Annotated in this window: 205 protein-coding genes, 1 tRNA gene, 1 pseudogene and 2 riboswitches (1 of these 209 cut by a window edge); of the genes and pseudogenes, 129 read left to right on the top strand and 78 right to left on the bottom strand. The window is 72.6% G+C overall.

Annotation, left to right across the window (positions count from 1 at the left end; all coding sequences use genetic code 11):
* Together ABZ898_RS10255 and ABZ898_RS10250 are read left to right on the top strand one after the other, a co-directional pair.
* A protein-coding gene (locus ABZ898_RS10255; protein ID WP_361655240.1) for a PspA/IM30 family protein crosses the window boundary here: on the top strand, positions 1-303 show its final stretch. 495 nt of this gene lie to the left of the window's left edge; only the last 303 of its 798 coding nucleotides appear in the window; the start codon falls outside the window, past its left edge; it ends in the stop codon at positions 301-303.
* 33 nt (positions 304-336) lie between these two features.
* Entirely contained in the window at positions 337-615 is a 279-nt protein-coding gene (locus ABZ898_RS10250; RefSeq protein ID WP_361655238.1) for a hypothetical protein, read from the top strand.
* On the opposite strand, the gene ABZ898_RS10245 is transcribed toward ABZ898_RS10250, so the two are convergent.
* Positions 616-1944: a DUF3616 domain-containing protein gene (locus ABZ898_RS10245; RefSeq protein ID WP_361655549.1), complete on the bottom strand. Its 1329-nt coding sequence runs from the start codon at positions 1942-1944 to the stop codon at positions 616-618.
* Between the two features lie 208 nt (positions 1945-2152).
* Between ABZ898_RS10245 and ABZ898_RS10240 the strand changes: the two genes are divergently transcribed.
* From ABZ898_RS10240 to ABZ898_RS10225, 4 genes are all read left to right on the top strand, one after another.
* Positions 2153-3373 (top strand): histidine kinase, encoded by a 1221-nt coding sequence (locus ABZ898_RS10240; RefSeq protein ID WP_361655235.1) that lies wholly within the window; start codon positions 2153-2155, stop codon positions 3371-3373.
* Positions 3370-4047: a response regulator transcription factor gene (locus ABZ898_RS10235; protein WP_361655232.1), complete on the top strand. Its 678-nt coding sequence runs from the start codon at positions 3370-3372 to the stop codon at positions 4045-4047. The genes ABZ898_RS10240 and ABZ898_RS10235 overlap by 4 nt, the downstream gene beginning before the upstream one ends.
* A gap of 156 nt (positions 4048-4203) precedes the next feature.
* Entirely contained in the window at positions 4204-7317 is a 3114-nt protein-coding gene (locus tag ABZ898_RS10230) for an efflux RND transporter permease subunit (protein ID WP_361655229.1), read from the top strand.
* Positions 7318-7441: 124 nt separating this feature from the next.
* Positions 7442-7804: a hypothetical protein gene (locus tag ABZ898_RS10225; protein WP_361655226.1), complete on the top strand. Its 363-nt coding sequence runs from the start codon at positions 7442-7444 to the stop codon at positions 7802-7804.
* 75 nt (positions 7805-7879) lie between these two features.
* Here ABZ898_RS10225 and nadA read toward each other — a convergent pair whose 3' ends face one another.
* On the bottom strand, positions 7880-9064 hold the full coding sequence (gene nadA / locus ABZ898_RS10220) for a quinolinate synthase NadA (RefSeq protein WP_361655223.1): 1185 nt from the start codon (positions 9062-9064) through the stop codon (positions 7880-7882).
* Positions 9065-9328: 264 nt separating this feature from the next.
* On the opposite strand from nadA, the gene ABZ898_RS10215 reads away from it, so the two are divergent.
* Complete coding sequence (locus ABZ898_RS10215) at positions 9329-9685, top strand: iron-sulfur cluster assembly accessory protein (protein ID WP_161147168.1); 357 nt, start codon at positions 9329-9331, stop codon at positions 9683-9685.
* 76 nt (positions 9686-9761) lie between these two features.
* Here ABZ898_RS10215 and ABZ898_RS10210 read toward each other — a convergent pair whose 3' ends face one another.
* Together ABZ898_RS10210 and ABZ898_RS10205 are read right to left on the bottom strand one after the other, a co-directional pair.
* The gene (locus ABZ898_RS10210; protein ID WP_361655220.1) at positions 9762-11405 is read right to left on the bottom strand and encodes a hypothetical protein; all 1644 of its coding nucleotides are present in this window, start codon (positions 11403-11405) and stop codon (positions 9762-9764) included.
* A gap of 125 nt (positions 11406-11530) precedes the next feature.
* Positions 11531-11725, bottom strand: coding sequence for a hypothetical protein (locus tag ABZ898_RS10205; RefSeq protein ID WP_361655217.1), 195 nt, complete (start codon positions 11723-11725; stop codon positions 11531-11533).
* A 131-nt stretch (positions 11726-11856) separates the two neighbouring features.
* On the opposite strand from ABZ898_RS10205, the gene ABZ898_RS10200 reads away from it, so the two are divergent.
* Positions 11857-12831, top strand: a complete 975-nt coding sequence (locus ABZ898_RS10200; protein ID WP_361655214.1) for a carbohydrate kinase family protein — start codon at positions 11857-11859, stop codon at positions 12829-12831.
* 96 nt (positions 12832-12927) lie between these two features.
* Here ABZ898_RS10200 and ABZ898_RS10195 read toward each other — a convergent pair whose 3' ends face one another.
* Positions 12928-14304: an aminotransferase class V-fold PLP-dependent enzyme gene (locus tag ABZ898_RS10195; RefSeq protein WP_361655212.1), complete on the bottom strand. Its 1377-nt coding sequence runs from the start codon at positions 14302-14304 to the stop codon at positions 12928-12930.
* 370 nt (positions 14305-14674) lie between these two features.
* On the opposite strand from ABZ898_RS10195, the gene coxB reads away from it, so the two are divergent.
* The 4 genes from coxB to ABZ898_RS10175 all read left to right on the top strand — a co-directional run bounded on the left by coxB (position 14675) and on the right by ABZ898_RS10175 (position 19115).
* Positions 14675-15595 (top strand): cytochrome c oxidase subunit II, encoded by a 921-nt coding sequence (gene coxB / locus ABZ898_RS10190; protein WP_361655209.1) that lies wholly within the window; start codon positions 14675-14677, stop codon positions 15593-15595.
* Entirely contained in the window at positions 15592-17325 is a 1734-nt protein-coding gene (gene ctaD, locus ABZ898_RS10185) for a cytochrome c oxidase subunit I (RefSeq protein WP_361655206.1), read from the top strand. Before coxB ends, ctaD begins: the two co-directional genes overlap by 4 nt.
* Positions 17322-17720, top strand: a complete 399-nt coding sequence (locus tag ABZ898_RS10180) for a cytochrome c oxidase subunit 4 (RefSeq protein WP_361655203.1) — start codon at positions 17322-17324, stop codon at positions 17718-17720. The genes ctaD and ABZ898_RS10180 overlap by 4 nt, the downstream gene beginning before the upstream one ends.
* 132 nt (positions 17721-17852) lie before the next feature.
* Positions 17853-19115 (top strand): Ig-like domain-containing protein, encoded by a 1263-nt coding sequence (locus tag ABZ898_RS10175; RefSeq protein WP_361655200.1) that lies wholly within the window; start codon positions 17853-17855, stop codon positions 19113-19115.
* A 71-nt stretch (positions 19116-19186) separates the two neighbouring features.
* Here ABZ898_RS10175 and ABZ898_RS10170 read toward each other — a convergent pair whose 3' ends face one another.
* On the bottom strand, positions 19187-19588 hold the full coding sequence (locus tag ABZ898_RS10170; RefSeq protein WP_361655197.1) for a hypothetical protein: 402 nt from the start codon (positions 19586-19588) through the stop codon (positions 19187-19189).
* Between the two features lie 145 nt (positions 19589-19733).
* On the opposite strand from ABZ898_RS10170, the gene ABZ898_RS10165 reads away from it, so the two are divergent.
* The 6 genes from ABZ898_RS10165 to ABZ898_RS10140 all read left to right on the top strand — a co-directional run bounded on the left by ABZ898_RS10165 (position 19734) and on the right by ABZ898_RS10140 (position 26904).
* Positions 19734-20354, top strand: coding sequence for a heme-copper oxidase subunit III (locus ABZ898_RS10165; protein WP_161147036.1), 621 nt, complete (start codon positions 19734-19736; stop codon positions 20352-20354).
* Between the two features lie 62 nt (positions 20355-20416).
* Complete coding sequence (locus tag ABZ898_RS10160; RefSeq protein WP_361655194.1) at positions 20417-21229, top strand: c-type cytochrome; 813 nt, start codon at positions 20417-20419, stop codon at positions 21227-21229.
* On the top strand, positions 21226-22284 hold the full coding sequence (locus ABZ898_RS10155; protein WP_361655191.1) for a Rieske 2Fe-2S domain-containing protein: 1059 nt from the start codon (positions 21226-21228) through the stop codon (positions 22282-22284). Before ABZ898_RS10160 ends, ABZ898_RS10155 begins: the two co-directional genes overlap by 4 nt.
* Positions 22281-23918, top strand: coding sequence for a cytochrome bc complex cytochrome b subunit (locus ABZ898_RS10150; protein ID WP_361655188.1), 1638 nt, complete (start codon positions 22281-22283; stop codon positions 23916-23918). Before ABZ898_RS10155 ends, ABZ898_RS10150 begins: the two co-directional genes overlap by 4 nt.
* A 151-nt stretch (positions 23919-24069) precedes the next feature.
* Positions 24070-25134 (top strand): anthranilate phosphoribosyltransferase, encoded by a 1065-nt coding sequence (gene trpD, locus ABZ898_RS10145; protein WP_361655185.1) that lies wholly within the window; start codon positions 24070-24072, stop codon positions 25132-25134.
* A 109-nt stretch (positions 25135-25243) separates the two neighbouring features.
* Positions 25244-25360, top strand: a riboswitch (SAM riboswitch).
* Between the two features lie 179 nt (positions 25361-25539).
* Positions 25540-26904 (top strand): aminotransferase class V-fold PLP-dependent enzyme, encoded by a 1365-nt coding sequence (locus ABZ898_RS10140; protein WP_361655182.1) that lies wholly within the window; start codon positions 25540-25542, stop codon positions 26902-26904.
* A gap of 7 nt (positions 26905-26911) precedes the next feature.
* On the opposite strand, the gene ABZ898_RS10135 is transcribed toward ABZ898_RS10140, so the two are convergent.
* Positions 26912-27193 (bottom strand): Lrp/AsnC ligand binding domain-containing protein, encoded by a 282-nt coding sequence (locus ABZ898_RS10135; RefSeq protein WP_031179902.1) that lies wholly within the window; start codon positions 27191-27193, stop codon positions 26912-26914.
* Positions 27190-27960 (bottom strand): rhomboid family intramembrane serine protease, encoded by a 771-nt coding sequence (locus ABZ898_RS10130; RefSeq protein ID WP_361655179.1) that lies wholly within the window; start codon positions 27958-27960, stop codon positions 27190-27192. The genes ABZ898_RS10135 and ABZ898_RS10130 overlap by 4 nt, the downstream gene beginning before the upstream one ends.
* Positions 27961-28157: 197 nt before the next feature.
* Here ABZ898_RS10130 and ABZ898_RS10125 point away from each other — a divergent pair, with 197 nt between their 5' ends.
* The 5 genes from ABZ898_RS10125 to ABZ898_RS10105 all read left to right on the top strand — a co-directional run bounded on the left by ABZ898_RS10125 (position 28158) and on the right by ABZ898_RS10105 (position 33516).
* Positions 28158-28397, top strand: a complete 240-nt coding sequence (locus ABZ898_RS10125; protein WP_361655176.1) for a hypothetical protein — start codon at positions 28158-28160, stop codon at positions 28395-28397.
* Between the two features lie 65 nt (positions 28398-28462).
* Positions 28463-29806 (top strand): NYN domain-containing protein, encoded by a 1344-nt coding sequence (locus tag ABZ898_RS10120; protein WP_361655173.1) that lies wholly within the window; start codon positions 28463-28465, stop codon positions 29804-29806.
* A gap of 210 nt (positions 29807-30016) precedes the next feature.
* The gene (locus tag ABZ898_RS10115) at positions 30017-31057 is read left to right on the top strand and encodes an NlpC/P60 family protein (RefSeq protein ID WP_361655170.1); all 1041 of its coding nucleotides are present in this window, start codon (positions 30017-30019) and stop codon (positions 31055-31057) included.
* 237 nt (positions 31058-31294) lie between these two features.
* Complete coding sequence (locus tag ABZ898_RS10110) at positions 31295-32299, top strand: NlpC/P60 family protein (RefSeq protein WP_361655167.1); 1005 nt, start codon at positions 31295-31297, stop codon at positions 32297-32299.
* Positions 32300-32328: 29 nt separating this feature from the next.
* Complete coding sequence (locus ABZ898_RS10105) at positions 32329-33516, top strand: hypothetical protein (protein WP_361655164.1); 1188 nt, start codon at positions 32329-32331, stop codon at positions 33514-33516.
* Positions 33517-33523: 7 nt separating this feature from the next.
* Here ABZ898_RS10105 and ABZ898_RS10100 read toward each other — a convergent pair whose 3' ends face one another.
* Positions 33524-34759, bottom strand: coding sequence for a glycosyltransferase family 87 protein (locus ABZ898_RS10100; RefSeq protein WP_361655161.1), 1236 nt, complete (start codon positions 34757-34759; stop codon positions 33524-33526).
* 128 nt (positions 34760-34887) lie between these two features.
* On the opposite strand from ABZ898_RS10100, the gene ABZ898_RS10095 reads away from it, so the two are divergent.
* Positions 34888-36030: a glycosyltransferase family 4 protein gene (locus ABZ898_RS10095; protein WP_361655159.1), complete on the top strand. Its 1143-nt coding sequence runs from the start codon at positions 34888-34890 to the stop codon at positions 36028-36030.
* 47 nt (positions 36031-36077) lie between these two features.
* On the opposite strand, the gene ABZ898_RS10090 is transcribed toward ABZ898_RS10095, so the two are convergent.
* A complete protein-coding gene (locus ABZ898_RS10090) occupies positions 36078-37886 on the bottom strand; it encodes an AMP-dependent synthetase/ligase (protein WP_361655156.1) in 1809 nt (602 codons plus the stop codon).
* A gap of 252 nt (positions 37887-38138) precedes the next feature.
* On the opposite strand from ABZ898_RS10090, the gene ABZ898_RS10085 reads away from it, so the two are divergent.
* From ABZ898_RS10085 to ABZ898_RS10060, 6 genes are all read left to right on the top strand, one after another.
* Positions 38139-39002, top strand: coding sequence for a metallophosphoesterase (locus ABZ898_RS10085; RefSeq protein WP_361655153.1), 864 nt, complete (start codon positions 38139-38141; stop codon positions 39000-39002).
* A gap of 127 nt (positions 39003-39129) precedes the next feature.
* Complete coding sequence (locus ABZ898_RS10080; protein WP_361655150.1) at positions 39130-39570, top strand: SRPBCC family protein; 441 nt, start codon at positions 39130-39132, stop codon at positions 39568-39570.
* Positions 39571-39653: 83 nt separating this feature from the next.
* Positions 39654-40826, top strand: coding sequence for an ArsA-related P-loop ATPase (locus ABZ898_RS10075; RefSeq protein ID WP_361655147.1), 1173 nt, complete (start codon positions 39654-39656; stop codon positions 40824-40826).
* 56 nt (positions 40827-40882) lie between these two features.
* On the top strand, positions 40883-41398 hold the full coding sequence (locus ABZ898_RS10070; protein WP_361655144.1) for a DUF5304 domain-containing protein: 516 nt from the start codon (positions 40883-40885) through the stop codon (positions 41396-41398).
* Positions 41399-41465: 67 nt separating this feature from the next.
* The gene (locus ABZ898_RS10065) at positions 41466-42419 is read left to right on the top strand and encodes an ROK family glucokinase (protein ID WP_030810283.1); all 954 of its coding nucleotides are present in this window, start codon (positions 41466-41468) and stop codon (positions 42417-42419) included.
* A gap of 65 nt (positions 42420-42484) precedes the next feature.
* Positions 42485-43237 carry an endonuclease/exonuclease/phosphatase family protein gene (locus ABZ898_RS10060; protein WP_361655141.1) on the top strand — a complete coding sequence of 251 codons (753 nt, stop codon included), beginning with the start codon at positions 42485-42487 and terminating at the stop codon, positions 43235-43237.
* 6 nt (positions 43238-43243) lie between these two features.
* On the opposite strand, the gene ABZ898_RS10055 is transcribed toward ABZ898_RS10060, so the two are convergent.
* Both ABZ898_RS10055 and ABZ898_RS10050 read right to left on the bottom strand, forming a co-directional pair.
* Positions 43244-43876: a hypothetical protein gene (locus tag ABZ898_RS10055; protein ID WP_361655139.1), complete on the bottom strand. Its 633-nt coding sequence runs from the start codon at positions 43874-43876 to the stop codon at positions 43244-43246.
* Entirely contained in the window at positions 43869-44648 is a 780-nt protein-coding gene (locus ABZ898_RS10050; protein WP_361655136.1) for an alpha/beta fold hydrolase, read from the bottom strand. Before ABZ898_RS10050 ends, ABZ898_RS10055 begins: the two co-directional genes overlap by 8 nt.
* A gap of 160 nt (positions 44649-44808) precedes the next feature.
* Between ABZ898_RS10050 and ABZ898_RS10045 the strand changes: the two genes are divergently transcribed.
* From ABZ898_RS10045 to ABZ898_RS10030, 4 genes are all read left to right on the top strand, one after another.
* Positions 44809-45546 carry a lysophospholipid acyltransferase family protein gene (locus ABZ898_RS10045; protein ID WP_361655546.1) on the top strand — a complete coding sequence of 246 codons (738 nt, stop codon included), beginning with the start codon at positions 44809-44811 and terminating at the stop codon, positions 45544-45546.
* Positions 45547-45604: 58 nt separating this feature from the next.
* A complete protein-coding gene (locus ABZ898_RS10040; protein WP_361655133.1) occupies positions 45605-46768 on the top strand; it encodes a DUF5931 domain-containing protein in 1164 nt (387 codons plus the stop codon).
* Positions 46768-47442, top strand: coding sequence for a response regulator transcription factor (locus ABZ898_RS10035; protein WP_361655131.1), 675 nt, complete (start codon positions 46768-46770; stop codon positions 47440-47442). Before ABZ898_RS10040 ends, ABZ898_RS10035 begins: the two co-directional genes overlap by 1 nt.
* Positions 47443-47530: 88 nt before the next feature.
* Complete coding sequence (locus ABZ898_RS10030) at positions 47531-48559, top strand: 6-phosphofructokinase (RefSeq protein ID WP_361655128.1); 1029 nt, start codon at positions 47531-47533, stop codon at positions 48557-48559.
* Positions 48560-48570: 11 nt separating this feature from the next.
* On the opposite strand, the gene ABZ898_RS10025 is transcribed toward ABZ898_RS10030, so the two are convergent.
* Positions 48571-50469 carry an anthranilate synthase family protein gene (locus tag ABZ898_RS10025; RefSeq protein WP_361655125.1) on the bottom strand — a complete coding sequence of 633 codons (1899 nt, stop codon included), beginning with the start codon at positions 50467-50469 and terminating at the stop codon, positions 48571-48573.
* 123 nt (positions 50470-50592) lie between these two features.
* Positions 50593-50649, bottom strand: a complete 57-nt coding sequence (locus ABZ898_RS10020; RefSeq protein ID WP_361655543.1) for a trp operon leader peptide — start codon at positions 50647-50649, stop codon at positions 50593-50595.
* Positions 50650-50770: 121 nt separating this feature from the next.
* Here ABZ898_RS10020 and ABZ898_RS10015 point away from each other — a divergent pair, with 121 nt between their 5' ends.
* Positions 50771-52126: a class II 3-deoxy-7-phosphoheptulonate synthase gene (locus tag ABZ898_RS10015; protein ID WP_361655122.1), complete on the top strand. Its 1356-nt coding sequence runs from the start codon at positions 50771-50773 to the stop codon at positions 52124-52126.
* A 155-nt stretch (positions 52127-52281) separates the two neighbouring features.
* Entirely contained in the window at positions 52282-52542 is a 261-nt protein-coding gene (locus tag ABZ898_RS10010; RefSeq protein ID WP_361655119.1) for a (2Fe-2S)-binding protein, read from the top strand.
* A 9-nt stretch (positions 52543-52551) separates the two neighbouring features.
* On the opposite strand, the gene bfr is transcribed toward ABZ898_RS10010, so the two are convergent.
* Entirely contained in the window at positions 52552-53043 is a 492-nt protein-coding gene (gene bfr, locus ABZ898_RS10005; RefSeq protein WP_361655116.1) for a bacterioferritin, read from the bottom strand.
* A gap of 152 nt (positions 53044-53195) precedes the next feature.
* On the opposite strand from bfr, the gene ABZ898_RS10000 reads away from it, so the two are divergent.
* Positions 53196-53828: a sulfite oxidase-like oxidoreductase gene (locus tag ABZ898_RS10000; RefSeq protein ID WP_361655113.1), complete on the top strand. Its 633-nt coding sequence runs from the start codon at positions 53196-53198 to the stop codon at positions 53826-53828.
* A 1-nt stretch (position 53829) separates the two neighbouring features.
* Here ABZ898_RS10000 and ABZ898_RS09995 read toward each other — a convergent pair whose 3' ends face one another.
* The 5 genes and pseudogenes from ABZ898_RS09995 to thiO form a co-directional block, all read right to left on the bottom strand.
* A complete protein-coding gene (locus tag ABZ898_RS09995; RefSeq protein ID WP_361655111.1) occupies positions 53830-54732 on the bottom strand; it encodes a deoxyribonuclease IV in 903 nt (300 codons plus the stop codon).
* 76 nt (positions 54733-54808) lie between these two features.
* Positions 54809-56740 carry a Stk1 family PASTA domain-containing Ser/Thr kinase gene (gene pknB / locus ABZ898_RS09990; protein ID WP_361655108.1) on the bottom strand — a complete coding sequence of 644 codons (1932 nt, stop codon included), beginning with the start codon at positions 56738-56740 and terminating at the stop codon, positions 54809-54811.
* A gap of 91 nt (positions 56741-56831) precedes the next feature.
* Positions 56832-57623 (bottom strand): annotated as a pseudogene (locus ABZ898_RS09985) (thiazole synthase); the annotation flags it as partial.
* Positions 57624-57625: 2 nt separating this feature from the next.
* Positions 57626-57826 carry a sulfur carrier protein ThiS gene (gene thiS / locus ABZ898_RS09980; protein ID WP_030810212.1) on the bottom strand — a complete coding sequence of 67 codons (201 nt, stop codon included), beginning with the start codon at positions 57824-57826 and terminating at the stop codon, positions 57626-57628.
* A complete protein-coding gene (gene thiO, locus ABZ898_RS09975; RefSeq protein WP_361655105.1) occupies positions 57823-59007 on the bottom strand; it encodes a glycine oxidase ThiO in 1185 nt (394 codons plus the stop codon). Before thiO ends, thiS begins: the two co-directional genes overlap by 4 nt.
* A riboswitch (TPP riboswitch) is annotated at positions 59004-59116 on the bottom strand. (Overlaps the previous gene by 4 nt.)
* A gap of 51 nt (positions 59117-59167) precedes the next feature.
* Here thiO and ABZ898_RS09970 point away from each other — a divergent pair.
* From ABZ898_RS09970 to ABZ898_RS09945, 6 genes are all read left to right on the top strand, one after another.
* Positions 59168-59521, top strand: coding sequence for a hypothetical protein (locus tag ABZ898_RS09970; protein ID WP_361655102.1), 354 nt, complete (start codon positions 59168-59170; stop codon positions 59519-59521).
* 29 nt (positions 59522-59550) lie between these two features.
* On the top strand, positions 59551-60783 hold the full coding sequence (locus ABZ898_RS09965) for an FAD-dependent oxidoreductase (protein WP_361655100.1): 1233 nt from the start codon (positions 59551-59553) through the stop codon (positions 60781-60783).
* A 56-nt stretch (positions 60784-60839) separates the two neighbouring features.
* Complete coding sequence (locus ABZ898_RS09960) at positions 60840-61205, top strand: Rv2175c family DNA-binding protein (protein ID WP_361655097.1); 366 nt, start codon at positions 60840-60842, stop codon at positions 61203-61205.
* A gap of 90 nt (positions 61206-61295) precedes the next feature.
* A complete protein-coding gene (gene thiE / locus ABZ898_RS09955) occupies positions 61296-61937 on the top strand; it encodes a thiamine phosphate synthase (protein ID WP_361655095.1) in 642 nt (213 codons plus the stop codon).
* A 110-nt stretch (positions 61938-62047) separates the two neighbouring features.
* Complete coding sequence (gene metF / locus ABZ898_RS09950; protein WP_361655092.1) at positions 62048-62971, top strand: methylenetetrahydrofolate reductase [NAD(P)H]; 924 nt, start codon at positions 62048-62050, stop codon at positions 62969-62971.
* Positions 62972-63027: 56 nt separating this feature from the next.
* Entirely contained in the window at positions 63028-63954 is a 927-nt protein-coding gene (locus ABZ898_RS09945; RefSeq protein WP_361655089.1) for a hypothetical protein, read from the top strand.
* A gap of 13 nt (positions 63955-63967) precedes the next feature.
* Here ABZ898_RS09945 and ABZ898_RS09940 read toward each other — a convergent pair whose 3' ends face one another.
* The 4 genes from ABZ898_RS09940 to ABZ898_RS09925 form a co-directional block, all read right to left on the bottom strand.
* On the bottom strand, positions 63968-65464 hold the full coding sequence (locus tag ABZ898_RS09940) for an NAD(P)/FAD-dependent oxidoreductase (RefSeq protein WP_361655087.1): 1497 nt from the start codon (positions 65462-65464) through the stop codon (positions 63968-63970).
* Between the two features lie 366 nt (positions 65465-65830).
* The gene (locus ABZ898_RS09935; RefSeq protein ID WP_361655084.1) at positions 65831-66457 is read right to left on the bottom strand and encodes a TetR/AcrR family transcriptional regulator; all 627 of its coding nucleotides are present in this window, start codon (positions 66455-66457) and stop codon (positions 65831-65833) included.
* A 56-nt stretch (positions 66458-66513) separates the two neighbouring features.
* The gene (locus tag ABZ898_RS09930) at positions 66514-68598 is read right to left on the bottom strand and encodes a YhgE/Pip domain-containing protein (RefSeq protein ID WP_361655082.1); all 2085 of its coding nucleotides are present in this window, start codon (positions 68596-68598) and stop codon (positions 66514-66516) included.
* The gene (locus ABZ898_RS09925; protein ID WP_361655079.1) at positions 68570-69355 is read right to left on the bottom strand and encodes an ATP-binding cassette domain-containing protein; all 786 of its coding nucleotides are present in this window, start codon (positions 69353-69355) and stop codon (positions 68570-68572) included. Before ABZ898_RS09925 ends, ABZ898_RS09930 begins: the two co-directional genes overlap by 29 nt.
* Positions 69356-69584: 229 nt before the next feature.
* On the opposite strand from ABZ898_RS09925, the gene ABZ898_RS09920 reads away from it, so the two are divergent.
* From ABZ898_RS09920 to ABZ898_RS09910, 3 genes are all read left to right on the top strand, one after another.
* Positions 69585-70058, top strand: a complete 474-nt coding sequence (locus ABZ898_RS09920) for an SAV_6107 family HEPN domain-containing protein (RefSeq protein WP_361655076.1) — start codon at positions 69585-69587, stop codon at positions 70056-70058.
* Between the two features lie 188 nt (positions 70059-70246).
* A complete protein-coding gene (locus tag ABZ898_RS09915) occupies positions 70247-71035 on the top strand; it encodes a methyltransferase (protein ID WP_361655073.1) in 789 nt (262 codons plus the stop codon).
* Between the two features lie 276 nt (positions 71036-71311).
* Entirely contained in the window at positions 71312-71698 is a 387-nt protein-coding gene (locus tag ABZ898_RS09910) for a DUF3040 domain-containing protein (protein WP_361655070.1), read from the top strand.
* Between the two features lie 126 nt (positions 71699-71824).
* Here ABZ898_RS09910 and ABZ898_RS09905 read toward each other — a convergent pair whose 3' ends face one another.
* From ABZ898_RS09905 to ABZ898_RS09890, 4 genes are all read right to left on the bottom strand, one after another.
* Complete coding sequence (locus ABZ898_RS09905; RefSeq protein ID WP_361655067.1) at positions 71825-74179, bottom strand: DUF3488 and transglutaminase-like domain-containing protein; 2355 nt, start codon at positions 74177-74179, stop codon at positions 71825-71827.
* Positions 74176-75492 (bottom strand): DUF58 domain-containing protein, encoded by a 1317-nt coding sequence (locus ABZ898_RS09900; protein ID WP_361655064.1) that lies wholly within the window; start codon positions 75490-75492, stop codon positions 74176-74178. Before ABZ898_RS09900 ends, ABZ898_RS09905 begins: the two co-directional genes overlap by 4 nt.
* Positions 75492-76565: a MoxR family ATPase gene (locus tag ABZ898_RS09895; protein ID WP_361655057.1), complete on the bottom strand. Its 1074-nt coding sequence runs from the start codon at positions 76563-76565 to the stop codon at positions 75492-75494. Before ABZ898_RS09895 ends, ABZ898_RS09900 begins: the two co-directional genes overlap by 1 nt.
* Positions 76566-76749: 184 nt before the next feature.
* Positions 76750-77322 (bottom strand): carbonic anhydrase, encoded by a 573-nt coding sequence (locus tag ABZ898_RS09890; protein ID WP_361655054.1) that lies wholly within the window; start codon positions 77320-77322, stop codon positions 76750-76752.
* Positions 77323-77739: 417 nt separating this feature from the next.
* On the opposite strand from ABZ898_RS09890, the gene rsmH reads away from it, so the two are divergent.
* The 16 genes from rsmH (at position 77740) to ABZ898_RS09810 (ending at position 95572) form a co-directional block, all read left to right on the top strand.
* A complete protein-coding gene (gene rsmH / locus ABZ898_RS09885) occupies positions 77740-78696 on the top strand; it encodes a 16S rRNA (cytosine(1402)-N(4))-methyltransferase RsmH (RefSeq protein ID WP_361655052.1) in 957 nt (318 codons plus the stop codon).
* Positions 78697-78739: 43 nt separating this feature from the next.
* Entirely contained in the window at positions 78740-79276 is a 537-nt protein-coding gene (locus ABZ898_RS09880; protein ID WP_361655049.1) for a septum formation initiator family protein, read from the top strand.
* 5 nt (positions 79277-79281) lie between these two features.
* Positions 79282-81258: a penicillin-binding protein 2 gene (locus tag ABZ898_RS09875; protein ID WP_361655046.1), complete on the top strand. Its 1977-nt coding sequence runs from the start codon at positions 79282-79284 to the stop codon at positions 81256-81258.
* Between the two features lie 147 nt (positions 81259-81405).
* The gene (locus ABZ898_RS09870) at positions 81406-82974 is read left to right on the top strand and encodes a UDP-N-acetylmuramoyl-L-alanyl-D-glutamate--2,6-diaminopimelate ligase (protein ID WP_361655043.1); all 1569 of its coding nucleotides are present in this window, start codon (positions 81406-81408) and stop codon (positions 82972-82974) included.
* A 4-nt stretch (positions 82975-82978) separates the two neighbouring features.
* Positions 82979-84394: a UDP-N-acetylmuramoyl-tripeptide--D-alanyl-D-alanine ligase gene (gene murF, locus ABZ898_RS09865; protein WP_361655040.1), complete on the top strand. Its 1416-nt coding sequence runs from the start codon at positions 82979-82981 to the stop codon at positions 84392-84394.
* Entirely contained in the window at positions 84391-85464 is a 1074-nt protein-coding gene (mraY, locus tag ABZ898_RS09860; RefSeq protein WP_361655037.1) for a phospho-N-acetylmuramoyl-pentapeptide-transferase, read from the top strand. The genes murF and mraY overlap by 4 nt, the downstream gene beginning before the upstream one ends.
* Positions 85446-86888: a UDP-N-acetylmuramoyl-L-alanine--D-glutamate ligase gene (murD, locus tag ABZ898_RS09855; protein ID WP_361655034.1), complete on the top strand. Its 1443-nt coding sequence runs from the start codon at positions 85446-85448 to the stop codon at positions 86886-86888. Before mraY ends, murD begins: the two co-directional genes overlap by 19 nt.
* 70 nt (positions 86889-86958) lie before the next feature.
* Entirely contained in the window at positions 86959-88314 is a 1356-nt protein-coding gene (gene ftsW, locus ABZ898_RS09850; RefSeq protein WP_361655031.1) for a putative lipid II flippase FtsW, read from the top strand.
* Between the two features lie 6 nt (positions 88315-88320).
* The gene (gene murG / locus ABZ898_RS09845) at positions 88321-89409 is read left to right on the top strand and encodes an undecaprenyldiphospho-muramoylpentapeptide beta-N-acetylglucosaminyltransferase (RefSeq protein WP_361655028.1); all 1089 of its coding nucleotides are present in this window, start codon (positions 88321-88323) and stop codon (positions 89407-89409) included.
* Positions 89410-89435: 26 nt separating this feature from the next.
* Positions 89436-90230 (top strand): FtsQ-type POTRA domain-containing protein, encoded by a 795-nt coding sequence (locus tag ABZ898_RS09840; protein WP_361655026.1) that lies wholly within the window; start codon positions 89436-89438, stop codon positions 90228-90230.
* A gap of 277 nt (positions 90231-90507) precedes the next feature.
* Positions 90508-91734 carry a cell division protein FtsZ gene (ftsZ, locus tag ABZ898_RS09835; RefSeq protein ID WP_361655024.1) on the top strand — a complete coding sequence of 409 codons (1227 nt, stop codon included), beginning with the start codon at positions 90508-90510 and terminating at the stop codon, positions 91732-91734.
* Positions 91731-92459 (top strand): peptidoglycan editing factor PgeF, encoded by a 729-nt coding sequence (gene pgeF / locus ABZ898_RS09830; protein ID WP_361655022.1) that lies wholly within the window; start codon positions 91731-91733, stop codon positions 92457-92459. The genes ftsZ and pgeF overlap by 4 nt, the downstream gene beginning before the upstream one ends.
* Positions 92460-92465: 6 nt before the next feature.
* Positions 92466-93185: a YggS family pyridoxal phosphate-dependent enzyme gene (locus tag ABZ898_RS09825; protein ID WP_361655019.1), complete on the top strand. Its 720-nt coding sequence runs from the start codon at positions 92466-92468 to the stop codon at positions 93183-93185.
* A 129-nt stretch (positions 93186-93314) separates the two neighbouring features.
* Complete coding sequence (gene sepF / locus ABZ898_RS09820) at positions 93315-93956, top strand: cell division protein SepF (RefSeq protein WP_361655016.1); 642 nt, start codon at positions 93315-93317, stop codon at positions 93954-93956.
* Between the two features lie 49 nt (positions 93957-94005).
* On the top strand, positions 94006-94296 hold the full coding sequence (locus ABZ898_RS09815) for a YggT family protein (RefSeq protein ID WP_361655014.1): 291 nt from the start codon (positions 94006-94008) through the stop codon (positions 94294-94296).
* 52 nt (positions 94297-94348) lie between these two features.
* Complete coding sequence (locus ABZ898_RS09810; RefSeq protein WP_361655011.1) at positions 94349-95572, top strand: DivIVA domain-containing protein; 1224 nt, start codon at positions 94349-94351, stop codon at positions 95570-95572.
* A 181-nt stretch (positions 95573-95753) separates the two neighbouring features.
* Here ABZ898_RS09810 and ileS read toward each other — a convergent pair whose 3' ends face one another.
* Positions 95754-98891: an isoleucine--tRNA ligase gene (gene ileS / locus ABZ898_RS09805; RefSeq protein ID WP_361655008.1), complete on the bottom strand. Its 3138-nt coding sequence runs from the start codon at positions 98889-98891 to the stop codon at positions 95754-95756.
* A gap of 549 nt (positions 98892-99440) precedes the next feature.
* Here ileS and ABZ898_RS09800 point away from each other — a divergent pair.
* The 5 genes from ABZ898_RS09800 (at position 99441) to ABZ898_RS09780 (ending at position 104194) form a co-directional block, all read left to right on the top strand.
* Positions 99441-100376 carry a TraR/DksA family transcriptional regulator gene (locus tag ABZ898_RS09800; RefSeq protein ID WP_361655005.1) on the top strand — a complete coding sequence of 312 codons (936 nt, stop codon included), beginning with the start codon at positions 99441-99443 and terminating at the stop codon, positions 100374-100376.
* Between the two features lie 79 nt (positions 100377-100455).
* A complete protein-coding gene (gene lspA, locus ABZ898_RS09795; RefSeq protein WP_361655003.1) occupies positions 100456-101028 on the top strand; it encodes a signal peptidase II in 573 nt (190 codons plus the stop codon).
* Between the two features lie 67 nt (positions 101029-101095).
* A complete protein-coding gene (locus ABZ898_RS09790; RefSeq protein ID WP_361655000.1) occupies positions 101096-102040 on the top strand; it encodes an RluA family pseudouridine synthase in 945 nt (314 codons plus the stop codon).
* The gene (locus ABZ898_RS09785; protein ID WP_361654997.1) at positions 102037-102513 is read left to right on the top strand and encodes a GNAT family N-acetyltransferase; all 477 of its coding nucleotides are present in this window, start codon (positions 102037-102039) and stop codon (positions 102511-102513) included. The genes ABZ898_RS09790 and ABZ898_RS09785 overlap by 4 nt, the downstream gene beginning before the upstream one ends.
* Positions 102514-102607: 94 nt before the next feature.
* The gene (locus ABZ898_RS09780; RefSeq protein ID WP_361654994.1) at positions 102608-104194 is read left to right on the top strand and encodes a Na+/H+ antiporter; all 1587 of its coding nucleotides are present in this window, start codon (positions 102608-102610) and stop codon (positions 104192-104194) included.
* 28 nt (positions 104195-104222) lie between these two features.
* Here ABZ898_RS09780 and ABZ898_RS09775 read toward each other — a convergent pair whose 3' ends face one another.
* Positions 104223-105329: a mechanosensitive ion channel domain-containing protein gene (locus ABZ898_RS09775; protein WP_361654991.1), complete on the bottom strand. Its 1107-nt coding sequence runs from the start codon at positions 105327-105329 to the stop codon at positions 104223-104225.
* A gap of 114 nt (positions 105330-105443) precedes the next feature.
* On the opposite strand from ABZ898_RS09775, the gene ABZ898_RS09770 reads away from it, so the two are divergent.
* Positions 105444-106013 carry a dienelactone hydrolase family protein gene (locus ABZ898_RS09770; RefSeq protein WP_361654988.1) on the top strand — a complete coding sequence of 190 codons (570 nt, stop codon included), beginning with the start codon at positions 105444-105446 and terminating at the stop codon, positions 106011-106013.
* A 2-nt stretch (positions 106014-106015) separates the two neighbouring features.
* On the opposite strand, the gene ABZ898_RS09765 is transcribed toward ABZ898_RS09770, so the two are convergent.
* The 4 genes from ABZ898_RS09765 to ABZ898_RS09750 form a co-directional block, all read right to left on the bottom strand.
* Positions 106016-107686, bottom strand: a complete 1671-nt coding sequence (locus ABZ898_RS09765; RefSeq protein WP_361654985.1) for an alkaline phosphatase D family protein — start codon at positions 107684-107686, stop codon at positions 106016-106018.
* 93 nt (positions 107687-107779) lie between these two features.
* Positions 107780-108604, bottom strand: coding sequence for a thioredoxin domain-containing protein (locus ABZ898_RS09760; protein WP_361654982.1), 825 nt, complete (start codon positions 108602-108604; stop codon positions 107780-107782).
* 104 nt (positions 108605-108708) lie between these two features.
* Positions 108709-109398: a hypothetical protein gene (locus ABZ898_RS09755; protein ID WP_361654980.1), complete on the bottom strand. Its 690-nt coding sequence runs from the start codon at positions 109396-109398 to the stop codon at positions 108709-108711.
* 333 nt (positions 109399-109731) lie between these two features.
* On the bottom strand, positions 109732-111057 hold the full coding sequence (locus ABZ898_RS09750; RefSeq protein WP_361654977.1) for a DUF2252 domain-containing protein: 1326 nt from the start codon (positions 111055-111057) through the stop codon (positions 109732-109734).
* A 213-nt stretch (positions 111058-111270) separates the two neighbouring features.
* Between ABZ898_RS09750 and dnaE the strand changes: the two genes are divergently transcribed.
* Complete coding sequence (gene dnaE / locus ABZ898_RS09745) at positions 111271-114810, top strand: DNA polymerase III subunit alpha (RefSeq protein WP_361654974.1); 3540 nt, start codon at positions 111271-111273, stop codon at positions 114808-114810.
* A gap of 122 nt (positions 114811-114932) precedes the next feature.
* On the opposite strand, the gene ABZ898_RS09740 is transcribed toward dnaE, so the two are convergent.
* Positions 114933-115103 (bottom strand): hypothetical protein, encoded by a 171-nt coding sequence (locus ABZ898_RS09740; RefSeq protein ID WP_361654972.1) that lies wholly within the window; start codon positions 115101-115103, stop codon positions 114933-114935.
* A gap of 225 nt (positions 115104-115328) precedes the next feature.
* Here ABZ898_RS09740 and ABZ898_RS09735 point away from each other — a divergent pair, with 225 nt between their 5' ends.
* From ABZ898_RS09735 to ABZ898_RS09720, 4 genes are all read left to right on the top strand, one after another.
* Positions 115329-116546, top strand: a complete 1218-nt coding sequence (locus ABZ898_RS09735) for an NYN domain-containing protein (RefSeq protein ID WP_361654969.1) — start codon at positions 115329-115331, stop codon at positions 116544-116546.
* Between the two features lie 127 nt (positions 116547-116673).
* Positions 116674-117639, top strand: coding sequence for an ABC transporter ATP-binding protein (locus tag ABZ898_RS09730; protein ID WP_361655540.1), 966 nt, complete (start codon positions 116674-116676; stop codon positions 117637-117639).
* A gap of 76 nt (positions 117640-117715) precedes the next feature.
* A complete protein-coding gene (locus tag ABZ898_RS09725) occupies positions 117716-118537 on the top strand; it encodes an ABC transporter permease (protein ID WP_361654966.1) in 822 nt (273 codons plus the stop codon).
* A 34-nt stretch (positions 118538-118571) separates the two neighbouring features.
* Complete coding sequence (locus ABZ898_RS09720) at positions 118572-119249, top strand: AAA family ATPase (RefSeq protein WP_361654964.1); 678 nt, start codon at positions 118572-118574, stop codon at positions 119247-119249.
* 4 nt (positions 119250-119253) lie between these two features.
* Here the strand turns inward: ABZ898_RS09720 and ybaK are convergent, their stop codons facing one another.
* The 4 genes from ybaK to ABZ898_RS09700 form a co-directional block, all read right to left on the bottom strand.
* A complete protein-coding gene (gene ybaK, locus ABZ898_RS09715; protein WP_361654961.1) occupies positions 119254-119763 on the bottom strand; it encodes a Cys-tRNA(Pro) deacylase in 510 nt (169 codons plus the stop codon).
* Positions 119764-119786: 23 nt separating this feature from the next.
* Positions 119787-120524, bottom strand: coding sequence for an LON peptidase substrate-binding domain-containing protein (locus tag ABZ898_RS09710; protein WP_361654959.1), 738 nt, complete (start codon positions 120522-120524; stop codon positions 119787-119789).
* A gap of 308 nt (positions 120525-120832) precedes the next feature.
* Positions 120833-121849, bottom strand: a complete 1017-nt coding sequence (locus ABZ898_RS09705; protein ID WP_361654956.1) for a hypothetical protein — start codon at positions 121847-121849, stop codon at positions 120833-120835.
* Between the two features lie 171 nt (positions 121850-122020).
* Positions 122021-123604, bottom strand: coding sequence for an oxidoreductase (locus ABZ898_RS09700; RefSeq protein ID WP_361654953.1), 1584 nt, complete (start codon positions 123602-123604; stop codon positions 122021-122023).
* A gap of 233 nt (positions 123605-123837) precedes the next feature.
* Between ABZ898_RS09700 and hisD the strand changes: the two genes are divergently transcribed.
* Genes hisD through ABZ898_RS09655 form a run of 9 tightly spaced genes read left to right on the top strand, consistent with a single transcriptional unit; the run spans position 123838 to position 130802 of the window.
* Positions 123838-125163, top strand: coding sequence for a histidinol dehydrogenase (gene hisD / locus ABZ898_RS09695; RefSeq protein ID WP_361654950.1), 1326 nt, complete (start codon positions 123838-123840; stop codon positions 125161-125163).
* Positions 125160-126266, top strand: a complete 1107-nt coding sequence (locus ABZ898_RS09690) for a histidinol-phosphate transaminase (protein ID WP_361654947.1) — start codon at positions 125160-125162, stop codon at positions 126264-126266. Before hisD ends, ABZ898_RS09690 begins: the two co-directional genes overlap by 4 nt.
* Positions 126263-126856, top strand: coding sequence for an imidazoleglycerol-phosphate dehydratase HisB (hisB, locus tag ABZ898_RS09685; RefSeq protein ID WP_361654944.1), 594 nt, complete (start codon positions 126263-126265; stop codon positions 126854-126856). Before ABZ898_RS09690 ends, hisB begins: the two co-directional genes overlap by 4 nt.
* 5 nt (positions 126857-126861) lie before the next feature.
* A complete protein-coding gene (locus tag ABZ898_RS09680) occupies positions 126862-127026 on the top strand; it encodes a hypothetical protein (RefSeq protein WP_030810044.1) in 165 nt (54 codons plus the stop codon).
* Entirely contained in the window at positions 127017-127664 is a 648-nt protein-coding gene (gene hisH / locus ABZ898_RS09675; protein WP_361654941.1) for an imidazole glycerol phosphate synthase subunit HisH, read from the top strand. The genes ABZ898_RS09680 and hisH overlap by 10 nt, the downstream gene beginning before the upstream one ends.
* Positions 127665-127668: 4 nt before the next feature.
* Entirely contained in the window at positions 127669-128394 is a 726-nt protein-coding gene (gene priA / locus ABZ898_RS09670) for a bifunctional 1-(5-phosphoribosyl)-5-((5-phosphoribosylamino)methylideneamino)imidazole-4-carboxamide isomerase/phosphoribosylanthranilate isomerase PriA (protein WP_361654938.1), read from the top strand.
* Positions 128391-128786, top strand: coding sequence for a RidA family protein (locus tag ABZ898_RS09665; protein WP_361654935.1), 396 nt, complete (start codon positions 128391-128393; stop codon positions 128784-128786). Before priA ends, ABZ898_RS09665 begins: the two co-directional genes overlap by 4 nt.
* The gene (hisF, locus tag ABZ898_RS09660) at positions 128783-129541 is read left to right on the top strand and encodes an imidazole glycerol phosphate synthase subunit HisF (protein WP_361654932.1); all 759 of its coding nucleotides are present in this window, start codon (positions 128783-128785) and stop codon (positions 129539-129541) included. The genes ABZ898_RS09665 and hisF overlap by 4 nt, the downstream gene beginning before the upstream one ends.
* 25 nt (positions 129542-129566) lie before the next feature.
* Positions 129567-130802 (top strand): MFS transporter, encoded by a 1236-nt coding sequence (locus ABZ898_RS09655; RefSeq protein ID WP_361655537.1) that lies wholly within the window; start codon positions 129567-129569, stop codon positions 130800-130802.
* Positions 130803-130806: 4 nt separating this feature from the next.
* Here the strand turns inward: ABZ898_RS09655 and ABZ898_RS09650 are convergent, their stop codons facing one another.
* Together ABZ898_RS09650 and ABZ898_RS09645 are read right to left on the bottom strand one after the other, a co-directional pair.
* Positions 130807-131205: a VOC family protein gene (locus tag ABZ898_RS09650; RefSeq protein WP_361654930.1), complete on the bottom strand. Its 399-nt coding sequence runs from the start codon at positions 131203-131205 to the stop codon at positions 130807-130809.
* A 56-nt stretch (positions 131206-131261) separates the two neighbouring features.
* The gene (locus tag ABZ898_RS09645; protein WP_361654927.1) at positions 131262-131897 is read right to left on the bottom strand and encodes a TIGR03085 family metal-binding protein; all 636 of its coding nucleotides are present in this window, start codon (positions 131895-131897) and stop codon (positions 131262-131264) included.
* 82 nt (positions 131898-131979) lie between these two features.
* Here ABZ898_RS09645 and hisI point away from each other — a divergent pair, with 82 nt between their 5' ends.
* The 10 genes from hisI to lgt all read left to right on the top strand — a co-directional run bounded on the left by hisI (position 131980) and on the right by lgt (position 140886).
* Positions 131980-132360 carry a phosphoribosyl-AMP cyclohydrolase gene (hisI, locus tag ABZ898_RS09640; RefSeq protein WP_361654924.1) on the top strand — a complete coding sequence of 127 codons (381 nt, stop codon included), beginning with the start codon at positions 131980-131982 and terminating at the stop codon, positions 132358-132360.
* Between the two features lie 5 nt (positions 132361-132365).
* Complete coding sequence (locus ABZ898_RS09635) at positions 132366-133847, top strand: anthranilate synthase component I (RefSeq protein WP_361655534.1); 1482 nt, start codon at positions 132366-132368, stop codon at positions 133845-133847.
* A gap of 49 nt (positions 133848-133896) precedes the next feature.
* Complete coding sequence (locus ABZ898_RS09630) at positions 133897-134535, top strand: TIGR02234 family membrane protein (RefSeq protein ID WP_361654922.1); 639 nt, start codon at positions 133897-133899, stop codon at positions 134533-134535.
* A gap of 169 nt (positions 134536-134704) precedes the next feature.
* Entirely contained in the window at positions 134705-134962 is a 258-nt protein-coding gene (locus ABZ898_RS09625) for an HGxxPAAW family protein (protein WP_361654919.1), read from the top strand.
* A gap of 154 nt (positions 134963-135116) precedes the next feature.
* Positions 135117-135509 (top strand): DUF2752 domain-containing protein, encoded by a 393-nt coding sequence (locus ABZ898_RS09620; RefSeq protein WP_361655531.1) that lies wholly within the window; start codon positions 135117-135119, stop codon positions 135507-135509.
* A 133-nt stretch (positions 135510-135642) separates the two neighbouring features.
* A complete protein-coding gene (gene trpC, locus ABZ898_RS09615; protein WP_361654916.1) occupies positions 135643-136452 on the top strand; it encodes an indole-3-glycerol phosphate synthase TrpC in 810 nt (269 codons plus the stop codon).
* A 303-nt stretch (positions 136453-136755) separates the two neighbouring features.
* Positions 136756-138042 (top strand): tryptophan synthase subunit beta, encoded by a 1287-nt coding sequence (gene trpB, locus ABZ898_RS09610; protein WP_361654913.1) that lies wholly within the window; start codon positions 136756-136758, stop codon positions 138040-138042.
* The gene (gene trpA / locus ABZ898_RS09605; RefSeq protein WP_361654910.1) at positions 138039-138857 is read left to right on the top strand and encodes a tryptophan synthase subunit alpha; all 819 of its coding nucleotides are present in this window, start codon (positions 138039-138041) and stop codon (positions 138855-138857) included. The genes trpB and trpA overlap by 4 nt, the downstream gene beginning before the upstream one ends.
* An 81-nt stretch (positions 138858-138938) precedes the next feature.
* Positions 138939-139715 carry a thioredoxin domain-containing protein gene (locus ABZ898_RS09600; RefSeq protein WP_361654908.1) on the top strand — a complete coding sequence of 259 codons (777 nt, stop codon included), beginning with the start codon at positions 138939-138941 and terminating at the stop codon, positions 139713-139715.
* Between the two features lie 85 nt (positions 139716-139800).
* On the top strand, positions 139801-140886 hold the full coding sequence (gene lgt / locus ABZ898_RS09595) for a prolipoprotein diacylglyceryl transferase (protein ID WP_361654905.1): 1086 nt from the start codon (positions 139801-139803) through the stop codon (positions 140884-140886).
* Between the two features lie 63 nt (positions 140887-140949).
* Here lgt and ABZ898_RS09590 read toward each other — a convergent pair whose 3' ends face one another.
* From ABZ898_RS09590 to ABZ898_RS09560, 7 genes are read right to left on the bottom strand one after another with little or no spacing between them, the layout of a single operon-like run.
* Positions 140950-141756 (bottom strand): CoA ester lyase, encoded by an 807-nt coding sequence (locus ABZ898_RS09590; protein ID WP_361654903.1) that lies wholly within the window; start codon positions 141754-141756, stop codon positions 140950-140952.
* Complete coding sequence (locus tag ABZ898_RS09585) at positions 141753-142967, bottom strand: CoA transferase (protein ID WP_361654900.1); 1215 nt, start codon at positions 142965-142967, stop codon at positions 141753-141755. Before ABZ898_RS09585 ends, ABZ898_RS09590 begins: the two co-directional genes overlap by 4 nt.
* Complete coding sequence (gene rbsK / locus ABZ898_RS09580; protein WP_361654897.1) at positions 142964-143857, bottom strand: ribokinase; 894 nt, start codon at positions 143855-143857, stop codon at positions 142964-142966. Before rbsK ends, ABZ898_RS09585 begins: the two co-directional genes overlap by 4 nt.
* Positions 143854-145218 (bottom strand): ADP-ribosylglycohydrolase family protein, encoded by a 1365-nt coding sequence (locus ABZ898_RS09575; RefSeq protein WP_361654894.1) that lies wholly within the window; start codon positions 145216-145218, stop codon positions 143854-143856. The genes rbsK and ABZ898_RS09575 overlap by 4 nt, the downstream gene beginning before the upstream one ends.
* Positions 145206-146390 (bottom strand): ADP-ribosylglycohydrolase family protein, encoded by a 1185-nt coding sequence (locus ABZ898_RS09570; RefSeq protein ID WP_361654891.1) that lies wholly within the window; start codon positions 146388-146390, stop codon positions 145206-145208. The genes ABZ898_RS09575 and ABZ898_RS09570 overlap by 13 nt, the downstream gene beginning before the upstream one ends.
* A 7-nt stretch (positions 146391-146397) precedes the next feature.
* Positions 146398-147510: an ADP-ribosylglycohydrolase family protein gene (locus tag ABZ898_RS09565; RefSeq protein ID WP_361654888.1), complete on the bottom strand. Its 1113-nt coding sequence runs from the start codon at positions 147508-147510 to the stop codon at positions 146398-146400.
* A complete protein-coding gene (locus tag ABZ898_RS09560) occupies positions 147507-148775 on the bottom strand; it encodes an ADP-ribosylglycohydrolase family protein (RefSeq protein WP_361654885.1) in 1269 nt (422 codons plus the stop codon). The genes ABZ898_RS09565 and ABZ898_RS09560 overlap by 4 nt, the downstream gene beginning before the upstream one ends.
* Positions 148776-149037: 262 nt before the next feature.
* Here ABZ898_RS09560 and ABZ898_RS09555 point away from each other — a divergent pair, with 262 nt between their 5' ends.
* The 4 genes from ABZ898_RS09555 to ABZ898_RS09540 all read left to right on the top strand — a co-directional run bounded on the left by ABZ898_RS09555 (position 149038) and on the right by ABZ898_RS09540 (position 157829).
* Positions 149038-149769, top strand: a complete 732-nt coding sequence (locus ABZ898_RS09555; protein ID WP_361654882.1) for a VIT1/CCC1 transporter family protein — start codon at positions 149038-149040, stop codon at positions 149767-149769.
* Between the two features lie 431 nt (positions 149770-150200).
* Positions 150201-154796: a glutamate synthase large subunit gene (gene gltB, locus ABZ898_RS09550; protein ID WP_361654879.1), complete on the top strand. Its 4596-nt coding sequence runs from the start codon at positions 150201-150203 to the stop codon at positions 154794-154796.
* Positions 154789-156252, top strand: a complete 1464-nt coding sequence (locus ABZ898_RS09545) for a glutamate synthase subunit beta (protein WP_361654876.1) — start codon at positions 154789-154791, stop codon at positions 156250-156252. The genes gltB and ABZ898_RS09545 overlap by 8 nt, the downstream gene beginning before the upstream one ends.
* 365 nt (positions 156253-156617) lie before the next feature.
* Positions 156618-157829, top strand: a complete 1212-nt coding sequence (locus ABZ898_RS09540) for a hypothetical protein (protein ID WP_361654874.1) — start codon at positions 156618-156620, stop codon at positions 157827-157829.
* A 26-nt stretch (positions 157830-157855) separates the two neighbouring features.
* Here ABZ898_RS09540 and ABZ898_RS09535 read toward each other — a convergent pair whose 3' ends face one another.
* A complete protein-coding gene (locus ABZ898_RS09535; RefSeq protein WP_361654871.1) occupies positions 157856-158749 on the bottom strand; it encodes a hypothetical protein in 894 nt (297 codons plus the stop codon).
* 96 nt (positions 158750-158845) lie between these two features.
* Between ABZ898_RS09535 and ABZ898_RS09530 the strand changes: the two genes are divergently transcribed.
* From ABZ898_RS09530 to ABZ898_RS09515, 4 genes are all read left to right on the top strand, one after another.
* The gene (locus ABZ898_RS09530) at positions 158846-159193 is read left to right on the top strand and encodes a chorismate mutase (RefSeq protein ID WP_361654869.1); all 348 of its coding nucleotides are present in this window, start codon (positions 158846-158848) and stop codon (positions 159191-159193) included.
* A gap of 79 nt (positions 159194-159272) precedes the next feature.
* Positions 159273-161753: an aminopeptidase N gene (gene pepN / locus ABZ898_RS09525; RefSeq protein ID WP_361654866.1), complete on the top strand. Its 2481-nt coding sequence runs from the start codon at positions 159273-159275 to the stop codon at positions 161751-161753.
* A gap of 201 nt (positions 161754-161954) precedes the next feature.
* A complete protein-coding gene (locus tag ABZ898_RS09520) occupies positions 161955-163313 on the top strand; it encodes an aminotransferase class V-fold PLP-dependent enzyme (protein WP_361654864.1) in 1359 nt (452 codons plus the stop codon).
* Positions 163310-164743 carry a SidA/IucD/PvdA family monooxygenase gene (locus ABZ898_RS09515; protein WP_361654861.1) on the top strand — a complete coding sequence of 478 codons (1434 nt, stop codon included), beginning with the start codon at positions 163310-163312 and terminating at the stop codon, positions 164741-164743. The genes ABZ898_RS09520 and ABZ898_RS09515 overlap by 4 nt, the downstream gene beginning before the upstream one ends.
* Here ABZ898_RS09515 and ABZ898_RS09510 read toward each other — a convergent pair.
* Complete coding sequence (locus ABZ898_RS09510) at positions 164740-166542, bottom strand: 5'-nucleotidase C-terminal domain-containing protein (RefSeq protein ID WP_361654859.1); 1803 nt, start codon at positions 166540-166542, stop codon at positions 164740-164742. The genes ABZ898_RS09515 and ABZ898_RS09510 overlap by 4 nt on opposite strands.
* 150 nt (positions 166543-166692) lie before the next feature.
* Between ABZ898_RS09510 and ABZ898_RS09505 the strand changes: the two genes are divergently transcribed.
* Both ABZ898_RS09505 and pyk read left to right on the top strand, forming a co-directional pair.
* Complete coding sequence (locus tag ABZ898_RS09505; protein ID WP_361654857.1) at positions 166693-167376, top strand: SIMPL domain-containing protein; 684 nt, start codon at positions 166693-166695, stop codon at positions 167374-167376.
* 158 nt (positions 167377-167534) lie between these two features.
* Positions 167535-168959, top strand: a complete 1425-nt coding sequence (gene pyk / locus ABZ898_RS09500; RefSeq protein ID WP_361654854.1) for a pyruvate kinase — start codon at positions 167535-167537, stop codon at positions 168957-168959.
* Positions 168960-168962: 3 nt separating this feature from the next.
* Here pyk and ABZ898_RS09495 read toward each other — a convergent pair whose 3' ends face one another.
* Together ABZ898_RS09495 and ABZ898_RS09490 are read right to left on the bottom strand one after the other, a co-directional pair.
* On the bottom strand, positions 168963-169742 hold the full coding sequence (locus ABZ898_RS09495) for a helix-turn-helix domain-containing protein (protein ID WP_361654851.1): 780 nt from the start codon (positions 169740-169742) through the stop codon (positions 168963-168965).
* Positions 169743-169842: 100 nt separating this feature from the next.
* A tRNA-Leu gene (locus ABZ898_RS09490) sits at positions 169843-169915 on the bottom strand.
* A 101-nt stretch (positions 169916-170016) separates the two neighbouring features.
* Here ABZ898_RS09490 and ABZ898_RS09485 point away from each other — a divergent pair.
* Complete coding sequence (locus tag ABZ898_RS09485) at positions 170017-170676, top strand: response regulator (RefSeq protein WP_361654848.1); 660 nt, start codon at positions 170017-170019, stop codon at positions 170674-170676.
* Between the two features lie 68 nt (positions 170677-170744).
* Here ABZ898_RS09485 and ABZ898_RS09480 read toward each other — a convergent pair whose 3' ends face one another.
* The 8 genes from ABZ898_RS09480 to ABZ898_RS09445 all read right to left on the bottom strand — a co-directional run bounded on the left by ABZ898_RS09480 (position 170745) and on the right by ABZ898_RS09445 (position 180278).
* Positions 170745-171461 (bottom strand): ABC transporter ATP-binding protein, encoded by a 717-nt coding sequence (locus tag ABZ898_RS09480; RefSeq protein ID WP_361654846.1) that lies wholly within the window; start codon positions 171459-171461, stop codon positions 170745-170747.
* Entirely contained in the window at positions 171458-172348 is an 891-nt protein-coding gene (locus tag ABZ898_RS09475; RefSeq protein WP_361654843.1) for an ABC transporter ATP-binding protein, read from the bottom strand. The genes ABZ898_RS09480 and ABZ898_RS09475 overlap by 4 nt, the downstream gene beginning before the upstream one ends.
* Before the next feature lie 5 nt (positions 172349-172353).
* Positions 172354-174195: a branched-chain amino acid ABC transporter permease gene (locus tag ABZ898_RS09470; protein ID WP_361654841.1), complete on the bottom strand. Its 1842-nt coding sequence runs from the start codon at positions 174193-174195 to the stop codon at positions 172354-172356.
* Between the two features lie 5 nt (positions 174196-174200).
* The gene (locus ABZ898_RS09465) at positions 174201-175133 is read right to left on the bottom strand and encodes a branched-chain amino acid ABC transporter permease (protein WP_161147932.1); all 933 of its coding nucleotides are present in this window, start codon (positions 175131-175133) and stop codon (positions 174201-174203) included.
* Between the two features lie 115 nt (positions 175134-175248).
* Positions 175249-176484 carry a branched-chain amino acid ABC transporter substrate-binding protein gene (locus ABZ898_RS09460; RefSeq protein ID WP_361654839.1) on the bottom strand — a complete coding sequence of 412 codons (1236 nt, stop codon included), beginning with the start codon at positions 176482-176484 and terminating at the stop codon, positions 175249-175251.
* Positions 176485-176738: 254 nt separating this feature from the next.
* Entirely contained in the window at positions 176739-177347 is a 609-nt protein-coding gene (locus ABZ898_RS09455; protein ID WP_361654836.1) for a Tat pathway signal sequence domain protein, read from the bottom strand.
* Between the two features lie 94 nt (positions 177348-177441).
* Positions 177442-177921 carry a hotdog fold thioesterase gene (locus tag ABZ898_RS09450; protein ID WP_361654833.1) on the bottom strand — a complete coding sequence of 160 codons (480 nt, stop codon included), beginning with the start codon at positions 177919-177921 and terminating at the stop codon, positions 177442-177444.
* Between the two features lie 56 nt (positions 177922-177977).
* Positions 177978-180278, bottom strand: coding sequence for an FdhF/YdeP family oxidoreductase (locus tag ABZ898_RS09445; protein WP_361654830.1), 2301 nt, complete (start codon positions 180276-180278; stop codon positions 177978-177980).
* 165 nt (positions 180279-180443) lie between these two features.
* Here ABZ898_RS09445 and polA point away from each other — a divergent pair, with 165 nt between their 5' ends.
* Entirely contained in the window at positions 180444-183167 is a 2724-nt protein-coding gene (polA, locus tag ABZ898_RS09440; RefSeq protein WP_361654827.1) for a DNA polymerase I, read from the top strand.
* A 102-nt stretch (positions 183168-183269) separates the two neighbouring features.
* Complete coding sequence (locus ABZ898_RS09435) at positions 183270-183674, top strand: hypothetical protein (RefSeq protein WP_361654824.1); 405 nt, start codon at positions 183270-183272, stop codon at positions 183672-183674.
* On the opposite strand, the gene ABZ898_RS09430 is transcribed toward ABZ898_RS09435, so the two are convergent.
* Complete coding sequence (locus tag ABZ898_RS09430; RefSeq protein ID WP_361654822.1) at positions 183586-184482, bottom strand: DUF4184 family protein; 897 nt, start codon at positions 184480-184482, stop codon at positions 183586-183588. The two genes, ABZ898_RS09435 and ABZ898_RS09430, sit on opposite strands and share 89 nt — an antisense overlap.
* A 310-nt stretch (positions 184483-184792) precedes the next feature.
* Here ABZ898_RS09430 and ABZ898_RS09425 point away from each other — a divergent pair, with 310 nt between their 5' ends.
* Positions 184793-186550 carry a lytic murein transglycosylase gene (locus ABZ898_RS09425; RefSeq protein WP_361654819.1) on the top strand — a complete coding sequence of 586 codons (1758 nt, stop codon included), beginning with the start codon at positions 184793-184795 and terminating at the stop codon, positions 186548-186550.
* A 7-nt stretch (positions 186551-186557) separates the two neighbouring features.
* Here the strand turns inward: ABZ898_RS09425 and hrpB are convergent, their stop codons facing one another.
* Complete coding sequence (hrpB, locus tag ABZ898_RS09420; protein ID WP_361654817.1) at positions 186558-189065, bottom strand: ATP-dependent helicase HrpB; 2508 nt, start codon at positions 189063-189065, stop codon at positions 186558-186560.
* 35 nt (positions 189066-189100) lie between these two features.
* Positions 189101-189928: a class I SAM-dependent methyltransferase gene (locus ABZ898_RS09415; protein WP_361655528.1), complete on the bottom strand. Its 828-nt coding sequence runs from the start codon at positions 189926-189928 to the stop codon at positions 189101-189103.
* Positions 189929-190300: 372 nt separating this feature from the next.
* On the opposite strand from ABZ898_RS09415, the gene rpsA reads away from it, so the two are divergent.
* The 4 genes from rpsA to ABZ898_RS09395 all read left to right on the top strand — a co-directional run bounded on the left by rpsA (position 190301) and on the right by ABZ898_RS09395 (position 194177).
* Positions 190301-191800 (top strand): 30S ribosomal protein S1, encoded by a 1500-nt coding sequence (rpsA, locus tag ABZ898_RS09410; protein WP_361654814.1) that lies wholly within the window; start codon positions 190301-190303, stop codon positions 191798-191800.
* Between the two features lie 247 nt (positions 191801-192047).
* Positions 192048-192986, top strand: coding sequence for a PAC2 family protein (locus ABZ898_RS09405; protein WP_361654811.1), 939 nt, complete (start codon positions 192048-192050; stop codon positions 192984-192986).
* A gap of 112 nt (positions 192987-193098) precedes the next feature.
* A complete protein-coding gene (gene coaE / locus ABZ898_RS09400) occupies positions 193099-193746 on the top strand; it encodes a dephospho-CoA kinase (RefSeq protein ID WP_361654808.1) in 648 nt (215 codons plus the stop codon).
* A 50-nt stretch (positions 193747-193796) separates the two neighbouring features.
* Positions 193797-194177, top strand: a complete 381-nt coding sequence (locus ABZ898_RS09395) for a tetratricopeptide repeat protein (RefSeq protein WP_135785462.1) — start codon at positions 193797-193799, stop codon at positions 194175-194177.
* Between the two features lie 17 nt (positions 194178-194194).
* Here ABZ898_RS09395 and ABZ898_RS09390 read toward each other — a convergent pair whose 3' ends face one another.
* Positions 194195-194518: a DUF6343 family protein gene (locus ABZ898_RS09390; RefSeq protein ID WP_361654805.1), complete on the bottom strand. Its 324-nt coding sequence runs from the start codon at positions 194516-194518 to the stop codon at positions 194195-194197.
* A gap of 129 nt (positions 194519-194647) precedes the next feature.
* Here ABZ898_RS09390 and ABZ898_RS09385 point away from each other — a divergent pair, with 129 nt between their 5' ends.
* The gene (locus ABZ898_RS09385; protein ID WP_361655525.1) at positions 194648-195331 is read left to right on the top strand and encodes a methyltransferase domain-containing protein; all 684 of its coding nucleotides are present in this window, start codon (positions 194648-194650) and stop codon (positions 195329-195331) included.
* Between the two features lie 82 nt (positions 195332-195413).
* Here the strand turns inward: ABZ898_RS09385 and ABZ898_RS09380 are convergent, their stop codons facing one another.
* A complete protein-coding gene (locus ABZ898_RS09380; protein WP_361654802.1) occupies positions 195414-195995 on the bottom strand; it encodes an RNA-binding S4 domain-containing protein in 582 nt (193 codons plus the stop codon).
* A gap of 133 nt (positions 195996-196128) precedes the next feature.
* On the opposite strand from ABZ898_RS09380, the gene ABZ898_RS09375 reads away from it, so the two are divergent.
* Positions 196129-197649 carry a YfcC family protein gene (locus ABZ898_RS09375; RefSeq protein ID WP_361654800.1) on the top strand — a complete coding sequence of 507 codons (1521 nt, stop codon included), beginning with the start codon at positions 196129-196131 and terminating at the stop codon, positions 197647-197649.
* Between the two features lie 34 nt (positions 197650-197683).
* A complete protein-coding gene (locus tag ABZ898_RS09370; protein ID WP_361654799.1) occupies positions 197684-198382 on the top strand; it encodes a uracil-DNA glycosylase in 699 nt (232 codons plus the stop codon).
* A 4-nt stretch (positions 198383-198386) separates the two neighbouring features.
* Here ABZ898_RS09370 and ABZ898_RS09365 read toward each other — a convergent pair whose 3' ends face one another.
* Entirely contained in the window at positions 198387-198836 is a 450-nt protein-coding gene (locus tag ABZ898_RS09365) for a GNAT family N-acetyltransferase (protein ID WP_361654797.1), read from the bottom strand.
* The gene (locus ABZ898_RS09360; RefSeq protein WP_361654796.1) at positions 198833-199243 is read right to left on the bottom strand and encodes a RidA family protein; all 411 of its coding nucleotides are present in this window, start codon (positions 199241-199243) and stop codon (positions 198833-198835) included. Before ABZ898_RS09360 ends, ABZ898_RS09365 begins: the two co-directional genes overlap by 4 nt.
* A 138-nt stretch (positions 199244-199381) precedes the next feature.
* Between ABZ898_RS09360 and ABZ898_RS09355 the strand changes: the two genes are divergently transcribed.
* The 4 genes from ABZ898_RS09355 to ABZ898_RS09340 all read left to right on the top strand — a co-directional run bounded on the left by ABZ898_RS09355 (position 199382) and on the right by ABZ898_RS09340 (position 203207).
* A complete protein-coding gene (locus ABZ898_RS09355; RefSeq protein WP_361654793.1) occupies positions 199382-200143 on the top strand; it encodes a nucleotidyltransferase domain-containing protein in 762 nt (253 codons plus the stop codon).
* A 131-nt stretch (positions 200144-200274) separates the two neighbouring features.
* Positions 200275-202125 carry an FUSC family protein gene (locus ABZ898_RS09350; protein WP_361654790.1) on the top strand — a complete coding sequence of 617 codons (1851 nt, stop codon included), beginning with the start codon at positions 200275-200277 and terminating at the stop codon, positions 202123-202125.
* A 91-nt stretch (positions 202126-202216) separates the two neighbouring features.
* Entirely contained in the window at positions 202217-202861 is a 645-nt protein-coding gene (locus ABZ898_RS09345) for a DUF899 domain-containing protein (protein WP_361654787.1), read from the top strand.
* A 175-nt stretch (positions 202862-203036) separates the two neighbouring features.
* Positions 203037-203207, top strand: a complete 171-nt coding sequence (locus ABZ898_RS09340) for a hypothetical protein (RefSeq protein ID WP_361655560.1) — start codon at positions 203037-203039, stop codon at positions 203205-203207.
* 78 nt (positions 203208-203285) lie between these two features.
* Here the strand turns inward: ABZ898_RS09340 and ABZ898_RS09335 are convergent, their stop codons facing one another.
* The gene (locus ABZ898_RS09335; RefSeq protein ID WP_361654785.1) at positions 203286-203708 is read right to left on the bottom strand and encodes a hypothetical protein; all 423 of its coding nucleotides are present in this window, start codon (positions 203706-203708) and stop codon (positions 203286-203288) included.
* The gene (locus ABZ898_RS09330) at positions 203705-204379 is read right to left on the bottom strand and encodes an ATP-binding protein (RefSeq protein WP_361654782.1); all 675 of its coding nucleotides are present in this window, start codon (positions 204377-204379) and stop codon (positions 203705-203707) included. Before ABZ898_RS09330 ends, ABZ898_RS09335 begins: the two co-directional genes overlap by 4 nt.
* A 285-nt stretch (positions 204380-204664) precedes the next feature.
* Between ABZ898_RS09330 and ABZ898_RS09325 the strand changes: the two genes are divergently transcribed.
* Both ABZ898_RS09325 and ABZ898_RS09320 read left to right on the top strand, forming a co-directional pair.
* Positions 204665-205525 carry a helix-turn-helix transcriptional regulator gene (locus ABZ898_RS09325; RefSeq protein WP_361654779.1) on the top strand — a complete coding sequence of 287 codons (861 nt, stop codon included), beginning with the start codon at positions 204665-204667 and terminating at the stop codon, positions 205523-205525.
* Positions 205526-205780: a DUF397 domain-containing protein gene (locus ABZ898_RS09320; protein ID WP_217463782.1), complete on the top strand. Its 255-nt coding sequence runs from the start codon at positions 205526-205528 to the stop codon at positions 205778-205780.
* A 161-nt stretch (positions 205781-205941) separates the two neighbouring features.
* Here the strand turns inward: ABZ898_RS09320 and ABZ898_RS09315 are convergent, their stop codons facing one another.
* Both ABZ898_RS09315 and ABZ898_RS09310 read right to left on the bottom strand, forming a co-directional pair.
* Positions 205942-207429 carry a glutamate synthase subunit beta gene (locus ABZ898_RS09315; protein ID WP_361654777.1) on the bottom strand — a complete coding sequence of 496 codons (1488 nt, stop codon included), beginning with the start codon at positions 207427-207429 and terminating at the stop codon, positions 205942-205944.
* A gap of 254 nt (positions 207430-207683) precedes the next feature.
* A complete protein-coding gene (locus ABZ898_RS09310; RefSeq protein ID WP_361654774.1) occupies positions 207684-208496 on the bottom strand; it encodes a DUF2293 domain-containing protein in 813 nt (270 codons plus the stop codon).
* 154 nt (positions 208497-208650) lie between these two features.
* Here ABZ898_RS09310 and ABZ898_RS09305 point away from each other — a divergent pair, with 154 nt between their 5' ends.
* The gene (locus tag ABZ898_RS09305; protein WP_361654771.1) at positions 208651-209283 is read left to right on the top strand and encodes a uridine kinase; all 633 of its coding nucleotides are present in this window, start codon (positions 208651-208653) and stop codon (positions 209281-209283) included.
* A 58-nt stretch (positions 209284-209341) separates the two neighbouring features.
* Here ABZ898_RS09305 and ABZ898_RS09300 read toward each other — a convergent pair whose 3' ends face one another.
* On the bottom strand, positions 209342-210469 hold the full coding sequence (locus ABZ898_RS09300; protein ID WP_361654768.1) for a magnesium and cobalt transport protein CorA: 1128 nt from the start codon (positions 210467-210469) through the stop codon (positions 209342-209344).
* A gap of 178 nt (positions 210470-210647) precedes the next feature.
* Here ABZ898_RS09300 and ABZ898_RS09295 point away from each other — a divergent pair, with 178 nt between their 5' ends.
* Positions 210648-211442, top strand: a complete 795-nt coding sequence (locus ABZ898_RS09295; RefSeq protein ID WP_361654765.1) for a methyltransferase domain-containing protein — start codon at positions 210648-210650, stop codon at positions 211440-211442.
* Positions 211443-211454: 12 nt separating this feature from the next.
* Here the strand turns inward: ABZ898_RS09295 and ABZ898_RS09290 are convergent, their stop codons facing one another.
* The 4 genes from ABZ898_RS09290 to ABZ898_RS09275 all read right to left on the bottom strand — a co-directional run bounded on the left by ABZ898_RS09290 (position 211455) and on the right by ABZ898_RS09275 (position 214885).
* On the bottom strand, positions 211455-212408 hold the full coding sequence (locus tag ABZ898_RS09290; RefSeq protein WP_361654762.1) for a PfkB family carbohydrate kinase: 954 nt from the start codon (positions 212406-212408) through the stop codon (positions 211455-211457).
* Complete coding sequence (locus ABZ898_RS09285) at positions 212393-213301, bottom strand: pseudouridine-5'-phosphate glycosidase (protein ID WP_361654759.1); 909 nt, start codon at positions 213299-213301, stop codon at positions 212393-212395. The genes ABZ898_RS09290 and ABZ898_RS09285 overlap by 16 nt, the downstream gene beginning before the upstream one ends.
* A gap of 102 nt (positions 213302-213403) precedes the next feature.
* Positions 213404-213958, bottom strand: a complete 555-nt coding sequence (locus ABZ898_RS09280) for a methylated-DNA--[protein]-cysteine S-methyltransferase (protein ID WP_361654756.1) — start codon at positions 213956-213958, stop codon at positions 213404-213406.
* Positions 213959-214012: 54 nt separating this feature from the next.
* Positions 214013-214885 (bottom strand): glycerophosphodiester phosphodiesterase family protein, encoded by an 873-nt coding sequence (locus ABZ898_RS09275; RefSeq protein WP_361654753.1) that lies wholly within the window; start codon positions 214883-214885, stop codon positions 214013-214015.
* Between the two features lie 280 nt (positions 214886-215165).
* On the opposite strand from ABZ898_RS09275, the gene ABZ898_RS09270 reads away from it, so the two are divergent.
* The 7 genes from ABZ898_RS09270 (at position 215166) to aroQ (ending at position 223834) form a co-directional block, all read left to right on the top strand.
* Entirely contained in the window at positions 215166-216041 is an 876-nt protein-coding gene (locus ABZ898_RS09270) for an MHYT domain-containing protein (protein WP_361654750.1), read from the top strand.
* Positions 216042-216082: 41 nt separating this feature from the next.
* The gene (uvrB, locus tag ABZ898_RS09265) at positions 216083-218218 is read left to right on the top strand and encodes an excinuclease ABC subunit UvrB (protein ID WP_361654747.1); all 2136 of its coding nucleotides are present in this window, start codon (positions 216083-216085) and stop codon (positions 218216-218218) included.
* Positions 218219-218374: 156 nt separating this feature from the next.
* Positions 218375-218953: a TerD family protein gene (locus ABZ898_RS09260; protein WP_361654744.1), complete on the top strand. Its 579-nt coding sequence runs from the start codon at positions 218375-218377 to the stop codon at positions 218951-218953.
* Positions 218954-219003: 50 nt separating this feature from the next.
* Complete coding sequence (locus ABZ898_RS09255) at positions 219004-220776, top strand: TerD family protein (protein WP_361654741.1); 1773 nt, start codon at positions 219004-219006, stop codon at positions 220774-220776.
* A 221-nt stretch (positions 220777-220997) separates the two neighbouring features.
* Positions 220998-221993: a TerC family protein gene (locus tag ABZ898_RS09250; RefSeq protein ID WP_361654738.1), complete on the top strand. Its 996-nt coding sequence runs from the start codon at positions 220998-221000 to the stop codon at positions 221991-221993.
* A gap of 167 nt (positions 221994-222160) precedes the next feature.
* Positions 222161-223261: an ionic transporter y4hA gene (locus ABZ898_RS09245; protein WP_361654735.1), complete on the top strand. Its 1101-nt coding sequence runs from the start codon at positions 222161-222163 to the stop codon at positions 223259-223261.
* Positions 223262-223360: 99 nt separating this feature from the next.
* Positions 223361-223834, top strand: a complete 474-nt coding sequence (gene aroQ, locus ABZ898_RS09240; RefSeq protein ID WP_361654733.1) for a type II 3-dehydroquinate dehydratase — start codon at positions 223361-223363, stop codon at positions 223832-223834.
* 25 nt (positions 223835-223859) lie between these two features.
* On the opposite strand, the gene ABZ898_RS09235 is transcribed toward aroQ, so the two are convergent.
* Both ABZ898_RS09235 and ABZ898_RS09230 read right to left on the bottom strand, forming a co-directional pair.
* Positions 223860-224516 carry an MBL fold metallo-hydrolase gene (locus ABZ898_RS09235; RefSeq protein ID WP_361654730.1) on the bottom strand — a complete coding sequence of 219 codons (657 nt, stop codon included), beginning with the start codon at positions 224514-224516 and terminating at the stop codon, positions 223860-223862.
* Positions 224517-224562: 46 nt separating this feature from the next.
* Entirely contained in the window at positions 224563-225249 is a 687-nt protein-coding gene (locus ABZ898_RS09230; protein ID WP_361654727.1) for a maleylpyruvate isomerase family mycothiol-dependent enzyme, read from the bottom strand.
* 225 nt (positions 225250-225474) lie between these two features.
* Between ABZ898_RS09230 and uvrA the strand changes: the two genes are divergently transcribed.
* Complete coding sequence (gene uvrA / locus ABZ898_RS09225; RefSeq protein ID WP_361654725.1) at positions 225475-228492, top strand: excinuclease ABC subunit UvrA; 3018 nt, start codon at positions 225475-225477, stop codon at positions 228490-228492.
* The last annotated feature ends 151 nt before the right edge of the window (positions 228493-228643 follow it).

Below are 228643 nucleotides of genomic sequence, written 5' to 3'. Positions count from 1 at the left end.
GACGTGGGCATGGCCATCCAGCGGGCCGAGGACAAGACGGCCCAGCTCCAGGCCCGGGCCGGCGCGATCGACGAGCTGCTCGCCTCCGGCGCGCTGGACGACCAGTCCGGCATGGCCAAGGACGACATCCAGGCGGAGCTGGACCGGCTCTCCGGCGGCTCGGACGTCGAGCTGGAACTCCAGCGGATGAAGGCCGAGCTGGCCGGGGGCTCCTCGGCGCAGCAGCAGGCCATCGAGGGCGGCACGGGCGGTCAGCAGGCGCAGCAGCAGCCCCAGGACACCCCCCGCTTCGACAAGCAGTAGTCCGCCGCCGGGACCCGAGCCGAGGAGGCCGACGTGATCGTACGGATCATGGGTGAGGGCCAGGTGAGCGTGGACGACTCCCACCTCGCCCAGCTCAACAAGCTCGACGACGAACTGCTCGCCGAGACGGAGAGCGGTGACGAGGCGGGCTTCCGCCGCACCCTCACCGCCCTCCTCGACGCCGTGCGCGGGCTCGGCACGCCGCTCCCGGACGACTCCCTGGAGCCCTCCGAGCTGATCCTGCCCGCCCCGGACGCCACCCTGGAGGAGGTCCGGGAGATGCTGGACGACGACGGGCTGATCCCCGGCTGATCAGCCCAGGGTGAAGACGGTCGAGCGGGACTTCTGCCACTCCGGGTGGGAGAGGTCCTTGGCCTCGGTGCCGTCGCCGTAGAGGTCGGCGCTGCCGTCGTCGGTGATCAGCTGGACCCGGGCGCCGGAGGCGTCCAGGTCGGGCACCGACACCACGGACTCCCAGCCGCCCGCGTCCGCCGTGGGCAGGTCCAGCGCCTTCACCGGCTGGTGCCCGGCCACCCCGTCCCAGCGGTACAGCGCGTAGGGCGCGCTGTTGTCCTCGGCCGCCCAGGACCCGGCCAGGATCAGGTACTGCCCCTTGTCGTTGCGGCGCAGGTCGCGCACCGACAGCCCGCCGAGGTCCAGCTCGACCGGGGTACCGAAGGCCGCCTTCGTGCCGCGCGCCACCTGGTCGAAGTTGGTCACCGGCACGATCAGCGCCTTCCCGCCGCCGGCCGGCGCGACCAGCGGGGCGCGGAAGCCGACGTAGGCGGTGGTCGTGGAGCCCGGCGCGAACTCCAGGCCCTCCACGTTGAAGCCGTCCGCCTGCTTGGGGGTCTGGCCGTCGGCGGTCGCCGCCGCGAAGCCGTACCGGTCGCCGTTCGCCCTGTCCCAGGCCACCAGGTCGTCCCGCAGCCGGTGCCCGGCGCCGCCGAAGGCCACCGAGGTCGCGGCGCCCGAGCCGGAGAGCGTGGTGGTGAAGACGGTGTTCCGGTCCGCCTTGTACGCGCCGTCCTTGTTGTTGCCGAGCGAGCCGGTCCAGTACACGGTGTTCCCGACGCGGGCCGCGCCCTCGATGTCGGCCTCCTTGGAGGCGCCCAGCGCCGAGGACAGGTCCCAGCTCCTGACCGGAGCGCCCGAGGCCGAGCCGTCGTACAGGCGCAGCGTGTTGTCCTCGTCGTTGGCCACCAGGACATACCCGCCCCCGGCGTCCACGGCGGCGGAGGCGTCCGAGGCGCCGGTCAGGTAGCGCGCGTCGGACGGGCGCTGGACGGCGGGGGAGGCCGCGTAGTGCAGGGTCGTGGTGGCCGACTTCCCGTCGGCGCCGGTCACCTTCAGGGTGAGGTCGGTGTAGCCCCGCGCGCGGGCGGTCACCGCGACGGTACGGGTGCCGCCGCTGCCGGTGACCCGGACGTCCCCGGTCCCCGCCACCGTGCTCCGGCTGCTCCCGGACGCCGTCACCGTCAGCGCCGAGGTGTCGGCGCCGCTCTGCGCGACGGTCACGGTTACCACGGGATCGCCCGTCGCGCCGACCGCGCCCGAGAGATAGGCGGCCGACAGCTTGACCGTCGGTGTCCCGGTGGACGCGGCGTGCACCGTGGCGGCCGGGCCGAGCACCGCCAGCAGGGCGACGGCGGTGGCGGGAGGGAGCAGACGGGAAGGGAGAGGGCGCACGGTCACTGCCTTTCGAAGACGGACACATCCGGCGAGCAGCAGGCTCGGCCGGTCCGGCCAACGGCGGGCGTCCACCACCGGTATCCCCGGCGAACACCACCCGACACCTGGCGTCCCACCGCGTACCCGGACGCCCGCGGCGCCCCGTACTGTTCACGGGGTGAGCACTCTCCGACGCGCCCGGCACGGATTGACGGCGCACCCCCTCACACTGGACGCGGTCCTCGCCGCCGTGGTGCTGCTGTGCATGATCGCCGGTTCCTTCGCCGCACCCGACGGCGACCACGGGGTCACCTGGGGCGGACGCAGCCCCGACCCGCTGAGCCTCGTCCTGATGGTCCTGGCCGCCGCCGCCCTCGTCCTGCGCCGCCGCTCGGCCCTCGCCGTCCTGGCCGCCACCGGCACGCTCGCCCTCGTCGAGTGCGTCACCGGTGACCCGCGCGCCCCCGTGGCGATGGCCGCCGTCATCGCCCTGTACACGGTCGCCTCCACCACCGACCGCGCCACCACCTGGCGGGTCGGGCTGCTCACCATGACCGTGCTGACCGCCGCCGCCATGCTCGCCGGGCCGCTGCCCTGGTACGCGCAGGAGAACCTGGCGCTCGTCGCCTGGACCGGCATCGGCGCCACCGCGGGCGACGCGGTCCGCAGCCACCGGGCGTTCGTGCAGGCCATCCGGGAGCGCGCCGAACGCGCCGAGCGCACCCGCGAGGAGGAGGCCCGCCGCCGGGTCGCCGAGGAACGGCTGCGCATCGCCCGCGAGCTGCACGACGTGGTCGCCCACCACATCGCCCTCGTCAACGTGCAGGCCGGAGTCGTCGCCCACGTCATGGACCGGCGCCCCGACCAGGCCAAGGAGGCCCTCGCCCACGTCCGCGAGGCCAGCCGCTCCGCGCTGGACGAACTGCGCGCCACCGTCGGTCTGCTCCGCCAGTCCGACGACCCCGCCGCCCCCACCGAACCCGCCTCCGGCCTCGGCCGCCTCGACGAACTCGCCGGGACCTTCCGCAACGCCGGACTCCCGGTCCAGGTCGCCCGCGCCGACCAGGAAACCGAACTCCCGGCCGCCGTCGACCTGGCCGCCTACCGGATCGTGCAGGAAGCCCTCACCAACGCCCAGAAACACGCCGGTACGGGGGCGAAGGCCGAGGTCAGCGTCGTGCGGGTCGGCCCGAACATCGAGGTCAGCGTGCTGGACGACGGTGCGGGCGCCACCGGTGCGCCCAGCGGGGGCGGCGGGCACGGGCTGCTCGGCATGCGCGAGCGGGTCACCGCGCTCGGCGGCACCCTCACCACCGGCCCCCGGTACGGCGGCGGCTTCCGGGTCCATGCCATCCTGCCCGTCCAGACCCTGGCCGGGGCCGAGAGGAAGCCCGTATGACCATCCGCGTCCTGCTCGCCGACGACCAGGCGCTGCTGCGCAGCGCGTTCCGGGTGCTGGTCGAGTCCGAGCCCGGCATGACCGTGGTGGGCGAGGCGTCCGACGGCGCCGAGGCGGTCCGGCTGGCCAAGGAGTGCGGCGCCGACGTCGTGCTCATGGACATCCGGATGCCCGGCACCGACGGGCTGGCCGCCACCCGCATGATCGGCGCCGACCCGGAGCTGGCCCACGTCCGGGTGGTCATCCTGACCACGTTCGAGGTCGACGACTACGTGGTGCGGGCGCTGCGCGCGGGCGCCTCCGGATTCCTCGGCAAGGGCAGCGAGCCCGACGAACTGCTCACCGCCATCCGGCTGGCCGCGAGCGGCGAGGCGCTGCTGTCCCCGGCCGCCACCAAGGGCCTGATCGGCCGGTTCCTCGCCCAGTCCGACGCCCCCGCCCCGGACCCGGCCCGCCTCGCCCGGCTCGACGCGCTCACCGGACGGGAGAGGGAGGTGCTGGTGCTGGTGGCCGGCGGCCACTCCAACGACGAGATCGCCGAGCGTCTGGAGGTCAGCCCGCTCACCGTCAAGACGCACGTCAACCGGGCCATGGCCAAGCTGGGCGCCCGCGACCGCGCCCAGCTCGTCGTCATCGCCTACGAGTCCGGGCTGGTCCGCCCGAGGTCGGACTGACCTCCGGCCGCTCTACTGCGCGGGGAGTACCGCCCGGCGCCGGAAATGGACCTGGGGCCTACGGGTCGGGCCCCGATGATGGACCAGGGTGTGGGGTGGGCGCGCACATGCGTCCCGCCGCAGCTTCTGCCGCTCACAGAAGAGAGACCCTGTCCCATGTCCTGGCTGTCCCGATTCAGCCTCGCGCAACGGGCCCTGATAGGCCTGATGTCGCTCATCGCGCTGGTCTTCGGACTCATCGCGATACCCCAGATCAAGCAGCAACTGCTGCCCACCATCGACCTGCCCATGGTCTCGGTGATCACTCCCTACCAGGGCGCCTCGCCCGACGTGGTGGAGAAGCAGGTCGTCGAGCCCATCGAGGACAGCCTCCAGGGCGTCGACGGCATCACCTCGGTCACCTCCACCGCCAGCGAGGGCAACGCCGTGATCATGGCGTCCTTCGACTACGGCAACGACACCAAGCGGCTCGTCACCGACGTCCAGCAGGCCGTCAACCGGGCCCGCGCCCAGCTTCCGGACACCGTCGACCCGCAGGTCGTATCCGGCTCCACCGACGACATGCCCACCGTCGTCCTCGCCGCGTCCTCCGGCACCGACCAGCAGGCGCTGGCCGACAGGCTGGACCGTACGGTCGTCCCGGCGCTCAAGGACATCGACGGCGTCGGCCGGGTCCAGGTCATGGGCGTGCGCGACCTCCAGGTCGCCGTCACCCCCGACGACGCCAAGCTCGCCAAGGCGGGGATCGGCCCGGCCGCGCTCATCCCGGCGCTGCAGGCGGGCGGCGCGTCCGTCCCGGCGGGCTCCTTCGACGAGAACGGCGCCAACCGCACCGTGCAGGTCGGCGGCGGCTTCACCTCGCTGGACCAGATCAAGGACCTGCGCGTGGCGGGCCGGGGCGGCAAGGCCGTGCGCCTGGCCGACGTCGCCACCGTCGCCGAGCGGCCGGCCCCGGCCGACTCGCTGACCCGCACCGACGGCAAGCCCAGCCTCGCCGTCAACGTCACCATGGACCACGACGGCAGCGCCGTCGCCATCTCCGACGCGGTCCAGGACCAGCTCTCCGAGCTCCGGGCCGACCTCGGCAAGGACGCGAAGCTCACGGTCGTCAGCGACCAGGGCCCCGAGGTGTCCAAGGCCATCGACGGCCTGACCACCGAGGGTGCGCTCGGCCTGCTCTTCGCCGTGCTGATCATCCTGGTCTTCCTGGCCTCGATCCGCTCCACGCTGGTCACCGCGGTGTCCATCCCGCTCTCCGTCGTGCTGGCGCTGCTGGTGCTGTGGACGCGCGGTCTCTCGCTGAACATGCTCACGCTGGGCGCGCTGACCATCGCCATCGGCCGGGTCGTGGACGACTCGATCGTGGTGCTGGAGAACATCAAGCGGCACCTCGGCTACGGCGAGGAGCGCAAGGAGGCCATCCTCGGCGCCGTCCGCGAGGTCGCCGGCGCGGTCACCTCCTCCACCCTCACCACGGTCGCCGTCTTCCTGCCGATCGGCCTGGTCGGCGGCATGGTGGGCGCCCTGTTCGGCTCCTTCAGCATCACCGTGACGGCCGCCCTGCTGGCCTCGCTGCTGGTCTCGCTGACCGTGGTGCCGGTGCTGTCGTTCTGGTTCCTGCGCGCCCCCAAGGGCACCCCGGAGGACGCCGAGGAGGCGCGCCGCCGGGCCGAGGAGAAGGAGGCGAACAGCCGCCTCCAGCGCGCCTACGTCCCCGTGCTGCGGTTCGCCACCCGGCGCCGGCTGGTCAGCCTGCTGATCGCGGTCGTCGTGCTCTTCGGCACCTTCGGCATGGCCGGTCTGCTGAAGACCAACTTCTTCGACCAGGGCGAGCAGCAGGTCCTCACCGTCAAGCAGAAGCTGAAGCCCGGCACCAGCCTCGCCGCGACCGACGCGCAGGCCAGGCGGGTGGAGAAGCTGCTCGGCGGGATCGACGGCGTCAAGGACTACCAGGTCACCGTCGGCTCCTCCGGCTTCATGGCCGCCTTCGGCGGCGGCACCGACACCAACCAGGCGTCGTACCAGGTCATGCTGGAGGACTCCGGCTCCGCCGCCGACGTGCAGCGCGAGCTGGAGGACGGGCTGAAGAAGCTCGACGGCGCGGGCACGGTCACCGTCTCGGCGGGCGCGGCCTTCGGCAACCAGGACCTCAGCGTCGTGGTCAAGGCGGCCGACCCCGCCACGCTGCGTACGGCGGCCGGGAAGGTGCGCTCCGCCGTGGCCGGCCTGGACGACGTCACCGACGTCACCAGCGACCTCGCACAGAGCGTGCCGCGCATCTCGGTGCGGGCGAACGCCAAGGCGGCCGCGGCCGGGTTCGACGAGCAGAAGCTCGGCGCGGCGGTGGCGCAGTCCGTGCGCGGCGTCCCCGCGGGCAAGGCCGTCCTCGACGACACCGAGCGCGACGTCGTCGTACGGTCCGCCCAGCCGGCCGCCACGCTGGCCCAGCTCAAGAGCCTGCGGCTCGGCGCGGTGAAGCTCGGCGACATCGCCACCGTGAAGCTGGTGGACGGCCCGGTGTCGATGACCCGGATCGACGGTCAGCGCGCGGCCACCGTCACGGCCAAGCCGACCGGTGACAACACCGGCGCGGTCAGCGCCCAGCTCCAGACGAAGATCAAGGCCCTGAAGCTCCCCGCGGGCGCCACGGCCGAGATCGGCGGTGTCTCCTCCGACCAGGACGACGCCTTCAAGAACCTGGGCCTGGCCATGCTGGCGGCCATCGCCATCGTGTTCATGCTGCTGGTGGCGACCTTCCGCTCGCTGGTCCAGCCGCTGATCCTGCTGGTCTCGATCCCGTTCGCGGCGACCGGCGCGATCGGCCTGCTCATCCTCACCGGCACCCCGATGGGCGTTCCGGCGATGATCGGCATGCTGATGCTGATCGGCATCGTGGTGACCAACGCGATCGTGCTGATCGACCTGGTCAACCAGTACCGGTCCCAGGGGTACGGGGTCGTCGAGGCCGTGGTGGAAGGCGGCCGGCACCGGCTCCGCCCGATCCTGATGACGGCCCTGGCGACGATCTTCGCCCTGCTCCCGATGGCGCTCGGCGTCACCGGCGAGGGCGGCTTCATCGCCCAGCCCCTCGCGGTCGTGGTGATCGGCGGCCTGATCACCTCCACCCTGCTCACCCTTCTCCTCGTCCCGACCCTCTACGCGATGGTCGAGCTCCGCAAGGAGCGCCGGGCGGCGAAGAAGGCGGCGAAGCGGGCGGGCCCGGCGGAGCCGGAGACTTCGGCGGACGAAGCGGAGCCGGTGAAGGTGTAACCGGCCGGTCCTTGGCGGCCAGGGGCCCGGAGCGCACACCCGCGCACTCCGGGCCCCTGGCCTTTTCCAGGACAATGGTGCGGCGGACCCCGGGAGGGGATCATGAGCCGAGGGGGGAGCCCACATGGGAGTGCGCGACTGGCGGCGGCGACGCCGGGCGAAGTCGGCGATCGACCGGATCACCGACGCGGTCGGCGCGGGGCACACACTGCTGGCGGACGCGGTCGCCTACGGCAGGGACGGGGAGCCCGCCGCGATCCCGGGCGTCGCGGAGTGCTGCGATGAGCACTTCCACTTCAGGGCGGACACGGAACCGGCGTTCGGGCCCGGAGGCTGGTCCGTGCCGAGGGCACGGATCGGGTGTGTGCAGGAGGGCGCGGCGCCGGGGGAACTGGTGGTGACCTTCGATCCGCCGGCCCGCTTCCGGGCCGTGGTGGTCACACCCGTGCTGCATCTGGACACGTGGCGGGCGCTGGACCCTGCTTGAGCCGCGCGAGGGCGCGGAAGGGCCCGGAGGACACGGGATGTGTCCTCCGGGCCCTCGGCCGTCGAGAGCTGCGGGTTACGGCAGCGCCAGCATCCGCTCCAGCGCCAGCTTGGCGAACGCCTCCGTCTCCTTGTCCACCTCGATGCGGTTGACCAGGGTGCCCTCGGCCAGGGACTCCAGGGTCCAGACCAGGTGGGGGAGGTCGATGCGGTTCATGGTGGAGCAGAAGCAGACCGTCTTGTCGAGGAAGACGATCTCCTTGCCCTCGGGCGCGAACCGGTTCGCCAGCCGCCGCACGAGGTTCAGCTCGGTGCCGATGGCCCACTTGGAGCCGGCCGGGGCCGCCTCCAGCGCCTTGATGATGTACTCCGTCGAGCCGACGTAGTCGGCGGCGGCGACGACCTCGTGGCGGCACTCGGGGTGCACCAGCACGTTCACGCCGGGCACCCGCTCGCGCACGTCCTCGACCGACTCCAGGCTGAAGCGGCCGTGCACCGAGCAGTGGCCGCGCCACAGGATCATCTTCGCGTCCCGCAGCTGCTCGGCGGTCAGTCCGCCGTTCGGCTTGTGCGGGTTGTACAGGACGCAGTCCTCCAGGGACATGCCCATGTCGCGGACGGCGGTGTTGCGGCCCAGGTGCTGGTCGGGCAGGAACAGCACCTTCTCGCCCTGCGCGAAGGCCCACTCCAGGGCCCGCTCGGCGTTGGAGGAGGTGCAGATGGTGCCGCCGTGCTTGCCGGTGAACGCCTTGATGTCGGCGGAGGAGTTCATGTACGACACCGGGACGACCTGCTCGGCGACGCCCGCCTCGGTCAGGACGTCCCAGCACTCGGCGACCTGCTCGGCCGTGGCCATGTCGGCCATCGAGCAGCCGGCCGCGAGGTCCGGCAGGACGACCTTCTGGTCGTCGGAGGTGAGGATGTCGGCCGACTCGGCCATGAAGTGCACACCGCAGAACACGATGTACTCGGCCTCCGGGCGCGCGGCGGCGTCACGGGCCAGCTTGAAGGAGTCACCGGTGACGTCGGCGAACTGGATGACCTCGTCGCGCTGGTAGTGGTGGCCGAGGACGAAGACCTTGTCCCCGAGCTTCTCCTTGGCGGCGCGGGCGCGCTCGACGAGGTCGGGGTCCGAGGGAGCGGGCAGATCGCCGGGGCATTCGACGCCCCGCTCACTCCTCGGGTCGGCCCCGCGGCCGAGCAGCAGCAGGGCGAGCGGAGACGGCTGTACGTCGAGCTGCGGGGGCTGGGCGGTGGTCACGGCACCTACCCTTTCTACTTTTCGTCTAACTGACGCTATCTATCATATCCGCTTCACGTCACTTTGACGATGGCCATAAGGTCCATGTGACGTGAATCCCGGCCTCTCGCCTCCCGGCCCGCTGCCCGCAGGAGCGCCCGTGTGCGAGCATGAGAGAGAAGCGAGAACGCGGCCACACCGGTCCGCCCGGCCCGGAATGAATTCACCGGCGCGCCGGTTGCACTGGTCGGAAAGCAGTCTCCGTACAACTTGGGAGAGATGTAGATGTCCGTATCGGACGAGACCACCACCGTCACCGACGGCATCATCCTGACCGACGCCGCCGCGTCCAAGGTCAAGGCGCTGCTCGACCAGGAAGGCCGGGACGACCTGGCCCTGCGCGTCGCCGTCCAGCCCGGCGGCTGCTCCGGTCTGCGCTACCAGCTCTTCTTCGACGAGCGTTCGCTCGACGGCGACGTCGTGAAGGACTTCGACGGCGTCAAGGTCACCACCGACCGCATGAGCGCCCCCTACCTGGGCGGCGCCACGATCGACTTCGTGGACACGATCGAGAAGCAGGGCTTCACGATCGACAACCCGAACGCGACCGGCTCCTGCGCCTGCGGCGACTCCTTCAGCTGAGCGCACCCCAGCAGTCGTACGACGGCGGCGGCCCCTCCTGGTGAGGGGCCGCCGCCGTTCGCCGTACGAGGGGGTGTCAGTGGCTCAGCAGGCTGTGCTCCGCCTCCGGCACCCGGCCGCCGCCGGCGTCGACCACCTCGCGGTCCGCGAGCGGGGCGTCCAGCGACACGGTCCGGGCGTACTCCTTGCCCAGGGCGATGCAGTTGCCCGGCCTGGACTTCTTCGTGACCGTGACCGTCACCCGGTCCCCGCTCTCCCGCGCCGACGCGCGGTACTCGGCGCACACCCCGCCGACGAAGCGCACGGTCAGCTTCCGGCCCTCGGCGCGGTAGCCCTCGACCCTCACCCCGCCCTTCTCGGGCGCCTTGTCCCCGGGGGAGGCGAGGTACTTCGGGTCGACCGCCGGATGCGCCACCGTGAAGGCGCCGCGCGCCGTGGAGCCGCGCATCTCGAACAGCCAGGACGGCACCAGCGCCGGCCGCCCGTCCACCGAGTGCGCGGCCAGACCGAACACCGCCTTCTCGACCGTCACCGAGCCGCCCTCCGGCGCGGCGGGGGAACCGGTGGACGCCCCGCACGGCTGCTCCAGACGGTCCTTCAGCGGCACCGGGCTCGCACACCCGCCGATGCCCTTACGGCCGCCGGAAGCGGGCTCCCCGTTCATCAGCCGCACCGTGCCGGCCGCGCTCAGCACGGGGTAGGTGTCGCCCTCCGTGAACCGCGCCAGCATCCCGTGGCCGCCGACGAGGTCGCCCTTCTCGTCCACCGTCAGGCCGGTCGTCCAGCCGTAGGTGGGCAGACCGGCCACCTCCGGGTCGGCGTTCACCACCCGGCGGCCGCCCATCACCTGGCTCGCGTCGATCTTCGCCTCGTCCTGGCCGAGCGCCTTCAGCACCGGCCGCGCCACCCGCTCCGCCTCCGCCGCGCCCACCGGATCGTGCGCCGGAGCGACCGGGTCCTGCGAACAGACGGTCACCTTGCGGCAGTTGTCGGTCCCGGCCGCGTACCGGCTGTACGACCAGCCGATCCCGTTCACCCGGAGCACCGGGCCGCCCTCCCGCTCCCCGGCCCGCCATCCGTCGCCGTCGGCCACGGGCGCGCCCTCGATCCCCAGTGCCTCGGCCAGCCGGGCGACGGCGTCCTCGCCCGCCTTGCCCTCGGCGAGCCGGACGGGCGCCGAGCGCGGTCCCCGCGGCAGATCACCCTTGACGACGTAACGGACGCCGCCGTTCGGATCGGGCTCACCGACCGCGATCCCGGCCGGCCCGCTGCCCGGCCCGCCGTCCAGGGCGAGCGGCGGGGGAGCGCCCTCACCGCCGGCCGGCCTGTCCCCGGCCCCCGTCCCGGAGGCCAGCCAGGCGCCCCCACCCCCGACCAGCAGTACGGCGGCGGCGACGGAGGCGACGATCGCGGCGGTACGGGGACGCCGCCCGCCGGGGGTCTCCTGGGCGGCGGCATCGCCCTCGTCGCCCGGGGCGGAGGCGAGGGGGGCGCCGGTGTCCGCGGGGCCGGCCTCCTCGCCCGCGCCGTCGGTCTCCGCGGCGGGGCGGGCGTCGCCGTCCGTGCCGCCGCCGGCGTCCTCGCGCACCTCACCGGCCGGTGTCCCCGCGGCGTCCGACGGCTCCGCCGCCGGGGAGTCCGCAGCCTTCGAGGTCGCGGCGGGCCCCTCCTCCGGCTCCGACTCAGACGGGTCCGGGTTTCCGGGTCGCTCCTTGGTCACCGCATCGCTCCTCGCTGCTCGTGCCCCGCGTCTCCCGCGCGGGGGACGGCGATGGGACGCGCGAGGGGAGCGCACGGTTCCCGCCCGTGCGCCCCGGCGAGGGGGCCCGGAGAACCGCCGGAGGCTCAGTCGCCGTAGTCCGACATCGCGTCCAGCAGCCGTGCCGAGCGGGCCGGGACGCGCACGCCGTGGATCTGGGAGGGCGGCACCGGCCGGGCGGCCGGGTGCTCGGGCCGGGTCCAGTGCGGGGCCATGCGGGCGCAGTCGCCGCGCAGCGAGGTGAGATCTTCGTCGAGGTCGTCCGCTCTGAAGTTCGTCATGAGCGCACCGTAGGCACGGCGGGGCCGGTGAAGAAAGATCTACTATCGGGTAGTTTTCCCTGCTTCAGCGGTTGCCCGATTCCGGGTAGCGTGAACTGTCAGCTCCCCCTCCATCCAGGAGAACGCCTGCCGTGCGCATCGCAGTCACCGGCTCCATCGCCACCGACCACCTCATGACCTTCCCCGGCCGCTTCGCCGACCAGTTCGTCGCGGACCAGCTGCACACGGTCTCGCTGTCCTTCCTGGTCGACAATCTCGACGTGCGCCGGGGCGGCGTGGGCGCCAACATCGCCTTCGGCATGGGCCAGCTCGGCACCGCGCCGGTCCTCGTCGGCGCCGCGGGCTTCGACTTCGACGAGTACCGCGCCTGGCTGGAGCGCCACGGTGTGGACACCGAGTCGGTCCGGATCTCCGAGACCCTGCACACCGCCCGCTTCGTGTGCACCACCGACGCCGACCACAACCAGATCGGCTCCTTCTACACCGGCGCCATGAGCGAGGCCCGGCTCATCGAGCTGAAGACCGTCGCGGACCGCGTCGGCGGCCTGGACCTCGTCCTGATCGGCGCCGACGACCCGGAGGGCATGCTCCGGCACACCGAGGAGTGCCGCTCCCGCGAGATCCCCTTCGCCGCCGACTTCTCCCAGCAGATCGCCCGCATGGAGGGCGAGGAGATCCGGATACTGCTGGACGGCGCCACGTACCTGTTCTCCAACGAGTACGAGAAGGGCCTCATCGAGACCAAGACCGGCTGGAGCGACGAGCAGATCCTCGCCAAGGTCGGCCACCGCGTGACCACCCTCGGCTCGCGCGGCGTCCGTATCGAGCGGGTCGGCGAGGACCCGATCGAGGTCGGCGTCCCGGACGAGGAGCGCAAGGCCGACCCCACGGGTGTCGGCGACGCCTTCCGCGCCGGCTTCCTCTCCGGTCTCGCCTGGGGCGTCTCCCTGGAGCGCGCGGCGCAGGTCGGCTGCATGCTGGCGACCCTGGTCATCGAGACGGTCGGCACGCAGGAGTACCAGCTCCGCCGGGCCCACTTCATGGACCGTTTCACCAAGGCGTACGGCGACGAGGCCGCCGCCGAGGTCCGCGAGCACCTGAAGTGACGCCGTGCCCCGGCGGGTCCGCGATTCACCGCGGACCCGCCGGGGCCGGTCGCGCGGTTCCCCGCGCCCCCGGGTCCGCGGTTCCCGGGTTTCCGGTCAGCTCACCCGGCGTACGAGGTACGCCGCTCCCCGCTCCGCGGCCTCCTCGCCCAGGTACTCCTGGCCCCGCATCTCGCACCACGCCGGGATGTCCAGCCGGGCCGCCTCGTCGTCGGAGAGCACCCGCACCGTGCCGCCCACCGGCACCCGGCCGATGACCTTGGCCAGCTCGATGACCGGGATCGGGCACCGCTTGCCCAGCGAGTCCACCACCCACTCGGCCTCCCGCGTCTCGACCTCCGGCGCCGGGACCCCGAGCTGTGCCCGCACCCCCGCCACCGCGCCGGGCAGCACGTCGAGGAAGCGCTCGACCTCCTCGGCCGCCACGCCTGACGGCAGCGACACACGGACGTTGCCCTCGCTCAGCACGCCCATCGCCTTCAGCACATGGCTCGGCGTCAGGGTGTCGCTCGTGCAGGAGGAACCGGAGGACACGGAGAAGCCGGCCCGGTCCAGCTCGTGCAGCAGCACCTCGCCGTCGACGTAGAGACAGGAGAAGGTGACGATCCCCGGCAGCCGCCGCGCCGGATCGCCCACCACCTCCACGTCCGGCACCGACCGCGGCACCTCCGCCCTGATCCGCTCCGTCAGCGTGCGCAGCCGTACCGCCTCCGCGTCCGCCTCGGCCCGTACCGCGCGCAGTGCCGCCACCGATGCCACGATCGCCGGGATGTTCCCGAACTCGGCGGGGCGGCCCGGCCGGCCCTCCTGGCGCGGCCCCCGTGCCGCGAACCGGACCCCTTTGCGCACCACCAGCAGGCCCACGCCCGCCGGGCCGCCCCATTTGCGGGCGCTCGCCGTCAGCAGCGACCAGCCCTCAGGCACCGGGCCCCAGCCCAGGGACTGGGCCGCGTCCACCAGCAGCGGCACCCCCGCCGCCCGGCACGCCTCGGCCACCTCGGCCACCGGCTGCACGGTGCCCACCTCGTGGTTGGCCGACTGGAGACACGCCAGCGCGGTGTCCGTCCGCAGCGCGGCCGCGTACTCCGAGGCGTCCACCGCCCCGGCGCGGCTGACGCCCACTCGGGTGACGGAACCGCCCTCGTCCTCGAACGCCTCCGCCGAACGGAGGACCGAGGAATGTTCGACCGCTGACACGATCAGGTGACGTCCCACGCGCCGCCGCCCGGCCGTCGCGCCCGCGATCCCGTCGTGGACGGCCCGCGTGCCGGAGGAGGTGAACACCAGCTCGTCGGCCCGGCATCCCGCCATCTCGGCCGCGGCCTCCCGGGCCGCGTCCAGCAGCACCCGGGCCCGCCGCCCCTGACGGTGCAGGCGCCCGGGATCGGCCCACCCCTCGTCCAAAGCCGCCAACAGGGCCTGCCGGGCGACAGGATGAAGCGGAGCACCGGAAGCAACGTCGAAGTAGGCCACAGGTCAACGTTAGATCGCCGCCTCATGTGTCCCGCCCTGGGGCGCGGGGAACCGCGCGCTCAGCCCGTACGGACCCGCACCCACCCCAAACCGTCCCAACAACGGCGATTGGTTCCCCGGTAGCACCCCTCAGAACGACCCGACGACGCGTATGCCCCCCTCCCCGCGAACCGTCAGAGACCGTCGGCTAGGGTTTGGTCCGCATAAACATCCAAACCCCTGCCCGACGCAGGGCGGCGACCGACCAGCGAGAAGGCCGCAGCCGACCGCGCGGGCGAGACTCTCGGGAAGGCGCTACGTGAGTCCCAACGGCTCCGACCTCCCCCTTCGCCCGAAAGGCGTGGGCGGTACCCCCAAGCCGCGGCGCCCGATGCGGCGGAAGCTGCTGCAGGCACTGACCGCGGGCCTGGTCCTCGCGACCGCAACCGGTTGCACATACAAGGACTTCCCCCGCCTTGGCATGCCCACCCCGACCACGGAAGAGGCTCCCCGCATCCTCTCCCTGTGGCAGGGATCGTGGGCCGCCGCGCTCGCTACCGGCGTGCTGGTGTGGGGCCTGATCCTGTGGAGCGCCATGTTCCACCGGCGCAGCCGCACCAAGGTCGAGGTTCCGCCGCAGACGCGGTACAACATGCCCATCGAGGCGCTGTACACGGTGGTTCCGATCATCATCGTCTCGGTGCTCTTCTACTTCACCGCGCGGGACGAGTCGAAGCTCCTCAGCCTGGAGAAGAAGCCGGACGTCACGGTCAACGTGGTCGGCTTCCAGTGGAGCTGGGGCTTCAACTACATCGAGAGCGTGCCGGGTTCCCCCGGTGACGCCAAGACCGATCCGAACCTGGCCTCCATTCCGGACCGGTTCATCAAGGAGTTCCCGGCCAAGGCCGGCGGCGTCTACGACGTCGGCACGCCTGGCACGCGGAACCCGCAGACCGGCAACCCCGGCCCGACGCTGTGGCTGCCCAAGGGCAAGACGGTCCGCTTCGTGCTGACCTCGCGCGACGTCATCCACGACTTCTGGGTCGTGCCCTTCCTGATGAAGCAGGACGTCGTCCCCGGCCACACCAACGCCTTCCAGGTGACTCCCAACCAGGAGGGCACCTTCAAGGGCAAGTGCGCCGAGCTCTGCGGTGTCGACCACTCCCGGATGCTGTTCAACGTGAAGGTCGTCTCCCCCGAGCGTTACGAGCAGCACCTCAAGGACCTCGCCAAGAAGGGGCAGACCGGTTACATTCCCGCCGGCATCGCGCAGACGAGCCACGAGAAGAACCGGGAGACGAACAACCTGTGAGCATCCTCAATGAACCCCAGGGTGCCGGCGCGACCGAGGACTCGACCGGCAGCGAGACGCTGATCAGGCGCAAGCAGCCCGGCAACGTCGTGGTGAAGTGGCTGACGACCACCGACCACAAGACGATCGGCACGCTCTACCTGGTCACGTCGTTCGCGTTCTTCCTCATCGGTGGCGTGATGGCGCTGCTCATGCGTGCCGAGCTGGCGCGCCCGGGCATGCAGATCATCTCCAACGAGCAGTTCAACCAGGCGTTCACGATGCACGGCACCGTGATGCTGCTGATGTTCGCCACCCCGCTGTTCGCGGGCTTCGCCAACTGGATCATGCCGCTCCAGATCGGCGCGCCCGACGTGGCGTTCCCCCGGCTGAACATGTTCGCCTACTGGCTCTACCTGTTCGGCTCGACCATCGCCGTGGGTGGCTTCCTCACCCCGCAGGGCGCTGCCGACTTCGGCTGGTTCGCCTACTCCCCGCTGTCGGACGCGGTCCGCTCGCCGGGTCTCGGCGCCGACATGTGGATCATGGGTCTGGCCTTCTCCGGATTCGGCACGATCCTCGGCTCGGTCAACTTCATCACCACGATCATCTGCATGCGGGCCCCCGGCATGACGATGTTCCGCATGCCGATCTTCGTGTGGAACGTGCTGCTGACCGGTGTCCTCGTCCTGCTGGCCTTCCCGGTGCTGGCCGCCGCGCTGTTCGCCCTGGAGGCGGACCGCAAGTTCGGTGCCCATATCTTCGACGCCGCCAATGGCGGGGCGTTGCTGTGGCAACACCTCTTCTGGTTCTTCGGCCATCCAGAGGTGTACATCATCGCGCTGCCGTTCTTCGGCATCATCTCCGAGATCATCCCGGTGTTCTCGCGCAAGCCGATGTTCGGCTACATGGGTCTGATCGCGGCCACGATCGGCATCGCCGGTCTGTCCGTGACCGTGTGGGCGCACCACATGTACGTCACCGGCGGTGTGCTGCTGCCGTTCTTCTCGTTCATGACGTTCCTCATCGCGGTCCCGACCGGTGTGAAGTTCTTCAACTGGATCGGCACGATGTGGAAGGGCTCGCTGTCCTTCGAGACACCGATGCTCTGGACCACCGGCTTCCTGATCACCTTCGTCTTCGGTGGTCTGACCGGTGTCATCCTGGCCTCGCCGCCGATGGACTTCCACGTGTCCGACTCGTACTTCGTGGTGGCGCACTTCCACTACGTGGTGTTCGGCACGGTCGTCTTCGCGATGTTCGCAGGCTTCCACTTCTGGTGGCCGAAGTTCACCGGCAAGATGCTGGACGAGCGCCTGGGCAAGATCACCTTCTGGACGCTGTTCATCGGCTTCCACGGCACGTTCCTGGTCCAGCACTGGCTGGGCGCCGAGGGCATGCCGCGCCGGTACGCCGACTACCTGGCGGCCGACGGCTTCACCGCTCTGAACACCGTCTCGACGATCGCCTCGTTCCTGCTCGGCCTGTCGATCCTGCCGTTCCTCTACAACGTCTGGAAGACGGCGAAGTACGGCAAGCCCGTCGAGGTCGACGACCCGTGGGGCTACGGCCGCTCGCTGGAGTGGGCGACCTCCTGCCCGCCGCCGCGGCACAACTTCCTCACCCTGCCGCGCATCCGCAGCGAATCGCCGGCGTTCGACCTGCACCACCCCGAGATCGCCGCGCTGGAGCAGCTTGAGCACGCCGGTCACGGCGCCGCCATCGCGGGCAGCAAGGAGGCCGGCAAGTGAAGATCCAGGGTCGGATGTTCTTCTGGCTGAGCGTCTTCGTCCTGATCATGGCCGTCGTGTACGGCGTGTGGTCGAAGGAGCCGGCCGGCACCACGGCGCTCTTCCTGGCCTTCGGCCTGTGCATCATGATCGGCTTCTACCTGGGCTTCACCGCCCGGCGGGTCGACGCGGGTGCGCAGGACGACAAGGAGGCCGACGTCGCGGACGGCGCGGGCGAGCTGGGCTTCTTCAGCCCGCACAGCTGGCAGCCGCTGTCCCTGGCGGTCGGCGGCGCGCTGGCCTTCCTCGGCATCGCGGTCGGCTGGTGGCTGCTGTACTTCTCGGCGCCCCTCATCATGGTCGGCCTGTTCGGCTGGGTGTTCGAGTACTACCGCGGTGAGAACCGCACGCAGTAACACAGCGCACGAGACGGCGGGAGCCCGGACACTCCATCAGGAGGGTCCGGGCTCCTCTGTTTGCCGCAGTGTCCGTCCCTCATACGGATTACGCGCCGTGCCAGTGATCTCTTCGTCTCATAGCGTGATCATATGAACCACACTGCGCGGACCCGCACCGTCGTCTGCTGCGCCTTGCTGGTGGCCGCCCTCGGCGCGGGCGTCACCGGCTGCGGCTCGGACGGCGACGCCCTGTCGGCCGACCCGTACGACGCGGCCGGCCAGATCGTCTTCAACGCGCCCACCGACAAGGCGAAGCGGACGGACCCGAACAAGCCCCTGGAAGTCACTCTCAAGAGCGGCGAGGGCCGGATCACCGACGTCACCGCCATGGACTCCACAGGGCGCTATGTCGCGGGCGAACTCGCCGCCGACGGAGGACGGTGGCACAGCACCTCTCCGCTGGCCGCCGACGCCCATTACACGGTCCGCGTGAGCACCGAGGACGACGACGGCGCCCCCGGGCGCAAGGTCCTCACCTTCGACACCACCAAACCGGCCAGCAGGAAGAGCCTCGGCGTCACCTTCGGACCCGAGGCGGGGGAGTACGGGGTCGGACAGCCCGTCACCGCCACCCTCGACCAGCCGGTCAAGGACAAGGCCCAGCGCGCCCTGGTGGAGAGCGGCCTGCGCGTCGACTCCGTCCCGGCCGCGCAGGGCGCCTGGTACTGGGTCAGCGACAAGGAACTCCACTACCGCCCCAGGGAGTACTGGCCCGCCCACGCCACCCTCAGGGTGCACAGCAACCTGGACGGCATCAAGCTCAGCGACCGCCTCTGGGGCGGCAAGAGCAAGGACCTGAAGATCACCATCGGCGACCGTGTGGAGGCCATCACGGACGCCGCCACGCACCAGCTCACCTTCTACAAGAACGGTGAGGTGATCAACACCATCCCGGTCACCACCGGAAAGCCCGGCTTCGAGACCCGCAACGGCGTCAAGGTGGTCCTGGAGAAGCAGTACTTCGTACGGATGCGCGGTACCACCGTCGGCATCGCCGAGGGCAGCGCGGACTCGTACGACCTGCCGGTCTACTACGCGACCAGAGTCACCTGGTCGGGTGAGTACGTGCACGCCGCGCCCTGGTCGGTCGGCTCCCAGGGCTACGCCAACGTCAGCCACGGCTGCACCGGCATGAGCACCGCCAACGCGGAGTGGTTCTACGACCACGTCCGCCCCGGCGACGTCGTCAAGGTGGTGAACTCGGGCGGCAACTCGATGGAGTCGTTCGGCAACGGCTTCGGCGACTGGAACCTGGACTGGGCGAAGTGGAACACCGGGAGCGCCCTGACGGGCACGGCCCGCGACGGTTCGGCGCCCGGCGACTCCGTACGCCTGCGGCCCGCCGCCGCGTGACCGGCCGGGGTGCGGGAGGCCCGTACGGGTCACCGCACCCCTCGTGGCCGCTCTCGCGGGCCGGGGCCGCCCTAGGCGCTCTGGAGGCGCTTGCGGCGCAGCAGCGAGGCCAGGGCCTCGGCGAACTCCATCGGGTCGACCGGCAGCGTCACCGCCGCGTCGGCCCGGCTCCAGGTCGCCAGCCACGCGTCCTGGGGGCGGCCCATCAGCAGCAGCACCGGCGGGCAGTCGAAGACCTCGTCCTTGATCTGCCGGCACACCCCCATGCCGCCCATGGGCACCGCCTCGCCGTCCAGCACGCAGACGTCGATCCCGCCGCGGTCCACCTCGCGCACCACGGCCTCCGGCGTGGCGCACTCCACGAACTCCACCTGGGGCACGTCCGGAGCGGGCCGTCGGCCGGTGGCGAGCCGTACCTGTTCGCGTGTGTTGGAGTCGTCGCTGTACACCAGCACGGTGGCGGTCGGCTGCATGCTTCCTCCGAGACGTCGACGTCGTACGGACGGGCTTTTCCGGGGCGGATGTTACTCCCCCCGACAGCACGTCAACACCGGTATGACGGGCCGGGACACTCCGAACGGCACCCCCGGAGTGAGGGCGAGATAAGCGACCGACATAATGTCGGTCGTGGCGACAGCAACGACAGTAGATACCGGGCACGCGCACCCCTCGGTCAACCGGCCGAACCTCACCAGCGTCGGAACCATCATTTGGCTGAGTTCCGAGCTGATGTTCTTCGCGGCCCTCTTCGCGATGTACTTCACCGCTCGATCGGTGACCGGACTGGATCACTGGAAGGAGATGGCGCACGCCCTGAACGTGCCCTTCTCCGCGACGAACACCACGATCCTGGTGCTCTCCTCCCTGACCTGCCAGCTCGGCGTTTTCGCCGCCGAGCGCGGGGACGTGAAGAAGCTCCGCGGATGGTTCATCGTCACCTTCATCATGGGTGCGATCTTCATCGGCGGACAGATCTTCGAGTACACGGAACTGGTGAAGAAGGACGGCATCTCGCTGTCCTCCGACGTCTACGGTTCCGTGTTCTACCTGACCACCGGCTTCCACGGCCTGCACGTGACGGGCGGACTCATCGCCTTCCTGCTGGTCCTCGGCCGCACCTACGCGGCGAAGAGGTTCACTCACGAGCAGGCGACCGCCGCCATCGTCGTGTCCTACTACTGGCACTTCGTCGATGTGGTCTGGATCGGCCTCTTCGCCACGATCTACCTGATCAAGTAGCGGGGATTCGTCCCGCACATCCAGCAGCACCGACGCAGAAGATCCTGACACCGGGGTAATCCGTGAAAAAGCTCTCCGCACGACGACGCCATCCGCTGGCGGCGGTCGTCGTCCTACTCCTCGCGCTGGCGGCCACTGGGGGGCTCTACGCCGCGTTCGCGCCCGCGGACAAGGCGCAGGCCGATGAAACCTCCCAGTCCCTGACCATCAAGGAGGGCCAGAAGCTCTACGAGGTCGGCTGCGCAAGCTGCCACGGCACCGGTGGCCAGGGCACGTCCGACGGCCCGAGCCTGGTGGGCGTGGGCGCCGCCGCGGTCGACTTCCAGGTCGGCACCGGCCGGATGCCCGCCTCCAGCTCGCAGATGGCGCAGATCCCGAGCAAGAAGACCATCTACACCCAGGCCCAGATCGACCAGCTCGCCGCGTACGTCGCGTCGCTGGGCGCCGGCCCGAGCGTGCCGACGAAGGAGCAGTACTCCAAGGACGGCGCGGACATCGCCGAGGGCGGCGAGCTGTTCCGCACCAACTGCGCGCAGTGCCACAACTTCACCGGCAAGGGTGGTGCCCTGACCAAGGGCAAGTACGCCCCGAGCCTCGAGGGCGTCGACCCCAAGCACATCTACGAGGCCATGCAGACCGGCCCGCAGAACATGCCGTCCTTCCCCGACACCACCATGACGGAGAAGAACAAGAAGGACATCATCGCGTACCTGAACGCGGTCAACAGCAGCGAGACCGAGAACCCCGGCGGCCTTGAGCTGGGCGGACTCGGCCCGGTCAGCGAGGGTCTGTTCGCCTGGATCTTCGGCCTGGGCGCGCTGATCGCGGTCGCCATCTGGGTCGCCGCTCGGACCGCAAAGGCCAAGAAGTCATGAGTAGCCAAGACATTCCAGAAGAGAACCTGCCCGCCGCGCAGGACCACCCGCACGGCTCGGTGAGCGTCGCGGACGAGGAGACCCCCTTCGCCGATCCGGGTCTGCCGCCGCACGAGCACCGCGCCCAGGACATCGACGAGCGGGCCGCCAAGCGGTCCGAGCGGGCGGTCGCCCTGCTGTTCACGATCTCGATGCTGGCCACCCTCGGCTTCATCGCGTCGTACGTGACCATCCCGCACGACAAGTCGATCTTCGTCTTCCCGATCGGGCACCTCAGCGCGCTGAACTTCGCGCTCGGCCTGACCCTCGGTACGGCGCTGTTCTGCATCGGCGCGGGCGCCGTCCACTGGGCGCGCACCCTGATGTCCGACGTGGAGATGGTGGCCGAGCGCCACCCGATCGCGGCGGAGCCCACCGTCCGTGCCCAGGTCTTCGACGACTTCCGCCAGGGAGCCGCCGAGTCCGGCATCGGCCGGCGCAAGCTGATCCGCAACACCATGTTCGGCGCGCTCGCCCTGGTGCCGCTCTCCGGCGTCATGCTGCTGCGCGACCTCGGTCCGCTGCCGGGCACCTCGCTGCGCCACACGCTGTGGGCCAAGGGCAAGCTCCTCGTCAACGTCAACACCAACGAGCCGCTGCGTCCCGAGGACGTGGCCGTCGGCTCGCTGACCTTCGCCAAGCCCGAGGGCCTGGAGGAGGAGGACGAGGACTTCCAGGACCAGATCGCCAAGGCGGCCCTGATGATCGTCCGGCTGCAGCCGAACGACATCAAGGACAAGCAGGAACTGGCCTGGTCCCACGAGGGCATCGTCGCGTTCTCGAAGATCTGCACCCACGTGGGCTGCCCGATCTCCCTGTACGAGCAGCAGACGCACCACGTCCTGTGCCCGTGCCACCAGTCCACCTTCGACCTCTCCGACGGTGCCCGAGTGATCTTCGGCCCCGCCGGTCACGCCCTGCCGCAGCTCCGCATCGGTGTGAACGACGAGGGCTACCTCGAGGCGCTCGGCGACTTCGCGGAGCCCGTCGGTCCTGCATTCTGGGAGCGCGGATGAGTACTGCAGCGAACGAACCGTCCCGCTCCCGCGGGAAGGCCCCGGCCGGCGAGCGCGTCGCCGACTGGGCGGACGGCCGGCTGGGGATCTACTCCCTGGCCAAGGCCAACATGCGCAAGATCTTCCCCGACCACTGGTCGTTCATGCTGGGCGAAGTCTGCATGTACAGCTTCCTCATCATCATCCTGACCGGTGTGTACCTGACGCTGTTCTTCCACCCGTCGATGAACGAGGTGGAGTACCACGGCAGCTACGTCCCGCTGCAGGGACAGCTGATGTCGGAGGCGTTCAACTCGACCCTGCACATCTCCTTCGATGTGCGCGGTGGTCTGCTCATCCGGCAGATCCACCACTGGGCCGCGCTGATCTTCCTCGCGGGCATGTTCGTGCACATGATGCGCGTGTTCTTCACCGGCGCGTTCCGCAAGCCGCGTGAGGTCAACTGGCTGTTCGGCTTCCTGCTGTTCGTCCTCGGCATGTTCACCGGTTTCACCGGTTACTCGCTCCCGGACGACCTGCTCTCCGGCACCGGTGTGCGCTTCACCGAGGGCGCGATCCTGTCCATGCCGATCGTCGGCACGTACATCTCGTTCTTCCTCTTCGGCGGCGAGTTCCCCGGCCACGACTTCGTGGCCCGGTTCTACTCGATCCACATCCTGCTGCTGCCGGGCATCATGCTCGGCCTGATGGTGGCGCACCTGATCCTGGTCTTCTACCACAAGCACACGCAGTTCGCGGGTCCGGGTAAGAAGGAGACCAACGTCGTCGGCATGCCGCTGCTGCCGGTGTACATGGCCAAGGCCGGAGGCTTCTTCTTCCTGGTCTTCGGTGTGATCGCGGCCATCGCCGCGGTCGCGCAGATCAACCCGATCTGGGCGATGGGCCCCTACCGGCCCGACCAGGTCTCCACCGGCGCCCAGCCCGACTGGTACATGGGCTTCGCCGAGGGTCTGGTCCGCTACATGCCAGGCTGGGAGATCAACTTCTGGGGCCACACGCTGGTCCTGGGCGTGTTCATCCCGCTGGTCCTGTTCGGCGTGGTGCTGATGGCCATCGCGGTCTACCCGTTCATCGAGTCCTGGGTCACCGGCGACAAGAGCGAGCACCACATCCTGGACCGCCCGCGCAACGCCCCGACGCGTACCGCGTTCGGCGTCGCCTGGATCACGGTGTACATGATCGGTCTGGTCGGCGGTGGCAACGACCTGTGGGCCACCCACTTCCACCTGTCGATCAACCAGGTCACCTGGTTCGTCCGGATCTTCTTCTTCGCCGGACCGGTGATCGCGTTCATCGTCACCAAGCGGATCTGCCTCGGCCTCCAGCGCCGGGACAGGGACAAGGTGCTGCACGGCCGCGAGACCGGCATCATCAAGCGCCTGCCGCACGGTGAGTTCATCGAGGTGCACGAGCCGCTCAGCCAGGAGCAGCTCCACACCCTGACGGCGCACCACCAGTACGAGCCCGCCGAGATCGGCCCCACGGTCGACGAGAACGGGGTCGAGCGCAAGGTGAAGCCCGCGGAGCGGCTCCGGGTCAAGCTGTCCAACGCCTACTACGGCGAGGACAACCAGATCCCGAAGGCGACCGTCGACGAGTACAAGGAGATCACCAGCGGCCACGGCCACCACTGATCCCCGTATCGCCACGCCACGGCCGAAGGGCCCCGTCCGGAACACCGGCGGGGCCCTTCGCCCTGTTCAGGCTGGATAAGGTGGGACCGGGCACCCCGGGTGCCCCTGACACCTGAGACACCTGTCTTCCTCACTCACCCAGGAGCGGCTGATGAGCGCTGTGACCCCCGCTGGAGGCGACACCGCGGCGGGCCGTTCCTGGCCCGAGGTACTGAACGCCCTGCTGGAGGGCCGCGACCAGAGCGCCGACGCCACCGCGTGGGCGATGGACCGGATCATGCGCGGTGAGGCGACCGACGCCCAGATCGCGGGCTTCCTGGTGGCACTGCGGGCCAAGGGCGAGACGGTCGAGGAGATCACCGGGATCGTCCGCGCCATGTACGAGCACGCCAACGTGATCGAGGTGCCCGGCCGGACCGTGGACATCGTCGGCACCGGCGGTGACGGCGCGAAGACGGTGAACATCTCCACGATGTCCTCCATCGTGGTCGCCGGCACCGGGGCGAAGGTCATCAAGCACGGCAACCGCGCCGCGTCCTCCGCCTCCGGGTCCTCGGACGTGCTGGAGCGGCTCGGCGTCAATCTGGAGCTGACCCCGAAGCGGGTGGCCGAGGTCGCGGAGGAGGCGGGGATCACCTTCTGCTTCGCGGTGAAGTTCCACCCGGCCCTGCGTCATGTCGGCGCCGCCCGCGGCCAGTTGGGTATCCGTACGGTCTTCAACGTCATCGGTCCGCTGACCAATCCGGCGCGGGTGCGGTCGCAGGCGGTGGGCGTGGCGAACCTCGCCATGGCGCCCATCGTGGCGGGCGTCTTCGCCGAGCGCGGCAACTCCTCGCTGGTCTTCCGCGGCGAGGACGGTCTGGACGAGCTGACCACGACGTCGCCCTCGCGGGTGTGGATCGTGCGCGACGGCAAGGTCACCGAGGAGGTCTTCGACCCGCGTGACGTCGGCATCGAGCTGGTGCCGGTGGAGGCGCTGCGCGGGGGAGACCCGGCGTACAACGCGATGGTGGCCCGGCGGGTGCTGGAGGGGGAGACGGGAGCGGTACGGGACGCGGTGCTGCTGAACTCTGCGGCCGCGCTGGTGGCGCTGGACCCGACCGGGGAACCCCTGGCCGACCAGCTCAGGGCGGGCATGGCGCGCGCCGCGGAGTCCATCGACTCCGGGGCCGCCGCGGGCACGCTGGAGCGCTGGGTGGCCGCCAGCAACCGGTAGCGGTGCGGCGGTCCGGCGCGGCGGGGAGCGGTCGCTCCCCGCCGCGCCGTCGTTCCGGCATCCGGACGCCGGTTGCGCCCGGCGATCAGCCCGGCTAGCTTCCCTTTCAGGTCATGAGCGACAGCCATGCGGCCCCGGCCGGCTGTCCGGCAACCCTCCGTCCGTGGCGGGGTGCTCCGGGTGAGGACCAGGCCGCAGCCCACAAGGTCTGCGGCAAGCGCGGACCCCTCGAGAACCAGGGGTCCTGGTCGTACGAGGGAGCCTTTCTCCGTGAGCAAGCGAATGCGATAGGGCCGCCGAGCCCCGCCTCCGCACACCCTTCTCTCTTCTCCACGCCTTCCGGAGCCGTGTCGCCGCATGCCCTGCGCGCCCGGTCTCTCCGGCCTGCCTCACGGGAGTCCAGCCATGTCCGTCTCCACCGCTTTCGCCCCCGCCCCCGCCCCGGCCGCCGCCACCGGGGCCGTGCCCGCCCCGCTGCCCGTGCTCGGCCGGGACGTCACCGTGCCGCTCGTCACCGGGGGCGAGGTGGGCTACGCCGCGCTCGACTACGCCGCCAGCGCCCCCGCCCTCCAGCGGGTCTGGGACGACATCGCCGCCTACGCCCCGTACTACGGCAGCGTGCACCGGGGCGCCGGGCACCTCTCGCAGCTCTCCACCGAGCTGTTCGAGAACGCCCGCCGCACGGTCGCCGACTTCCTCGACTGCCGGGACGACGACCAGGTGATCTTCACCCGGTCCACCACGGACTCGCTGAACCTGCTGGCCCGCGCGCTGCCCGCCGGGTGCGAGGTGTTCGTCTTCGAGACCGAGCACCACGCCGCGCTGCTGCCCTGGCGCGCGGCCGACGTGACCTTCCTGGACGCCCCCAGGTCTCCCGCCGCCGCCGTGCGCACGCTTCAGCGGGCCCTCGCCGCCCGCGACACCGCCCGCCCCGCGCTGGTCTGCGTCACCGGCGCCTCCAACGTCACCGGTGAGCTGTGGCCGGTGCGCGAGCTGGCGGCGGCCGCACGCGCGTCCGGCGCGCGGACCGTCCTGGACGCCGCCCAGCTGGTGCCGCACCAGGCGGTGAGCGTGCGCGAGCTGGACGTCGACTGGGTCGCGTTCTCCGGGCACAAGCTGTACGCGCCCTTCGGCTCCGGCGTGCTGGCCGGGCGGGCCGACTGGCTGGGCGCGGCCGAGCCGTACCTCGCGGGCGGCGGCGCGAGCCGCACGGTGGCCCGGGGAGCCGACGGCGGGGTGGAGGTGGAGTGGCAGGACGGGGCCGCCCGGCACGAGGCCGGGTCACCCAACGTCATCGGCGCCCACGCGCTGGCCTCCGCCTGCCGGGCGCTCACCGAGGCCGGCCCCGAGGCCCTCGCCGTCCGCGAACGGCACCTGCTCGGGCTGCTGCGCGCGGGCCTGGCCGAGGTGCCCGAGGTGCGGGTCCTGACCCTGTTCGGCGAGGACGCCCCGCGGGTCGGCGTCCTCTCCTTCGTCGTGGACGGCTGGAACAGCTCCCACCTCGCCGCCGCCCTGTCCGCCGAGTACGGCATCGGCGTGCGCGACGGCCTCTTCTGCGCCCACCCCCTCGTCCACGCCCTCCTGGGCACGGACCCCGCCGGGCGGGCCGGCTGCGGCACCGGGAGTCTGAACGCCGTCCGGGTCAGCTTCGGCGCGGGCACCCCGGACGAGGACGTGCTCCGGTTCGTGACGGCGGTGCGCGAGCTGGTCACCCGGGGCGCGAAGTGGACCTACCGCACGGAGAACGGCCGCTGCGTCCCCGAGAGCTGAGGGACCTTCAGGAGTCCAGGCCGATGGCGAAGGCCGCTTCCAGGTCGTGCTGGGAGTAGGTGCGGAAGGCGACGTGGGTGTCGGTGCCCTCCACGCCCTGGATCTTGCTGATGCGGCCGGGGATGACCTCGGCGAGGTCCTCGTGGCGGGCCACGCGGACCATGGCGATCAGGTCGTAGGTGCCGGTGACGGAGAAGACCTCGCTGACGCTCTCCAGCGCCGCGATCTGCTCGGCGATCTCCGGAATCCGGTCGACGCTGGTCTTGATCAGGACGATCGCGGTGATCACGGCTGGTTCTCTCCCTTGGACGCCGTAGCCGGGGCGGGCCCAACTCTAGCCTCGCCCGGCCCGTCCTTCGCGCGCTGCTTCCTCCCGTAGCGCAGCCAGGCGTAGCCGAAGCCCAGGAAGAAGCCGATCACATGGGCGAGGTAGGCGACACCGGGGCCCTCGGGCGCCCGGCCCGCCGCGTACCACTGGAGCCCGGCCCAGAAGGGCAGCACCACCCAGGCCGGGAAGCGCAACGGGAGGAAGAAGAGGAAAGGGAGGAGACTGGTGACACGGGCCCGCGGGAAGAGGTGGAGGAACGCGCCGAGCACCGCCGAGATGGCTCCCGAGGCACCGACGAGGGACTGTTCGGAGTCCGCGTTGGCCAGCGCGTACCCGAGCAGGGCGAGGTAGCCGCAGCCGACGTAGAACAGGGTGAACTCGACGCGGCCCATCCGTTCCTCGGTGAGCACGCCGAAGACGAAGAGGAAGAGCATGTTGCCGAGCAGATGCACCCAACTGCCGTGCACGAAGAGCGCGGTCAACGGGGTGAGCGACTCGCGCACCGGCTCCGCGAAGAGCCCGGCCGGGATCACCCCCCAGTGCCGGAAGTACGCCCGCTGCGCCGCGAGCAGCGCCTCCCCCGTGCCGTACGCGCGGGTGAACCCGGAGGCCGGGCCCAGCAGGAAGATCAGGCAGCACAGGGCGATGAGGCCGTACGTCAGCGGCGCCGGGGTGCCCCGGACCGCCCTGACGGTCCGGGCGGCGGTCGTGCTCCACTCTCTGATCATGAATACAGAGCATGACGTAACCGGACGCACTGGTACAGACCGCCTCGCCGCTTCGGACGGGCGGGCGGTGAACACCCGGCAGGCCGTAGGGTTACGGCCACACGCGCCGGGACCCGGCGCGCGACCACCGGGGACGGCCTCCGCGGCAGGTCCCCGGTGACGACCCGAGAAGCGACGAGAAGGAAGCGAGCTGCGCGATGACGGTTCCTCCGCCGACCGCGACGACACGCTGGCGCTGCACCCTCTGCGGCAACCTGACCCGGTTCGACGTGACCCGTTCCTCCAAGGCCGTCGAGTACGTCCACCTCGACCTGGCCGGGGAGCCGACCGTCGAGGAGCGCGAGGTGGTCAGTGAGACCATCGAGTCGGTCCGCTGCCGCTGGTGCAACGCGGTGGACCAGGTGGAACTCGTGGACAGGCCCGGCACCGCCTCCTGAGGCGGTGCGGTCCGCGCGGGACGGAACAGTCGGGTTGAGGCATGTCAGGCATTGGGGTGTGACGGATGGTGGAGACCGCGGGCGGGGGGCCGGAGGACGGCACCGCCGAGGTGCTTGACCGTCCGCTGCCCGACGGCGTGCGCCGCCGGGTCGTGGGAATCGTCTCGGACGCCTTCGGGGCCCTGACCATGGCCGAACTCCCCGCGCAGCTCAGGCAGTACGCCCGGTTCACCCCCAACCGGCGCGCCAAGTTCGCCGGGAACGCGATGGCGGCCGCGCTGGAGACGGAACGACTCTTCCGGCAGCGGATCGGCGAGCGCTACAAGGAGAGCCAGCCGGAGCTGTGCGGCGCGCTGGAGGCCGGCTCCCCGCCCCCGGCCGCCGACCCCCTGGACGTGGCGGCCGCCGCCTACGTGCTGCGCCCGCCCGGCTGGGCCAAGCTGGTCGCCGCGGCCGGCGAGGAGGCCCAGCGCGCGGACGCCGAGCGCGCGGACGAGGAGAGCCGGGCCGAACTGGAGCGGCTGCGCGAGGCGCTGGCCGAGGCCCGCGAGCACACCCGCGAGGAGACCTCCCGGCTGCGCGCCGAGCTGGACGCGGCCAAGAAGGAGAACGACGGGCTGCACCGCAAGCTCCGCTCGGCCCTGAGCGACGTCAAGCGCGGCGAGGCCGCGGTGCGCAAGGAGCGCGCCGAGACCGAGTCCGTGCGGGCCGAGGGGCAGGCGGCCGTCTCGGCCGCCGAGAGCGAGTCCCGGCGGCTCAAGGCGCGCCTCGGGGAGTCGGAGGCCGCGCTGGAGGCCGCCCGCCGCGCGGTCCGCGAGGGCCGCAGTGTGGAGGACATGCGGGCACGACTGCTGCTGGACACCGTGCTGGAGGCGGCCCAGGGGCTGCGCCGGGAGCTGGCGCTGCCGCCGGTGTCGGTGCGGCCGGCCGAGACCGTGGACGCGGTCGAGCCGGGACGGATGAGCCCCAAGGACATCGCCGCCCGCGCCCTGTCCGAGCACGACCCGGCGATCCTGGACCAGTTGCTGGCACTGCCGCAGGCGCACCTGGTGGTCGACGGCTACAACGTCACCAAGACCGGCTATCCGCAGATGCCGCTGGAGAAGCAGCGGCTCAGACTCCTCGGCCAGCTCTCCGCGCTCGCGGCGCAGACCGGTGCCGAGGTCACCTGCGTCTTCGACGGCGCCGAGCTGGCCGCACCGGTGCTGCTCGCGCCGCCGCGCGGGGTGCGGGTGCTGTTCTCCAAGCCGGGGGTGACCGCCGACGAGCTGATCCGTCAGCTCGTGCGCGCCGAACCGTCCGGCCGTCCGGTCGTCGTGGCCTCCACCGACCGCGAGGTCGCGGACGGCGTCGCGCGCGCCGGTGCCCGACCGGTGGCCTCTGCGGTACTTCTGAAGCGGCTGTCCTGAACGCCCAACGGAATTGCCGGATGCCCGGATTGAGGGCGTCTGTGGACGACGTACGGTCAATCGGGCGTCACGTGATGTGAGTTGAGTGCAAAGAATGCAGCGGGAGACTGGATTTTTTGCTGTGAGGATTTGAACTGATCACAACTGGGTCACTAGGGTCGGTTCGAACCTCCGAGCGGGTGATCACTCGAAAGAAGGAGTTCGTCCTCCGTGGCGTCCCATCGTCGACCCAAGCAGCCGAGCCGCACGCGTGTCACCGTGCTGACCACCGCGGCCGCCGCCGCCGTCGCGCTCAGCGCGAACGCGGCCAACGCAGCCCCGAGCGAGAAGCCGGGCAAGACCGAGGTCAAGGCGCAGGTCGACAAGCTCTACGAGCAGGCCGAGCAGGCCACCGAGAAGTACAACGGCGCCAAGGAGAAGCAGGAGAAGCTCCAGAAGGAGATCTCCACGATCCAGGACAACGTCGCCCGCGGCCAGCAGGACCTCAACAAGCTGCGCGACGGCCTCGGTTCGCTCGCCACCGCGCAGTACCGCAGCGGCGGCATCGACCCCTCGGTGCAGCTCTTCCTCTCCGCCGACCCGGACGACTACCTCGACAAGGCGTCCACGCTCGACCAGTTGAGCGGCCAGCAGGTCGAGGCGCTGAAGAAGATCCAGGACAAGCAGCGCGAACTCGCCCAGGACCGGGCCGAGGCCACCGAGAAGCTCAAGGACCTCGCCTCCACCCGCACCGAGCTGGGCAAGAAGAAGAAGGAGGTCCAGGGCAAGCTGGGCGAGGCGCAGCGCCTGCTCAACACCCTGACCGCCAAGGAGAAGCAGGCCCTGGCCGCCGAGCAGCAGCGCGCCGACCGCTCCTCCAGCGAGCGCGTCCAGCTCGGCAACGCCGTCCCCGCCTCGGGCCGCGCCGGAGCCGCGTTCTCCGCCGCCCAGAGCAAGATCGGCACCCCGTACGTCTACGGCGCCACCGGCCCGTCCTCGTACGACTGCTCGGGCCTGACCTCCTGGGCCTACGCCCAGGCCGGCGTCTCCATCCCGCGCACCTCCGAGTCGCAGGCCAACATCGGCACGCGGATCTACTCGCAGAGCGACCTCCAGGTCGGCGACCTCGTCTTCTTCTTCAACGACATCCACCACGTCGGTCTCTACGCGGGCAACGGCCAGGTGCTGCACGCCCCGCGCACCGGCACGGTCGTCCGCTACGAGTCCATGAGCACCATCGGCGGCCCGTTCATGTTCGGCGTCCGCGTCTGACACCGGCTCCGGCCCTCTCGCCACACCCGCCCGAACGGGCGAATCACGGCACCGCGCGACCCCTGGCGCCCCGCCGCTGACCTGCGTCGGCGCCGGGGCGTCACCGTGTGTGCCCACGGCGGTCGTTGGCCGGCGGGTGTCCGTGCGGCTACTGTCTGGCGCGTTTCCCCGGCACCGAGGGCCCCGGCCCGGCCGCGCGCCGGGGGACGGTTCCCGTCGTCCAGGGGAAGGACCGCCGTGGCGTTGCATCGCCGTCCCGCAGCAACCGGATGCGACCGGGGAGCCGCCGCCCTGTGCGTGCTGTCGGCCGCGGCCGCCGCCCTCGGCGCCGTGCCCGCCGCCCACGCGGCGCCCCGCGACGGCGCCCGCGCCGAACTGGACCGGCTCTACGCGGCCGCCGAGCGCGCCACCGAGGACTACGACCGGGCCGGCGAGCGCACGGGCGAGCTGCGCCGCGAGGTCCGCGACGCCCAGGACCACATCGCCCGCACCCAGCAGCGGGTCAACTCCCTCAGGGACACGCTCGCCTCGCTCGCCGGCGCCGAGTACCGCTCCGGCGGCCTCGATCCGGCCGTCGCCCTGCTCTTCTCCGCCGACCCCGACGACTACCTCGACAAGGCGTCCGTCGTCGACCGGATCGACGCCCGGCGGGCCGGGCAGCTGCGCGAGCTGAAGGGCGCGCTGCGCGACCTCGCGCAGGAACGCGCCGAGGCGGTCGCCAAGCTGGACGAACTGGAGCGCGGACGCGCGGCCGTCGCCGCCCACAAGCGGAGCGTGCGGGAGAAACTCGCCCGCGCCCGGCGGGCCTTCGACGCGCTGTCCGGCGCCGACCGGGCCGAGTACACCCGCGGCTCCCGCTCCGGCCGCCCCGACCTCACCGCCCCGGGCACGCTCGCCCCCCGCGCCGCCGCCGCGCTCGCCGCCGCCCGCTCCGCGCTCGGCAGACCCTACGTGTGGGGCGCCAACGGGCCCTCCGGCTTCGACTGTTCGGGCCTGATGCAGTGGTCGTACGCCAGGGCGGGCATCCAGCTGCCGCGCACCTCGCAGGCCCAGCGCGACGCCGGACACCGCGTGCCGCTCTCCCAGGCCCGCCCCGGCGACCTCGTGATCTACCGCTCGGACGCCAGCCACGTGGCCATGTACGCCGGTAACGGCCAGGTCATCCACGCGCCCCACCCCGGCGCACCGGTGCGCTACGACCCGGTCGGCATGCTCCCGGTCTCCGCGGTGACCCGTCCCTGAGCCCTTGCCGCACCCCGTACGATCGGAGCGTGGCCGGCCGGGACAGCGCGTGGCGGAGAGCGGCGGCGGGACTGTGCCTGCTGCTCCTGCCGGTGTTCGCCGGCTGCGGCCACCCGCCCCCGGACACGGCCGCGCGGGCCGACGTGCAGCGTCTCCTCGACCGGCGCGCGGACGCCCTGCTCGGCCACGACGAGGCCGCGTTCGGCGCCACCGGCACCCGCACGCCCTACACCCGCCTCCGCGGCCTCCCGCTGGCCTCCTGGACCTACCGGCTCACCGCCCTGCGCCGGGACGGCACCGCCGCCGACGCCGAACTGCGCTACCGGGTCGCCGGGCAGGACACCGCCCCGGTCACCGCCCGCCGCACCCTCACCCTGAGCCGCACCGACGGCGGCGGCTGGTACGTCACCGCCGAAGCGGCCGCGCGCGGCGCCGGGCAGCAGCTCTGGGACCAGGGCCCGGTCACCGCCGTCACCGGCGCCCACAGCCTGGTGCTGGGCACCGGGCAGAGCGCCGCCGGGCTGCGCGGCTACGCCCGGCTCGCCGACCGCGCCGTACCGGCCGTCTCCCGCGCCTGGGGCGCGCGCTGGGCGCGGCGGGTCGTCGTCCTCGTGCCCCGCTCGCTGGACGGCATGGCCGCCCTGCTCGGCTCGCCCGCCGCCCAGTACCGGGGCATCGCCGCCGTCACCACCGCCGAGACACCGGGTGCCGGGCGGGCCCCGGCGGACCGGGTGGTGGTCAACCCCGAGGCGTACGCCGTCCTCGGCGACCTGGGCAAGCAGGTCGTGCTCACCCACGAGACCGCCCACGTCGCCACCCGCTCGGCGACCACCGCCGCCACCCCGCTGTGGCTGTCCGAGGGGTACGCCGACTGGACCGGCTACCTCGGCACCGGGCGCACCCCCGCCGAGGTCGCCCCCGAACTCACCCGCGCCGTCGCGGAGGGGCACGTCCCGGCCGCGCTCCCCGCCGACAAGGACTTCGGCTTCGCCGGCGACCCGGCAGGGCTGGCCCGGTCCTACGAGTCCGGCTGGCTGGCCTGCCGGATGATCGCCGAGCGCTGGGGCGAGGACCGGCTGCGCGCCTTCTACCGTGCCGTGGGCGCCCACGGCACACGGGCGGGCGCGGTCGAGAACGCGCTGGCGAAGGTGCTGGACACCACGCCCGGGGAGTTCACCGCCCGGTGGCGCGCCTACACGCGCGACCGGCTGGCCTGAGCCGCCCTCAGGGCGCGACGGCCGTCCCGTCCGCCCGGTCGGCCGCGGCCTGTGCGGGCGCGGCGGGTTCCGGGGACACCGTGGAATGCCACAGGCGGCGGGCCGCCGAGAGGGAGGCGGCGACCAGCAGGCCGTTGCGCACGAACATCAGCGTCACGCCGTACCAGTCGCTCGTCACCACATGGATGAAGCCGAGCGGGAACTCCAGCAGCGTCACCAGGGACGCGGCCGTCACCATCAGCGCGGGCGCCGTCATCCGGGTCGCCCGGTAGGTCAGGCACACCGCGGCCAGCCCGGTCAGCCACACCAGGTACTGCGGGCTGATCACCCGGCTGGTGACCGTGAACAGCAGGACCGCCGTGAGCGCCGCCTCCGCGAGCGTCACCGGCCCGGTGCGCACCACCCGCAGCCGCCACACCACCAGCCAGCCGAACGCGACGCCGGTCAGCGCCAGCGCGGCCGTGCTCACCACCCCGACCCAGGGGCCGAGGAATTCGATCGAGCCGTAGTTCAGCAGCACCTGGCCCTCCCAGCCGAAGTGCCGGGCCACGTGGAAGACCAGCGCGCCCAGCGACTCCACCTCGGTGCCCCGGTCCCGCTGGAAGGTCAGGAAGGCGAAGGCTCCCGGCATCGACACCGCGAAGACCGCCGCGAGAGCGGCGGCGGTGACCGCCGCCGCCGCCCACGGACGGCGCCGCAGCGACCCCGCCAGCAGCAGCGCGGGCCACACCTTCACCATCGCCCCGAGCGCGGTCAGCACCCCGAACGCGCGCGGATGCCGGGCGGCCACCAGCAGCGCGGCCACCGCCACGGCGGTCACCATCACGTCGTAGCGCGCGTACACCGTGGGCCCGAGCAGCGGCACGGCCGCCGTCCACAGCCAGGCTCCGCGCGGCGAGCGCTCCGGCTCCCGGCCGTAGCGCACCAGCAGGCAGAGCACCGCGAGGTCGGTGACGCAGGCCAGGACGAAGAAGGCGTGGGTGTAGTCCAGGAACGGCAGCAGGCCGGGGGAGAGGACCGCCAGCGCCGCCGCGGGCGGGTACTGCCAGGTCACGTCGTCCAGCGGAAACGTTCCTTGACGCAGGACCTCGTACCAGCCGCGGTAGATCACCGAGACGTCGGAGGTGACGTCCGGGCCCGCGACGGTGAACACCTTGAACACGGACAGCAGCAGGGCCAAGCGGGTCGCCGCCCACACCGCCGCGAGCCACGCCGGGAAGCGCCCGGCGCCCTTCGTGTCCACGTGATCCCCTGCCGTTCGTTCGTGCGCCGTGCGTGTCGGAAGACTCATGATGTCCTTTACGGCCGTGCCCCTGCCACAGACTCCGCCGGACCGGGACCCCCGCGGGCCACCCGGTAGGGTCGGCGGCGATGCACAAGACCCTGATCGTGACCAACGACTTTCCGCCCCGGCCCGGCGGCATCCAGGCGTTCCTGCACAACATGGCGCTGCGCCTGGACCCGGACCGGCTCGTCGTCTACGCCTCCACCTGGAAGCGCGGCCGCGAGGGCGCCGAGGCGACCGCCGCCTTCGACGCGGAGCAGCCCTTCACCGTCGTGCGCGACCGGACGACCATGCTGCTGCCCACCCCGGCGGCGACCCGGCGGGCGGTGGGGCTGCTGCGCGAGCACGGCTGCACCTCGGTGTGGTTCGGGGCGGCCGCGCCGCTCGGGCTGATGGCACCCGCGCTGCGCCAGGCCGGCGCCGAGCGGCTGGTGGCCACCACCCACGGTCACGAGGCGGGCTGGGCCCAGCTCCCCGGTGCCCGCGGGCTGCTGCGCCGGATCGGCGAGTCCACGGACACCCTCACCTACCTCGGCGAGTACACCCGGTCCCGGATCGCCGCCGCGCTCACCCCGGAGGCGGCCGGACGCATGGTCCAGCTGCCGCCCGGTGTCGACGAGAAGACCTTCCACCCCGGCTCCGGCGGGGACGAGGTCCGCGCCCGGCTCGGGCTCACCGAGCGGCCGGTCGTGGTGTGCGTCTCCCGGCTGGTGCCGAGGAAGGGCCAGGACACCCTGATCCGCGCCATGCCGTACATCCTGGCCGCCGAGCCGGACGCCGTGCTGCTCATCGTGGGCGGCGGCCCCTACGAGGCGGATCTGCGCCGCCTGGCCGCCGAGAGCGGGGTCGCGGACTCCGTGCGCTTCACCGGCGCCGTGCCCTGGGCCGAGCTGCCCGCGCACTACGGCGCCGGGGACGTGTTCGCCATGCCGTGCCGCACCCGGCGCGGCGGGCTGGACGTGGAGGGGCTCGGCATCGTCTACCTGGAGGCGTCCGCGACCGGGCTGCCCGTCGTCGCCGGTGACTCCGGCGGTGCCCCCGACGCCGTCCTCGACGGCGAGACCGGCTGGGTGGTCCGGGGCGGGGAGCCGGCGGAGGCCGCCGAGCGGATCACCGCCCTGCTCGCCGACGAGGGACTGCGCCGCCGGATGGGCGAGCGCGGCAGGCAGTGGGTCGAGGAGAAGTGGCGCTGGGACCTGCTGGCCGAACGGCTGAAGGTGCTGCTCTGACGGAACGGCGCCGGAGAGTCTCCGGCGCCGTCCTCTCCGACTGTGGGTCAGGAGGCCGTCTGCTTCGCGTAGATGGCCTCGATCTCGTCGGCGAAGTCCTTGGCGACCACGTTCCGCTTCAGCTTCAGCGACGGCGTCAGGTGGCCCGACTCCTCGCTGAACTGCAGGGGCAGGATGCGGAACTTGCGCACCGACTCCGCCTTCGACACGGCCGCGTTGCCGTCGTCCACCGCCGCCTGGACCGCCGCGTTGAGGTCGGGGTCCGAGATCAGCGAGGCCGCCGTGGAGTCCGCGGGCTTGCCGTGCTCGGCGGCCCAGCGGCCCAGGAACTCCTCGTCGATGGTGACCAGCGCGCCCACGAACGGCCGCCCGTCGCCCACCACCATGCACTCCGCGACCAGCGCGTGCGCCCGGATACGGTCCTCGATCACGGCCGGGGCGACGTTCTTGCCGCCCGCCGTGACGATGATCTCCTTCTTGCGGCCGGTGATCCGGAGGTAGCCGTCCTCGTCCAGGGTGCCGATGTCCCCGGTGTGGAACCAGCCGTCGGCCAGCGCCTCGGCGGTCGCGTCCGGGTTGTTCCAGTACTCCTTGAACAGGTGCTCGCCGTGCAGCAGCACCTCGCCGTCGTCCGCTATCCGCACGACCGAGCCGGGCAGCGGCTGGCCGACCGTGCCGATCTTCTGCCGGTCCCACGGGTTGAACGCCGTGGCCGCGCAGGACTCGGTCAGGCCGTAGCCCTCCAGCACCGTGAAGCCGATGCCGCGGAAGAAGTGGCCGAGCCGCTCGCCCAGCGGGGCGCCGCCCGAGATCGCGAACTCGCCCCGGCCGCCGAGCACCGCGCGCAGCTTGCCGTAGACCAGCTTGTCGAAGACCTTGTGCTTGAGCCGCAGTTTCAGCGACGGGCCCGCCGGGGTGTCCAGCGCCTTGCTGTAGGCGATGGCGACGTCGGTGGCCTTGTCGAAGATCGCGCCCTTGCCGTCGGCCTGCGCCTTGGCGCGCGCGGTGTTGTAGACCTTCTCGAAGACGCGCGGGACGCCCAGGATCAGCGTCGGCCGGAACGCGGACAGCTCGTCGGTGAGGTTCTTGATGTCCGGGACGCAGCCCAGCTTGATCGGCGCCATCATCGGCGCGACCTGCACCAGGCGTCCGAAGACGTGCGCCAGCGGCAGGAACAGCAGCACCGAGCACTCGCCGGTGCGGAACAGCGGGCGCAGCCGCTCGACGATGTTGCCGCACTCCGCGAAGAAGCTGCGGTGGGTGAGCACACAGCCCTTGGGGCGGCCGGTGGTGCCGCTGGTGTAGACGATGGTCGCCGGGTCGTCCGCCTTGGCGAGGGAGCCGCGCTCCGCCACGGTCGCGTCCGACACGTCCTGCCCGAGCCGCGTCAGCTCCTCCAGGCCGCCGGCCTCGATCTGCCAGACGTGCTTGAGGGCGGGCAGCGACTCGCGCACCGAGTCCACGGCGGCCGCGTGGCCGTCCAGCTCGACGAAGGCGGCGGTCGCGCCCGAGTCGGAGAGGATCCAGCGCACCTGCTCCGGCGAACTGGTCTCGTAGACCGGCACGGTGACCGCGCCCGCGCTCCAGATGGCGAAGTCCAGCAGCGTCCACTCGTAGCGGGTGCGGGACATCAGGCCGACCCGGTCACCGGGCTGCACGCCGGCGGCGATGAGGCCCTTAGCGGCGGTGAGGACCTCGGCGAGGAACTGCTTGGCCGTCACGTCCTGCCAGGCGCCGCCCACCTTGCGTGCGATGACGGCGACGTCCGGGTGCTGAGCGGCGTTTCTGCGGACGATGTCCGTCAGGTTGCCGTCGGCGGGGACCTCGTACAAAGCCGGAAGGCTGAACTCGCGCAAAACTGCTGCTCCTCGGGGCGGGTGCTCGGGGGGTCCCACCTGCCGGGGTGTTCTCCGGAGCACGACCGGACTGCCCGGACGTTACCCGCCGGTATGACCTCTGGGACAGGGGGTCCGTGCCAGATGTTCGCTGCGTCACACGGGATAACCTGCTTTGGCGCACAGTAGTCCACCTCTTGACCAACGGGCGAGTAACCGCAGGCCAGAAGGGCCATTGTTCACGTACACCGCACACCTCTACCCTTGATCGCCATGGCTTCCACACCCGCCCGGGGCCCCCGGACCGACGGCACCGCGGGCGCCCGCGGCACCCGCGTTCATGTGATCAGCGACGTGCACGGCAACGCCCGTGACCTCGCACGGGCCGGGGAGGGCGCCGACGCGCTGATCTGCCTCGGCGACCTCGTGCTCTTCCTCGACTACGCCGACCACTCGCGCGGGATCTTCCCCGACCTGTTCGGCGCCGAGAACGCCGACCGGATCGTCGAGCTGCGCACCGCCCGCCGCTTCGAGGAGGCCCGCGCCTTCGGACGGAAGCTGTGGGCCGGGATCGGCGCCGACCGGGACGCCGCCATCGAGCAGGCGGTGCGCCGCCAGTACGCCGAGATGTTCGCCGCGTTCCCCACCCCGACCTACGCCACCTACGGCAACGTCGACATGCCCCCGCTGTGGCGCGAGTTCGCCGGGCCCGGCACCACCGTGCTGGACGGCGAGCGGGTGGAGATCGGCGGCCGCGTCTTCGGCTTCGTCGGCGGCGGCCTGCGCACCCCGATGCTCCCCCAAGCTCTCAGCTCCGTTCGAGCAGGGGGGACCCCCATCCCGTACGAGATCGACGACGAGGAGTACGCGGCGAAGATCGAGGCCGTCGGCGAGGTGGACGTGCTGTGCACCCACATCCCGCCGGAGGTGCCCGAACTGCTGTACGACACCGTCGCCCGGCGCTTCGAGCGCGGCAGCCGCGCCCTGCTGGACGCCATCCGGCGCACCCGGCCCCGCTACTCCCTCTTCGGCCACGTCCACCAGCCGCTCGCCCGCCGGATGCGCGTCGGCGCGACCGAGTGCGTGAACGTGGGGCACTTCGCCGGGACGGGCCGGCCGTGGGTGCTCGAGTGGTGAAGCGGCCGGGACGCCGCACCGGGGTGACGGCGCGGCCAGGGCGGCGCGGTAGCCTTCACGCTGCACACACGTGCGCACCCCGCGCGTGAGAGAACGTTCTTCGGCCGCATCTGGAGGAGCCACGGCGATGGCGGAACACACCAGTTCGAGCATCACGATCGAGGCGGCCGCGGCCGATGTCATGGCGGTGATCGCCGACTTCTCCCGCTACCCGGACTGGACCGGCGAGGTGAAGGAGGCCGAGGTCCTGGAGACCGACGGCCGGGGCCGCGCCGAGGAGGTCCGCCTCGTCATGGACGCGGGCGCCATCAAGGACGACCAGACCCTCGCCTACACCTGGACCGGCGAGCACGAGGTCTCCTGGACCCTGGTGAAGTCCCAGATGCTCCGCTCCCTGGACGGCAGCTACCTGCTCAAGCCCGCGGGAGCCAAGGCCACCGAGGTCACCTACCGCCTCACGGTCGACGTCAAGATCCCCATGCTCGGCATGATCAAGCGCAAGGCTGAGAAGGTCATCATCGACCGCGCGCTGGCGGGTCTGAAGAAGCGCGTCGAGACGGGTTCCTGACACCCGCCCGCCGTCCCGGGCCGGCGCCGGCCGCCCCGGCGCGCGGCACGGGAGGCGTCCGGGCTCCGTTACCGTTCAGCCTCATGCGTACCCTCCTGATCACCGGGCCGGGCGGCAGTGGCCGCACCAGCGTCGCCGCCGCCACCGGGCTGGCCGCCGCCCGCACGGGCGCCCGGGTGCTCGTGCTCGGCGCCGACCGGGCCGACACGCTCGGCGCGGCCCTCGGCACGGTGACGGGACCCGCGCCCACCGAGGCCGCCGAGAACCTCACCGTCTGGCGCCCCGACGCGGGCGCACGCTTCCGCGAGGACCTCACCGCCTTTCAGGACCGCGCCGCCACCGTGCTCGACCTGCTCGGCGCCTCCCGGCTGGAGGCCGAGGAGGTCACCCCGCTGCCCGGCGCCGAGGAGCTGTCCCTCCTGCGCGCCCTGCGCGACGCCGCCCTCTCCGAGCGCTACGACCTGCTCGTCGTGGACCTCCCCCCGCTGCCGCAGGCCCTCGGCCTGCTCGCCCTGCCCGAGGAGCTCCGCCGCTACCTGCGCCGCCTCCTGCCGCCCGAGCGCCAGGCGGCCCGCGCCCTGCGCCCCGTCCTCGGCCGCCTCGCCGGGGTCCCCATGCCCGCCGACTGGCTGTACGAGACGGCCGCCCGCTGGGACCTCGAACTCGCCGCCGTCGAGGCCGTCGTCGCCGACCGGAACACCACCGTGCGCCTGGTCGCCGAACCCGGCCCGGCCGGGGACGACGCCGTACGCGCCGCCACGCTCGGCCTCGCCCTGCGCGGGCTGCGCACCGAGACCGTGATCGCCAACCGCGTCCTGCCCGAGTCCGCCGACGGCACCTGGCTCGCGGACCTGGCGGCCCAGCAGCGCAAGGCCGTCGCCGACTGGTCCGGGACGTACGACGTGCACACCGTCCCCCACCTCGGCCACGACCCGCGCGGCACCGACGACCTCACCGCGCTCGCCCCGCCCGGCGCCGGCCCCGCGCCCGACCCCGTCCAATGGCCCGTCACCGACCGGCTCGCCGAGGACGGCACCCTGGTCTGGCGCCTCCCGCTGCCCGGCGCCGCGCGGGACGACCTCGACCTGATCCGGCGCGGCGACGAACTCGTCGTCACCGCCGGACCCTTCCACCGGATCGTCCCCCTGCCCTCCGCGCTGCGCCGCTGCACCGTCGCCGGAGCCGCGCTCGCCGACGGCGAGCTGAGCGTCCGGTTCGCACCCGATCCCGCCCTGTGGCCCGCCGCGGGACGGTGAACGGACACCCCCGTTCGGGTAACGTCGAAGACGCGAACCGTAGTCAGGAGCCCGCCATGAGCGAAGAGCGCCCCGCACCCGAATCCGGGACCCCCGAGGAGCCGCTGGACCCGCGGCAGTCGCACGGCTTCGACGCCGACGCCTGGGCCACCGCGACCGCCGAGGACCTCGCCGCCGAGAAGGAGCGCCGCCGGGGCACCGGCACCCCGCCCCCCGGCACCGCCGCCGAGGAGCTGCGCCGGCTCATGGACACCGTGGCCGACAAGCTCTCCGGCCTGCAGTCCCCGCTGCTCGGCGCCGTCGCCGGACCCGCCGCCCAGCAGGCGGTGCGCCAGATGGTCCAGCAGGCCAAGGCCGCCGTCGAGCCGGTCGTCGAACGCAACCCCCAGGTCTTCGACCACCTCGCCGCCGCGGGCAGCGAGCTGCTCGCCGCGTACCGCTCCGCCGTCCAGGCCCAGGAGCAGCGCTGGACCGCCGGCGGCCCCACCCCGCCCCCGGCCGACCCCCCGTCCACCGGCCGCCGCGACCCCGGCGAGGGCACCGGGCCGGGAGAGCGCATCGACCTGGACTGACGGTCTGTCCCGGTGGGGCCTCGGGTACCGTTGGGCCTAGCGGGGCTCGACCGGAACTGAGGGATTCATGGGACTCACCATCGGCGTCGACATCGGCGGCACCAAGATCGCGGCCGGCGTGGTCGACGAGGAAGGCAACATCCTCTCGACCTTCAAGGTGCCGACCCCCAGCACGCCCGAGGCCATCGTGGACGCCATCGCCTCGGCCGTGGAGGGCGCGCGTGCCGGACACGACATCGTCGGCGTGGGCATCGGTGCGGCCGGCTACGTGAACCGGCAGCGCTCGACCGTGTACTTCGCGCCCAACATCGACTGGCGCCAGGAGCCGCTCAAGGAGAAGGTCGAGGCCCGCGTGGGTCTCCCGGTGGTCGTGGAGAACGACGCCAACGCGGCCGCCTGGGGCGAGTACAAGTTCGGCGCGGGCAAGGGCCACCGCAACGTCATCTGCATCACCCTCGGCACCGGCCTGGGCGGCGGCATCATCATCGGCAACAAGCTGCGCCGCGGTCACTTCGGCGTGGCCGCCGAGTTCGGCCACATCCGGATGGTCCCGGACGGCCTGCTGTGCGGCTGCGGCTCGCAGGGCTGCTGGGAGCAGTACGCCTCCGGCCGCGCCCTGGTCCGCTACGCCAAGCAGCGCGCCAACGCCACCCCGGAGAACGCCGAGATCCTGCTCGGCCTCGGCGACGGCACCCCCGACGGTATCGAGGGCAAGCACATCTCGGTGGCCGCCCGCCAGGGCGACCCGGTGGCCGTGGACTCCTACCGCGAGCTGGCCCGCTGGGCGGGCGCCGGCCTCGCGGACCTGGCCTCGCTGTTCGACCCCTCCGCGTTCATCGTGGGCGGCGGCCTCTCGGACGAGGGCGAACTGGTCCTCGACCCGATCCGCAAGTCCTACAAGCGCTGGCTGGTCGGCGGCAACTGGCGCCCGGTGGCCGACGTCATCGCGGCCCAGCTCGGCAACAAGGCCGGACTGGTCGGCGCGGCGGACCTGGCCCGGGAGCCCGACCCGGTCATGTAGACCGGGAGAGTGCACCGACTCAGGGGCGCGGGGAACGGTCCCCGCGCCCCGAGTAGGTTGATCACATGCCAACCCCGTTCCCCAACTCCCTTACGGAGTCAGACGGTTCCGCGGTCATCAGGGTCCTGAGCTACAACGTCCGCTCACTGAGGGACGACACCGACGCCCTGGCGCGAGTGATCGACGCCTGCGCCCCGGACGTACTCCTCCTCCAGGAAGCCCCCCGCTTCTTCCGCTGGCGCAAGAAACTGGCCCGCCTGGCCAGGGCCACCGGCCTCGTCCACCTGACCGGCGGAGCCACGGCGGCGGGCCCCGCCATCCTCTGCTCCCTGCGGGCCACGGCCGAGCACACCGAGGACGTCCTGCTGCCCCTCACCCCCGGCCAGCACCGAAGGGGCCTGGCCACCGCGGTCGTCCGCTTCGGCGGGGCCCGGCTGGGACTGGTGAGCTGTCATCTGGGCCTTCAGAAGGCCGAACGCCAGGCGCACGCCGCCCTGCTCCTCGAACGGCTGCGCGCACTGGGCGTGGACCACGCGGTGATCGGCGGCGACCTCAACGAGGGCCCGGCGGGCCCCGCCTTCGCCCTGCTCGCCGAGGCCCTCCAGGACGGCGCGGCCGTAACCCCCTGCGGCGGTACGGACACCTTCCCGGCCACGGCCCCCGCCCGCCGTATAGACGCCGTGCTCGCCACCGGGGGCGTCGAGGTGCTCGCCTGCGGGGTGCCCGCCGAACTGCCCGGCGTCACCGGGAACGACCTGAGGGCGGCCACGGACCACCTTCCGGTCCTGGCCGCCCTCAGAATCCCGGCGGGGGCGTAGTACCGCTCAGACGACGGCCCCCCGGCCGGGGCCGTCGTCGCCGTCGTCCTCGTCCGTGCGCATCCGCGCCACCAGGGTGACGAAGCCGCCCAGGAAGCCGCCGATGGAGAGCGTCGTCAGCCACCAGGTCATCTCCCAGCCCAGCAGCACGGCGAGCAGCAGCAGGACGGGCCCGCCGACCACCCCGAGCCAGGCGAACTTGGCGGTGGTGTCGGCGACGGGCAGCGGCGGCGGCTCGGGGGGTACGAAGTGGCCCTCGTCGTCCTCGCCGTCGTCCCCGTCGGCCCCGGCGTCCTTGCCCTCGGGCTCCGCGGGCGAATGGTCGCGCGGGCCGACCCCGGGCGCGAAGGTGACCGAGCTGCCCAGCGGCCCCGCGGGCGCGGCCTTCTCCGGGCCGGTCCCGGCCTTCTCGCTCTCGTCCTCTTCCTCGCCCTCGTCCCCGGCCCCGTTCCCGTCCGGCTCGGGGTACTTCTCCAGCAGGGCGAGGTCCTCGATGGCGCGGAAGGGCCGGGAGCCGGGCGGGTCCGGCGGCTCGTCGCCGTACCCCGCGACGATGGCCCGCCAGGCGGCGTCCTCGTCGAAGGGCGTGCCCGGCTCGTCCGGGTCGCGGCCCTCGCGGCCGGAGTCGTGCTCAGCCAACGGGGGCCGTCCCTTCCTCGCCGACACGGGGCGCGAGCCGGTCGACGAAGGCGAGGCTCTCCTCGACGATCCGGTCCGCGTCATGGTCCAACGTCGCTACGTGGTAACTCTGTTCCAGCACGCTCTCGGTTACGTCCGTGGAGGACACCCGGCTCAGCACGCGCGCCGAATCGGCCGGCGGGACCACATGGTCCACGGCACTGCGCAGCAGCAGCAACGGCTGCGTGACCTGCGGCAGCTCACCGTCCACCAGGCGCAGGAACCGGCGCAGGGAGTGCGCGGCGTGCAGCGGGACCCGGTCGTAGCCCAGCTCCGTCGTGGCGTCCTTGGCGATGTCGCTGGCGATGCCCTTCGTGGAGGGCACCAGGTGCCGCACCACCGGCAGGGCGTGTGCGGCGAGGCCGTGCACCCGGTTGGCCGGGTTGACGACGATCACCCCGGCGACCCGCTCGCCGTGCCGGGCGGCCAGCCGCAGCGCCAGCGCGCCGCCCATCGACAGTCCCGCGACGAACACCTGCCCGCAGCGCTCGGAGAGCTGCCACAGCTCGCGGTCGACCTGGGCGTACCAGTCCTCCCAGCCGGTGGCCCGCAGGTCCTCCCAGCGGGTGCCGTGACCGGGCAGGAGGGGCAGCGAGACCGACAGGCCGTGCGCGGCGAGGCGCTGTGCCCACGGGCGCAGCGACTGGGGCGAGCCGGTGAAGCCGTGGCAGAGGAGGACCCCCACCTCCCCGCCGTCGTGGCGGTACGGCTCGGCTCCGGGAAGGACCGGCACCTTTGGTGCTCCTGTTCCGGTATGGGGACGTATGAGGAGTGCGGCAATGGCGGATCTGCTTCACCGTACGCGACCGCACCGCCACCGACCAGGGTCGTCGGAGCCTTTGGCGGCGGTCCGGGTTAAGGTCTGTTCGACGGAAACGGGAGGCACGCGGGTGTTGTACGGCACGATGAAGGTTGCCATCGGGGGGCCGCTGAAGGTCGCCTTCAGACCCTGGGTCGAGGGGCTGGAGAACATCCCGGCCGAGGGGCCCGCCATCCTGGCGAGCAATCACCTGTCCTTCTCGGACTCGTTCTTCCTGCCCACGATGCTGGACCGCAAGGTCACGTTCATCGCCAAGGCGGAGTACTTCACCACCCCCGGGGTCAAGGGACGGCTGACGGCCGCCTTCTTCAAGGGCGTCGGGCAGCTCCCCGTCGACCGCTCCGGCGCGCGCGGTGCGGGAGAGGCCGCGATCAAGAGCGGGATAGAGGTGCTGCAGCGCGGTGAGCTGTTCGGCATCTACCCCGAGGGCACCCGCTCGCCCGACGGCCGCCTCTACCGGGGCAAGCCCGGCGGTCTGGCCCGCGTGGCGCTGGCCACCGGCGCGCCGGTCATCCCGGTGGCGATGATCGACACCGAGAAGATCCAGCCGCCCGGCAAGGTGATGCCGAAGCTGATGCGGCCGGGTATCCGGATCGGCAAGCCGCTGGACTTCAGCCGCTACCACGGCATGGACCACGACCGGTTCGTGCTGCGGGCCGTGACCGACGAGGTCATGTACGAGATCATGAAGCTCTCGGGCCAGGAGTACGTGGACATCTACGCGACCGCCGCCAAGCGGCAGATCGCGGAGGCGGCCAAGGCGGCGAAGGAAGCCGGCAAGGCCGAGAAGGCGGAGAAGGCCGGGGCGTAGCGCGCCCGGCTCGGGGGAGGCGGGGGCGGGCGTGGCCAAGGGCGGGAAAGTCCTGCGGATGTCGGTCGAGCTGCCGCTGTGGCGCGCGCTCACCGGCTACCGCGTCCTGACGATGCTGTACGCGATCGGCCTGGGCGCCACCGCCTACGGCCACTTCGTCCGCCCCTGGCTCGCCCTCGCCTACTACGCCCTGCTGGTCCTCTGGACGCTCGCCACCGTGACCCGGGTGACCAGCGCGGCCCGCTGCACCCGGCGCTTCCTGGCGGCCGACCTGACGGTGGCCGTCCTCGGCATCCTGCTCACCCCGTTCGCCGACGACCCGCACCGGATCGCCGGCGGCGGTCCCACCCTGCCGTCGATCTGGACGGCGGGCGCGGTCCTGGCCTTCGCCCTGAAGGGAGGCTGGCGCTGGGCGGCCGCCGCCTCCACGGCGGTCGCCGCGGCCAACCTGGTCGAACGGGGCGCCCCGGCGCGCGACACCGTGCACAACGTGATCCTGGTCTGGGTCGCCGCCATCGCCATCGGCTACGTCGTCGAGGTGGCCCGCGCTTCCGAGCGCACCCTCGCCCGCGCCCTGGAGATCGAGGCCGCCACCCGCGAACGCGAGCGCCTCGCCCGGGACATCCACGACGGCGTGCTCCAGGTGCTGGCCATGGTGCAGCGGCGCGGCGCGGTCATCGGCGGCGAGGCGGCCGAGCTGGGACGGCTCGCCGGGGAACAGGAGGTCGCCCTGCGCACCCTGGTCTCCGGCGGCATGGTCCCCGCCCGCCGCATCCCGGACGACGGGACCCCCGCCGACACCGGCCCGCTCGACCTGCGCTCCCTGCTCGCCCCGTACGCCGGGTCGAGGGTGAGCCTGGCCGAGCCCGGAGCGCCGGTCACGCTGGAGGCGACGGCGGCGCGGGAGCTGGCGGCCGCCGTCGGGGCGGCGCTGGACAACGTGCGCCGGCACGCGGGCGAGGAGGCCCGCGCCTGGATTCTGGTCGAGGACGAGCCCGACACGATCATCGTCACCGTCCGCGACGACGGCCCCGGCATCCCCGAGGGCCGGCTCGCGCGCGCCGAGGGCGAGGGCCGGCTCGGGGTGGCCCAGTCGATCCGGGGACGCCTGCGCGACCTCGGCGGCGGCGCGGAGGTGATCTCCGTGCCCGGACAGGGCACCGAGGTCGAGCTGACGGTACCGAAGAGCGCCCGGAAGGCGCGGGGGAAGGCGGAACGGTGATGACCGAGCAGGACCCGATCAAGGTGATGGTGGTCGACGACCACCCCATGTGGCGCGACGCGGTCGCCCGCGACCTGGCCGAGTCCGGGCTGCGGGTCGTCGCCACCGCGGGCGACGGCGAGCAGGCGGTGCGCCGCGCCAAGGCCGCCGCCCCCGACGTGCTGGTGCTCGACCTCAACCTGCCCGCCAAGCCCGGTGTGCAGGTCTGCAAGGAGCTCATCGCCCACGACCCGTCCCTGCGCGTCCTGGTGCTCTCCGCCAGCGGCGAGCACGCCGACGTGCTGGAGGCCGTGAAGTCGGGCGCCACCGGCTATCTGCTGAAGTCGGCGTCCACCGGTGAGCTGCTGGACGCGGTGCGCCGTACCGCCGCCGGCGACCCCGTGTTCACCCCGGGCCTGGCCGGACTGGTCCTCGGCGAGTACCGGCGGCTGGCCGCCGAGCCCGCCCCCGCGCCCGATGCGGGCGCCCCGGGCGCGCCCCGGCTCACCGACCGGGAGACCGAGGTGCTGCGCCTGGTCGCCAAGGGCCTGAGCTACAAGCAGATCGCGGAACGCCTGGTCATCTCGCACCGCACGGTCCAGAACCACGTCCAGAACACCCTGGGAAAGCTCCAGCTCCACAACCGGGTGGAACTGGTGCGGTACGCCATCGAGCGGGGCCTGGACGACGACTGATTCACCGGATTCGCCCTCCCCACCTCGTTCTGTGACCTGTATCACCCTTACGGTGGCTGGGTCGGGAACCGCGGCGAAGGGACGGACCATGCGCGTGGGAGTACTGACCGGGGGCGGCGACTGTCCGGGCCTCAACGCCGTCATCCGGGCCGTCGTCCGCAAGGGCGTGCAGGAGTACGGCTACGACTTCACCGGCTTCCGGGACGGCTGGCGCGGTCCGCTGGAGGGCCGGACCGTCCCGCTGGACATCCCCGCCGTGCGCGGCATCCTCCCGCGCGGCGGCACCATCCTCGGCTCCTCGCGCACCAACCCCCTCAATGCGGAGGACGGGGTGCGCCGGGTCCGGGAGAACCTCGCCGAACAGGGCATCGACGCGCTGATCGCCATCGGCGGCGAGGACACCCTCGGCGTAGCCGCCACGCTCTACGAGGAGCACGGCGTGCCCTGCGTGGGCGTGCCCAAGACCATCGACAACGACCTGTCCGGCACCGACTACACCTTCGGCTTCGACACCGCCGTCAACATCGCCACCGAGGCCATCGACCGGCTGCACACCACCGCCGAGTCCCACATGCGGGTGCTGGTCTGCGAGGTGATGGGCCGGCACGCGGGCTGGATCGCGCTGCACTCCGGGCTCGCCGGCGGCGCCAACGTCATCCTCATCCCCGAGCACCGCTTCGACCTGGACGAGGTGTGCGGCTGGATCACCTCCCGCTTCGAGGCGGCGTACGCCCCGATCGTCGTCGTCGCCGAGGGGGCGATGCCGAGGGAGGGCGAGATGGTGCTCAAGGACGAGTCGCACGACTCCTTCGGGCACGTGAGGCTGTCGGGGGTGGGGGAGTGGCTGGCCAAGCAGATCGAGAAGCGCACGGGCAAGGAGGCCCGCACCACCGTGCTCGGGCACGTCCAGCGCGGCGGCACCCCGAGCGCCTTCGACCGCTGGCTCGCCACCCGTTTCGGGCTGCACGCCATCGACTGCGTCCATGACGGCGACTTCGGCAAGATGGTCGCCCTCCAGGGCACCCGCATCGAGCGCATCCCGATCTCCGAGGCGACCGCCGAGCTGAAGACGGTCGACCCGGAGCTGTACGCGGAGGCCGGGGTGTTCTTCGGCTGACCGCCGTCCGGCTACGAGCCGGTGCGCGCCGCCAGCAGACCCGAGACCAGCTCCCGCACCAGAGTGGCCCCGTCGACGGTGAGCACCGACTCCGGGTGGAACTGCACCGAGGCGAACCGTCCGGACCGCAGCGCGTGCACCTCGCCGTCCCCGCCGCGGCTCACCTCGACCCCGTGCGCGGCCAGCTCGCGCGCCGCGTCGTCGTCGCAGCGGGCCACGAAGCTGTTGTAGAAGCCGACCGTCTCCGCCCGCCCGAACAGGTCGATCACGGTCTGCGCCCCCTGGTACGGCACCCGCTTGCGGACGATGTCCAGCCCCAGCTCCGCCGCGATCAGCTCGTGGCCGAGGCACACCCCGAGCACCCCGTGCCGGTGCTCGCGCAGCACGGTCGCCGTCAGCTCCCGCAGAATCCGCATCTTCGGATCGGCCGCGTCCGAGGGGTCACCGGGGCCGGGGCCCAGCACCACCGGGCCCTCGTGCGCCCGCACCGCCTCCGCGAGGTCCGGCTCGTCGAAGCGCCGTACGGTCACCTCCAGGCCGCCCGAGCGCAGCACGTGCGCCAGCATCGCGGTGAAGGTGTCCTCGCCGTCGACGACCAGCGCGTGCGCGCCCAGCGGGGCGGCCGGCTCCCGCATCCGCAGCCAGAACGGCGCCAGCGCCGACCGGCGCCCGTCCAGCGCGGCCCGCACCCTCGGGTCGTCCGCCAGCCGGGGCCGCTCCCGCTCCTCGCGCGGCCGGGCCGGGCGCACCCCGAGCGCGGCCAGCACGCCCGCCGCCTTCGCGTGGGTCTCCGCCACCTCGCCGGCCGGGTCCGAGCCGCGCACCAGCGTCGCGCCCACCGGCACCCTCAGCCGGCCGTCGGCGGTGATGTCCGCGGTGCGGATCAGGATGGGGGAGTCCAGGGTCCGGGCGCCCCCGGCGTCCCGGCCGAGCAGGGCGAGCGCGCCCGCGTAGTAGCCGCGCCCGGTGGGCTCGTACCGCTCGATCACCCGGCAGGCGTTCTGCACCGGGGAGCCGGTGACGGTCGCGGCGAACATGGTCTCGCGCAGCACGTCCCGCACGTCCAGCGAGGTCTTCCCGCGCAGCTCGTACTCGGTGTGCGCGAGGTGGGCCATCTCCTTCAGCCGGGGGCCGATCACGACTCCGCCCCGGTCGCCGACGGTGCACATCATCTTCAGTTCCTCGTCGACGACCATGGACAGCTCCTCGGTCTCCTTGGCGTCGGCGAGGAAGTCCAGCAGGTGCTCCGGGGTGGGCCCCCCGTCGGGATAGCGGTACGTCCCGCTGATCGGGTTCATCACCACCGTGCCGCCGGACATCCGCACATGGACCTCGGGACTCGCCCCGACCAGCGTCCGGTCCCCGGTGTGCACCACGAACGTCCAGTACGCGCCCCGCTCGCCCGCCAGCAGCCGCCGGAACAGCGCGAGCGCGTCGGCGCGGGAGAAGCCCGGGATCTCGCCCTGGTAGGTGCGCCGGATCACGAAGTTGGCGCCCTCGCCCCGCCCGATCTCCTCGCGCAGCACCCGCCCGACGATCTCCCCGTACTCCTCGTCGGGCAGGTCGAAGCCGCCGTCCTCGACCCGTACGGCGTGCGCGGGCAGGGTCTGAAGCGCCCGCGCGAGCGGGACCTCGCGGGTCTCCTCGGGGTGCAGCACCAGCAGCGGGGTGCCGTCGTCGCGGACGTCGAAGCCGCGCTCGCGGATCTGCCGGAACGGGATCAGCGCCAGCCCCTCGTCGGGCAGCCCGGCCAGCTCCTCGTGGGTGGTGACCGGGCCGAGCAGCACCTCCACCGTGGAGGCGTCCCGGCCGGGGGTGCGGCGGTGCAGCAGGGCGAAGGGGCGGTCGCCGTCGGCGAGACGGGCCAGGTCGGTGGGGTCGATGGCGCCGGTGGGGCCGGTGGGGTTCATGTGCGTCCTCTTGCGTCGGTCCAGGAAACGGGACGGCGGACGCCGGTCGAGGAAACGACCCCGGAAAACACCGAAGGCCGCCCTCGGGCGGCCTTCGCGCGGAAAATCTTGGGATGTGCGCAGTCAGCGGGCCGCCGGAGGAGCGGTCCACCACCAGTTCTGGGTCGTCTGCGCGAACATGCCACGACTGTAACCCATCGGCCGGTCCCGGCGCGGCGCGATGCGTCCACATGGCAGTCACGCCGTCTCATCCTTCGAGCCGGATCGGGAGCACCCTCCGCGACCCCGTAATGTTGGGAGCGTGACCGTGAACGCTGATTCCCGAGCCGTGGCCGCCGAGGCGACCTGGCGAGACCTGCCCGCGGCGCAGCAGCCCGAATACCCGGATACCGAGGCTCTGCGCGAAGTGATCGCGGAGCTTTCGACCTATCCGCCGCTCGTCTTCGCGGGCGAGTGCGACCAGCTGCGCGCCCGTCTGGCGGCCGTCGCCAAGGGGGAGGCGTTCCTGCTCCAGGGTGGCGACTGCGCCGAGTCCTTCGACGGCGTGGGCGCCGAGCACATCCGGGCCAAGGTCAAGACGATCCTGCAGATGGGCGCCGTGCTGACGTACGCCGCGTCCGTGCCGGTGGTCAAGGTCGGCCGGATCGCGGGCCAGTACTCCAAGCCGCGCTCCAAGCCCACCGAGACCCGCGACGGCGTGACCCTGCCGGTGTACCGGGGCGACTCCGTCAACGGCTTCGACTTCACCGAGAAGAGCCGCCTGCCCGACCCCGAGCGGCTGAAGCGGATGTACCACGCCTCCGCCTCCACGCTGAACCTGGTGCGCGCCTTCACCACCGGCGGCTACGCCGACCTGCGCCAGGTGCACGCCTGGAACCAGGACTTCGTGAAGTCCTCGCCCTCCGGCCAGCGCTACGAGCAGCTCGCCCGCGAGATCGACAACGCGCTGAACTTCATGCGGGCCTGCGGCGCGGAGCCGGAGGAGTTCAAGACCGTCGAGTTCTTCTCCTCGCACGAGGCGCTGCTGCTGGACTACGAGACGGCCCTGACCCGGGTCGACTCCCGCACCGGCCACCTCTACGACGTCTCCGGCCACATGGTGTGGATCGGCGAGCGGACCCGGCAGATGGACGGCGCGCACATCGAGTTCGCGTCCAAGATCCGCAACCCGATCGGCATCAAGCTCGGCCCGACCACCACGGCCGAGGACGCGCTGCGCTACATCGACCGTCTCGACCCCGACCGGGAGCCGGGCCGGCTGACCTTCATCGTCCGCATGGGCGCCGACAAGATCCGGGACAAGCTCCCCGAGCTGGTCGAGAAGGTCACGGCGTCCGGCGCGACGGTGGCCTGGGTGACCGACCCGATGCACGGCAACACCTTCGAGGCGGCCTCGGGCCACAAGACCCGCCGCTTCGACGACGTGCTCGACGAGGTCAAGGGCTTCTTCGAGGTCCACAAGGGCCTGGGCACCCACCCGGGCGGCATCCACGTGGAGCTGACCGGCGACGACGTCACCGAGTGCGTGGGCGGCGGCGACGAGATCTTCGTCGACGACCTGCACCAGCGCTACGAGACGGCCTGCGACCCGCGGCTGAACCGCAGCCAGTCGCTGGACCTGGCGTTCCTCGTGGCGGAGATGTACCGGGACCAGTGAGGTCCGGGCCGCCCGTGCGGCTGTCCCGAGCGTGAAGTAGGGCGCGGATCACATGCGATCCGCGCCCTTCCGCTTCCCCGCCCCCCGACCCTTGGGTTAGGTTAGGTTTGCCTCACCGAAATCCGGTGACGGCGACACGGCGATCTCGTCGGGAGGTGGACCGGGTGTTCGTCTGCAGTTGCTTCGGAGTCACCGAGCAGCAGGTCAAGCAGCACGCCCAGGACGGCGCCTGCACCCCGCGCCAGATCGCCTCCGCCTGCAAGGCCGGCACCGACTGCGGCGGCTGTGTCCGCCGCATCCAGGCCCTGCTGGGCCGCGGCGCCTGCCCGCGCCGTGAGCAGGTCGCGCAGCGGCCGCCGGTGCTCCTCGCCTCCGCCGTGGAAGCGCCCGTACGGCGCCTCGGCGACGCGGCCTGACCGCTCGCCTCAGCCCGCGACGTCGGGCTGGACCTGCTCGATCACCGTCGAGAGGTAGAGCGCCTCGCCCAGCTTCTCGATCAGGTCGAGCTGGGTCTCCAGGTAGTCGATGTGGTGCTCCTCGTCGGCGAGGATCGCCTCGAAGACGTTCGCCGAGGTGATGTCCCCCTTGGCGCGCATGATCTCCACGCCCCGGCGCAGCCGGTCGATGGCCTCCACCTCGATCTGCCGGTCCGCCCGGAACATCTCCGTCACCGTCTGGCCGACCGAGACGTGGAAGAGCCGCTGGTAGTTGGGGAGTCCGTCCAGCATCAGGATGCGGTCGGTCAGGGCCTCCGCGTGCCGCATCTCGTCGAAGGACTCGGCCCTCGTGTACTTGGCGAGCTTCGTCCACCCCTTGTGGTCCTGGAGCTTGGCGTGCAGGAAGTACTGGTTGATCGCGGTGAGCTCGGCGGTGAGCTGTTCGTTGAGCAGCTCGATGACCTCGGGGTCGCCTGACATCGGGTTGGACTCCTTCCGGGCATTCCTGGCTGATGCTGCCGCATGATTCCACCGGCACCCCTGGCCGTCCAGTAAGTACATGCTTAGTAGTCAATGCCGGAATTGTCGCGTGCTGGTCGGATGCACCCCGCCGGGTCTGTCAGGATGGAGGCATGGGTCATCCGGTGGAACGCGCGTCTGGGACGGGGGCAGGAGCGGATCTACCGCCGGGGCAGCGGCTCCAGCGCGGCTGGCCGGTCACGCACTACGGGCCCGTCCCCAAGTTCCGCCCCGAGCGCTGGGACTTCCGGGTCTTCGGCGCCACCGCCGACGGCGACAAGCGGTCCTGGACCCACGAGGAGTTCACCGCGCTGCCGTACGCCACCGTCGTGGCCGACCTGCACTGCGTGACGAAGTTCAGCATGCTCGGCGCGGAATGGGGCGGCGTGCCCGCCCGCGCCATCCTCGACCTGGCGCCGCCCGCGCCCGGGGTCACGCATGTGATGGTGTGGGCCGAGTACGGCTTCAGCGCCAACCTCCGGCTGTCCGACTTCGAAGGCGACGGCACGATCTTCGCCATCCACAAGGACGGCGAACTCCTCACCGCCGAACACGGCTTCCCGGCCCGCCTGATCGTGCCCCACCTGTACGCCTGGAAGGGGCCCAAGTGGGTCCGGGGCGTGGAGTACATGACCGCCGACCGCAGGGGCTTCTGGGAGCAGCGCGGCTACCACAACGTCGGCGACCCCTGGAAGGAACAGCGCTACTCCTACCAGGAGGAGCCGGGGGACGGCCCCGAGCTGTAGCTCAGCCGTCCCGGAGCCGCTTGAGCCGGGCCACGTCCGCCGCGTGCCCCTCCTTGCCGCCGGGGGTCTCGATGACCAGCGGGACGCCCGCCGTGGCCGGATGGGCCATCAGGGCGCGGAACGGCTCCTCGCCGATGTGGCCGGAGCCGATGTTCTCGTGGCGGTCCTTGTGCGCGCCCGCCACGTCCTTGGAGTCGTTGGCGTGGATCAGCTTCAGCCGTCCCTCGCCCACCGTCCCCACCAGCAGATCGAGGGTCTGCCGCATGCCGTCCGGGCCGGTCAGGTCGTGCCCGGCCGCGTAGATGTGGCAGGTGTCCAGGCAGACGCCGAGCTTCGGATGGGCGTCCAGCGCCTCGAAGTACGGGCCGAAGTCCCAGGTCCGCGAGCACAGCGAGAAGCCCTGTCCGGCCGTCGACTCCAGCAGCAGGAACGGGTCGTCGTCGTGGGTCAGCTCCTCCAGCAGCGGCAGCATGTGCTCGCGCACCTGCTTCAGCGCCGCCTCGCGCGGGCGCCCGCCCGTCGCGCTGCCGGTGTGCACCACCACCCCGAGCGCGCCGATCTCCCGCCCGCGCCGCAGGGAGTGCCGCAGCGACTGAACCGACTTCTCCACCGTCGCCTCGGTGTGCGAGCCGAAGTTGATCAGGTACGGGGCGTGCACGTAGGCCGGGACGGACTCCTCGGCGCAGGCCGCCCGGAACGCCTCGTCCTGGGCCGGGTTCCCGGCCGGCGTGGCCCAGCCGCGCGGGTTGGCCACGAAGACCTGCACGGTCTCCGCCTTCAGGTCACGGGCGTACGGCAGTCCCGTCGTGTGCAGCCCGCCGGCCACCGGCACATGCGCGCCGACGGGGTTGCGGAGGGTACCGGGGACGGTGGCGGGAGCGGCGGGGGACGGCTGGAGAGTCACCCGTTCAGGGTGTCACGCCGCCCCGCGCCCCCGGACCGGCGGCCGCGGTGAGACCGGTCACCGGACGGCGATCCGGTCACCGGATGGTGATCGTGACCTCCGAGCCCTTGGGCGCCTCGTCGCCGCCCGCCACCGACTGCTTCTTCACCTTGTCGCCGAACAGCCCCAGCAGCCCCCGGTCCTCGTGGACCTGGAAACCGGCCGCCTCCAGCTTCTGGTGCGCCTCGTCCACGCTCGACCCGACCACGTCCGGGACCTTCACCATCTCCGGGCCCTTGGACAGCGTCAGCGTCACCGTGTCGCCCTCGGCGCCCTGGCCGCCCGCTTCCGGCGACTGGAAGGCGACCTGGCCCTTGTCGTAGTCGGAGTTCACGCGCTCGGCCGCGATCCTGACCTTCAGACCGGCCTCGGTCAGGTCCTGGCGCGCGGTCTCGGCGTCCTCGCCGCTGACGTCCGGGATGTCGACGGGGGCGCCCTTGCTGACGACCAGGGCGATCGCCGAACCGGCGCGCCGCTCGGTGCCCGCCTCCGGTGTCGTACCGATCACCGAGCCCCGGGCGACCTCGTCGCTGAACTCGCGCGTGACCATCCCCGGCTCCAGGCCGGCCGTCTTCAGTCGCGCCCGCGCCCGCTCCAGCGGCTCGCCCGCGACCCTGGGCACCGAGACCGAGCGCGGGCCCAGCGAGACGGTCAGCCCCACCGAGGCGTTGCCCCGGACGCGGGAGCCCGCCGACGGGTCGGAGCTGATGACCGTGCCCCGGTCCACGGTGTCGCTGTAGGCGCGCTCGATCCTGCCCACGTCCAGCCCCGCCGACCTCAGCCGCTGTTCCGCCTGGTCCTGGGTCCGCGTCATCACCGGCGGCACCTTGGTGAACTGGCCCGAGTTGATGTACCAGACCCCGCCGCCCACGCCGAGGAACACCAGCACCGCGGCCACGAGCGTCAGCAGCCCGCGGCGGGGCCGCGACCGCGACCCGGCGCGCCGGGACGGCGGCGCCTCCACGTCGGTCGTGTGCAGCACGCTCGTGACGTCCCGGCCGTCGTCGCCGTCGACCGGCAGCGGCCGGACAAACGTCAGCGAGCGCGGGATCACGCTCGTACGGTCGTCGCCGTTGTCGTGGGCGGTGGACAGCGCCTGCGGCGGCAGCGCGTCGAGCTGCTCCCCGGTCAGCGAGCCCCGGACCCGCAGCACCTCGCCGAGCAGCGCGGCCGCGTCCGCGGGCCGCACCTGCGGGGTGCGGGCGGTCGCGGCGGCCACCAGCTCGTCCAGCTCGTACGCCAGCCCCGGCACCAGCGCCGAGGGCGGGGGCACGTCGTCGTGCAGGTGCTTGTAGAGGATCTGGGCGGGGGAGTCCCCGGAGTGCGGCTTGGCGCCGGTCAGCATCTCGTGGAGGACGACACCGCAGGCGTACACGTCCACGCGCGGGTCGGCGGTGCCCTGCTCGATCTGCTCCGGGGCCAGGTAGGACACCGTGCCGAGGACCGAGCCCGTGGTGCTGGTGACCGTGTCCACCGAGCGCACCAGACCGAAGTCGGCGACCTTCACCCGGCCGTCGTCCCCTATCAGCACGTTCTCCGGCTTCATGTCCCGGTGCACGAACCCCGCCCGGTGGGCCGCGCCCAGCGCGGCCAGCACCGGCTCCAGGATGTCCAGGGCGGCCCTGGGCATCAGCGCGCCCCGCTCGCGCAGCACGTCGCGCAGGGTGCACCCGGCGACGTACTCCATCGCCAGATAGACGTACCCGCCGTCGGTGCCCTGGTCGAAGACCTGCACCACATTGGGGTGGGAGAGCCGGGCGACCGACTTGGCCTCGCGGATGAAGCGGTCGACGAAGCCGCCGTCGGCGGCCAGCGCCGGATGCATCACCTTGAGCGCCAGGACCCGGTCGAGCCGGATGTCCAGGGCCCGGTAGACGGTCGCCATGCCGCCGACGGCGATCCGCGCCTCGACGCGATAGCGGCCGTCGAGCACCTGGCCGAGGAGAGGGTCCGAGAGGGTCATATCCACGCGGGCGAGTCTACGAGGGGTGCGCGGCGGCGGCGCCCGCTGCGCCGTCCGGGTGAGCGACCGCAGCAGAGCTGTGACCGTCCCGCGAGGTGAACGCCGGCCGCTCGGGATCGAGGTCCGCGCGCCCCTCGGCGGGCGACGACGCCCGCGCGAAATGGCGGCGCGGGATGCGTCCGGCCAGGCGTGCCAGGTGTCCCGCGCGCACCGCGTGCCGCATCGCCGTCGCCATCGTCTCGGGGTCCTGCGCCCGGGTGACGGCCGAGGCGAGCATCACACCCGCGCACCCCAGTTCCATCGCCAGCGCCACGTCGGACGCCGTGCCCGCCCCGGCGTCCAGGATCACCGGCACGTGGGACTGCTCCACGATCAGCTCGAAGTTGTGCGGGTTGCGGATGCCGAGCCCGGAGCCGATCGGGGAGCCCAGCGGCATCACGGCCGCGCAGCCCACGTCCTGGAGCCTCCTGGCCAGCACCGGGTCGTCGTTGGTGTACGGCAGCACGGTGAAGCCGTCGTCGACCAGTGTCTCGGCCGCGTCCAGCGTCTCCACCGGGTCCGGCAGCAGCGTCCGCTCGTCGGCCACCACCTCCAGCTTCACCAGAGGGGTCCCGAGCGCCTCGCGGGCCAGCCGGGCGGTCAGCACCGCCTCACCGGCGGTGAAGCAGCCCGCGGTGTTGGGCAGCACACGGATGCCGAGCCTCTCCAGCACCGACAGCACCGAGCCGTGCGCGCCGGGGTCGACCCGGCGCATCGCCACCGTGGTCAGTCCGGTCCCGGACGCGATCAGCGAGCGCTCCAGCACGGCCAGGCTGGGCGCCCCGCCGGTGCCCATGATCAGCCGGGAGTCCAGGGTCAGGTCGCCGAGGACCAGGGGTTCGCCGGTCATCGTCAGCCTCCCTGCACGGCGGTGAGGACCTCGACCCGGTCGCCCTCGGCGAGGCCGGTCTCGGCCCACCGGGTGCGCGGGACGACGGTCTCGTTGACGGCGGCGGCCACCCCGGAGGGCGCGGGGGTCAGGACGCGTACGACGGCGTCCAGGGCGGTGCCGGGCGCCACCTCGCGGCGCTCGCCGTTGACGGAGATGTTCATGCGGAGTGCTCCAGGTTCGGGGAGGGGGCGGCGAAACGGCGCGGCGAGAACGGGCGGGCCACCTCGGGCACCCCCGCGCCGCACAGGACGTCCGCCATGACGTCCCCGGTGACGGGCGTGAGCAGCACGCCGTTGCGGTGGTGCCCGGTGGCCAGCAGCAGGCCGTCGAGGCCCGTGGGGCCGAGCATCGGGGCGTTGTCGGGGGAGCCGGGGCGCAGTCCGGCCAGGGTCTCGGTGAGCGGCAGCTCGGTGATGCCGGGCACCAGCTCATGGGCGTCGCGCAGCAGCTCGTACACCCCGCCCGCCGTCACCGTGGTGTCGAAGCCCTGCTCCTCGCTGGTCGCGCCGACCACCAGCTCGCCGTTCTCGCGCGGCACCAGGTACACCGGCCCGCCGCGCACCACGGCCCGCACGGTGCGGCTCAGGAACGGCCGGTACCGGGGCGGCACGGTGAGCCGCAGCACCTGCCCCTTCACCGGGCGCACCGGAGGCACGAACGCCTCGGGCACCCCCTCCAGCCGGCCGCTCAGGCAGCCGCCCGCCAGCACCACCTGCCCGGCGCCCAGCGAGGTGCCGTCCGCCGTGGTGACCCCGGTGGCCCGGTCGCCGGACACGTCCAGCCGGGCGGCCCGGGTGCGGTGGAAGGCCACCCCGGCCCGCTCGCAGGCGGCGAGCAGCGCGGCCGCCAGCCGCCGGGGGTCGATCTGGTGGTCCCCGTCGGCCCGCAGCCCACCGCGCACACCGGGCGCCAGCATCGGCTCCAGGCGCCGGCACTCCCGCCCGGACAGCCACTCGGAGTCCAGCCCGCAGCGGAGCTGGAGTTCGTGCACCTCACGGAGCTGGGCGCGGTCGTCGGTGTCGAAGGCGACCGCGAGGGTGCCCGAGCGGCGGTGGCCCAGGTCGTGGCCGGTGGCCTCGGCCAGCTCGGCGGCGAAGCCGGGATAGCGGCGGGCGGAGGCCAGGTTCAGCGCGAGCAGCCCCTCCTCGCCGTGGTGCAGCTCGGTGACGGCGGCCAGCATCCCGGCCGCGACCAGCGCGGCCCCGCCGCCGGGCTCGGGGTCCACGACGGCGACGGCCAGCCCCCGCCCGGCCGCGCGCCAGGCGGTGACCAGGCCGATGATCCCGCCCCCGATGACCAGGACGTCCGGCGCACCGGACGGTTCGGACGTACGTGACGGCATGGGCGTCTCGCCCCTCCCTTCGCCGGCATGACCCGGATCAGGTTCGTACGGTCGGAGGCCGCCAGCCTCCCTCTCAGCCCGGTGCGTCCAGGCTCCCGCGAGTGCAGTTACGGTGGCCAGCCTAGCCGCCCGCCCAGCTCAGCCATAAGGGAGCCGACCCATGCCCCGCTCGCTCGACGGACTCACCCTCGCCCCCGTGGCGGACCAGGCGCCCGGCCAGGTGGGCACCGGCACCCGGTTCGACTACCACGAGCGGGACGGGCGGATCTGGGCCGAGTACGCGGGCGGTGACATCGCGCGCGGCCACCTCGTCGGCACCCGCGCCGGGGACCGGCTGGACTTCCGGTACGTGCAGCTGGGGCACGACGGCACCACAGCCTCCGGGCACTGCCTCTCCACGGTGGTGGCACTGCCCGACGGGCGGCTGCGGCTGGAGGAGGCGTGGGAGTGGGAGTCCGGCCCCGGCGCCGGGACCAGCGTGGTCGAGGAGATCGCGGGCACCCGCACTGCCTGACGGGCCGTCACGGACTTAAGGTGACTCGAGTGAGCGAGCAGACGCCCCAGGAGGGCACGGCACGGGAACGGCGCGTGGTCGTCGTCGGCGCGGGCATGGCCGGGGTGCAGACCGCGGTCGCCCTGCGCGAACAGGGCTTCACCGGGCCCGTCACGCTGATCGGCGCCGAGCCGCACCAGCCCTACGACCGGCCCCCGCTGTCCAAGGCGATCCTCCTCGGCGCCGCCGAGGGCTCCGCCTTCGACGTGGACTTCGCCTCGCTCGACATCGACCTCCGGCTCGGCTGCGAGGCGCTCGGCGTGCGCCCCGCCGACCACGAACTGGACACCGCCGCGGGCCCCGTCCCGTACGACGTGCTGGTGCTGGCCACCGGCGCCGAACCGATGCGGCTGCCCGGCACCGACGAGACACCCGGTGTGCACCTGCTGCGCACCCTGGACGACGCCGAACGGCTGCGCCCGGTGCTCGCCCGGCAGCACGACGTGGTGGTCGTCGGCGCGGGCTGGATCGGCGCCGAGTTCGCCACCGCCGCGCGCGAGGCGGGCTGCGCGGTGACCGTCGTCGAGGCCGCCGGCCGCCCGCTGGCCGGCGCCCTGCCCGCCGAGGTCGCCGCCCCGATGGCCGCCTGGTACGCCGACGCCGGCGTCACCCTGCGCACCGGCGTGCGGGTGGCGGCCGTCGAGCCCGGCGCGGTGGTGCTGGACGACGGCACGCGGCTGCCGTCGGGCGCCGTCGTCGTCGGCATCGGCGCCCGCCCCGCCACCGGCTGGCTGGCCGGTTCCGGCATCGCCCTCGGCGACCTGGGCGAGGTCCTGGCCGACGACCGGCTGCACACCTCCGCGAAGGACGTGTACGCGGTCGGGGACTGCGCCTCCTTCCCCTCCGCCCGCTACGCCGAGCGGCTGCTCGTCCACCACTGGGACAACGCCCTGCAGGGCCCCCGCACGGTCGCCGCGGACATCCTGGGCGCGGAGGCGGCCCCCTACGACCCGGTGCCGTACTTCTGGTCCGAGCAGTTCGGGCGGTTCGTCCAGTACGTGGGTCACCACGCGGCGGCCGACCGCACGGTGTGGCGCGGCGACCCGGCCGACCCCGCCTGGACCGTGTGCTGGCTGCGCGAGGACCGCCTGGTCGCCCTCCTCGCGGTGGGCCGCCCGCGCGACCTCGCCCAGGGCAGACGGCTCATCGAGGGGGGCCGCCGGATGGACGCCGAGGCCCTGACCGACCCCGCGCTGCCGCTGAAGCAGGCTGTCATCGACTAGCCGCCGCGGAGCGGCCCGACTACCGGCTGTCGGTGGGGGATGGCAGGCTAGGACTCGTGACCGAGATTGACACCAAGATCGACGCTCTTGTCCCCGCCTGGCTCACCCTGCCCGACATCGCCGAAATGCTCGACGTCGAGGTGACGCGTGTACGGCAGCTGGTCAAGGAGGGCCAAGTCATCGCCGTACGCCGCGGTGAGAACCGGGCGCTGCACGTCCCCGCCGCCTTCATCGACGAGGACAAGGTCGTCAAGGGCCTCACCGGAACCCTGACGCTCCTGCGGGACAACGGGTTCACGGACGAAGAGATGATCGAATGGCTCTTCACCCCCGACTCCTCCCTGCCCGGCACCCCCGCGCAGGCCCTCAGCGAGAACCGCGGCACGGAGGTGAAGCGCCGCGCCCAGGCGCTGGCCGGCTGACCCGGCACACGTGAGGACGGCGCACCGGCCCATGCCGGGCGCCGTCCGCCCGCACCGCACATCCACGCCGAACACCGGGGGAAGTACCGCATGCCCGACACCGCCCGCCTCGCCGACGCCCGGCTCTACCTCTGCACGGACGCCCGCAGGCGGCAGGGCGACCTCGCCGAGTTCCTGGACGCGGTCCTGGCCGGCGGTGTGGACATCGTCCAGCTGCGCGACAAGGGCATGGAGGCCGCCGAGGAGCTCGCCCACCTGGAGATCCTCGCCGACGCCTGCGCGCGGCACGGCAAGCTGCTCGCGGTCAACGACCGGGCCGACGTCGCCCACGCCGCCGGAGCCGGTGTGCTCCACCTCGGCCAGGGCGATCTGCCGGTACCCGCCGCCCGCGCGATCCTCGGCGAGAAGGTGCTGATCGGCCGCTCCACGCACTCCGAGGCGGAGGCCGCGGCGGCCGCCGTCCAGGACGGCGTGGACTACTTCTGCACCGGCCCCTGCTGGCCCACCCCCACCAAGCCCGGCCGCCACGCCCCCGGCCTCGGCCTGGTCCGGTACACCGCCGGTCTCGGTACCGAGCGCCCCTGGTTCGCCATCGGCGGGATCGACCTGGCCAACCTCGGCCAGGTGCTCGACGCGGGCGCCCGCCGGGTCGTCGTGGTCCGCGCGCTCACCGAGGCCGACGACCCGGGTGCCGCCGCGGCCGAGTTCGCCAAGCGGCTGCGCGAGGTCTGAGCGGCTCTTCGGCCCCGTCCGCGTCCCAAGGGGTGGACAGGCGCCCGGCAATTCGGCCAAATCGCCGGTGCCCGGTTGGGTCACCGGCCACCCGTGGCTAACCTGCGGGTATGGCCCTTGGAACCGCATCCACCAGGACTGATCGCGCCCGGACCGTCCGGGACATCCTCGCCACCGGCAAGACGGCGTTCTCCTTCGAGTTCTACGCGCCGAAAACCCCGCAGGGCGAGCGGAACCTGTGGAACGCGCTGCGCCGGGTCGAGGCCGTCGCACCCGACTTCGTCTCCGTCACCTACGGCGCGGGCGGCACCACCCGGGCCACCACGGTCAAGGAGACCCAGCAGATCGTCGTCGACACGACGCTCACCCCGGTCGCCCACCTCACCGCCGTCGACCACTCGGTGGCCGAACTGCGCAACATCATCGGCCAGTACGCCGACGCCGGCATCCGCAACATGCTCGCCGTGCGCGGCGATCCGCCCGGCGACCCGATGGGCGACTGGGTCGCGCACCCCGAGGGGCTGACCTACGCGGCCGAACTGGTGCGCCTCATCAAGGAGTCGGGCGACTTCTGCGTGGGCGTCGCCGCCTTCCCGGAGATGCATCCGCGCTCCGCCGACTGGGACACCGACGTCTCCCACTTCGTCGACAAGTGCCGCGCGGGGGCCGACTACGCCATCACGCAGATGTTCTTCCAGCCCGAGTCCTACCTCCGGCTGCGCGACCGGGTCGCGGCCGCGGGTTGCGAAACCCCCGTCATTCCCGAGATCCTGCCCGTCACCAGTGTGAAGATGCTGGAGAGACTGCCGAAGCTGAGCAACGCCCTGTTCCCGCCCGAGCTGAAAGACCGCATCCTCGCGGCGAAGGACGATCCGGCGGCGGTACGCTCCCTGGGAATCGACTTCGCCACGGAGTTCTGCGCTCGGCTGCTGGCCGAGGGAGTGCCCGGACTGCACTTCATCACGCTCAACAACTCCACGGCGACGCTGGAAATCTACGAGAACCTGGGCCTGCACCACCCCCCGCGGGCCTAGACCGGCCGCACCGCTATACGACACACTGCGTAACGGTCACTGGGAGAGGGGCGTACATGGGCTGGACGGTCCTCTACATCGCGTTCGGCATCGTCGCGCTGTGGTTGCTGGGCGAGGTGCTGCTGCAGTACAAGGCGCGGCTGCGCTGGCGGCTGCTCGCCTTCACCGGGTTCCTCGGTGTGGTGGTCGGCGTGCTGATGCCGTCGGTCGTCGTCATCGGCCTCGGCGCCATCGCGTTCGCCGTCGGACAGACCTACGTGACGCTGTCGTTCCGCAAGGGCTTCGCGGCCGGCTGGGCCGTCAAGCGCCCCGACGACGAGGACGCGGGCCCCGTCACCAGGCGCCGCCGCGGCCGCGCCGAACGTCAGGACCCGGTCCTCGGCGCCCCCGGCCCGGACGACGACGCGGGCTTCGGCGGCGACCAGCAGGCCACCGCGGCCTACGCCGCCGACGGCTACGACCGTGAAGACGGCTACGACCACGACCACGACGACGTGTTCACCCCCGTGCGTCCCGCCGAGCCCACCGCCGCCGAGACCACGTCCGTCTACGAGCCCCAGCCGATGCCCGACGACACCGGCTCCTACGGCGTCTACGGCGACGGCACCCCCGCCCAGCCCCAGCAGACCGACCAGACCTACGCCTACGACTACTCGGGATACGAGCAGCAGGGCTACGCCCAGACCGGCTACGACACCGGCGCCCAGCAGACCTACGCCGCGTACGCCGACCCCTACGCCGCCGCCCAGGGTTACGAGGGCTACGACAACACCGCCTACGCGCAGCAGGGTTACGCCCAGCAGACCTACGGCCAGGACGCGTACGGGACCGGCCAGGGCGAGACCCCGGCGGGCGGGGTGTGGGTGCCCCAGCAGCGCACCGACGAGACCTACAACGGCGAACTCCCGCCGGAGCAGCAGTACCCCTACCAGGGCCAGACGCAGCAGCAGAACCCCGGCTACGACGAGCAGTACCGCTACTGACGGCGCCCGCCGCTCACGTCGAGCCGCGGAACCCGGGCCCCTCCACGACGAGTCCGGCCACCATCGCCCCGGACATCCCCGCGTGCGCCAGCCCGCCGCCGGGGTGGGACCAGCCGCCGACCCGGTACAGGCCGGGCAGCCGGGTCGAGTTGGCCGGATGCAGGAACGCGCCCCCGCCCGCCGCCAGTGAGGGCGCCGGGACCACGCCGTGACGGGCGCCGGTCTCCGCCGCGTTGTCGCCGGGGGTGCGCACCTCGTGCCAGAGCAGACGCTCGCGCAGCCCGGGTATCGCCGCACCGGCCGCGTCGAGCAGCAGAGCGGTGCCGCGCCGGACCGTCTCCTGGTCCGCCCCGGCGGGGAGCGTGGCCGAGACCACCGCGGACTCGTGCGCGTCGTCCGGCCGCAGCGCCGGGTCGCCGGGGCGCAGCACGGTCACCGTGGGTGCCGGCTGGTGCGCGCCGGCCCGGCCCGCCAGGAACTCCGACTCGGCCTCGGCGTCCGGCGCGTGGACGACCGTGCGGTGCGCGGCGTCCGCCTCCCGGGCGCCGCTCAGCGCCAGCAGCAGGGTGAGCCGCGCGGCGCCCCGCTCCGCCGGACGCACGTCCCCCTCGTCGTCCAGCCGGTGGTCCGTCAGCGTGCCCAGCAGCGCCGGGTCCACGTCGGCCACCACATGGTCGGCCCGCACCACCGTGCCGTCGGCCAGCTTCACGCCCGCCGCGCGGCCCACCTCCACCACGACCGCGGTGACCTCGGCGCCGAAGACGAACTCCACGCGGCGGCTCACACAGCGCTCGAACACCGCCCGGGCCAGCTCCCGGAGCCCGCCGCGCACGTACCAGGTGCCGAAGGCGTGGTCCAGGTAGGGCAGGACGGCCGCGCTCGCCGGGGCGCTCCGCGGGTCCAGGCCGTGGGCGAGGGCGTGCGAGGCCAGCAGGGCCTGGAGGCGCTCGTCGCGCAGCTCCCAGCGGGCGACCTCGGCCAGGGTGCCGGCCCGGCGGGTGCGCAGCAGCCGCTTGTGCGGGACGGCCGGATAGGGCTCACGCTCCGCCAGTACCTGCCAGTTGGGCCACAGCGGCTCCTCCAGCAGCGGGCGCCGGGTGCGGTCCCAGGCTTCCCGGGCCCGCACCAGGAAGTCGCCCCAGCGGTGGCCGACCCCGGCGCCCAGCGCCTCGTCGAGCGCCGAGACGACGCCCGCGCGGGAGGCGTTGGGCACGGCGACGCGGGTGCCGTCGGCGAAGACGTGCCGGGCAGAGGGGTCGACCTGGACCAGCTCGACCAGGTCCTCCAGCGGCTCCTTGCCGGTCTTCAGGAACAGGTCCCGCCACACGGCGGGCAGCGGCAGCAGACCGGGTCCGGTGTCGAAGGCGAACCCGTCCCGTTCGAAGCGGCGCACCGCCCCGCCGTACGTGTCCGTCCGCTCGTACACCGTCACCCGGTGGCCCGCGACGGCCAGCCGGGCGGCCGCCGCCAGCGCGCCCATCCCGGCGCCGATCACCGCAATCCGTGCCATGACCGCGACTTTACCGACCGCCACCGACAGTGACCGCGTCTGGGCCCGGGAGCGGAGGGCTGAGTACCCGTACCTAGCGGCACGGATGAGTAGCCGCGCGGATGGGCCGAGGGCCGTTGGGGCGGGAGAGTGGAGACACGGCCAGGGGGCGCGGCCCGGCACCGCCGGCACGGGGCGGCGGAACGGTGCCCGCCCGCCGGCCGCTCCTTCCGCCGATCCGTCGGCGGAAGCGAGACAGGGGGCCCGTGGCCGGAAGGTCACGGGGGACCACGGTGGAAAACCGTACGGGGAAAACGGGGGATGTACGGGGGAGCACGAGGGCGCCGGACCGGCTGGAACGCGGTCCGGCGCCCTTCGCGCACCGTCTCAGCCCCCGCTGACCCGCCCCTGGAGCAGCCGCGACAGCGCGGAGTGGACGTCGTCCAGCGAGCGCTCCGGCTGGAACGCCTTCCAGTCCAGGGCGGCCACCAGCACCATGCCGACCAGCGCCGCCGCCGTCAGCGGTACGTCGATCTCCGCGCTGAACTCCCCGCTCGCCACGCCCTCGCGCAGCACGCCCTCCACCACGGCCACGGCCTCCTGCCGGACCACCAGCAGGGTCGACTGCCAGGCCCGGTTGGTGCGCCACAGCTCGGCCACGTAGAGCTGGGTGAAGGCCGGGTAGCGGTCGATGAAGACCAGGCCCGCGCGGACCATGGCGTCCAGCGCGTCCACCCGGCCGCCGCCCTCGCGCGCGGTCCGCTCGGCGGCCTCCCGCAGCGAGGCGGTGAGCAGGCCGACGCCGTGCCGCAGCAGCTCCTCGAAGAGCACCGACTTGCTGGCGAAGTTGTAGTAGACGGTGCCCTTGGCCACCCCGGCCCGCTCGGCGATCTCGTCCACCGTGGTGGCGGAGAACCCCTGCTCGGCGATGAGCGTGACGGCCGCCTCGTAGAGCTTCTGCCGGGTGGCCTCGCGGCGCGTGCTGCCGCCGGGCGTGGCGCTGGTGCTTTCCATGGCCCCGATTCTCACAGGTGCGCCGGGCCGCCGGGCCGCCTCCGCCGCCCCGGTGCTCACAGACTCAGCTCCGGGTGCAGCCGCTGGAGCGTCCACACCTGGCGGCGCCGGGCGGCGAGCGCGGTGAGCGCGAGGGCGCCCGCGGTGAAGGCCGCCAGCACCGCGCACGCCTGCCACACCGGGCCGAGCCCGCCGCCGGTGATGAGCCTGCGCAGGGCCGTCACCACGTAACTCATCGGCAGATACGGGTGGATGGCGTTGAAGAAGCCCGGACTGGTCTGCACCGGGTACGTGCCGCCCGCCGAGGTGAGCTGGAGCATCAGCAGCGCCAGGACGAGGATGCGGCCCGCCGCGCCGAAGCGGGCGTTGAGCCACTGCACGATCGCCGTGAAGCAGGCCGTGACCAGGAACAGGAACCCGGTCGTCCCGGCCGCCCTGGCCATCTCCAGCCCGATGCCGAAGTGCAGGACGGACAGCAGCGCCGCGGTCTGCAGCACGCCCACCGCGAGCACCGGCAGCCAGCCCGCCAGCGCGATCCGCCAGGAGGGCGCGCCCGCGGCCAGGGCCCGCCGGTTGAGCGGGGGGATCAGCATGTAGGCGACCATCGCGCCGACCCACAGGGACAGCGGGATGAAGTACGGGGCGAAGCCGGTGCCGTAGTTGGGCGCGCGGTGCGCGTCGGCCGAGGAGAGCCGGACCGGGTCGGCCATCACGCCGGTGCGCCGGTCGCGGGCGCGCTCGTCGTAGTCGGGGATCTTCCCGGCGCCCGCGTGCAGTCCGCCGGCGAGGCGTCCGGAGCCGTCGGTCAGCTTGTACAGGCCGCTGTCCAGGGTCCGGGCGCCCGACTCGGCGGTGCCGATGCCCTGGTGCAGGGTGTCCGCGCCGGACCGGGCGGTGCCGAGGCCGGTGTGCAGCTTCTTCGCGCCGGCCGCCACGGCCTGGGCGCCCGCGTCGAGCTTGTCGATCCGGGCGACGGCGTCGGCGACGTCCCGGTGCAGGCGCGGGGCGCGCTCGGCCAGCGCGTCGGCCCGGGTGCGCAGGGTGGCCAGGTTCTTCCGCATGACCGCGAGGTCACCGCCCTGAGCGGCGACGACCTCGTTCAGGTCGTCGGCCACGACCGCCACGTCGTCCGCGGCCCGCCGCGCCTTCGCCAGGTCGGGACAGGCCGGGTCGGGCACGGGCGGCGTCTCGCACCGGGCCGTGTGCACCCGGTCCAGTACGGCGGCGGAGGCGTGCGCGGTCCTCGCGGCGCCGGGGGCGAGCCGGACCAGGGTGTCGAGGTTGTCCTGCACCGTGCGGGCCGAGTCGGAGACCAGGCGGGCGGTGGCCCCGATCGTCCTGCCGTTCTTCTGCAGGAACGGGCCCGCCTCGGCGTACGCCCCGTCCACCCGGTCCGCCAGGGTCCGGGTGCCGGCCGCGACCTGCCGGGAGCCGTTCTCCAGATCGCCCGCGCCGCTGTCGAGCCCGGTCAGGCCCTTGGCGAGCCGGCCGCTGCCGCTGTCGGCCTCCTTCAGCCCGTCCGCGAGCTTCCGGGCGCCCTTCTCCGCCTTGCCCAGGCCGTCCTTCAGCTTGTCGGCGCCCTGGGCGGCGGTCTCGGTCCTGTCGTGCAGGGTGGAGAAGTCGACGAAGATCCGGTCCAGGAAGGTCCGGGAGGTCTTGGTGGACGCGGCCGAGCGGACCTCGGCGAACACGGTCCGGGATATCTGGCCGACGATGTAGTTGTTCGCGTCGTTGGTGCGCACCCGGAGCGCCCCGGTCTCCGGGGAGTCGCCGGAACTGGACGCGAGGCGGCGGCTGAAGTCGGCCGGGAGGGTCAGCGACAGGTAGTAGGTGCCGTCCTCCACGCCCCGGCGGGCCTCGGCCGCGTCGACCTCGTGCCACTCGAAGGTGCGCCGCTCGCGCAGGCCCTTGACGATGTCGGCACCGGCGTGGATCTTCCGCCCGCCCGCCGTCGCCCCCTGGTCCTCGTCGACCAGGGCCACCGGGACCCGGTCCAGGCGGCCGTAGGGGTCCCAGAACGACCACAGGTACAGGGCGCCGTAGAGCAGCGGCAGCACCATCAGCGCGACCATGGCGGCGCGGGGCAGCCGGCCCCGGCCGAACCGGCGCAACTCAAGCGCGGCCAGCCTCGGTGAGCGCATCGGTCGCCTCCTCTCGGGAAGAGCCGCCCTCGGCGGGGGTGTCCTCGGTGCCGCCGTCCCGGGCGGGTCCGGCCTCGCCCGTGGGGACGGTGACGCAGTCGCCGGGGGAGGTGCGGCAGGCGGCCAGGACCGTCGTCCCGGCACGGGTCAGCGAGCGCAACAGGTCCCACGCCTCGGTGCGTTCGGCCGCGGACAGCTTCAGCTCCACGTCGTCCACCGCCAGCAGCCGGGGCCCGCTGATCAGCGCCAGCGCCACGGACAGCCGCAGCGCCTGGAGCCGTTCGAGATCGCGTACGGCCGTACGGGAGCCCTTCGGCAGCGCGTCCAGGTCGAGACCGGCGGCGCCCAGCGCGGCGTCCGCGCGCAGCCGGGCCTCGTGGGCGCGGTGCGGGCGCGGATGCAGCGCCTCCCGCAGCGAGTCCCCGAACCTGCGCTGCAGCAGGGCGCGTTCCCGCAGGTGCTCGCCCACGGTCAGGGCGGGCTCCAGGTCGGTCACCCCGGCGACGTTGGCCGGCGCGCTGAGCCCGCGCACCGCCCCCATCCGCCGGGGGAGCGGCAGGCCGCCGACGGCCGCCGTGCCCCGGGTCGCCTTCATCCGGCCGGTGAGCGCGAGGAGCAGACACGTGCGGCCGGAGCCGGACGGTCCCGCGAGCGCGATCAGTGACCCCGCCCCGGCCTCGAAACCGATGTCGCGGAAGGCCCACCCCCGTGGTCCCTGAAGCCCGAATCCCTCGGCCGTGACGTCCACGCCGTGCACAAGCCCCGCCCCTTCCCCTGAGCAACCCGCTTTTGAACTGACTGGTCAGTTCAAAAGTATGCCCGAAGCGGCGCGCGCGACAAAGCCCCGGTGCCCCGGCCCCGCGCCCCGATGCCCCCGAATCCGGGCGGAGTTGGACGAAAGCCCAGGTCGGGACGGGTTGTCAGTGGCATACCGCACGATGTGGGCATACGGCACCCGTGCCGTCACGGACGACAGGAGGTTCGGCATGACCAGCTCGTCAACGACCGCCGCCGCGAACGACGTCCACCCCGTGCTCCGCCGGTCCACGGCACCGCCCGCCGCCGTCGCCCTGCTCGGCCGGGCCCACACCGCGCTGGAGGAGGCCACCGCCATGCAGACCCCGAACGAGCGCTACGCCATGGCCCACCTCGCCGCCCTGCGCGCGGCCGCTGCCGTCCTCGCCGTCCGCGGGCGCCCCGAGGCCACCCCGCGCCGCCGGGCCCGCATCCGCCCCGCCTGGGAGGTGCTGCCCGAGCTGGCGCCCGAGCTGACCGAGTGGAGCGCCCTGTTCGCCTCCGGCGCCGCCCGCCGCGCCCGCGCCGAGGCGGGCATCCAGGGGGCGGCGGCCGCCCGCGACGCCGACGACCTGATACGCGACGCGGGCATGTTCCTGCGCCTGGTCGAGCGCATGCTCGCCCTGCGGCCGGTGCTGCCCCGGTCCCGCCCGGACAGCGCCTGACCCGCGCTCCCGTCCATGGAGCGAGACGCGGCCCGTCCCGCCCGGCGGGGGTGACCGGGCGCGGCGGGCGAGGCCATAGGGTGGAGGCGCCTTACGTCTCCACCTGCCGCGCACCTCCCGCGACCGGCCGGGGAGGCCCCCATCGCGCCGCCGGGCAACGGGCGGTGCCGTGCCGAGGAGCAACAGCCGTGCCGGACCCGACGCGCCCCCGCGCCTCTCTCCGTACCGCCGTGGTGTGGGACGTCCTCCAGGACGCCCTGGACCGCCGCGTCAAGGCCACGGGGCGGGACTCGCTGGACGTGCTCGACACCGGCGGCGGCAGCGGCAACTTCGCCGTGCCGGTCGCCCGGCTCGGTCACCACGTCACCGTCGTCGACCCCAGCCCCAACGCTCTCTTCGCCCTGGAGCGCCGGGCCGCCGAGGCCGGCGTCGCCGACCGGGTCCGGGGCGTCCAGGGCGACGCCCACGGCCTCTTCGACGTCGTCGAGCGCGGCGGCTACGACGCGGTGCTGTGCCACGGCGTGCTGGAGTACGTGGACGACCCCGCCGAGGGCATCGGCAACGCGGTCGCCGCGCTGCGCCCCGAGGGCGTGCTCAGCCTGCTCGCGGCGGGCCTCGGCGGCGCCGTGCTGGCCCGCGCCCTCGCCGGGCACTTCACCGAGGCCCGGCAGGCCCTGACCGACCCGGACGGCCGCTGGGGCGCGGGCGACCCCGTGCCGCACCGCTTCACCCCCGCACAGCTCACCGCGCTGGTCGAGGGCGCGGGCCTGCGCGTCGCCGCCGTGCACGGCGTACGCGTCTTCGCCGACCTGGTGCCCGGCGTCCTGGTCGACACCGAGCCCGGCGCGCTGGACGCCCTGCTGCGTCTGGAGGCCGCCGTGGCGGAGCTGCCCGACTTCCACTCCGTGGCCACCCAGGTCCATGTGCTCGGTGAGACCCGGGTGACCGAAGCGCCCGCGAAGGGCGCCCGGGACTGAACGGGCCCCGCGGGGCACGCCGCTGATCAGGGGCGCGAGGGCAGATGGAGTACGCCACAAGCCCCCCGATCGAGGGGTTTGCGCCGTATGATCGAGGTACACCGACCGGCATGACGGGTCGGCCGCCGGGGAATGACAGCCTCAGCGAGCCGGGACGCCCTGACGGACCGGCCGGCCAGAAGGCGCAGAGGGGCGGGTTTCACGGGGGCGATTCCCTGCCTATCCTGAAAGGACCCCCCAGAGTCGCCCCGGCGACTGCACGATGAGGAGGACTCCGTGCCGCTCTCGGAGCACGAGCAGCGCATGCTCGAGCAGATGGAGCGAGCGCTGTACGCCGAAGATCCCAAGTTCGCGTCGGCGCTTGAGGGAAACGGGCTGCGGACGTACACCCGGCGCCGGGTCTACCAGGCGGTCGCGGGCTTCCTCGTCGGTATCGCGCTCCTCATGGCGGGTATGGTCGCCCAGCTCATCTGGATCAGTGTCGTCGGTTTCCTCGTGATGCTCGGCTGTGCCGTGCTCGCCGTCACCGGATGGCGCAAGGCCCCCAAGCCGGGCGAACAGCCCAAGGGCCACACCAGGCGCCGCCCCGTCCGGCGGAAACGTACCGTCATGGAACGCATCGAGGACCGCTGGCAGCGCCGCCGGGACGAACAGGGCCACTGAGCGCTCAGCGCGGCCCGGTCCCCGGGCTCCCCGACGCTTCACGCACGAGGGGGTGACCACCCGCTGTGGTGGTCACCCCCTCGGCGATGTCCGGCCCCGCTGCCGGCCCGATGCCGCCCCCCGCCGCTACGCCTCGCCGCGTACCGGCCGCAGCGCGGCCACCCTGGTCCGCAGCGCCGCCCAGCGGCCCCGGACCGACCACACCAGCCGTCGCGCCGAGCGCGGCGCGAACAGCGCCCGCAGCCGGGTGCCCCGCCCGGCCGGGGCCGCGAGGCCGGCGATCACCCGGCGCACCTCCTCGGCGACCCCCGGCGCGGACCGCGGCTCGGGCGCGTACAGGACCTGCTCCAGCGCGGCCGCCACCCGGTGCACCGAGGCCGCCGCCTCACCGTCCAGCCCGCCCAGCCGGACGATCCGGGCCGCCGAGCGGCGCGGGGTCAGCGAGTCGTCCGGTGGCACCCCGAAGTCCCAGGCGCTGTCGGTCAGCTCCCGCCAGGCCGCCAGGGTCCCGTCCCCGGGGGCGGCCGCGCGCCCGTCCAGCCGGCGCGCCCGCACCCGCGTCCGCCACAGCATCGGCGACAACGGAAGCACCACCAGCACCAGCGCGCCGAGCACGACCAGCGCGGCCCACAGCCCGCCCGACGGGCCCCCGCCCCCGCCCGGCGCCGCGACGGCGGCCGACGGATCGGCGCACGCGCCCGACCGGGGCGGTGTCGCGCACCGCTCCTGCTGCGTCGCCGCCGACGAAGGCTCCCTGGACGCCCCACGCGAGGGCAGTTCGCGGTCGGGCCGCGCGCTGCTCGGCGCGTCCGGCTCGGTGTACTCGGGCGTCGTGCCCCGCGTCGGCGTCGGCTCGAAGCGGGTCCAGCCCACGCCCTGGAAATACAGCTCCGGCCAGGCGTGCGCGTCCTTCAGACTCACCGACACCGAACCGTCGCCCTGCGGGGTGCCCGGCGCGAAGCCCACTGCCACCCGGGCCGGAATGCCCAGGGTGCGGGCCATCGCCGCCATGGCGAAGGAGAAGTGGACGCAGAACCCCTCCTTGCGGTCGAGGAAGGTCGCGATCGCGTTCGCGCCCCGGCCCACCCGCACCTCGGTGTCGTAGCGGAAGCCGCCGTCCACCGAGAACCAGTCCTGGAGCCGCACCGCCTCCTCGTAGTGGTTGCGGGCGCCCGAGGTCACCTCCTCGGCGGTCCGCGCCACCACGTCCGGCAGCCGGGCCGGCACCCGCGTGTACTCCCTCTCCAGCGCGGCCGGCGGCTTGGGCGCCTCGGCGAGCTGCTTCGCGGTCGGCCGCAGATCCAGGCTCGTCACCTGGTACGTCTTGCCACGCGTGGTCTGGCCGTGGTCGCCGACCAGCGTCATGCCGACCGGCTCGTACCGCCAGTTGCCGTCGATCCTGACGCCGCTCGGCGGATAGGGCATCGGCAGCCAGTCCTGGGCGTACCAGTCCGCCGCCGTGATCACCGTGCGCAGCGTGGAGCGCTTCACGTCGGGGCTCAGCCCCACCGGTTCCGGGAAGACGCCCGGTACCGCGCCGATGTGCCGCTGGGACGGCTTCCAGTCGGTGCCGTCGAAGTCGTCCAGGGACACTATCCGCACGTACATGTCCGGCACCTCGCCGCTGCTCGGCCGCAGCGACAGCACCTGGCGGTCGTCGTCCACGTTCAGGCTGTCCCGCAGCGACACCAGCGGGTTCACGGCCGAGATCGTGCCGCCGCGCCCGTTGCCCGCGCCCACGCCGGAGCCGGCCTCGCCCAGCAGGCCGCCGTGCAGCGTCGGCAGGGCCAGCGGCACCGCCAGGGCCACGCCCAGCGCGAGCGCGCCGATCCGGCGGCCGGTGCGCGCCGGGGCCGTCACCCCGGCCGGGGCGCCCGGGCGCGGGGTGCCCCCGAACACCCGGCCCCACTGCGCGAGCCGCTCCCGGCCCTCCGCGAGCAGCAGCATCAGATATCCGGCCGCCGCCAGCAGGAACCACAGCCAGTCCGCGCCGCCGTCCGACAGCCCGGCCGCCACCGAGTACAGCGCCAGCAGCGGCAGCCCCGCCGGGGCCGCCCGCCGGAAGGTCACCGCCAGGGTGTCCACCAGGAGATGCACCAGCAGCACCCCGCCGACCAGCAGCAGTCTGATGCCGTCCGTGAGCGGCGCCGGGATCGCGTAGTGGTTCACGTCGTCCGAGCCCTGCCCGAGCAGCGCCCCGAACCGCCGGAACGCGTCCGGCCCCGGTACCAGACCGCCCAGCGCCGCACCCCGCGCGAAGACCAGCGTCAGCAGCACCAGCGTCACCAGCACCTGCGCGAGCAGCGTCAGCGACCTGGCCAGCGGAATCCGCCGGGCCGCGATGCCCGCCCCCGCCTGCGCGGCCACCAGAAGCGCCGCGAGCAGCAGCCAGGTGGGTCCGTCGACCAGCGGCAGCAGTGCGCAGGACGCCATCAGGGTCGCCGCCGCCGCGCTCAGCGCCAGCCGTGCCCGCCCGCTCATCCCCGTGCCCTCCCGCTCAGCGTGGCCGCACCCGGCCGCTCCCGGTCCGCCTGCCGCCACAGCTCCTCCAGCGAGGCCCCGCGCGGCACCCCCAGCGCCGTCCAGCCGCCCTCGCGCAGCACCCGCAACTGCTGGGACAGCGGTCCGTCCGGCTCCGCCTCGACGGATTCGGACTCATCCGTCCAGCCCTCAGGGTCGAGCACGAGGGCGACCGCGCCGCCCCGACGGCGCATCCGCGCCACCGAGGCCGCCTGGCCGCCGTCGAGATCACCGAGGAAGGCGACCAGCAGCCCGTCGTGCCCGCCGCGCAGCACGTCGTACGCGCCCGCCAGATCGGTGGCGTCGGAGTGGTCGATCACCGCGAGGGTGTCCATCATCAGCGCGGCGGCCGCCGCCTGTTCGTGCCCCGAACCGCCCTCGCCGCTCACCGTGACACCGGAATCCGTCAGCAGCCGCACCGAGAAGCCCCGCTCCAGCAGATGCGCCACCACCGAGGCGGCCCCCGACACCGCCCACTCGAACGCGGACCCGGGGCCCGAGCCCTCGTAGGCGATCGCGCGGGTGTCCAGCAGCACGGTGCAGCGCGAGCGCCGGGGCTGCTCCTCGCGGCGCACCATCAGCTCGCCGTGCCGGGCTGTCGAGCGCCAGTGCACCCGGCGCAGATCGTCGCCGTGGCGGTAGCCGCGCGGGATCACGTCGTCCTCGCCGGCCAGAGCGGGCGCGCGCCGCCGTCCGTCACCGTGCCCGAGCGCCTCGCCGCCGAAGCGGACCGGCGGCAGCGGCTCCACGCGCGGCAGCACCGTCAGCGTGTCGGACGCGGAGAAGGACCGGGTCAGCTCGCACATCCCGAACGGGTCGCTCAGCCGCACCTGGAGCGGACCGAGCCGGTACCTGCCGCGCAGGTCCGAGCGCACCCGGTAGGACACCTCGCGGTGGCCGCCCGGCTCCACCCGGTCCAGCACGAAACGCGGCCGGGGCCCGAGCACGTAAGGCACCCGGTCCTGGAGCATCAGCAGGCCGGTGGGCAGCCGGGAGACGTTGTCCACCCGCAGCCGCACCCGCGCCTCCCCGGCCGCGGGCACCCGCGTGGGCGTCAGGCCGCGGCCGGCCGTCACCCGGTGGCGGGTGCGGTGCAGGACCAGCGCGCAGATCAGCGGCAGCACCGCCAGCAGCAGGCCCACCCGCAGCAGGTCGTCCTGGCCCAGGACGTAGGCGCAGATCGCGGCCGCGATCCCGGCGGCCAGGAAGGAGCGCCCGCGGGTGGTCAGCCCCGACAGCGTCGCGCGCACCCCGCCCCGCCCCCCGGCGGACATCACAGACCCCGGGGAGGCCGCGGGGGATACGCAGCCGGGACGCCCAGGCCGCCGTCGTACCCGCTCTGTCTTCCGGTGGTGGGCACGGCGGTGTGCTGGATGATCTCCCGCACCACGTCGTCGGCCGTCCGGCCGTTCAGACCGGCCTCCGAGGTGGGCAGCAGACGGTGGGCGAGGACGGCGGGGGCCAGCGTCTGCACGTCGTCCGGCAGCGCGTACTCCCGGCCCTCCAGGGCCGCGGACGCCTTCGCCGCGCGCAGCAGATGCAGCGTCGCGCGCGGGGAGGCGCCGAGTCTGAGGTCGGGGTGGACCCGGGTGGCGGCGACCAGCTCCACCGCGTACCGCCGCACGGCCTCCGAGACGTGCACCGCGCGCACCGCGTCGATCAGCTTCACGATCTCGTGCGCGTGCGCCGCCGGCTCCAGGTCCTCCAGCGGGGAGGCCCCGCCGTGCACGTCCAGCATCCGCAGCTCGGCCTCGACACTGGGATAGCCCACGGACACCCGGGCCATGAAGCGGTCGCGCTGTGCCTCGGGCAGCGGGTAGGTGCCCTCCATCTCGACCGGGTTCTGCGTCGCCACCACCATGAAGGGGCTGGGCAGTTCGTAACTGTGGCCGTCGATGGTGACCTGCCGCTCCTCCATGGACTCCAGCAGCGCCGACTGGGTCTTGGGGGAGGCGCGGTTGATCTCGTCGCCGATCACGATCTGCGCGAAGATCGCACCCGGCTTGAACTCGAAGTCCCGGCGCCGCTGGTCCCAGATGGAGACGCCGGTGATGTCCGAGGGCAGCAGGTCGGGGGTGAACTGGATACGCCGCACCGAGCAGTCGATGGACCTGGCGAGCGCCTTGGCCAGCATCGTCTTGCCCACGCCGGGGACGTCCTCGATCAGCAGGTGCCCCTCGGCGAGCAGCACCGTCAGTGCGAGCCGTACGACCTCGGGCTTGCCCTCGATCACGTCCTCAACCGAAGCGCGGACGCGCTCCGCGGTGGCGGTCAGCTCCCGCCCCGCCCCCGACTCCGTTCGAGCGGGGACGCCCCCCTGGCTCGCCCGATCGTCATAGGTCGTCACCCGGCCCTCCTCGGCCCGTCATCACCCAGGGCCTGTGCACGCGAGCGCGACCGGCCCACCCCGGAAGTGGGACGCCGCGCGGAGAAGTCCGCGCGCCGTCACACCCCGCATTCTTGCCGCCGTTACGGATTCGTGTCACCGCCTGTGGACAACTGCCCCCGGGATGCCGGGCCCGCGGCCAGGATCAGGCCGACGTGCCGGCGCCGCTCCCGGCCGGGTCGATCTCGCGCAGCAGGCCGGTGCGTACGTCGAAGACGAAACCGCGCACGTCATCGGTGTGCAGCAGGAACGGTGAGGTCCGCACCCGCTGCATCGACTGCCGCACGTCCTGGTCCACGTCCCGGAACGCCTCCACCGCCCACGCCGGCCGCTGGCCGACCTCCATCTCCAGCTCGTGCCGGAACTCCTCGGTGAGCGACTCCAGGCCGCAACCGGTGTGATGGATGAGGACCACGCTGCGGGTGCCCAGCGCCCGCTGACTGATGGTCAGGGAGCGGATCACGTCGTCGGTGACCACGCCGCCCGCGTTGCGGATGGTGTGACAGTCACCCAGCTCCAGGCCGAGCGCGGCGTGCAGGTCGAGGCGGGCGTCCATGCAGGCGACGACGGCCACCCCCAGCACCGGACGCGCGTCCATGCCGGGGTCGGTGAACTCGTTCGCATACGTCTCGTTGGCGCCGACCAGGCGGTCCGTCACGCTGCCGCCGCCCGTTATGGCGCCGTCGGACCCGGTGGGAACTGCTGCGGAAGTCGTCATGGTCCCGACGTTACTGGTCACCGGTGTTCCCGGCCTGCTGTGGACGGCCACAAAGAACGACGTCACGGCTTGTTGTGAGGTAACCCACACGGGGTGCGGATCACCGCCGGACGGGTGAATCCCGGCGAATCGAGGTCCCGTCCGACAAGCCGTACGCGACGCGCAGGCCGGTTGATTGACCGCGACACAGGGTGGACTAAAGTGGCGCGAAGCGGGAGGCGCGGCGCTTCCCGCTGGTGAAACCCCCGGAGATCCCGGCATCCGCCCGGACCGTCTCCCCGCGTGCGCGGCGCGTACGTGCGGCTCGGCCTCCTCCCGCTCCCGGCCGGCTGACGCTTCCGGCGCCGGCGGGCCTCCCCTTCACGGAGCGGGCGGGGACCCGGCGGTGCGTACCGCCCGCCGGAATGAGAGGCCCCCTTGACCGAGAGTCGACACGTCCCGGTGATGCTCCAGCGGTGCCTGGACCTGCTGGCACCCGCCCTGGAGCGGCCGGGAGCGGTGGTCGTCGACTGCACCCTCGGCCTCGGTGGCCACAGCGAGGCACTGCTGACCCGCTTCCCCGAGGCCCGGCTGATCGGCCTCGACCGGGACAAGGAGGCGCTGCGCCTGTCCGGCGAGCGCCTCGCCCCCTTCGGCGACCGCGCCACGCTCGTGCACGCCGTCTACGACGAACTCCCCGAGGTGCTCGACCGCCTCGGCGTCCCGGCCGTCCAGGGCGTCCTGTTCGACCTCGGCGTCTCCTCCATGCAGCTGGACGAGGCCGACCGAGGCTTCGCCTACGCCCAGGACGCCCCGCTCGACATGCGCATGGACCAGTCGACCGGCATCGGCGCGGCCGAGGTGCTCAACACCTACCCCGCCGGTGAACTGGTGCGCATCCTGCGCGCGTACGGCGAGGAGAAGCAGGCCAAGCGCATCGTGTCCGCCATCGTCCGCGAGCGCGAGAAGGAGCCGTTCACCAACAGCGCCCGCCTGGTCGAGCTGATCCGCGACGCCCTGCCGCAGGCCGCCAAGCGCACCGGCGGCAACCCGGCCAAGCGCACCTTCCAGGCCCTGCGCATCGAGGTCAACGGCGAGCTGTCCGTGCTGGAGCGGGCCGTGCCGGCCGCCGTGAAGGCCCTCGCGGTCGGCGGCCGCATCGCCGTGCTGTCGTACCAGTCCCTGGAGGACCGGCTGGTCAAGCAGGTGTTCGCGGCCGGAGCCGCCAACACCGCCCCGCCCGGACTGCCCGTCGTGCCCGAGCGGTACCAGCCCCGGCTGAAGCTCCTCACCCGCGGGGCCGAACTGCCCACCGAGGAGGAGATCGCCGAGAACCGCCGGGCCGCCCCGGCCAGGTTCCGCGGCGTCGAGCGCATCAGGGAGGACGCCGAGTGAGCGAACGGGGCCGGCCGGGTTCCCTGACCCGCCGGGAGGGACCGTGAGCAGCAAGCCCGCACCCCAGGGGAGAGCGGCCCGGCTCGCCCGGCTGATCCCCGCGGGCCGCGCCCGCGCGGCCCGCACCCCCTTCGTCCTCCTCGTCGTCCTGCTCCTCGGCGGCGGACTCCTCGGCCTGCTGGTGCTCAACTCCGCGCTCAGCGAAGGGTCGTTCGAGCTGGACGACATACAGCGCCAGACCAAGAGCCTGACCGACGAGGAACAGGCCCTCCAGCGGGACATCGACGCCTACTCCGCGCCCGACGCCCTCCAGCGCCGCGCCCGCGAACTCGGCATGGTCCCCGGCGGCGACCCCGCCTTCCTCGGCCCCGACGGCGCCGTGAAGGGCGTCCCGAGTGCCGCCCCCCGCTCCGCCGCGCTCACCGGACCCCGCGCCCCCGAGGCGCTGACCCCGGCCCCGGGCACGCCCACGCCCACGGCGACCGCCTCACTCCCCGCCGGTCCGGCGAGCCCCTCCGCCACGACCCCGGCGCCGGGCGGCACCCTCCGGTCCGCCCCCACCCCGACCCCCGGCAGGTGACGGAAGTGTCCGACAGGGAAGTGCCGCGCCGCCGCGTGCCCGGACCCGCGAGGCCGCCCCGTCCCCGGGGCGCGGCCCCCCGCCGGCCCGGCCCCGGCGCCCGCCCCGCCCGCCGTCCCGCCGCCGGCCGCCGTCCCGCCGCCGGCCGCCGTCCCCCGGCCAAACCGGCCCTGCGGCTCGGCAGCCCCCGGCCCCGGCTCCGCCTGGTCGGACTCGCCCTCGCCCTGGTGCTGACCGCCTTCACCGTGCGGCTCCTCCAGGTCCAGGCGGTGGACGCGAGCACCTACAGCGCCAAGGCCCAGCAGAACCGCTTCGTGGCCCACACCCTGACCGCCGAGCGCGGCGGCATCACGGACCGCAACGGCGTCGCCCTCGCCGTCAGCGAGGACGCCTACGACATCACGGCCGACCCCGTGATGTTCGGCAGCGAACAGCTCAAGATCTCCGACGGGCCCGAGCAGGCCGCCGCGCTGCTCGCCCCGATCCTCGGCCAGGACCAGGCGGCGCTCGTCAAGAAGCTCCGCCCGGCCAACAAGCAGTCCCGCTACGCCCGGCTCGCCTCCCGGCAGACCCCGCAGGTCTGGAAGCAGATCAAGGACCTCAAGGCCGCGCTCGCCAAGAAGACGCCGGCGGGCACCAGCGTGCTCGCCGGCGTCTTCGCCGACCCCAGCAGCCAGCGCGTGTACCCCAACAAGGACCTCGCCGCCGGGATACTGGGCTGGGTCAACAGCGAGGGCCGGGGCGGCGGCGGCATCGAGCAGCAGCTCGACAAGCAGCTCTCCGGCAAGGACGGCAAGATCCGCTACGCCCAGTCCGGCGGCCGCGAGGTGCCCACCGCGGGCTCCACCGAGACCCCGGCCGTGCCCGGCAGCGACGTCGAGCTGACCATCGACCGCGACATCCAGTGGGCCGCGCAGAGCGCCATCTCCGAGCAGGTCAGGAAGTCCAAGGCGGACCGGGGCTACGTCATCGTCCAGGACACCGCCACCGGCCAGATCCTCGCCATGGCCAACTCGCCCGGCTTCGACCCCAACGACCTGTCCACGGCCGACTCGGCCGCCATGGGCAACGCCGCGCTACAGGACGCCTACGAACCCGGCTCCACCGCCAAGGTGATGTCGATGGCGGCCGTGCTGGAGGAGAACGCGGCCACCCCGCTCACCCACGTCGTCGTACCCAACCGGCTGCACCGGGGCGACCGGCTCTTCCAGGACGACATCGACCACGCGACCTGGAACCTCACCCTCAACGGCGTGCTCGCCAAGTCCAGCAACATCGGCACCATCCTCGCCACCGGCCAGCTCGGCAAGACCCAGCGGGCGGCCAACGACACGCTCTACTCCTACCTGCGCCAGTTCGGCATCGGCCGCTTCACCGGGCTCGGCTTCCCCGGCGAGACACCGGGCATCCTCGCGCCCTCGGCCAAGTGGTCCACCTCGCAGCAGTACACGATCCCTTTCGGCCAGGGCTTCTCCATCAACGCCATGCAGGCCGCCTCCGTCTACTCCACGATCGCCAACGGCGGAGTCCGCGTCGCGCCCACCCTGGTGCGCGGCACCAAGGGCGCCGACGGCCGCTTCGCTCCCGCGCCGGGGCCGAAGAAGACCCGCGTGGTCAGCGAGAAGACCGCGCGGACGCTCGCCCAGATGCTGGAGTCCGTCGTCGACGACGAGCAGGGCACCGGCATCAAGGCCCGTATCCCCGGCTACCGGGTCGCGGGCAAGACCGGCACCGCCAACCGCGTCGATCCGGCCACCGGGAGGTACCACGGCTACACCTCGTCCTTCGCCGGATTCGCCCCCGCGGACAAGCCCCGGGTCACCGTCTACTGCGCGATCCAGAACGCCACCTCGGGCAGCTACTTCGGCGGCCAGATCTGCGGTCCGGTCTACAAGCAGGTGATGGAGTTCGCGCTGAAGACCATGCAGGTGCCCCCGACCGGCGCGAAGGCCGCCGCCCTGCCCGTCTCCTACAAGCCCTGACCAGCCACCGCCCGGCGCCAGGCAACGACCACCAGGAACGAGCCCGTGACAACGATCACCCCCGACGACGGGAACCGAGGGACCGCCCGCTCCACCCGCGAGCCCCGTTTTAGCTCCGGAGCGGGTACTCCCGGTACGCTCACCGCCGTGCCACACGCCGATCAGTCCCAAACCACTCAGAAGGGCGCTTCCGTGACAAATCCGGGACCGCCGCGACCGGTTCAGGTCACCGCCACCTCCCTCGCGGAACTGGCCGGCCAACTGGGTACCGCCGCGCCCGCCGAGTCCGCCGGGGTCACCGGTATCACCCACGACTCGCGGGCGGTCCGCCCCGGTGACCTGTACGCCGCCCTGCCCGGCGCCCGGCTGCACGGCGCGGACTTCGCCACCCAGGCCGCCGGACTCGGCGCCGTCGCCGTGCTCACCGATCCCGCGGGCGCCGAGCGCGCCGCCGCGACCGGACTGCCGGTCCTGGTCGTCGAGGACCCGCGCGGACGGATGGGCGAGCTGGCGGCCACCATCTACGGCCACCCCGGCCGGGACATGCTCCAGATCGGCATCACCGGCACCTCCGGCAAGACCACCACCGCCTATCTGGTCGAGGGCGGTCTGAAGGCCGCCGACCGCGCCACCGGCCTGGTCGGCACGGTCGAGACCCGTATCGGCGAGGAGCGCATCAAGTCCGAGCGCACCACCCCCGAGGCCACCGACCTCCAGGCCCTGTTCGCCGTCATGCGCGAACGCGGCACCGACGCCGTCGCCATGGAGGTCTCCAGCCACGCCCTGGTCCTCGGCCGGGTCGACGCCTGCGTCTTCGACATCGCGGTCTTCAACAACCTCAGCCCGGAGCACATGGAGTTCCACTCCGGCATGGAGGACTACTTCCAGGCCAAGGCGAGCCTGTTCACCCCCGGGCGCAGCAGGCTCGGCGTGGTCAACGCCGACGACGAGTACGGCCGCAGACTCGTCACCGAGGCCACCGTCCCGGTGGTCACCTTCTCCGCCGAGGGCCACCCGGACGCCGACTGGCGCGCCGAGGACGTGCAGGTCGGCCCGATGGACTCGACGTTCACCGCGCTCGGCCCGAACGGCGAGCGCGTGCACGCCCGTTCGCCGCTGCCCGGCCCGTTCAACGTGGCCAACACCCTCGCCGCGCTGGCCGCCCTGGCCGCCGCCGGGATCGACCCGCAGACCGCCGCCGACGGCATCGCCGCCGTCCCCGGCGTCCCCGGCCGCCTGGAGCGCGTCGACGCCGGACAGCCCTACCTCGCCGTCGTCGACTACGCCCACAAGACCGACGCGGTCGAGTCGGTGCTCAAGGCGCTGCGCAAGGTCACCAAGGGCCGGCTGCACCTCGTGCTCGGCTGCGGCGGCGACCGCGACCGCACCAAGCGCGGCCCGATGGGCGCGGCCGCGGCCCGGTACGCCGACACGGCCGTACTGACCTCCGACAACCCCCGCTCCGAGGACCCCCTGGCGATCCTGGCGACCATGCTCGAAGGCGCCGCCTCCGTGCCCGCGCACGAGCGGGGCGAGGTGCTGCTCTTCGAGGAGCGGGCCGCCGCCATCGCCGCCGCCGTGGGCCGCGCGGCCGCCGGCGACACGGTGCTGGTCGCGGGCAAGGGCCACGAGCAGGGTCAGGACATCGCCGGCGTGATCCGTCCCTTCGACGACCGCCAGGTGCTCCGCGAAGCTATCCAGAACACCCAGGGATGAACTTGTGATCGCCCTCTCCCTCGCCGAGATCGCAGCAGTCGTCGGCGGGCAGACACACGACATACCGGACACGTCCGTCCAGGTCACCGGACCGGTCGTCCGGGACTCCCGCGAGGTGGTGCCCGGCACCCTGTTCGTCGCCTTCGTCGGCGAGCGGGTGGACGGCCACGACTTCGCCGCGCAGGTCGTCGAGGCGGGCGCGGTCGCCGTGCTGGCGTCGCGTCCCGTCGGCGTGCCCGCGATCGTCGTGGACGACGTCCAGGACGCTCTCGGCGCCCTCGCCCGGCATGTCGTCGAACGGCTCGGCGCGACCCTCGTCGCCCTGACCGGCTCGGCCGGCAAGACCAGCACCAAGGACCTCATCGCCCAGGTGCTGGGCGGCAAGGCGCCGACCGTGTTCACGCCGGGCTCGCTCAACAACGAGATCGGGCTGCCGCTGACCGCCCTGTCCGCCACCGAGGAGACGAAGTTCCTCGTGCTGGAGATGGGCGCCCGCGGCATCGGGCACATCCGCTACCTCGCCGGGCTCACCCCGCCGAAGGTCGGCCTGGTCCTCAACGTCGGCAGCGCCCACATCGGCGAGTTCGGCGGCCGTGAGCAGATCGCCCAGGCCAAGGGCGAGCTCGTGGAGAGCCTTCCCGCGGCGGCGGACGGCGGCGCGGCGATCCTCAACGCCGACGACCCGCTGGTGCGCGCGATGGCCTCCCGTACCAAGGCGAAGGTGGTCCTTTTCGGAGAGTCGGCCGAAGCGGACGTACGCGCCGAGAACGTACGACTCACGGACAGCGGACAGCCCTCCTTCAGGCTTCACACACCCTCCGGTGCAAGCGATGTGACCATGCGCCTGTACGGTGAGCACCACGTGTCGAACGCGCTCGCCGCGGCCGCCGTCGCCCATGAGCTGGGCATGTCCGCAAGTGAGATCGCCTCGGCGCTCTCCGGTGCGGGCACCCTCTCCCGCTGGCGCATGGAGGTCACCGAGCGCCCGGACGGCGTGACCATCGTCAATGACGCCTACAACGCCAACCCCGAGTCCATGCGTGCCGCCCTCAAGGCGCTCGCGGCCATGGGCAAGGGGCGCCGCACGTGGGCGGTGCTCGGCAAGATGGCCGAGCTGGGGGACGAGGCTCTCGCCGAGCACGACGCGGTCGGACGGCTCGCCGTCCGGCTCAACGTCAGCAAGCTCGTCGCGGTCGGTGGCATCGAAGCCTCCTGGCTGCAACTGGGCGCATACAACGAGGGTTCGTGGGGTGAGGAGTCGGTGCACGTGTCCGACGCGCAGGCGGCGATCGACCTTTTGCGCAAGCAGTTGCGTCCGGGGGACGTCGTGCTGGTGAAGGCGTCCCGGTCGGTGGGGCTGGAGAGGGTCGCCCAGACGCTCGCCGACGCCGGTACCGAGGGTGAGGTCGCCGCCCGATGATGAACCAGGTCCTGTTCTCGGGCGTCATCGGTCTCTTCCTGACGCTGATCGGCACCCCGCTGCTGATCAAGCTCCTCGCCCGCAAGGGCTACGGCCAGTACATCCGCGACGACGGCCCGCGCGAGCACGCCAGCAAGCGCGGTACGCCGACGATGGGCGGTATCGCCTTCATCCTGGCCACGATCGCCGCGTACTTCATCAGCAAGGTGATCACCGGCAAGCCGCCGACGTACTCCGGCCTGCTGGTGCTCGGCCTGATGTTCGGCATGGGCCTGGTCGGCTTCCTCGACGACTACATCAAGATCGTCAAGCGCCGCTCGCTCGGTCTGCGCGCGAAGGCGAAGATGGCCGGCCAGCTGATAGTCGGCATCGGATTCGCGGTGCTCGCACTGCAGTTCCCCGACAACCGGGGCAACACCCCGGCCTCCACCAAGCTGTCGTTCATCACGGACTTCGGCTGGACCATCGGCCCGGTGCTATTCGTGGTCTGGGCGCTGTTCATGATCCTCGCCATGTCCAACGGCGTGAACCTCACCGACGGTCTGGACGGCCTCGCCACCGGCGCCTCCGTCCTCGTCTTCGGCGCCTACACGTTCATCGGTGTCTGGCAGTTCCAGGAGTCCTGCGCCAACGCCATGACCCTGACCAACCCGGCCGCCTGCTACGAGGTGCGCGACCCGCTGGACCTCGCGGTGGTCGCCTCCGCCCTGATGGGCGCCTGCCTGGGCTTCCTGTGGTGGAACACCTCCCCGGCGAAGATCTTCATGGGCGACACCGGCTCGCTCGCCCTCGGCGGTGTCCTCACCGGCCTGGCCATCCTCTCCCGCACGGAGCTGCTGGTGGCCATCATGGGCGGCCTGTTCGTCCTCATCACCATGTCGGTCGTCATCCAGGTCGGCTCCTTCCGGCTCACCGGCAAGCGCGTCTTCCGGATGGCACCGCTCCAGCACCACTTCGAACTCAAGGGCTGGTCCGAGGTCCTTGTCGTGGTCCGCTTCTGGATCATCCAGGGCATCTGCGTCATCGTCGGACTGGGCCTCTTCTACGCGGGATGGGCAGCGGACAAGTGACCTCCTCGGTGCCTTCGGGACCCAGCGAATTCCAGGGAAAGCGCGTCACCGTCGCCGGACTCGGCGTCTCCGGCCTCCCGGCCGCGAAGGCGCTGCACGCGCGCGGGGCGATCGTCACGGCCGTCAACGACGGCGACGACGCCCGCGCCCGCGAACAGGCCGCGGAACTGGAGGCGCTCGGCATCACCGTCCGCCTCGGCGACGGCGCGACCCTGCCCGAGGGCACCGAGCTGATCGTCACCGCGCCGGGCTGGCAGCCCGACAAGCCGCTGTTCCTCGCGGCGGAGAAGGCCGGCGTGCCCGTCTGGGGCGACGTCGAGCTGGCCTGGCGGCTCAGGGGTCCGGGCGCGGCCCCCTGGCTCGCCGTCACCGGCACCAACGGCAAGACCACGACCGTGCAGATGCTCGCCTCCATCCTGAAGGCGGCGGGCCTGCGCACGGCCGCGGTCGGCAACATCGGCGTCTCCCTGCTGGACGCCGTCCTCGGCGACGAGGAGTACGACGTGCTTGCCGTCGAGCTGTCCAGCTACCAGCTGCACTGGGCGCCCTCCCTGCGCGCCTACTCGGGCGCCGTCCTCAACCTCGCCCCGGACCACCTCGACTGGCACGGCTCCATGGACGCCTACGCCGCCGACAAGGGCCGCATCTACGAGGGCAACCAGGTCGCCTGCGTCTACAACGTGGCCGACCCCCGCACCGAGGACCTGGTGCGCGAGGCCGACGTCGAGGAGGGCTGCCGGGCCGTCGGGTTCACCCTCGGCACCCCCGGCGTCTCCCAACTCGGCGTGGTGGACGGCATCCTGGTCGACCGTGCCTTCGTGGAGAACCGCCAGAAGAACGCGCAGGAGCTGGCCGAGGTCGCCGACGTCGACCCGCCCGCCCCGCACAACATCGCCAACGCCCTCGCGGCGGCGGCCCTCGCCCGCTCCTTCGGGGTGCCCCCGCAGGCGGTGCGCGACGGACTGCGGGCCTTCAAACCCGACGCCCACCGCATCGCCCACGTCGCCGACCTCGACGGCGTGGCCTACGTGGACGACTCCAAGGCCACCAACACCCACGCCGCGCAGGCGTCGTTGGCCGCGTACGAGCCGATCGTCTGGATCGCCGGCGGCCTCGCCAAGGGCGCCGAGTTCGACGAGCTGGTCGCCGCGTCGGCGAAGCGGCTGCGCGGGGCCGTACTGATCGGCGCCGACCGCGCGCTGATCCGCGAGGCCCTCGCGCGACACGCCCCGGAAGTACCTGTGGTGGACCTCGGCCGGACCGACACTGGGGCGATGCTCCAGGCGGTGACGGAGGCGAAGCGGCTGGCCCGGCCCGGCGACACGGTCCTGCTGGCCCCGGCCTGCGCCTCCATGGACATGTTCACCAACTACAACCAGCGCGGCGACGCGTTCGCGGCCGCCGTCCGCGAACTCGGCGCCTGACCCCGGCCGCCCGTGCCGGGCGGATCTTGGGAGGGACGCGTGGGACGGTCGACGTTCAGCGGAGGCGTTGATGCCCAGTAGCCGTACCGGACGGCCGCCCGTGCGGGCGGCCCGTCCCGCACCCCCCGGGATCGCGGGCGACAACCCCCTGCGGCGCCTGCGCGACCGCGCGCGCAAGGCCTGGGACCGGCCGCTGACCGCCTACTACCTGATCCTGGGCGGCAGCATGCTGATCACCGTCCTGGGGCTGGTGATGGTCTACTCGGCCTCCCAGATCACCGCGCTGCAGCTCTCGCTGCCCGGCTCGTTCTTCTTCCGCAAGCAGTTCCTGGCCGCGGTGATCGGCGGCGTGCTGCTGTTCGCCGCCTCCCGGATGCCGGTCAGGCTGCACCGGGCGCTGGCCTACCCGATCCTGGCCGCCGCCGTGTTCACCATGGCGCTGGTGCAGGTGCCGGGGATAGGGATGTCGGTCAACGGCAACCGGAACTGGATCTCGCTCGGCGGCTCCTTCCAGATCCAGCCCAGCGAGTTCGGCAAGCTCGCCCTGGTGCTGTGGGGCGCCGACCTGATCGCCCGCAAGCAGGACAAGAGGCTGCTGACCCAGTGGAAGCACATGCTGGTGCCGCTGGTCCCGGTCGCCTTCCTGCTGCTCGGGCTGATCATGCTCGGCGGTGACATGGGCACCGCGATCATCCTCACCGCGATCCTCTTCGGCCTGCTCTGGCTCGCCGGAGCCCCGACCCGGCTCTTCGCCGGGGTGCTGTCGGTGGCGGCGCTGATCGGTGTGATCCTCATCAAGACCAGCCCCAACCGGATGGCCCGGCTCGCCTGCATCGGCGCCACCGAGCCCAAGGCGGGCGCCGCGGACTGCTGGCAGGCGGTGCACGGCATCTACGCCCTCGCGTCGGGGGGGATCTTCGGCTCGGGGCTCGGCGCCAGCGTGGAGAAATGGGGCCAACTGCCAGAAGCCCACACGGACTTCATCTTCGCCGTCACAGGTGAGGAACTGGGTCTGGCGGGCACGCTGTCGGTACTCGCCCTGTTCGCGGCTCTAGGCTATGCGGGTATCCGCGTGGCCGGACGCACGGAGGACCCCTTCGTGAGGTACGCCGCGGGAGGCGTGACGACGTGGATCATCGCCCAGGCGGTGATCAACATCGGTGCGGTGCTCGGCCTGCTGCCGATCGCCGGAGTCCCGCTCCCGCTGTTCTCCTACGGAGGGTCCGCGCTGCTGCCGACCATGTTCGCCATCGGGCTGCTGATCGCCTTCGCGCGTGACGAGCCCGGTGCGCGGGCGGCACTCGCGATGCGGCAACCCCGCTTCGGCAGAAAGCGGGCGGGAGGCTCCCGTGCCGAGCGGGTGCCACGGAGATGGAACACGATGAGACGGCGCGCCTCGGCGGCGCGCTCGTCCGGAGAGCGGTGAATTTCGGTGCATGTCGTACTCGCCGGCGGGGGTACCGCGGGCCACATCGAGCCCGCGCTCGCCCTCGCGGACGCCCTGCGCAGGCAGGACCCCACCGTGGGGATCACGGCGCTGGGCACGGAGCGCGGTCTCGAGACCCGGCTCGTCCCCGAGCGTGGCTACGAGCTGGCGCTGATCCCGGCGGTGCCGCTGCCGCGCAAGCCCACGCCCGAGCTGATCACCGTGCCGGGGCGGCTGCGCGGCACGATCAAGGCCGCCGAGCAGATCCTGGAGCGCACCAAGGCCGACGCGGTCGTGGGCTTCGGCGGCTATGTCGCGCTGCCCGCCTACCTGGCCGCCAAGCGCCTGGGCGTGCCGATCGTGATCCACGAGGCCAACGCCCGCCCCGGCCTGGCCAACAAGATCGGCTCCCGCTACGCGGCGCGGGTGGCCGTCTCCACGCCCGACAGCAAGCTGCGTGACGCCCGCTACATCGGCATCCCGCTGCGCCGCTCCATCGCCACCCTGGACCGCGCCGCCGTACGCCCCGAGGCACGGGCCCGCTTCGGCCTGGACCCGAACCTGCCCACGCTGCTCGTCTCCGGCGGCTCGCAGGGCGCACGGCACCTCAACGAGGTCGTCCAGCGGGTCGCGCCCTGGCTCCAGCAGGCCGGCATCCAGATCCTGCACGCGGTCGGCCCGAAGAACGAACTGCCGCAGGTGCAGCAGATGCCGGGGATGCCCCCGTACATCCCGGTAAGTTACGTGGACCGGATGGACCTCGCGTACGCCGCGGCCGACATGATGCTCTGCCGCGCGGGCGCGATGACCGTCGCCGAGCTCTCCGCCGTCGGACTCCCGGCCGCCTACGTCCCGCTGCCCATCGGCAACGGCGAACAGCGGCTGAACGCCCAGCCGGTGGTCAAGGCGGGCGGCGGACTCCTCGTGGACGACGCGGAACTGACGCCGGAGTGGGTGCAGCAGAACGTGCTCCCGGTCCTGGCCGATCCGCACCGCCTCTACGAGATGTCCCGCGCCGCCGGTGAGTTCGGCCGCCGGGACGCCGACGACCTGCTCGTCGGCATGGTGCGCGAGGCCATCGCCTCCAGCCGCTAGGCACGTACGACGAAGGGACAGCGAGCGTGGCCGGTTCGACCACCGCCGAGCGCGGTGAACGCCAGCAGGAGTCGGCCGGCCCGCCGCTCGTCCGTCAACTCGGGCGCCCCCGGCTTCGTATGATCATCTTTCTGGCCGTCGTGCTGCTCCTCCTGGGCGGCGCTTCGGTCTGGGCGCTCTACGGCTCCGACTGGCTGCGTGTGCGGTACGTCTCGGTCTCCGGCACCCGGGTGCTCACCCCCGCCGAGGTCCGCGCCGCCGCGGCCGTACCGTCCGGCGCCCCGCTGGCCTCGGTCGGCACCGACGCCGTGGAGGCCCGGGTGCGGGGGAATTTGCGCCGTGTCGACACCGTCGAGGCGTCCCGGTCCTGGCCGCACGGCATCAAGCTGAGGATCACCGAGCGCACACCGGTGCTGCTCGCCCGCGAGAACGGGAAGTTCACCGAGATCGACGACGAGGGCGTACGGTTCGCCACCGTGGGGAAGGCGCCCAGGCGTGTACCGATGCTCGAACTCGCCGCGTCTCGCAAGGGATCGGGTGCCGCCAGCCTGCGCCGCTTCGGCACCGCGCGCCTGGTGCGCGAGGCTGTCCGGGTCGCCGGCAGTCTCCCCGTGGCGGTCGCCAGGGACACCGGAACCGTCCGGGTCGGCTCGTTCGACGCCATCACCCTGGAGTTGGGCCACGGGCGCACCGTGGACTGGGGGAGCGGCGAGGAGGGCCGCGCCAAGGCACGGGCCCTCACAGCTCTCATGAAAGCAGCTCCGAACGCCCGGCACTTCGATGTGAGCGTGCCCACCGCCCCCGCGTCATCGGGGAGTTGACGCACATCAGCGCAGGCCAGCACCCTGGTTGGGCACTGCTACGGCTGATCACATAGGGTGAAAAGAAAAACGGGAGGTTCGGCGTGTTCGTTGAACGGGCGCCGCTTGTCGACTTAGTGTCCTGTTCAGAAGACTCCAGGGAACAGACACACTGGTAACCCTAAACTTCAGCGTTAGGGTTCGGGTCGGCGTTCGGACCGTCCCAATTCGGCATCCGTCGTCCCGGTCGGGCAACCGCCCGGCGCGACAACGTAATTCGAGGCGAGAGGCCTTCGACGTGGCAGCACCGCAGAACTACCTCGCAGTCATCAAGGTCATCGGTGTCGGCGGCGGTGGTGTCAATGCCATCAACCGGATGATCGAGGTCGGCCTCAAGGGCGTCGAGTTCATCGCCATCAACACCGACGCGCAGGCGCTGTTGATGAGCGACGCCGACGTCAAGCTGGACGTCGGCCGGGAACTCACCCGCGGACTCGGCGCCGGCGCCAACCCGGCCGTCGGCCGCAAGGCCGCCGAGGACCACCGCGAGGAGATCGAGGAGGTCCTCAAGGGGGCCGACATGGTCTTCGTGACCGCCGGCGAGGGCGGCGGCACCGGCACCGGCGGCGCGCCCGTCGTGGCCAACATCGCCCGCTCGCTGGGCGCCCTCACCATCGGCGTGGTCACCCGCCCGTTCACCTTCGAGGGACGGCGCCGGGCCAACCAGGCCGAGGACGGCATCGCCGAGCTGCGCGAAGAGGTCGACACCCTCATCGTCATCCCCAACGACCGGCTGCTGTCCATCTCGGACCGCCAGGTCTCGGTCCTGGACGCGTTCAAGTCCGCCGACCAGGTCCTGCTCTCCGGTGTCCAGGGCATCACCGACCTCATCACCACCCCCGGCCTGATCAACCTCGACTTCGCCGACGTCAAGTCGGTCATGTCCGAGGCCGGTTCGGCCCTCATGGGCATCGGCTCGGCCCGCGGCGACGACCGCGCGGTGGCCGCCGCCGAGATGGCGATCTCCTCGCCGCTGCTGGAGGCGTCCATCGACGGCGCCCGGGGCGTGCTGCTCTCCATCTCCGGCGGCTCCGACCTCGGCCTGTTCGAGATCAACGAGGCCGCCCAGCTGGTCAGCGAGGCGGCCCACCCCGAGGCCAACATCATCTTCGGCGCGGTCATCGACGACGCCCTCGGCGACGAGGTGCGGGTCACCGTGATCGCGGCCGGCTTCGACGGCGGCCAGCCCCCGGCCCGCCGGGACAACGTCCTCGGCTCGTCCTCGGCGTCCTCCTCCGCGGGCTCCTCGGCCCAGCGCCGCGAGGAGCCCGCCGCCCCGCCGCGTCAGCAGCAGCCGGAGAGCCGCCCGAGCTTCGGTTCCCTCGGCAGCGTGACCCCGAAGGAGGAGCCGGAGCCGGCTCCCGAGCCGGTGGTCGAGATCCCGGTGGCCCCGCCGGTGCCGCAGTCGCGGACCTACGCGGACAGCGCCGCCGAGGAGCTGGACGTGCCGGACTTCCTGAAGTGATAGGACAGCGCGGACACGTGAGCGGCGCGCACTTCGCCTTCACCGACAGGTGGGGCGGGGTGAGCGCCGCTCCGTATGCGGAGCTCAACCTCGGCGGCGCGGTCGGCGACGACCCCGGCGCCGTGCGGACCAACCGCGAACTGACCGCCAAGGGGCTGGGCGTGGACCCGGCCCGGGTGGTCTGGATGAACCAGGTGCACGGCGCCGACGTCGTGGTCGTGGACGAGCCCTGGGGCGATCGCCCCGTGCCGGAGGTCGACGCGCTCGTCACCGCCCGGCGCGGACTCGCCCTCGCCGTGCTCACCGCCGACTGCGTACCGGTGCTGCTGGCCGACCCCGTCGCGGGTGTCGTCGCCGCGGCGCACGCGGGGCGGCCCGGCATGCTCGCCGGGGTCGTCCCGGCCGCCGTCCGGGCCATGACCGCGCTCGGCGCCGAGCCCGGCCGGATCGTCGCCCGCACCGGACCCGCCGTGTGCGGCCGGTGCTACGAGGTGCCGGAGGCGATGCGCGCCGAGGTGGCCGCGGCCGAACCGGCGGCGCACGCCGTGACGAGCTGGGGCACTCCCGCCGTCGACGTGAGCGCCGGAGTGCACGCGCAGCTCGACCGGCTCGGGGTGCGCGACCGGGAGCAGTCCCCGGTGTGCACCAGGGAGTCGGACGATCACTTCTCGTACCGCCGCGACCGCACCACCGGGCGGCTCGCCGGCTATGTGTGGCTGGACTGACGGGGCATGACGGACCGTAGGACCGAACTCGCCGGGAACCTGGCGAAGGTTGAGGAACGCATCGCCGCCGCGTGCGCGGCCGCGGGGCGGGCACGGGAAGAGGTGACCCTGATCGTGGTCACCAAGACCTACCCGGCCGACGACGTAAGGATTCTCTCCGGACTGGGGGTGCGTCAGGTCGCCGAGAACCGGGACCAGGACGCGGCGCCGAAGCACGCGGAGTGCGCGGATCTGCCCCTGGAGTGGCACTTCGTCGGCCAGTTGCAGACCAACAAGGTGCGATCCGTGGTCGGTTACGCCGACATCGTGCAGTCGGTCGACCGGGCCCGGCTCGTCACCGCGCTCTCCAAGGAGGCCGTGCGCGCCGGGCGCGAGGTCGGCTGCCTCATCCAGGTCGCACTGGACGCGGACGCGAGCGGCCGGGGCGAGCGGGGCGGGATCGCACCGGACGGGATCGGGGAGCTGGCGGACCTGATCGCCGCCTCGCCCGGACTGCGGCTCGACGGTCTGATGACCGTCGCGCCTCTCAGCGGGGAGTACGCGGGACGCGAACGCGCCGCGTTCGAACGGCTCGTGGATTTGTCGACGGACCTGCGCCGGACCCATCCGGCTGCAACCATGGTGTCAGCGGGGATGAGCGCGGACCTCGAGGAGGCCGTGGCGGCCGGGGCGACACATGTGCGCGTCGGCAGCGCGGTACTCGGAGTCCGTGCCAGGCTCGGGTAACGTCGCCAAGAAGTCGGACCACAGCAGAAAATATGGTCAATGCCCGCCGAAAGCGGGCGCAACGACCGAGTGGATCGCGGGAACTCGGAAGTCGTCACCCGATCCACCACAGAGCGGAGGACTCAGAGCATGGCCGGCGCGATGCGCAAGATGGCGGTCTACCTCGGCCTCGTGGAGGACGATGGGTACGACGGCCGGGGTTTCGACCCCGACGACGACTTCGAGCCCGAACTGGACCCGGAGCCCGAGCGGGACCACCGACGGCACGAGCCGACACACCAGTCGCACAGTGCACATGTGTCCCAGAGGGACGAATCGGTGCGAGTGGTACAGCCTCCGGCGCAGCGCGAACCGGTGTCCCATTCCCCGGCGCTGACCGCGGATTCGGGGCGCCCGGCGCGGATCGCGCCCGTGGCGTCCATCACACAAGAACGTCAGTCCCTGGAGAAGAACGCGCCGGTGATCATGCCCAAGGTCGTGTCGGAACGAGAGCCGTACCGCATCACCACCCTGCACCCGCGGACCTACAACGAGGCCCGTACCATCGGGGAACACTTCCGCGAGGGCACTCCGGTGATCATGAATCTGACGGAGATGGACGACACGGACGCGAAGCGACTTGTCGACTTTGCGGCGGGTTTGGTGTTTGGACTTCACGGCAGTATCGAACGGGTGACGCAGAAGGTCTTCCTCTTGTCTCCTGCTAACGTCGATGTCACGGCGGAGGACAAGGCCCGCATCGCAGAGGGCGGGTTCTTCAACCAGAGCTGAAGACGCACCACCGGAAGATGCATGGAACAGGGGAGAGGGAAGCACAGCCATGAGCGTGTTCGCGCAGGTGATCTACATCGCGCTGATGGTGTTCCTCGTCATCCTGATCTTCCGGCTGGTCATGGACTATGTCTTCCAGTTCGCCCGCTCGTGGCAACCCGGCAAGGCGATGGTGGTCGTACTGGAGGCCACCTACACTGTCACCGATCCACCGTTGAAGCTTCTGCGGCGGTTCATCCCGCCGTTGCGGCTCGGGGGCGTGGCACTCGACCTGTCCTTCTTCGTCCTGATGATCATCGTCTACATCCTCATCTCCGTGGCGGGGAGCTTCGTGCGATGAGGGTGGACGATACGGTCTTGCCGACTGCCGATGACTACGTTGAGGTGAAGAGATGCCGTTGACCCCCGAGGACGTGCGGAACAAGCAGTTCACGACCGTCCGCCTCCGAGAAGGCTATGACGAGGACGAGGTCGATGCCTTCCTCGACGAGGTCGAAGCCGAACTGACCCGTCTGCTGCGCGAGAACGAGGACCTGCGCGCCAAGCTGGCCGCCGCCACGCGTGCCGCCGCGCAGAACCAGCAGAACATGCGCAAGCCCCCGGAGCAGCAGGACCAGCAGCAGCAGGGCATGCGCGGTCCCGGCGCCCCGGTGCCCGCCGGGATATCGGGCCCGCCGCAGCAGCAGATGGGCGGCCCCATGGGCGGCCCGCCCCAGCTGCCGAGCGGTGCCCCGCAGCTCCCCGCCGGTCCCGGCGGACAGGGCGGCCCGCAGGGTCCCGGCCCCATGGGCCAGGGCCAGATGGGCCCCGGTCCGATGGGCCAGGGTCAGGGACAGATGGGCCAGGGCCAGATGGGTCCCGGTCCGATGGGTCAGGGCCCCGGTCCCATGGGTCAGGGTCCCGGTCCGATGGGCCAGGGTCCGATGGGCGGCCAGCCGCCCATGCCGCAGCAGATGGGCGGCCCCATGGGCGGTCCGATGGGCGGCCCCGGCCTGCCCGGTCAGGGTGGCCCCGGCGGCGACAGCGCCGCGCGTGTCCTCTCGCTGGCCCAGCAGACCGCCGACCAGGCGATCGCCGAGGCCCGCTCCGAGGCCAACAAGATCGTCGGTGAGGCCCGCAGCCGCGCCGAGGGTCTGGAGCGCGACGCCCGGGCCAAGGCCGACGCCCTGGAGCGGGACGCGCAGGAGAAGCACCGCGTCGCCATGGGCTCCCTGGAGTCCGCCCGCGCCACGCTGGAGCGCAAGGTCGAGGACCTGCGCGGCTTCGAGCGCGAGTACCGGACGCGTCTGAAGTCGTACCTGGAGTCTCAGCTCCGTCAGCTCGAGACGCAGGCCGACGACTCGCTCGCTCCGCCGCGCACCCCGGCCGCCCCGTCCCTGCCGCCGTCCCCGTCGCCCTCGATGGCGCCGGCCGGTGCGGGTGCCCCGTCCTACGGCGGCGGCAACCAGGGCATGGGTGCCCCGCAGTCGCCCGCCGGTCCGTCCTACGGCGGCCAGCAGCAGATGACGCCGGCCATGACCCAGCCGATGGCTCCGGTCCGGCCGCAGGGCCCGTCCCCGATGGGTCAGGCTCCCTCGCCGATGCGCGGGTTCCTGATCGACGAGGACGACAACTGACGGCCGCGTAAGGCCAAGCAGTACGCCATAGGCGTCGGCAGCGCCCAGGGCGGCCCCCGGACTCCGGTCCGGGGGCCGCCCTGTTTTACGCGCGTTGCGAGGGGTTGCTGATCAGCCGAACCCGAAAAGCAGGACGGCGGCCACCCCGTACAGGGGCAGCCGCCGTCGATCAGGCGGAGTGTTACGCCTTGCGCAGACGGAACGTCAGGGACAGTCCCTCGTCCACGAAAGCCTCGCCGAAGCTGTCGTCCGCCTCGCCCTGGGCGAAGTCCGTGGCGAGGACCTCCTCCGCGATGAGCCCCGCGTGCGCGGACAGCGCCTCCACGGCCGCGGGGTCGCCGGCCGACCAGCGCAGCGCGATCCGGTCCGCCACGTCCAGGCCGCTGTTCTTGCGCGCCTCCTGGATCAGCCGGATCGCGTCCCGGGCGAGTCCGGCCCGGCGCAGCTCCTCGGTGATCTCCAGGTCCAGCGCGACCGTCGCACCGGAGTCGGACGCCACCGACCAGCCCTCGCGCGGCGTCTCCGTGATGATCACCTCGTCCGGGGCGAGAGCGACCGTCTCCCCGTCGACCTCGACCGAGGCGGTGCCCTCGCGCAGCGCCAGGGACAGGGCGGCGGCGTCGGCGGCGGCGACCGCCTTGGCCACGTCCTGCACCCGCTTGCCGAACCGCTTGCCCAGCGCGCGGAAGTTGGCCTTGGCGGTGGTGTCCACCAGCGAGCCGCCGACCTCCGACAGCGAGGCCAGGGACTCGACGTTCAGCTCCTCGGTGATCTGCGCGCGCAGTTCGGCGCCGAGGGCGTCGAAGCCGGCGGCGCCGACCAGGGCGCGGGAGAGCGGCTGACGGGTCTTCACGCCGGACTCGGCGCGCGTGGCGCGGCCCAGCTCCACCAGACGCCGGACCAGGACCATGCGCTTCGACAGCTCGGGGTCGATCGCGGACAGGTCGGCCTCGGGCCAGGTGGACAGGTGCACGGACTCCGGGGCGTCCGGGGTCACCGGCACGATCAGGTCCTGCCAGACCCGCTCGGCGATGAAGGGGGTGATCGGCGCCATGAGCTGGGTGACCGTCTCGACCACCTCGTGCAGGGTGCGCAGCGCGGCCTTGTCGCCCTGCCAGAACCGGCGGCGCGAGCGGCGCACGTACCAGTTCGACAGGTCGTCCACGAACGCGGAGAGCAGCTTGCCGGCGCGCTGGGTGTCGTACGCCTCCAGCGCCTGGGTCACCTGGTCGGTGAGGGCGTGGAGTTCGGACAGCAGCCAGCGGTCCAGCAGCGGGCGGTCGGCCGGGGCCGGGTCCGCCGCGCTCGGGGCCCAGCCGGAGGTGCGGGCGTACAGCGCCTGGAAGGCGACCGTGTTCCAGTAGGTCAGGAGCGTCTTGCGGACGACCTCCTGGATGGTGCCGTGGCCGACGCGGCGGGCCGCCCAGGGCGAGCCGCCGGCCGCCATGAACCAGCGCACCGCGTCCGCGCCGTGCTGGTCCATGAGCGGGATGGGCTCCAGGGTGTTGCCCAGGTGCTTGGACATCTTGCGGCCGTCCTCGGCGAGGATGTGGCCGAGGCACACGACGTTCTCATACGAGGACTGGTCGAACACCAGGGTGCCGACGGCCATCAGCGTGTAGAACCAGCCGCGGGTCTGGTCGATCGCCTCGGAGATGAACTGCGCCGGGTACCGGCTCTCGAACAGCTCCTTGTTCTTGTGCGGGTAGCCCCACTGCGCGAACGGCATCGAACCCGAGTCGTACCAGGCGTCGATGACCTCGGGCACGCGTGTGGCCGTGTCGCCGCACTCGGGGCAGGGGAAGGTCACGGCGTCGATGTACGGGCGGTGCGGGTCCAGGCCGGACTGGTCGGTGCCGGTCAGCTCGCTCAGCTCGGCGCGGGAGCCGACGACCGTGAGGTGGTCGTTGTCGCAGGTCCAGACCGGGAGCGGGGTGCCCCAGTAGCGGTTGCGGGACAGCGCCCAGTCGATGTTGTTGCTCAGCCAGTCGCCGAAGCGGCCGTGCTTGACGGTCTCCGGGAACCAGTTGGTGCCCTCGTTCTCCGCGAGCATCCGGTCCTTGACGGCGGTGGTGCGGATGTACCAGGACGGCTGGGCGTAGTAGAGCAGCGCGGTGTGGCAGCGCCAGCAGTGCGGGTAGCTGTGCTCGTAGGGCAGGTGGCGGAAGAGCAGGCCGCGCTCGCGCAGGTCCTCGGTGAGCTGCTCGTCGGCCTTCTTGAAGAAGACGCCGCCGACCAGCGGGAGGTCCTCCTCGAAGGTGCCGTCGGGGCGGACCGGGTTGACCACGGGCAGGCCGTAGGCGCGGCAGACCAGGAGGTCGTCCGCGCCGAAGGCGGGGGACTGGTGGACCAGACCGGTGCCGTCCTCGGTGGTGACGTACTCCGCGTTGACCACGTAGTGCGCGGGCTCCGGGAACTCCACCAGCTCGAAGGGACGCTGGTAGGTCCAGCGCTCCATCTCGGCGCCGGTGAAGGACTGGCCGGTGGTCTCCCAGCCCTCGCCGAGCGCCTTCTCCACCAGCGGCTCGGCGACGACGACCTTCTCCGTACCGTCGGTGGCGACGACGTAGGTGACCTCCGGGTGGGCGGCGACGGCCGTGTTGGACACCAGGGTCCACGGGGTCGTCGTCCACACCAGCAACGACGCCTGGCCGGCGAGCGGGCCGGAGGTGAGCGGGAAGCGGACGTAGACCGAGGGGTCGACGACCGTCTCGTAGCCCTGCGCCAGCTCGTGGTCGGACAGGCCGGTGCCGCAGCGGGGGCACCAGGGGGCGACCCGGTGGTCCTGGACCAGCAGGCCCTTGTCGAAGATCTGCTTGAGCGACCACCACACCGAGTCGATGTACTCGGGGTCCATCGTGCGGTACGGGTCCTCGAGGTCCGTCCAGTACCCCATGCGGGTCGTGAGCTCGGCGAAGGCGTCCGTGTGCCGGGTCACCGACTCGCGGCACTTGGCGTTGAACTCGGCGATGCCGTACGCCTCGATGTCCTTCTTGCCGGAGAAGCCAAGCTCCTTCTCGACCGCCAGCTCGACCGGCAGGCCGTGGCAGTCCCAGCCCGCCTTGCGGCCGACGTGGTAGCCGCGCATGGTGCGGAAGCGGGGGAACACGTCCTTGAAGACGCGGGCCTCGATGTGGTGCGCGCCCGGCATGCCGTTCGCGGTCGGCGGGCCCTCGTAGAACACCCACTCGGGGCGGCCCTCGGACTGCTCCAGGGTCTTGGCGAAGATCTTCTGGTCGCGCCAGAAGTCGAGCACCGCGTGCTCAAGCGCGGGCAGGTCGACCTGGGCGGGCACCTGGCGGTACGTCGGCGCTGTCATCTGCGAGCATCCTCCAACGGAACTTGCTGCCTTCCGTCGGAGGGACGAGAGCGTTCTTCCTGTTCACGCCGTGTGCGGCGCGCTCCCGCGGTACCACCCTCCTTGGCCCGCCACCGGTGTCCGTCCGGCGGTGAGCCCCCTCATTGGGGTCGCGAAGCCGGTTCTACTTGCCCCTGAGGGGCTTTCCTCCGGCGGCTCCGGGGTGATCTTCACATCGCGCTCGCCACCGGGCTTCCACCGACCCCGGCTCGCTCTGGGCTGCGATACGACGCTACTCGTCCCCATCCACGCTTCTCGCTCCCCCCAGTGTACGGCGCCCCGCCGACAGCGGCCGACCGCTTTTCCCGGGCGGCGCGTGACCCGAACGGCGGCTGTCGCGGCACGGCGGGTTACACGCCGGGGAGCTGGGCACAACGGATGCAGGTCTGCTGCGCGGGGGGCGCGGGGCGGGCGAATCGGGCGGCGTGCCCCGTTGCCGCGGAACCAAAGTCGATTTATCGTCCCAGCACGATTCGCCTGCGACATCACATATGTGAAGGGGCCCCGGCCATGGTGGCGAAGAAGACCTCCGGCGGTTCGGCGGGAAGGGGGAGCGGGCGGCCGGGAACGGCTGCCGGCAAGGCGGCCGCGCGCGCTCCCGCCGGGAAGACGGCTGCCGGGACACGGAAGGGTGCCGAGCCGGACGAGAAGGCCGGCGCGGGGAAGACCAGTGCCAGGAAGGCGTCCGCTGGGCGGGCGGCCGGTGAGAAGACGGGCGGCGAGACGGTGACTCCCAGGAAGACGGCCGCCAAGGCCACCGCGGCCGAGGCGGCGACCCCCCGGGGCACGACGGCCGGGAAGACGGCCGCGGCCAAGAAGACCGCGGCCAAGAAGACCGCGGCCAAGAAGACGGCGAAGAAGGCACCCGCCAAGAAGACGGCCGCCGAGAAGACCGCGGCCAAGAAGACCGCCACCGCGAAGAAGACGGCCGCCAGGAAGAGCACGGCCGGGAAGACGGGAGCCACCAGGGTGGTCGCGAAGAAGACGTCCGGCACGGCCACGGCCCCCGAGAGCGCCCTGGCCACGGCCCGCCTGGCCGCCGTGGCACCCGGAGACCTGGCCGTACGCCCCGGCGAGGACCCCTGGACCCCGGAGGAGGTCGCCGAGGCGCGCGCGGAGCTGGCCTCCGAGGCGGACCGGCTGAGCACGGAGATCAGCTCCTCCGAGGCGTCCCTGGTCGGCATGATGCGCGACTCGGCCGACGGCGCGGGCGACGACGAGGCCGACACCGGCAGCAAGAACATCACCCGCGAGCACGAGCTGGCGCTGGCCGCCAACGCGCGCGAGATGCTCAGCCAGACCGAGCGCGCCCTCGAACGGCTGGACGCGGGCACCTACGGCCTGTGCGAGAACTGCGGCAACCCCATCGGCAAGGCCCGTATGCAGGCGTTCCCCCGCGCCACCCTGTGCGTGGAGTGCAAGCAGAAGCAGGAACGCCGCTCCTGACCTCCGGGTCCGCTCTCCGCCGCCCCGGGGGCCGTGCCGTACTCTCTCCTTGGTCAGGCACCTAGGTTGAGGGACTCACGTGGCAGAGGCGGAGCGCATCATCGGTACGCCGGACACTCCGGAGGACAGCGGGGAGCGGGCACAGGCCCCCGCGCCGAGGACCGGCCGCGGCCGCCGGATCGCCGTGCTGTTCGCGGTGGCCGCGTTCGCCTACGCCCTCGACCTCGGCAGCAAGCTCCTGGTGGTGGCCAAGCTGGAGCACCACGCCCCGATCCAGCTGGTCGGGGACCTTCTGGAGCTGCACGCGATCCGCAACCCCGGCGCCGCCTTCGGCTTCGGCGCGGCCTTCACGATCATCTTCACGGTGATCGCGGCCGCCGTGATCGTGGTGATCATCCGGCTGGCCCGCAAGCTCTACAGCTTCCCCTGGGCCGTCGCGCTCGGCCTGCTGCTCGGCGGCGCCCTCGGCAACCTCACCGACCGGATCTTCCGCGCCCCCGGCGTCTTCCAGGGCGAGGTCGTCGACTTCATCGCGCCCCGCGGCTTCGCCGTGTTCAACCTGGCGGACTCCGCGATCGTGTGCGGCGGCATCCTGATCGTGCTGCTCTCCTTCCGCGGCCTGGACCCGGACGGCACCGTCCACAAGGACTGACGGGCCCCCGCACCGGTTTTCCACAGGCTCGTTCGGTGGCCTCGGGCCCGTCCGTCATACTCGACGGGTGAGCACGTTTCCCGAGATCCGAACCCTGCCCGTGCCCGACGGCCTGGAGGGCGAGCGCGTCGACGCCGCCATCTCCCGGATGTTCGGCTTCTCCCGCACGAAGGCGGCCGAGCTGGCCGCGGCCGGCAAGGTCCAGGTCGACGGCGCCGTGGTCGGCAAGTCCGAGCGCGTGCACGGCGGCGCCTGGCTGGAGGTGGAGATGCCGCAGGCACCTGCCCCGGTGCAGATCGTCGCCGAGCCGGTCGAGGGCATGGAGATCGTGTACGACGACGACGACGTGGTCGTCATCGTCAAGCCCGTCGGCGTGGCCGCGCACCCCTCGCCCGGCTGGACCGGCCCGACCGTCATCGGCGGCCTCGCCGCCGCCGGGTACCGGATCTCCACCTCCGGCGCCGCCGAGCGCCAGGGCATCGTGCACCGCCTCGACGTCGGTACCTCCGGGCTGATGGTGGTCGCCAAGTCCGAGCGCGCCTACACCTCGCTCAAGCGCCAGTTCAAGGAGCGCACGGTCGACAAGCGCTACCACACCCTGGTCCAGGGCCACCCGGACCCGACGAGCGGCACGATCGACGCCCCCATCGGCCGCCACCCCCAGCACGACTACAAGTGGGCCGTCACCGCCGAGGGCAAGCCATCGGTCACCCACTACGACCTCATCGAGGCGTTCCGCGCCGCCTCCCTGCTGGACGTGAAGCTGGAGACGGGCCGCACCCACCAGATCCGCGTCCACATGGCCGCCCACCGCCACCCCTGCGTCGGCGACCTGACCTACGGCGCCGACCCCACCCTCTCCAAGCGCCTCAAGCTGGAGCGCCAGTGGCTGCACGCGGTCCGGCTCGGCTTCGAGCACCCGGGGGACGGCCAGTGGGTGGAGTTCGAGAGCGACTACCCCGACGACCTCAGCAGCGCCCTGGAGCGGGTCCGCGAGGAGACCTACGCGTGAGCGTCCCGTACACCGTCCGGATCGCCGAGGACCCCGCCGACCGCGAGGCGTGCTTCGCGGTCCGCAAGGACGTCTTCGTCGGCGAGCAGGGCGTCCCGCAGGACATCGAGTACGACGCCCATGACGCCACGGCCGTGCACGTGCTGGCCATGGGCGAGGACGGTGTGCCGCTCGGCACCGGCCGGCTGCTGCACGGCGAGGCGGCCGCCGCCAAGAACGGTGGGGACGCCTCGGTGGGCTCGCTGGGCCGGCTCGCGGTGAGCCGGCGGGCGCGCGGCCTCGGCGTCGGCGCGGCCCTGGTCCGGGCCATCGAGGACGCGGCCCGCGGGCTCGGCCTCAGCGCCGTCGACCTGCACGCCCAGACCCAGGCCCTCGGTTTCTACGAGCGCCTCGGCTACACCGCGTACGGCCCCGAGTTCCAGGACGCGGGGATCGCGCACCGCGCGATGCGCCGCCCGCTCGGGCCCGCGTAGGACTGCCGTACGAGGCGGGCCGTTGAACGGCCCCGAGCGGTCGGCGTGGCAGGCTGGAGGCTTGCGGTGATCGTTTACCTCCGGAGCGCGCTACGTGGATCAGTTGGCACTGTTGTTCGTGATCCTGCTCGCCGCCCTGGTGAGCGTGCCGGTCGGCGAATACTTCGGACTGCCCGCGCCGGTGCTGATGACGCTGTTCGGCGGGGTGCTCGCCGTGCTGCCCTTCGTGCCGAACGTCGACATCCCGCCCGACCTGATCCTGCCCGCCCTGCTGCCGCCGCTGCTCTACGCGGCCGTGCGGCGCACCTCCTGGCGGCAGTTCGCGGCGAACGTCCGGCCGATCTTCCTGCTGGCCGTCGCCCTGGTCTTCGTGACCATGATCTGCGTGGCCGCCGTCGCCCACGCCATGGTGCCCGGCCTGCCGGTCGCCGCGGCCGTGGCGCTGGGCGCGCTGATCGCCCCGCCCGACCCGGTCGCCGCGACCGCCGTCGCCGGCCAGCTCGGGCTGCCGCGCCGCCTGGTGTCCATCCTGGAGGGCGAGGGGCTGTTCAACGACGTCACCGCGATCGTGCTCTACCACGTGGCCATCGCCGCCGCGGTCAGCGGTGAGTTCTCGCCCTGGGAGGCCGGGCTCGACCTGGTGCTCTCCGCGGTCGTCGCGCTCGTCATCGGGCTCGCCCTCGGCTGGGGCGCCAACAAGCTGATGTCCCTGCTGGGCGACGCCACCCTCCAGATCGGCCTCACCCTGCTGGTGCCCTACGCCTCCTACGTGCTCGCCGAGGAGCTGCACGGCTCCGGCGTGCTCGCGGTGCTCACCACCGCCCTGTTCCTCGCCGAGTACGCCACCGACGCCGACGACGTGATGACCCGGCTGGCCGGACACACCTTCTGGGACATCATCGACACCCTCGTCACCGGCGTCGCCTTCGGACTGATCGGCCTCGAACTGCACAACGCCGTCCGCACCGCCTCCGGCCGCTGGGCCGAGCTGATCGGCTGGGCGGTGGCGGTGGCGGCCGTGGTGATCCTGGTCCGGCTGCTCTGGCTGCTTCCCGCGACCTGGCTGACCAAGCGGCTGCACGCCCGCCGGGACATCGACGAGGAGATCCCGGTCGGCTGGCGCGAGACCGTCGTGATGTGGTGGTCCGGGATGCGTGGCGTGGCCTCGGTCGCGCTGGCCCTCGCCATCCCGCTCACCACCGAGGACGGCGGGCCCTTCCCCGACCGGGACATCATCGTCTTCATCGCGTTCGGCGTGATCATCGCCACCCTCGTGCTCCAGGGGCTCACCCTGCCCCGGCTGGTGCGCAGGCTCGGGGTGCGGGCCGACTCCGAGCAGGAGAAGCACCTCGAGAAGGAACTCGCCGTCCGCGCGACCAAGGCCGCGCGGCGCAAGCTGCGCGAGATCGAGCAGGTCGAGGACCTCCCCGAGGAGCTGTCCGAGCAGATGCTGCGCAGCGCCTACGACATCGGCATCCGCATCAGCCCCGACATGGGCGAGGAGGAGCGCCGGGAGGCGCACCAGAAGCGGGCCCGGCGCCTGAAGCGGGTGCGGAAGATCCAGGCGGAGATGATGAGCGCCGCCCGCCACGAGGTGCTCGCGGCCCGCAGCGAGCCGGGGGCGGACCCGGAGATCGTGGACCGGGTGCTGCGCCATCTCGACGTGCGCAGCATGCGCTGAGCCCCCGGCCGCCGGTTCTCGGCCGGGATCAGAACCGGCCGCCGCGCGGGAACTCGTACGCCTTGCGCAGGGTGGTGCGGTCCGGCGACGGGATCTGGTGCGGGGCGGGCACCGCCTCGGCGGTGTTGACGCGGGGCAGCGCGTACGGGTGCTCGGCGGACAGCCAGGCGATCATCTGCTCGCGGACCGTGACGCGCACCGTCCAGATGTCGTCCGCGTCCTTCGCGGTCACCAGGGCGCGCACCTCGATGGTGTTCTGGGTGGTGTCCGTGACCACCAGGCTGTACGCGCGCCCGTCCCAGGCCGGGCAGTGGCGCAGGATGTCGCGGAGCTTCTCCCGCATCGCCTCCACGGGCGCGCTGTGGTCGAGGTACCAGTAGACGGTGCCGGTCATCTGCGGGGTGCCGCGCGACCAGTTCTCGAACGGGCGCGAGGTGAAGTACGAGACCGGCATGGTGATCCGCCGCTCGTCCCAGGTCCGCACCGTCAGGAAGGTCAGGGTGATCTCCTCGACGGTGCCCCACTCGCCGTCCACCACCACGGTGTCGCCGATGCGCACCATGTCGCCGAAGGCGATCTGGAGCCCCGCGAACAGGTTGGCCAGCGTCGACTGCGCGGCCACGCCCGCCACGATCCCGAGGATGCCGGCGGAGGCCAGCAGCGAGGCGCCGGCCGCGCGCATCTCCGGGAAGGTCAGCAGCATGGCCGCCACGGCGACCACCCCGACCGTCGCGGACACCACCCGCATGATCAGCGTCACCTGGGTGCGCACCCGGCGCACCCGCGCGGAGTCCCGGTGGGCGCGCGCGTAGCGGCTGTACGAGGTCTCCACGACGGCGCCCGCGATCCCGATGACCAGCCAGGCCGTCGACCCGATGAGCACCAGGGTCAGGGTCTGCCCGATGCCCACCCGGTGCTCGCGCAGCCACGGCACTTGGGCGTAGGACCCTCTGAGCAGGGCGGAGAGCAGGACGAGTTGATACGGGACGCGGCAGCGGCGGAGCAGTCCCCACAGCGGGGTCTCGCCGTGCCGTTCGTCGGCCTTGCGCAGCAGCAGGTCGGTGGCCCAGCCGAGCAGCACGGTGAGCGCGACGGCGCCGCCGACCACGGCCAGGGGCCGGATGACGTTCTCCATGAGGGGGAACGTAACCGCCCGACGGCGTCATGAACCTGTGTGTTCGGCCTCCACCCGGGTAGACGGGCCGCGCCGGGGAAAGTCCTGACCTGGCGCGACTGGCACCATGGGGGCATGAACATCATGCTCTTTCACTCGGTCCACGGGCTCACCCCCGGGGCGCGCGACGCGGCGGACCGGCTTCGCGCGGCGGGTCACGAGGTATGGACACCGGACCTCTTCGAGGGCCGCACCTTCGACTCGGTCGAGGAGGGCATGGAGTACCAGAACTCCGTAGGCAAGGAGGAGATCCTCAAGCGGGCCGTGCTCGCCGTCGCCCCCTACTCCGACCGCGGGCTGGTCTACTCGGGGTTCTCGCTCGGCGCCTCGGTCGCCCAGACCCTGGCCCTGGGCGACGACAAGGCGCGCGGGCTGCTGCTCCTCCAGGGCACCTCGGACATCGCGCCGAACGCCCATGTGGACGAGCTTCCGGTGCAGTTGCACGTGGCCGAGCCGGACCCGTTCGAGACGGACGACTGGCTGAGCGCCTGGTACCTGCAGATGGGCCGCGCCGGCGCGGACGTGGAGGTCTACCGCTACCCCGGCGCCGGCCACCTCTACATGGACCGGGACCTGCCCGACTACGACGCCGAGGCCGCCGAGGCCACCTGGCGGACGGCGCTCGGCTTCCTCGACACCCTGTAGCCCTACACCGGGGTGTAGCTCCGCTCGGCCCTCTGGGTGCCGCTGCGGGTGCGGTACGAACGCGCCCACGCGGACGTGGCGTCCGGGTCGGTGCGGTCGGAGACCACGTAGTAGTCCATCTGCGCGCGCTCGGCGGTGATGTCGAGCACGCCGTAGCCGTGGCGGTCGGTGTCGACCCAGTGGACGTGCCGGTTGGCGGCCCGGATGACCGGCGCTGCCACGGCCGATATGCCGCCCTCGGGCACCTTCACGATGTCGTCGAGGTTGTCCGAGGTGAGCGAGGTGACCACGAACTCGGTGGCCGCCGACGGCGACAGCGGGTAGGTGCCCGCGTCGTACGGCACGTCGTTGGCCCAGGCCATGTGGATGTCGCCGGTGAGGAAGACGGTGTTGGCGATGGCGTTGGCCTTGATGTGGGCCAGGAGTTCGCGCCGGTCGTCGGTGTAGCCGTCCCACTGGTCGGTGTTGAGGGCGATGCCCTCCTGCGGCAGCCCGAGCAGCTTCGCCAGCGGCCGGAGCAGGTCGGCGGAGAGGGAGCCCACGGCGAACGGCGAGATCATCACCGAGTTGCCGACCAGCCGCCACTTCGTGTCCGACGCCTTCAGTCCCGCCTTGAGCCAGTCCAGTTGGGCCCGCCCGGTGAGAGTGCGGTCCGGATCGTCGACCGAGCCCGAGGCGGTCGCCGCCTGCTGGGAGCGGAACGAGCGCAGGTCCAGCAGGGACAGGTCGGCCAGCTTGCCGAAGCGCAGCCTGCGGTAGGTGGTGCCGGCGAGCGCGGGGCGGACCGGCATCCACTCGAAGTACGCCTGCTTGGCCGCCGCCTGACGGGCCGCCCAGGCGCCCTCGGCGCCCTCCGTGTGGTTTCCGGCGCCGCCCGACCAGGCGTTGTCCGCGAACTCGTGGTCGTCCCAGATCGCGATGACCGGCGCGGCCAGGTGCAGGGCCTGGAGGTCGGGGTCGGTCTTGTACGTGGCGTGCCGGACGCGGTAGTCGGCCAGGGTGAGGATCTCGTGCGCGGGGGAGTGCGGGCGCACCACGGTGCCCCGGGTGCCGTACTCGCCGGTGCCGTACTCGTAGATGTAGTCGCCCAGGTGCAGCCAGGCGTCCAGGTCGCCGCGGGCCGCGAGGTGGCGGTAGGCGGAGAAGTGGCCCGCCTCCCAGTTGGCGCAGGACACCACGCCGAAGCGAAGCCCGGGCACGGCCGCGTCGGCGGCGGGCGCGGTGCGGGTGCGGGCCACGGGCGACTCGGTGCCGCCGCTGGTGAAGCGGAACCAGTAGTCGGTGCCCGGCTGGAGGCCGCGGATGTCGGCCTTCACCGTGTGGTCGGCGGCCGCCGTGGCGGTGGTGGAGCCGGTGGCGACGACGGAGGTGAACGCCTTGTCGCGGGCCACGACCCAGCCGACCTCGGTGTCCGGGCCGGCCCCGGAGCCGGGGAGGGCCTCGGGCACCGGGGTCACCCGGGTCCAGAGCAGGACGCCGTCGGGCAGCGGGTCGCCGGAGGCGACACCGTGCCGGAAGACGGGAGCGGCGGTGGCGGCGCGGGCCGGGAGCGCGGCGGCGAGCGGCCCGGCCAGGACGGCGCCGGCCGCCGCGGCCTTGACGACCGTACGGCGGCTGGGCGCAAGGGAGTTGCGGGCCGGAGCGGCCTCGGCGGATCTGAGTGGACTGGTCACGGCCGATCAGGTTACTGATCGGTACGGGGAAAGGGCGGGCGAACTCCGAAAGTTCGCCCGCCCTTCACCCGCTCCCCGGCCCCCGGCCGGTCGTCAGCCCTTGAGGGCCTTGGTGATCGCGGTGACGTACTCGGCCTTCGTCATGGGCGCGTTCTGGCCGTCGGAGCCCGTGACCTTCTTGCCGTCCATGATCAGCGTCGGCGTGCCCTGGAAGCTGTACTTCTTGCCGTCCGTGTTGAACTTCTCGCTCATCACCAGCGCCCACTTGTCGTAGGTGCCGTCCTTCACGGCCTTCTGGAAGGCCGCGTTGCCCTTGAGCGCGGGCACGGTGTCCGCCACCTCGATGAGGTAGTCGTCGCTCTTGAACTTGTCGTCCTGCTCGTCGGGGTGGTACTTCGCCGAGTAGAGCGCCGCCTTGTACTTCAGGAAGGCCTCCGGGTCGACGTTCAGGGCCGCGCCGAGCGCGCTGAGCGCGTTCTTGGAGCCCTCGCCCGGGATGTTGTCGTCGATGAAGGTCGCGCCGACGTACTGGACCTTGTACTTGCCGTCCGCGACGTCCTTGTCCACCGTGGCGCCGGACGCCTGCTCGAACTGGGAGCAGACCGGGCAGCGCGGGTCCTCGTACATGGCGAGGGTCTTCTTGGCGCTGTCCTTGCCTATGACGACGGTCGTGCCGTCCTTGCCCGTGGTGTGGGCGGGCTTGACCAGGGTGGCCTTCTTCGCCGCCTCCCAGCCGCTCGGCTTGTTGCCCTGGACGACGGCGTAGCCGATGCCGCCCGCGGCGGCGAGCACCGCCACCACCGACAGGCCGACGATCGCCTGCCGCTTCACCTTGTCCCGCTTGGCCTGGCGCTCGCGCTCCTCGCGCATCCGCTCACGCGCCGCCGTCTTCGCCGCCTGGTTGTTCCGCTTGCTCATGGTGGTGATCTCCATAGAGGACGCGCACATGACGAACGCGGAGTTCGTGGGTGCGCGAGATATGTGTGGGGAAACCTGGTCGTGCCCGGTGTCCGCTCGTCCGCTCAGGGGCGGCCGAGGGCGACGGAGCGCGGCGGTCCGCGCCGTCCCAGGGAGTACGCGAGGAGCAGGGCCCGCGCGGCGGCCGGACGCGGTGCCGGGCGCGGCATGCGGCGGGCCGGGGCGGGCCGGATGCCGACGGCGGCCACCGCCAGCAGCAGCGGCCGGAAGGTGGTCGCGGCGACGGCCCCGACCAGCCCGGCCAGCGCCTGCTCGCCCCGGCGCAGCCACGCGGCGGCCAGCAGGCCCACCCCGATGTGCGCGGCCAGCAGCAGCCAGGCGGCGGCCGGGCCGGTGTGCGCGAGCAGCGCGCCCGCGCGGTCCGGGCCGCCGGAGACGCGGGCCAGCGGGCCGCCCAGGGCGTCGCCCCGGCACAGCAGGTCCAGGCCCACCGCGTGCAGCGGGCCGGTGACCGGGCCGCCGGCCCGGCCGTAGCAGGCGTGCTGGCCGGCGGTGAAGACCGTGTCGGCGGCCAGTTCCAGCGGGATCAGCAGAGCCGCCACCGCCGCGAAGCCGCGCTCGCGGCCCGCCAGGGTGTACGCGGTGGCGAACACCCCGGCGGCGACCGCGAGCACGGTCGCCACCGGCAGCGGGGACCGGGACAGCAGCACGTGCGACGCGGTGCTGAGCGTCACGGTGAAGGCCGTGAACAGCGCCGCGCGCACGGCTCTGAGCTGGGTCCCGGATATGTCCATAGCGAGAGGAGAGTGTGTCACGGACCGCTGTGAGGCACCCGTAAAGGGTCGCGGCGGCCCGTGCGCCCGCCCGGAGCGGCCTAGGACCTGTCTTCCGGATCTTGCCGGGGTCGCGGGGTCTGGCACGCACTCCCCCAAGCTCTGCGAGCAGGGGGGACCCCCAGCCGCGTTGTCGTCACTCTCCCCCAAGCTCTCGACTTCGCTCGAGCAGGGGGGACCCCCACCGCTCCGCGTCGACTCCCTCCTCCGCCTTGCAGCTGCACGCACCAGACCCCGCTCGGGTCGGCCCGAAGGCGCTGCCGACCCAAGCCGGCCTGATCCGGAAGAAAGGCCCTACAGCCCCGGGATGCGGCCGTTGCGGAACAGGTCCAGGAAGATCTGGTGGTCGGCGCGCGCCCGGGCGCCGTAGGCGTGTGCGAAGTCCACCAGGAGGGGCGCGAAGCCCTCCTCGTCGGCGGCGAGCGCGGCGTCGATGGCCCGCTCGGTGGAGAACGGCACCAGGGACTCGCCGGAGGTGTCGTCCGCCGCCGCGTGCATGGTGGCCGTGGCCCGGCCGAGGTCGGCGACGACGGCCGCGATCTCCTCCGGGTCGTCGATGTCGCCCCAGTCCAGGTCGACCGCGTACGGCGAGATCTCGGCGACCAGCTGCCCCGCCCCGTCCAGCTCGGTCCAGCCCAGCCACGGGTCGGCGTGCGCCTGCAGGGCGCGCTGGGAGATCACCGTGCGGTGGCCCTCGTGCTGGAAGTAGCCCCTGATCTCCGGGTCGGTGATGTGCCGGGAGACCGCCGGGGTCTGCGCCTGCTTGATGTAGATCACCACATCGTTCTCCAGGGCGTCGGTCGCGCCCTCCAGCAGGATGTTGTACGAGGGCAGGCCGGCCGAGCCGATGCCGATGCCCCGGCGGCCCACCACGTCCTTGACCCGGTACGACTCCGGGCGGGCCAGCGAGTCCTCCGGCAGGGTCTCCAGGTAGCCGTCGAAGGCCGCCAGCACCTTGTACCGGGTGGCCGCGTCCAGCTCGACCGAGCCGCCGCCGGGCGCGAAGCGGCGCTCGAAGTCGCGGATCTCCGTCATCGAGTCCAGCAGCCCGAACCGGGTCAGCGAGCGGGCGTCCCGCAGCGCGTCCAGCAGCGGGCCCTGCGCGGTGTCCAGGGTGAAGGGCGGCACCTCGTCGTCCTTGGCGCCGGTGGCCAGGGCGCGGATGCGCTCGCGGTAGGCGACGGCGTAGACCGTCACCAGCTCGGTGATCTGCTCGTCGCTGAGCGCCTTCGCGTACCCGATCAGCGCGATGGAGGCGGCGAAGCGCTTGAGGTCCCAGGTGAAGGGGCCGACGTACGCCTCGTCGAAGTCGTTGACGTTGAAGACCAGGCGGCCGCCGGCGTCCATGTAGGTGCCGAAGTTCTCGGCGTGCAGGTCGCCGTGGACCCACACCCGCGAGGTGCGCTCGTCGAGGTACGGTCCGCCGCGCTTCTCCGCCGCGACGTCGTGGTAGAAGAGGCAGGCGGTGCCCCGGTAGAAGGCGAACGCGCTCGCCGCCATCTTGCGGAACTTCACCCGGAACGCTGCCGGGTCGGCGGCCAGCAGCTGACCGAAGGCGGTGTCGAAGACGGCGAGGATCTCCTCGCCGCGCTGCTCGTCGCTGAGCTGGGGAACCGACATCGCGGATGCCTCCTGGTGCGGGATCGTGCGTGACGTGAAAAGAGCGGGAACCTGGCGTGAGCGGTACGCCGGTGCTCCCGCCGTCCACAACGGTCGACGCCGCGCCGGAGTGCCCGGTTCCCCCATGAAGGTACGCGGACGGGACCCGGGGGTGTCAGTGCCGGGGCATAGACTTCTTCGCTGTCCCCCCTTGCCCATCTGGAGGCCGAAACCGTGTCGAAGCCGCCCTTCACGCACCTGCACGTCCACACCCAGTACTCGCTGCTGGACGGTGCCGCGCGGCTCAAGGACATGTTCGATGCCTGCAATGAGATGGGCATGACACACATCGCCATGTCCGACCACGGCAACCTCCACGGGGCGTACGACTTCTTCCACTCCGCGAAGAAGGCCGGGATCACCCCGATCATCGGGATCGAGGCGTATGTCGCGCCCGAGTCCCGGCGGAACAAGCGCAAGGTCCAGTGGGGCCAGCCGCACCAGAAGCGGGACGACGTCTCCGGCTCCGGCGGTTACACCCACAAGACGATGTGGGCGGTGAACAAGACCGGCCTGCACAACATCTTCCGGCTGTCCTCCGACGCCTACGCCGAGGGCTGGCTCCAGAAGTGGCCCCGGATGGACAAGGAGACCATCGCCCAGTGGTCCGAGGGCGTCGTCGCCTCCACCGGCTGCCCCTCCGGCGAGCTGCAGACCCGTCTGCGCCTCGGCCAGTTCGACGAGGCGCTCAAGGCCGCCTCCGACTACCAGGACATCTTCGGCAAGGACCGGTACTTCCTGGAGCTGATGGACCACGGCATCGAGATCGAGCACCGGGTCCGCGACGGCCTGCTGGAGATCGGCAAGAAGCTCGGCATCCCGCCGCTGGTCACCAACGACTCGCACTACACCTACGCGCACGAGGCGGCCGCCCACGACGCCCTGCTGTGCATCCAGACCGGCAAGAACCTCTCCGAGCCCGGCCGCTTCAAGTTCGACGGCACCGGCTACTACCTGAAGTCCACGGACGAGATGTACGCCATCGACTCCTCGGACGCCTGGCAGGAGGGCTGCGCCAACACGCTCCTCGTGGCCGAGATGGTCGACACCACCGGCATGTTCGAGGCCAAGAACCTCATGCCCAAGTTCGACATCCCCGAGGGCTACACCGAGGTCACCTGGTTCAAGGAGGAGGTCCGTCTCGGCATGGAGCGCCGCTTCCCCGGCGGCGTCCCCGACGACCGGCAGAAGCAGGCCGAGTACGAGATGGACGTCATCATCTCGATGGGCTTCCCCGGCTACTTCCTCGTCGTCGCCGACTTCATCATGTGGGCCAAGAACAACGGCATCGCGGTCGGCCCCGGCCGAGGCTCCGCGGCCGGCTCGATCGTCGCCTACGCCATGGGCATCACCGACCTCGACCCGATCCCGCACGGCCTGATCTTCGAGCGGTTCCTCAACCCCGAGCGCATCTCGATGCCCGATGTCGACATCGACTTCGACGAGCGCAGGCGCGTCGAGGTGATCCGGTACGTGACCGAGAAGTACGGCGCCGACAAGGTCGCCATGATCGGCACCTACGGCAAGATCAAGGCGAAGAACGCCATCAAGGACTCCGCGCGCGTGCTGGGCTACCCGTACGCCATGGGCGACCGCCTCACCAAGGCGATGCCCGCCGACGTCCTCGGCAAGGGCATCGACCTCAACGGCATCACCGACCCCTCGCACCCGCGCTACGGCGAGGCCGGCGAGATCCGCGGGATGTACGAGAACGAGCCCGACGTGAAGAAGGTCATCGACACCGCCAAGGGCGTCGAGGGCCTGGTCCGGCAGATGGGTGTGCACGCCGCCGGCGTGATCATGTCCAGCGAGACCATCACCGAGCACGTCCCGGTGTGGGTGAGGCACACCGACGGCGTGACCATCACCCAGTGGGACTACCCGAGCTGTGAGTCGCTCGGCCTGCTGAAGATGGACTTCCTGGGCCTGCGCAACCTCACGATCATGGACGACGCCGTCAAGATGGTGAAGGCCAACAAGGGGATCGACATCGATCTCCTGAGCCTCCCGCTAGACGACCCCAAGACCTTCGAACTGCTCCAGCGCGGTGAGACCCTCGGCGTCTTCCAGTTCGACGGCGGACCCATGCGCTCCCTGCTGCGCCTGATGAAGCCGGACAACTTCGAAGACATCTCCGCCGTCTCCGCGCTCTACCGTCCCGGCCCGATGGGCATGGACTCGCACACGAACTACGCCCTGCGCAAGAACGGCCTGCAGGAGATCACGCCGATCCACAAGGAGCTGGCGGAGCCCCTCGAAGAGGTCCTCGCGGTCACCCACGGCCTGATCGTCTACCAGGAGCAGGTGCAGAAGGCCGCCCAGATCATCGCGGGCTACTCGCTCGGCGAGGCCGACATCCTCCGCCGCGTGATGGGCAAGAAGAAGCCCGAGGAACTGGCGAAGAACTTCGTCCTGTTCCAGAAGGGCGCCCGCGACAAGGGCTACAGCGACGAGGCGATCCAGGCCCTGTGGGACGTGCTGGTCCCGTTCGCCGGATACGCGTTCAACAAGGCGCACTCCGCCGCGTACGGCCTGGTGTCCTACTGGACCGCCTATCTCAAGGCCAACTACCCGGCCGAGTACATGGCCGGTCTGCTGACCTCCGTGAAGGACGACAAGGACAAGTCGGCGGTCTACCTCAACGAATGCCGTCGCATGGGCATCAAGGTGCTCCCGCCGGACGTCAACGAGTCGGAGTCCAACTTCGCCGCCCAGGGCGACGACGTGATCCTCTTCGGCCTCTCCGCGGTGCGCAACGTCGGCACCAACGTGGTCGAGGCGATCGTCCGGGGCCGCAAGACCAAGGGGAAGTACCTCTCCTTCCCGGACTACCTCGACAAGGTCGAGGCGGTCGCCTGCAACAAGCGCACCACCGAGTCGCTGATCAAGGCCGGCGCCTTCGACGCGATGAACCACACCCGCAAGGGCCTCACCGCGCAGTACGAGCCGATGATCGACAACGTGGTCGCGGTCAAGCGCAAGGAGGCCGAGGGCCAGTTCGACCTCTTCGGCGGCATGGGCGAGGACGCGGGCGACGAACCCGGCTTCGGACTCGACGTCCAGTTCACCGACGAGGAGTGGGACAAGACCTATCTCCTCGCCCAGGAACGGGAGATGCTCGGCCTCTACGTCTCCGACCACCCGCTCTTCGGCCTGGAGCACGTGCTCTCCGACAAGGCCGACGCGGGCATCTCCCAGCTGACCGGCGGCGAGCACTCCGACGGCGCCGTGGTGACCATCGGCGGCATCATCTCCGGCCTCCAGCGCAAGATGACCAAGCAGGGCAACGCCTGGGCCATCGCCACCGTCGAGGACCTCGCCGGCTCCATCGAGTGCATGTTCTTCCCGGCCACCTACCAGCTCGTCTCGACCCAACTCGTCGAGGACGCCGTGGTGTTCGTCAAGGGCCGGCTCGACAAGCGCGAGGACGTGCCCCGGCTCGTCGCCATGGAGCTCCAGGTCCCCGACCTGTCCAACGCGGGCACCAACGCCCCCGTCGTGCTCACCATCCCGGCGGTCCGGGTCACCCCGCCGATGATCAGCCGCCTCGGCGAGATCCTCACCCACCACAAGGGCGACAGCGAGGTCCGCATCAAGCTCCAGGGCCCGCACAAGACGACCGTGCTGCGCCTGGACCGGCACCGGGTCAAGCCCGACCCGGCCCTCTACGGAGACCTGAAGGTCCTGCTCGGCCCGTCCTGCCTGACCGGCTGACCCGCCGGCCGGACGCGGCGCCGGGGACGGACACGTGGAAGGGGCGCACCCCGCGGCGGTGCGCCCCTTCCGTGCTTAACGTGAAGCTGTGCGCTCAAGGCTCACATGCCCGTCAGCGGCAATCAGTTGTGGCCGAAGCGCTTGTTCTGCTTCTGCGCGTAGTCCGGCCGGCCGGCCGCGGCCGGGGCGGTGGCCTCCTGCGCCTCGTGCTGCTCGCCGGTGCGCTGGGGCTGCTCGGCAGCGGAAGCGCGGTTCTTCGGGCCGGTCTGCTTGCGGTTCTTGTTCTTGGCCATGGGGATCTGCCTCCTGAAGGGGGTCTAGGGGCCAGGGCCGAAATTAGATTCACATACGCTGACATCAAGCGCATGTCGGATAATTACCGTCTGTGACAGGGATGGTGGGGACACCGGGCCCGGAAACGCCACGCCGAAGATCGAGTTCCGGCCGTTAACCCCCGCGCGGTCGGGCAGACTCGAAGGAACGCCGAAGCAATACCTCCCGGAAAGAGGGTGAGTCGCGTGGACCGTTGCATCGTCCTGGTGGACGCCGGGTATCTGCTGGGAGCCGCCGCGAGCCTCCTCGCCGGTGAGCCCTCGCGGTCCCGGATCATCGTCGACCACACCGCGCTCATCCAGGCGCTGCGCGAACGCGCCGAGTCCGAGACCGGCCGCCCGCTGCTGCGCATCTACTGGTTCGACGGCGCCCCCGACCGGGTCCCCCAGCCGGAGCACCGCAGGCTGCGCGTGATGCCCCGCGTCACCGTCCGGCTGGGCGCCCTGACCAGAAGCGACGGACGCTGGGCGCAGAAGGGCGTGGACGCGGCCATGCACGCCGAGCTGACCGAGCTGGCCCGCAACCGCGCCTGCTCCGACATCGTCCTCGTCACCGGCGACGGCGACCTCCTGCCCGGCATGATGGCCGCCAAGGAACACGGCGTCGCCGTCCACCTGTGGGCCGTACAGGCCGCCGACGGCGACTACAACCAGTCCGAGGACCTGGTCGCCGAGGCCGACGAACGGCGCGTGCTCGACCGCGCCTGGATCATCAAGGCCGTCCGCGCCAAGGAACTGACCGGCGTCTGCGCCCCGCCCCCCGCGCCCCGCCCCGAGATCGCCGCCATCCTCTCCGCCCCGCTGCCCGAGTCCGCGCCCGCCGCTGCCGAGCGCACCGCCGAGGAGGACACCCGCCGCCCGCCCGCCGCCGTGCCGGAGAACGGCGGCCAGGACCGGGGGGCCGCCCACAAAGGCGTCCCCACCCCCAAGGACCTGGCCGCCCTGCGCGCCCCCGGCCCTCCGCCAGCGGGCGCCCCGGCCAACGCCACCCTGCGCTGGTCCTCCGACAAGGGCTGGGTGGACCGGCCGGGCACCCCCGCCGAGCCGCCGGAGGCCGCCTCCATGCCGACGCTCGCCCAGCTCACCACCGCCGAGCAGCGCTGGGCCGACCGCGAGGAGGACATCACCACGGTCGGCGGCGACCCCTACGAGGTCGGCCAGGTCTTCGCCCGCCGCTGGATGTCCCGCCTCGGCGACCAGGGCCACCTCCACCGGCTGTCCGGGATGTACCCCCGCATCCCGCACCGCATCGACGGCGAGCTGCTGCGCTACGCGGCCCGTTTCGGCCTGCTCGCCCACAAGGACGACCAGATCGACGAGCACGACCGCTACGCCATCCGGGCGGGGTTCTGGCGGGAGTTCGACGTCCCCGCGGCGGCCGAGAGCGCCTCCGCGGGGGAGTGAACGGGCTCTGACCGGCCAAAGCCGAGATGAGGTGACCCAAAGGCGAGTAAAGGGTCCGCACCGCGTAGTCTCGTCCCTCGTGACCACGCGCGCGGGACAGCCACTGAGGTACGACGACGTCGTACGCGTGCGCGCCCTCAGCAAGACCTATCCGCCCGTCAAGGGGCGGCGCGGGGCGCCCGGCACACCCGAGGTGCGGGCCACCGACGACGTGACGCTCGACGTGCGCCGGGGCGAGATATTCGGGCTGCTCGGCCCGAACGGCGCCGGCAAGTCCACCCTGGTCCGCCAGCTCACCGGCCTGCTGCGCCCCGACTCCGGCGACGTCGAGATCCTCGGCCACGACATCGTGCGCCACCCCGAGCGGGCCGCCCGCATCCTCGCCTACCTCGGCCAGGAGTCCTCCGCGCTCGACGAGCTGACGGTCGCCCTCGCCGCCGAGACCACCGGCCGGCTGCGCGGCCTGGGCGCGCGCGCCGCGCGCGCCGAACGCGACGCGGTGCTGGACGAGCTGGGGCTCGCCCCGCTGGCCGGACGCCCGCTGAAGAAGCTGTCCGGCGGCCAGCGCAGGCTCGCCTGCCTCGCCGCCGCGCTCGTGGGCGAGCGCCCGCTGCTGGTGCTGGACGAGCCGACCACCGGCATGGACCCGGTGGCCCGGCGCGCGGTCTGGGCGGCCGTCGACCGGCGCCGCGCCGAGCACGGCACGACCCTGCTGCTGGTCACCCACAACGTCATCGAGGCCGAGACCGTCCTGGACCGGGTCGCCGTGCTCGACCAGGGCCGGGTGATCGCCTGCGACACCCCGGCCGGGCTCAAGGAGCGCGTCTCCGGCGAGGTCCGGGTGGAACTGGTGTGGCGGGAGCGGGCACCCCTGGAGGTGCCCGAGGTCGCCGTGCTCGCCGGGCGGGCCGTGGAGGCCGGGCGCCGCTGGACGCTCCGCCTCGCCCCCGAGGAGGCGCGGGCCGCCGTCGCCACCGTCACCGGCGGCGCCGCCTTCGCCGCCCTGGACGACTTCACCCTCGCCACGCCCAGCCTGGAGGACGTCTACCTTGCCCTCGGCGGAGCGGCCCGGCAGGGACTGGTGAAGGCGTGAGCACGGGCCCCGTCGTATCCGTACGGTCCCTGTGGGACGGTGGTCCGGCCGCCGTCGGGAAGAGGAGCAGCGCGTCGTGAGTGTCGTACCCGCCGAGGTCCTGCCGAGCGCGGCCCGCAGCGGGCCGGAGCAGGCCCGGCGCGCGGCCGAGCTGGGGCCGCCCGTGCGGCTCCTGCCGTCGCTGGCCGCCGTCTACCGCGCCCAGTTGTCGCGCGCCCGGGTGGCGCGCATCCCGCTGCTGTTCGTGGCGACGTTCCAGTCGGTCGGCATCGCCGTGATGATGCGGGGCGTCGTGGACAGCGGCCCCGAGGCGCAGGCGGTGGTCGCCGGGTCTTCCGTACTGGTCGTCGCGTACGTGGCGCTCAACCTGCTCTCGCAGTACTTCGGCCAGCTGCGCGCCAGCGGCGGGCTCGACCACTACGCCACGCTGCCCGTGCCGCCCGCCGCCGTGGTGCTGGGCGCGGCGGCCGCGTACGCCTCCTTCACCGTTCCCGGAACCCTGGTGACCGCCGTCTTCGGCTGTGTGCTGTTCGGGCTGCCGCTGTCCAACCTGTGGGTGCTGCTGGCGGTGATCCCGCTGGCCGGGGCCGCCCTGTCCGGGGTCGGCGCCGCCTGCGGACTGCTCGCGCCCCGCCTCGAACTCGCCACGCTGCTGGGCCAGCTCGGCATGTCGGCGGCGCTGCTGCTGGGCGTGCTGCCCGCGGACCGGATGCCGGGCATCGTGCTGTTCGCCCGCGATCTGCTGCCCTCGACCTACGGGGTGGAGGCGTACGCCCGGACCTTCGGCCCGGACCCCGACTGGGCGGCGGTCCTCGCTGACCTGGGGGTGTGCGCGGGGGTCGGGGTGATCTCGCTGGCGGTGGCGACCCGTGCGTACCGCCGGGCCGCCGTCCGGTGACGCGGCGCGCGGCACGACCTGGCACGATGTCAGGGTGACCGCACCGCTGACTCCGCCACCGCCGCCGCACGACGACTTCGCGCATCAGCTCGGGCAGGGCCCCTCGGGCGGAACCCCGGTCGCGGACCCGTACGAACAGGACGGCCCCGGTATGAAGACAGAAGTGCGCGAAGGCGTCGTCGTGGCGGTCGCGGTGGCGCTCTCCGGTGTGCTGCTCGGGCTGCTGTGGTGGTGGCTGGCCCCGCACGTGCCGCTCGTCGGCGAGGAGACCGACCGGAGCTGGGTGGTCTACCTCAAGGACACCGAGGGCGAGCAGGCGGCCGGGGTGGACGGCACCTTCGCCCTGCTGGGCCTGGCCTTCGGCCTGATCAGCGCGGCCCTGGTCTTCCTGCTGCGGCGGCGCGGGGGCGTGCCGCTGGTGGTGGGCCTCGGCGTCGGCGGCCTGCTCGGCTCGCTGCTGGCCTGGCGGCTCGGGGTGTGGCTGGGCCCGGACCCGGACGTCATCGCGCACGCCAAGGCGGTCGGCGCGGGCGTCACCTTCCCCGCCCCGCTCCGCCTCGGCGCCAAGGGCGCCCTGCTGGCCTGGCCGCTGGGCGCGCTCCTGGTCCACCTCGGCCTGACGGCCCTCTTCGGCCCGCGCGACCCCGACCCGTACGAGCAGGGTCCCTACGGGCACGAACCGCAGGGCCCCTACGGCACGCCGTCGGCCTGATCCCTCAGGGGCGCCCGATGGGCGCCGTCACGGCCTTGGTCAGCGTGGCCAGGTCGGCGGGGGCGACCTCGACCTCCAGGCCGCGCCGGCCCGCCGAGACGCAGATCGTGGGGTGCGCCCCGGCCGACTCGTCGAGCACCGTGGGGAGCCTCTTGCGCTGGCCCAGCGGGGAGATGCCGCCGCGCACATAGCCGGTGGTGCGCTCGGCGAGCGCGGGGTCGGCCATCGCCGCCCGCTTGCCGCCGACGGCCGCGGCCAGCGCCTTGAGGTCCAGCGTGCCGGAGACCGGGACCACGGCGACGGTCAGCGTGCCGTCCACGTCGGCGACCAGGGTCTTGAAGACCCGGTCGGGGGAGACGCCCATCGCCTCGGCCGCCTCCTCGCCGAAGGAGGGGTGGGCGGGGTCGTGCTCGTAGGAGTGGACCGTGTGGGCCACCCCCGCCGCGGTGAGCGCCACCGTGGCGGGCGTGCCGCCCGCTCCTGCCGTCTGCTGCTTCTTGGACTTCTTCGCCATCGCGGGTGTCGGCCTCGGTTCCCTCAGTTCAGACTGGTGCGTGCCCGGGTCAGCTCGAACGCGGGCAGTGAGGGCAGACTACGGATGATCGCGGTCTCCGAGCGAAGCAGTTTCAGCTCGTCCCGCAGCCGCGAGGCGGTGTCCGGGGCCTGGAGCAGGCGCTGCTTGGTGGGGGTGTCCAGCACCATCGCGGCCGCCACCAGGTAGGAGACGACGCTGGGTTCGTCCGGCAGGTCGGCGTCGGAGATGGAGCTCTCGTGGGCGCCCGCCAGCCGCTTCTGGTACTGGCGGAACGAGCGCAGCACGCCCTCGGCGAGCGCGCCCGCCTCGTCGCCCGGCTCCTCCTCCAGCTCCTCCACCTCGGCGGTCAGGAACGAGCCCGAGCCGTCGACCGAGAGCAGCCGGACCCGGGTGGTGCCGGTGCACAGCACCTCGAAGGTGCCGTCGGTGCGCTCCCGGATGGTCGCGGCGTCCGCCACGCAGGCCACCCGGTGCAGCGCCTTGAGCGGGTCGGGGCCGAAGCCGCCGGCCGGGCCCTCCTCGGTCCCGGCGTCGGGGTCCGGCAGACCTGTGGCGCTCGGCGCCACCTGATGGCCGTCGCGGATCGCCACGACGACGAACCGGCGGGGCTCGTCCTCTGGGGTCTTCAGCAGCTCGCGCATCATGGCGCGATAGCGCTCCTCGAAGACGTTCAGCGGCAGGACGAGTCCCGGGAACAGCGCCGTGTTCAGCGGGAAGAGAGGCAGGCGGGCGGTGGTCACGACGCCCCAGCCTAATGGTCGTGCCCGCGGGAGTGTCCGCGGCGCCAGCGCCCGCGTTGCCGATCTTGCCGCGGCGGGCCCAGGCCGGGTCCGCGAAGTGGCGCCCGGCTCGCGGACACGGCCTAAGGCCTTTCTTCCGGATCAGGCCGGCTCGGGCCGACGGTGCCTTCGGGCCGACCCGAGCGGGGTCTGGTGCGTGCGGCTGCAAGGCGGAGGAGGGCGTCGACGCGGAGCGTCGGCAACCGACGACAACGCGGCAGACGTGCGTGCCAGGGCCCGCGACCCCGGCAAGATCCGGAAGACAGGCCCTAGGAGTGCGGGCGCGGCGGGGTCGGGAGCAGGGCGGCCAGGGCGGGCGCCGGGGCGCCGGCCAGGAGGGCGTCGCGCAGCCGCAGGAAGTGGCCGAGCGGGTCCTCGGACACCCGGTTCCAGGGGAAGGAGGTGGCGTACGGGCCGATCAGCGCGAGCTGGGCACGGGCCTCCTCCTGGCGCTCCAGGCGCAGCAGGACGTAGAGGAGCTTGTTGCGGACCTCGGCGGTGCGGGGGTCGGCCGCCGGGAAGCGGGCGGACAGGGCGACCGCGCGGTCGGCCGCCGCGTGCAGCCGGGCGCGGGGCACCTCGGGGCCGCAGGCGTCCGTCAGATAGCCGAACGCGGCCCGCAGCGGCAGCGCCTGGACCAGTGAGCCGGGCGGCGCGTCCTGGGCGGCCGGCTCGGCGAAGTCGAAGCACTCGCCGTGCGAGCCGTGCCAGAAGGTGGCCAGGTAGCGCAGCGCGGCCACATGGCAGCCGTAGTGGTGCGGGGAGCGGCGCACGGCCGCCTCCCACAGCTCCTCGAAGTAGCGGTGGCCGGCCCGGGAGCCGCGCGCGTGGTCCAGGGCGATCCGCCAGGGCACCGGGTCGCGGTCGTCGGCGCGGGCGGCGGCCGTGATCTGCGGGCTGACCTCGCGCAGCAGCTCGGCGCGGCCCGGCGAGGGCCAGGCGCGGTCCACGGCGAGCTGGGCGCCGACGAGCAGGACGCCGGGGTCGCCGGGGTCGGCCGCGCGCCATGCCTCGAACCACTCGGGGCGTGAGCGGGCGAAGGCGGCGAGCCGGGTGGCGTGGACGTCGCGTTCCTCCCACTGGGCCGCCGTGCGGGTGGCCGCGAGCAGGGCGGCGGCGGCCGCGAACTCGCCCCGCCCGGCCGCCACCAGCGCGGGGGAGAGGCGGTCGTCGGGCGCGTCGAGGACGACGTCGTCGGCCGGTGCGGGGGACATCGGGCGCGAGGCGCGTCGTGCGTTCCGGGTGGGGCGGAAAAACGCCGGCAGCGAAAGCATGGTGTCGACCATTGAAAGACCGCAGGTCGCGCCCGCGCCAGAGGGTTCGGGCAACTTGTGGAAGGTTGTGCGGTCCAGGGTCAAGGAACCGTAAAAAGGTGTCTTTTCAACTATTGTCAGGCACCCGCCGGCCCACCCGTCCCGGCCGTCACGCGGCCCCGCCCGCCGCACCCGCCCCGGGCGTCAGCTGCGCCGCAGCAGTCGCGTGGCCCCCGCCGCCACCGCCGTCGCCAGCACCCAGCCCAGGATGATCAGCACCGCCGCCAGCCACGGCCACGCCCCGCGCAGCCGCCACTGGTCCAGCTGTCCCAGGTCGATCACCGGCAGCAGCAGGTCCAGCGTGAGCAGCGCCGGGCTCCACGCAGGGCGGTCCGAGAGGTGCGCGGGCGGCGGGTCGGCCTGCGCGAACGCGAGCGTGCCCGCCGCCCACAGCACCGCCATCCACACCGCCGCCCGGCCCGGCCGGTAGCCGTAGGCGACCGTCCAGTCCTGCGCGTACCCCCACAGCTTGAGCGCCGGGGGCAGGGTCTCGCGGCGCCTGCGGCACTTGGCGAGCAGCACCTCGCGGGCGTCCTCGTCCTCCCCGGCCGCGCGCAGCACGGCCGCCAGCCGCTCGTACGGCTCCGGGTGGTACTCGGCGGTCGCCGCCGCCACCCAGTCCAGCCGGTGTGCCAGCGGGAACGGGCCGCGCGGGACCAGGTTCTCGTACGCGAAACCGCTCATCTGGAGGTTCCCCGGCTCCGGCCAGCTGCCCGCGTGGTCCACCAGGTTGACCGTGCGGGCGCCGGACAGCACCACCCGGCCCGAGGGCGGCCGGTCCGCGAGGAAGCGCAGCTCCGGCGTCTGCACCCGGCGCAGCGACAGCTCCTGGTCGTCGGTGAGCACGAACCGCGCCCCCTCCAGGTCCACCGCGTCCCCGAACCGGCCGTCGTCCAGCCGCATCCCGCCCCGGCACTCGAACCGCTGCACCCGCGTCCCGCGCGCCGGGGTCGTCCCGCTCAGCAGCGGACTGCCCACCGCGGCCGGGGTCAGATACAGGGTCCGTTCCACGGTGAGCTGCGGGGCGTTCAGCGCGAGGCGGGCGTACGGGTTGGACAGCCGGGCCCCGCGCAGGCTCAGCGACACCCCGACCTGGGCGCCGCGCAGCCGCAGCTCGCCGTACGACTCCAGCATCTCCGCCTGGAGGTCCTGGCCGACCGTCATGCCGTCCGCCGCGATCGAGCGGCCGCCGCGGTCCCGGTGCGCCACGGCCTGGTTGAGCATCAGGTCGGTGCCGATCCGCGCGTCGGTCAGCCGGACGCCGGTACGGAAGCGGCAGCGCGCCAGGTGCAGATCGCCCTCGGTGTGCACCCGGGCCGCCTCCAGCCGGGGCACCGCGCAGTCCACCAGGCGCACGGTGGTGAAATGCGCCTCCGGCACCCGCACCTCCTCGTCGAAGCGGCAGCCTCTCAGCTCCACGTACGGCGTGACGGTGCCGCCCGCCAGGTCCACCGTGCCCGTGATCCGCACCCCGGTCAGCTTCAGCGAGGAGACCCGGCCCGCCAGCGCCGGCGGGCCGTCCAGCAGCAGCCAGCACACCACCCGCGCCCGCACGCTGCGCTCCGGGCCCCAGGGGACGCCGCCGTGCGGATCGTCCACGGCCGCCTCGCCGCTGCTCAGGTCGTACACACTGCCGTTGCGGAACGCCTGCCACATGCCCGCCTCGGCCGGGGTCAGATCGTCCGGCAGTTCCTCCGCGCCCGGACCCACCGCCAGTGCCTCGGTCACCGGGGCTCCTCTCCCGCGAGCCGGGCCACCGGCGTCACCGCCGGGCCCGCCGCCCACGTCCGTCCCACACGTCGTTCCCCGGCTCATGCCCGGTGAGTGACGGGTTCGACACACAACGTGAGGGTGAATTCGCGGGTTCCGGCCACGCTCTGTCGCAGCGCTTGTCCCACGTTCTGTATCAGCCATTGATACGCGCGGACGGGGCCCGGCGCCGGTCTGAGAGAATTGGGACTGTGATCTCCCGAATCGATCTGCGCGGCGACGCCCTCCCCGAGGGCCCCGCCCTGCGCGACCTGCTGCCCCGAGCCGACTTCGACGTCTCGGCCGCCCTGGAGAAGGTGCGTCCGATCTGCGAGGCCGTGCATCATCGTGGCGACGCGGCACTGATCGACTTCGCCGAGAAGTTCGACGGCGTACGGCTGGAATCCGTCCGTGTCCCGGCTCAGGCGCTCACCGACGCGCTCGAGAACCTCGACCCGGACGTGCGGGCCGCCCTGGAGGAGTCCATCCGCCGGGCCCGCCTGGTCCACCGCGCCCAGCGCCGCACCACCCACACCACCCAGGTCGTGCCCGGCGGCAGCGTGACCGAGAAGTGGGTGCCCGTCGACCGGGTCGGGCTGTACGCGCCCGGCGGCCGCTCGGTGTACCCCTCCTCCGTGATCATGAACGTGGTGCCCGCGCAGGAGGCCGGGGTCGAGTCCGTCGCGCTCGCCTCCCCGGCGCAGGCCGCGTTCGGCGGCCTGCCGCACCCGACGATCCTCGCCGCCTGCGCCCTGCTCGGCGTGGACGAGGTGTACGCGGCCGGCGGCGCCACCGCCGTGGCGATGTTCGCCCACGGCACCGAGTCCTGCCCGCCCGCCAACATGGTCACCGGCCCCGGCAACATCTGGGTCGCCGCCGCCAAGCGCTACTTCACCGGCAAGATCGGCATCGACGCCGAGGCCGGCCCGACCGAGATCGCCGTCCTCGCCGACGAGACCGCCGACCCGGTGCACGTCGCCTCCGACCTGATCAGCCAGGCCGAGCACGACCCGCTGGCCGCCGCCGTCCTCGTCACCGACTCGGCCGCCCTGGCCGACGCGGTCGAGGCCGAGCTGAAGACGCAGGTCGCCGCGACCAAGCACATCGACGACCGGATCGTGCCCGCGCTGAACGGGCAGCAGTCCGCGATCGTCCTCGTGGACGGCGTCGAGGAGGGCCTGCGGGTGGTCGACGCCTACGGCGCCGAGCACCTGGAGATCCAGACCCGCGACGCGGCCGCCGTCGCCGACCGGGTGCGCAACGCGGGCGCGGTCTTCATCGGCCCCTGGGCGCCCGTCTCCCTGGGGGACTACGCGGCCGGGTCCAACCACGTGCTGCCCACCGGCGGCTGCGCCTGCCACTCCTCCGGCCTGTCCGTGCAGTCCTTCCTGCGCGGCATCCACATCGTCGACTACACCGAGGACGCGCTCGCCGAGGTCGCCCACCACGTGGTCACCCTCGCGGAGGCGGAGGACCTGCCCGCGCACGGCGCGGCGATCAAGGCCCGGTTCGGCTGGAAGGTACCCGAGACCAAGTGACCGGCATCGACGATCTCCCCGTACGGGACGAGCTGCGCGGCAAGTCCCCCTACGGCGCGCCCCAGTTGGACGTCCCCGTCCGGCTGAACACCAACGAGAACCCCTACCCCCTGCCCGAGCCGCTGGTCGAGCGGATCGCGGAGCGGGTGCGCGAGGCGGCCCGGAACCTGAACCGCTACCCCGACCGGGACGCGGTCCAGCTCCGTACCGAGCTGGCCAGGTACCTCACCACGACCGGGCACCACCCGCTCGGCGTGGAGAACGTCTGGGCGGCCAACGGCTCCAACGAGGTCATCCAGCAGCTCCTGCAGACCTTCGGCGGCCCCGGCCGCACCGCGATCGGCTTCGAGCCGTCGTACTCGATGCACGCGCTGATCGCGCGCGGCACCGGCACCGGCTGGATCTCCGGGCCGCGCGGCGAGGACTTCACCATCGACCCGGCCGCCGCCGAGCGCGCCATCGCCGAGCACCGGCCCGACGTCGTCTTCATCACCACCCCCAACAACCCCACCGGCAACGCCGTCCCGCCCGAGACCGTCCTCGCGCTGTACGAGGCCGCGCAGGCGGCGAAGCCCTCCATGGTGGTCGTGGACGAGGCGTACATCGAGTTCAGCCACGGCGAGTCCCTGCTGCCCCTGCTGGCGGGCCGGCCCCGCCTGGTGATCTCGCGGACCATGTCCAAGGCGTTCGGCGCCGCCGGACTCCGCCTCGGCTACCTGGCCGCCGACCCCGCCGTGGTGGACGCCGTCCAGCTGGTCCGGCTGCCCTACCACCTCAGCGCCGTCACCCAGGCCACCGCGCTGGCCGCGCTGGAGCACACCGACACGCTGCTCGGCTACGTCGAGCAGCTCAAGGCCGAGCGGGACCGCCTCGTCACCGAACTGCGGGCCATCGGCTACGAGGTGACCGAGTCGGACGCCAACTTCGTGCAGTTCGGCCGCTTCGAGGACACCCACGGCGCCTGGCGCCGCATCCTCGACCAGGGGGTGCTGGTCCGGGACAACGGCGTGCCCGGATGGCTGCGGGTGTCCGCCGGAACCCCCGAAGAGAACGACGCGTTCCTCGACGCGGTACGGGACTTGAAGAAGGAGCTTGACGCATGAGCCGCACAGGACGCGTGCAGCGCACCACCAAGGAGACCTCGGTCCTCGTCGAGATCGACCTCGACGGCACCGGCAAGACCGACATCGCCACCGGCGTCGGCTTCTACGACCACATGCTCGACCAGCTCGGCCGCCACGGTCTGTTCGACCTCACCGTCAAGACCGACGGCGACCTGCACATCGACACCCACCACACCATCGAGGACACCGCCCTCGCGCTCGGCGCCGCCTTCAAGCAGGCGCTCGGCGACAAGGTGGGCATCTACCGCTTCGGCAACTGCACGGTCCCGCTGGACGAGTCGCTCGCCCAGGTCACCGTCGACCTCTCCGGCCGCCCCTACCTCGTGCACACCGAGCCCGAGAAGATGGCGCCGATGATCGGCGAGTACGACACCACGATGACCCGGCACATCCTGGAGTCCTTCGTCGCCCAGGCGCAGATCGCGCTGCACGTGCACGTGCCCTACGGGCGCAACGCGCACCACATCGTGGAGTGCCAGTTCAAGGCCCTCGCCCGCGCCCTGCGCTACGCCAGCGAGCACGACCCGCGCGCGGCCGGCATCCTCCCCTCCACGAAGGGCGCGCTGTAAATCCCATGACCGGTCTGTCCACCATCCTGATCGTCGTCGGCCTCTTCCTGGTCGGCGGCATCATCTCCTTCGTCAAGCAGAAGATGCCCACCAGCCTGATCGTGCTCGTCTCCATCGGCGCGGCCATGTGCCTGGTCGCGGGCGTCATGAGGCTGGGGGTGTGGAGTTGAGCGACGTGAAGAAGGTCGTGGTCTTCGACTACGGCTTCGGCAACGTCCGTTCCGCCGAGCGCGCGCTGGCCCGCGTGGGCGCCGAGGTGGAGATCACCCGCGACTTCGACAAGGCGATGAACGCCGACGGCCTGCTGGTGCCGGGCGTCGGCGCGTTCGCCGCCTGCATGACCGGCCTGCGCGAGGCCCGCGGCGACTGGGTCGTCGACCGGCGCCTGGCCGGCGGACGCCCGGTGCTCGGCATCTGCGTCGGCATGCAGATCCTGTTCGCCCGCGGCATCGAGCACGGCGTGCAGACCGAGGGCCTGGACGAGTGGCCCGGCACGGTCGGCCCGCTCAAGGCCGACGTCGTGCCCCACATGGGCTGGAACACCGTCGACGCCCCGGCCGACTCGAAGCTGTTCGCGGGCCTGGACCCGTCCGACCGCTTCTACTTCGTGCACTCCTACGCGGTGCAGGACTGGGACTTCGACCAGCTCAACGCGGCCATGACCCCGCCCGCGGTGACCTGGTCGACCTACGGCGGGCCGTTCGTCGCCGCCGTCGAGAACGGCGCCCTGTCCGCCACCCAGTTCCACCCCGAGAAGTCCGGCGACGCCGGTGCCCAGCTCCTCACCAACTGGATCGGAACCCTCTAAGACCATGGCCAAGCTCGAACTGCTCCCCGCCGTCGACGTCCGCGACGGCCAGGCCGTCCGCCTCGTGCACGGCGAGTCCGGCTCCGAGACCTCCTACGGCTCCCCGCTGGAGGCGGCCCTCGCCTGGCAGCGCGCGGGCGCCGAGTGGCTGCATCTGGTCGACCTCGACGCCGCGTTCGGCACCGGCGACAACCGGGCGCTGATCTCCGAGGTCGCGAAGGCCATGGACATCAAGGTGGAACTGTCCGGCGGCATCCGCGACGACGACACCCTCGCCGCCGCCCTCGCCACCGGCTGCACCCGCGTCAACCTCGGCACCGCCGCCCTGGAGACTCCCGAGTGGGTCGCCAAGGTCATCGCCGAGCACGGCGACAAGATCGCGGTCGGCCTCGACGTACGCGGCACCACCCTGCGCGGCCGCGGCTGGACCCGCGACGGCGGCGACCTCTACGAGACCCTCGCCCGCCTGGACCGCGAGGGCTGCTCCCGCTACGTCGTCACCGACATCGCCAAGGACGGCACCCTCCAGGGCCCCAACCTGGAGCTGCTGAAGAACGTCTGCGCCGCCACCGACCGTCCGGTCGTCGCCTCCGGCGGCGTCTCCTCGCTGGACGACCTGCGCGCCATCGCCGAGCTGGTGCCGCTCGGCGTCGAGGGCGCCATCGTCGGCAAGGCCCTGTACGCCGAGGCGTTCACCCTCGAAGAGGCCCTCGCGGCGGTGTCCCGGTGAGCGACGTACGCCGGGTGAGCACCGGGGCCCCCTGGGAGGAGCAGTTCGGCTACTCCCGCGCCGTGGAGCTGCCGAACGGGCTGGTCCTGGTCTCCGGCTGCACCTCCGTCGTGGACGGGCAGATCGCCGGGGGCGGCCCGTACGAGCAGGCCGTGAACGCCTTCAACGTCGCGCTGGGCGCGCTGGAGCAGGTGGGCCTCGGCCGCGACGACGTGGTGCGCACCCGTATGTACATCACCCACGCACGCGACGTGGAGGAGGTCGGGCGCGCCCACAAGGAGCTGTTCGACACCGTCCGGCCCGCCGCGTCGATGATCATCGTCTCCGGTTTCGTGGACCCCAGCCTGGTCGTCGAGATCGAGGTGGAGGCGTTCCGAGGAGTGTCCGCATGACCCTGGCCGTACGAGTCATCCCCTGCCTGGACGTGGACAATGGCCGGGTCGTCAAGGGCGTCAACTTCCAGAACCTGCGTGACGCCGGCGACCCGGTGGAGATGGCCAAGGTCTACGACGCCGAGGGCGCCGACGAGCTGACCTTCCTGGACATCACCGCCTCCTCCGGCGACCGGGAGACCACCTACGACGTGGTGCGCCGCACCGCCGAGCAGGTCTTCATCCCGCTCACCGTCGGCGGCGGCGTCCGCACCGCCGAGGACGTCGACAAGCTCCTTCGCGCGGGCGCCGACAAGGTGGGCGTCAACACCGCCGCCATCGCGCGCCCCGAGCTCATCCGGGAGATCGCGGAGCGGTTCGGCAGCCAGGTGCTGGTTCTCTCGGTGGACGCCCGGCGCACCCCGTCCGGCTCCTTCGAGGTCACCACGCACGGCGGCCGCAAGGGCACCGGCATCGACGCGGTCGAATGGGCGCACCGGGCCGCCGAGCTGGGCGCGGGCGAGATCCTGCTCAACTCGATGGACGCCGACGGCACCAAGGACGGCTACGACCTCGACATGCTCGCGGCCGTCCGCGGGCACGTCTCCGTCCCGGTGATCGCCTCGGGCGGCGCGGGCGCGCTCTCCCACTTCGCGCCCGCCGTCGACGCGGGCGCGGACGCGGTGCTCGCGGCCTCCGTCTTCCACTTCGGCGACCTGCGCATCGGCGAGGTCAAGCAGACCCTGCGCGAGGCGGGCCACCCGGTCCGTGTCTGAACCGACCCCCGCCACCGACACCGGGATACGCCCGGCCGCCCCGACAGGCGGCCGGGCGGCTCATCGTGACCCCAACGTCCTGCGCTGGCTGGGCGCCTACACCGCGTCCATGCTCGGCGACAACGTCTACTACATCGCGCTGTCCTGGGCCGCGGTGCGGGCCGGCAGCCCCTCCGAGGCCGGTGCCGTGATGGCGGCCAGCGCGGTGCCCCGCGCCCTGCTGCTGCTCGGCGGCGGGGTCATCGCCGACCGGTTCGGGCCGCGCCGCGTGGTCATCGGCAGCGACGCCGTGCGGTGCGCGGCCGTGCTCGCCGTCGCCGCGCTGCTGTTCCTCACCACCCCCGGACTGTGGCCGCTCGCCGCGCTCGCCCTGGTCTTCGGCACCGTCGACGCCGTCTTCATGCCGGCCGTCGGCGCGCTCCCGGCCCGGATCACCGCGCCCGGCCAGCTCGCCCGGGTCCAGGGCCTGCGCGGCCTCGCCATCCGGATCGCCGGAGTCGTCGGCGCCCCGCTCGGCGGGCTCGGCGTGGCGGTGGGCGGCGCGGCCGCCGCGTTCGGGCTCGCCGGACTGCTCATCGCGCTCTCGCTGCCCCTGCTGATCACGGTGCGGCTGCGGCCGCTGCCCGGCGGCGAGGCCGCCCGGGAGGCGGGCACCGCCTGGGCCGACCTCGCGGACGGACTGCGTCACATCCGCCGCCACCGCGTCCTCGGCCCGCTGATGCTCGCCATCGCCCTCGGCGACTTCGGCTTCGTCGGCCCGCTCAACGTCGGCCTCACCCTGCTCGCCGACCGGCGCGGCTGGGGCTCGGCCGGCATGGGCTGGGTGCTCGCCGGGTTCGGCGTCGGCGCGGGCGCCGTGTCGCTGCTGCTCGCCGTGCGCGGCCGCGTCCCGCGCGCCGGGCTCACCGCCGCCTGCTCGATCCTCGCCGGGGCCGTCGCCATCGCCGCCCTCGCCCAGGTCCCCCGGCTCGCCGGAGCCGTCGCCGTGGCTCTGCTGATCGGGCTGCTCGCCGGACTCAGCGGAGCGATGTGCGGCGCCCTGCTCCAGACCCAGGCCGACCCCGCCTACCTGGGCCGGATCACCGCCGTCGCCAGTCTGGTCAGCCTCGGACTCGCCCCGCTCAGCATGCCCTTCGCGGCCGCCGCGATCGGCGCCTTCGGGCTCGGCCCGGTGTTCGCGGCCTGCGCCGCGGTGTGCGGGCTCGGCGGGGTCGTCATGCTGTGCTTCCCCCACCTCAGGCGGGCCGAACTGCCCGCCTGAACGGTCAGCGCAGCCGCTGGGTGAGCTGGACCAGATTGCCGACCGTGTCGTCGAACACGGCCGCCAGCACCGGCCCCTGCGCCTGCGGGGGATGGGTGAACCGGACACCGGCGGCGCGCAGCCGCTCGTACTCCGCCCGCATGTCGTCCACCTCGAACACGATGGTCGGCAGGCCCGCCTCGTACAGAGCCGTGCGGTACGGCTCCGCGATGGGGCCCTCGCCGGGCTCCAGCAGCAACTGGAGGTCCGGCTGGGCACCCCCGGCCGCCCCGACCGTCACGAACAGCACGCCGTCACCGAGATCCACGTGCAGCCGGGTCTCGAAGCCCAGCACCTCCGTGTAGAAGGCGTGCGCCCTCGCCACGTCGTCCACGTACACCCCGGTCATGGCTACCTTGATCATGACGGCTCCCCGAGGGGTCAAAGGCAGGGGTCGGAGACAGGTGCCGGCGGCCGGGGTCAGAGACCCAATTCCCGGCAGTCGTGCAGGGCGGCGATCGCGTCCGCGTCGCCCTCCAGCGCCACCTTGGCCGCGTCCTGCCGCCCGTAGGCGAACATCAGCAGCTCGGACGGCTCGCCGGTCGCCGTGACCACCGGCGTGCCGCGGTGCGCGACCACCGTGCGGCCGTCCGGGCGGCGCAGCACCAGACCGGTCGGCGCGTGCCGCCCGGACAGCCGGGCCGTGCGCTCCAGCCGGGACCACAGCACGTCCTGGAAGACCGGGTCCAGTTCGCGCGGGCTCCACTCGGGCCCGGCCCGGCGCACGTCCTCGGTGTGGATGTAGAACTCGACCGTGTTCGCCGCCTCGTCCACCTGCTTCAGCCGGAACGGGGAGAACTTCGGCGGGCCGGTGCGGATCAGCCGGATCAGTTCGTCGTAGGGCCGGGCCGCGAACTCGTCCATCACGCGTTCCAGCCGGGAGGCCAGCGGCTTGGCGAGCATCCCGGCCGCCGCGTCCGGGCGCCGTTCGCGCACCACCACGTGCGCGGCCAGATCACGTGCCGTCCAGCCCTCGCACAGAGTGGGTGCGTCCGGGCCGGCGGTTTCCAAGAGGTCGGCGAGCAGGAGCCGTTCACGCTTGGCGAAGGTCGACATGGCCTCAAGCCTACGACCACACCCGGGGACCACGCAGCGGACGCGGACCTGTCCCGGGACGCCGCACGGCACAATGGCACCCATGACCCGTACGACCGGCAGCCCCCGTCCCAGCGGCCTCGACCCCGAGATCGCCGCCCGCCTCAAGCGCGACCCGGACGGACTCGTCCCCGCCGTGGCCCAGCAGTACGACACCGGCGAGGTGCTGATGCTCGGCTGGATGGACGACGAGGCGCTGCACCGCACCCTGACCACCGGCCGCTGCACGTACTGGTCCCGCAGCCGCCAGGAGTACTGGGTCAAGGGCGACACCTCCGGCCACGTCCAGGCCGTGAAGTCGGTCGCGCTGGACTGCGACGCCGACACCCTGCTGGTCAAGGTCGACCAGACCGGCGCCGCCTGCCACACCGGCGACCGGACCTGCTTCGACGCCGACGTGCTGCTGAAGGGCGAGGGCCAGTGAGCGCCATGGACCTGGACACCTTCCGCAAGCTCGCCGCCGACCGGCGTGTCATCCCGGTCACCCGCAAGCTCCTCGCCGACGGCGACACCCCCGTCGCCCTCTACCGCAAGCTCGCCGCCGAGCGCCCCGGCACCTTCCTGCTGGAGTCCGCCGAGAACGGCCGCTCCTGGTCCCGGTACTCCTTCGTCGGCGTCCACTCGACGGGCACCCTCACCACCCACGACGGCGAGGCCCACTGGCTCGGCACCCCGCCGGTCGGCGTCCCCACCGACGGCGACCCGCTCGCCGCGCTGCGCGCCACCCTCCAGGCCCTGCACACCCCCCACCAGGAGGGCCTGCCGCCCTTCACCGGCGGCATGGTCGGCTACCTCGGCTACGACATCGTCCGCCGCCTGGAGAAGATCGGCCCCGGCGAGCGCGACGACCTGAACCTGCCCGAGCTGACCATGCTCCTCACCAGCGACCTCGCGGTGATGGACCACTGGGAGGGCTCGGTCCTGCTGATCGCCAACGCGATCAACCACAACGACCTCGACACCGGCGTGGACGAGGCGTACGCCGACGCCGTCGCCCGGCTCGACGCCATGGAGGCCGACCTGGCCCGCCCGGTCGCCCAGCCCCCGGCCGTCCTGCCGCCCTCCGAACTGCCCGAGTACACCGCGCTGTGGGGCGGCCCCGACTTCCGCGAGGCCGTCGAGGACGTCAAGGAGCGCATCCGCGCGGGCGAGGCGTTCCAGGTCGTCCCCTCCCAGCGCTTCGAGACGCCGTGCACCGCGAGCGCCCTGGACGTGTACCGGGTGCTGCGTGCCACCAACCCCTCGCCCTACATGTACCTGTTCCGGTTCGAGGGGTTCGACGTGGTCGGCTCCTCGCCCGAGGCGCTGGTCAAGGTCGAGGACGGGCGCGCCATGGTGCACCCCATCGCCGGCACCCGGCACCGGGGCGCCACCCCGCAGGAGGACCAGGCCCTCGCCGACGAGCTGATGGCCGACCCCAAGGAGCGCGCCGAGCACCTGATGCTGGTCGACCTCGGCCGCAACGACCTCGGCCGGGTCTGCCGGCCGGGCTCGGTGGAGGTCGTCGACTTCATGTCGATCGAGCGCTACTCGCACGTCATGCACATCGTGTCCACCGTCACCGGTGAGGTCAGCGACGGCCGTACCGCCTTCGACGTGCTCACCGCCTGCTTCCCGGCGGGCACCCTCTCCGGCGCCCCCAAGCCCCGCGCGATGCAGATCATCGACGAACTCGAACCCTCCCGGCGCGGCCTGTACGGCGGCTGCGTCGGCTACCTCGACTTCGCGGGCGACTCCGACACCGCCATCGCCATCCGCACCGCCCTGCTGCGCGACGGCACGGCGTACGTGCAGGCCGGCGCGGGGATCGTCGCGGACTCCGACCCGGTCGCCGAGGACCAGGAGTGCCGCAACAAGGCGGCGGCCGTGCTGCGCGCCGTGCACACCGCCAACCGGCTGGGCACGGTGTGACCCGTTCGCGGCAACCCCGGATGACGCTTCGTGGCGGGTTCAGGCGATAGTGGAGTACGTGACTGCCGTACCGCACCCCCGTTCCGAAGCCGCCGCGCCCGCCCGCTCCGGCCGCCGCAGCCTGGCCGCCGCCCTGCTCTTCGGCGCCCTCGGCGCGGCCGTGGCGCTGCTGGCGACCCGGCAGCAGTGGTCCGAGGGGACCGCGACGGTCGCCGGAGGCGCCTTCCCGCTGACGGCCAAGGGCAGCGACGTCACCGGCGTCCCCGCCGCCCTCGCCGTCGTGGGGCTGGCCGCGCTCGTCGCCGTCTTCGCGGTGCGCCGGGCCGGCCGGTTCGCCGTCGCCGCCCTGCTCACGCTCTCCGGCGCCGGTATCGTCGCCGCCGCCCTCGCCGGGGTCGCGGACGGCTCCGCGCTGGAGGAGAAGGCCGCCGAGGCCACCGGCGACACCTCGGCCACCGTGCAGGCGCTCAGCCACACCGGCTGGCCCTACGCGGCGGCGGCCGGGGGAGTGCTGATCCTGCTCGCCGGACTCCTCGCCCTGCGCTACGGGCCGCGCTGGCCCGCCATGTCCGGACGCTACGAGCGCGGCACCGACCGCCCCCGGCGCACCCCCCGCCCGGCCGATCCGGAGCGCCCCGAGGAGATCTGGAAGGCCCTGGACCGGGGCGAGGACCCCACCGGAGCCTGAACCCGCGCGCGGGTGTGGCCTATCAGACTGCCACCCCCGCGTCGATCGCGCGGGCGCGTACGGGACAATGGACGGCGAACGACCGGCTCGGACAGTGACGGGCGGGCTCGGAACCGTACGGCACGTACGACCTGTACTACGACACGTACACAGCAACGAGGAGCAAGTCATGGCGGGCAGCAGCCACGGTCACACCCCGGCCGCCTGGACCGGTGTCATCATCGCGTTCATCGGTTTCTGCGTCTCGGGCGCCTTCATCGTGATGGCCCAGCCCCTCGGCTTCTGGGCCGGCATGGTGATCGTGGCCCTCGGCGGCGTCGTGGGCTGGGTCATGCGCTCCATGGGCCTCGGCATGCCGAAGGCGAGCGCCGCCCCGGTGCTCCCCGCCACCGCGGCCACCCGTGAGCCGGTCGGCGCCGAAAGCTGAGCCGAACCGCCGACAGGGCGCCCCGGAGCCGTACGGACGGCCCCGGGGCGCCCTTCGCGCGTCCCGCGGGGGCCCACGGCACAATGCCAGGGTGAATGCCGACAGCGGTGCCCTCCCGCCCCTCTCCCCGCCCGTCCCGGCCCAGGAGGCCCCGCTGTGGCGGCGCCTGGCCGGTCCGGCCGGGGCGCTCGCGGGCGTGGCCGGAGCCTTCGCCTACGTCGGCGCCGTCGACCCCAACCAGCCCGGCCACTACCCGGTCTGCCCGCTGTACGCCCTCACCGGGCTGTACTGCCCCGGCTGCGGCGGACTGCGCAGCGCGCACGCCTTCGTCCACGGCGACCTCCTGGGCGCCCTGCACGACAACGCGGCCGGGGTCGCCGCCTACCTCGCCTTCGCCGTGGTGTGGACGGTCTGGGCGGTACGCGCCGCCCGCGGCCGCCCGATGCGGCTCGTCCTGGGCCGCACGCCGCTGTGGGTGGCCGGTGGTGCCCTGCTGCTCTTCACCGTCGTCCGGAACCTGCCCTTCGGTGGCTTGATCCGTCCTTGATCAACAGTGAGTGTCCAGGTAATGGGACCGCCGGCCGCCGGATGCGAGCCCTGGCACGTCCGGCGGATACCATCGCAGTGACCATGGGTTTTCGAACCCGCCCCAGACCAACGGCTGAAAGGGGGCCGCTCGCGTGAGCGTGCTCGACGAGATCATCGACGGAGTCCGGGCCGACCTCGCGGAACGGCAGGCCCGCGTCAGCCTCGACGAGCTCAAGGAGCGCGCGGCCGCGGCCCCGCCCGCGAAGGACGGCGTCGCCGCCCTCAAGGGCGACGGCGTCAAGGTCATCTGCGAGGTCAAGCGCTCCAGCCCGTCCAAGGGCGCGCTGGCCGCCATCGCCGACCCGGCCGCCCTCGCCGCCGACTACGAGGCAGGCGGCGCCGCCGTCATCTCCGTCCTCACCGAGCAGCGCCGCTTCGGCGGCTCGCTGGCCGACCTGGAGGCCGTCCGCGCCCGCGTCGACATCCCGGTGCTGCGCAAGGACTTCATCGTCACCTCCTACCAGCTGTGGGAGGCACGCGCGTACGGCGCCGACCTCGCGCTGCTGATCGTCGCCGCCCTGGAGCAGCCCGCGCTGGAGTCGCTGATCGAGCGTGCCGTCTCCATCGGCCTGACCCCGCTGGTCGAGGTGCACGACGAGGACGAGATCGAGCGCGCCGTGGACGCGGGTGCCAGGATCATCGGCGTCAACGCCCGCAACCTGAAGACCCTGGAGGTCGACCGGGGCACCTTCGAGCGGATCGCCCCGGAGATCCCCGACGAGCTGGTCAAGGTCGCGGAGTCCGGCGTGCGCGGCCCGCACGACCTGATCGCCTACGCCAACGCGGGCGCCGACGCCGTCCTGGTCGGCGAGTCCCTGGTCACCGGCCGCGACCCCAAGACGGCGGTGGCCGACCTGGTGGCCGCGGGCGAGCACCCCGCACTGCGGCACGGCCGCGGCTGATCCCCCGGTAGGCTTGACCCCGTGACCCTCACCCTGACCGCCACCGTGGACCGCCACGCCCGCCTCGCGCGCGGCTGCCGTCCCCGTGGCTGCCGAGCCCCGGCCCGCCGGGTCCACGGCCGCAGGGTGAGGTACCACATCGGGGCGGAGCCCGGGCAAGTGAACGGCAGACGATGGCAGCGGCCGACCTGCAGGGGCGCGGGGAACTGCGCGACCAGCCACGAACGGCCCGCGGTCACGTAACGATCCCCGCCCCCACGGCGAACAGTGTCTTTTCACACGCACTCACCGTGAGGTACCGGCATGCCCAGCAGCAACTACTTCTTCCCTGACCCGGAGGGCCAAGTCCCCACCGTTCAGGGCTACTTCGGCGCCTTCGGCGGCAAGTTCATCCCGGAGGCCCTCGTCGCCGCCGTGGACGAGGTCGCCGTCGAGTACGACAAGGCCAAGGCGGACCCGGAGTTCGCCCGCGAACTGAACGACCTCATGGTCAACTACACGGGCCGGCCGAGTTCGCTCACCGAAGTCCCCCGTTTCGCCGCCGAGGCCGGCGGAGCCCGCGTGTTCCTCAAGCGCGAGGACCTCAACCACACCGGCTCGCACAAGATCAACAACGTGCTCGGCCAGGCCCTGCTCACCAAGCGCATGGGCAAGACCCGCGTCATCGCGGAGACCGGCGCCGGCCAGCACGGCGTCGCCACCGCCACCGCCTGCGCCCTGTTCGGCCTCGACTGCACTATCTACATGGGCGAGATCGACACCGAGCGCCAGGCCCTGAACGTGGCCCGGATGCGCATGCTCGGCGCCGAGGTCGTGGCCGTGAAGTCCGGCAGCCGCACCCTGAAGGACGCCATCAACGAGGCGTTCCGCGACTGGGTCGCCAACGTCGACCGCACCCACTACCTCTTCGGCACGGTCGCCGGACCCCACCCCTTCCCGGCGATGGTCCGCGACTTCCACCGCGTCATCGGCGTCGAGGCCCGCCGCCAGATCCTGGAGCGCGCCGGACGCCTGCCGGACGCCGCCATCGCCTGCGTCGGCGGCGGCTCCAACGCCATCGGCCTCTTCCACGCCTTCATCCCCGACGCGGACGTGCGCCTGATCGGCTGCGAGCCCGCCGGACACGGCATCGACACCGGAGAGCACGCGGCCACCCTGACCGCTGGCGAGCCCGGCATCCTGCACGGCTCCCGCTCCTACGTCCTCCAGGACGACGAGGGCCAGATCACCGAGCCGTACTCGATCTCGGCCGGTCTGGACTACCCGGGCATCGGCCCCGAGCACTCCTACCTCAAGGACTCCGGCCGGGGCGAGTACCGCGCGGTCACCGACGACGCCGCCATGCAGGCGCTGCGCCTGCTGTCGCGCACCGAGGGCATCATCCCGGCCATCGAGAGCGCCCACGCGCTGGCCGGCGCCCTGGAGGTCGGCAAGGAGCTGGGCCCGGACGGGCTGATCGTCGTCAACCTCTCCGGACGCGGCGACAAGGACATGGACACCGCGGCCCGGTACTTCGGGCTCTACGACACCGACGCCGAGGTAGCGGCCGACGAGGCCCACACCGCCGAGATCGAGGGGGACGCCAAGTGAGCGGCAACATCAACCTGCTGTCGGACACCCTCGCCGCCGCGAAGGCCGAGGACCGCGCCGCGCTCATCGCCTACCTCCCGGCCGGGTTCCCGACCGTGGACGGCGGCATCGAGGCGATCAAGGCCGCCTTCGACGGCGGCGCCGACGTCGTCGAGGTCGGCCTCCCGCACAGCGACCCGGTGCTCGACGGCCCGGTCATCCAGACCGCCGACGACATCGCCCTGCGCGGCGGCGTCCGCATCGCCGACGTCATGCGCACGGTCCGCGAGGCCCACGCGGCCACCGGAAAGCCGGTGCTCGTGATGACGTACTGGAACCCCATCGACCGCTACGGCGTCGAGCGGTTCACCGCCGAGCTGGCCGAGGCGGGCGGCGCGGGCTGCATCCTGCCCGACCTGCCGGTGCAGGAGGCCGGGCTGTGGCGCGAGCACGCCGAGAAGCACGGTCTGGCCACCGTCTTCGTGGTCGCCCCCAGCAGCCGGGACGCCCGGCTCGCCGAGATCACCGCGGCGGGCAGCGGCTTCGTCTACGCGGCCTCGCTGATGGGCGTCACCGGCACCCGTGAGTCCGTCGGCGCGCAGGCCGAGGACCTGGTGACGCGCACCCGCGCCACCCGCTCCGATCTGCCCGTCTGCGTCGGCCTCGGCGTCTCCGACGCCGCCCAGGCCGCCGAGGTGGCCGCCTTCGCCGACGGTGTCATCGTCGGCTCCGCCTTCGTGAAGCGGATGCTGGACGCCCCCGACGAGGCCGCCGGGGTCGACGCGGTGCGCGCGCTCGCCGCCGACCTGGCGAAGGGCGTGCGCCGGGGCGCCTGACCCGCGTCGCCGTCGATCACTCGAACGGGTGGACCTCAGGCCGGGGAGGCGCAATGCGCCTCCCCGGTTCGTTCTGGGGGTGTGAGCGAGAAGAACCGTGACGGAAAGCGCAACGCCCGCCAGCGCCTGGCCGCCGAGCGCGAGAAGCAGAAGTCCGCGGACAAGCGCCGGCGCGCGCTGATCGTCGGCGTCAGTGTCGTGGGCGTCCTCGGTCTCGCGGCGGTGATCGGGGTCGTCGCGGCCAACGCGGGCAAGGACAAGGGCGGCAAGAGCGCGGGTCCGGTCGTGGCACCCTCCGGCGCGCAGGGCAAGGACAGCCTCGCCGTCCCGGTCGGCAAGGAGGGCGCCAAGTCCACGCTCACCGTCTGGGAGGACTTCCGCTGCCCCGCCTGCCAGTCCTTCGAGACGCGGTACCGCTCCACGCTGCACGAGCTGACCGACGCGGGCAAGCTCCGGGTCGAGTACCACCTGGTCCGCCTGATCGACGGGAACATGGGCGGCACCGGCTCGCTGCACTCGGCCAACGCGGCCGCCTGCGCCCAGGACGCCGGGAAGTTCCGCGAGTACCACGACGTGCTGTTCGCCAACCAGCCCCCGGAGACCGACGACGCCTTCGCCGACAACGGCAAGCTGATCGACCTCGCGGGCAAGGTCGAGGGTCTCGACACACCCGCCTTCCGCTCCTGTGTGAAGGACGGCACCCACAACAGCTGGGTGGACCGCTCGCAGCAGGCGTTCGCCTCCGGCGGCTTCGGCGGCACGCCGACCGTGCTGTTCGGCGGCAAGAACATCTACCAGGACCAGTCCATGACGCCCGAGAAGCTCAAGGAGATGGTGGAGAGCGCCGACCGCGGATGAGGGGCTTTTCTCACCCTCCCGTTATGGACCCGTAGCCCGGCCGCCCGGCGACCGCGCGGCCCGGCACGGTAGCGTCGACCTTGCCATGGAATTTGCCTACATCCCCAGTCCGTCGCGCGGAGTGCTGTACCTCGGCCCTGTTCCGCTGCGCGGCTACGCCTTCTGCATCATCATCGGTGTCTTCGTCGCCGTCTGGCTCGGCAACAAGCGCTGGATCGCGCGGGGCGGCCGTCCCGGCACGGTCGCCGACATCGCCGTGTGGGCCGTGCCCTTCGGCCTGGTCGGCGGCCGGCTCTACCACGTGATCACGGACTACGAGCTGTACTTCAGCCCGGGCCGCGACTGGGTGGACGCCTTCAAGGTGTGGGAGGGCGGCCTGGGCATCTGGGGCGCCATCGCGCTCGGCGCGCTGGGTGCCTGGATCGGCGCCCGGCGCATGGGTGTGGCCCTGCCCGCCTACGCCGACGCCGTCGCCCCCGGCATCGCCCTCGCGCAGGCCATCGGCCGCTGGGGCAACTGGTTCAACCAGGAGCTGTACGGCCACGAGACCCACCTGCCCTGGGCCCTGCACATCACCTCCTCCGAGGGCGGCCGGGTGCCGGGCTACTACCACCCGACCTTCCTCTACGAGTCCCTGTGGTGCGTGGGTGTCGCCCTCCTGGTGATCTGGGCCGACCGCCGCTTCAAGCTGGGCCACGGCCGTGCCTTCGCGCTGTACGTCGCCGCCTACTGCGCGGGCCGCGCCTGGATCGAGTACATGCGGGTGGACGACGCCCACCACATCCTGGGCGTCCGGCTGAACGTCTGGACCGCCGTGGTGGTGTTCCTGCTCGCGGTGGCCTACCTGGTGCTCTCCGCCAAGCGCCGGCCGGGCCGCGAAGCGGTGGTCGAGCAGGGTGTCTCCGACGGTTCGGCGGAGGCGGAGGGCGAGGCCGGCGCCGAGGCCGAGGCGGACGCCGGTGACCCGGCCGCGGAGAAGGCCGACGTGACCAAGGCCGAGAAGGCCGAGAAGGCCGAGAACGCCGAGAAGACCGAGAAGCCGGTCAAGGCCGCGGAGCCCGCCGACGCCGCGAAGCCCGTCGAGGCCGAGAAGGCCGATGAGCCCGCCGACGTCGAGGCCGAGGCGGACGCCGAGGTCAAGGACACGGCCGAGTCCGCCAAGAAGGGCTGAGCCGGTCCCGTACACATGCCGAGAGGGCGCCCGGAGACTTCCCGGGCGCCCTCTTCCGCATGTTCAGCCCCCGCGTGCCATCGACAGGGTCCGCTGGGCCTGGGCCACCGCCGCCGCGTCGATGAAGCGGCCGTCCGGGAGGGCCAGGGCGCCCTGTTCGGCGGCGGCCGCCTTCAGGACGGTCTCGGCCTCCGCCAGTTCCTCCGGGGTCGGCAGATAGGCCCGCGCGATCACCGGGAGCTGGCGGGGGTGGATCGCCGCGCGGCCCACGAAGCCCAGGGCGCGGCCTCGGGCGCAGGACGCGGCGAGCCCCTCCAGGTCCCGGACGTCGGGGTGGACCGACTGGGGCGGCGGGGCCAGTCCGGCGGCGCGGGCGGCCACCACCACCCGCGAGCGGCACCAGTCGAGGCCCGCGTCGGCCCGTACGCCGAGGTCGGAGCGGAGGTCCGCCTCGCCGAGCGACAGCCCGCGCAGGGCGGGGTGCGCGCGGGCGATGGCGTAGGCGTGCTCGATGGCCAGGGCGGACTCCAGCAGCGCGTACAGCGGGAGCGCGGTCGCCTCCGCGGTGCGGCGGACCTGCTCCGGCCCGGTCACCTTGGGCAGCCGCAGCCCGGAGACGCCCGGCAGGGCGGCCAGCGCGGCGAGGTCGGCCGCCGCCCAGGGGCCCCCGGGGCCGTTGAGACGGACGTGGACCGGGACCGGCTGGGCGTCGGCGAGCCGCTCGGCGGTGGCCGCGCGGGCGTACTCCTTGCGGTCCGGGGCGACCGCGTCCTCCAGGTCGATCACCACCACGTCGGCGCCCGCCACCAGCGCCTTGTCCACCACAAGGGGCCGGTCGCCCGGGACGTACAGCCAGGTCAGCGGGGTCACAGCGCGCCCTCCTCGCGCAGCGCGCCGATCTCGGCCGGGCCGAGGCCCAGCTCGGCGAGAACCGCGTCGGTGTCGGCTCCGTGCCCGCGTCCGGCCCAGCGGATCGCGCCGGGGGTCGCGGAGAGCCGGAACAGCACGTTCTGCATGCGCAGCGAGCCCAGGTCGGGGTCGGCCACGGTCGTGACGGTGTCCAGCGCCTGGTACTGCGGGTCCTCGAACACGTCCCGTACGTCCTGCACGGGGGCGATGGCCGCCTCCGCCTTGTCGAAGGCGGCCAGCACCTCGTCGCGGGTACGGGCCGCGATCCACGCGCCGACCGCCTCGTCCAGCACGTCGGCGTGCGCGGCCCGCTGCGCGCCGGTGGCGAACCACGGCTCCTCGGCCAGCTCCGGGCGGCCCACCAGCCGCATCACCCGCTCCGCGACCGACTGCGCCGAGGTGGAGACCGCGACCCAGGCGCCGTCCAGGGTGCGGTAGGTGTTGCGCGGGGCGTTGTTCGCGGACCGGTTGCCGGTGCGTTCCTGGACGTAGCCGAGCTGGTCGTACCAGGTCGGCTGGGGGCCCAGCACGGCGAGCATCGGCTCGATGATCGCCATGTCCACCACCTGCCCGGCGCCGGTGCGCTGCCGGGCGGCCAGCGCGGTGAGCACGGCGTAGGCGGTGGCCAGGGCGGTGATGGAGTCGGCGAGCCCGAAGGGCGGCAGGGTCGGGGGCGCCTCCGGCTCGCCGGTGAGCGCGGCGAAGCCGCTCATCGCCTCGGCCAGCGTGCCGAAGCCGGGCCGGTGCGCGTACGGGCCGAACTGCCCGAAGGCGGTGACCCGCGCCAGGACCAGCCGGGGGTTGGCCGCCGACAGCTCCGGCCAGCCCAGGTCCCACTTCTCCAGGGTCCCGGGCCGGAAGTTCTCGATCACCACGTCGGCCGTGGCGGCGAGCCTGAGCAGGGTGTCCCGGCCGCCGGGGCGGGACAGGTCGCAGGTGATGGTCCGCTTGTTGCGGCCGAGCACCTTCCACCACAGGCCCACGCCGTCCTTGGCCGGGCCGTGCCCGCGGGACGGGTCGGGCCGCAGCGGATGCTCCACCTTGATCACCTCGGCGCCGAAGTCACCGAGCATGGTGGCGGCCAGCGGACCGGCGAACAGGGTGGCCAGGTCCAGCACCCGCAGGCCGTCCAGCGGCGGGCGGGTGGCGTCGTCGGGGCGGTCGGCGCTCATGCGGTGTACTGCGCCTCGATCTCGGGGCGGTACGGCATCGACGCCGACGCACCCTCCCGCTGCACCGACAGCGCGGCAGCGGCCGCCGCCCAGGACAGCGCCTCCCGCAGCGGCTTCTCCTCGGCGACGGCCACCGCGTACGCCCCGGCGAAGGTGTCGCCCGCGCCGGTGGAGTCCACCGCCGCCACCTGATGCGCGGGCACCGCGAGCGGCTCGGTGTCCCGGGAGACGTACAGGACCCCGGCCTCGCCCAGGGTGAGCACCACCTCCGGCACCAGTTCGAGCAGGCCCACGGCCGCGTCGAGGGGGTCGGTGCGGCCGGTGAGGGTGACCGCCTCGTACTCGTTGGGGACCAGGACGTCGGTCACGCTCAGCAGTTCCTCCGGCAGCGGCTGGGCGGGGGAGGGGGTGAGCACCGTCCGCACCCCGTGCCGCCTGGCCGCCTCCGCGCCCGCGACGACGGCCGCGAGCGGCACCTCCAGTTGCAGCAGCAGCGCGTCGCCCGAGGCGATCAGGCCCTCGTCGCCGGGCGAGAGGTGGTCGACGGTGCCGTTGGCGCCGGGGACGACGACGATGGAGTTGCCGCCCTCGTCGTCCACCACGATGTGCGCGGTGCCCGACGCGCCCTCGACCGTGCGCAGGAAGTCCGTGTCGACACCGGAGTGCTGGAGGGTGTCGCGCAGCCGGTCGCCGTACGCGTCGGTACCGACCGCGCCGATCAGCGACACCGTGGCGCCCGCGCGGGCCGCCGCCATCGCCTGGTTGGCACCCTTGCCGCCGGGGATGGTGCGGAACTCCCGTCCGGTGACGGTCTCGCCGCGCCGCGGTGCCCGGGCGACATAGGTGACGAGGTCCATGTTCGTGCTGCCGAGCACGACGATGTGGGTCATGGGCGGGTCGCCTCCAGGTGGGTGAGTCGGGCGAGGGTGTCGAAGCCGGTGCCGTCGAAGCCGGCGACCGAGGTGGCGAGCCGGTTCTTCAGCGGCGCCCGCCAGCGCTCGGGCAGCGCGTCCGGGGTCCCCGCGAGGAGCCCCGCGACACAGCCGGCCGTCGCGCCGTTGGAATCGGTGTCCCAGCCGCCCGACACCGCCCGGCAGACCGAGCCGGTGAAGTCGCCGTCCGCGTGGGTGAGCGCGGCGGCGGTCAGGGCGGTGTTGGGCAGGGCGTGCACCCAGTGGTGGGTGGGGCCGTACGACATGTGGAGTGCATCCACCACGTCGTCGAAGTCCGTGTGCTCCCGCGCCAGCCGAACGGCGTCGGTCACGGCGAGGGCCAGCCGGGAGGCGGGCGGGACGACCGTGAGGCCGGTGCGCAGACAGGCGTGCACGTCCTGGGTCCCGGTGGCCGCGGCGGCGATGACGGCGGCCGCGAACATCGCCGCGTGGACGCCGGTGGAGGTGTGGCTGAGGACCGCGTCCCGGTGCGCCTGCGCGGCGGCCGCACCGGGGTCGCCCGCGTTGGTCCAGCCGTGCACATCGGCCCGGATCAGGGCCCCGATCCACTCCCGGAACGGGTTGCGGAACCGGGCGGTGTGCGGGGGCTCCACCCCGGCGAGGAGGTTGCGCAGCGCGACGCGTTCGGCGGTGAAGGCGCGGCCGGGCGGGAGTTCGTCCAGCCAGAGCCGGGCCACGTCGTCGGTGGTGAAGCCGCGGCCGTGCCGGCGGAGCAGGAGCAGGCCCAGCAGCGGGTAGTTGAGGTCGTCGTCCTCCGGCATGCCGTCGATGTTCTCGGCCAGCGAGGTCGGGGCGGAGCGGCGGTTCCACGGGTGCCGGGCGAGCAGGTCCTCCGGCACGCCCTTGGCGGTGAACCACGTGGTCAGCGGCCAGTTGCCGGTGACGCGGGCCAGGGCGCGGATGCCGTCCAGGGGGAGCTTCTCCACCGGCTTGCCGAGCAGGCAGCCGATGGCGCGGCCCAGCCAGGCCGCCTCCAGCGCGTCCGGGCCGGGCGCGGTGCGCACGGCGGGGGAGGCGGGCCAGTCGGGGCACAGGGCCGTGATCCGGTCCAGCGCGGTCGGCTCCAGACCGGCCAGTTCACTGGGCAGGTCGGCCAGTTCGTCCAGCAGGTCCTCGGCCAGCAGCCGCAGATAGCGGGAGGGGGGCTCCGCCGAGGCTCCGGCCCGTTCCGGGGCGTCCGCGCCGCCCGCCGCGCGCCAGCGCGCCTCGATCCGGGCGGCGTTGCGGCCGTCCAGCCGGGCCTGGCGCAGCTCATGGCCGACCAGGTCCTCCGGCTGCACCCACGTCAGTCGGAGCATGCCGGGCCTCCCAGCGCGGCGAACGCCCGCTCGTGCGCCCGGCGCCGCCCGGTGTCCCGGACGAAGACCTCGCGGGCCACCTTGGCCAGTTCGCGGGCCGGGGCCCACAGGTCCAGCCGGCTCGCCTCCGCCACCGTCTTCGCCCACTCCTCGGGCACCGGGGAGCCGAGCGCGCCCGCGAGAGCACCGGCCATCGTGGCGGTCGAGTCGCAGTCCCGGCCGTAGTTGACGGCGCCCAGCACCGCCTGCCGCGCGTCGCCGCCCGCCACCACCAGCATGCCGAGCGCCACCGGGAGTTCCTCGATGGAGTGCAGCCGGGAGGGGCGCCGGGCGCCGAGGGAGGGGGCGCGGTAGTCGGGGCCGACCGTGTCGTACGGGGCGACCGCCTGCCGCAGCGGGGTCAGCGCCGACTCGAAGTCGCCGTGCCGGGCGGCCACTTCGCAGACCTTCTCGATGGCCTCCCGGGTGCCGTCCTTCGCCAGCGCCAGGCAGGCCGCCACCACCGACTCCGGGCTCGCGCCGGGAGCGCACGCCGCGGCCACGGCCGCCGCGAACACCCCGGCCGCCTCCCTGCCGTACGAGGACTGGTGGGCGCCGGAGACGTCCAGCGCCTCGGCGTACGCGGCCGCCGGGTTGGCGGCGTTGACCAGGCCGACCGGGGCCATGTACATCGCCGCCCCGCAGTTGACGATGTTTCCGGTGCCCGCCTCGCGCGGGTCCACGTGCCCGTACGCGAGCCGGGCCACCAGCCACTTCTCGGCGAGGAAGATCCGCTGCAGCGGCAGCGCCTCCGCCTCCAGCTCGGGAATCCAGCGCGGCTCGGTCATCAGGTCCGGTACCAGGTGCTCCGCGACGGCGTATGCGTCGAGGTGGTCCCGGACCCGGGCGTAGACCCGGATCAGGGCGTGCGTCATCAAGGTGTCGTCGGTGACGTGCCCGTCGCCCTTGTGGTACGGCGCGATCGGCCGGGCGGTGCGCCAGTCGTCGCCGTTCCAGGGGCCGACGACGCCGTGCACCCGCCCGCCGTGGCGCTCGACGATCTGGTCGGGGCTGTAGCCCTCGACCGGTCCGCCGAGGGCGTCCCCCACGGCGGCGCCGAGCAGGGCGCCGGTGATCCGCTCGTCCAGGCAGGCCGTACCCGGACCGGCGATTTCATCATTTCTGGGCGTCATGCCCGCATCATCCCCCTGGCCGGGTCCGTTGGGCGGCTTCCAGCAGCCCGGCGAGTTCCACCAGGTCCGTGTCGGTCAGCCGGGGCAGCGCGCAGCCGGAGAGGGTCCGGCAGGCGCGCCGCCACGACTCCGGCACGCACTCCCCGCCGCCCAGCGCACCGCACAGCGCCCCGGCGAGCGCGGGCGCGGAGTCCGCGACACGGGACAGGCACGCGGCGGCCGGCACCGCCTCGGCGAGGCGCCCCGCGGACGCGAGGGTCAGCGCGAGCGCCACCGGGACGGTCTCGGCGGCGGCGATGCCGTAGCTGTAGACGTGGTCCACGATTCCGTGCTCCAGCAGCGGCACCAGGGCGAACGCGGTGTCGGTGCCGGACACCAGGGCGAGCGCGTGCCGGGCGTTGCGGCCGACCTCGGTGCCCTCGGGCAGCTCGTCCAGCGCGGCCGCCACGCACGCGTCCGCGTCCGCGCCGGTCAGGGCGGTGGCCACCGCCGCCGCCATCGCCCGCGCCCCGTGCACGCCGTCGCCGTCCTGGGTGTAGCGGGCGTCGAACTCGGCGAGGCCGGCCGCGCGGGCGGGGTCGCCCGGGTGGGCGACGGCCAGCACGCAGGCGCGTACGCAGGCCGCGTCGTCGAAGTAGTGCGGGTTGTCGTGGCCGGTGGCGGGCGGGCGCAGCCCGGCGGCGAGGTTGCCGAGTCCCGCGCGCACCGAGATCCGGGCGCGCAGGGGCAGTACGGCCGACTCGACCTCCGGCGCCCGCTCGGCCGCCGCCGCCACCTCGGAGGCGACGGCGCTCCAGGTCAGGTCGATGGCGGCGCGCATCCGGCGGTCCCGGCTGAGGTCGCCGAGCACGTCGTCCCCGGCCCGCAGCACCGCCTCCGCCGCGAACGCCGCCCACTCCGCGTCGTCGGACGGCCCGAGCCGCAGCGGCTCCGGCGGCTGGTTCAGCGCGATGGGCACGGGCAGCGTGGTGGTGGCGTTCTGCTCGGCGAAGGTGTCCAGCTCCCGGGTGAGCCGCCGCGTCCACTCGGGCATCCGGGCCGCCCGGTGCCGGGCGGCGGGCCAGCCGGCCGCGTCCCCGGCGGCGAGCCCGAGGAGCAGTCCCTCGATCCGCCGGGTCACGACGGCACCTCCGTCCCGCCCAGGGCGGACGGCGGCTCCCCGCCCGGTCTCGCCCTCGCGGGCACCGGCGGCAGCTCCACCGCTGTGGTGACGGGCTCACCCGCGGGGCGGAGCGGGGTCACCGACCCCGCCAGCCGCAGCGGCGCGGTGCCGGTCAGGGGCAGCGGCGGGGCGGCGGCGGTCACCGCGGGGGGTTCCTCCGGGCGCAGCGCCGGGCGTACTCCCTCCGGGAGCAGCTCCGGCAGGAACACGCCCTCGCCCCATCTGCCGCCCTCCTCCGGGGTCAGGAGTTCGGCCACGTCGAGGATGTGGTGGCCGGACATGGCGGGCAGGCAGCGGCCGCGGGCCGGGCCGATGGCGGCGGCCCAGTCCGCGGGGATGGTGTCGATGCCGCCGCCGGCGCCGGCCAGGGCGCCCGCCACCGCCGCCGTGGTGTCGGCGTCGCGGCCCATGTTGACGGCCGTCAGGACCGCTTCGCGGAAGTCGCCGTCGGCCGCCGCGTAGGCGCCGAAGGCGAGGGCGACCGCCTCGGGGGCGAGATCGGTCCAGGGGTAGCCGCCGATGACCACGGCGGAGCGGACCGCGCGTTCGCCCCGGTGGGCGACGGCGACCGCGCGGCGCAGGGACCGGGCGGTCCAGGAGTCGTCGGGCACGGCGGCCAGGGCGGCCGCGACCACCACGGCCGGCTCCGCGCCCGCCATCGCGGCGGCCACCCCGGCGGCGACCGCCTGGCCGCCGAGGATGCCCTCGCCCTCGTGGCTCACGCAGCCGTCGATCGCCACCAGCCGGGCCGCCTCCGCGGGCCGCCCCGCCGCGAACACCCCGAACGGCGCCGCCCGCATCGCCAGCCCGTCGCTCCAGGCGTGCCGGTGCTGGGCGGAGATCGGCGCGGCCAGCCCCCGGCGCAGGTTCTCCAGCGTGCCCCGTTCGCTGAACCCGGCCCCCCGGAAGGGCCCCTCCGCCCGGTCGGCGATCCACTGGTGCCAGGCCGCCTCGACGTGCGCCGGGGTCAGCGCGGAGCCGTGCCGGGCCAGCAGCAGCCCGGAGAAGATCGCGTACTCGGTGTCGTCCGTGCCGCACGGCCGCTCGGTGACGTACCCGGTGATGCGGCCCCAGCGGGCCCGGATCTCGGAGGGCTTCAGGTTCTCGGCGGGGGCGCCCAGCGCGTCGCCCACGGCCAGGCCGAGCAGCGCGCCGCGCGCCCGCTCACGGAGTCCGGGCCCCGAGGGGGCGGGGAGCGGTGAAGCGGGTGCGATCGAACCCATGGGCGGGACCCTCCTTCGCCAGGACCGCACGGCCCTTTGCGGATGTGTCCCACCCGAGGTGGTGTGCCCTAGCCTCCCGGCCCCCGCCATCACCCGCTCGGTACCGGGAAATCCCCGTCCTGGACTCCTGAGCAGGGAAGACGCCCTTGGTTAGCCCAGCCTGGCCTTGCTGGCGGCGGTGCGCGGAGCGGCGTAGATTGAGGGTCTTCGAAAAGTAGAACAAGTCCAAAGTTAGCTTTGGCTCAGCTTACCGGGGGTCCCCATGGCCATCATCGAAACCGAGGCCGCGCTGCACGAGGCGCACCGCGACAACCACACGCACCGCGACGTGAACGGCGGCTGGCTGCGCCCCGCCGTCTTCGGCGCGATGGACGGCCTGGTCTCCAACCTCGCCCTGATGACCGGTGTCGCGGGCGGTTCGGTGAGCCATCAGACGATCGTGATCACGGGTCTCGCCGGGCTCGCGGCCGGCGCCTTCTCGATGGCGGCCGGCGAGTACACCTCCGTCGCCTCGCAGGCTGAACTCGTCCAGGCCGAGCTGGACGTCGAGCGCCGTGAGCTGCGCAAACACCCGCAGGCCGAGGAGGACGAGCTGGCCGCGCTGTACGCCTCCCGGGGCGTCGAGCCCGCGCTCGCCCGCGAGGTGGCCCGGCAGCTCTCCAAGGACCCCGAGCAGGCCCTGGAGATACACGCCCGCGAGGAACTCGGCGTCGACCCCGACGACCTGCCGTCCCCGGTCACCGCCGCCGTCTCCTCCTTCGGCGCCTTCGCGCTGGGCGCCCTGCTGCCCGTCCTGCCGTACCTGCTGGGCGCCACCGTCCTGTGGCCCGCCGTACTCCTCGCGCTCGCCGGACTCTTCGGCTGCGGCGCGGTGGTGGCCAAGGTGACCGCCCGGAGCTGGTGGTTCAGCGGACTGCGCCAGCTCGCGCTAGGCGGCGCGGCGGCCGGGGTCACCTTCGCGCTCGGCAGCCTGTTCGGGACCGCTGTGAGCTGAGAGACCCTGGACTTATTCCGGGGTGCGCATAAATAATTGTTACTCGCGGGTTTCGCGCGGTTGGCCCTCGGGCATGAGCCGTAAGCACTGCGGGCAACGGCGCTCGCGGTGCACCGGCGGGACGGGCGACGAAGCCCGGCCGCCCCCGGAGCCGACCGGTGCCGGTCCGAGAGACCGTCACCCGTCCGGCCCACTCGCGTCACCCTGCTCGAAACCGCAGTGAATCCCAGCTTCTCCAGCCGCCCCGAGCGGCGCCCGCCGCACCCCACGGCACCCCGCCGCGTCCCCCTGTGGCGTCCGCATGATGGAACGGGGTATCCGGTTCCGGCCAAGCGTTCCATCATGTAACCTGCACGAAATTTTGCACCAGCAGAGGGCCAGCGTCGTCCCTCGGCACCTGCCACACGCCACTGACGACGACGGGAGAGCCGATGCGTACGACGCGCCAGCCGTCCCCGCATTCCGTGACCGACCGCGCCTGGTCCTTCATGGATGCCCGCCCTGCCGCGCAGGGCATGTACGACCCCCGCGACGAGCACGACGCCTGTGGCGTCGGCTTCGTGGCCACCCTCACCGGTGAGGCGAGCCACGCGCTGGTCGAGCAGGCGCTGACCGTACTGCGCAATCTCGAACACCGCGGCGCCACCGGCTCCGAGCCCGACTCCGGGGACGGCGCCGGCATCCTCTCCCAGGTGCCCGACGCCTTCTTCCGCGAGGTGGCCGGATTCGACCTCCCCGCAGCCGGCTCCTACGCCGTCGGCATCGCCTTCCTGCCCGAGGACGGCACCGCCGAAATCGTCTCACGTATCGAGACGATCGCCGCCGAGGAGGGCCTCACCGTCCTCGGCTGGCGCGAGGTCCCCGTCGCCCCCGAACTGCTCGGCGCGACCGCCCGCTCCACCATGCCGGCCTTCCGCCAGCTCTTCGTCTCCGACGGGGTCAGCGAGGGCATCGCGCTGGACCGCAAGGCGTTCGTCGTGCGCAAGCGCGCCGAGCGGGAGGCCGGGGTCTACTTCCCCTCCCTGTCCGCCCGGACGATCGTCTACAAGGGCATGCTGACCACCGGCCAGCTCGAACCCTTCTTCCCGGACCTGTCCGACCGCCGGTTCGCCTCCGCGATCGCGCTCGTGCACTCCCGCTTCTCCACGAACACCTTCCCGTCGTGGCCGCTCGCGCACCCCTACCGCTTCGTCGCCCACAACGGTGAGATCAACACCGTCAAGGGCAACCGCAACTGGATGCGCGCCCGCGAGTCCCAGCTCGGTTCCGACCTGTTCGGCACCGACGACAACCTCGCGCGCACCTTCCCCGTCTGCACGCCGGACGCCTCCGACTCGGCGTCCTTCGACGAGGTGCTCGAACTCCTCCACCTCGGCGGGCGCTCGCTGCCCCACGCGGTGCTGATGATGATCCCGGAGGCGTGGGAGAACCACGACTCCATGGACCCGGCCCGCCGTGCCTTCTACCAGTTCCACTCCACGATGATGGAGCCCTGGGACGGCCCCGCCTGCGTCACCTTCACCGACGGCACCCAGGTCGGCGCGGTCCTCGACCGCAACGGCCTGCGCCCCGGCCGCTACTGGGTCACCGACGACGGCCTCGTCGTCCTCGGCTCCGAGGTCGGCGTCCTCGACATCGACCCCGCCAAGGTCGTCCGCAAGGGCCGCCTCCAGCCCGGCCGCATGTTCCTCGTGGACACCGCCGAGTGCCGCATCATCGAGGACGACGAGATCAAGGCGTCCCTCGCCGCCGAGCAGCCCTACGGCGACTGGATGGAGACGGGCGAGATCGAGCTGGGCGACCTGCCCGAGCGTGAGCACATCGTCCACACCCACGCCTCCGTCACCCGCCGCCAGCAGACCTTCGGCTACACCGAGGAAGAGCTGCGGATCATCCTCGCCCCCATGGCCAAGGCCGGCGCCGAGCCGATCGGCTCCATGGGCACCGACAGCCCCATCGCGGCCCTCTCCGACCGCCCCCGGCTGCTCTTCGACTACTTCACCCAGCTCTTCGCCCAGGTCACCAACCCGCCGCTGGACGCCATCCGCGAGGAACTGGTGACGTCCCTGCGCAGCTCGCTGGGCCCCCAGGGCAACCTGCTCGACCCGACCGCGGCCTCCTGCCGCTCGGTCCTGCTGCCCTTCCCCGTCATCGACAACGACGAGCTGGCCAAGCTCATCCACATCAACGCCGACGGCGACATGCCCGGCTTCAAGGCCGCCACCCTCTCCGGCCTCTACCGGGTCTCCGGCGGCGGCGAGTCCCTGGCCGCGCGCATCGAGGAGATCTGCGCCGAGGCCGACGCCGCCATCGACAACGGCGCCCGCCTCATCGTCCTGTCCGACCGGCACTCCGACGCCGAGCACGCGCCGATCCCCTCGCTGCTGCTCACCGCCGCCGTGCACCACCACCTCATCCGCACCAAGGAGCGCACCCACGTCGGCCTCCTGGTCGAGGCCGGTGACGTGCGCGAGGTCCACCACGTCGCCCTGCTGATCGGGTACGGCGCCGCCGCGGTCAACCCCTACCTGGCGATGGAGTCCGTCGAGGACCTCGTCCGCGCCGGCACCTTCCTGCCCGGCATGGAGCCGGAAGCGGCCATCCGCAACCTGATCTACGCCCTGGGCAAGGGCGTGCTGAAGGTGATGTCCAAGATGGGCATCTCCACCGTCGCCTCCTACCGGGGCGCGCAGGTCTTCGAGGCCGTCGGCCTGGACGACGCCTTCGTGGACAAGTACTTCGACGGCACCACCACCAAGATCGGCGGCGTCGGCCTGGACGTCATCGCCCGCGAGGTCGCCGCCCGGCACGCCAAGGCGTACCCCGCCAGCGGCATCGCGCCCGCGCACCGCACGCTGGACATCGGCGGCGAGTACCAGTGGCGCCGCGAGGGCGAGCCCCACCTGTTCGACCCGGAGACGGTCTTCCGCCTCCAGCACTCCACCCGCTCCGGCCGCTTCGACATCTTCAAGAAGTACACCGACCGGGTGAACGAGCAGTCCGAGCGCCTGATGACGCTGCGCGGCCTGTTCGGCTTCGACTCCGGCCGCGCCGCCATCCCGGTGGACGAGGTCGAGCCGGTCTCCGAGATCGTCAAGCGCTTCTCCACCGGCGCCATGTCGTACGGCTCCATCTCGCAGGAGGCGCACGAGACCCTCGCCATCGCCATGAACCAGCTGGGCGGCAAGTCCAACACCGGTGAGGGCGGCGAGGACCCGGAGCGGCTGTACGACCCGGCCCGGCGCAGCGCCATCAAGCAGGTCGCCTCCGGCCGCTTCGGCGTCACCTCCGAGTACCTGGTCAACGCCGACGACATCCAGATCAAGATGGCCCAGGGCGCCAAGCCCGGCGAGGGCGGCCAGCTCCCCGGCCACAAGGTGTACCCGTGGGTCGCCAAGACCCGGCACTCCACGCCCGGCGTCGGCCTGATCTCCCCGCCGCCGCACCACGACATCTACTCCATCGAGGACCTCGCCCAGCTCATCCACGACCTGAAGAACGCCAACCCCTCGGCCCGCATCCACGTGAAGCTGGTCTCCGAGGTCGGCGTCGGCACGGTCGCGGCCGGTGTGTCCAAGGCGCACGCCGACGTGGTGCTGGTCTCCGGCCACGACGGCGGCACCGGCGCCTCCCCGCTCACCTCGCTCAAGCACGCGGGCGGCCCCTGGGAGCTCGGCCTCGCCGAGACCCAGCAGACCCTGCTGCTCAACGGGCTGCGCGACCGGATCGTCGTCCAGACCGACGGCCAGCTCAAGACCGGCCGGGACGTCGTCATCGCCGCGCTGCTCGGCGCCGAGGAGTTCGGCTTCGCCACCGCGCCCCTGGTGGTCTCCGGCTGCGTGATGATGCGCGTCTGCCACCTGGACACCTGCCCGGTCGGCATCGCCACCCAGAACCCGGTGCTGCGCGAGCGCTTCGACGGCAAGGCCGAGTACATCGTCAACTTCTTCCGGTTCATCGCCGAAGAGGTCCGCGAACTCCTCGCCGAGCTGGGCTTCCGCTCCATCGAGGAGGCCGTCGGCCACGCCGAGGTGCTCGACGTCGAGCGTGCCGTCGACCACTGGAAGGCCCAGGGCCTCGACCTGGAGCCCCTGTTCCACGTGCCCGAGCTGCCCGAGGGCGCCGTCCGCCACCAGGTGGTCGCCCAGGACCACGGGCTGGAGAAGGCGCTCGACAACGAGCTGATCAGGCTCGCCGCCGACGCGCTGGCCGCCACCGACGCCACCGAGGCGCACCCGGTGCGCGCCCAGGTCGCCATCCGCAACATCAACCGCACGGTCGGCACCATGCTCGGCCACGAGGTGACGCGGAAGTTCGGCGGCGCGGGCCTGCCCGACGACACCGTCGACATCACCTTCACCGGCTCGGCCGGCCAGTCCTTCGGCGCCTTCCTGCCGCGCGGTGTCACGCTCCGCCTGGAGGGCGACGCCAACGACTACGTCGGCAAGGGCCTGTCCGGCGGCCGGATCGTGGTCCGCCCCGACCGGGCGGCCGACCACCTCGCCGAGTACTCCACCATCGCGGGCAACACCATCGGCTACGGCGCCACCGGCGGCGAGCTGTTCCTGCGCGGCCGCACCGGCGAACGCTTCTGCGTCCGCAACTCCGGTGCCCTGGTGGTCTCCGAGGGCGTCGGCGACCACGGCTGCGAGTACATGACCGGCGGCCACGCCGTCGTCCTCGGCCCGACCGGCCGCAACTTCGCGGCGGGCATGTCCGGCGGCATCGCCTACGTCATCGACCTCGACCCGGACAACGTCAACGCCGGCAACGCCGGCGCCGTCGAACCGCTGGAGGACGCCGACCGGACCTGGCTGCACGACGCCGTGCGCCGCCATGCCGAGGAGACCGGCTCCACGGTCGCGGAGAAGCTCCTCGCGGACTGGGACCGGTCCGTGGAGCGCTTCAGCAGGATCATCCCCAGCACGTACAAGGCAGTGCTCGCCGCCAAGGACGCCGCCGAGCGAGCCGGTCTCACCGAGACCGAGATCACCGAGAAGATGATGGAGGCGGCGACCAATGGCTGATCCCAAGGGCTTTCTGAACCACGGCCGCGAGGTCGCCCGGACCCGTCCCGTCGGCGAGCGCGTCAAGGACTGGAACGAGGTCTACGTCCCCGGCTCCCTGCTGCCGATCATCGGCAAGCAGGCCAGCCGGTGCATGGACTGCGGCATCCCGTTCTGCCACAACGGCTGTCCGCTCGGGAACCTGATCCCGGAGTGGAACGACTACGCCTACCGGCAGGACTGGGCGGCCGCCTCCGAGCGGCTGCACGCGACCAACAACTTCCCCGAGTTCACCGGCCGGCTCTGCCCCGCGCCGTGCGAGTCGGCCTGCGTGCTGGGCATCAACCAGCAGCCGGTCACCATCAAGAACGTCGAGGTCTCGATCATCGACCAGGCGTGGGAGACCGGGGACGTCGCCCCGCGCATCCCGGAGCGGCTGTCCGGCAAGACGGTCGCGGTCATCGGCTCCGGCCCGGCCGGCCTCGCCGCCGCCCAGCAGCTCACCCGCGCCGGCCACACGGTCGCCGTGTACGAGCGCGCCGACCGCGTCGGCGGCCTGCTGCGGTACGGCATCCCCGAGTTCAAGATGGAGAAGCGGCACATCAACCGCCGTATCGAGCAGATGCGCGCGGAGGGCACCCGGTTCCGCACCGGCGTCGAGGTCGGCCGCGACCTCAAGGCGACCGACCTCAGGAAGCGGTACGACGCGGTCGTCATCGCCGCCGGCTCCACCACCGCGCGTGATCTCCCCGTCCCCGGCCGGGAGCTGAACGGCATCCACCAGGCGATGGAGTACCTGCCGCTGTCCAACAAGGTCCAGGAGGGCGACTTCGTGGCGCCCCCCATCACGGCCGAGGGCAAGCACGTCGTCGTCATCGGCGGCGGCGACACCGGCGCCGACTGCGTGGGCACCGCCCACCGCCAGGGCGCGGCCTCCGTCACCCAGCTGGAGATCATGCCCCGCCCGAACGACGAGCGGCACGCGCTGAACCAGCCCTGGCCGACCTTCCCCATGCTGTACAAGGTCACCAGCGCCCACGAGGAGGGCGGCGAGCGGGTCTACGCCGTCTCCACCACCCACTTCGAGGGCGACGAGGACGGCAACGTCCAGGCACTGCACCTGGCCGAGGTCGAGTTCATCGACGGCAAGCTGACCCCCAAGCCGGGCAGCGAGCGGAAGATCCCGGCCCAGCTGGTCACCCTCGCCATGGGCTTCACCGGCACCGACCGGGAGAACGGCCTGGTCGACCAGTTCGGCCTGGAGCTCGACGAGCGCGGCAACATCGCCCGCGACGCCGACTTCCGGACCAACGTGCCCGGCGTCTTCGTCGCCGGTGACGCGGGCCGCGGCCAGTCCCTGATCGTGTGGGCCATCGCCGAGGGCCGCTCCGCCGCCCGCGGCGTGGACCGCCACCTCACCGGGGCCAGCGACCTGCCCGCCCCGATCCGCCCCACCGACCGCTCCCTGGCGGTCTGACACCCCGCACACCCGGTGTGCCGTACAAGGGCGTACGGAACATCAGACGGCGCCTGCCCGACAGTCCCCGACCGGACGCCCGGGCAGGCGCCGCCGCCTCATCACCCGGTACGCGGCGCCCAGGCCGAACACCGCGCCCTCGGCGCCCGATCACCGGCACCGGCCGGACGTCAGGCTGTGATCACCCGATTTCCCGACGCCGCGTCAGCGCATCGCGTACCGCGCACTCTTGGGGATGAACCCACCGGCGAGGTCCCTCTCGCAGGTCAGGGGAGCGTGCTGATGATGTCCCGACCATCGCGCCGACCCGCTGCCCGCACTCGCCGGGCCGCCGCGTCGTGCGCCGCTTCGGAAAGGACACTGCCGTGCCCGAGCAGAACGAGCAGGCGGAGCAGAGCGTGGGGGAGTTCACCCTCGCCGGACCGCTGACCACCCCGTCCACGGCCGCCCGCACGGCCCCCGAGCCCGACGAGACGTGGCCCCTGCCGGGCGGCCGCGCCCACGTCTACTACGGCACCGGCAACCGCGGCATCGTCCGGCCCGTGCTCATGGCCGACGGCTTCAACCTCGGCCCGAGCGACCTCGCCTGGCTCTACGAGGGTCTCGACGGCACGTTCCCCCTCCTGACCGAACTGCGCCGCCGGGGCCGCGACGTCGTCCTCGTCGGCTTCGACGAGCGCAGCGCCTCCCTCCTCGACAACGCCCAGACCGTGACCGCGGCCGTCCACCGGACGATCGCCGAACGGCTGGGCGGCACCCGCCTCATGGCGGGCGGCTTCAGCATGGGCGGACTCGTCACCCGCTACGCGCTGGCCCGCATGGAGACGCAGCGCATGGACCACCAGACCGGTGTGTACTTCTCCTGGGACACCCCGCACCGCGGCGCCTACATCCCCATCGGCGTCCAGGCGTTCGCGCACTTCATCCCGGTGCCCAACGACTTCGCCCGGCAGATGAGCAGCCCGGCCGCCCGCCAGATGCTCTGGCGCCACTACGACGCCATGACCGGGCAGAACGGCATCGCGCCCGAGCGCCGCGAGTTCCTGGAGCACCTGTCCCGGGTGGGCGACTGGCCGCGCATCCCCCGCCTGCTGGCCCTCGCCAACGGCCGCGGCGACGGCACCGGCATCGCCGTCCCGCCCGGCGAGACCGTACTGAGGTCGGAGCGGGTCTACCCCGGCACCGCCTTCTACGCCCAGGCCCAGGGCCGCGAGGTCACCGTCGCCGAGCTGAAGCGCCGCTTCCCCCAGGCCGAGAAGACCGTCACCACCGGCGACTTCCCCGAGCTGGACGGCGCCCCCGGCGGCACCCTGCGCTCCTACGGCATCCTCGCCGAGGCGCTGGAGAAGGCCGGCGCCGAGGTCGACCTGCGCCACCCGGAGATCTGCTTCGTCCCCACGGGCAGCGCCCTCGCGATCCGCGACCTCGACCAGCAGAAGGACCTCTACGCCAGGATCGAGGACATCGACCCGGGCGAGAGCGAGGTCGACGACTACACGTGGTCCACCACGACGACCCCGCACACGGCCGTCACCGAGGAACTCGCCACCTGGCTGATGGACCGCCTCCCCGACTGAGCCGGCAGGCCCCGGGGAGACACTCCCTAGGTGTCGCACTCCAGCACCGTCCGGCACAGCCCGCAGCGGGCCCTGACCCGGCCCTTGACCGGCACCCGGATGCGCTGATGGCACACCGGGCACGGGAAGGACACCTTCCAGCCCGCCCCGTCCGGGGTGAACGCGTAGGGGGAATCCGGACGGGGCCCGCCCGCGCCGTGCCGGGCGGCCTCCCGGCGGTCGTGCGCGTACCGGCGCCGCGCCGCCCAGCCCGCCCCGCTCAGCGGCGCCCGCCGCTCGTCCGCCCGGGCCCGCTCCCGCCCCGCCACGTACGCCGTGTACGCCTGCGGGCTGGTGAACCACACCGCCGGGTCCTCACCGAACAGCGCGGCCCGCTTCGCCAGCACGTAGCCGAACTCCTCCGGGGTGAGATAGCCCAGCTTCTGCGACGCCTCGCCGTGCTCCCGGTAGGCGTCCAGCAGCAGCCAGCCCGCGCCCAGATACGTGGTCACCGTGTCGGTCAGGATCTCGTTCTCCGCCGTCGTCGGGAAGGCCAGGCCCAGCCGGTGCAGATACACGTGCGCCACCTCGTGCGCGAGCGCCGCGCCGATGTCCTCGCGGTGGGTGCGGAACCGGTCGTTCAACTCCACGAAGTACTCCGGGCCCGCCGCCAGTTCGACATCGGCCGCGTGCCGCATCTCACGGAAGCAGACGATCAGCCGCGCGTCCGGCAGCCGGAAGTGCCGCACCAGCTCCCGCGCCACCCGCTGCGCGCCCAGATGCAGATCGTCGCCGTCCCCGAACGCCACACCGGCCGGCGCCACGCTCGCCGCGAACGTCCGCAGCCCCTCGTACGACAGACGCCGGTACAGCGCCGTCAGCGCCGCCCGCACCGTCTCGAGGTGCGGGAAGCCGTGCACCACCGGCCCGCCTGCCGTCACGCCCGCACCCCCCGAAGGTCACCCGGAGCCCTGCCTCCCACTGTAGGACCGCCCGGCGCGACGGCCAGTGCTCGGCGCCCCGTAGGGTGGACGCCCATGACCACCAGCAACACCGCCCCCGGCGACGTCGACCCCGAGGCCCGCGAGGAACTGGAGCGGCTGCGGGCCAGCATCGACAACATCGACGCCGCCGTCGTCCACATGCTGGCCGAACGCTTCAAGGCCACCCAGCAGGTCGGCCGCCTCAAGGCCCGCCACCACCTGCCGCCCGCCGACCCCGGCCGCGAGGCCCGCCAGATCGAGCGGCTGCGCAGCCTCGCCGAGGACGCCCGCCTCGACCCCGCCTTCGCCGAGAAGTTCCTCAACTTCATCGTCGCCGAGGTCATCCGGCACCACGAGCGCATCGCCGACGACACCGCGCGCACCCGCCCCACACCGGGGTGAGCCGGGCGCGCGGCGGACAAAAGCCGTGTACGGAATCCGCCCCTGTCCGCCGCCGACCCGATCGGGCAGCATGGCATCCATGTCCGTACTGACGCGCGACGAAGCGCAAGCCCGAGCAGAGTTCCTCGACGTCCACCGCTACACCGTCGATCTCGACCTCACATGCGGTGACGAGACCTTCGGCTCCCGCACCGCGATCCGCTTCACCGCGCGGACGGACGGGGACACCTTCGTCGAGCTGAAGCCCGCCGAGCTGCGCGCCGTCACCCTCGACGGACAGCCCCTGGACACATCCGCCCTCGACGGCAACCGGCTGCCGCTGAAGAACCTCACCGCGGGCGAACACGAGCTCACCGTCGACGCCACCATGCGCTACTCCCGCACCGGCGAAGGCATGCACCGCTTCACCGACCCCACCGACGGCGAGACCTACGTCTACACCCAGCTCTTCCTCGACGACGTCCAGCGCGTCTTCGCCGCCTTCGACCAGCCCGACCTCAAGGCCGTCTTCGACCTGACCGTCACCGCCCCCGACGGCTGGCAGGTGCTCGCCAACGGCATCACCGAGCACCTCGGCGACGGCCGCTGGCGCGCCGCCACCACCCCCCTCATCTCCACCTACCTCGTCGCCGTCGCCGCCGGCCCCTGGCACTCCGTGCGCACCGAGCACCGCGGCCTGCCCTTCGGCCTCCACTGCCGCCGCTCGCTCGCCCCCCACCTCGACGCCGACGCGGACGAGATCCTGGACATCACCCGCGCCCTGTACGACCGGTACCACGAGAAGTTCGAGGAGCCCTACCCCTTCGACTCCTACGACCAGGCGTTCGTCCCCGAGTTCAACGCCGGCGCCATGGAGAACCCCGGACTCGTCACCTTCCGCGACGAATTCGTCTTCCGCTCCGCCGTCACCGACACCGAGCGGCAGACCCGCGCCATGGTCATCGCCCACGAGATGGCCCACATGTGGTTCGGCGACCTCGTCACCCTCAGGTGGTGGGACGACATCTGGCTGAACGAGTCCTTCGCCGAGTACATGGGCTACCAGACCACCCTGGAAGCCACCCGCTTCACCGAGCCCTGGGTCGAGTTCGGCGTCACCCGCAAGTCCTGGGGCTACGACGCCGACCAGCGCCCCTCCACCCACCCCGTCGCCCCCGGGTCCGTCGACGACACCGCCGCCGCCCTCCTCAACTTCGACGGCATCTCCTACGCCAAGGGCGCCTCCGCCCTGCGCCAGCTCGTCGCCTGGCTCGGCGAGAAGGACTTCCTCGCCGGCATCAACGTCCACTTCACACGGCACAGGTTCGGCAACGCCACCCTCGCCGACTTCATCGACTCCCTCGCCTCCGCCACCGAACGCGACGTCCCCGCCTGGGCCGACGCCTGGCTGCGCACCACCGGCGTCGACAAGCTCACCCCCCGCCTCACCACCACCGAGGGCACCCGCACCCTCACCGTCGACCACGACGGCAGCCGCCCCCACCGCGTCACCGCCGGCGTCTACGACCACGACCTCACCGAGGAAGGCCGCCTCACCCTGCGCGAACGCGTCGGCCTCGACATCCCCCAGAGCGAACCCCAGCCCCTCGGCAAGCGGCCCGCGCTGCTCCTCCTCAACGACGGCGACCTCACCTACGCCAAGATCCGCTTCGACCCCGAGTCCTTCGAGACCCTGCGCACCAGCCTGTCCGGCCTGCCCGACCCGCTCACCCGCGCCGTCGCCTGGAACGCCCTGCGCGACGCCGTACGCGACGGCGAACTCCCGCCCGCCGCCTACCTGGACACCGCCCGCGCCCACCTCCCGCTGGAGACCGACCTCGCCCTCGTCCAGGGCGTCCTGGCCTTCGCCGGCACCCACATCGCCGACCGCTACCTCACCCCCGAGGAGCGCCCCACGGCCCTCGCCACCCTCGGCTCCCTCTGCCGCGACCTGCTGCGCCGCACCGAGGACGGCGACAACCCCGGCCTGCGCCTGGTCGCCGTACGGCACTTCATCGACGTCGCCGCCCACCCCGACACCATCGCCGCCTGGCTCGCCGACGGCACCGTGCCCGGCGGGCCCGAACTCGACCCCGAGCTGCGCTGGCGCATCCTCGGCCGGCTCGCCGTGCTCGGCGCCACCGACGAGGCCGCCATCGCCGCCGAACTCGCACGCGACCCCTCAGCCAACGGCCAGGAGGGCGCCGCCCGCTGCCGCGCCGCCCTGCCCGACCCCGAGGCCAAGCGGCGTGCCTGGGAGTCGATGTTCGCCACCGACGACCTCTCCAACTACCTGTTCAAGGCCACCGCCCAGGGCTTCTGGCAGCCCGAACAGGCCGAACTCGTCCGCGAGTACGTCCCCCGCTACTACGACGCGGCGGTCGCGGTGTCCGCGCGGCGCGGCCCCGCCATCGCCACCGCCGCCGGTGCCTGGGCCTTCCCGCACCACGCGGTCGACGCCGAGAACCTGGCCCTGGGGGAGGCGTGCCTGCGCGACGCCGACCCGGTCCCCGCCCTGCGCCGCAAGCTCGCCGACGAACTCGACGACCTGGCACGGGCGTTGCGGGTACGGGGGGAGTAGCGGCGGGGCCGGGCGGTGTGGCGCGGGGCGACATGTCCCGCGGCCACACCGCCCGGCCGCGACACCAGTACCGCCCGCCCACCGCTCCAACGCGTTTTCCCCGTACGGCAGTACCCATTTCCGGCTCCCGCTCGTTGGGCAGCGCGGACACCCGGCTCCCGACCCCTGCGAGCCGCGTGCCCCCGCCCCGCAGGAGAGCCCATGAGCACCCCGCCCCTCGCCTCAGGACCCCACGGCCCGGACGCCCTGCGCCCGCTCCTGGACACCGTCCTCGGCGCCCTCGCCACCGGCACGGCCGAGCGCGGCGGCCCGCTGCCCGCGGGCGGCCCCGACGCCGTCGCCGCCCGCGTCGCCGACGCCCTCGGCGAGGTGCTCCCCGAACACGGCGACCCCGACGCCCTGCGCACCCTCGTCCACACCCTCGCCGCGGGCGCCGCCGACCCCGCCGACCCGCTCTGCGCCGCCCACCTGCACTGCCCGCCGCTCGCCCTCGCCACCGCCGCCGACCTCGCCGCCGGCGCCCTCAACCCCTCGCTGGACTCCTGGGACCAGGCACCCGCCGCCTCCGCCCTCGAAGCCCTGGTCACCCGCGCCCTCGCCGCCCGCCTCGGCCTCGCCGACGCCGTCGTCACCACCGGCGCCACCGAGGCCAACCAGCTCGCCCTGCTGCTCGCCCGCGAGGCCCACGGCGCCCACGTCCGGCTGATCTGCTCGGCCGCCGCCCACCACTCCCTGCCCCGCGCCGCCTGGCTGCTCGGCCTGCCCGACCCCGTCGTCCTCCCCGCACCCAACGGCACCCTGGACCCCGCCGCGCTGGACGCCGCCCTCACCGAGCTGACCGGCCCCCTCCTCGTCGCCGCCACCGCCGGCACCACCGACGCCGGGCTCATCGACCCCCTCCCCGAGATCGCCGCCCGCTGCGCCGCCCACCGCGTCCGCCTGCACATCGACGCGGCCTACGGCGGCCCCCTCGCCCTCAGCGACCGCCACCGGGACCTGCTCACCGGACTCGACGCCGCCCACACCGTCGCCCTCGACCTGCACAAACTCGGCTGGCAGCCCGTCGCCACCGGCTTCCTCGCCGTCGCCGACCCCGCCGAACTCGACGCCCTCCACCAGCGCGCCGACTACCTCAACGCCGACGACGACACCGAAGCCGGCCTCCCCGACCTCCTCGGCCGCTCCACCCGCACCACCCGCCGCCCCGACATCCTCAAAGCCGCGGTCACCCTGCGCACCCTCGGCCGCACCGGCCTGGCCGACCTCATCGACCGGGTCCTGGACCTCGCCCAGGACCTCGCCGACCGCGTCGAGGCACACCCCGGCCTCGAACTGTACGACCGGCCCACCCTCACCACCGTGCTGTTCCGGCCCGCCCACGCGAGCGACGACACCGTCGCCGCCGTCCGCCGCACCCTGCTGCACGAGGGCCGCGCCGTCCTCGGCCGGGCCCGCGCCGACGGCCGCCTCTGGCTCAAGGCCACCCTCCTCAACCCCCACACCAGGCCGGACGACCTGGCCCACCTCCTGAAACTCGCCGAAGGAAACACCCCCGCATGACCCACCCGCCCCACCCCCCACGCCAGGAGCCCGAGTCCCCCCGCGACCTCGTCGGCATCGGCATCGGCCCCTGCAACCTCTCCCTCGCCGCCCTCGCGGCCCCCCTCGCCGAACTCGACGCCGTCTTCTACGAACAGCGCCCCGGCTTCGACTGGCACCCCGGCCTCCTCATCGACGGCGCCACCCTCCAGGTCCCCTACCTCGCCGACCTGGTGACCCTCGCCGACCCCACCAGCCCCTGGAGCTTCCTCAACTACCTCCGCTCCCGCGACCGCCTCTTCCCCTTCTACTTCGCCGAGCACTTCCACATCCAGCGCGCCGAGTACGACGCCTACTGCCGCTGGGTCTCCGGCAAACTCCCCGGACTCCGCTACCGCCACCAGGTCGACACCGTCCGCTGGAACCCCGGACGCGACGTGTTCGAGGTCGACTTCACCCAGCTCGACGCCGACGGCCACGCCGAAGCCCTCGGCCGCACCCGCACCCGCAACATCGTCCTCGGCGTCGGCACCGCCCCCCACGTGCCCGAACCGCTGCGCCCCCTCGCCGACGCCCCCGGCGTCCCCGTCCTGCACGCCGCCGACTACCTCGCCCACCGCGACGCCCTCCTCGCCGCCGGGCACGTCACCGTCGTCGGCTCGGGACAGTCCGGTGCCGAGGTCTTCCTCGACCTGCTCCGCCACCGCCCCGCCGGCCGCGAGCGCCTGCACTGGATCGGCCGAACCCCCGCCTTCGCCCCCATGGAGTACTCCAAGCTCGGCCTGGAACACTTCACCCCCGACCACACCCGCTACTTCCACGCCCTCGCCGAACCCGTCCGCGACCGGCTCGTCGCCGCCCAGTGGCAGCTCCACAAAGGCGTCGACGCCGGCACCCTCGCCGCCATCCACGACGAGCTGTACCGGCGCACCCTGCACGGGGGCTGGCCCGACGCCGTCCTCACCCCCGGCGTCCACGTCCGCACCGCCGGACGCATCGGCGCCGGACAGGTCGAACTCCACCTCGAACACCGCGACCAGGGCAGCCGCACCCGCCTCACCACCGACGCCGTCGTCCTCGCCACCGGCTACCGCATGCGCCCCCTCGACGGCATCCTCGCCGGACTCGAACCCCACCTGCGCCGCGACAGCGCAGGACGCCCCCTGATCGACGAGGACTTCCGGCTCTCCCTCACCCCCGACGTCCAAGGCACGGTCTACGTCCAGAACGCCGAACTCCACACCCACGGCGTCGGCGCCCCCGACCTCGGACTGGCCGCCTGGCGCAGCGCCACCATCCTCAACTCCCTGACCGGCAAGGAGCAGTACCCCCTGCCCGCCCGGACCGCCTTCACCACCTTCGGCCTGCACCCGCGACGACGAAGCCCCGGCGACGGCGCGATGGGACCTGCCCGCACCACCACCGGGGCTACACCCGGACCGGCGTACTAGAACACCGGCGTGCCCTCACGCGTCAGCTTCCAGTCCACCGACGCGAAGTCCTTCGGGTCCAGCACACCCTTCGCGGTCACCCACTCCGCGATCCGGGTCCGGATCTCCGTCGACTCCGACCACAGCTCCCGCGCCGACGCCACGTGCGGGAACGCGCCGCCGCCGTTGGCCCGGTAGTTGTTCACCGCGAACACGAACCGCGCCGCGTCGTCCAGCGGAGCCCCGCCGAAGGTCAGGTTCCTGATCCGCGAACCGGCGGGCCGCGCGATGTCGATGTCGTACGACAGCCCCGACACGTAGTCGTAGTTGTAGTCGGGGCGGTCGGCCGCGTTCGTCAGCTTGTCCACGTCCACCGGCGCGCCCGGCGCCGTCTGGACGTAGTACTGCGCCGAGTACTCCAGGTACGCCCGCACCTGCGCGCCCGTCATCAGCTTCGCCACCAGCGTGTTGTCGTACACGTACAGACCCGACAGGTCCCGGATGGTCACGTCGCCCGCCGGGATCTGGCTCGTCCGGGAGAACGGCGACGCCTGCGCCAGCACCGGCAGCGACGCGTACTCCGTGCCCGCCAGCGCGGCCTTGACCACGTCCTCCTGCACCTTGGTGATCAGGTCGATGATCGGGGCGTCCTTGTACCGCGCCTCCACCGTGGTCAGCGTCTCGGTCGCCCGGCCCACCACCTGGTTGACGTAACTCACCACCTTCGCGTGCTCCTTCGAGAGCAGCTTGGTGATCCTCGGGTCGTCCGCCACCGTCCGCGAGTCCCTCAGGGACGCCTTCACCGACTCCACCTGCCAGCGGCCGCGCGAGAGGACCAGCTCGAAGTCGAACAGGGTCAGCCGCTCCGCGAAGCACAGCGGCTCCGACAGCACGACCGTCTTCCCCGACTTCTCGTTGACGACCCGCATCTCCGGGATCTCCGTGTGCGCGTGCCCGACCAGGATCGCGTCGATCCCCGGCACCTGCCGCGCCACGTTCGCCGCCGCGTTCTCCACGTACGGCACCTGGTCACCGTAGGACGACGTGCCCGAGGTGCCCGAGTGCGCCGACACCACCACGATGTCCGCGCCCATCGAGCGCAGCTTCGGCACCCACTTCGCGGCCTGCTCCTCAAGCCCCTCGAAGGCCAGCTTGCCCTGCACGTACGCCTTGTCCCAGATGGCGATGCCGGGGTTGGTCAGACCGAGCACCGCGACCTTCACCGGCGGGGCGCCCGGCACGTGGAACTTCTTCATGTAGTACGGCGGGAAAGCGGGCTTCAGCGTCTTGGCGTCCACGGCGTTCGCGCCCAGCAGCGGGAAATCGAGCTGGTGCTCGAAGCGGCGCAGCGTCTCGATGCCGTAGTTGAACTCGTGGTTGCCCAGCGCCGCCGCGTCGTACCCGATCGCGTTCATCGCCTTCGCCATCGGGTGCACCGGCCCGCCCTTGGCGGTGATCGGGTCCACCTTGGCGTAGTAGTACGTCAGCGGGGTGCCCTGGATCGTGTCGCCCGCGTCCAGCAGCAGCGTGTTGCGGCGGCCCTTCTCCTCGCGCACCTGGTTCACCAGCGTCGAGATCCGGGCCAGCCCCTGGGCGTTGCCCGCCGCGTCGGTGTAGTCCGCGTTCTTGAAGTAGTCCCAGTTGAAGACGTGGCCGTGCAGGTCGGTGGTGCCCATCACGGTCAGCGCGTACCGCTTCTCGTGGTGCCCGTGGCCCCCCGGGGCCGCCTGGGCCGCCGGGGCTCCCGCCCCGCCCGCGATCGCCACGCCCGCCCCGGTCACGGCGGACTGCTTCAGGAACTTCCGGCGGTCGAACGGCATCTCTCGGTCTCCTCGGCAAGGGGTCGACAACGCGCGTAGATTGTGTCCCGACCATGACAGGTCGCAACAGGCCCCCCAGGTTGCGATCCGGTGACCGAATTCCGTCAACTCCCCCCGCCGCCACGCCGGACACATGACACAGTGGGACGTATGACCCCTGAGGCGAACCCCGCGTACGGCACCCCCGACGCCCCCCTCCTCGCCGTCCGGGGCGAGGCCGAGTTCCGGGCCGAGGCCGAGATCGCCCGCATCGGCGTCACCGTCACCGCGCGCGGCCGCGACCGCCGCACCACCCTCGACGACCTGGGCCGCCGCAACACCGCCGCGCTCGACGTCCTCAAGTCCTACGGCGACGCGGTGCCCGGCCTCGCCACCGGCGCCCTCGACGTCAGCCCCGAACTCAGCGAACGCGGCCGGGGCGAGCGGGTGCGCAGCCACCAGGGCATCGTCCGCATCGACGCCGAGATCACCGACTTCGCCGTCCTCGGCGAACTCACCGCACGAATCGCGGAGTTGGAGCTGACCGAGCTGGACGGCCCCTCGTGGTCGCTGCGCCCGGACTCCCCGGTCCACGCCGAGGCCCGCCGCCGCGCCGTCACCGACGCCCTGCGGCGCGCCCGCGAGTACGCCGACGCGCTCGGCACCTCCCTCGCCGCCCTGACCGAACTCGCCGACACCGGCGCCGACCGGCCCCGCAACGTCTCCGCCTTCGGCCGCTCCGCCCGCCGCGCCGACGCGGCCGAATCCGCCGAGCCGTTCGATCTCCAGCCCGCGCGACTGTGGGTCTCCGCCCAGGTCACCGCGCGGTTCACGCTCGTACCGCCGAAGCTTTAGCGGAACCCGCCGGGAAAAGAACTCCCACCCGAAAAGCATCGCTCATAGGAGCGGGTCATCGCACAATTCAACACTTGTCAATAACCCTTTTCTTAAAGGTCGTTGAATGGTCATGGAGCCCGAATTCTCTACCCGTCGGTAAGCCATAGGGTCGGCCCATGCGCCGAGCAAAGATCGTCTGCACCCTGGGTCCCGCCACCGACACGTACGACCAGATCAAGGCACTGGTCGAGGCCGGAATGGACGTCGCCCGGTTCAACCTCAGCCACGGCACCCACGCCGAGCACGAGGCGCGTTACCAGCACGTTCGCAAAGCCGCCGACGAGACCGGCCGCAGCGTCGGAATCCTCGCCGATCTTCAAGGCCCGAAGATCCGGCTCGGCACCTTCGCCGAAGGACCCGTACTCCTCGAACGCGACGACACCTTCACCATCACCGTCGAAGAAGGCGTCGAGGGCGACCGCCACCGCTGCGGCACCACCTACGCCGGCCTCGCCGAGGACGTCGGCCCCGGCGAACGCGTCCTCGTCGACGACGGACGCGTCTGCCTGGAGGTAACCGCCGTCGACGGCCCCCGGGTGCGCACCCGCGTGCTGGAGGGCGGCATGATCTCCGACCACAAGGGCCTCAACCTCCCCGGCGTCGCCGTCTCCGTCCCCGCCCTCTCCAAGAAGGACCAGGACGACCTGCGCTGGGCGCTGCGCACCGGCGTCGACGTCATCGCCCTCTCCTTCGTCCGCAGCGGCCGCGACGCCGCCGAGGTGCACCGGATCATGGCCGAGGAGGGACGCCGGCTGCCCGTCGTCGCCAAGCTGGAGAAGCCCCAGGCCGTCGAGGACATCGAGGACGTCGTCGACGCCTTCGACGGACTGATGGTCGCCCGCGGCGACCTCGGCGTCGAGATGCCGCTGGAACAGGTGCCCATCGTGCAGAAGCGCGCCGTCAAACTGGCCAAGCGCAACGCCAAGCCGGTCATCGTCGCCACCCAGATGCTCGAATCGATGATCGACAGCTCCCGGCCGACCCGCGCCGAAGCCTCCGACGTCGCCAACGCCGTCCTCGACGGCGCGGACGCCGTCATGCTGTCCGCCGAGACCAGCGTGGGGCACCACCCCGTCGAGACCGTGTGCACCATGGCGAAGATCGTCGCCGCGGCGGAGGACGAGATGCTGGCGAAGGGGCTGCCGCCGCTGACCGAGCGGAACAAGCCCCGCACCCAGGGAGGCGCCGTCGCCCGCGCCGCCGCCGAGATGGGGGACTTCCTCGGGGCGCGCTTCCTCGTCGCCTTCAGCCAGTCCGGCGACACCGCCCGCCGCCTCTCCCGCTACCGCTCGCCCATCCCCGTCCTCGCCTTCACCCCCGACCCCGCCACCCGCTCCCAGCTCAGCCTCACCTGGGGCGTGGAGACCTTCCTCGGTCCGCACGTCGACTCCACCGACGCGATGGTCGACCAGGTGGACGAGCTGCTCCTGAGGTACGGCCGCTGCGAGAAGGGCGACACGGTCGTCATCACCGCCGGCTCCCCACCCGGCGAGCCCGGCACCACCAACCTGGTCCGGGTCCACCACATCGCGGAGGACTGACGCTCAGTACTTCGCACCCACGTGGGCATCCATGAGGGCTACGGAGGCTTTGCGGGCGACGGAGATGTTGTACGGGTTGCCGTGCCGGGTGCAGTGGGTCCACTCGATGCCGAGAGCGTCGAGGGTGTCGGTGTAGAGGCGCCGGATGTCGTCGGATACATTGGTGAAGAAGTATCTGGGGTACTCGTAGCGCTTGCGCTCACCGCCGACCATCCGTGTCGTCCAGTTCGTGACGCGGCACCCGTCGGAGTGGATGAGGCCGCGCACGAACTCCCAGGGGTGGGCGTCGACGATGGCTCGCTGCCAAAATTCGAGGACGATCCGGCGCTCGTGCTTCTTGCCGGGGCCGTGTTGAGGGAACATGCATGTCCAGTGCTGCGTGTAGGACTTCACCTCGACGCAGCCGGGCTTGTAGCGCTGACTCACACTGGTCAGGGGCATTACTCTGTGCATCGCATCTTGAGCGGCGGCGATCAATCCTGTCTGCGTTGCGTTGCAGTAGACCGAGAGGTGGCGCTGCTTGTTCTTGGAGATGATGTGGCCGTCTCCGAGGTAGAGGCCCAGGAGGTAGGCGTAGGCCACCACGTCGAACTCGCGTCCCGTGCATCTCGGGCAGTCCGTCGGCTGCTGAAACTTCTCGCCACGCGTCTTGCGGTCCTCACTCCGCCACCAGCCGATGGTGCCTCGCGAAATGTTCAGACGCTCCGCGACCTTGCGATTGGGTACGCCTTGACGCATGAGGTCGACAGCGTGGGCGCGAATTGAAGGGCTGTGCTGCTCCATGCGGCTACTGTCTGCACGCAAAGCTTGCGGCACGCAGAAAAAAGCGGATGTTCACGAGAACGTGGACATCCGCTTCGTATCCTTGGAATCCAAGGAAGAGTGCCCCGAGTCGGATTCGAACCGACGCTGGATGGGTTTTGAATCCATGGCCTCTACCGCTGGGCTACCGGGGCCCCTTCGAAACGAAGGTCAGTAACTACCCTCCGCGCGTCTACCTTACCGCAGCTAGGTAGGCTCTTGTCAGCAGCACCCCTGCCCTGAACGGAGAGCCCCAGTGACGACCCCCGAGTCGCCCCAGCCCGCAGACGTGTCCGACGACGACAAGTCGCATGTGCCCCCGCTGACGACCCGTGTCGTCATCGCCGAGGACGAGGCGCTGATCCGGCTCGACCTCAAGGAGATGCTGGAGGAGGAAGGGTACACGGTCGTCGGTGAGGCCGGGGACGGCGAGCAGGCCGTGGAGCTGGCCCGGGAGCACAAGCCGGACCTGGTGATCCTGGACGTGAAGATGCCGAAGATGGACGGCATCTCCGCGGCCGAGAAGATCGCCGAGGAGTCCATCGCCCCGGTCCTCATGCTCACCGCCTTCTCGCAGCGCGACCTCGTGGAGCGGGCCCGCGACGCCGGCGCGATGGCCTACCTGGTGAAGCCGTTCAGCAAGACCGACGTGGTCCCGGCCATCGAGATGGCCGTCTCCCGTTTCACCGAGCTGAAGCAGCTGGAGCAGGAGGTCGCCGACCTCAGCCAGCGCCTGGAGACCCGCAAGCTGGTCGACCGCGCGAAGTCGATCCTCCAGACCGAGTACGGCCTGAGCGAGCCCGCCGCCTTCCGCTGGATCCAGAAGACCTCGATGGACCGCCGCCTGTCGATGCAGCAGGTCGCCGACGCGGTCATCTCCGACGACCAGGAGAAGAAGTCGGCCAAGAAGGGCTGACCCGCCACGACGGAAGAAGGCCCGCGTCCCCTGAGCCGGAGGGACGCGGGCCTTCGCCGTATGCCTGCTCAGTCCTCGCCGAGGTACGCCTTGCGCACCGACTCGTCGGTGAGCAGGTCACGCCCGGTGCCGGAGAGCACGATGCTGCCGACCTCCATGACGTGCCCCTGGTCGGCGAGCGAGAGCGCCGCCTGCGCGTTCTGCTCGACCAGCAGGATCGTCGTACCGGTCGACTTCAGCTCGGCGATCGTCGCCATGATCTTCTGCATCATGATCGGCGAGAGGCCCATGGACGGCTCGTCCAGCATGAGCAGCTGCGGCTGGGACATCAGCGCCCGCCCCATCGCCAGCATCTGCTGCTCACCGCCGGAGAGGGTGCCCGCGGCCTGCTTCCTGCGCTCCCCGAGGATGGGGAAGAGGTCGTAGGCGCGCTGGATGTCCTTCTCGATGCCGGGCTTGTCGTTGCGCAGGAAGGCACCGAGGCGCAGGTTGTCCTCGATGGTCATGCGCGGGAAGATGTGCCGGCCCTCGGGGGAGTGGGCGAGCCCGAGGGAGACCACCTGGTGGGCGGGGACCTTCTTCAGCGACTTGCCGTTGAAGCGGATCTGCCCGCCGACCGGCTTGAGCAGCCCGGACAGGGTGCGCAGCGTGGTGGTCTTGCCCGCGCCGTTGGTGCCGATGAGGGTGACGACCTGGCCGGCCTCGACCTTGAACGAGATGCCCTTGACGGCCTCGATCTTGCCGTAGGCGACCCGCAGGTCCTCGACTTCGAGCAGTGCGGTCATCGGTCGTTCTCCTTGGTGGTCCCGGCCTGTGCCTCGGCCGCCTCGACCTCGGCGGCCTCTTCGGCGCCGGGGGCGTCCTCGAAGGGTTCGCCGAGGTAGGCGGCGACGACGCGCTCGTCGCCCTGGACGGTGGCGCTGTCGCCCTCGATGAGCTTCTCGCCCTGGACGAGGACGGCGACGCGGTCGCACAGGTTGAAGATGAAGCGCATGTCGTGCTCGATGACGAGGACGGCGATGCCCTGGTCGCGGATGGCGAAGACCAGTTCCTCGGTGGCGCGGGTCTCCTGCGGGTTCATGCCCGCGGTGGGCTCGTCGAGCAGGAGCAGGCCGGGCTCGCTGGCCAGGGCGCGGGCGATCTCCAGCTTGCGCTGTTCGCCGTAGGGGAGGTTGCGGGCGAGGTGCTCGGCCTTGGCGTCCAGGCCGACGAAGGCGAGGAGTTCCATGGCGCGGGCGCGGGAGGCGGCTTCGGCCCTGTGGAAGCCGGGGCCGCGCAGGAGGGCGGACCAGAGGCCCTCCTTGGTGCGGGTGTGGCGGCCGACGAGGACGTTCTCCAGGACGGTCATGTTGGCGAAGAGCCGGATGTTCTGGAAGGTGCGGGCGATGCCGGCCGCGGTGACCTTGAAGGACTTGGGCGGCAGGACGGTGCCCTTGTAGCGGACCTCGCCCTCGGTGGGGACGTAGAGGCCGGTGAGGCAGTTGAAGAAGGTGGTCTTGCCGGCGCCGTTGGGGCCGATGAGGCCGACGATCTCGCCGCTGTTGACGGTGAGGTTCACGTCGCGGACGGCGGTGAGGCCGCCGAAGCGCATGGTGACGCCGCGGGCGTCGAGGACCGTCTCGCCGGGGGTGGTGCCGGGTGCGGTGTCCTGGGTGGTGGTGTCGGTGGTCATGGTGGTCAGGCCCCTGCCTTGCTGAGGACGGCGGGCGCCGGGGCGTCCTCGTGGAACTCGAGTTGGCGGCGCCGGTTGGGGATGAGGCCCTCGGGGCGGAAGCGCATCAGCAGGACGAGCGCGACGCCGAAGGCGAAGAGCTGGTACTCGCCCATGAACTGGAGCTTGGCCGGGATCAGGTAGAGCAGCGAGGCGCCGACGAGGGGGCCGGAGATGGTGCCCATGCCGCCGAGGACGACCGCGGCGAGCAGGAAGGCCGAGTTGGGCGGGACGACGTGGGCGAACTGGTACTGCTCGGGGGTCACGGTGTAGGTGACGTGGGCCTGGACGGAGCCGGCGAGTCCGGCGAGGCAGGCGCCGAGGGCGAAGGCGATGAGTTTGACCCGGAAGCCGTTGATGCCCATGGCGAGGGCGGCGGTCTCGTCCTCGCGGATGGCGATCCAGGCGCGGCCGATGCGGGAGTCGCTGCTGCGCCGGAAGACGATGACCACGACCAGGGTGATGAGGAGCATCAGCAGGAAGTAGTTGGCGAACCGGCCGATGGTGGCGCCGAGGAGGTGGTGCTCCTGGCCGAAGTCGAAGCCGAGGATGTTCAGGTTCGGGACCGAGGAGATGCCGTTGGAGCCGTTGGTGACGTCGGGTCCGGAGGTGCCGTCCATGTTGAGCACGGTGATGCGGAAGATCTCGCCGAAGCCGAGGGTGACGATGGCGAGGTAGTCGCCGCGCAGCCGCAGGGTCGGGGCGCCGATGAGGACGCCGAAGATCATGGCGACGGCCGCGCCGAGCAGGGCGGAGGCCCAGAAGGGCCAGTGCACGTGCAGCGGCGAGGAGGGCGAGCCGGAGACGAGGGCGGCGGTGTAGGCGCCGACGCCGAGGAACGCGACGTAGCCGAGGTCGAGCAGGCCGGCGAGGCCGACGACGATGTTCAGGCCGAGGGCGACGGTGGCGAAGATGAGGATGTAGACGCCGATGGTGGCGTACTGGTCGTCGGACTGGGTGAAGGGGAAGGCGGCGGCGGCGACGAACGCTCCGGTCATGGTGACGGTGCGGTGCCGCGTGGTGATCGCCGAGATCCGGGCCACGAGTCCGGCCTTGGCGACGGCGGCGAAGCCGAATCCGGCGGTGATGAGGAAGCCGATGAAGAGTTCGTCGTACTCGGTGCCGATGCCGTAGGTGAAGACGAGCAGGCCGAAAGCCATGACGCCGGTGATGACGAGGATCTCCGCCCAGGCGGGCAGGGTGCGGGCGGGTGCGGGGGCCTCGGCGGCGAAGGCGGCCTTGAAGGTGGTCCAGTTCTGCCGGGCGCGGTGCCGGAAGGCTTCCCAGCCGGTGTCGTCGGGGTCGGCCGGGTCGGGCTCGGGCCGCGTGTAGGGCAGCGCGAGTGCGCCGAGCGCGGCGGCCAGGGTGGTGAGGGCGACGAGGTAGCCGCCGGGTTCGAGGTTGACGACGCCGCCGAGTTCGACGGTGATGGCGATGACGGTGTACCAGGCGGTGGCGAAGGTGCCGAGCGCGGCGAGCTTGAGGGCGCTGTCGGCGTTGCCCGGGGTGAGGGCGGTGAGTCCCTTGACGCCCTGGGAGGCGAGGCCGAACAGGGTGGTGAGGAGGCCGCCGATGAGGACGAGGACCTGGAGGCCGCCGGGGTAGCCGTAGACGGTGAGGTCGCCGGGGAAGGCGGCGGTCCAGGTCCAGGCGAGGAAGGCGGAGACGGCGGTCAGGGCGCCGCCGCCGGTGGCGAGGTTCCGGGCGAGGCCGGCCGGCAGGCCGATGAGGCCGGTGGCGGCGGGGGCACTGCCGGCCGCGGTCTCCGGGGTCTCCGGGGTGCCGGGTGCGGTGGTCTGTGTGGTCATCGGTGTCACGCCCTGTCCGCGACGCGCTCGCCGAGCAGGCCCTGTGGCCTCAGCAGGAGCACGAGGATGAGGAGTACGAACGCCCAGACGTCTGCCCAGGACTGGCTGCCGAACTTGTCCATGCCGGGGATGTCGGCGATGTAGGCGGTGGACAGGGCTTCGGCGACGCCGAGGACGAGGCCGCCGAGCATGGCGCCGTAGATGTTGCCGATGCCGCCGAGGACGGCGGCGGTGAAGGCCTTGAGGCCGAGGATGAAGCCCATCCGGAAGTCGATCTGGCCGTACTTGAAGCCGTAGGCGACGGAGCCGACGGCGGCGAAGGCGGCGCCGAGGGCGAACGCGATCACGATGATGCGGTCGGTGTTGACGCCCATCAGCTTGGCGGTGTCCGGGTCCTGGGCGGTGGCCTGCATGCCGCGTCCGGTGCGGGTGCGCATCACGAAGTAGGCGAGGACGGCCATGCTGAGCGGGGCGGCGGCGACGAGGAAGACGTCTCCGGTCTGGATGGTGACGTCGCCGATCTCGAAGGGGCCGCCGGGGATGCTCGGGAAGGTGCGCGCGGACTTGGCCTCGGGGTACCAGGCCCACACGGCCTGCTGGAGGGCGAGGGAGAGGCCGATGGCGGTGATGAGCGGGGCGAGCCGGGGCGCGGTGCGCAGCGGCCGGTAGGCGAATCGTTCCGCTCCGACGGCGACGGTCACGGCGACCACGATGGCGCCCACGAGCATCAGAGGCAGGGCGATCCACATGGAGGTGCCGTCTGGAAGGACGTACACGTAGACCGTGAGGGCGCCGAAGGCGCCGGTCATGAATATCTCGCCGTGGGCGAAGTTGATGAGCTGGACGATGCCATAGACCATGGTGTAGCCGATGGCGACCAGGCCGTACATGGAACCGAGTAGCAGGCCGTTGACGAGCTGCTGCGGCAGTTCGTTCACCGCATGTCCTCCGAGCGTTCGGATAAGCGACGGATGTGGCCGGATGTGGCCGGATGCGAGTCCGCGCGGGGCGCCTCTTGAGCGCCCCGCGCGGCTCGGCTGGTGCGGGTGTGGGTCAGGAGCCGTTGTAGGTGCCGGACTCCACGGCCTTCCAGGTACCGTCCTTGACGGAGTACACGGTGAGCTGCTTGTTGGTGGCGTCACCGAACTCGTCGAAGGAGACCTTGCCGGTCACGCCGTCGAAGGAGACTCCCTGCAGGGCGGCGGTGACCTTGGCGCGGGCGTCGTCGGGGAGCTTGCCGCCGTTGTCGTCGACCGCCTTCTTGACGGCCTCGATGATGGCCCAGGCGGAGTCGTAGGAGTAGCCGCCGTAGGCCGCGTACTCCTCCTTGTAACCCTCGGCCTTGTAGTCCGCGACGAACTGCTTGGCGGAGGGCAGGGTCTCCACCGGGGCGCCGACGGAGGTGGCGAAGTCGCCGGTGGCGGCGGCGCCGCCGAGCTTGATGAAGTCGGCCGCGTAGATGCCGTCACCGCCGACCAGCGGGACCTTGGCGCCGGCCGCCTTGATCTGCTTGCTGAGCGGGCCCGCCTGCGGGTACTCGCCGCCGTAGTAGACCACCTGGGCACCGGAGTTCTTCACCTTGGTGGCGACCGCGGAGAAGTCCTTGGTGTCGGGGTTGATGTGCTCGGTGCCGACGACCTTGCCGCCCAGCTTCTTGAACTCGGCGGAGAAGGTGGCGGCGAGACCGGCGCCGTAGGTCTTCTTGTCGTCGATGACGAAGACCTTGGTCTTCTTGGCCTTGTTGTAGACGTACTGGGCGGCGAACGGGCCCTGGACGGCGTCCGTGGTCGCGGTGCGGAAGTACGACTTGTACGTGCGGGCCTTGGTCTTCTGCCAGTTGACGCCCTGGGTCAGCGCCGGGTTGGTGTTGGCGGGGGAGACCTGGGCCAGCTTGGCGTCGTCGAGGACCTTCTGCATCGACTCGGCGACGGAGGAGTTCAGCGGGCCCACGACACCGAGGACGCTCTTGTCGGTGACGAAGGCGGTGGAGTTCTGCTGGCCGGACGAGGGCTGGGCCTGGTCGTCCTTGGCGTCGATCTTGAAGGTGACGCCCTTGACGTACTTCTTCTTGTTCGCGGTCTTGACCGCGAGGTCCACCGAGTTCTTGATGCCGAGGCCCAGCGCGGACAGGTCGCCGGTCAGCGGGGCGTCGACGCCGATGGTGACGGTGGTGCCGCCGCCGTTCGCGTCGGAACCCTTGTCGCCGCTGTCTCGCGATCCGCAGGCGGTCAGGGTGAGTGCTCCCGCGGACAGCGCGGCGGTGATGGCGATGAGCGAACGTTGACGCACGATCAGTCCTTTCCCTGGACGACCGCATCCCCATGGAAACGGTCGAGCCGCGCGCCTGGCCGAAAAGTGAATCCGGGGCGCGGTGACTGGCCGTGACTCTAAGCGTGTGTGGGGAACGTGGAGGAGAGTCTGACCAAGGCTGTGACGCTCTTGTTATGACACGAGGTAATGCAGAGCGGTACCCCCTGGGGGGAACGCCGGAATTCCGGCCGATTCGCCCTGTCCGCATGGTGAGAACGCGCAGGAACCCCCGTTCAACTGTTCAGGTGTCTCGGGGGTTTTGGTGATGACGGTGAAGTCCTGGCGCACGCCTCGACGAGCGCTCCGGAGAGGTATCGGGCGTAGCGCGGGCCCAGGATGAAACTCTGGGTTTGTATTGCACGCGTATTACGCAGTGTTACTTCGAGGAAAGGCAGTCCGGCGTTTTTGGGCACGCTTCCGCATTCCGTGACACGCATGGTCACGGTGATCGTGCGCGAGGCGCCGGGTTCGGTCCGGAAGGGCGCGCGGGGCGCCGATTCGGCCCGCAGCCCGCGGTAGGGCTGGCTCACCCGGGTGACGGTGACCGGCGGGCCGGTTTCGACGGCGAGCCGCACGTCGAAGGCCAGCAGACGCGGGGCCACGCTCCGGCCGCCCACGAAGGTCACGGTCACCGTCTGTGCGGGGAAGGGGAGTTCGGGGGCCGGTGCGGGGCGCGGGCGCGTGGCCCAGAGGGCGCCGCCGGCGGCCAGCGCGGCGCAGGCGGTGGCCAGAATCAGTAGGGTGCGCCGCCGCCGCCGCCGCGGGCGGGGTGGCGGGCGCGGGGCGGCGGGTTCGCGCGCCCAGGTGCCCTCGCCGGGCTCCAGCGGGCCGATGCCGGTCATCGCCGGTGCCCGGTCCGGGAGCCGAGAAGTGCCCCGCACCGTCCCATGCGCCGAAGCTACGGCGTGGGGCGGTACGGGGCAATGGGCCGCGGGGTCAGTCCTTCGCCGGGGCCTCCCCGGCCGGGAGGTCGCGCAGCAGGCAGGTCAGGCGGGCCGTGCACACGCGGCGGTCCTGCTCGTCGGTGATGACGATCTCGTACGTCGCCGTGGAGCGGCCCCGGTGGACGGGGGTGGCGACGCCGGTGACCAGGCCGGAGCGCACGCCCCGGTGGTGCGTGCAGTTGAGGTCGACGCCGACGGCGACCTTGGAGCTGCCGCCGTGCAGCATCGAGCCGACCGAGCCCAGGGTCTCGGCGAGCACCGCCGAGGCGCCGCCGTGCAGCAGGCCGTACGGCTGGGTGTTGCCCTCCACCGGCATCGTGCCGACGACCCGCTCCGGCGACGCCTCGAGGACCTGCACGCCCATCCGCGTTCCCAGGTGGCCGGCGGAGAACAGGGCGGGCAGGTCGACGCCGAGCGCCGCGTACTCGTCGATGATCTCCTGCGGGAACTGCGTCTGCTGCTGCTCACCCATGCCCGGCTCCGTTCTCGTGCGCCTGTCCGGCGGCTCCCATGTCACTGAGCGAACGCTCAGTCGGTCGCCGATTGTTCCAGACGGCCTTCCGGGCGTGTCTCCAGGCGGACCACCACGGACTTGCTGGCCGGGGTGTTGCTGGTGTCGGCGGTGGCGTCCAGCGGCACCAGCACGTTGGTCTCCGGGTAATAGGAGGCCGCGCAGCCCCGCGCGGTCGGGTAGTGCACCACCCGGAAGCCGGGCGCGCGCCGCTCCACCCCGTCGTTCCACTCGCCCACCAGGTCCACGTAGGCGCCGTCCGCCACGCCCAGTTCGCGCGCGTCCTCGGGGTGGACCAGCACCACGCGGCGGCCGCCCGTGATGCCCCGGTAGCGGTCGTCCAGGCCGTAGATCGTGGTGTTGTACTGGTCGTGCGAGCGCAGCGTCTGCAGCAGCAGCCGGCCCTCGGGCAGCTCGGGGTGCTCCACCGGCGCGGCGGTGAAGTTGGCCTTGCCGGTGGCGGTGGGGAAGCGGCGCTCGTCGCGCGGGGCGTGCGGCAGAGTGAAGCCCCCGGGGCGGGCGACGCGGGCGTTGAAGTCCTCGAAGCCGGGGACCACGCGGGCGATCCGGTCGCGGACGGCCGCGTAGTCGTGCTCGAACTCCTCCCACGGCACCTTGCTGTCCGGCAGCACCCGCCGGGCCAGCCGGGACACGATCGCGGGCTCGGACAGCAGCCGGGGGCTCGCGGGCGCCAGCCGGCCGCGCGAGGCGTGCACCATGCCCATGGAGTCCTCGACGGTGACGAACTGCTCGCCCCCGCCCTGGACGTCGCGCTCGGTGCGGCCGAGCGTGGGCAGGATCAGGGCGCGGGCGCCGGTGACCACGTGCGAGCGGTTGAGCTTGGTCGACACGTGCACGGTGAGCCGGGCCCGCCGCACGGCCGCCTCGGTGACCTCGGTGTCGGGTGAGGCGGAGACGAAGTTGCCGCCCATGGCGAAGAACACCTTGGCCTCGCCGTCGCGCAGCGCCCGTATGGCCCGGACGACGTCGAAGCCGTGCTCGCGCGGCGGCGCGAACCCGAACTCCCGCTCCAGCGCGTCCAGGAAGGCCGGCGCGGGCCGCTCGAAGATGCCCATGGTGCGGTCGCCCTGCACGTTGGAGTGACCGCGCACCGGGCACACGCCCGCGCCGGGGCGGCCTATGTTCCCGCGCAGGAGGAGGAAGTTGACCACCTCGCGGATGGTCGGCACGGAGTGCTTGTGCTGGGTGAGCCCCATGGCCCAGCAGACGATGGTCCGCTTCGAGGCCAGCACCATCTCCAGGGCCCGCTCGATCTCCGCGCGGGTCAGCCCGGTCGCCGCCAGCGTCCCGTCCCAGTCGGCACCGGCGGCCGCCCGCGCGAAGTCCTCGAAGCCGTGGGTGTGTTCGCGGACGAACTCCTCGTCCACCGCGCCGTCCGTCTGAAGGATCAGCTTGTTCAGGAGGCGGAAGAGGGACTGGTCGCCGCCGAGGCGTATCTGGAGGAACAGGTCGGTGAGCGCGGCGCCCTTGAGCATGCCCTGCGGGGTCTGCGGGTTCTTGAACCGCTCCAGGCCCGCCTCGGGCAGCGGATTGACGCTGATGATCCTGGCGCCGGCCGCCTTGGCCTTCTCCAGCGCGGAGAGCATGCGCGGATGGTTGGTGCCCGGGTTCTGTCCGGCCACGATGATCAGGTCGGCCTGGTACAGGTCCTCCAGCAGGACGCTGCCCTTGCCGACGCCGATCGTCTCCGAGAGCGCCGAACCGGACGACTCGTGGCACATGTTGGAGCAGTCGGGCAGGTTGTTCGTGCCCAGCTCGCGGGCGAAGAGCTGGTAGAGGAACGCCGCCTCGTTGCTGGTGCGGCCCGAGGTGTAGAAGACGGCCTCGTCGGGCGAGCCGAGGGCCGCGATCTCCTCGGCGACGATGTCGAAGGCGCGCTCCCAGCTGACCGGTTCGTAGTGGTCGGCGCCCTCGGGCAGGTACATGGGGTGGGTGAGGCGGCCCTGCTGGCCCAGCCAGTACCCGCTGCGCCCGGCCAGGGCGGTCACGGGGTGGGCGGCGAAGAACTCGGGGGTGACCCGGCGCAGCGTGGCCTCCTCGGCCACCGCCTTCGCGCCGTTCTCGCAGAACTCCGCCATGTGCCGGTGCTCCGGCTCGGGCCACGCGCAGCCGGGGCAGTCGAAGCCGTCCTTCTGATTGACCCGCAGCAGGGTGAGCGCGGTGCGCCGCACCCCCATCTGCTGCTGCGCGATCTTCAACGAGTGCCCCACGGCGGGCAGTCCCGCCGCCGCGTGCTGCGGCTCCCCTGTCCGCGGCGCGTCCTGCACCGGATCGCCCTTGGGCGGCTTCGTCGCCATCGCCCGCTCCCCTTCGATCGTTCTTCTCACATCCGGGTCCCCCGCCCCGCCGACAAGCATGCCCCGCGAGCGGCTGCGGGGGGAGCCCTGTGGAAAACGTGCGGGATCTTGCGGCGGACCGGTTCGCGGACCCGGCTGTCGGTGGGGCGTGGCAGGATCGGGGGCGTGGCAGAGACAGCATCGAAGCAGACCGACACCCCTCCCGGCGGCCGACCCCGCCTGATGCTCATGGACGGGCACTCACTGGCGTACCGCGCGTTCTTCGCGCTGCCCGCGGAGAACTTCACCACCGCGACGGGCCAGCCGACGAACGCGATCTACGGCTTCGCCTCGATGCTGGCCAACACCCTGCGTGACGAGGCGCCCACGCACTTCGCGGTCGCCTTCGACGTGTCCCGCAAGACCTGGCGCTCGGAGCGGTTCACCGAGTACAAGGCGAACCGCTCCAAGACCCCGGACGAGTTCAAGGGCCAGGTCGAGCTGATCGGCGAGCTGCTGGACGCGATGAACGCACCCCGTTTCGCCGTGGACGGCTTCGAGGCGGACGACGTCATCGCCACCCTCGCCACCCGGGCCGAGGCCGCGGGCTTCGACGTGCTGATCGTCACCGGCGACCGGGACTCCTTCCAGCTCGTCAGCGAGCACACCACGGTGCTCTACCCGACCAAGGGCGTCTCGGAGCTGACCCGGTTCACCCCGGAGAAGGTTCTCGAGAAGTACGGGCTGACGCCCGCGCAGTACCCCGACTTCGCGGCCCTGCGCGGCGACCCGTCCGACAACCTGCCCGGCATCCCCGGTGTCGGCGAGAAGACCGCCGCCAAGTGGATCAACCAGTTCGGTTCGTTCGCGGAGCTGGTCGAGCGGGTCGAGGAGGTCAAGGGCAAGGCCGGGCAGAACCTCCGCGACCACCTGGAGTCGGTCAAGCTCAACCGTGTGCTGACCGAGCTGGAGCGGGACGTCGAGCTGCCGAGGACGGTCACCGACCTGGCCCGCGAGCCGTACGACCGCAAGACCGTGGCGGCGTTCCTGGACACCCTGGAGATCCGCAACCCCTCGCTGCGCGAGCGGCTCTTCGCGGTCGACCCGGGCGCCGAGGAGGCCGAGGCCACCCCGGTCACCGCGGACGGCGTCGAGGTCGACGGCACGATCCTGGGCACCGGCGAGCTGGCCGCCTGGCTGGCCGAGCACGCCGGGCAGACCCTGGGCATGGCCACGGTCGACACCTGGGCGCTGGGCACCGGTTCGGTCGCCGAGGTCGCCCTTGCCGCCGGGGGCGGAGCGGCCGCCTTCTTCGACCCCGCCGAGCTGGACGAGGCCGACGAGCGGGCGTTCGCCGCCTGGCTGGCCGACGCCGAGCGCCCCAAGGTGCTGCACAACGCCAAGGGCGCCATGCGCGTGCTGGCCGAGCACGGCTGGCGGGTGGAGGGGGTGTCCATGGACACCGCGCTCGCCGCCTACCTGGTCAAGCCCGGCCGCCGCTCCTTCGACCTGGACGCGCTGTCCCTGGAGTACCTGCACCGCGAACTGGCCCCGGCCGCCGCGGCCGACGGGCAGCTCGCCTTCGGCGCGGACGACGGCGCCGAGGCCGAGGCCCTGATGATCAAGGCCCGCGCCATCCTCGACCTGGGCGAGGCGCTGGAGACCCGGCTCGACGAGGTCGGAGCCGCCGACCTGCTGCGGGACATGGAGCTGCCCACCTCCGCCCTGCTCGCCCGCCTGGAGCGGTCCGGCATCGCGGCCGACCGCACGCACCTGGAGACGATGGAGCAGACCTTCGCGGGCGCCGTGCAGCAGGCCGTGAAGGAGGCCCACGCGGCCGCCGGGCACGAGTTCAACCTCGGCTCGCCCAAGCAGCTCCAGGAGGTCCTCTTCGGCGAGCTGGCCCTGCCGAAGACCAAGAAGACCAAGACCGGGTACACCACCGACGCCGACGCCCTGGCCTGGCTCGCCGCGCAGACCGACAACGAACTGCCGGTGATCATGCTGCGCCACCGTGAGCAGGCCAAGCTGCGCGTCACGGTGGAGGGCCTGATCAAGACCATCGCCGCGGACGGCCGTATCCACACCACCTTCAACCAGACGGTGGCCGCGACCGGACGGCTGTCCTCCACCGACCCCAACCTGCAGAACATCCCGGTCCGTACCGACGAGGGCCGTGCCATCCGCCGGGGCTTCGTCGTCGGCGAGGGCTTCGAGTCCCTGATGACCGCCGACTACAGCCAGATCGAGCTGCGCGTCATGGCCCACCTCTCCGAGGACGCGGGCCTGATCGAGGCGTTCACCTCCGGCGAGGACCTGCACACCACCGTCGCCTCCCAGGTGTTCGGCGTCGAGCGGGACGCGGTCGACGCGGAGATGCGCCGCAAGATCAAGGCCATGTCGTACGGCCTCGCCTACGGCCTGTCCGCGTTCGGTCTCTCCCAGCAGCTCAACATCGACGCCGGTGAGGCCCGTGCCCTGATGGACACGTACTTCGAGCGGTTCGGCGGGGTGCGGGACTACCTGCGCCGCGCGGTCGACGAGGCGCGGGCCACCGGCTACACGGCGACCCTCTTCGGCCGCCGCCGCTACCTGCCCGACCTCAACAGCGACAACCGCCAGCGCCGCGAGGCCGCCGAGCGGATGGCGCTGAACGCCCCGATCCAGGGCACGGCCGCCGACATCGTCAAGATCGCCATGCTCCACGTCGACCGGGCGCTGCGGGACGCGGACCTCAAGTCCCGCATGCTGCTCCAGGTCCACGACGAAATCGTGCTGGAGATCGCCCCCGGCGAGCGCGCGGCCGTCGAGGAGCTGGTCCGCCGCGAGATGGCCGGCGCGGTGAGCCTGCGGGCACCGCTGGACGTCTCGGTGGGCGTGGGCCCGGACTGGGAGTCGGCGGCGCACTGAGCCACCGGTGACCCCGCGGGCGGCACGTGCCGCCCGCGGGGTTTCACTCACGTGGCCCCCGCCGACACGCAGGCCCGGCCCGCCACCCGCGAGACTGCGGGCATGGGTATACGCATGCTTCACCGCCTGGGGCCCGACCCGCGGCACAGCGGCACGGTGTGGACGTACACCGCCCCGGCGCCCGCCGCGTCCGGCACGGCGGTGCCCGTCGTCGCGGCCGGCGCGAGCGCCGTCCGCCACCCCTCGGACCCCCGGACCCGGCTGCGGCGCGCGGGCGCGGACGCCGGGCGGGCCCTGGCCCGCCGCGCCCCCGACCGGCAGGTGTGGGCCGACCTCGCGCGCGGCTACCTCGCCCTGCTGCTGGCCCGTCTGCCGAAGGCGCGCCCCCGGCACACGCTCACCGTGTTCGTGGCCTCCCTCACCGACCGCCCCGCTCCGGCCGGCCCGCGCCGACCGCCTCGCCCCGCGACACCGGGCCAGCGCCGGCCCGGCCCCCGGAAGCCGTGACGCCAAACACCCCGGCGGGGCGCCACAGCCGCAGCGCCGCCGCGTAGGCCACCGCCCCGAGCAGCAGTCCCGAGCCCGCGCCGAAGCACACCGTCGGCACCAGCTCCCAGGGCCGGGCGACCGCACCCCAGTGGACCCACCAGCGTGCCGCCCGCAGCATCGCCGCGACCAGCGCGCAGCCGCAGAGCAGGGCCACGGCCAGCCGGCGCTCCCGTGCCGACAGCGGGGGCACACCCGATGCCTCCCCGGCCGGGACCGACCGCAGGGCGCGCAGCAGGAACCAGGCGATCACCACCGCGGCCAGGGCCGACGTGCCGTACTGGAGCCACTGGAACAGCGGCACCCCGGCCGCGGTCCGGGCGAGCACCGGGATCAGCTTGGTCCCCCAGCGGTCGTGGTGGGTGAAGGCGTCCCACACCACATGGGTGAGCCCGCCGACGGCGGCGGAGACGTACCACCACAGGACGAGGCGGGCCCGTACCCGCGCGCGGGGCGCCCCGCAGCGCAGCAGGACGGCGGGCCCGCGCTGCCACGGCCGGGGCAGCAGGGCCACCAGCGGCTCCCGGACCACCAGCCACAGCCCGACCAGCGCCCAGGAGATCAGCACGTCCACGCCGAACACCCCGGCCGGGGAGTGGGTGACCGTCCCGAACTCCATCGCCTCGGGGCGGACGCCGGCCGCGTAGTAGGTCAGGTCCGGGGCGAAGGAGCCCGCGACGAGCACCGCGGGCACCAGCGGCCCCCGCCCGCTCCCGTCCCGGCGGACGGCGGGCAGGACGGCCGCGGCATGGCTGAGTGTGAACGGCAAGGGGAGCCTCCCGGAACGCCCGGTGCGAGCCGGGCCGTGATCGCGCGCCCAGTATGCGTGACGCGCCGTCACCGGGCTTTCGGCGTACGGGAGTCGGCCAAGTCGCCGAAAGCGGGAGTGCGACGGGTGCCCCGGGACAGGTGAGTGCCGTAGGGTCGGCCGGGGCCCATCTGTCGTGCACACGGCCACGTGATCCAGCGCACAGGACCGAGTACGGCACACAGGGCAACCGCTGCACCAGGTCGACCGTCACATCAGAGCGGGACAGACGCAGGCGGACGCCCGGGCGTCCGGGGGAGGGGAACACCATATGGCGGCGCACATAGGCAGGCGGCTGCGCAAGGGGGCGGCGACGACCGCGGTGGCGGCGTTGGCGGTCGCGGCCCTCTCCGCGTCCGAGGCACCGGGAGCGACCGGCGCTCCCGCTCCCCAGCAGGCGGATGCCGGCCTGAGCCTTCCCGTCGCGGACGCCTCCGCCGACGGCAACGCCACCGGCAACTCCCCGTACTACACGGACCTTCCGCCGCTGGACAGCCCGGCCCCGAGCCCGTCGCCGGTCATCGGCACGCCGGTCTCCCGGGGTCCGGGCGAGGCGGGCATCCCCGCGACCGTGCTGGACGCGTACAAGAAGGCCGAGGCCGAACTCCGCGCCTCCAAGCCCGGCTGCAACCTGCCCTGGCAACTCCTCGCCGCCATCGGCAAGGTGGAGTCCGGCCAGGCGCGCGGCGGCCAGGTGACCGCCGACGGGACCACGGTCAGCGCCATCGTCGGCCCCCAGCTCGACGGCAACGGCTTCGCCCTGATCAAGGACACCGACCACGGTGCCTACGACGGCAACAGCTCCTACGACCAGGCCGTCGGCCCGATGCAGTTCATCCCGTCGACCTGGGCGTGGGCGGGCCGCGACGGCAACGACGACGGCAAGGCCGACCCGAACAACGTCTACGACGCCGCGCTCGCCGCCGGCCACTACCTGTGCCGCAACGGCTGGGACCTCTCGCAGGACCGCGACCTGCACCGCGCGATCCTCAGCTACAACAACTCGGGCGACTACCTCGCCCTCGTCCTGAACTGGGTGGACTACTACCGCAGGGGCACCCACTCCGTGCCGGACGGCACCGGCGGCGTCCCCGCGCACCGCAGCGACGACCACCTCCCCGGCACCACCGCTCCCACGTCGCCGCCCCCGACCGCGCCGAAGCCCGGACACCAGTCGCCGAAGCCCGGCAAGCCGGGCAAGCCCGCGAATCCGGGCAAGCCCGGCGGCGGTGAGCCGACCACGCCCGGACAGCCGTCCGACCCCTCCACCCCCTCGACCCCGCCCACGCCCTCCGATACCGTGCACCACCTCACCGCACCCGACACCGGCGGCACCGAGCTGACCGCGACCGCCGGGCAGTCCTTCGCACGGCGGATCGGCGCCCGCGCGGTGACCAAGGACGGCGGGTCCGTGGCCAAGGTGCGGGTGCGGTTCACCATCACCGGCGACACCGACGCCGTCTTCGCGGGCGGCGAGAAGGTGGCCACGATCGTCACCGACGGCAAGGGCGTCGCCCTCGCGCCGCAGCTGAAGGCGGGCGAGAAGGCGGGCACCTTCAAGGTCACCAGCACGGTCGCCGGCCGCCAGATCAAGGGCGTCGACTACACCGCCACCGTCACCCCGCGCCCCGCCGACAAGCTGGTCCGCACCGCCGACACCGCGCTGACCTGCGCGCCGGGCGGGGAGTTCGCCGGACGCGTCCAGGTCAAGGCCACCTACAAGGGCGCCCCCGCCGCCAAGGTCGGCGCCACCGCCACGCTGGTCAAGTCCGCGGACGACCCCGCCGAGAACGTCGCCGGGCCCTACTTCAAGAACGCGGACGGCACGCCCGTGCGCACCCTCACCGGGCTCACCACGGACGCCGACGGCCTGCTGACGCTGCCCGCGATGTACGCGGACCTCTTCAGCGGCACCTACCTGCTGCGCGTCACCACGCCCGGCGGCGGCAGCGTCACCGTCGAGCTGAAGGTCGCGGTCGGCCAGACCGCCTCCGCGAGCCCGTCGCCCAGCACGTCCGCCGGTTCCTGAGCCCGGCTCACCGCCGGGACCGGGCCGTCGTGTGGCGGGTCGGCTCGGCGGCGGCCGGGTCCTCCGGCCAGGGGTGCTTCGGGTACCGCCCGCGCAGCTCCGCGCGGACCGCCCGGTAGCCGTCCCGCCAGAACGAGGTGAGGTCCGCCGTCACGGCGGCGGGCCGCCCGGCGGGCGACAGCAGATGCACCAGCAGCGGCACCCCGGCCACTTCCGGGGTCCGCCGCAGACCGAACATCTCCTGCAGCTTCACCGCCAGCACCGGCTGTCCGGGGTCCGCGTAGTCGACCCTCACCCGTGACCCGCTCGGCACGGTGACCCGCTCCGGCGCCAGTTCGTCCAGCCGGGCCGCCTCCCCGCCCGCCCACGGCAGCAGCCGCGCGAGCGCCTGCCCGGCGTCGATCCGCCCCAGGTCCGCCCGGCGCCGCGCCCGGCCCAGCTCCGGCTCCAGCCAGGCGTCCACACCGGCGAGCAGCGCCTCGTCGGACACGTCCGGCCACGGCTCGCCCAGCCGCGCCCGCAGGAACGCCAGCCGCTGCCGCAGCACCCGGGCCTGCTCCGGCCACCGCAGCAGCCCGAGCCCCTCCCGGGCCAGCCCGTCGAGCAGGGCCGCGCGCACCAGCGCCGGGTCGCTGTCCACCGGCGGCCGCACCGCCAGCTCCACCGCCCCCAGCCGTTCGACCCGCCGGGCCACCACGTCCCCGTCCGCCCAGCGCACCTCGTCCCGCTCGGTCAGCAGCGAGGCGGCGGCCGCCCGCGCCACGTCCTCCCGCACCGCGGCCCCGAGCCGCACCCGGCCGTGGCCCTTCCCGGCGGGCCGGTCGGCCACCGCCACGACGATCCACGGCACGCCCCGCAGCGCCGACCCCTCGGCCAGCTCCACCCGCGTCCCGGACGCCATCAGATACGAGCCGCCGTCCAGCCGGGCCACCCGCTCGGGGAACGCGAGCGCGGCGACCTGGCCCACCGCCTGCTCGTCGCCGCCGGAAGCGCGGTCGGCCCCGCCGGGCGCGGCCGACGGGGAGTCGCCGCCGGAGACCCCGCGCAGCCGCCGCGCCTCGGCCGCCCAGCGGCCCGCGTACGCGTCGCCGCCGCGGCGTGCCCGGCGTAGCGCCGCGGCGAGGTCGTCGCCGTACTCGCGCGGCACCTCCTCCGACAGCAGGGCCACCGTCTCGGCGCCGGCACCGGGGGAGTCCAGCAGGGCGCGGCCCAGGCGGGGATGCACGCCCAGCCGTGCCAGGCGGGTGCCCCGGCGCGTGACGCGCCCGGCCGCGTCGACCGCCCCGACCGCCGTGAGGACCTCGCGGGCCGCGGCCATGGCCCCGGCGGGCGGCGCGTCCAGCAGGGCGAGGCCGGAGGCGTCCGGGTCGCCCCAGCAGGCCGCCTGGAGGGCGAACGCCGTCAGGTCGGCGACCTTGATCTCCGGGGCCGGGAAGGAGGGGAGCCGGGTGTCCTCGGCCGGGGTCCAGCAGCGGTACACCGCGCCGGGCGCCTCACGCCCGGCCCGGCCCGCCCGCTGGGCACCGGCCGCCCGGGACGCCCGTACGGTCGTCAGGCCGCCCAGGCCGCGCGCGTGGTCCACGCGGGGCTCCCGGGCGAGCCCCGAGTCGACGACGACGCGGACGCCCGGCACGGTCAGGGAGGACTCGGCCACCGAGGTCGCCAGCACCACCCGGCGCCGCTCACCCGGGGACAGCACCGCGTCCTGCACGGCGGCGGGCGCGCGGCCGTGGACCTGGAGCACGTCGACCCCCGGCAGTGGTCCCACGAGGCCCGCCACACGGGCGATCTCGCCCACGCCGGGCAGGAAGCACAGCACGTCGCCGTCCCGCTCGGCCAGCGCCCGCCGCACCACCGAGGCCACGTGCGCGAGCAGCTCCGGGTCCACCCGCATCCCGTGCGGCGGCCGTACGGGCCGTGCCGGGGGCGCCCAGACCACCTCCACCGGGTGCGTGACGCCCGCCGCCTCCACCACCGGGGCTCCGCCGAGCAGCCCGGACCAGCCCTGCGCGTCCGTGGTCGCCGACGCCGCCACGAGCCGCAGCCCGGGCCGCAGGGTCTGCCGCACGTCCCACAGGAAGGCGGCCGCCGTGTCCGCGTCCAGATGCCGTTCGTGGCACTCGTCGAGGACCACCACGTCCGTGTCCGCCAGCTCCTGGTCCCGCTGGAGCCGCTGGAGGAGGACACCGGTGGTCACGACCTCCACGCGGGTACGGGGCCCCACCACGCGTTCGCCGCGCACGGTGTGGCCGACGCTGACGCCCGGCTTCTCGCCCAGCAGCCACGCCATCCGCCGGGCCGCCGCCCGCGCCGCGATCCGGCGCGGCTCGGCCACCACCACCCGCCGCGCGGGACCCCCGCCGACCAGCCCGGCCAGCACCAGCGGCACCAGCGTCGTCTTGCCGGTACCGGGCGGCGCCACCAGCACGGCGGCACCCGGACCGTCCAGCGCGGCGGTCAGGTCGGGCAGGGCGGAGCGCACGGGCAGGGCGGCGAGGGCGTCGTCACGGATCACGCCCCCAGTGTCGTACGCGCCGCCCGCGCGGTTCCTCAGTCCCGTTCGCAGACGAAGATCGCGGTGCCGGGGATCAGACCGCCCCGCAGCGGGGACCAGCCGCCCCACTCGGAGGTGTTCCAGGCCGGCCACTCCGGCTCCACCAGGTCCACCAGCCGGAAACCGGTGGCGGCGATGTCCCGCACCCGGTCGCCGATCGTGCGGTGGTGCTCCACGTACACCGCGCGGCCCTCGTCGTCCTGCTCCACATAAGGGGTGCGGTCGAAGTAGGACGCCGCCACCGACAGCCCCTCCGGGCCAGGCTCGTCCGGGAACGCCCAGCGGATCGGGTGCGTCACCGAGAACACCAGCCGGCCGCCCGGCCGCAGCACCCGGCGCACCTCGCGCAGCACCAGCCGGGGATCGGCCACGAACGGCAGCGCGCCGTACGCCGAGCACACCACGTCGAAGGAGGCGTCGGCGAAGGGGAGCGCGCCCGCGTCGGCGCACACCAGCGGGAAGCCGGCGCCGATGCGCAGCGCGTGCTGGAGCTGGCGGTGGGAGAGGTCGAGCGCCACCGGACGGGCGCCCTGGGCGGCGAGCCAGCGCGCGCACTGCGCCGCGCCCGCGCCGATCTCCAGCACGTCCCGGCCCTTCAGCTCCTCGGCCGGGCCGAGCAGCTCCGCCTCCACCTCGTCCAGGCCCTCCGGGCCCCACACGAAGCGGTCGTCACCGAGGAAGGTGCCGTGCTCGGTCTGGTACTCGTCGGCGTTGCGGTCCCACCAGCCCCGGTTGGCGCTGCTGCTCTCCGCGGCCCCGGCGTCGCGACGGGTGGCTTCCGGCTCGGACCCCGACGGGCCGTGCCCTTCAGGCTCTTGGATGATCGGCTCCCTCGTCGTACTCTTCCGTCCAACCGGCTTCCCGGACGGGTGTCACGGAAGGGGATCGCACGGTCGCGTGTGCCTGGCCGGACGATTCTTCTGCCGGGAATGCGGCGATCCGTCCGCGGTGTGCGCCTTCGCGCATTGACCCTGCCCGGCTGCCCCCGTATGCTACAAGTTGCGCTGCGGGCCTGCGCACCTCAGACGTAGCAGGTCGCGCTCGCATCTGTATGTATCCCTCGGTTCTCGAGGCGCCACCGGGCACCCGGTGCTCAAGTGGCGCTTCCTTGGCTGTCCGGCTTCTGCAGAGCGAAACGGGCTCCCGGCGTAAGCAGTACCTACGACTTCAATGTCCGTACCGGAGCCCTTTCCCACATGACGAGCAGCACCGAGACCACCGCCACCACCCCGCAGGTTGCGGTCAACGACATCGGTAACGAGGAAGCCTTCCTCGCCGCGATCGACGAGACGATCAAGTACTTCAACGACGGCGACATCGTCGACGGCGTCATCGTGAAGGTCGACCGGGACGAGGTCCTGCTCGACATCGGTTACAAGACCGAAGGTGTCATCCCGAGCCGCGAGCTCTCGATCAAGCACGACGTCGACCCGAACGAGGTCGTCAAGGTCGGCGACGAGATCGAGGCCCTGGTTCTCCAGAAGGAGGACAAGGAAGGCCGCCTGATCCTCTCGAAGAAGCGTGCCCAGTACGAGCGCGCCTGGGGCACCATCGAGAAGATCAAGGAAGAGGACGGCATCGTCACCGGTACCGTCATCGAGGTCGTCAAGGGTGGTCTCATCCTCGACATCGGCCTCCGCGGCTTCCTCCCGGCCTCCCTGGTCGAGATGCGCCGCGTCCGCGACCTCCAGCCCTACGTGGGCAAGGAGCTCGAGGCGAAGATCATCGAGCTGGACAAGAACCGCAACAACGTGGTCCTGTCCCGCCGTGCCTGGCTCGAGCAGACCCAGTCCGAGGTCCGCCAGACGTTCCTCACGACCCTCCAGAAGGGTCAGGTCCGCTCCGGCGTCGTGTCCTCCATCGTCAACTTCGGTGCCTTCGTGGACCTGGGTGGCGTCGATGGCCTGGTGCACGTCTCCGAGCTGTCCTGGAAGCACATCGACCACCCGTCCGAGGTTGTCGAGGTCGGCCAGGAGGTCACCGTCGAGGTTCTCGACGTGGACATGGACCGCGAGCGTGTCTCCCTGTCGCTGAAGGCGACGCAGGAGGACCCGTGGCAGCAGTTCGCCCGGACCCACCAGATCGGTCAGGTCGTCCCGGGTAAGGTCACCAAGCTGGTTCCGTTCGGTGCGTTCGTCCGCGTGGACGAGGGCATCGAGGGTCTGGTCCACATCTCCGAGCTGGCCGAGCGCCACGTGGAGATCCCGGAGCAGGTCGTCCAGGTCAACGACGAGATCTTCGTCAAGGTCATCGACATCGACCTCGAGCGTCGCCGCATCTCGCTGTCGCTCAAGCAGGCCAACGAGGCCTTCGGTGCCGACCCGGCCTCGGTCGAGTTCGACCCGACCCTGTACGGCATGGCCGCGTCCTACGACGACCAGGGCAACTACATCTACCCCGAGGGCTTCGACCCCGAGACCAACGACTGGCTCGAGGGCTACGAGACCCAGCGCGAGGCGTGGGAGGGCCAGTACGCCGAGGCGCAGCAGCGCTTCGAGCAGCACCAGGCCCAGGTCATCAAGTCCCGCGAGGCGGACGAGAAGGCCGCTGCCGAGGGTGGCGACGTCGCGGGTGCCGCTCCGGTCGCGTCCGGTGGCGGTTCCTACTCCTCCGAGGGTGCGGACACCTCCGGTGCCCTTGCTTCGGACGAGGCGCTCGCCGCGCTGCGCGAGAAGCTGGCGGGCGGCCAGAGCTGAACTCCCCCAGCGGGGGGACCCCCAACCGCTGAGGTTTAGCCGGTAGTAAGGCTGAGGGACTCGTACCTTTCGGGGTGCGGGTCCCTCAGGCGTTTCTGGTGCGTTGTCAGGTGCGGGCTGTGGGGGGTGTTCGCGCAGTTCCCCGCGCCCCTTCAGGGAGTCGCAGCCGGACCCTGTTCGATGATCTTGGGAATGCCCTGGTGCTTCCTGGTGTTGGCACGAGCGGACACTAGGAGGGGCGGTCATCGTGGTTGAACCGCAGGATTTGTTCGCTTGGGAGCCGAAGGGGCTCGCCGTGGTCGACATGGCGCTGGCCCAGGAGTCGGCCGGGCTGGTCATGCTCTACCACTTCGACGGATACATCGACGCGGGCGAGACGGGCGACCAGATCGTCGAGCGCGTCCTCGACACGCTGCCGCACCAGGTCGTGGCGCGCTTCGACCACGACCGGCTGGTCGACTACCGCGCCCGCCGGCCGCTCCTGACCTTCCAGCGGGACGGCTGGACCGACTACGAGGTGCCGGCCATCGAGGTCCGCCTCGTCCAGGACGCCACCGGCGCCCCGTTCCTCGTGCTGTCCGGGCCCGAACCGGACGTGGAGTGGGAGCGGTTCGCGCGCGCCGTGCAGCAGATCGTCGAGCGGCTCGGCGTCCGTCTGTCCGTCAACTTCCACGGCATCCCGATGGGCGTGCCGCACACCCGTCCCGTCGGTCTCACCCCGCACGGCAACCGCACCGACCTGGTCCCCGGTCACCGCAGCCCCTTCGAGGAGGCCCAGGTGCCGGGCAGCGCCGCCGCGCTGCTGGAGTACCGGCTCACCGAGGCCGGTCACGACGTCCTCGGCGTCGCCGCGCACGTCCCGCACTACCTGGCCCGCTCCGCCTACCCGGACGCGGCGCTGACCGTGCTGGAGGCGATCACCGCCGCCACCGGTCTGGTGCTGCCCGGCGTCGCCCACGGGCTGCGCACCGAGGCGCACCGCACCCAGACCGAGATCGAGCGCCAGATCCGCGAGGGCGACGAGGAACTGACCTCGCTCATCCAGGGCCTGGAGCACCAGTACGACGCGGCCGCCGGAGCGGAGACGCGCGGCAACATGCTCGCCGAGCCGGTCGAGATCCCGTCCGCCGACGAGATCGGCCGCGAGTTCGAGCGGTTCCTCGCCGAGCGGGAGGGCGAGGCGTAGGCGGTCCCGTGGCAGGGCCAGGGCCTTTCTTCCGGATCAGGCCGGCTCGGGCCGACGGTGCCTTCGGGCCGACCCCGGCAAGATCTGGAAGACAGGGCCTAAGCTTCGCGGCATGGTGAAAGTGGGGCTGACCGGCGGCATCGGGGCCGGCAAGAGCGAGGTGTCGCGGCTGCTCGTGGAGCACGGGGCCGTGCTGATCGACGCCGACCGGATCGCGCGGGAGGTCGTGGCGCCGGGGACACCGGGGCTGGCGGCCGTGGTGGAGGCGTTCGGGCGGGAGATCCTCGCCGGGGACGGCTCGCTGGACCGGCCCCGGCTCGGCTCCATCGTCTTCGCCGACCCCGAGAAGCTGGCCGTCCTCAACTCGATCGTGCACCCCCTGGTGGGCGCCCGGTCCCGTGAACTGGAGAGCGCCGCGAGCGCCGGTTCCGTGGTCCTGCACGACGTCCCGCTCCTCACCGAGAACGGTCTGGCGCCGCTGTACGACCTGGTGATCGTCGTGGACGCGAGCCCCGCGACCCAGCTCGACCGGCTGGTCCGGCTGCGCGGGATGACGGAGGACGACGCCCGCGCCCGCATGGCCGCCCAGGCGAGCCGCGAACAGCGCCGCGAGATCGCCGACATCGTCATCGACAACGACGTGCCCCTGGACGTGCTGGAGAAGCGGGTCGCGGAGGTCTGGGCCGAGCTGACCCGCCGGGCGCGGGGGGCGGCACAGGGGCCCGCCGAGGACGCCGCGCCGGGGGACGGCGCGGAATAGCCGCTGCGTTCCGAGGCGTTGGAACGGCGAAGTGAGGGAAGGACTTCGCCGTGCCCGAGATCAATGGTTCCGCCGGACGTACTCCGGAGACGGACGTCATCGACTTCCGCGCAGCCGAGCACCTGCTCGACGCGCGGGACCCCAGGGGCGCGGTGAAACTGCTCGACGAAGTGATCGCCGCCCACCCCGAGAACACCGCCGCCCGGCTGCTGCGGGCGCGCGCGTTCTTCGCCGCCGCGCAACTGCGCCCCGCCGAACTCGAGTTCACCGTGGTGCTGGAGCGTGAGCCGGACAACGCCTTCGCCCACTTCGCGCTGGGCCGCACCTACGAGCGGCAGGGCAGACCCGGCCAGGCCAGGCGCCACTTCCGGCTGGCGGCCGCGCTCGACCCCAACCCGGACTATCTGCGGGCGGCGCGCTTCGACTCCTGACCCCCGGCGCCCGGCGCTCAGGGGTGGTGGCGGGGCGCGGGCGGTCGCGGCAGCCCGCGCCACCGTGCGGGGCCTGCCGGGGGGGTTCCGCGCGGGGGTTCGTACGGCGGTACGTCCCGGCCGGGCTGGTAGTGCGGGCCCTGCCGCAGATGCCGGACGACCAGGACCAGGTCGACGGTGACCACCAGCCACAGCGCGGCGCAGGCGGCCGCCCAGCCGGGGCGGGAGACGAGGGCGAAGGCCACGGTGCCGAAGACGGTCCAGGCGAATCCCCAGACGCTCAGCCACAACCGGGCCCGCAGCGCGCTGCGCGCGGTCGTCGGTTCACTGCCGGTACGCATCCCTCACCACTCCCTCCTGCAACGTACTCCGGTTCCCGGGCCCGCGGGGCGTGACTCGAACGGGTGATTCGGCGCCGGGAGGGGAACGCGTGCGCGAAGATCGTCCGTTGTCCCGGCATGACAGTCGAGATGCGCGAAGGACATCAGGGCACGGGCTCCGGGGCGATCACCCCGGACGGCTGTGCCGTCGAGCTGTACACCCGCCTTCCCCCGGGCGACGAGCCGGACGTCATCGCCGCCGCCGTGCCCGCCGGGGCGCACATCCTGGAGCTGGGCAGCGGGGCGGGCCGGGTGACGCACCCCCTGCTGGAGCGCGGGTTCCGGGTGACGGCGGTGGACGAGTCCGCCGAGATGCTGGAGCGGGTGCGCGGGGCGGAGCGCGCGATACGCACGCCGATCGAGGATCTGGACCTGGGCGAGCGGTTCGACGTGGTGCTGCTCGGCTCGTTCCTGGTGCACACCGCCGACGTCCGGCTGCGCCACGCCCTGCTCGGCACCTGCGCCCGGCACGTCGCCCCGGACGGCTGTGTGCTCATCCAGCGGGAGGGCGCCGACTACCACGACAACGTCCCGCGCGAGCGCGTCGACCCCCGGGGCTTCACCGTCCGGATCGCGTCGGTGGAACCCGTGGGCGACGGCGTGGACTCGGTGCTCGCCGAGTACACCTTCCCGGACGGCTCCTGGACCCAGACGTTCCGCAGCCGGGCCCTGACGAAGGAGCAGTTCGAAGCGGCGCTGGCGGATGCGGGGCTGAGGGTGGACGCCGAACTGACCGAGGACGGGACGTGGGTCCGGGCGGTGCCCCTGGGCTGAGCGTGAGAGAGACAGCGGGTCGGCGGGGCTGTGCCCTGGACTCCGGAGCGCGGCTTCGCCGGCCGCCCGCGGCCCCGCCGCCTCACCGGGCCGTGCGGCGCCCTCCGGGGGACTCCGGCGCGCCGGGGGTGTCGGGGGTGCCGAGTCCGCGCAGGCGTTCGAGTTCGCGGCGGTCCCGCTTGGTGGGGCGGCCGGTGCCCCGGTCGCGGATGCCGACGGGGGCCACCGCCTCGCGGGGCGGGGGAGGAGGCGAGTTGTCGATGTAGCACTGTGCCGCCACGGGCGCGCCGACCCGCTTGCGGATCAGCCGCTTGACGATCACGACCCGCTCCCGGCCCTCGTGGCGCAGCCGTACCTCGTCGCCGATCCGCACGGAGTAGGCGGGCTTGACCCGCTCGCCGTTCACATGGACATGGCCGCCCCGGCAGGCGGTGGCGCCCAGCGACCGTGTCTTGACCAGGCGGACGGCCCAGACCCAGCTGTCGATCCGCACCGTCTCCCCGGCGCCGAGCCCGGCGGCCTCCGCGGCGGCCTCCGCGGCGGCCACCGCCGCGGCCGTGGCGGGATCGCCGGACGGCGCCGTGGCGGGGTCGGGGGCGGGTCCCTCCGGGACGCCGGCGCCGGGGGAGCCGTCGCCGTCCGCGTCCTGTGCAGCGTGTGCCATGGTGCCGACCCTAGCGCCCCGGGGGACCGGGCCGGGACGCGTTCTCCCGCCACTCCCGTGCCCCGCACCGGATGCGGGCCGCCCCCGCGCCCCCGAGGCTGTTGCCGAGGCCGGCCGGGAGCGAGGAGGGACCATGACGACGCAGGCGGAGGCCGAGAAGCCGCCCCGGCGCCGGCGGACCTTTACCTTCCCCAGCGCCCTGACGGTGCTCGTCGCCGTCACGGTCGCGGTCTGGCTGCTGGCCTTCCTCGTTCCGCCGGGGCAGTACACGCGGGACTCCTCCGGCGCGCCCGTGGAGGGGACGTACCACCGTGTCTCCTCGGGGGAGTCCTTCGGCGACCGGCTGAGCGACCTCTTCCTCTCCCCGGTCAACGGGCTGTACGGACTGCGCGATCCGAAGACCGGCCTGGTGGGCCCGGATCTCGCGGGGGAGCTGTACGGCGCGGCCGGTGTCTTCCTGTTCGTGCTGGCCATCGGGGCGTTCATCACCGTCGTGTTCGCCACCGGCGCCCTGGACCGGGGCATCGCCCGGCTGGCCCACCGGCTGCGGGAGCGCGGGGCGCTGCTGATCGCCGGGATCATGGTGGTCTTCTCGGTGCTCGGCACCGTGGAGGGCTTCGCCGAGGAGACCCTCGGCTTCTACGGTCTGATCGTCCCGCTGATGCTCGCCCTCGGCTACGACCGCATGGTGGCCGTCGGCACGATCATCCTGGGCGCGGGCGTCGGGGTGATGTGCTCCACGGTGAACCCGTTCGCCACCGGGGTGGCCTCCTCGGCGGCCGACGTCTCGCTGGGTGACGGCATCGCGCTGCGGTTCGTGATGTGGGTGGTGCTGACGGCGGTGACGGTCGCCTACGTCATCCGCTACGCCCGCCGGGTACGGCGCGACCCGGCACGCTCCCTCACCGGCTTCCTGCCCGGCGACCGCGAGCACGCCACCGAGGCCCCGGACGCCGAACCGGAGCTGACCGGGCTGCACCGGGCGGTGCTGGCCACGATGGTCCTGGTCTTCGCCTTCATGATCTTCTCCGTGGTGCCCTGGTCCAGCGCGCTCACGGGCAGGGCGGACGCCACCCCGTACGGCTTCGAGCTGGGCTGGTCCTTCCCACAGCTCGCCGCGCTGTTCATCTGCGCGGCCGTGCTGGTCGGGCTGGTGGCGCGGATGGGGGAGCAGCGGCTCAGCTCCACGATCGTGCAGGGCGCGGCCGACTTCATCTCGCCCGCGCTGGTGATCGTGCTGGCCCGCGGGGTCACCGTGATCATGAACAACTCGAAGATCACCGACACCGTGCTGCACTCCATCGAGGGCGTGGTGCGGGGCGCCTCCTCCGGCGCCTTCGCGGTCATCGTGTTCGCGGTGAACCTGCCGCTGGCCTTCCTGATCCCCTCCACCTCCGGCCACGCCACGCTCGCCATGCCGATCCTCGCCCCGCTCGCCGACTTCGCCGGGGTGTCCCGCGCGGTCGTCGTCACCGCCTGGCAGGCGTCCAGCGGCTGGATGAACCTGTGGGTGCCGACCACCGCCGTCACCATGGGCGGTGTCGCCCTCGCCAAGGTCGGCTACGACAAGTACCTGCGATTCGCCTGGCCCCTGCTGGCCGTGCTGTTCGCGCTGATCTGCGGGTTCCTCGCGCTGGGCGCGGCGTTCACCTGACCGGCCCCCGCATCCCTGGCCTACCGTGAGGGGCATGGACGACAGCGCCGCCCTGGCGCGGCTGGACCGGCGCCTGACCGGGTGCCGTGCCTGCCCGCGCCTGGTCGAGTGGCGCGAGGAGGTGGCCCGTACCAAACGGGCCGCGTTCGCCGGCCACACCTACTGGGGGCGGCCGGTACCCGGCTTCGGCCCCGCCGACGCCCGCCTGGCGATCATCGGGCTGGCCCCCGCCGCGCACGGCGGCAACCGCACGGGCCGCATGTTCACCGGCGACCGCTCCGGGGACGTGCTCTACCAGGCCCTCTACGACCTGGGCCTGGCCTCCCAGCCGTCCTCGACCGCCTTGGACGACGGCCTCCAACTGTACGGAGTCCGCGTCACCGCGCCCGTCCACTGCGCCCCGCCCGCCAACAAGCCCACCCCCGGCGAACGCGACACCTGTCGGCCCTGGCTGGTCCAGGAGCTGAAGCTGCTCCGGCCGACGCTCCGGGCCGTCGTCGTGCTCGGCGCCTTCGGCTGGCAGGCCACGCTGCCCGCGCTCGCCGAGGCGGGCTGGACCGTCCCCCGGCCCCGCCCCGCCTTCGCTCACGGCGCCCACGTCCGGCTCGAGGACGGCCCCGGCCTCTACGGCTGCTTCCACGTCAGCCAGCGCAACACCTTCACCGGCCGCCTCACCCCCGAGATGCTCCGCGAGACCCTGGGGACGGCGGCCCGGGCGGCGGGCCTGCCGTGACCGCTCAGGGCCGCCACGCGTAACGCACGTCCGGCTCGCGCTCCTCGTTCCCGCTGCCGTCGGTGCGCTCGACGGCGACGAAGCCGTGGCGTTCGTAGAAGCGGTGGGCGGGCCGGTTCACCTGGAACGTCCACAGCGTGAGCCCGCCCGGCGAGCGCTCCTTGGCCAGCGCGACGAACCGGTCGCCGAGGCCGCGTCCGCGGTGGGCGGGGTCCAGGTAGAGCTGGGACAGCAGGTCCCCGTCCAGCACCATCATCCCGACGATCCCGCCCTCCTCCGCCTCGGCCACCCACGTCTCGCGCAGCGGGATCACCACGTCCCGGATGTGCGCGCGGACCTCGTCGTCCGCGCGGGGCCTGACGACCGTCGGCAGGGCGGCGGCGAAGGAGCGCAGCCAGACGTCGGCGGCGGCGCGGGCGTCCGCCGGGAGCGCCCGGCGCAGCAGCACCGTCACTCGCCCGCCTCCGGCACCACGGCCGTGGCCGTGATCTCCACCAGCTGGCCGGTGTAGCCGAGGCAGGCGACACCGAGCAGTGTGGAGGAGTGCGGACCCTTGCCCAGCCCGGACGCCTCCACCACCTCCCACACCGACGAGAGCACCGCGGGCCGGTCGCTGACCACGTACACCTCGGTCGCCAGCACGTGCTCCAGACCGCTGCCCACGGCCCCCAACTGCTCCCGCAGGTTGGCGATCACCTGCGCGGCCTGGCGCACCGGATCGCCCGGCCCCACCAGTTCGCCCCGCTCGTCCAGCGGGACCGCGCCCGCGAGGAACGCGAGCCGGGTGCCCGCCTCGACGACCGAGGCGTGTGAGTAGGCCGGCGGCGGGAAGAGACCGGGCACGGTGACACGGCGGATCATGGCGGCTCCCTCGAAGCGTGGGCGGACAACCGGCCCATCATTCGGCGCCCGCACCCGCCCGCGCATCCCATTAACGGGCGGGCCGCCGCTTCCCGCCCAGCCGCCCGCTCGTACGACAGCCAGAACGAGGAGACCGCCGTGCACACCCTCTCCGACGCCGACTTCCTCGACGGCACCGCCGACCGCCTCGCGGGACTGCCCACCGTGCGGGCCGTCGCGCTCGGCGGGTCGCGGGCCCAGGGCACCCACACCGAGGACAGCGACTGGGACCTCGCCGTCTACTACCGCGGCGACCTCGACCCCGCCGGCCTGCGCGCCCTCGGCTGGCCGGGCGAGGTCTCCGAGATCGGCGGCTGGGGCGGCGGAGTGTTCAACGGCGGCGCGTGGCTCACCATCGACGGACGCCGCGTCGACGTCCACTACCGGGATCTCGACGTGGTGGAACACGAACTGGCCGAGGCGGAGGAAGGCCGCTTCCGCGTCGAGCCCCTGCTGTTCCACCTCGCCGGCATCCCCACCTACCTGCTCGCCGCCGAACTGGCCGCCAACCAGGTGCTGCGCGGCACCCTGCCCCGCCCCGCTGCCTATCCCGAGGCGCTGCGCCGTACCGCCCCCGAGCGCTGGCGCGGCACCGCCCGCGCCACCCTCGGCTACGCCCGAGCGGCCCACGCCCCGCACGGCCGCCTCACCGAGGTCGCGGGCGCCCTCGCCACCGCCGCGGCCCAGGCCGCACACGCGGTGCTGGCCGAGCGCGGGGAGTGGATCACCAACGAGAAGCGGCTGCTGGAGCGCGCGGGACTGCGCCGGATCGACGAGGTCACCGGCGCCCTCACCCCCGGCACCCTCGCGCGTGCCGTCAGTGACGCCGAGGAGATCCTGCTCACGCCGTCACGGCCCTGACCTCGCATCTTTCACCTCCCCGAAACCCAGGCGTCGTGTTCGCCACCGCGCCACGCCCTACCCTTGAGGTCGATCCCACCACTCGGCCACCGTCGTCCGAGGGCCCCCGCCCTCGAACGAACAGGAGCCCCGTGTCGCGCCCCGCCGTCCGGTCACTTCCGCCCTGGCTCGCCCACGCGTTCCGCGCCCAGCGCGGCCCCGTGCCCTGGAGCGCGGTGGTCCGCGGCACCCTCGCCGCCGGACCGCTGCTCCTCACCGGGGTGCTCACCGGACTCACCGCACACGGCGTCCTCGCCGCGATCGGCGCGATGCTCGCCGGGATCAACGACCGCCCCGGCGGCAGGCGGGCCTCCGTCCGGCGGCTCGGCACCCCCGCCCTGGCCGGCGCGCTCGGCCTGCTCGCGGGCACCTACGGCGGAGCGCACCTGTCCGCCGTGCCCCTCACCCTCGTCCTGACCGTGCTCGGCCTGGCCGCCGGCTCGATCAGCGCCATCGGGCCCGTCGCCTCCGCGGCCGGCACCCAACTCCTCGTCACCGCCGCCGTCGGCGCGGGCACCCCGGACGGTCCCCCCGGCTGGCAGGGGGCCCTCGCCTTCCTCGCCGGAGCGCTCTGGCTGCTCCTGCTCCGCCTCGCGCTGCCCACCCCCGGCTCGCTCACCAAGGACTTCCGCTTCGACGGCGAACGCCGAGCGGTCGCCGACGTGTACGAGGCCGTCGCCGCCCTCCTCGACGCGGTCGGCGGCGACACGGCCGCCGCCCGCAGGGCCGCGCTCACCGCCGCCCTCGACCACGCGCAGGACGCCCTCGCCGGACCCCGGCTGCGCCGCCACGCCGCCTCCGCGGCCGAGCGGCGCCTGCACGCCCGGTACCGCGCCGCGCTGCCCCTCGCCGAAGCCGCCACCGCCCTCGCCTGGGCCGGCGACCCCCTGTGCGCACGTGCCTCGCAGGGCCCCCGGCGGCTCGCCGCCGCCGTCCTTGACGACACCGCCGCCGGACCGCTGCCCGCCCCCACCCGTGCCGCGCCCGCCCTGCGCGCCCTCGACGACGCCCTGCTGCGCGCCGCCGAGGCGTTCGACCGCGCCGGAAGCGCCCGTAACCTCACCCCCGGCCGGCGCGGCGGCCCGCGCGGCGCGCTGCGGGCCGTGTTCGGCACCGCCGGCCGCGAGTACGGGATGCGCGTCGCCCTCAGCTTCGGCGCCGGCGCCGCCATCGCCCAGGCTCTGCACCGCACCGGCTGGTACGGCAGCCACCCGCACTGGTTCTGGCTGCCGCTCACCGCCGTCTTCCTGGTCAAGCCCGACCTCGGCCCGCTGGTCTCCCGCGTGCTGTGCCGGGCCGCCGGGACCGTGCTCGGCGCGCTGGTGTTCGCCGCCCTGGCCGCGCTGCTGCCCGACCCGGCCGGTCTCATCGTGCTGGTCACGGTGTGCGGCGCGCTGCTGCCCGTCTCCACCCGGCACTTCGCCGCGCTGACCGCCGTCGTCACGGTGCTCGTGCTCGCCCTGATCATGGTGGGCGGGGAACCGCAGGCGAGCGTGGGGCGGATCGCCGAGACCATGGTGGCCTGCGCGCTCGTCCTGATCGTCGGTCACCTGCCGATGCCGGGGCGGCCCGGCGCGGGTGTCCGGGCCCGGCTCGCCGCCGCCGGGGGCGCCGCGCACGCCTACCTCGTCCACGTCCTCGCCGAGAGCGACGACCACACCGAACGCTGGGCGCTGCGCCGCGAGGCGTACCGCACCCTCGCCGAGGCCCGTACCGCCATCGCCGTCTCGGCGGCCGAACTGCCCACGCTCGCCCGGCACACGCGGGGCACCGACCGCGTGGCCGCCGTACTGGAACGGCTCGTCGACACCACCACCGCCTGCGCTGTCCACCTGGACGACACCGGCCGCCTCACCGACCGTCACACCGGCCAACTGCACTCCGCCCTGCGGGAACTGGAGGCCGGAGGCCGGGACTGGACCGGGCTCCGCGCGGCCGCCTGACCACCCGCCGGAAAAAAATCCGCTCCGCGCCGATGATTTGTGCATCCGTCCACGGTCAGCACCCCGAACAGACCGTAGGACAGGAGGTCTCATGTCGATTCCGGAGAGCGTCACGCGTGAGCGCTGGCGCGCGGCGCGCGAGGAGTTACGGCGCAAGGAGGAGGCCGTCGAACGCGCGCGGGCCGCGCTGGCCGAGGAGCGGCGGCGGCTGCCCGTGGTGGAGGTCGGCACGGAGTACGTCCTGGAGGGCGGCGACGGCAAGGCCACCCTCCTCGACCTCTTCGGGGACAGCACCCAACTCGTCGTGCACCACTTCATGTTCGCGCCCGACCAGGAGACGGGCTGCCCCTGCTGCGCGGCCTTCCTCGACCAGCTCGGCCCGCTCGCCCACCTCCGGGCCCGCGGCACCGCCTTCGCGGCCGTCTCCCGCGCGCCCTTCACCCGCCTGCTGCCCTTCAAGGCGCGGATGGGCTGGACCGTGCCCTGGTACTCCTCCTGCCACAGTGACTTCAACCGCGACTTCGAGGCGACCGTGGACCGCGACGGCGCACCCGCCGAACGCCCCGGTCTGAGCTGCTTCCTGCGCGACGGCGACCGGATCTTCCACACCTACTCGGTGTACGACGAGCCCCTGGACGGCCTCGGCGCCCTCTTCGGCCTCCTCGACCTCACCGCGCTCGGCCGCCACCCCCACGGCGGCGACCGGCTCCGCCTCCACGACGAGTACGAGCACTGAGACGAGTACGGAACGGCCGCTGTCGTCCGGTGCTGTCCTCCGGTGAGCGGACGTACACGTTCGGCTGTGAACCGGTGTCGGCTATGTCTCAGTCCCGTCACCGGGCGAGGCGATCAACCCCTCCAGCGCGTTGACTCCAGTAAGTACGACGCACGACTGGAGGTGCGAGATGGTGATGGGGCGGACCGTGCTCGAACGCTTTCCCGCAGGCGGCCCGCGCGGCTCATGGCCGGCGGAGGAGTTCGCGCACGCGCGACGACAGGAAGGAGTGCCCGCCGAGGTCGTCATGGACCTCGCGACGGACACCTTCCTCGTGATCACCCGCGCCGCCGACGGCGTGGACTGAGCGGGACCCGGCCGTGCCGCCCGCGCCGGTGACGTCCGGCGGGCGGGCACCGGCGGGCGGGCGGCGGCCCGTGTGCCGTCAGGCCGTGACCGGCCGGGACCACTCCGGGGTGGTGCCCGTGAGCCGGCACAGCGCCAGATACAGCGGGATCGGCGGGGTGTAGGGGACCGTGGCCGCCGGGCGGCGCAGCAGCCGCGCGGTCGCGGGGACCGGCGCGCCGGGCACGTACTCGGCGGGGGCGGGCCAGGGCAGCGCGTAGTCGGAGTCCGCCGGGACGATCCACCACCAGCGCGCGCCGTCGGCGTACACACAGCCCACCCGGGGCAGCCGGGGCACGATCAGCGCCGCCAGCCGGTCGGGCACGGCCACGGCGTCGCAGCCGAGCGGTGTGGTCATGCCCTCGGGCACCGGCGGTCCCGGCGCCGGATCGGGACCCGGGCGGCCGCGCCCGAGCCGGACCAGGGTGTCCAGGCCGAGCGGCTGACCGGCGGCGCCGGTCACGGCTGTCCCCGCAGACCGACCCGCTCGGCCATGTGCCGGTACTGCTCCGGCACCCGCGCGTGCCGGGGCGCGTCGGCGCGGTCGTCCTCGCCGGGAGCGCGCGCCGGATCGGGCTTGCCGCGCGTGCCCCAGCCGAGGTCGTGACGGGGCTCGGCGGCGGCCGGCGCCGAGCACCCGTCCGTCGCGGGGCCCCGCTCCAGCTCGGCCCAGACCAGCAGGCCGGCGCCGTCCTCCTGGGCACCCCAGGCCCGGCACAGCGCGGCGACGAGAAGCAATCCCCTCCCGTGCTCCTCGTCGGGCCGCTGCTGTGCCGGGTGGGGCTCGCCGGGCGCGCATCCCTCGTCGCGCACGGCGATGCGCACCAGGCCGTCGTGGTCGCGCAGTTCGCACACCACACGAGTGCTCGCGGTGTGCACGATCGCGTTGGTGACCAGCTCGGACATGACCAGGACCGCGCTGTCGCGGGTGTCCGCGCACACCGACCAGCCGGTCAGCCGGGCACGGGCCAGACGCCTGGCCTGCGCGGGCGAACCCGGATGCGCGGCCAGCTCGAAACGCAAGCGGCGGCCGGCCCCGGCCGGAGCCGCCACCGGTGCCGTTGCGACGCCGGGACGGGAACGGTCTGCGGCGGAGTCTGTTCCTAAGGGCGCGGACGGAATCACGCTTGCCACTATCTCCCCGCCGTGAACACTTGGCAAGTGTCACTCTGGAAAATGCAGAGTGCTGTATGACGCGGTGAACGGCCGTGGCACACTGCTCGCAACAGCACGTCGCGCGGCGCCAATTGGGACGGTCGTCGATCCAGCCGGATCTTCGGACGAGTCTTCGAACGGCGCCGCAGGGCTGTCGGGGTTCCGCAGCCGGAACTCCCGCCGGAGAGGCTCCCGTCCAGGGGAGCCCCCCTCGAACGACGCTCCCGTCCAGGGACCGAGATCTCTTCCGCCGGAGGTGGCAACGTGAGCGAACCGCGGTCCGCGCCGACCGTGGGCCAGGTGGTCCTCGGCCGGCGCCTGCTGGATCTGCGGGAACGCGCGGGCCTCAAGCGCGAGGAGGCCGCCCGCGTCCTGCGCGTCGCCCCCGCCACCGTGCGCCGGATGGAGATGGCCGAGGTCTCCCTCAAGATCCCGTACCTCCAGCTGCTGCTGAAGTCCTACGGCGTCGCCGACGACGAGGCCGAACTCTTCGTCCAGCTCGCCGAGGAGGCCAACAGACCCGGCTGGTGGCAGCGGTTCCACGACATCCTGCCCGGCTGGTTCTCCATGTACGTCAGCCTGGAGGGCGCCGCCGCGCTCATCCGCTCCTACGAGCCGCACTTCGTCCCCGGACTGCTCCAGACCGAGGAGTACGCGCGCGGGGTGCTCAGATCCGGCGCCATCGGCCAGACCAGCCCCGACGACATCGAGCGCCACGTCGACCTGCGGATGCGCCGTCAGGAACTGCTCACCCGCCCCGACGCGCCCCGCTTCTGGGCGGTGATGGACGAGACCGCCCTGCGCCGCCCGGTCGGCGGACCGGAGGTGATGCGCGCCCAGCTCGACAGACTCCTGGAGGCGACGACGCTGCCCGGCGTCACCCTCCAGGTGGCCCCGTTCGCCAACGGGCCGCATCCGGGCACGTACGGCCCCTTCGTACTGTTCCGGTTCGCCATGCCCGAACTCCCGGACATGGTCTACAGCGAGTACCTGACCGGCGCCGTCTACCTCGACGCGCGCTCCGAGGTGGCCACCCACCTGGAGGTCATGGACCGCATGGCGGCACAGGCCGCCACGGCACAACGCACGAAGGAGATCCTGCGGGATCTCCGCAAGGAGCTGTGAATGGATCGCATCAATCCGCGCCGCCGCGTCTACAACGGCATGCCCGCGCGGGAGCTGGGCGCCGTGGGCTGGCACAAGCCCTGGAGCGGAGGCAACGGCGGCAACTGCCTGGAGGCCATGAAACTGGCCGACGGCCGCATCGCCGTACGCCAGTCCACCGACCCGGACGGCCCCGCGCTGATCTACACCACCGACGAGATGACCGCCTTCATAGAGGGCGCCAAGGCCGGAGAGGCGGACTTCCTGCTCTCCTGAAGCGCTGCCACTGTTTTTGACCCATGCTCACCACCCTTGCGCACAGCCCCGTGAGACCTGACAACCTCGTGAGACCGCACAGACCGTGAGACCCCGCAGACCTGGCCCGCACAGACCCGGCCCGAACTGACGCTTCTCCCCTCTTCCGCTCCGGCCGATGGCTACACCGCCATCGGCCGGTCGTGCGGAGAGATCGGCGCCTGCAGCCACGACTCGCCCGTCAGATAGCGGTCCACCGCCGCCGCCACCGCCCGGCCCTCCGCGATCGCCCACACGATCAGCGACTGTCCGCGCGCGGCGTCCCCGGCGGCGAACACCCCCGGCACACCGGTGGCGAAGTCCCCGTCCCGCGCGAGCGTTCCGCGCGGCTCCGTCCGCAGCCCCAACTGGTCGATGAGCCCGTCCGCCCGGTCCGGCCCGGAGAAGCCGAGCGCGAGCAGGACCAGGTCGGCGCGCAGCACCCGCCCGGTACCGGCGACCGGCTGCCGCCGCTCGTCCACCTCCACCAGATGTAGCTCCTTCACCCGCCCCCGCTCGTCCCCGGTGAAGCGGAGCGTCGACGCCGCGAACAGCCGGGCGTCCGCGTCCGCCACGGGCGCGGTCCGCAGCTCACCCGCCTCCTCGTGCGCGCCCGAGAGACGGTAGAGCTTCGGATACGTCGGCCACGGCTCCGCCTCCTCGTCCCGCTCCTCACCCGGCTGTGCGTAGATGTCCAGCTGGGTCACGGACGCGGCGCCCTCGCGCACCGCCGTGCCCAGGCAGTCGGCACCGGTGTCGCCGCCGCCCACGATCACCACATGCCGGCCCGCCGCCGAGAACGGGTTGACCTCCAGATCCCCCGCGCACACCCGGTTGGCCGGCGGCAGATACTCCATCGCCTGCTGGACACCGGCCAACTCCCGCCCGGGCACGTCCAGTTCCCGCCACGCCGTGGCTCCGGTGGCGATCACCACCGCGTCGTAGCGCGACCGCAGCTCCGGCGCCGGCACGTCCCGGCCCACCGCCGTCGACGTACGGAACCGGGTCCCCTCCGCCCGCATCTGCTCCAGCCGCCGGTCCAGGGAGCGCTTCTCCATCTTGAACTCGGGGATGCCGTACCGCATCAGGCCCCCGATCCTGTCGTCCTTCTCGTACACCGCCACGGTGTGCCCGGCCCGCGTCAGCTGCTGCGCGGCGGCGAGCCCGGCCGGCCCCGATCCGATCACCGCGACCGTCTTTCCGGACAGCCGGTCCGGCGGCCGGGGCGGCACCAGCCCCTCCTCCCACGCCCGCTCGGCGATCGCCCACTCGACGTTCTTGATCGTGACGGCGGGCTGGTTGATGGCCAGCACGCATCCCGCCTCGCAGGGGGCCGGGCACAGCCTGCCGGTGAACTCGGGGAAGTTGTTCGTCGCGTGCAGCCGCTCGCTCGCCGCCCGCCAGTCCGACCGCGCCACCAGGTCGTTCCACTCGGGGATCAGGTTCCCCAGCGGACAGGCGTCGTGGCAGAAGGGGACCCCGCAGTCCATGCACCGGTTCGCCTGCGCGCTGACGATCGGCAGCAGCGCCCCCGGCACGTAGACCTCGTCCCAGTCCCGGACCCGTTCCACCACGGGCCGCCGCGGCCACTCCTGGCGCGGTGTGCTCATGAACCCCTTGGGATCGGCCATGGGCGTCTTCCTCGCGGACGTGTACCGGGGCACCACGGGCGCTGGAGGTGCCTCGGGCCGTGCGGCGGCGGGCGGGGGCACACCGGGCTGTCGCCCGGCACGGGCACAGCCCCCTCCCGGCGGTCTTCCGGCCACGATACGTCGCCGGTGACCCCCGCGCAGGGCGGCGGACGGCACCTTTCCGCATCGCCCGCACGGCCGGTCCGCACTGCAGGTCCGCACCGTCGGACCTGCGGTCTCTCGCTCCACTCCCGTCACTCCTGACCCCGCGCTCGTACCGGCTCCACCGCTCCGGTCTCCACTGCCCCGCTCTCCTCCGCTCCCGCCTCGACCGCGCCGGCGGTCCGTGCCCGTACCGGGAGGCCCGCCCGCCAGTCCCGCAGCACCCCGTCCACCGCCCCGCCGATCCGGGCACGTGCCTCGCGCCTGGGCACCCCGCTCATCAGCAGCCGGTCGTACGGCGTGTCCAGATGCCGTACGGACGCCACCACCGCCGAGGTCACCGCCGCCTCCGTCAGCGCGCGTCCCGCCGCGCTCCGGCCGACCCGGCCGCTGCCCCGCAGCGCCGCGTGCTCGGCGACCGCCCGTGCCCGCCCGGCCGGGCAACCGGGGAACAGCCGCCCGATCTCCGCCGCGAACCGTGCGACGAAGACCTCGTCCGCCTCCGCCCTGCGCCGCGCGTCCCGCGCCCGCCGCCGCTGCCGTACCTCCGCGTCGGCCAGGCACCGCTCCTCGGCCCGCGCCAGCGCGGCCTCCTCCACCAGGAGCCCCTGGCGCTCGTACCGTCCCCGGCGCCGCGCGAACCGCACGACCACCGCCGACAGCGTGCTCTCCTCGCGCGCCCTGCGCGTGAGGGCGGCATCCCCGCGGGGCAGGAACACCAGGTGCCCCAGATCGGCGCAGTCGAGGCAGCGGGGCACGCCGTCCTCCAGTACCAGCAGCGCCAGCGGACCCTGCCGGCAGGCCGCGCAGTGCTTGCGCCGCACCGGCTGGACCACCACCGGGCCGCCCGCGGTGTCGGGCGGGGCGGGGGAGCGTGGGCTCCCGGTGCGTGCGCGATGTGCCATACGCGGTTCATTCCCCCTCACCGGCCGGCCCTCCCGCGCGGACCCGTGCTCGGCTCCTCCTCTCCCTCGTTCTCCGGCTCTCCTCGTCCCACTCCTGTCCTCGCCCGTCCCACCTCCTGTCCTCGCCCGTCCGGCTTCCCGGCATCATGTGCGTGTGCGACTCGAAGCGATCACCTGGGAGCGGCTGGCCGGACGGCTGGCCGACCGGATTCTCGCGCTGGAGCCCGCCGACGGCGGCTCCTGGCCGCGCGTGGCCCTCGACGGGGCACCCGCCGCCCGGACGGGAGACCTCGCTGCCCTGGTGGCCGAGGCGCTCCGGGTACGGGGCCGGCCCTCACTGACCGTCGGCGCCGAGGACTTCCTGCGCCCCGCCTCCCTCCGCCTGGAGCACGGGCGGCGGGACGAGGAGTCGTACTACAGCGACTGGTTCGACACCGGCGCGCTGTGGCGGGAGGTCCTCGGGCCGCTGGACGCCGGGGGCGACGGACGGGTGCTGCCCGACCTGTGGGACCCGGTCACCGACCGCGCCACCCGCAGCCCCTACGTACAGATCCCGCCCGGCGGGGTGCTACTGCTGCACGGCCCCCTTCTCCTGCGGCACTGGTTCCCCCTCGACCTGACCGTCCACGTCCTGCTGTCACCCGGCGCCCTGCGCCGTCGCACCCCCGAGACCGACCACTGGACGCTCCCCGCCTTCGCCCGCTACGAGACGGAGACCGACCCCGCCGCCACGGCCGACGTCCTGGTGCGCGCCGACGACCCGCGCCACCCCGCCTGGAGCGGCTGACCCGAGGAGCCGGGCCCGGTGCACCGGGCCGTGGCGCCGCCCCGGGTCCTCCGGGGTCTCAGAACCAGCCGTTGCGCCGGAAGCCCCGCCAGAGCGTGACGCAGGCCAGCGCGGTGACGCCCATGATCACCGGGTAGCCGTAGTGCCAGCGCGCCTCCGGCATGTACTCGAAGTTCATGCCGTAGACCCCGCAGACCATCGTCGGCACCGCGACGATCGCGGCCCAGGCCGTGATCTTCCGCATGTCCTCGTTCTGCGCCACCGTCACCTGCGCCAGATGCGCCTGGAGGATGGAGTTGAGCAGTTCGTCGAACGCGGCGATCTGGTCCTTGGCCCGTATCAGATGGTCCATCACATCGCGGAAGTACGCCTGTATCTCCGGGTCGACCACCTTCATGGGCCGGGTGGCCAGGTCCTCCACCGGGCGCACCAGCGGCACCGCGGCCCGTTTCAGTTCGAGCAGTTCGCGCTTCAACTGGTAGATCCGCCCCGGGTCGGCCCGCGCGCCCGCCTCCGAGAAGACGTCCGTCTCGACCTGCTCGACGTCACCCTGCACCGCGTCCGTCACGTTCAGGTACTCGTCCACCACATGGTCCGCGACGGCGTGCAGCACCGCCGAGGGACCTTTGGCGAGCTGGTGCGGACGCGACTCCAGTTCCTCGCGCAGCGGCCCCAGCGAGCCGTGGCGTCCGTGCCGCACGGTGATGACGAAGTCCTCGCCGACGAACACCATGATCTCGCCGGTGTCCACCACCTCGCTGGTCGCCGTCAACTGCTCGTGCTCCACGTAGCAGACCGTCTTCAGCACCGCGAAGAGCGTTTCGCCGTACCGCTCCAGCTTCGGGCGCTGGTGGGCCTCCACGGCGTCCTCCACCGCCAGCGGATGCAGGTCGAACAGCTCGGCGATCCCGGCGAACTCCTGTGTCGTCGGCTCGTGCAGACCCAGCCACACGAAGCCGTCGCCCGTGTTGCGGACCGTCTTGACCGCGTCCACCAGGTCGGCGGAGCCCGGCACGCGTATCCCGTCCTTGTAGATCACGCAGTTCACGACCGAGGAACCCAGCGGGGACCTGGCCGGGTGGCTCAGGTCCACACGCGGCCGGCGCCGGGCCAGACCGGCCACCTTGCGCAGGCCGCCGACCTTGCTCAGCTTCGTCACTTTCCGCAGATTCCCCGCCATCGACATCTGGATCTCCTTGCCTGGATCTCCGCACCTGACACCCTTCGTGTCCCGCCCGGTCAGTGTGCCAGTCCGTCGAGAGCGCCGGGAAAGCCTGTGGGAATCTCGAATTCCGCTTGGTTGCCGCCTGTGGACGGAGGGTTGCCCGCGCCGGTCGCGGCCCCTGGCTGGGACGATGCGGGACATGACGCGATCCGACGGATACCTCCTGGACAACCGGCAGTCCGAGGCGGGCGAACGCTTCGACGCCTTCGCCTCGCTCTTCGACCCCGCCACCTTCCGCCACCTCGAACGCCTCGGCGTCGGCCCCGGACAGCGCTGCTGGGAGGTCGGCGCCGGAGGCCCCTCGGTGGTCTCCTGGCTCGCCCGGAAGGTCGGTCCCACCGGCACCGTCGTCGCCACCGACATCGACACCTCCCGCCTCGGCACCGTCGCCCGCCCGCCGGTGGAGATCCGCACCCATGACGTGGGTGCCGAAGAGCCGCCCGGCGGCGGCTTCGACCTCGTGCACGCCCGGCTGGTCCTCGTCCATGTCCCGGACCGGGAGAAGGCGTTGAGGTCCATGATCGACGCGCTGCGGCCCGGCGGCCGCCTGCTGATCGAGGACGCCGACCCGGCCCTGCAGCCCCTGGCCTGCCCCGACGAGCACAGTCCCGAGGAGCGGCTCGCCAACCGGCTCCGCCAGGGCTTCCGCCGGCTCCTCGCCGAACGCGGCGCCGACCTCTCCTACGGCCGCCGCCTGCCCCGCCTGCTGCGCGAGGCGGGCCTGCGGCAGGTCGAGGCCGACGCGTACTTCCCCCTCACCTCGCCGGCGTGCACCGCGCTCGAACTGGCCACGGTCCGTCAGATCCGGGGCCGGATCGTCGAAGCCGGACTCGCCACCGACGAGGACGTCGACCGCCACCTGGCCAACGTCGCGGCCGGCGGCATGGACCTGGCCACCGCCCCGATGATCTCGGCCTGGGGCCGCAAAGCCTGAACCGCCGCGATCTCACGGGGCGTCCGGCGCCCGCCCGTCGCCGTCCGGGCGCGGCGGCCGGCCGCCCACCCGCTCCACCGCCCGGGCCCCCGCCCCGCAGCCCCGCCCCACCGCCTCCTCGACGCCCGCGCCCGCGACCAGGGCCGCGAGGAACGCGCCGGTGAACGCGTCCCCGGCACCGGTGCTGTCCCGGGCCCGCGCCGGCACCGCGGGGACCCGGGCGCACACGGCTCCCGACCGGGCCACCAACGCCCCCTCGGCCCCCGACTTGGCCACCACCACCGGCCCGAGCCCGCTCAGCCGCGCCGCCGCCCCGGCCCAGTCGGACATCCCCGTGAGCAGGCACGCCTCGTCCCGGCTGGGCAGCAGCACATCGAGCCGCTCGGCGAACCGGAGGAACCGCTCCGTGCCGTACCGGGCGAGGAACCCCGCCGACGCCGGGTCCAGGCTGACCGGCACACCCCGCGCCCGCGCCGCCGTCAGCGCCGCCTCGGCCAACGCCCGGCTGGACTCGGCGAACAGCAGATACCCCGACAGATGCAGCCGGGCCACCCCGTCGAGCAACGCCTCCGACCAGTCGGCCGGTTCCAGCCGCAGCGAGGCCCCGCTGGAGGTCAGGAAGGTGCGCTCGGCCGCCGCCTCGCCGTCGACCAGGCAGATCACCGTGCCGGTCGGTTCGGCCGGGTCAACCACCAGCCGCGGCCGCACCCCGGCCGCCAGCAGCTCCCGCTCGTGCCAGCGCGCCGCGTCCGTGCCCACCCGCGCGAGCAGCCGTACGTCCGCGCAGCCCGCCTCGGCTGCCCAGCACGCCACGTTGGCGCCCGCCCCGCCCGGCAGGGTACGGATCACGGCGGCGGTGTCGGTGCTCGACGCGAGCGGCCCCCGGTGCCGGGCCACCACGTCGGTGATCACGTCCCCGACGACCAGCAGCCCTCCCTCCGGGCGGGCGCTCACCTCATCGCCCACGCCGTGGCGATCCGCGCCGCCAGCTCCACATTGCCGCGCACCGCCGCCAGGTTGGCCCGCAGCGAGGCCCCGTCCGTGTGCCGGACCAGATGATCCAGCAGGAACGGCGTGACGGCCTGGCCGGTGACGCCCTCCGCCTCGCAGGCGCTCAGCGCCTCGGCGAGCACACGCGCGTGCAGCCCGGGATCGAGCTGTTCGTCCTCCGGGACGGGGTTGGCCACGATCAGGGCCGACTCCGGTGCGCCGAGCGCGTCCTGGGCCCGCATCACCGCCGCGACCTCTTCCGGAGCCCGCAGCGTCCAGTCCACCGGATGGCCGGAGTCGGACAGATAGAAGCCGGGGAACCGCTCGGTGCGGTAACCGGCGACGGACACGCCCAGCGTCTCCAGGCGCTGCAGGGTGGCCGGAACGTCCAGGATCGACTTCACGCCCGCGCACACCACGGTGATCCGGGTCCGGGCGAGCAGCCCCAGGTCGGCCGACTCGTCCTGGGTCTCCGTCCACCGCCGGTGCACACCGCCCAGCCCGCCGGTCGCGAACACCCGGACGCCCGCGAGAGCCGCCAGACAGGCCGTCGCCGACACCGTGGTCGCCCCGCTCGCCCCCGCGGCCATGGCCAGGGGCAGGTCCCGGTCGCCCAGTTTGCGGATGCCGTCCTCGTTGGCGACCCGCTCCAACTGGTCCTTGTCCAGGCCGACATGGGGTCGCCCGTCGAGCACGGCGATCGTCGCCGGCACGGCTCCCTCGCGCCGGACCACGTCCTCCAGCTCCAGCGCGACCTGGAGATTGCGCGGGCGTGGCAGCCCGTGCGCGATGATCGTGGACTCCAGGGCCACCACCGGCCGTCCGGTGCCTGTCGCCTCCCGGACCTCCTCCGACAACACCAGCACCATGCGCCCGCCTCCCGTCAGTCGCCTCCCCTCATGTCTGGCGGGTGCGCCCCCCGGCTAAACGCCCCGCCCCGACACCGGCGGACACGGCGCGCGCGAGCGGACTCAGAACAGTGGCTCGGGCAGCACGCCCTCCAGCGCCAGCAACTGCCGCTTCGTCTCCAGCCCGCCTCCGAACCCGCCGATCCCGCCGTCGCTCTCCACCACCCGGTGGCACGGCACGACGACCGGCAGCGGATTGGCGCCCATCGCCGTCCCCACCGCCTGCGCCGCGCCCGGCTGCCCGACCCGCCGGGCCAGATCGCCGTAGCCGACCACCGCGCCGTACGGAACGCCGTCGGCCAGCTCGCGCAGCACCGCACGGTTGAAGCCGGAGATCAGCGACCAGTCCAGCGGCAGGTCGAAATCCCGGCGCTCGCCCGCCAGATACGCCCCGACCTGCTGTATCGCCTCGGCCAGCAGCGGTGCGCCCGGCTCCCGCACCGGCGGGGTGCCGTACCGCGCCGCCAGCCGGGCCAGGGCGCGCTCGCACACCGGGCCGGTGGCGTGGAAGACGACGTTGACCAGGCCCTGGCGGGTCGCCGCCAGCATCAGCGGGCCGATCGGGCTGTCCACGACCGCCCACACGACCCGCTGTCCGTCCTGCCCGTGACTGTCCATGCCGCCCACGGTACGACCCGCCACCGACACCCCCCCCCGGACCGGCGGCCGGTCTCAGTCGGCGTTCAGCGCATCCCGCACCACGTCCGGCTTGTTGGTGATGATCCCGTCGACGCCGTAGCCCTTGACCTGCCGGGCCGTGGCCGCGTCGTTCACCGTCCAGGTGAACACCCGCATCGGCTTGCCGTGCGGCCCCTTGAGCGCGTGCACGGCCGAGACGTAGCTCTCGGAGGCGGTCGTGTACGAGGGGTTGATCATGTCCGTGAACCCGGCGTACCCGCTCAGCTCCTCGGTCTTGGGGCTGCCCAGGTATCCGGTGGTCAGCGCGGGCTTGAGGTCGTGGACCGCGCGGAGGCTGTCCGTGCTGAAGCTCTGCACGATCAGCCGGCTCCGGTGCGCGCCGTTCAGCCAGCCCTGGTTGCTCAGCGTCTTCAGGATCTGCGCCTCGATGCCGGGGTACAGCTCGGGGTTCTTGATCTCCAGCAGCAGCTTCTCGTGGTTGCGCTCGACCCGGCGCATGTACGTCTCCAGCGTCGGCACGCGCGCGCCCGCGTAGGAGGGCGAGAACCAGCTCCCCGCGTCCAGCTTCGCGATCTCGGCCGCCGTGAAGTCCTTCACCTTCCACGGCGCCCGGTCGGGGAAGACGTCCTCGACGTTCGTGGTGCGCGCCAGGTTGTCGTCGTGGATGATGACCAGCCTGCCGTCCTTGGTGCGCTGCACGTCGTTCTCCACCCAGGAGAAGCCCAGCTCCGCCGCCTTGTCGATCGCGGCCAGCGTGTTCTCGGGCGCGTACGCCGAGGCCCCCCGGTGGGCGATCACTGTGGGCTGGGCGGTCCGGGCGAACCGGGCGTCGGAGTCGGGGCTCAGCAGGACCGCCGCACCCAGGGCGGCGACGGCGGCCGCGGCGGTGACTGCGTGCGCATGCATGCGTACTCCTCTTGTCCGGCGGACATCAACAGCACCAGAGTGACGCCAGAGCGTCAACAGCACACAGGCGCAGAACGGCCACACGATGAACGGCCGAGACCAAGTCCGCACACCGGTGCCGCACATGTGGGTAAAGGCCGTGTTTCTTTGCCGGAAAATCATTCGACCATTCCGGTGGCAGCCATACTCTCAGCGTCAGCCCGGACCGCCGCAGCGGCCCTGGACAGGGGGGAACATCGCGTGTGTTCCACAACGCGAGAAGGCGGAGGGACAGCCGCGCATGCGAGGCACGATCGACGGATTCAGCTACGGGGTCGTCACCCCTGTCGTGGGTTATGTGATGGCCTGCCTGGGAGGTGCCCTGGGCCTGCGCTGCACCACCCGCTCCCTGCTGGTCACCCATTCCTGGCGGCCCGCCTGGCTGGCCCTCGGATCGACCGCGATCGGCTCCGGCGTCTGGACCATGCACTTCATCGCCATGATGGGCTTCTCCATCGACGAGACGCCGATCCACTTCGACAAGCCCACCACCTTCGCCAGCCTCGGCCTGGCCATCGTCATGGTGGGAGTCGGGATCTTCATCATCGGCTACCAGGGCGCCACCGGCACCTCACTCGTCACCGGGGGCACGATCACCGGGCTCGGCATCGCCTCGATGCACTACCTCGGCATGGCCGGTATGCGCTTCGACGGACGGTTCGTCTACGACCTCCCGGGCGTCGTCGCGTCCGTCGTCATCGCCGTCGTGGCGGCCAGCGTCGCCCTCTGGGCCGCCGGACACGTCAGGGGCCTCCTCGGCAGCATCGGCGCCAGCCTCGTCATGGGCCTCGCCGTCAGCGGCATGCACTACACCGGCATGGCCGGACTCACCGTCCACCTGCACGGCACCCCCGACACCGGCACCAGCGGCTCCCCGGCCGCCGCGCTGGCGCCGATCCTCATCGGCCCCCTCGCCCTCCTGGTCCTCGCGGCCGTCGTCGTGGTCTTCGACCCGCTGATGATCAAGGGCGCGCCGCCGCGCGTCCCCGAGAAGGACAAGCCGGGTGTCCCAGCCACCGACGTGCCCTCCCACCAGCGGCTCCGCGCACCGCAGAGCCTCAGCCGCCGGCCGGTCCACGTCGACGCCCACGCCTCCCGCACCCCCCAGCGCCACTGACTCGACCCCCGTTGTCAGTGCGGGGTCGTACGGTTGATTCCATGCGGCCCGTTTCAAAGATCGAACGCACGGTGGCGCCCTTCGAGGTCGTCAGCCCCTACCAGCCCAGCGGCGACCAGCCCACGGCCATCGCCGACCTGGCCAAGCGCGTGCGGGGCGGCGAGAAGGACGTCGTGCTGCTCGGCGCGACCGGCACCGGCAAGTCCGCCACCACCGCGTGGATGATCGAGAAGCTCCAGCGCCCGACCCTGGTGATGGCGCCGAACAAGACGCTGGCCGCCCAGCTGGCCAACGAGTTCCGCGAGCTGCTCCCGAACAACGCGGTCGAGTACTTCGTCTCGTACTACGACTACTACCAGCCCGAGGCGTACGTCCCGCAGTCGGACACCTACATCGAGAAGGACTCCTCGATCAACGAGGAGGTCGAGCGCCTGCGCCACTCGGCGACGAACTCCCTGCTCACCCGGCGTGACGTGATCGTGGTCGCCTCCGTCTCCTGCATCTACGGCCTGGGCACGCCGCAGGAGTACGTGGACCGCATGGTCTCCCTCAAGGTCGGTGAGGAGATCGACCGGGACGAGCTGCTGCGCCGCTTCGTCGACATCCAGTACACGCGCAACGACACGGCCTTCACCCGGGGCACCTTCCGGGTACGCGGCGACACCATCGAGATCTTCCCGGTCTACGAGGAGCTGGCCGTCCGCATCGAGATGTTCGGCGACGAGATCGAGGCGCTGTCCACGCTGCACCCGCTCACCGGCGAGATCATCAGCGACGACCAGCAGCTGTACGTCTTCCCCGCCTCCCACTATGTCGCCGGCCCCGAGCGCATGGAGCGCGCCGTCAACGGCATCGAGAAGGAACTGGGGGAGCGCCTGGCCGAGCTGGAGAAGCAGGGCAAGCTCCTGGAGGCCCAGCGCCTGCGCATGCGCACCACCTACGACATCGAGATGCTCCGCCAGATCGGCACCTGCTCCGGCGTGGAGAACTACTCGATGCACTTCGACGGCCGTCTGCCCGGCTCGCCGCCGAACACCCTGCTCGACTACTTCCCGGACGACTTCCTGCTCGTCATCGACGAGTCGCACGTCACCGTCCCGCAGATCGGCGCCATGTACGAGGGCGACGCCTCCCGCAAGCGCACCCTGGTCGACCACGGCTTCCGGCTGCCCTCCGCGCTGGACAACCGCCCGCTGAAGTGGGAGGAGTTCCAGGGACGCATCGGGCAGACCGTCTACCTGTCGGCGACCCCGGGCGCCTACGAACTCTCGCGCGGGGACGGCGTGGTGGAGCAGATCATCCGCCCGACCGGCCTGGTCGACCCCGAGGTCGTGGTCAAGCCCACCGAGGGGCAGATCGACGACCTGGTGCACGAGATCCGGACGCGCACCGACAAGGACGAGCGCGTCCTGGTCACCACGCTCACCAAGAAGATGGCCGAGGACCTCACCGACTACTTCGTGGAACTCGGCATCCAGGTCCGCTACCTGCACAGCGACGTAGACACCCTGCGCCGGGTGGAACTCCTGCGCGAGCTGCGGGCCGGTGAGTACGACGTCCTGGTCGGCATCAACCTGCTGCGCGAGGGCCTCGACCTGCCCGAGGTGTCCCTGGTGGCCATCCTCGACGCCGACAAGGAGGGCTTCCTGCGCTCCGGCACCTCGCTGATCCAGACCATCGGCCGCGCGGCGCGCAACGTCTCCGGCCAGGTCCACATGTACGCCGACAAGATCACCCCGGCGATGGAGAAGGCCATCGACGAGACCAACCGGCGCCGCGAGAAGCAGGTCGCGTACAACAAGGCCAACGGCATCGACCCCCAGCCGCTGCGCAAGAAGATCAACGACATCGTCGCGCAGATCGCCCGCGAGGACGTCGACACCGAGCAGCTGCTCGGCACCGGCTACCGGCAGCAGAAGGACGGCAAGGCGCCCAAGGCTCCCGTCCCCAGCCTCGGGGGCGCGGCCAAGGCCAAGGCGGGCAAGACCAAGGCCGCGGGCAAGAGCACGCCCACGGACCAGCCGGCCGCCGAACTCGCCGCACAGATCGAGGAGATGACGGACCGGATGCGCGCCGCCGCCGCGGAGCTCCAGTTCGAGATCGCCGCCCGTCTGCGCGACGAGGTGTCCGAGATGAAGAAGGAACTGCGCCAGATGCGGGAGGCAGGCATCGCCTGACCCTCCAGACCCGCCCGGACCTCGGCATACGCGCCCAGTGTTGCAACACCGACACAAAGCGCGGGCCGGGGTTCGGCACGGTCGGCGACCCTGCGTAGGGTTCTGGGCAACCGCGCCGTGCGCGGCAACAGGGGAAAACCGAGAGGGGATTCAGCCGTGACCGTCAACATGACCAAGGGCCAGGCCATCAGCCTGGAGAAGAAGGACGGGGCCACCCTTACCGCGGTGCGCATGGGTCTCGGCTGGCAGGCGGCGAAGCGACGCGGTCTGTTCGGCACGCGCACCCGCGAGATCGACCTGGACGCCTCGGCCGTCCTGTTCGCGGAGAAGCAGCCGGTCGACGTCGTCTTCTTCCGTCACCTGGTGAGCGACGACGGCTCCGTCCGTCACACCGGCGACAACCTCGTGGGCGGTGTCGGGCAGGGCGGCGACGACGAGGCCGTCCTCGTGGACCTGCAGCGGGTCCCGCCGCACGTCGACCAGATCGTCTTCACCGTGAACTCCTTCACCGGGCAGACCTTCCAGGAGGTGCAGAACGCGTTCTGCCGCCTGGTGGACGAGACCAACGGACAGGAGCTGGCGCGCTACACCCTCGCGGGCGGCGGTGCGTACACCGCGCAGATCATGGCCAAGGTGCACCGCGCGGGCTCCGGCTGGACGATGACCGCGCTGGGCGAGCCCGCCAACGGGCGCACGTTCCAGGACCTGATGCCCGCGATCCTCCCGCACCTGTAGGGGCACCCGCGCGGGGGCGCACGAGCACATGACACAGGGGGGCGACGGCGATGGGGGCGGAACTGGCTCGGGGGCAGAACCACCCGCTGCCCCGGACCCGGCTGGAGATCCTGATCTCGGCCGAGGTGCCCGTGCTCGCCGCCGCCGCTCTCTGTGACGAACAGGGGCGCGTCGACGACGTCCACCGGATCGTCCATCCCGGCGCCCCCGTCCTCCCCGGCGTCGAGGTATCGGCCGCGGTGACCGCCGGGCCCGGCCTCCGCGTCGACCTGAACGCGCTGCCCGAGGCCGTCCACCGGGTCACGGTGCTGCTGGCCCTGCCGGAGCACACGGGCGGTGAACTCCGGTTCGGTGCGACCGCCGCCCCGCTGACGCGGATCACCGGCGACGACGGCACCGAGATCGCCCGCTTCGTGCTCACCGGCCTGGACGCCGAAGCGGCGGTCGTCGCACTGGAGCTGTACCGCAGGCAGGGCGGCTGGAAGGTCCGCGCGGTGGGTCAGGGCTACGCGGACGGCCTCGCCGCCCTCCTCGCCGACCTGGGGCTGCCCCAAGCCCTGCAGGCCGCCCGAGCCATCGGGGAGGCGGCACGCCCCGCCGTACCGCGGCCCTCGACGCCCGAGGCCCGCCCCTCCACCGGACCGGTCGACTACACCCACCCCCGGCGGCGCGAGGCCCAGGCCGTCCCGGAGGAGGAAGCGCCGCACCCCGCCGCGGGCGACGCGGCGGGCTGGTCGATGGAGGAACGGCTCTACAACCAGGTCTGGGGCATGTTCGAAGACCTGGCCCGGTCGACCGCCGCCCTGCGGAGCGCGGCCGACTTCGCCGCCGCCCGCCTGGACCGAGAACTCGACGCGGCCCTCGCCGACCCGCGCGCCAGGATCGGCGGGGCCGCCGACGCGGCGCGGGAGGCGGCCCGGGCCAAGCACGACGAACTGGTCGGCCGGGCACGGGCGGCCTACGACCGCGACCTTGCCCAGCTCACCGCCGAGTCGGAGGTCGTGGAGCCCGCCCTGCCGCCCGCGTACGCCCGCTGGGACAACCCGGTGTGGCACGCGCACCGGATGCCGGACGAGCCGCCCCGGGCCGTGCGGCTGGGCGACCTCCACCTCCCCGAGAGCGCGCCCCTGCGCATCCCGATGCTGGTCAGAATGCCGCTGGAACGGGCCCTGTGGGTCGACAGCGGTGCCACACCAGGCGACTTCACCGACCCGGCGGAGCGGCGCCGGCGTGCCCTGGAGGTGGCGGTGGCCCTGGCCGCGCGGCTGCTCGCCGTGCACCCGGCGGGGGAGTTCGCCGTCCAGGCCGTCGACCCGGCCGGCAGCGGCGCCGGGCCACTCGGCACGCTGGTCCGGACGGGCACGCTCACCGGAGCGCCCGCGCGCGGCGCGGCGGGTGCGGCGCAGACACTGGAAGCGCTCACCCGGCGGGTCGACCTGGTGCGCATGGCGGTCGGCGGCGGCGCGGCCGAAGCGCTCCCGGACGGTATCGACACCGCCCGGCTGCTGCTGATCGTCAACGACTTCCCGCAGGGTTTCGACGACCGGGCCCTGACCCGTCTCCGCTTCCTCGCCGACGAGGGGCCGGCGGCCGGGGTCCACCTGCTGCTGGTCGCGGACCGCGCGGACGCCGAGGCGTACGGGTCGTTGCTCGATCCGCTGTGGCGTTCGCTGATGCGACTCACCCCCTCGCCCGACGACCATTTCGCCGATCCCTGGGTCGGCCACTCGTGGACCTTCGAACCCGCACTCCCTCCGCAGGGCAGTGAGGTCGTCCAGCGGGTGCTCGGCACGGTCTCAGCAGCCAGGATCAAGGAAAGGTAAAGAACCTCTGAGCTGCTGACTTGGTCTTTATTTTACCTTTCTCTTTACTGTTCCTTGGTGATTGCGCTACTGTCTTCGTGCGGAGGGGAGTACTCCCTGATGCGGCGCACCCGTCAACACGGATCGACGTGGATCCCGGGGCGCCGGCCCGTTCCCCGGGTGGAAGAGACCTCCGGCAGCGACAACGCTGATGTTTGCCGTGACGTGATGCCGGAGGTGCAGTGGACGTCTCTGTGACCCTGTGGGTCCTGACCATCGTGGGGCTAGCCGCCCTGATCGCCGTGGACTTCTTCATCGGCCGCAAGCCGCATGAGGTGTCCATCAAGGAAGCGGGCATCTGGACAGCCGTCTGGATCGCCCTGGCCGGACTCTTCGGCCTCGGACTGCTCTACTTCGGCGGCGGACAGCCCGCCGGGGAGTTCTTCGCCGGTTTCATCACCGAGAAGTCCCTGAGCGTCGACAACCTCTTCGTCTTCGTCCTGATCATGACGAAGTTCGCGGTGCCCGCGCAGTATCAGCAGCGGGTCCTGCTCTTCGGTGTGCTGATAGCTCTGGTCCTGCGCGCCGTCTTCATCGCGGCCGGCGCGGCGATCATCGCCAGCTTCTCGTGGGTGTTCTTCATCTTCGGCGCCTTCCTCATCTGGACCGCCTGGAAGCTGATCCAGGAGGCCCGCGCCGACCACGAGGACGAGGAGTACGAGGAGAACAAGCTCCTGAAGGCCGCCGAGCGCAGGTTCGGTGTGGCCGACCGGTACCACGGCACCAAGCTGTGGATCGAGGAGAACGGCAAGCGGGTCATGACCCCGATGCTGGTCGTGATGCTCGCCATCGGCACCACCGACGTGCTGTTCGCGCTGGACTCCATCCCCGCGATCTTCGGCCTGACGCAGGACCCGTACATCGTCTTCACCGCGAACGCCTTCGCCCTGATGGGTCTGCGCCAGCTGTACTTCCTCATCGGCGGTCTGCTGAAGAAGCTGGTCCACCTGTCGTACGGCCTGTCGGTCATCCTCGGCTTCATCGGCGTCAAGTTGGTGCTGCACGCCCTGCACGAGCTCGGGGTGCATGTCCCCGTGATCAGCATCCCGGTCTCCCTGGGCGTGATCTGCGGCGTGCTGGTCATCACCACGATCACCAGCCTCATCGCCTCCCGGAAGCAGGCCGCCGCCGAGGCGGGCGGGGGCGACAACGCCACCAAGGACAGCATCGACGCCTGACCCGTGAACCCGTGAGCCGAAGCCGCTCCGCGCGGAAGGCGCCCCGTACCGGCCCCTTCCGCGCGGAGCGGCCCGGCTTCAGCACCCCCGTCCAGCCCCGCCGGGACCGCGGCGGACCGCGAGACGAACGGAATGCGAACCCTGTACGCCTCTGCCACCATCACTGCATGATCACTCGGCTCAGGTCGCTCGCCACGCGGTGGACGTTCCTCGTGCCGGTGCTCGCGATCGTCCTGCTCGCCCTCACCTGGGGCCGTGATCTGCCCGGACCGGTCGTCGCCCTGGTCACCGTCGTGCTCGCCGCGTCCGTCCTGGCCGCCGTGCACCACGCCGAGGTCGTCGCCCACCGGGTGGGCGAACCCTTCGGCTCCCTGGTGCTCGCCGTCGCCGTCACCATCATCGAGGTGGCACTGATCGTCACCCTCATGGCCGACGGCGGGGACAAGAGCTCCACCCTGGCCCGCGACACGGTGTTCGCCGCCGTGATGATCACCTGCAACGGAATCCTCGGCATCTGCCTCCTGGTCGCCTCGCTGCGCCACGGCACCGCCGTGTTCAACCCCGAGGGGACCGGAGCCGCCCTGGCGACGGTCGCCACCCTGGCCACCCTCAGCCTGGTCCTGCCCACCTTCACGACCAGCAAGCCCGGCCCCGAGTTCTCGACCGTGCAACTGACGTTCGCGGCCCTGTCGTCCCTCGTGCTCTACGGCCTCTTCGTCGCCACCCAGACCCTGCGGCACCGCGACTACTTCCTGCCGGTCAGCAGGGAAGGCGGGATCATCACCGCCGCCGACCACGCGGCGCCCCCGTCCGCCCGCAGCGCCTGGATCAGCCTCGCCCTGCTCGGCCTCGCCCTCGTCGGCGTGGTCGGGCTCGCCAAGGGCGTGTCACCCACGATCGAAGCCGGAGTGGAGGGCGCGGGCCTGCCCCACGCCGTCGTCGGTGTGGTCATCGCCCTGCTCGTGCTGCTGCCCGAGACCATCGCCGCCCTGCGCGCGGCCCGCCGCGACCGGGTGCAGACCAGCCTCAACCTCGCGCTCGGCTCCGCCATGGCCAGCATCGGTCTGACCATCCCGGCCGTCGCCCTGGCGTCCGTCTGGCTGTCGGGACCGCTGGTGCTGGGCCTCGGCTCCACACACATGCTGCTGCTCGCGCTCACCGTGGTCGTCGCCTCGCTCACCGTCGTGCCCGGCCGGGCGACCCCGCTCCAGGGCGGCGTCCACCTGGTCCTGTTCGCCGCCTACCTCGAACTCGCCCTCAACCCGTAGGCGTCCGACCGGCCGGTGAGGCGCCCTGCCGGCCCGTGATAGACCGGGTGCGAGCGGCGGCCGCCGACAGGCCGCCCCGACGCACCGGAGGGAACGACCGTGCCCCGCACCCTGGCCAGCGCCCCGATCATGATCCTGAACGGGCCCAACCTGAACCTCCTCGGCCAGCGGCAGCCCGAGATCTACGGCAAGGACACGCTGGCCGACGTGGAGGCCCTGTGCGCTCAGACGGCGGCCGCCCACGGCGGCACGGTGGACTGCCGGCAGTCCAACCACGAGGGCACGCTGGTGGACTGGATCCACGAGGCGCGGCTCGACCACGCCGGGATCGTCATCAACCCCGGCGCCTACTCCCACACCTCGGTGGCGATCCTGGACGCGCTCAACACCTGCGACGGCCTGCCCGTGCTGGAGGTGCACATCTCCAACATCCACCAGCGCGAGACCTTCCGGCACCACTCCTACGTCTCGCTGCGCGCCGACGGCGTCATCGCGGGCTGCGGCGTACAGGGGTACGCCTTCGCGGTCGAGCGGGTCGCCACGCTGCTGGGATCGGCGCGGGCGGACGCCTGAGCACCGCCCGCCGCCGGGGACCGGCTCACCAGCCGCGCGCGTGCCACTCCGGCAGGTGCGGGCGCTCGGCGCCGAGGCTGGTGTCGTCGCCGTGGCCGGGATAGACCCAGGTCTCGTCCGGCAGCGCGTCGAAGATCTTCGTCTCGACGTCGCGGATCAGGCTGGCGAACGCCTCGGGGTCCTGGTGCGTGTTGCCGACGCCGCCGGGGAAGAGGCAGTCGCCGGTGAAGACGTGCGGGTGCCCGTGCGGGTCGTCGTAGACCAGCGCGATGGAGCCGGGCGTGTGGCCGACCAGATGGCGCGCGGTCAGCTCGACCTGGCCCACCCGGATGACGTCCCCGTCGTCGACCCGCACATCGGTGGCGACCGGGATGCCGGCGGCGTCCTCCCGCCCGGCGTAGGTACGGGCGCCCGTGGCCCCGACGACCTCGCCCAGCGCCTGCCAGTGATCGCCGTGCCGGTGCGTCGTGACGACGGAGGCGATGCCGTCCCGGCCGATCATGGTGAGAAGGGTCCGCGCCTCGGCGGCCGCGTCGATCAGGAGCTGTTCGTCGGTGGCCCGGCAACGCAGCAGATAGGCGTTGTTGTTCATCGGGCCGACCGCGACCTTCGTGATCATCAGGTCTTTCAGCTCGTGCACGTCCGCCGGTCCGCCGACCCTGACCTCGCCGCTGTACGTCATGGCGATCAGCCTATAGCGGTACGGGGGTTGGCGGCCCGGCATGGCGTCACAGCGGAGGGAGCGCGGGCAGCTCGCCGCCCTTCACCTCCAGCGCGGTCCCGGCGCGGCGCCCGGCGAGCCAGCCCAGCAGGTCGGCCGGGGTGCCGGTGACGGTGACCTCGGGGTCGGCCGCCTCCTGTCCCGTGCTCCACGCGCGCGTGCCGTCGCCGAGCAGCGTGGGCGGCACGCCGGGGTGCCCGAGGAAGCGCAGTGCCAGGACCTCCGACTCGCGCTCGGTGAACTCGGCGGGAAGATCCTCCAGCTCGTAGCCGATGCCGAGGTCGACGTGGTGCAGCTCCACCTCGGCCCAGCGCCGGAACGGCAACCGGGCCGCGACGTCTGTAACGCCGTTGCGCAGCTCCACGACCCTGTTCCAGTCGCCCGGAGCCGACCCCGCCGCGTCGAAGCGGGCGGCGCTGTCGCGCACGTCGGTGAGCTGGACGTCGAGCGGCCGCGGGGCGCCCCGCTCGATGTCGCTGTCGCGAGCCTCGGCGCTCACGTACATCGGGCGGCCCCCGAGGACGTTCACGAGTGCGTCGGCGTTACGGGCCACGTGGGCGAGGACGTGGCCGCGGGTCCAGCCCGGAAGCCGTGACGGCTCGGCCAGTGCCGCGTTGTCCAGTGCGGAGGCCGCGCTGAGCAGCCGGTCCGTCGCTTCACGTACACGTTCCAGGTCATGAGCGTGATCGGTCATGGACTCAGACCCTAGCCGGACCACACCTTCGGGTGAAGGTGGGCAACTTCCTCCGTAATTCGAAAGCACGTGCTATATCGTCGGAGGCGGCGTCGGGCATGCTGGATAGCTGGGGATTGTTATGCATCCGGGAATCCGACCGGCGTTGTCAGTGGCTCCCCCTAGGCTCGAAGAAGCACGGGGCCTCGGCCCCTGTCACTTCTCTGAAGAAAGGTGCGGACCGGCGTGGCCGACCGTCTCATCGTCCGTGGCGCGCGCGAGCACAACCTGAAGAATGTCTCGCTCGACCTGCCTCGTGACGCGCTCATCGTCTTCACGGGCCTGTCCGGGTCGGGCAAGTCCTCCCTGGCCTTCGACACCATCTTCGCCGAGGGCCAGCGCCGCTATGTGGAGTCGCTCTCCTCGTACGCCCGCCAGTTCCTCGGGCAGATGGACAAGCCCGACGTCGACTTCATCGAGGGCCTCTCGCCCGCGGTCTCGATCGACCAGAAGTCGACCTCGCGCAACCCGCGCTCCACGGTCGGCACCATCACCGAGGTCTACGACTACCTGCGCCTGCTCTTCGCGCGCATCGGCAAGCCGCACTGCCCCGAGTGCGGTCGCCCGATCGCGCGCCAGTCGCCGCAGGCCATCGTGGACAAGGTGCTGGAGCTGCCCGAGGGCAGCCGGTTCCAGGTCCTGTCCCCGCTCGTGCGGGAGCGCAAGGGCGAGTTCGTCGACCTCTTCGCCGACCTCCAGACCAAGGGCTACTCCCGCGCCAGGGTCGACGGACAGACCATCCAGCTGTCCGAGCCGCCGACGCTGAAGAAGCAGGAGAAGCACACCATCGAGGTGGTCGTCGACCGCCTCACGGTGAAGGACTCCGCCAAGCGCCGGCTCACCGACTCCGTGGAGACCGCCCTCGGCCTGTCCGGCGGCATGGTCGTGCTCGACTTCGTCGACCTCCCCGAGGACGACCCCGAGCGCGAGCGCATGTTCTCGGAGCACCTCTACTGCACGTACGACGACCTCTCCTTCGAGGAGCTGGAGCCGCGTTCCTTCTCCTTCAACTCGCCCTTCGGCGCCTGCCCCGAGTGCACCGGCATCGGCACGCGCATGGAGGTCGACCCCGAGCTGATCGTCCCGGACGAGGACAAGTCCCTCGACGAGGGCGCGATCCACCCCTGGTCGCACGGCCACACCAAGGAGTACTTCGGCCGCCTGGTCAACGCCCTCGCGGACGCGCTCGGCTTCCGTACCGACATCCCCTTCGCCGGGCTGCCCCAGCGCGCGAAGAAGGCCCTGCTGTACGGCCACAAGACGCAGATCGAGGTCCGCTACCGCAACCGGTACGGGCGGGAGCGGGTGTACACCACGCCGTTCGAGGGCGCGGTGCCCTTCGTCAAGCGGCGGCACAGCGAGGCCGAGAGCGATGCCAGCCGCGAGCGCTTCGAGGGCTACATGCGCGAGGTGCCCTGCCCCTCCTGCGAGGGCACGCGCCTGAAGCCGATCGTCCTCGCGGTCAGCGTCATGGGGAAGTCCATCGCCGAGGTCTCCGCGATGTCGATCAGCGACTGCGCGGACTTCCTGGGCGAGCTGAAGCTGAACGCCCGCGACAAGAAGATCGCCGAGCGCGTGCTGAAGGAGGTCAACGAGCGGCTGCGCTTCCTGGTCGACGTCGGCCTGGACTACCTCTCCCTGAACCGCGCGGCGGGCACCCTCTCCGGCGGCGAGGCCCAGCGCATCCGGCTGGCCACCCAGATCGGCTCCGGCCTGGTCGGCGTCCTCTACGTCCTGGACGAGCCCTCCATCGGTCTCCACCAGCGCGACAACCACCGGCTGATCGAGACCCTGGTCCGGCTGCGCGACATGGGCAACACCCTCATCGTGGTCGAGCACGACGAGGACACCATCAAGGTCGCCGACTGGATCGTGGACATCGGCCCGGGCGCCGGTGAGCACGGCGGCAAGGTCGTCCACAGCGGTCACCTCAAGGAGCTGCTCGCCAACGCCGAGTCGCAGACCGGCCAGTACCTCTCCGGCCGCAAGTCGATCCCGCTCCCGGACGTGCGCCGCCCCCTGGACCCGTCCCGGCAGCTCGTCGTGCGCGGTGCCCGGGAGAACAACCTCCAGGACATCGACGTGTCCTTCCCGCTGGGCGTGTTCACGGCCGTCACCGGCGTCTCCGGCTCGGGCAAGTCGACCCTGGTCAACGACATCCTCTACACCCACCTGGCCCGCGAGCTGAACGGCGCGCGCAACGTCCCCGGGCGGCACACGCGCGTGGACGGCGACGACCTGGTGGACAAGGTCGTGCACGTCGACCAGTCGCCCATCGGCCGTACCCCGCGCTCCAACCCGGCCACCTACACCGGCGTCTTCGACCACGTCCGCAGGCTGTTCGCCGAGACCACCGAGGCGAAGGTCCGGGGCTATCAGCCCGGCCGTTTCTCCTTCAACGTCAAGGGCGGCCGCTGCGAGAACTGCTCGGGCGACGGCACGATCAAGATCGAGATGAACTTCCTCCCGGACGTCTACGTCCCGTGCGAGGTCTGCCACGGTGCCCGGTACAACCGGGAGACCCTGGAGGTCCACTACAAGGGCAAGTCCATCGCCGACGTGCTGAACATGCCGATCGAGGAGGCCACCGACTTCTTCGAGGCGGTGCCCGCGATCTCCCGGCACCTGCGGACCCTGAAGGACGTCGGCCTCGGCTACGTCCGGCTCGGCCAGTCCGCGACCACCCTGTCGGGCGGTGAGGCGCAGCGCGTCAAGCTCGCCAGCGAGCTGCAGAAGCGCTCCACCGGCCGCACGGTCTACGTCCTGGACGAGCCGACCACCGGTCTGCACTTCGAGGACATCAGCAAGCTGCTGAAGGTCCTCTCCGGCCTGGTCGACAAGGGCAACACGGTCGTCGTCATCGAGCACAACCTCGATGTCGTCAAGACCGCGGACTGGGTCATCGACATGGGCCCCGAGGGCGGTGCGGGCGGCGGCTTCGTGGTCGCCGAGGGCACGCCCGAGGAGGTCGCGGCGGTTCCGGCCAGCCACACCGGCAAGTTCCTGCGCGAGATCCTCGGCGCCGACCGGGTCAGCGACTCGGGCCCGGTGAAGCCCGCGCGTGCCACGGGTGCGCGGAAGACGGCCAAGGCGACCGCCAAGAAGACGGCGTCGTCGGCCAAGGTCAACAACACCGCGACGGCCAAGGCCGCCCCGGCCAGGAAGACGGCCGCCAAGAAGGCGACGCGGAGCAGCAAGTCCTGAGCCCCGTCCGCCGGACCGGCCCTTCGTCAGACTGGACCGGCCCTTCGTGAGAGCGGCGGGGGGGGGGGGGGGGGCCCCCCGGGCCGGCCCCCCCGCGGACGCCCGGCACCGCCCCCCCCCCCCCCGGCCGCGCGCGGGGGGGGCGGCCCCC

The organism is Streptomyces sp. NPDC046860, from assembly GCF_040645115.1.
GTDB lineage: Bacteria > Actinomycetota > Actinomycetes > Streptomycetales > Streptomycetaceae > Streptomyces.
Note: the sequence above shows the minus strand (reverse complement) of the source record. Positions and strands in the feature narration are given on the sequence as shown.

Bases quoted from the DNA above. Each gene is read 5' to 3' on its own strand.
- priA (WP_361654938.1), top strand. From the start codon at position 127,669: ATGGCCAAGCTCGAACTGCTCCCCGCCGTCGACGTCCGCGACGGCCAG.
- ABZ898_RS09755 (WP_361654980.1), bottom strand. From the start codon at position 109,398: ATGGACATATCCGGGACCCAGCTCAGAGCCGTGCGCGCGGCGCTGTTC.
- ABZ898_RS09425 (WP_361654819.1), top strand. From the start codon at position 184,793: ATGGCGGCGCACATAGGCAGGCGGCTGCGCAAGGGGGCGGCGACGACC.
- ABZ898_RS10075 (WP_361655147.1), top strand. From the start codon at position 39,654: ATGCGTACCCTCCTGATCACCGGGCCGGGCGGCAGTGGCCGCACCAGC.
- ABZ898_RS10080 (WP_361655150.1), top strand. From the start codon at position 39,130: ATGGCGGAACACACCAGTTCGAGCATCACGATCGAGGCGGCCGCGGCC.
- ABZ898_RS09385 (WP_361655525.1), top strand. From the start codon at position 194,648: ATGCGCGAAGGACATCAGGGCACGGGCTCCGGGGCGATCACCCCGGAC.
- ABZ898_RS09650 (WP_361654930.1), bottom strand. From the start codon at position 131,205: ATGATCAAGGTAGCCATGACCGGGGTGTACGTGGACGACGTGGCGAGG.
- ABZ898_RS10155 (WP_361655191.1), top strand. From the start codon at position 21,226: ATGAGTAGCCAAGACATTCCAGAAGAGAACCTGCCCGCCGCGCAGGAC.
- ABZ898_RS10165 (WP_161147036.1), top strand. From the start codon at position 19,734: ATGTCGGTCGTGGCGACAGCAACGACAGTAGATACCGGGCACGCGCAC.
- ABZ898_RS09310 (WP_361654774.1), bottom strand. From the start codon at position 208,496: ATGGCACATCGCGCACGCACCGGGAGCCCACGCTCCCCCGCCCCGCCC.
- ABZ898_RS10225 (WP_361655226.1), top strand. From the start codon at position 7,442: ATGGGAGTGCGCGACTGGCGGCGGCGACGCCGGGCGAAGTCGGCGATC.
- rpsA (WP_361654814.1), top strand. From the start codon at position 190,301: ATGACGAGCAGCACCGAGACCACCGCCACCACCCCGCAGGTTGCGGTC.
- ABZ898_RS09935 (WP_361655084.1), bottom strand. From the start codon at position 66,457: ATGGAAAGCACCAGCGCCACGCCCGGCGGCAGCACGCGCCGCGAGGCC.
- ABZ898_RS09545 (WP_361654876.1), top strand. From the start codon at position 154,789: ATGGCTGATCCCAAGGGCTTTCTGAACCACGGCCGCGAGGTCGCCCGG.
- ABZ898_RS09815 (WP_361655014.1), top strand. From the start codon at position 94,006: ATGAGCGTGTTCGCGCAGGTGATCTACATCGCGCTGATGGTGTTCCTC.
- ABZ898_RS10140 (WP_361655182.1), top strand. From the start codon at position 25,540: ATGTCCGTCTCCACCGCTTTCGCCCCCGCCCCCGCCCCGGCCGCCGCC.
- ileS (WP_361655008.1), bottom strand. From the start codon at position 98,891: ATGACAGCGCCGACGTACCGCCAGGTGCCCGCCCAGGTCGACCTGCCC.
- hisF (WP_361654932.1), top strand. From the start codon at position 128,783: ATGACCCTGGCCGTACGAGTCATCCCCTGCCTGGACGTGGACAATGGC.
- ABZ898_RS09770 (WP_361654988.1), top strand. From the start codon at position 105,444: ATGAACATCATGCTCTTTCACTCGGTCCACGGGCTCACCCCCGGGGCG.
- ABZ898_RS10035 (WP_361655131.1), top strand. From the start codon at position 46,768: ATGACCGAGCAGGACCCGATCAAGGTGATGGTGGTCGACGACCACCCC.
- pepN (WP_361654866.1), top strand. From the start codon at position 159,273: ATGTCCGTACTGACGCGCGACGAAGCGCAAGCCCGAGCAGAGTTCCTC.
- ABZ898_RS10000 (WP_361655113.1), top strand. From the start codon at position 53,196: ATGGGTCATCCGGTGGAACGCGCGTCTGGGACGGGGGCAGGAGCGGAT.
- mraY (WP_361655037.1), top strand. From the start codon at position 84,391: ATGATGAACCAGGTCCTGTTCTCGGGCGTCATCGGTCTCTTCCTGACG.
- ABZ898_RS09470 (WP_361654841.1), bottom strand. From the start codon at position 174,195: ATGACCACACAGACCACCGCACCCGGCACCCCGGAGACCCCGGAGACC.
- trpB (WP_361654913.1), top strand. From the start codon at position 136,756: ATGCCCAGCAGCAACTACTTCTTCCCTGACCCGGAGGGCCAAGTCCCC.
- ABZ898_RS09890 (WP_361655054.1), bottom strand. From the start codon at position 77,322: ATGACGACTTCCGCAGCAGTTCCCACCGGGTCCGACGGCGCCATAACG.
- ABZ898_RS10175 (WP_361655200.1), top strand. From the start codon at position 17,853: ATGAACCACACTGCGCGGACCCGCACCGTCGTCTGCTGCGCCTTGCTG.
- ABZ898_RS10095 (WP_361655159.1), top strand. From the start codon at position 34,888: ATGCACAAGACCCTGATCGTGACCAACGACTTTCCGCCCCGGCCCGGC.
- ABZ898_RS09625 (WP_361654919.1), top strand. From the start codon at position 134,705: ATGGCGGGCAGCAGCCACGGTCACACCCCGGCCGCCTGGACCGGTGTC.
- ABZ898_RS10150 (WP_361655188.1), top strand. From the start codon at position 22,281: ATGAGTACTGCAGCGAACGAACCGTCCCGCTCCCGCGGGAAGGCCCCG.
- ABZ898_RS10030 (WP_361655128.1), top strand. From the start codon at position 47,531: ATGCGCGTGGGAGTACTGACCGGGGGCGGCGACTGTCCGGGCCTCAAC.
- ABZ898_RS10070 (WP_361655144.1), top strand. From the start codon at position 40,883: ATGAGCGAAGAGCGCCCCGCACCCGAATCCGGGACCCCCGAGGAGCCG.
- ABZ898_RS09705 (WP_361654956.1), bottom strand. From the start codon at position 121,849: ATGGTCGACACCATGCTTTCGCTGCCGGCGTTTTTCCGCCCCACCCGG.
- ABZ898_RS09435 (WP_361654824.1), top strand. From the start codon at position 183,270: ATGGGTATACGCATGCTTCACCGCCTGGGGCCCGACCCGCGGCACAGC.
- thiO (WP_361655105.1), bottom strand. From the start codon at position 59,007: ATGCCGTCACGTACGTCCGAACCGTCCGGTGCGCCGGACGTCCTGGTC.
- ABZ898_RS10130 (WP_361655179.1), bottom strand. From the start codon at position 27,960: ATGATCAGAGAGTGGAGCACGACCGCCGCCCGGACCGTCAGGGCGGTC.
- ABZ898_RS09390 (WP_361654805.1), bottom strand. From the start codon at position 194,518: ATGCGTACCGGCAGTGAACCGACGACCGCGCGCAGCGCGCTGCGGGCC.
- ABZ898_RS09900 (WP_361655064.1), bottom strand. From the start codon at position 75,492: ATGTCCGCCGGGGGGCGGGGCGGGGTGCGCGCGACGCTGTCGGGGCTG.
- coaE (WP_361654808.1), top strand. From the start codon at position 193,099: ATGGTGAAAGTGGGGCTGACCGGCGGCATCGGGGCCGGCAAGAGCGAG.
- ABZ898_RS09940 (WP_361655087.1), bottom strand. From the start codon at position 65,464: ATGGCACGGATTGCGGTGATCGGCGCCGGGATGGGCGCGCTGGCGGCG.
- ABZ898_RS09530 (WP_361654869.1), top strand. From the start codon at position 158,846: ATGACCACCAGCAACACCGCCCCCGGCGACGTCGACCCCGAGGCCCGC.
- ABZ898_RS09280 (WP_361654756.1), bottom strand. From the start codon at position 213,958: ATGGACAGTCACGGGCAGGACGGACAGCGGGTCGTGTGGGCGGTCGTG.
- ABZ898_RS10085 (WP_361655153.1), top strand. From the start codon at position 38,139: ATGGCTTCCACACCCGCCCGGGGCCCCCGGACCGACGGCACCGCGGGC.
- ABZ898_RS09800 (WP_361655005.1), top strand. From the start codon at position 99,441: ATGGTGGCGAAGAAGACCTCCGGCGGTTCGGCGGGAAGGGGGAGCGGG.
- uvrB (WP_361654747.1), top strand. From the start codon at position 216,083: ATGCGGCCCGTTTCAAAGATCGAACGCACGGTGGCGCCCTTCGAGGTC.
- ABZ898_RS09375 (WP_361654800.1), top strand. From the start codon at position 196,129: ATGACGACGCAGGCGGAGGCCGAGAAGCCGCCCCGGCGCCGGCGGACC.
- ABZ898_RS10040 (WP_361655133.1), top strand. From the start codon at position 45,605: ATGTCGGTCGAGCTGCCGCTGTGGCGCGCGCTCACCGGCTACCGCGTC.
- ABZ898_RS09370 (WP_361654799.1), top strand. From the start codon at position 197,684: ATGGACGACAGCGCCGCCCTGGCGCGGCTGGACCGGCGCCTGACCGGG.
- ABZ898_RS10065 (WP_030810283.1), top strand. From the start codon at position 41,466: ATGGGACTCACCATCGGCGTCGACATCGGCGGCACCAAGATCGCGGCC.
- ABZ898_RS09285 (WP_361654759.1), bottom strand. From the start codon at position 213,301: ATGGTGCTGGTGTTGTCGGAGGAGGTCCGGGAGGCGACAGGCACCGGA.
- ABZ898_RS09510 (WP_361654859.1), bottom strand. From the start codon at position 166,542: ATGCCGTTCGACCGCCGGAAGTTCCTGAAGCAGTCCGCCGTGACCGGG.
- metF (WP_361655092.1), top strand. From the start codon at position 62,048: ATGGCCCTTGGAACCGCATCCACCAGGACTGATCGCGCCCGGACCGTC.
- ABZ898_RS09345 (WP_361654787.1), top strand. From the start codon at position 202,217: ATGTCGATTCCGGAGAGCGTCACGCGTGAGCGCTGGCGCGCGGCGCGC.
- ABZ898_RS09775 (WP_361654991.1), bottom strand. From the start codon at position 105,329: ATGGAGAACGTCATCCGGCCCCTGGCCGTGGTCGGCGGCGCCGTCGCG.
- ABZ898_RS09515 (WP_361654861.1), top strand. From the start codon at position 163,310: ATGACCCACCCGCCCCACCCCCCACGCCAGGAGCCCGAGTCCCCCCGC.
- ABZ898_RS09275 (WP_361654753.1), bottom strand. From the start codon at position 214,885: ATGCATGCGCACGCAGTCACCGCCGCGGCCGCCGTCGCCGCCCTGGGT.
- pyk (WP_361654854.1), top strand. From the start codon at position 167,535: ATGCGCCGAGCAAAGATCGTCTGCACCCTGGGTCCCGCCACCGACACG.
- ABZ898_RS09315 (WP_361654777.1), bottom strand. From the start codon at position 207,429: ATGGCCGATCCCAAGGGGTTCATGAGCACACCGCGCCAGGAGTGGCCG.
- sepF (WP_361655016.1), top strand. From the start codon at position 93,315: ATGGCCGGCGCGATGCGCAAGATGGCGGTCTACCTCGGCCTCGTGGAG.
- ABZ898_RS09455 (WP_361654836.1), bottom strand. From the start codon at position 177,347: ATGACCGGCATCGGCCCGCTGGAGCCCGGCGAGGGCACCTGGGCGCGC.
- ABZ898_RS09905 (WP_361655067.1), bottom strand. From the start codon at position 74,179: ATGAGCGGGCGGGCACGGCTGGCGCTGAGCGCGGCGGCGGCGACCCTG.
- ABZ898_RS09555 (WP_361654882.1), top strand. From the start codon at position 149,038: ATGGCCATCATCGAAACCGAGGCCGCGCTGCACGAGGCGCACCGCGAC.
- ABZ898_RS09930 (WP_361655082.1), bottom strand. From the start codon at position 68,598: ATGCGCTCACCGAGGCTGGCCGCGCTTGAGTTGCGCCGGTTCGGCCGG.
- ABZ898_RS09585 (WP_361654900.1), bottom strand. From the start codon at position 142,967: ATGAGCGCCGACCGCCCCGACGACGCCACCCGCCCGCCGCTGGACGGC.
- gltB (WP_361654879.1), top strand. From the start codon at position 150,201: ATGCGTACGACGCGCCAGCCGTCCCCGCATTCCGTGACCGACCGCGCC.
- ABZ898_RS09680 (WP_030810044.1), top strand. From the start codon at position 126,862: ATGACCGGTCTGTCCACCATCCTGATCGTCGTCGGCCTCTTCCTGGTC.
- ABZ898_RS10120 (WP_361655173.1), top strand. From the start codon at position 28,463: ATGGTGGAGACCGCGGGCGGGGGGCCGGAGGACGGCACCGCCGAGGTG.
- ABZ898_RS09970 (WP_361655102.1), top strand. From the start codon at position 59,168: ATGCCCCGCTCGCTCGACGGACTCACCCTCGCCCCCGTGGCGGACCAG.
- ABZ898_RS09945 (WP_361655089.1), top strand. From the start codon at position 63,028: ATGGGCTGGACGGTCCTCTACATCGCGTTCGGCATCGTCGCGCTGTGG.
- ABZ898_RS09750 (WP_361654977.1), bottom strand. From the start codon at position 111,057: ATGTCGGTTCCCCAGCTCAGCGACGAGCAGCGCGGCGAGGAGATCCTC.
- ABZ898_RS09825 (WP_361655019.1), top strand. From the start codon at position 92,466: ATGACGGACCGTAGGACCGAACTCGCCGGGAACCTGGCGAAGGTTGAG.
- rbsK (WP_361654897.1), bottom strand. From the start codon at position 143,857: ATGACCCACATCGTCGTGCTCGGCAGCACGAACATGGACCTCGTCACC.
- ABZ898_RS10025 (WP_361655125.1), bottom strand. From the start codon at position 50,469: ATGAACCCCACCGGCCCCACCGGCGCCATCGACCCCACCGACCTGGCC.
- bfr (WP_361655116.1), bottom strand. From the start codon at position 53,043: ATGTCAGGCGACCCCGAGGTCATCGAGCTGCTCAACGAACAGCTCACC.
- thiE (WP_361655095.1), top strand. From the start codon at position 61,296: ATGCCCGACACCGCCCGCCTCGCCGACGCCCGGCTCTACCTCTGCACG.
- ABZ898_RS10205 (WP_361655217.1), bottom strand. From the start codon at position 11,725: ATGACGAACTTCAGAGCGGACGACCTCGACGAAGATCTCACCTCGCTG.
- ftsW (WP_361655031.1), top strand. From the start codon at position 86,959: ATGCCCAGTAGCCGTACCGGACGGCCGCCCGTGCGGGCGGCCCGTCCC.
- ABZ898_RS09575 (WP_361654894.1), bottom strand. From the start codon at position 145,218: ATGCTCCGACTGACGTGGGTGCAGCCGGAGGACCTGGTCGGCCATGAG.
- coxB (WP_361655209.1), top strand. From the start codon at position 14,675: ATGCGGCGGAAGCTGCTGCAGGCACTGACCGCGGGCCTGGTCCTCGCG.
- hisB (WP_361654944.1), top strand. From the start codon at position 126,263: ATGAGCCGCACAGGACGCGTGCAGCGCACCACCAAGGAGACCTCGGTC.
- ABZ898_RS10060 (WP_361655141.1), top strand. From the start codon at position 42,485: ATGCCAACCCCGTTCCCCAACTCCCTTACGGAGTCAGACGGTTCCGCG.
- ABZ898_RS09480 (WP_361654846.1), bottom strand. From the start codon at position 171,461: ATGACCGCACTGCTCGAAGTCGAGGACCTGCGGGTCGCCTACGGCAAG.
- ABZ898_RS09245 (WP_361654735.1), top strand. From the start codon at position 222,161: ATGATCACTCGGCTCAGGTCGCTCGCCACGCGGTGGACGTTCCTCGTG.
- ABZ898_RS09320 (WP_217463782.1), top strand. From the start codon at position 205,526: ATGGATCGCATCAATCCGCGCCGCCGCGTCTACAACGGCATGCCCGCG.
- lgt (WP_361654905.1), top strand. From the start codon at position 139,801: ATGGAATTTGCCTACATCCCCAGTCCGTCGCGCGGAGTGCTGTACCTC.
- ABZ898_RS09740 (WP_361654972.1), bottom strand. From the start codon at position 115,103: ATGGCCAAGAACAAGAACCGCAAGCAGACCGGCCCGAAGAACCGCGCT.
- ABZ898_RS09570 (WP_361654891.1), bottom strand. From the start codon at position 146,390: ATGACGCCCAGAAATGATGAAATCGCCGGTCCGGGTACGGCCTGCCTG.
- thiS (WP_030810212.1), bottom strand. From the start codon at position 57,826: ATGAACATCTCCGTCAACGGCGAGCGCCGCGAGGTGGCGCCCGGCACC.
- ABZ898_RS10215 (WP_161147168.1), top strand. From the start codon at position 9,329: ATGTCCGTATCGGACGAGACCACCACCGTCACCGACGGCATCATCCTG.
- ybaK (WP_361654961.1), bottom strand. From the start codon at position 119,763: ATGGCGAAGAAGTCCAAGAAGCAGCAGACGGCAGGAGCGGGCGGCACG.
- ABZ898_RS09475 (WP_361654843.1), bottom strand. From the start codon at position 172,348: ATGACCACCGACACCACCACCCAGGACACCGCACCCGGCACCACCCCC.
- ABZ898_RS09450 (WP_361654833.1), bottom strand. From the start codon at position 177,921: ATGGGTGAGCAGCAGCAGACGCAGTTCCCGCAGGAGATCATCGACGAG.
- ABZ898_RS10125 (WP_361655176.1), top strand. From the start codon at position 28,158: ATGACGGTTCCTCCGCCGACCGCGACGACACGCTGGCGCTGCACCCTC.
- ABZ898_RS09380 (WP_361654802.1), bottom strand. From the start codon at position 195,995: ATGGCACACGCTGCACAGGACGCGGACGGCGACGGCTCCCCCGGCGCC.
- ABZ898_RS09560 (WP_361654885.1), bottom strand. From the start codon at position 148,775: ATGGGTTCGATCGCACCCGCTTCACCGCTCCCCGCCCCCTCGGGGCCC.
- ABZ898_RS09920 (WP_361655076.1), top strand. From the start codon at position 69,585: ATGACCAGCTCGTCAACGACCGCCGCCGCGAACGACGTCCACCCCGTG.
- ABZ898_RS09505 (WP_361654857.1), top strand. From the start codon at position 166,693: ATGACCCCTGAGGCGAACCCCGCGTACGGCACCCCCGACGCCCCCCTC.
- ABZ898_RS09645 (WP_361654927.1), bottom strand. From the start codon at position 131,897: ATGTCGACCTTCGCCAAGCGTGAACGGCTCCTGCTCGCCGACCTCTTG.
- ABZ898_RS10235 (WP_361655232.1), top strand. From the start codon at position 3,370: ATGACCATCCGCGTCCTGCTCGCCGACGACCAGGCGCTGCTGCGCAGC.
- ABZ898_RS09445 (WP_361654830.1), bottom strand. From the start codon at position 180,278: ATGGCGACGAAGCCGCCCAAGGGCGATCCGGTGCAGGACGCGCCGCGG.
- ABZ898_RS09295 (WP_361654765.1), top strand. From the start codon at position 210,648: ATGACGCGATCCGACGGATACCTCCTGGACAACCGGCAGTCCGAGGCG.
- ABZ898_RS09255 (WP_361654741.1), top strand. From the start codon at position 219,004: ATGGGGGCGGAACTGGCTCGGGGGCAGAACCACCCGCTGCCCCGGACC.
- ABZ898_RS09810 (WP_361655011.1), top strand. From the start codon at position 94,349: ATGCCGTTGACCCCCGAGGACGTGCGGAACAAGCAGTTCACGACCGTC.
- ABZ898_RS09520 (WP_361654864.1), top strand. From the start codon at position 161,955: ATGAGCACCCCGCCCCTCGCCTCAGGACCCCACGGCCCGGACGCCCTG.
- ABZ898_RS10170 (WP_361655197.1), bottom strand. From the start codon at position 19,588: ATGCAGCCGACCGCCACCGTGCTGGTGTACAGCGACGACTCCAACACA.
- ABZ898_RS10230 (WP_361655229.1), top strand. From the start codon at position 4,204: ATGTCCTGGCTGTCCCGATTCAGCCTCGCGCAACGGGCCCTGATAGGC.
- trpD (WP_361655185.1), top strand. From the start codon at position 24,070: ATGAGCGCTGTGACCCCCGCTGGAGGCGACACCGCGGCGGGCCGTTCC.
- ABZ898_RS09270 (WP_361654750.1), top strand. From the start codon at position 215,166: ATGCGAGGCACGATCGACGGATTCAGCTACGGGGTCGTCACCCCTGTC.
- ABZ898_RS09230 (WP_361654727.1), bottom strand. From the start codon at position 225,249: ATGACCGATCACGCTCATGACCTGGAACGTGTACGTGAAGCGACGGAC.
- ABZ898_RS09635 (WP_361655534.1), top strand. From the start codon at position 132,366: ATGGACCTGGACACCTTCCGCAAGCTCGCCGCCGACCGGCGTGTCATC.
- ABZ898_RS09300 (WP_361654768.1), bottom strand. From the start codon at position 210,469: ATGTCGATGGCGGGGAATCTGCGGAAAGTGACGAAGCTGAGCAAGGTC.
- ABZ898_RS09760 (WP_361654982.1), bottom strand. From the start codon at position 108,604: ATGAGCAAGCGGAACAACCAGGCGGCGAAGACGGCGGCGCGTGAGCGG.
- ABZ898_RS09360 (WP_361654796.1), bottom strand. From the start codon at position 199,243: ATGATCCGCCGTGTCACCGTGCCCGGTCTCTTCCCGCCGCCGGCCTAC.
- ABZ898_RS09340 (WP_361655560.1), top strand. From the start codon at position 203,037: ATGGGGCGGACCGTGCTCGAACGCTTTCCCGCAGGCGGCCCGCGCGGC.
- ABZ898_RS09495 (WP_361654851.1), bottom strand. From the start codon at position 169,742: ATGGAGCAGCACAGCCCTTCAATTCGCGCCCACGCTGTCGACCTCATG.
- hisI (WP_361654924.1), top strand. From the start codon at position 131,980: ATGACCCGTACGACCGGCAGCCCCCGTCCCAGCGGCCTCGACCCCGAG.
- ABZ898_RS09235 (WP_361654730.1), bottom strand. From the start codon at position 224,516: ATGACGTACAGCGGCGAGGTCAGGGTCGGCGGACCGGCGGACGTGCAC.
- murD (WP_361655034.1), top strand. From the start codon at position 85,446: ATGGGCAGCGGACAAGTGACCTCCTCGGTGCCTTCGGGACCCAGCGAA.